Raw genomic sequence first — 230686 nt, 5'->3', positions numbered from 1 at the left:
TGGTAGCGGCCGGTTCCGGCCTGACGCTGGATGAGGTCGCCGCCGAGGCGCTCGGCGCGCTGGGCCCGAAACAGGCAATGCTGCCAGCCAGCGCGGCGCAGGCCGCCACCGAGACAGCCCCCGTTGTCGACGACGGCTGGCTGCGCTGCGAGGTGGTGGTGGATAACCCCCACGGCCTGCATGTGCGCCCCGCTGCCCGACTGGTGGCCGCCCTCAAGCCCTTTGCCGCCGAACTCAAGCTGCAAAAGGAGGATAAAGAGGCCAATCCCCGCAGCCTGACCCGGCTCGCCATGCTCAACGTGCGTCAGGGCGACCAGCTCACCCTGCTGGCACGCGGGGAGGATGCCAGCGCCGCACTGGCCTGCTTCCAGCAGCTGGCCGCCGAGCGCTTTGGCGACTGACGCCACTGTTTCAAGGGACTGCACTCGCTCGCTGAGCCTGTGCAGCTTCGTTCAAGACGAAGGCGTCCCCGGCACTGCCGCCCCTTCGCCCCGATTCTTAATTCATAAAGAGAGAGGGATAGAATATGGACCGCATTATCATCAGCCCCAGCAAATACGTACAAGGCAACGGGGCCCTCGCCAATATCGGCAACTACGTCAAAGCGCTCGGTAGCAAGCCGCTGATCCTGGCTGACGCCTTCGTCACCAAGCTGGTCGGTGATACCGTGGCCACCAGCTTCCACGGCGCGGGGATCAAGCCGGAGTTCGACTGCTTCAACGGCGAGTGTTCCCGCCCCGAGATCGACCGCCTGCTGGCTCGCTGCAACCAGACCCCGTTTGACGTCATCATCGGCATCGGCGGCGGCAAGACGCTGGATACCGCCAAGTCGGTCGCCTTCTACCAGAAGGTGCCGGTGGTCATAGTGCCCACCATCGCCTCCACCGATGCCCCCACCAGCGCGCTGGCGGTCATCTACACCCCGGAAGGGCAGTTCAGCGAATACCTGATGATCCCGACCAACCCCAACATGGTCATCATGGATACCGGCGTGGTCTCCCGCGCCCCGGTGCGGCTCTTGGTCTCCGGCATGGGGGATGCGCTCTCCACCTACTTCGAGGCGCGCGCCAACAAGGTTTCCGGTTGCCAGACCATGGCCGGTGGCGCCTCCACGCTAGCGGCGCAGGCCATTGCCGAGCTCTGCTACAAGACCCTGCTGGCCGATGGCTACAAGGCCAAGCTGGCGGTGGAGCAGGGGCTCTGCACCAAGGCGGTGGAGAACATCATCGAGGCCAACACCTATCTGAGCGGTATCGGCTTCGAGAGCAGCGGACTGGCCGCCGCCCACGCCATCCACAACGGCCTGACCCAGCTGGCCGAGTGTCATCACCTCTACCACGGTGAAAAGGTGGCGTTCGGCACCCTGGTGCAGCTGGTGCTGGAGAACGCCCCGATGGCGGAGATCGAGACTGTGCTGGGTTTCTGCCGCTCGGTGGGCCTGCCGACCAACCTGCATATGATGGGGGTCAAGGAGCTGGATATGGCGCGCCTGATGGAGGTGGCCAAAGCCTCCACTGCCGAGGGCGAGACCATCCACAATATGCCGTTCAAGGTCACTGCCGAGGATGTGCTGGCGGCCATCGTCACCGCCCACCAGCTGGGGCTGTAACCGTGCCATCACTGACCTTGCCATATAACACGGCCCCGCATCTGCGGGGCCGTTTCATTTTCTGCGGGCCGGTTCGCGATGGCTCAACTCGCCGTCAGCCGTGATAGTCGGCGGGATCGATCTCGAGCAGCTTGAGTCGTCGCCACAGGGTGGTGCGGCTGATGCCAAGATGCTGGGCCATCTGACTCACCTGCCCCTTGCAGGCGTGAGCGCAGCGCAAGATGGCTTGCCGCTCCAGCTCCGCCAGCGTGAGCAGCGGTTGCCCTACCACCTCGTCCGCCACCCGCTGATAGCCGTGACGAATGGCGGCGGGCAGCGCCTCCGGCGGGATCGGCCCCTGACCGGCATGAAGCAGGGCATGCTCGACGGCGCTGCGCAGCTCCCCCAGATTGCCGGGCCAGGGATAGGCGAGCAGACAGTCGAGGGCCGCCGGGCTGAACTGGCGCACCGGCTCGCGTCCCTGCGCCGCCAACTGCTGGCTGATCAGGCCCGGCAGATCCGCCGCGCGCTCCCGCAATCCCGGCAGCCACAGCTCGCACACCTGCAAGGCATAGAGCAGCTGGCGGCCAAACAGCCCCTCCTGCACCAATTGCTCCAGCGGGGCGCTGCTAGTGGCGATGATCCTCACCTTGAGCGGCAGGATACGGGCCGAATCGAAGCGCTGGATGCGACCGGTCTTGAGCAGTTGCAGCAGCGCCGCCTGCATGGGGGCAGAGAGGCACTCCACCTGCTCCAGCACTAGCGTGCCGCCGTGGGCCAGCTCGAACTTGCCCGCCCGCTCCTGCCCCGCCTCGTCGGAGCCCATCAGCTCCAGCGCCATCCGCTCGCTCGGCAGCGCCTTGCAGTTGAGGGTAATAAGCGGCCCGGCGGCCCGTTCGCTGCCGAAGTGGATCGCCTCCGCCAGCTGGGCCTTGCCTACCTCCTCCTCGCCGCGCAGCAGGATCGGCCCCTGACTCTGGGCCGCCTGCCGGGCGTAGCGCAGCAGCTTGCGCATGGCGCTAGATTCGCCCACCAGCGCCGACAGCTCGGGCACCGTCTGGCGCAGCTGATGAATGGCCCGCAGCCGATCGACCGGGTGCAGCAGGGCGATAAAGCTGACCCCCTCCGGCCCCGGCAGCGGCTTGAGGCTCACCAGCGCATTGATAAACTCCCCCTCCTGCGCACCGAGCCGCTCCAGCGTCACCTCCACATGACTCAGTGGCGTCTGCCCCTTGATGGCCAACTGCAACCGCTGGGGCAACAGCAGGTGCTGCTCCAGCGGCTGACCGAGACAGAGCGCCGGATCGAGCCGCAGCCGGTGGGCCGCCAGCGCGTTGAGGTAGCGCAGCCGACCCTGCGGGTCCCAGGCCAGCACACCGTCATCCATGCCGTCGAGCAGGGCGTAAAGCTCGCTCAGATGGTGCTGGGACTCCTGCATCAGGGTCTCCATCTGCAGCAGATGGGCCAACTCGCGCCCGGCGCTGACGGTGAGCGCCAGATCGCCGGCGCTAGCATCCTCCACCTTGCAGATCAGAGCGATGATGGCGACCTGACGGCCATTGCTGTTGTAAACCGGGCTAGCGCAGCTGTGCCACGGGTGCAGGGTCTGATTGAAGTGCTGGGGGCCACTGACGCAGAGCGGCACGCCCTCCAGCGCTGCCAGATTGATGGCATTGGTGCCGATGCGCCCCTCGCTGAAAAAGGCGCCGGGGCCAAACCCCAGCGCCGCCAGCTCGCGCAGGGTGTCGGGGTGGCCGGTCTGGGCCAGCAGGCAGCCGCTCTCGTCGGTGAGCAGCAGGGCGCAGGGGCGCCCCTCCATAAATTCGTAGAGGTCTTCGAGGGCCATCTCGCCGGTGGTGAGCAGGTCACGCTTGCGCTGGCGCAGGCTCTGCAAGGTCTGCCCCTTGGCGCTGTGGGGCGGATGCCAGAGGGTGGCACTGGTCTGGTGGGCGCAGCGCAGCCAGGATGCCTGCAGATAGTCGGGCCAAGCGAGCAGCGGCTGAAGGTCAGATGGCATGGTCACAGCAATATCCGGCAAGATGTGAGCCGACCATTTAACCACTCTTGCTTGCCCGATTCAGTGACCTGCCTCAGAGGGTGGCAACCCCGCTTTGCTCTTGGTCGAGTTCGCCTCCGAATTTGACGACAAAGTCGTCGCCAGTGGTGGAATTCGCTGCATCACCCTACACCAGCCCGCCTGACCCTCCCCTACCGACAGATAACCCGGGGCGTTGCCACGCCCCGGGTTATTTATCCACGTCAATTTTTGTTAACTACAAGCCCCTGACCTGCCGAAGCCTTTTATCTTGGCAAACTGAGCTAAATATTTTTCACCGAACTCATACTCCTGACTTGTTCAAGAAAATGAAGCTGAGCTAGTGAGCTCAGATCCAGATGCAGGTCCCCCCCTGACTTTAAAAGTTTTTTGTGACAACCACCCTAGTAATTCAAATTTGTACGGAAGGCTCTATTAACAGATAGTATCGCCTTCCATATAATCACTGCTATCTTACTAACGAACATCTATTCTGCACTCGAGTAGTGAATGAAAGAAATAAAATTTGACGCTCTACGTATGCAGGCCTCATTTTGTGATGGGGTATATTCACTGAACATTTCAATAACAAGTGGTTTCGCTGACTTCGTGGTTACAATCCCCTTGAGCCGCCCTGACTTCGAGGTTATAGAAAAAGACATAGAGCGTGCGGCTTTCCTTCAAGCTGCACTGCATGAGCCTTTTCAGCTTAGAGCAACGGCGCTTGATGAGGTGGAACTCCGGCGATACTTAGATGTGATTCTCCACGGTTCAAAACTCTACGTAGAAGACTTTTTGACCCAAAAGGATCATGATGTCGCTAATGGTGCAATTTCGAATATGGTTCGCATAACATGTGGGAGAGAACAGTCGCTAATGCGCCAAGGAAAATGGTTCAGCGAATGATTCCGTATCGGTGAGATAATATAATACGCCAAATACATTAACTGCATTGCTCTTGCGGCTTCGTTTTAACGAAAATACTGTGTACTACGGGTGTTAGGCCCGTAGGTTCGATTAGCCGTCAGGGGTAATCGGACGTTCGCGTAAATTAATTCCCCCGCGATAACGGCCATCCATATTTCTCCTCTGCCAGATGCCGCTGATTCACGGAAACACCTGGACAGCGGTATCTCGATCGTCCGATTACGCTTCGCTAATCGAACCTACATGAGACGGTCATATGTGGGATATGGAGGTTGGCGAGGATCAACCAATCTGACTCGATCGCCATAAGCCACGATCACCACAAACAAAAGAGCCGCCCAGTTCACACCGGGCGGATCTTGGCATCAGCGATGGATGGCTGAATCGTCTTGTTACCAAATCGTCTTTTTACTGAATCGTTATTGGGCTTTGGGCGGTTCAACCGCAGCAGTCACCGGTTGGTCATCTTCCTTGATCCAGGCATCCAGCAGGGTGTAGCCCACAGCCAGCACTACCGGGCCGATAAAGAGACCGATGATCCCCATGGTCAGCAAGCCACCGATTACCCCCACCAGAATGAGGATGAGCGGCAGGTCGGCACCACGCTTGATCAGGAAGGGGCGCAGGAAGTTGTCCATGGTGCCCGCAATCAGTGACCACACCAGCAGGAAGGTGCCCCAGGTGGTGTCACCGCTCCAGTAGAGGTAGCCAATACAGGCCAGCAGCACCGGGAAGGGACCGATCTGGGCGACGATCAACAGGAACATAACCACCACCAGCACCATGGCGTAAGGGATACCGGCAATCAGCAGGCCGACACCGGCCACCGAAGATTGCACCAGTGCGGTCACCACCACCCCCATGGCTACGGCACGGATCGCCTGTGAAGCCAGCACAGTGGCGTTGTCACCACGCTGACCCGCCAGCCGGTGGGCGAAGCGGCGAATGCCGGTCGCCACCACTTCCCCCGAGTGATAGAGCACCCCGCAGATACCGACCGTCAGCAGGAAGTGGACAAACAACAGCCCCAGATTACCGGCCTGAGAGGCCAGCCAGCGGGCGGTCTGACCGAAATAGGGGGCCAGCTTGGCAAACAGCACCTGACCACCGCTCGCCAGAATTTGCTGCCAGAAGTCATAGAGCTTGTCGCCCACCAGCGGGATCTGTTGCAACCAGAGCAGCTCCGGCGGCGGTGACTGGCTGATATGGGTACCCAGCTCGATCAGCATGGGCGCCTTCTCCGCCACATTGGCCAGCGTCATAAAGAGCGGGATAACGAACATCAGCAGCAGCACCAGCGTCATAAAGAGGGCCGCCAGGGTGCGCTTGCCCCACAACAGGCGCTGCACCATCAACATCAGCGGCCAGGTGGCGATGGTGATCATGGTGGCCCACACCAGCGCAGGCAGGAAGGGCTGCAACACCAAGAAACAGGAGATAATCAGGATGCTGAGAAACAGCACCCCCAAGGTTATCTTGGCCAAATCCACTTTTTTCACATTCATAGAGTTCCCTTGTCAGAGCCGTTGCCCTTGGGTCGTGTGTCGCATTTCAAGAAAGAGAGTATCCACCAGAGGCCAGCGCTCAACCAGAGCCCCAGCCCGAAAAAGAGCACAAACTGACCAAGCAGTATGGCCAGCGAACTGCTGGTCAGCAGCGGCAGCGCCCAGAGCCCCGCCCCTATCACCGCGCCCCCCACCAGGGTGACCGCGCCAGTCACAATGGGGGGATAACCGCCGCGGGTCAGGGTAAGCAAACCGCCAACCCAGAGCCCGAGGGCCGCCAGCCCGATCCCGGCCAGATGGGCCGACTGGCTCAGACCCGCGCAAACCAGTGACGCAGCGATCAGCAAGCCCCAGACAGAAGCGCGCTGATCCAGCCGCCAGTATGGGCGAACCGCCAGCAGCAAGGCACCAATCAGCAGGCCAACCGCCACATCGGAGATAAAGTGCACCCCGAGCCAGACCCGCGCCAGACCTGTGGTCAGCGCCAGCAGCAAGGCCAGCGAATAAGCCAGCCCGCGCCGGGCAGGCCAGAGCCAGCCAAGCAGCGCCCCCCAGAACAGCAGGGCCGAAGCGGTATGGCCGCTCGGCATGCCAAAGCCTTGCGCGCTCTGGGTTGCCAGCAGCGGTTGCAGATGGAAGGGGCGCGGCAAGCCGATCCCCTCCTTGCTTGCCTGCACCAGCAAGCCGAGCCAGAGCATGGCGAACAGCAGCTGGCGCAGCCGCGGCCACCCCAGCAGCGGGAGCAGCAAAGGTATCAGGGCAAGCTGAAAGCCGCCTGAACCAAACAGATTGCTGACCGACAGCCACCAGACATCGGGCCCCAGCCACTGCTGCAGCCGCTGCATCAGCGGGATCTCGACCTGATGCTGCGCATTGCCCTGCGCCACGAAATCGGCCTGCCAGCGCACCTCGCTCTCGGGCACCTTATCCAGTCGGGATTGCAGCCAGTCGAGCTGATCCGGGAAGCGGCGCTGCTCGCGGGGAAGCAGGTCGATGGCGATCAGCCGGGCGTTAAGGATCTCTCCCCCAAGATTGGGGGCCTGCAGCAGCGAGACAAAATCGGAATCTTGCTGGGCGACGATAGGCTCCAGCGTGCGGCAGGCGAAGATAAGCGCCCGCTGCCAGCGACCCAGCTCCTGCACCACCTCCCCCCGCAAGCCGGTCTCTTCATAGAGTTCGCGCAGTGCCGCCTGCTCGGGGCGCTCGTCGCCATCTATGTAGCCGCCGCTCAGGCTGTAGCGGGAGGAGATGCGATCCTGCACCAGCAGCAGTTGATCCTGATGACGGATGGCACAGGCCGCCGCCGAGGGAGCCGCCGGTTCGGCACTCAGGGCTGGCAGACCGGCAAACAGCGCCAGCAAGAGTAAAAAGAGGGTTCTCGACATCAATTTGCTTTCCCTATGCACAATGGCGACAAGCCTCCCAGAAATCAGATAGTTGGGCAACGGTAGCGGCCGGATCGCCGCCGTTCCCGCCGCGCTGGCGGTGCACGGAAGATTGCGATGAAGCAGGGCACTCCCTACTATTGGCGGCTATCTTCAATTTCATGCAGCAAATGCTGGAGCCCTCCATGAGACAGTTCGGCTTTTTCCTCGGCATCGCCATCGGTGTCATTTTGATCCTGTTCGGCAGCATCGTCATCTTCCAGGCGCTCCCTGCCGCACTGGATGTACTGGAGATGCCAAGCCGCATCCCGTTCGTGCGCGAGGTCTACACCTGGCTGATGACCAGCGCCAACGGCCTCACCGCCCAGCTGGAGCAGAACTTCCTGGAAGCGTTCCAGACCGTGCTCAAGCTGATCCTGCTCATCACCTTCATGTGGGTCTGCGTCAAGCTGGTCAACATGGGGGTGCTGATTATCCGCGCCGGGGTTGACCTCATCCGTACCGCCATCGCCCACAGCGAAGGCCCCCACGACCAGAAGAAGCCGGATCAGCACGATCACTTCTGACTCTGACATGGTCGATGGATGTGAACGCTGCCGCCCCCAACCGGGGCGGCAGTGTTATATGCGCGGTATGAAGGCCCTTCTCAGCCCCCATGAATACCCGATAAAGCAGCGGCTTTCCCTTGTGAATCAGCAAACTGCCCATATGTTGCATCACCTTGACATGGTTTGCGCCCCGCGCGGCGGCTGCCCGGTTTCTATCCCGACCCCGTGCTCTGGTATAATCGACCACCTCTTTCCCCGTTATGGAGCCTGTTCATGCCCAATCATGCAGAAAGTGCCCTCGAGGTTCGTCTCGACAAGTGGTTGTGGGCGGCCCGTTTCTACAAGACCCGCTCCATTGCGCGGGATCAGATAGACGGGGGCAAGGTGCACTACAATGGTCAGCGCAGCAAACCGGGCAAACAGGTGGAAGTGGGTGCACTGATCCGCTTCTGGCAGGGGCAGGACGAACGCGAAGTGCGGGTGCTGGCCTTGAGCGAGCAGCGCAAATCGGCCCCGCTGGCCCAGCAGCTCTATGAAGAGACCGCCGAGAGCCTGAAAAAACGGGCCGAGAACAGCGAGGCGCGCCGCTTCAATAGCCAGTTTGCCCCCAGCCCCGAGCGCCGCCCCGACAAGCAGGAGCGACGCCAGTTGCTCAAGGTCAAACAGTACTGACCGACCCCGATTTGATACCGGGCTGGCATCAACCCCAGCCCGCCCGATTTACCTCACCGAAAAGCCAGGAATACATGATGAGCAACCAAGATCTGCTGTATCGCTATCTGTTTGAAGAGTACGAAGTGCGTGGCGAGCTGGTCCAGCTGGATCACACCTACCGCCACGTAGTGGAAGCCCAGAACTACCCGGTGCAGGTGCAAAAACTGCTGGGCGAGCTGCTGGTCGCCACCAGCCTGCTGACCGCCACCCTCAAGTTTGAAGGCTCCATCACGGTGCAGCTGCAGGGTGATGGCCCGGTGCGTCTGGCCGTGATCAACGGTGACAACAACCAGCAGTTGCGCGGCGTGGCCCGCTATGAAGGCGAACTGCCGAGCGATGGCAAGCTGCAGAGCCTGATTGGCAACGGCCAGCTGATCATCACCATCACCCCGGAGCAGGGCGAGCGCTATCAGGGCATCATAGCGCTGGACGCCGACACCCTGGCAGGCTGCCTGGAGCACTACTTCGCCCGCTCCGAACAGCTGGCCACCAAGCTGTGGATCCGTACCGGCTACCACGAAGGTGCGCCGCGCGCTGCCGGCATCATGCTGCAGGAGCTGCCCGCCCAGAGCGAGGATCACAGCAACGATTTCGATCACCTGACCCAGCTCACCAGCACCATCAAGGATGAAGAGCTGTTCGGCCTGCAGGCAGAAGAGATCCTCTACCGTCTCTACCATCAGGACAAGGTACGGGTGTTCGATCCGCAGGCGGTCGAGTTCCGCTGCACCTGCTCCCGCGAGCGCTGCGAAGGAGCCCTGTTGCAGATAGAAAAGGAAGAGGTCATGGAGATGGTGCAGGAGCTCGGCAAGATCGACATGCACTGTGATTATTGCGGCGCCCAGTACCAATTTAATGGGATCGATGTCGAAACCCTGTTCAGCAGGGCTCCCGGCAATGATGCAAACCAGTTACACTAATTAAAGGCGGGCAAAACCCGCCTTTAACTTTAATAACAAAAAAATACCCTATTTTATAAAGTTTGATGGCGATCGCTAAACTCTACCACCTAAGTGATAGGATGACCGTCAGATAGAACCCTACCAACCTCTGAACCCAGGAGAATACAATGACAATCGTGGCAGAACCCACCCTGGCCCAACAATTAGGACTGGACCAGTACGGCATCAAAAACAGCCAAGAAATCGTTCGCAACCCCTCTTACGAGCAGCTTTTCGCGGAAGAGACACGCCCTGACCTGGAAGGGTTCGAGCGCGGTGTGGTGACCGAGCTGGGCGCCGTCAACGTAAACACCGGTATCTTCACCGGTCGCTCCCCGAAAGATAAATATATCGTCAAAGATGCCACTACCCAGGATACTGTGTGGTGGTCTGACCAGGGTAAAAACGATAACAAAGCCATTACCCCGGAAGTGTGGTCACATCTGAAAGGGCTGGTCACCAAACAGCTCTCCGGCAAGCGCCTGTTTGTGGTCGACGGTTTCTGCGGTGCCAACCCGGATACCCGCTTGGCCGTGCGCATCATCACCGAGGTGGCCTGGCAGGCACACTTCGTGAAAAACATGTTCATCCGCCCGAGCGATGAAGAGCTGAAAACCTTCAAGCCTGACTTCGTGGTGATGAACGGTGCCAAGTGCACCAACCCGAACTGGAAGGAGCAGGGTCTCAACTCCGAGAACTTCGTTGCCTTCAACATGACCGAGAAGATGCAGCTCATCGGTGGCACCTGGTACGGTGGCGAGATGAAGAAGGGCATGTTCTCCATGATGAACTACTTCCTGCCCCTGCGCGGCATTGCCTCCATGCACTGCTCCGCCAACGTGGGTCAGGACGGCGACGTAGCCATCTTCTTCGGCCTCTCCGGCACCGGCAAGACCACCCTCTCCACCGATCCCAAGCGTCAGCTGATCGGCGATGACGAGCACGGCTGGGATGACCACGGCGTGTTCAACTTCGAAGGGGGCTGCTACGCCAAGACCATCAAGCTCTCCGAAGAGGCTGAGCCGGACATCTACCACGCCATCCGTCGCGATGCGCTGCTGGAGAACGTGACCGTTGCTGCCGATGGCACCATCGACTTCGATGATGGCTCCAAGACCGAGAACACCCGTGTCTCCTACCCCATCTATCACATCGACAACATCGTCAAGCCGGTCTCCAAGGCAGGTCACGCCACCAAGGTGATCTTCCTGACTGCCGACGCCTTCGGCGTGCTGCCCCCGGTCTCCAAACTGACCAAGGAGCAGACCAAATACCACTTCCTGTCTGGCTTCACCGCCAAACTGGCCGGTACCGAGCGCGGCATCACCGAGCCGACTCCGACCTTCTCCTCCTGCTTCGGCGCAGCCTTCCTCTCCCTGCACCCGACCAAGTACGGTCAGGAGCTGGTGAAACGGATGGAAGCGGCAGGTGCAGAGGCCTATCTGGTCAACACCGGCTGGAACGGCACCGGCAAGCGCATCTCCATCAAGGATACCCGCGCCATCATCGACGCCATCCTGGATGGCTCCATCGAGAAGGCCGAGACCAAGGTGCTGCCGATCTTCAATCTGGAGATCCCGACCGCGCTGCACGATGTGAACCCGGCGATCCTCGACCCGCGCGACACTTACGCCGACAAGGCCGAGTGGGATGCCAAGGCCGTCGATCTGGCAGGCCGTTTCATCAAGAACTTCGAGCGCTTCACCGATAACGATGAAGGCAAACGTCTGGTTGCGGCAGGCCCGCAGCTGTAACAGGCTCGCTTCGTATCAGTGACATCATGCCGGTCAGCCACGCTGACCGGCGTTTTTGTTTTTGTGGAGCCCCGAACGCCGCCATCGCTCCCGATAAAGGGGCCAAAACCTTGCCTTTGCCTGTTGTGACAGGTTAGATTCAGCCAAACTTTATACAATATACAATTCTGTAACGCCCAATCGTGACCCGACCATGACCCCACCCTACAAGACCCGAACCCAGATGGTGATGGAAAACCTCCGTGGCCGGATCCTCCGTGGGGAGTTCCCCGCTGGCGCCCCCTTGCGTCAGGATGCCATCGCCAAAGAGCTGGCCGTGAGCCGCATTCCGGTGCGCGAAGCCCTGATGCAGCTGGAAGCGCAGGGGCTGGTGAAGTTCGAAGCCCATCGCGGCGCCGTGGTCACCATGCTGGACGCCTCGGCCATTGAAGAGCTCTTTTATTTGCGAGCGCTGCTGGAAGCCGATACCCTGTTTCACGCCGTCGACAAGATGACGGAAGCCACCTTCGCGCAAGCGGAGGCGATCCTCGCCCAGTTTGATCACGCCTTGGAGTCAGGCACCCAGATCGAACATTGGGCCGAGTTGAACCACAGCTTTCACGCCACCCTCTATCAGGCAGCCGGTCGCCCCCAGGCACTTGAACTGATCGCCCAGATCAATCTGAGCTGTGACCGCTATGTCCGCTTCGAGCTGCTGTTTGCCAGCGACGGGGTGGACAAGGCGGAGCGTGAACACGCCCAATTGCTGGAACTGTGCCGCGCCCGGCGCAAGCACGAGGCGGTGGTGCTGCTCAGGCAGCATATCGAAGCAGCAGGTCAGTCGATCAAGCGGATCCTGGCCAGCGGCCATAAAAACTGAACACTCATATAGCAACCATCTGGCACTAACGACATGAATAATTTCGAGATAATTGAAACCCGCGTCGCCCAAGTCAGGGCCGAGCTGGCCATGCAGGAGTTGGACGCATTTATCGTCCCCCACGATGATGAGCACCTCGGCGAGTACATCCCCGCCTATGCCGAGCGGCTTGACTGGATCACCGGTTTCAACGGCTCTGCCGGCGTCGCCATCATCATGGCCCAACGGGCAGCCCTCTTTGTCGATGGTCGCTATACGGTGCAGGCGCGGATGCAAACCCCCGCCGAACTGTTCGAATTCCTCCACCTCATTGAAAATCCTCATGTGCAGTGGCTGGCCGAGCAGCTGCCGTCAGGCTCCCGGGTTGGCTTTGATGCCCGCCTGCACAGCCTGACCTGGTACAAGAACGCCAAGGCCGTGCTGGCCGATCGCGGTATCGAGCTGATCCGTGTCGAGCAGAACCCCATCGACCTGAACTGGAGCGTGCGCCCGGAGCCGACCAAGAGCCCGGTCATCCTCTACAGCGAGGAGCTGGCAGGCCAGTCCAGCCAGTCCAAACGTGAACAGCTGGCGGCCGACCTGCGCAAGCGCGGGCTGGATGCCGTGCTGCTGACCCAGGCCGAGCCCATCAACTGGCTGCTCAACCTGCGCGGCCGCGATATCGACCGGCTGCCGGTGGTGCTGGGCTTTGCGGTGCTCTACGCCAACACCAGCATGGATTTCTTCGTCGATACCGACAAAATTGACTGCTTCGCCTTTACCCAGCACGTGGGGCAGGATGTCTCCGTCTACCCCATCGACAAGCTGGGCGACGTGCTGCAACGCATCGGTGAAGATCAGCAGAAGGTGCTGGCCGATCCGGACAGCGCCAACGCCTGGACCCAGCTCGTCATGGAAGAGGCGGGCGCCATTCTGGTGGCAGGGCAAGACCCGACCATGCTGCCGAAAGCGTGCAAGAACGAGATCGAGCTGACCGGCATGCGTGCCGCTCATCTGCGCGATGGCGTGGCCATGACCCGCTTCCTCTCCTGGCTGGATCGGCTAGTCGCCTCCGGCGAGTTCGAAGGGGTGGATGAAGGCACCCTGGCCGATCAGGTGGAAGCGTTCCGCCGCGAGCAGGAGCACTACGTCGAGCCGAGCTTCGATACCATCTCCGCGCTCGGCCCCAACGCCGCCATGTGCCACTACCATCACACCAACGGCACCCCCCGTGCGTTTGGTCAGGACAGCCTTTATCTGCTGGACTCCGGCGCCCAGTATATGGATGGCACCACCGACATCACCCGCACCATCAAGGTGGGTGAGGTGAGCGACGAGCAGAAAGCGATGTTTACCCGGGTACTGCAGGGCCATATCGCGCTGGATCAGGCCCGCTTCCCCCGTGGCACCGCCGGTATCCAGCTCGACGTGCTGGCCCGCATGCCGCTGTGGCAGGCCGGTTACAACTATGACCATGGCACCGGTCACGGCGTCGGCCACTTCCTGAGTGTCCACGAAGGCCCCCAGCGCATCGCGCCGAAAGGGAGCATGGTTGCCCTGCAACCGGGCATGGTGCTCTCCAACGAGCCGGGCTACTACCGTGAAGATGGCTTCGGCATCCGTTGCGAAAACCTGGTAGTGGTGACCGAGCTGGAACAGGTTGGCGAGCTGCCCATGCTGGGCTTCGAGCGCCTGACCTACGTGCCTTTCGATACCCGCCTGATCGACCGCAGCCTGCTGAGCCCGGCCGAATTCCGCTGGATCAACGAATACCATGTCGAGGTGTTCCGCCGCCTGAGCCCGCTGCTCGAAGGCGAGGATCTCGCCTGGCTGGAGCAGGCAACCAGCCTCATCTGATGACACAGGGCCTGCGGGCCCTGTTTTTATCCCCCCTTTTGACCTGTATCAACACCCAAAGCGAGCAGGTCAGGAGAATGGCGGCCATGAAAAGTCATCATGCCAGCCCAGCCCGGGGCTCACACGCCGCAGCCAGCAAAAAGGCGAGTGACCATCCCAGACTCATGCGCGAGCAGCAGACGGTCAGCGCCATGATCCGCCTCTACTGCCAGCACCATCATCAGGATCCCCATTGCCGCCACTGTCGCCAGTTGCGGGATTTCGCCCATCAGCGCCTTCGTCGCTGCCGTTATGGCCACGGCCACAAACCCACCTGCGCCAATTGCAACATCCACTGCTACGCCCCGGCGATGCGCAAACAGATCCAGCAGGTGATGAAGTGGAGCGGCCCGCGCATGTTGCTGCGCCACCCCTGGCTCACCCTTCGCCACCTGCTCGACGGCTTGCGCAAGGCCCCCAAACTACCCCAGAGCCGCCCCCTGCCGCCATAGCCGCCAATCCCTTGCATCCGGCAGGGGATGACCACTACCCTATGACTCCTTTTTTGCCGTTGACCCCAAGGTCAGCGGCGTTGCCGATCCTTTGCTGCCGATGGAGTCCTGATGCACCACAACCCGCCCCTGCTACGCACCGCCACCCACCATGACATGCACGCCATCTGGCAGATCGATGCCAAGGTGTTTGGCGAAGATGTCTATCCCGCCTTCTTCTTCCGTCAGGCGATGGATTTGTGGCCCGAGTTGTTGCTGGTGGCCGAATACGAGGGGCAGCTGGTGGGGTATGTGCTGGGGGGATTCGGTCAGGAGCGGTCGCAAGGCTGGGTGCTCTCGCTGGCGGTGCTGCCCGAGGCGCGCGGTTTCGGCCTCGCGGAGCGAATGATGCGCCAGATGGAGGCCAACCAGCAGGCGCTGCAGATCAGCGAACTGCGGCTCACGGTCGATCCGGCCAATCCGGCCCAGCGCCTCTACTACCGGCTCGGTTACACATTGCAGGCGGAAGTAGCCGACTATTTCGGCCCCGGAGAAGACCGTCTGCTGCTGGTTAAAACCCTCTCCGGTACAGCTGCGATTCAAGGACAAAACCGGTTACAGAACGCATAATTGGTTACATTTTGCCGATTTCATGTGTGACGGGGTTGGAGTAAAGTTCACTCATCAACCGGATTGTTCAAATTACGTGCAGCCCAGGAGGCCCACCATGTTGAAGCGTATGACCCTTATTGCCCTGCTGGCAGCAACCACCATCACCGGATGCGCCAACAGTGACGTTTACTCTGGCGATGTTTACACCAAAGACCGCGCCAAACAGGTGCAGACTGTCAGCTACGGCACCATCATCTCCACCCGCCCGGTGAAGATCCAGGCCGATGAGAACTCCCTGATTGGCACCATTGGCGGCGCCGTAGTCGGCGGCCTGCTGGGCAGCACAGTCGGTGGCGGCACCGGACGTGACATCGCAGCCGCAGGCGGCGCCATCGCCGGTGCAGCGGCAGGTAACGCCATCGGCAACAAGATGAATCAGGTCGACGGCGTCGAGCTGGAGATCAAGAAAGAGAACGGCGAAGCCATCGTGGTCGTGCAGAAAGCCAGCCCCACCTTCACCCCGGGCGCCCGTGTGCGCATGACCCAGGGCAATGGCAGCATCAACGTGGCCGTCGTGAACTAAGCGTGTGAACTCAGGCTTTGCAGCTTTAGAGTCATAAAAAAACCGCCGGTTCCGGCGGTTTTTTGTTGTCTGACGTTCGGGATTACATGCTGTAAGCCTTCTCGCCGTGGGAGGTGACATCCAGCCCTTCCCGCTCGGCATCGCCGTTCACCCGCAGACCCACCAGCATGTCGACCGCCTTGAAGGCAATCGCCGCCACGGCACCAGACCAGAGCAGGGTGACACCGACCCCGATAGCCTGGATCTTCACCTGAGTCAGGATGGAGTAGCCCTCGGCAACCTGATTGGTGACATAGTCCCACACCCCGGTGCCGCCCAGATCCGGGCTGGCAAATACGCCGGTCAGCAGGGCGCCGAGAATACCGCACACCCCGTGTACGCCAAACACGTCCAGACTGTCATCGGCTCCCAACATGCGCTTGAGACCGTGGACACCCCACAGACCCGCCACGCCACTGATAAGTCCCATCACCAGACCACCGCCCACACCGACGAAACCGGCTGCCGGGGTGATCACCACCAGACCGGACACCGCACCGGATGCCGCACCCAGCAGGGAGGGACGTCCCTTCATCACCCACTCGGCCAGCGTCCATGAGAGAGCTGCCGCAGCCGGCGCTACCCAGGTGTTGATAAAGGCGAGAGCGGCGATACCGTTGGCTTCCAGCGCGGAGCCCGCGTTGAAACCGAACCAGCCGAACCAGAGCAGGGAGGCACCGATCATGGTCATGGTCAGGCTGTGGGGGGTCATGGGATCACGACCGTAGCCCAGACGCTTGCCCACCAGATAGGCACCCACCAGACCCGCTACGGCGGCGTTGATGTGCACCACTGTGCCGCCTGCAAAGTCCAGCGCACCATGCTGGAACAGATAACCGGCCGTTGCAGTCGCCGTGGCCGCAGCCTCGGCGCTGGTATAGGCATCCGGACCCGCCCAGTACCACACCATATGAGCCAGCGGGATATAGGCGAAGGTGAACCAGATCACCGAGAAGAGCAGCACGGCGGCAAACTTGATACGCTCGGCGAACGCCCCCACGATAAGGCCGCAGGTGATGGCGGCAAAGGCCCCCTGGAACACCACATAGATCAGCTCGCTGATCCCGACACCCTTGCTGAAGGTGGCAGCGATGGAGTCAGGGGTCACCCCCTTGAGCAGCACCTTGCTGAAGGAGCCGTAGAAATTGCCCCCCTCGGTAAAGGCCAGCGAATAGCCGTAGATCACCCAGAGCACACAGATGAGGCAGAACAGGGTAAAGACCTGCATCAGCACGCTCAGCATGTTTTTGGCCCGCACCAGACCACCGTAGAAGAGGGCCAGACCGGGGATCGACATCAGGATCACCAGCGCCGCCGAGAGCAGCATCCAGGTGTTGTCACCCTTGTTGATTGTCATGGCGGCAACCGGAGCCACCGCCGCCTGTACCTGAGCGACCTCTTCGGCCCAACTTGGGGTAACCAGCAAGGCAGGCAACATCGTCAGACCCGCCATCATCCATTTTTTGACCATAGAGCACTCTCCTTCCCTGTCGTACCGGTACAAGACCGGCTCCGTTTCCCTGATTGAATCTGTGGCGAACCGCAAGGTGTTGCTGCAACCCGCCAGAATCACACCCGCGCCCGGCACGGGGATGTCTCTTGCCACTTCCTCATCACTGCATCTGCCGCCGATGACCGCAAGAGACCGTCTGACATGTAAAAAGCATAAAGCGGGCCACAAATTTAAATCCTTCTAAATCAATGCATTAGCAAGATCACGCATCATCAACGCACCAATTTGGCGCATGAGCTGCGCTAACCTGCCCAGGGTCGCCCTGTCACAGGGCAGGCGATACTTCACGCACCAGAAATGCGCAAACCCTGAGCCAGCCCACAAGCTGACGTCATCGATATCGCGCGCTGCGGGCCCGCTCGTTTACACTGACAGACCAGCCGTTTCCTGTTATCCGACCACGGCATGCCATTACGCAGCCTCTTGTTTGCAAGCTGATGGCAGGCCCAATCCGAGGAACACCATGCAGTTCGATCGTCTCGACATCAGCCTCTCCCACTACCGTCATCTCGACCGGGAACATCGCGCCCACATCGCGCTGCTGGGGATAGTGATGCTGGCCATCATGGCCCTTCATCTGTTGCTGCTGCCCCACTTCCCCTACGAGCGCTTTTACGCCGTCAGCTTTGGCTTCGAGGTGATCAACTGGCTCACCATGCTGTTCCTGTTCTGGGTAGTGCAGTGCGCCCACCTGCCCACCCACACCTACCGCATGCTCTCCTGCGGTCTGATGTTGTGGATCATGGGGGCCACCGCCGACATCATGGATGAGCTGGTGGCGCAGCCACTCTGGCTCGCCATCTATGCCGAGGATCTGCTGCGCTCCAGTGGCATCCTGCTCAGCAGCATCGGCATCCTGAGCACCATGCACCATCTCTTTCACATCAATACCCAGCTCAGACAACAGGCGCTGTTTGACGATCTGACTAGGCTGCCAAACCGGCGCTACTTTCATCAGCAGCTGTTTCTGGAACAGGGGATTTGCCACGCTCTCATCCTACTGGATCTGGATCACTTCAAGGTGATCAATGACAACTACGGCCACGATATCGGGGATCGGGTGTTGCAGCAGTTTGGCGAGCTGTTGCAACAGCACTGCCCGCCCGGTGCGCTGGCTGCCCGTGTCGGGGGTGAAGAGTTTGCCCTGCTGCTGCCCATCGCCCACGAAGCCGAGCTGCAGCAACTGGCCAACACCCTGCTCACTGCGACCCGCACCATAGCCCCCGACCCGGCCCATACCATGACGGTCAGTCTGGGAGTGGGGATCCGCGAGCCCAAGGAACCGGCCGTCTCGCTGTTCAAACGGGTGGATCAGGCGCTTTATGGCGCCAAGGAGGCGGGCAGAAACTGCGCGGTATGGGCGATGCCGACTAACAAGGAGGCGTGAAGATCTGCCGGTTGATTGCCGATCACGGCGGAAGATTGCTGCTGAGACAGGGGCCCAAGGGCCCTTGTTTCATGTGGGAAAATCCCCCCGCCTAAAAGCGGAAGGTAAGACCGATATTGGCCTGCCACTGAGTTACCAGCTCCCCGCGCACCTTGAACACGCACTGCTCCGGGTTGCAGAGAAACTGGTTGTTGTCGTTGACCAGCGAGCCATAACCGCGCACCTCGGCCCGCAGGGCCAGATGCTCGGCGAGGCGCGGTTGCACCCCGAGCGCCAGCGACATGGAAGGAGTCACCTCGCTGTCGTAGGCGGCAAAGCGGGTCACCCCGATCCCGGCGCCGATATAGGGCGCCATCAGGTTGTCAGAGAGAGTCAGTGCACCGGCAAAGTGCAGGGTGTCCACCGTCAGGCGATCCGGCTGGTCGGGAGAGAGGGTGGTGGACTGGTGGCTGTAAAGCAGTTCAATCATGCCGGGATCATCCACCTCCTTGCTGATAAAGAAGCCCCAGCTGCCGGAGCTCTGTCCTTGCAGTGAATCGAGCGAGGCCGAGCGAGAGACCGGCTGCACCTCATCACTCTTCTCAAAATCGATGGCTGAGCTGTAGCCGGAAAATGGCGTCACCTGCCAACCGGATGTGGTCGCGGCCTCGCTACTCCAGGCCTGCCCCAGTGGCAGCAACAGCCCCATCATCACTATCCCGGCTCTCTTCATCATCATCCCCTGCTCCCTGTGTGATTGTGCAGAAAGCATACCAGAGGCGTCCTAGGCCCATCCTAAACGGCGGCTGTACCGGATCACTTTCATCGCGGGATTTCCCTCTCGCCGGAACCTCTGCCGAGCCGCCCCACTGGCGCCGCTATGCCCCCCTGCCACCATTCATCGACGGTTAACCTCTGCCACGTATGCTGGCGCCAAATCGGGTCATCGGGGCCCGTTATCACCACTCAAAAGGACATCAGGGAATGGTTGCCGCGCAACTCAACGACCCCACAACTACCCTCGCGGATACCCTGCGGGCCACAGCGCATGCCATCGACGAGAGCCACATTAGCCTGCGCCAGATGCTCGCGCTGGTGGGTGAACAGGGCATGCTGCTGTTTTGCGTGCTGCTCACCGTCCCCTTCCTGCTGCCGGTCTCCATTCCCGGGGTCAGCACCCCGTTTGGCCTGTTGATCCTTTTTATCGGGATCGGCATCACCCTCAATCGAGTGCCCTGGCTGCCCGCCATGCTGATGGAGCGCCGCTTCGCCGCCGACCAGCTCAAGCCGACCCTGCACAAGGGGGCGGATCTGCTGGCCCGGGTCGATCGCGTTATCCGCCCGCGCCTGCTGGTGCTGACCGGCAGCAACACGGTCAACCGCTGCAACGGCCTGCTGATCATGCTGGCCGCCCTGCTGCTGATGCTGCCCCTGGGCGCCATCCCGTTCACCAACGCCATGCCTGCCTGGGCCATCCTGCTGCTGGCCACCGGCATGTTGCAGCGGGACGGTCTGTTCATCGCCAGCGGCTATCTGCTGGTAAGTGCGACCCTGGTCTGGTTCAGCGTGCTGGCCATCGGCTTGCTGATGGCGGGCCAGAGCGCCAGCGACCTGCTCGGCTAACCCCGATGCACAGAAAAAGGGCGACCAGATGGTCGCCCTTTTTGATTTGTGCGGGATACCGCCCGGTCAAAGCAGATCGTAGATAAGGGCCGAGATGGCAAGCAGCCCCATCACCAACACAAAAAGGGTACTCGGCCCGCGATAACGCTTGAGTGCGGGCAAGCGATAGATGGAGCAGGCCGGCAGCAGAAACAGGATCACCGCGATCAGCGGGCCACTGACGCGCTCGATAATGTCGAGCACGTTGGGGTTCAGATAGGTGATGACGGCGGTCACCATAAACAGGATCACCGACGACACCCGGGCGATGGTCGACTCCTTGAGAGAGAGCCCCAGCCCCTGACAGGCACCGCTCACCATGCTCACCGTCCCCTCGCTCACCCCCATGGAGGTGCCTAGGAAAGATTTGGACATGGCCAGAATGGCGATGAGCGGCCCCACATAGGCGATCAGCGGGTTGGAGAACTTGTTCGCCAGCGCCGACAGCACGGAGATATTGTCGGTGCGGGCCAGCGCCATCTCGGCCTGACTCAGACTCATCACGCAGCTCACCACGAAAAAGAGCACGCTGCCGCAAATCAGCATACTGCTGTACTTGATGATCCGCTTGGCGCGCAGATCGGCACTCTCTTGGCAACGCTTCTTCTGCGCCGCGCTGAAGGAGGAAATAATAGGTGCATGGCTGAAGGAGAAGACCATCACCGGCACGATCAGCCAGAGGGATTTCCAGAACGCCGGGTCACGCCAATCCACCGCCTGACTCTCGCTGAAATAGGAGAGGCTCCACTGGGGCAGCAGATAGATGGAGAGGCCAATCAGAAAGGCAACCATCGGCAGTGCCAGCACGCTGATGGCCGACACCACGATCTGTTTGCCAGCCAGCAGCACCAGATGCAGGCCCAGCATCACCCCCAGCACCAGCAAGCCGCGCGGAAGCTCGGCATCCCCCAGCTGGTGGACCACGAAGCTCTGGATCGCATTGGTGATGGAGATGCTGTAGACCAGAATGATGGGGTAGAAGGCCATCAGATAGACCAGCATCAGCAGCTTGCCCGCCTTGGCACCGAAGTGCTCCTCCACCACATGGGTGATATCCCCTTCCCGATGGGAGCTGGAGAGCACAAAGCGGCTCAATGCACGGTGGGAATAATAAGAAAGCGGAAAAGCCAGCAATAAAATAAACAGCAAAATAACCGGGGAATTACTGCCAACAGTAATAGGGAGAAATAACGTACCGGCACCGACAGCAGTGGCATATAGGCCCATGGTCCATACCGAATCGCTTTTCTCCCATTTCAATTTTGAAACAGGGTTACTCTTTTCAGCAATAGAAACACTCATTGCAATATATACCTTATTAATCTGTCATCATTATTTTTATTGGCCCGAATAACAGGCTGGAGATATGTCGTTGCATATCGCCCTGCACATGAAAAAAACAACGCCGCCAGCGACCAACTGGGCCACCGGAGAGAAACGGAGCTGCCACGCTACCATCGTTGAAATCGCTATCCGGGTCAAGGTTAATAATTCATGACTGTTTGAATCGGAATGTTTCAAAAGACAACAGGATGTATCACATTCGTCACCCAAAACCCGATTCACGCCTGTTTGATAACATACCGATAATACCTCATGCTGTTGTCCAACAACATAAATAAGACCAGCGAACAGGCCGATAATATTAACACCTTAAGCTGTGGAATATGAGTTAAATAATACGGCCAACTTTTCTACTAATTGACAGTGATGTCAGCCAATTTATTCAGGGTAAAAGCGCAGGCTATTTCCCACAGCGACCGGAGCGGCACTTTCAACCTGCCGGGCAGTGCGCCACCCGGTTGCGCCCTGCCCGCTTGGCCCGATAGAGCCACTCGTCGGCCCGGGCCAGCGCCTGATTGATCTCCTCCTCCGGCTGCACCAGGGTTGTGCCCAAGCTGACCGTGATAGCGACCGGATCGGCAGGCAGCGCTTCGACCGCGGCACGGATCTGCTCCGCCATCTGCAGCAAACCGGCTTCATCGATCCGCGGCAGCAGGATCAGAAACTCCTCGCCACCGCTGCGCACAAAGAGATCGTCCGCCCGCAACAGGGCATCGATACAACTACTGAAGCGCTGCAAGGCCCGATCTCCCTGCTGGTGGCCGTAACGATCGTTGATCTGCTTGAAGTGATCGATGTCGAGCATGATAAGACCGCAGGGCGCATCTCCTGCACGCAACGGCTGGCAGTGCTCGAAGAAGAAACGGCGGTTATGGAGGCCAGTCAGCTGGTCGGTTTCACTCTGGCGCAGCAGTCGCTGCTGCAACTCGTACTGGCGGGTGATATTGCGGGTCACCCAGGCCACCGCCCGCTTGCCATCATAGAGGGAGGGCAGCGGCGCAATCTTGCCCTCGAAACGCTGTATCCCTTGCGGCCCGGCGGCAGCATTGATCCCCCCACCTCGGCTGCTGAGAGCTCATACTCCACCACTCGCACCTGACCGCTCGCCAGCGACTCGGCTACCTGCGCCTTGACCCACATGGCCATCTCGGGTGGCAGCACATCGGCCAGCTGCTTGCCCGCCAGCGGATTGCCGTCGTGATAGGATTGCTGCTCCATGCCGCCGATATATTCCACGTAATAGCCATCTTCACTGAGAATAAAGACGGGATCTGGCAGCTGGGCCATCACTTCATAAAGCTGGGTTACCGAAAGCGCCACGGAGACTCCTGTACTTCAACGTCAAACAGGGGGGAGATATTCTGCCTCAAGAGGAATCACACGCCCTCATCGTCAGCGCAGAAAAATCTGCGGCCACAGCCAACAATCCTTTACATCTAGCAGCCTGCCAGCCTCTCGGCCACCACGGGTGGCCAGCGCGTTGCTACTCCCGCCACTGCGCTCGCTCACAGCGGCGAAAGCCCCCTCCCCCGGTCGCGCATATCCCATTGTTTCAACTCACAAGTTCATTTACGCTGGCCGTCCTGAGTCCAGTTTTCACCTCATCAGCCATCAGGGAGCCAGCCACCCGCAACCGCAGGGGCTGTACCACGGAAAAGGAATCGCCAGATGAAAAACGCCATCGTTACCGCCCGCTTCGACGCTATCAGCACCGAAGGGGAACAGCTCACCCTCAAGATCGCCATCAAGGCCCCCGAGCCGGATCCCAAGTCCGCCAGCGGTGACTGGCGCTGCAAGGTGAAGCTGGCGGGGCTGAGCGACAAGACCTTTATCTACGGCATCGACAGCCTGCAGGCCCTGAGCCTCGCCATCAAGTTTGTCGAAACCGAGCTGCGCGCTTTCTCCGATGCGGGCTGGCAATTCTATCTACCCAATTGCCCAGATCACCCCATCGACATGAGCGCCTGCTACTTCCCGGCGCTCTAGCCCGGCCAATCCAAGGAGACCAGATGCACGGACCCGATCCCGCCAATCCCCACCCCATGAACGGCTTTCCCCAGGTGTGCTTTATCAAAAACACCATCAAGGGGCCCAATATCGAGGTGGGTGACTACACCTATTACGACGACCCGGAGGATTCGGCGGGCTTCGAGCGCAACGTCCTCTACCACTTCCCCTTCATCGGCGACAAGCTCATCATCGGCAAGTTCTGCGCCATCGCCCGCGGGGTGAAGTTCATCATGAATGGCGCCAACCACCAGACCTCCGGCTTCTCCACCTACCCCTTCTTTATCTTCGGCAACGGCTGGGAACATGCCGCACCCGCCCCGGGCAGCCTCCCCTACAAGGGGGATACCGTGATCGGCAACGATGTCTGGATCGGCTATGACGCCCTGATCATGCCGGGAGTAAAGGTCGGCAACGGCGCCATTATCGCCGCCCGCTCCGTGGTCACCGGTGACGTGCCCGCCTATGCCGTGGTCGGCGGCAATCCCGCCAAGGTGATCCGCTACCGCTTCGACGACGACACCATCGCCCGTCTCAATGCCATCGCCTGGTGGGACTGGCCGGTGGAGCAGATCAGCCGCAACCTGCCGCTTATCAGCGGCGGCGAGATAGCCGCGCTGGCAGCGGCAACCCCATAGAGACAACCTGTAAACCAAGCGAGATCGTAGAAACAACAAAGGGCGCCTTGTCGGCACCCTTTGGCTTGATGGATATAACTGAAGCCTGCTGGATTGAGCTGGCTATCAACCGGTGTTGCGCATACCTGCGGCAATACCGGCGATGGTGACCATCAGCGCCTTGTCCAGCTCGGGGTGCAGGGTCTCCGGGTGGTTGCGGGAGCGGTTGAGCAGCTCGGCTTGCAGCACGTTGAGCGGGTCAGTGTAGGGGTTGCGCAGCTTGATGGACTCCTTGATCCAGGGCTGATCCTCCAGCAGATCCCCGCGCGGGCTCAGTTTCAGCACCACCTCGATGGATTCGGCGAGCTCCTGACGCAGCTGTTTGCCAAGGCCCCACAGCTCCTGCGGCACCAGACGGGTGTCGTAGTACTCGGCGAGCCAGACGTCCGCCTTGAGGAATACCATCTCCAGCATTTCGAGGCGAGTGCGGAAGAAGGGCCACTGGGCGCTCATCTCTTCCAGCACCGCCAGCTTGCCGCCGTCGATCGCCTGCTGCAGCGCCTTGTGGGCACCGAGCCAAGCCGGCAGCATCAGGCGGTTCTGGGTCCAGGCGAAGATCCACGGAATGGCGCGCAGACTCTCGACGCCGCCGTTGGGCTTGCGCTTGGAGGGACGGGAGCCGAGCGGCAGCTTGCCGAGCTCCATCTCCGGGGTAGCGGCACGGAAGTAAGGGACGAAGTCCGGATGACCGCGCACGATACTACGGTAGTGATCGCAGGAGTCGGCGGCCAGCTGTTCCATCACCTCGCGCCAGCACTCTTTCGGCTTGGGCGGTGGCAGCAGGTTCCCTTCCAGCACGGCGCTGGTGTAGAGCTCCAGACTCTTGATCGCCACTTTCGGCAGACCGAACTTGAAGCGGATCATCTCCCCCTGTTCGGTGGTACGCAGACCGCCGCGCAGGGATCCCGGCGGCTGGGAGAGGATGGCCTGATGGGCTGGCGCACCACCACGACCGACGGTACCGCCACGGCCATGGAACAGGGTGAGGCGGATATTGTTGGCCTCAGCCAGTCCCACCAGGGATTCCATGGCGGCGTACTGGGCCCAGCCAGCGGCCATCATGCCCGCATCCTTGGCAGAGTCGGAGTAACCGATCATCACGTACTGACGGCCCTGAATGTAGCCGCGATACCAGTCCACCGAGAGCAGACGCTCCATCACGGCGGTGCCTGCCATCAGGTCATCCTGGGTTTCAAACAGCGGTGCGACCGGCATGCGGAACTTGCAGCCCACCTCTTTGAGCAGCAGTTGCACCGACAGCACATCGGACGGCGCACCGGCCATGGAGATGATGTAGATGCCGAACGCATCGGGGTCGTGCTGGGCGATGACCTGACAGGTATCCAGCGTCTCGCGCACCTCGGCGCTCGGCTCCCAGTCGTGGGGAATGAGCGGGCGGCGGGAGTTCAGTTCGTTGAGCAGGAAGGCCTGCTTGTCATCTTCGCTCCACTCGGCGTAGTCACCCAGACCCAGATAGCGGGTCAGCTCGGAGAAGACCAGCCCGTGACGCTCGCCATCCTGACGGATATCGAGCTTGACCAGATGGATGCCGAAACAGGCGACCTTGCGCAGCACATCCAGCAGCATGCCATCGGCGATGTTGCCCATGCCGCAGGCGTGCAATGAGTGGTAGCAGAGCTCCAGCGGCTCGCGCAACTGGGCGGTGGTCTTGACCAGATCCTGGCTCTCGCTCGCCTGACCCTGCACCTTGGCGGTCAGGTGCTCCTTGGTTTCGCGCAGCGCTTCACGCAGCTCGCGCACCAGCGCGCGGTAGGGCTCGGGGTGATCGCCAACGCGAGCACGCACGGCGTCGGTACAGTCGGACATGGAGAGCTCGGAAGTGAGCTCCTTGATGTCTTTGTAGAACAGGCTCACCGCCATCCAGCGGCCCAGCTCCAGCACTTCGGCAGTCACCTTGGCGGTGACGAAGGGGTTGCCGTCGCGGTCACCGCCCATCCAGGAGGTGAACTTGACCGGCGCGGCATCCAGCGGCAGCCGCACACCCAGATGGTGTTGCAGACGCTCGTCCAGATTGCGCATGAATTCGGGAATGGCAGGCCACAGGCTGTTCTCCACCACGGCGAAGCCCCACTTGGCCTCGTCGACCGGAGTCGGGCGCTGTTCGCGGATCTCGTTGGTGTGCCACGCCTGATTGATGAGCTGTTCGATGCGATTGAGGATCTTGTCCCGCTCGCGGGGCAGCAGGTCGGAAAGTTCCAGCGCCTCGAGGCAGTCGTTGAGCTGTACGTGCTTGTGGATCAGGGTGCGGCGGGTCACCTCGGTGGGGTGAGCGGTCAGCACCAGATCGATATCCAGCTCGCGCACGGCCGCAATGATGGCCTCTTGCGACAGGTTGGAGGCTTTCAGCTTGTCGAACATCTGCTCCAGCGGGTCCGGGGTGCAGACCTGCTCTTCGCAGCGACGGGAGATGGTGTGGAACTGTTCCGCCACGTTGGCCAGATTGAGGAACTGGCTGAAGGCGCGGGCCACCGGCAGCAGTTCATCATCGCTCAGGGTTCGCAGGGTATCGAGCAGACGTTCCCGGTCTGATTCATTGCCCTTGCGGGAGGACTTGGCCAGTTGGCGAATGGTTTCGATCTTGTCGAGAAAGGCCTGACCCTGATGATCCTTGATGGATTTACCCAGCAGCTGACCCAGCATACCTACGTTGGCGCGTAGTGCGGCGTACTTTTCGTTCATTCCACATCCTTATCTTGTTGGTGCCTGACACCCATCCGGGGTGCTAGACGACCTCACTTATTGTTGTGCGATTACAACATATGCTCCGTCATCTTAGGGTGACAATCTACCCAGATTGTCTGCGCAAGGTCAAATAACAGGCCGATTCAGAACATGTATTTCCCTCACCACTCCACAACCGGCTTGTTATGTAACTTACTTACAGTTCTTACACCCCTTTCACCGCCGCCGCTACAGGCAAAAACGTCTGATCAGGTGCTGCAAAACCGAGGTGGTCGGCTTGACGAAGGAGAGGTCGAGATACTCATCCGGCTGGTGCGCCTGGGTGATATGACCAGGGCCCATCACTATGGTCTCGCAGCCAAGCTGCTGGATAAACGGCGCCTCGGTGCAGTAGTTGACCGACTCGGCGGCGCGACCGCTCGCCTTCTCCGCTTCGCGCACCAGCACAGAGTCGTCGGCGCAGGCGTAGGCGGGAATGGGCTCATGCAGATGCTGCAGATGCAGGCAGCCCGGCTGGTGGATCTCGATGGGTGACAGCGCCTCTTTGAGCATCCCCATCAACTCATCCGGCCCCACCTGCGGAGTGGGTCGCAGGTCGATATGCAGCTCGCAGCAGCCGCAGATGCGGTTCGGGCTGTCGCCGCCCTGAATGTAACCCAGGTTCAGAGTCGGCTGCGGCACGGCAAAGCGGTAGTCGGCGTAACGATCTTTCAGATCCTGCTGCAAGCGCAGCACCTGCCCCATCGCCTTGTGCATGATCTCCATGGCGTTGACGCCGTTGGCGGGATCCGAGCTGTGACCGCTCTTGCCGGTAATGCGGATCGCCTCCGACATATGCCCCTTGTGGGCCACCACCGGCACCAGTCCGGTCGGCTCGCCAATCACGGCGTAGTCGGGTTTGAGCTCGGCTGCGGCGGCGATGGCGCGGGCCCCCGCCATGGTGGTCTCTTCGTCGGCAGTGGCGAGAATGCGCAGCGGCTTGGTCAGCTTGGTGAGGTCAATATCTTTGAGCGCCTCCACGATAAAGGCGAAGAAGCCCTTCATGTCGATGGTGCCGAGGCCATAGAGACGATTGCCCTCTTCGGTCACCTTGAAGGGATCCTTGCTCCACCCCCCCTCATCGAACGGCACCGTATCGGTATGACCCGCCAGCAGCAGACCGCCCTCCCCCTGACCGATCGTCGCCACCAGATTGAACTTGCCCGGCAGGTCGGGGAGCGCCGTCACCTCGCACTTAAAACCGAGCTGACCGAACCAGTCAGCCAGCAGCCGGATCACCGCCTCGTTGCTCTGATCCCACTTGGGATCCGTGCTGCTGATAGAGGGAATCGCAATAATATTCTTATAAAGTGAAAAAAAATCCAGATTGGCCATCAGCTCCTCCTTGCGTCCCCGGAATGTTTCTGTTAGAAAATACAAATGCAAAGTGAGTGCATGAATATTCTGTAATTTTACCTGAATATCTGGCTCATCAACAAAGGCTTCTAGTTGTAAGGGAAAGTTAATGTTCTGTCACCTGATCTATAACCGACGACACACACCCGCCTGAATTGCCCCTCCGCACTTGTGCAAAGGGGCGATCGAACACCCTTGTGCACTGCAGCGTCATGCTGTGAATCTCGAACTCTGACTTGGAATATTCAACATGCTTAACACCGTTATCGTCGGTGCCAGTGGCTACGCGGGAGCCGAACTGGCCGCACTGGTACAGAACCACCCACAACTCAAGCTGTTCGGCCTCTATGTCTCCGCCGGCAGTCAGGATGCCCACAAGCGCTTCTCTTCCCTGCATCCCCAATGGGTCGGTGCTCTCGATCAGCCGCTGCTGCCGCTGGACGACGACGGCATGACCCGGATCCTGACCCAGGCCGATCTGGTGCTGCTGGCCACCGCCCACGAGGTGAGCGCCGAGCTCGCACCCAAGTTTCTCGCTAAGGGGCTGCCGGTGTTCGATCTCTCCGGCGCCTTCCGGGTCAAGGATCAGGGCTTTTACGACAGCTTTTACGGTTTCACCCACGACAGCGAGCAGTGGCTGGATCAGGCCGTCTATGGCCTAGCGGAGTGGAATGCCGATGCCATCGCAACCGCCCAGCTGATTGCGGTGCCTGGTTGCTACCCGACCGCATCGCTGTGCGCTCTCAAGCCGCTGCAGCAGGATGGTCTGATTGCCAAGGGGTGGCAGCCCATCATCAACGCCGTCTCCGGGGTCTCCGGCGCAGGACGCAAGGCGGCCATCAACACCAGCTTCTGCGAAGTGAGCCTCAATCCCTACGGAACCTTCAATCACAGACACCAGCCGGAGATCAGCCACCACCTCGGCAAGGAGGTGCTGTTCCAGCCCCACCTTGGCAACTATGTGCGCGGCATTCTGGCCACCATCTATGTGCAGCTGGCGGACGGCGTCACCCCCACTCAAGTGGATCAGGCCTTCCTCAAGGCTTACGAAGGCAAGCCGCTGGTGCGCCTCACCGGCCAGATGCCCTCTATTCGCGGTGTGGCAAACACCCCTTACTGCGATATCGCCTGGCAACAGCAGGGCAACATGTTGGTGGTGGTCTCTGCCATCGACAACCTGCTCAAGGGCGCCGCCTCGCAAGCCATGCAGTGCATAAATATCAAATTTGGTTTTGAACCGGCCACCGGCCTGATTTAAGGACTTAGGAAGGATCTCGAACATGGACAAACAGACGTTGGTAATCAAGCTGGGCGGCGCCCTTATCGAGAACGACGAGGCGCTGACCGCCCTGTTCGCCACCCTCAAAACCTTTCTCGACGATCAGCACCGTCCGCTGGTGCTGGTGCACGGCGGTGGCTGTCTGGTGGATGACCTGCTCAAGGGGCTGGGTCTCACCTCCACCAAGAAGAATGGCCTGCGGGTGACCCCGTTCGAGCAGATCCCCTTTATTGCCGGGGCGCTGGCGGGCACTGCCAACAAGCAGATGATGGCCAAGGCGATCGCCACCGGCATTCCGGCGGTGGGGCTCTGTCTGGCGGATGGCGGCCTCTGTCAGGTGACCCAGCTCGACCCGGATCTCGGCGCTGTCGGCGAGTGCAAGCCGGGCAACCCGGCGCTGGTAGCAGGCATCCTCGGTCAGGGCTTCCTGCCGGTGGTGAGCTCCATCGGCATCACCGCCGAGGGGCAACTGATGAACGTCAACGCGGATCAGGCGGCCACCGCCATCGCCGAAGCGCTCGGTGCCGATCTGGTGATGCTCTCCGACGTGAGCGGCATCCTCGATGGCAAGGGCAAGCTGGTGCCCCAGCTCGACAAGCTGACCGCGCTGGATCTGATGGAGAAAGGGGTGATCCGCGATGGCATGGCGGTCAAGGTAGAAGCGGCCCTGCACGCCGCCGAGACTCTCGGCAAGCCGGTCTGTGTCGCCAGCTGGCGTTACCCGGATCAGCTGCTCAAGCTGCTGGCTGGCGGCGCGGTCGGCACCCAAGTGGCCATTTGATCTCCACCGGAACAAGGAACATCCGATGCAACATCTTCTGAGAGACAGTGATCTGAACAAAGCCCAGATTGAAGCGCTGATTGCGCTGGGCAAAGCGGTCAAGGCCGACCCGAAGAAGTACAGCCAGGCGCTGGCCAGCAAGAGCGTGGTCACCCTGTTCGAGAAACCCTCCTTGCGCACCCGGGTCACCTTCGACATCGGCATCGCCAAACTGGGCGGCCACAGCGTCTATCTGGATCAGCAGAACGGCGCGCTGGGCAAGCGGGAGTCGGTGAAGGATTTCGCCGCCAACCTGTCTCGCTGGTGTGATGCCATCGTCGCCCGGGTGTTCGATCACCAGACCCTGGTCGAGCTGGCGGAGCATGGCACAGTGCCGGTGGTGAACAGCCTGTGCAACCTCTACCACCCCTGTCAGGGGCTGGCCGACTTTATGACCATTGCCGAGCACTACGACGACCTGTCGAAGGTGAAGCTTGCCTACCTCGGTGATGGCAACAACGTCAGCCACTCTCTGCTGCTGCTGGGGGCGACCCTGGGCACCGACGTGACCCTGATCTGCCCGAAAGGTCACGGCCCGGATACCCAGATCTTCCTGCAGGCGCAGGCGCTGGCGGCCAAGTCAGGGGCGACCATCCACATCAGCGATGACGTGGCGGATATCGAAGGGTTCGACGTGGCCTACACAGATACCTGGGTCTCCATGGGTGACAACACCCCGATGGAGCAGGTCAAAGACCTCTTTATGCCTTACCAGATCAACCAGGCCCTGCTCGACCGGACCGGCATCCAGCACGTGCTGCACTGCCAACCGGCGCACCGCGAGCTGGAGATCACCTCGCAGGTGATGGATGGCCCCGCCTCCCTCATCATGGACGAGGCCGAAAACCGGATGCATATCCAGAACGCCGTGTTGCTGACCCTGTTTGGGCATAAATAGTCAGGGCAACAAGTAACGCGGCAATCAACCTGAATCACGACCCTTTTTATTGAATCATCATCGAATCATCACGGAGAGAAGTAACATGAGCGGAATCAACAAGATCGTACTGGCTTACTCGGGTGGACTGGATACCTCGGCCATCATTCCCTGGCTGAAAGAGCACTATGACGCCGAAATCATCGCCTTCGTGGCCGATGTGGGTCAGGAGCGCGACGATCTGGAAGGGATCGAGCAGAAGGCCATCACCTCCGGTGCCACCAAGTGCATCATCAAGGATCTGCGGGAAGAGTTCGTCAAAGAGTACGTCTACCCGACCCTGAAGACCGGCGCCGTCTATGAAGGCACCTATCTGCTGGGCACCTCCATGGCCCGTCCGGTGATCGCCAAGGCGATGGTCGAAGCGGCACTGGCGGAAGGGGCTGATGCCATCTCCCACGGCTGCACCGGCAAGGGTAACGATCAGGTGCGTTTCGAAGGTGCGGTCGCTGCGCTGGCACCTCAGCTGAAAGTGATCGCCCCGTGGCGGATCTGGGATATGCGCTCCCGGGAAGATCTGCTCTCCTATCTGGAGACCCGCAACATCCCCTGCAAAGCGACCCTGAAGAAGATCTACAGCCGCGACGCCAACGCCTGGCACATCTCCACCGAGGGTGGCGAGCTGGAGAGCACCTGGAACGAGCCGTCCGAAGCGGTCTGGCAGTGGACCGTACCGGCCGAACAGGCACCGGATCAGCCGGAGTACGTCAAGCTGACCGTGGCGCAGGGTGAAGTGGTGGCCGTTGACGACCAGCCGCTCAGCCCGCACCAGATCCTGATGACCCTGAACGAGCGTGCCGGCAAGCACGGCGTGGGCCGCATCGACATCACCGAAAACCGGATGGTGGGAATGAAGTCCCGCGGCTGCTACGAGACCCCGGGCGGTACCGTGATGGTCGCCGCGCTGCGCGCCGTGGAAGAGCTGGTACTGGATCGCCCGACCCGCGCCTGGCGGGAAAAGCTGGGTGCCGAGTTCTCCCATCTGGTCTATGACGGTCGCTGGTTCACTCCGCTGTGCAAGGCGATCCTCGCCTCGGCCAACGCCATCGCCGAAGATCTGGATGGTGAAGTGGTGCTGAAGATGTACAAGGGTCAGGTCACTGCGGTGCAGAAGAAGTCGCCGAACAGCCTCTATTCCGAAGACTTCGCCACCTTCGGCGCCGACGAAGTGTATGACCAGAGCCATGCCGAAGGCTTTATCCGTCTCTACACCCTGGCCAGCCGGATCCGCGCCATGAAGGAACAACATCAGGCTATCGGTGGCGCTCACACCCACGGCTAAGCAAGCGCGATAACCCGTTGATTCCGTTGAGGGGGCATGGCCCCCTCTTCTACAGGCAGAGGGCATAGCCCCTGAGCCATCATCGGCAGGTGTGACAAGAGCGGCAGCGCCCCGGCCACTTCTGTGAGATAACAGACTCGCAGAAAAACAGGGCACGATTTCAAGCTCGGTGGCCAGGGCGCCGCCGACAACGCATTCAAGGAGAGCAGTATGGCACTTTGGGGTGGACGCTTCAGTCAGGGAGCCGATAGCCGGTTCAAGCAGTTCAACGATTCGCTGCGGTTCGATTACCGCTTGGCGGAGCAGGATATTCAGGGCTCCATGGCCTGGGCCAAAGCGCTGGTGAAAGTGGGCGTATTGACCGCCGATGAGCAGGGCAAACTGCAACAGGCGATGGAGGTGCTGCTCGCCTCGGTGCAGCAGGATCCCCAGCAGATCCTGAGTTCGGACGCCGAAGATATCCACTCCTGGGTCGAGAGCCAACTGATTGCCGCCGTCGGCGATCTCGGCAAGAAACTGCACACCGGCCGCTCGCGCAACGATCAGGTCGCCACCGACCTGAAACTCTGGTGCAAGGCGCAGGGCGAGCTGCTGCTCGGCTCCATCACCGCCCTGCAGCAGGGGCTGGTCGCCTCGGCCCGCGCCAATCAGGCGGCCGTGCTGCCGGGTTACACCCACCTGCAGCGGGCCCAGCCGGTCACCTTCGCCCACTGGGCGCTGGCCTATGTGGAGATGCTGGAACGGGACTACTCCCGCCTGCAGGATGCGCTGAAACGCCTCGACACCAGCCCGCTCGGCTGCGGCGCGCTGGCGGGCACTGCCTACGCCATCGACCGCGAAGCCTTGGCGCTCGACATGGGCTTTGCCGGCGCCACCCGCAACAGTCTGGATTCGGTCTCAGATCGGGATCACGTGGTGGAGCTGATGCACGTGGCGTCCCTCTCCATGACCCACCTGTCGCGCTTTGCCGAAGACCTTATCTTCTACAACACCGGCGAGGCGGGCTTTGTCGAGCTCTCCGACGCGGTGACCTCAGGCTCGTCGCTGATGCCGCAAAAGAAGAACCCCGATGCGCTGGAGCTTATTCGCGGCAAGACCGGTCGGGTGGTCGGCGCCCAGATGGGCATGCTGATGAGCCTCAAGGCGCTGCCGCTGGCCTACAACAAGGACATGCAGGAAGACAAAGAGGGACTGTTCGATGCCCTCGACACCTGGCACGACTGCCTCGATATGGCGGCGCTGGTGCTGATCGATCTGAAGGTGAACGGCGAGCGCACCATGGCGGCGGCGCAGGGCGGCTATGCCAACGCTACCGAGCTGGCAGACTATCTGGTGGCCAAAGGGATTCCGTTCCGTGAAGCGCACCATATCGTCGGTGAAACCGTGGTCTTTGCCATCAGCGTGGGCCGCCCGCTGGAGGAGCTCTCCATCGGCGAGTTCCAGCGTTTCAGCCCGGTGATCGAGTTCGACGTCTACCCCAATCTGGAACTGGAAGCGACCCTGGCCAAGCGGGTCGCCAAAGGCGGCGTCGCCCGCGAGCAGGTAGAAGCGGCCCTTACTGCCGCAGAGCAGTGGCTGGCCAAACGGGTGGGTTAATCCACGGTAATAGTCATCCGAAATAGAAAGAAAAACGGCAACCTCGGTTGCCGTTTTTTATTGCTCACCACAGTTCAGGCGCTGGCATTGAGCAGTTTGCCCACTCCCTCCCCCTTGCCATTGGGCAGGGTCTGTTTAAAGGTGCCGAGCAGCTGATCGAGATTGAGATTGCTGGCACCGAGGGAATCCTTGAGGGTATCGAGCTCGCTTTGCAGGGCATCGAGGCGGGTGCTCTGGGTGCCGCTCGCCAGCTGGTTGCGGGTGCTATCGATGGCGGCAGGGAGGGATTGGCCGCCATTTTCCTGCCCAGGGTCTGCATCAGCTCCCCCATAAAGTGGTTGATGGCCGAGCGGTTCTGTTCGCTATCGGCATCCTTGATACCGAGTCGCTGGAACAAGCTCTGGACAGTCGGGGCAAGGCGATCCTCCTGTACGGCAGGCTGCACAGGCTCAGGTTTGCTACTGCTGCCAAGCAGCTGGCTGCCCAGCTTGAGGGCGATCGAGGCAAGGGGAAGCAGGCTGCTGATCATGATATCTCTCCGCGACAACGACCCTTGATGGTGTTGCCAGGAGGAGTGCATAAGCGGGGCCAGCACGATGATAAAACGCACCGCACCGGCTAATCCCTTGAATGGCTGATCTATTTATTCAACCAGCACGCAGGAGATAGCCGAGCGCAAAGGGGAGTCAGGCGGCCAGTAGCTGCCGCCACAGGCGGTAGTGGCAATATGGTGGCAAAGCGTTTTGCCGCCCACCCGAGCCGCGACCCCTTCCTTTCACACCCTAATCGCCAACTCTTTTAGCCACTTGCGCAGCTGATGGCACCAACAGAGTAAAACCTGACAAAAGCACCGCAGCGCTCAGGCACCGAATAACGACCTGCGGGCTTACTAATCGAGCGGTGATCCGCCCACAAGGCGTGACCAATAGAAATGAAAAGAGGCTCCAAAGAGCCTCTTTTTGTTTCCGTGTCTGAACCCGACTCAGCCCAGCAGTAGATAGAGCTGGTGAGCGGCCACACCGGCGCACAGGCCGCCGATGGTGTGGGCAACGATGGCGCGGGAGGTGAGGTGGCGATAGCCGAGGGCATCGAGCATGGCTGTATGGGTGCTCAAAAAGCCGCTCCAGCACATCCCCATGGCGGTAAACACCGCGACCTCGTTACCGGTGATCCACCCCTTGGCAATAAAGGGGGGCACCAGTGACATGGCGGCACCGACCGCACCGAGCGAGGTAGCCGGGAAGGCGACCAGCTCCGGCTGCTGGAAGCCGAACAGCAGGTCAAACAGCCAGCTCACCTTGGCGGCCAGCACCGGCAGCAGGGCAACCCCTTGAAACGCTTCGCCGGTATAGCCCTTGTCGCCGGGGCCGAAGGTGAGCAGCATCACGAAGGTACTGATGATCAGCACCCCGGGGATCACCGCCATCCCCAGCTCCACGCCAGATTTGCCGCCATCGAGCAGAGAGTTGAGGATCCTCAGCCAGCCGGGAGCCACCTCTTTGGTCACCCCTACCTTGCGGCCGTCGGACGATACAGCGTCATCGTTCAGCACTTCACCCACCAAGGGGCGGATCATCCGCTGCATCAGCCGGGTAGAGACCACCGAGCCCACCAGAGCACCCAGCAACCCAATCAGCGCCGCGCTGGCGGTGGATTCACCGCTCGGCAGTTGCAGGGTGGCCATAAAGGTCACCACGATCAGCCCCATGCCGAAGGCGGTTCCGAAGTTGGTCAGAGACACCAGTTGCCACGGAGTGAAGCCTTTGCGAAAGCGGCTGTCCTTGGCGAGGCTGATCACCGCCGGGTTGTCGGAGAAGAAAGTCATCAGGGCCGCCAGGGCGGTGCGGCCAGGCAGGCGAAACACCGGCTTCATCAGGGGGGCCAGCAGCACTTCCAGCAGGCGGATCACTCCGAACTCGCTCAATAGCTGGCTCAGGGCACCAGAGAGCACCGTGATCCCCATGATAAAGAGCACGGTATTGAGCAGCAGCTGGTGGGCGGTATTGAACAGGGTGTTGACCATGGCAGAGAGGCCCATCTGGCTGCCGAGGTAACCGAACAGGCTGCCGAGAATAAGCAGCACCAGCACGGGTTCCATCCAGTTCCGAATGGCGGCAAGTCGCCCCTTTGACTCTATAACTACATGATTTTCCATATCTATCCTGCGGTTCATCTGTGCGTGTGTGGTTGTTTTTATGGTTAAAAAATGGCTGCGCCAAATAGAAAAAAGCCCTTGTCTTGCGACAAGGGCTTTTTGAATTGGCTCCTCCTACTGGACTTGAACCAGTGACATACGGATTAACAGTCCGCCGTTCTACCGACTGAACTAAGGAGGAATTGTAATTGGTGCCCAGAGACGGAATCGAACCGCCGACACGGGGATTTTCAATCCCCTGCTCTACCGACTGAGCTATCTGGGCAAATGGTGCCGGCTACCGGAATCGAACTGGTGACCTACTGATTACAAGTCAGTTGCTCTACCTACTGAGCTAAGCCGGCACACTTTAAACCATTGTGCATGAACAAATTTTTTATTTCATGGCACCAAAATTGGTGCCCAGAGACGGAATCGAACCGCCGACACGGGGATTTTCAATCCCCTGCTCTACCGACTGAGCTATCTGGGCGTGGGCGCTATTAAACGGATTTTAAGGCGGATGGTCAACGGGAAATTTCACTTTTTGTCTCGTTCGTCTCTTTTTTGCGCAACATCGTCCATTTCTGCCACTTCTTCGGCACAGACCGCGCCTTTTCGCCCCCAGACTCTGGGTTCCTCCCCCTTGAGCAGGCGGGAGATGTTCTCGTGATGGCGGATCAGGATAAGGCAGGAGAGCAACGAGACTGGCAGGGTGTATTCGGGTTTGAGCAGGTAGGTAAAGAGCGGCGTCAGCAACACGGTAATGATGGAGGCCAGCGAGGAGTAGCCGCTCACCAGCAGCACCAGCAGCCAGGTGCCAATCACGGCGCCCCCCATGGTAAAGCCGATGGGCATCATGGTGCCCAGCGCCGTCGCCACCCCTTTGCCACCACGAAAATGAAAGAAGATGGGGTACATATGGCCGAGGCAGGCGGCGACCCCGATAAAGCCGAGGTAGACGGGTTTGATCTGCAGATACCAGGCGAGATAGACAGGCACAGTGCCCTTGAGCACATCGAGCAGCAGCACCACCAGCGCCGCCATCCGGCCACCGAGGCGCAGCACATTGGTGGCGCCGGGGTTGTGGGAGCCATGATCCCGCGGGTCGGGCAGACCGGTGCAGCGGGAGACCAGCACAGCACTGGATAGTGAACCACCCAGGTAGGCCAGAATAATCATCAAAATCGTCAGGGCCGTCATCTTGGTCGTTTTTACCACGATATGAATGGGGTATGATGCGGGCCACATACGCTGGCATGGGCCCATGCCCACCCAGAGCGCCTCGGCAAGCCTGTTGCCCGGCCAGCATCCCTGCGCTGTCATCACAGCCCATCAAGAGTAAAGAAGAAGTACAGTCATGGACAAGGTGTTTATTCGCGGACTCGAAGTTTTGACCACCATAGGTGTATATGAGTGGGAGAAGGGCATTCGCCAAAAGCTCCGTTTTGACCTCGAGATGGGGTTCGACAACCGCCCCGCAGCAGCAACCGACGACATCAATCTGGCACTGGATTATGCCGACCTCTCCAACAAGATTTGCGAGCATGTCACCGGCAAGGTGGTCGAGCTGGTCGAGACCATGGCCGAGCAGGTCGCCATGCTGGTGCTCGCCGACGAGCGGGTACAATGGGTCAAGGTCACCCTTACCAAGCCGGGTGCCGTGCCCAATGCCACCGGTGTCGGCGTCGAGATCCTGCGCCACCGCACCCCGGCGGCGAGCAGCAACTGATGACCACCATCTATATCAGCATCGGCTCCAACATCGAGCGGGATCGCCATATTCGCGCAGGCCTCGATGCCCTGCACGCCGAATTTGGCGAGCTGCGGGTTTCCCGGGTATTCGAGAGCGAGGCGGTCGGCTTCAACGGCCGCCCCTTCTACAACCTGGTGGCGGCAGCCGAGACCGATCTGCCGCTGGCCACCGTCTGCCAGCGACTGCGGGCCATGGAGTTCGCCCACGGCCGCGAGTCGGATGCCAAGAAATTCGCCCCGCGCACCCTGGATCTCGATCTGCTGCTCTATGGCGATCTGGTCTGCGACACCCCGCTGGTGCTGCCGCGCGGTGAAGTGCTCACCAACGCCTTCGTGCTGTGGCCACTGGCCGAGCTGGCCCCCAAACTGCGCCACCCCGTCGATGGCCGCACCATGGGCGAGCTGTGGCAGGCCTATGACAAGGCCTCCCAGCAGCTGTGCCCTATTCCCTTTCACTGGGAAGCGTGCGAATTGCAGCATCACTGATCCGCAAGGGCGCCTCACGGCGCCCTTGTTTTTTGCACGGACAGGGTTGCTTATCACGGATAAGAAAGTGTCATTGGGCCTGACCCTGCGAGGCTGGCAGGATAGCGCCCACTACAGGAGAACCCCATGCCACTCGATACCATTCACCATTTCAACTGCCAGTTGCTGGCTGAACTGCCCCACCAGCGCTATGAGCATGAACCCATTCTCGACTACGCCACCGATGAAAAGGTCAAGGCCCGCCTCGGCTGGCAGGCGGAGTTCAGCAAGACCCTGTTTCTCAAGTTCAAGGATGGCCGCTTCGCCCTGCTGCTGACCCACAGGGACGGACGGCTCGACAACAAGGCGGTCAAAGCCGCACTCGGTGCCAAGCCCTCCATCTGCACCGCCGAAGAGATGCAGGCGGAGATTGGCTGCCTGCCGGGAGCGGTCTGCCCCTTCCTGCCCCGTGCCGATATTCCACTACTGGTGGACCCGCAACTGCTCCACCACACCGCCTTCACCTGGACCCCGGGCCACCCGGAGCAGACCTTTCTGCTGGCGACCGAGCATCTGGCCGAAGTGCTGGCGCAACTCCCCTGCGAGGTCAGCTATCTGCCCGCCCCGACGGCGTAGCCCCATCGTGCGCCAGCTGGGCGAAGATCAGCGCCGCCAGCATGGAGAGCAGCCCGACACAGAGGTAGGTAAGGTGGAACCCGGCCAGCCACTGGCCGTTGGCCGCTGAGGTGCCCGCCGAGAAGAGCCCGAGCAGGCTGGCGGCAATCGCCACCCCCAAACTCATGGAGAGCTGCATCACCACCGAGAGCAGACCGTTGCCACTGCTGGCCAGGGTCGGGCTGAGATCTTGCAGCGTGAGAGTGTTCATGGCGGAGAACTGCAGCGAGTTGATGGCGCCGAAGATCGCCAGCCACCCCAGCAAGACTCCGTAAGGGAGCTGGTTGTCGATGAAATAGAAGCTGGCGATCATCGCCCCCAGCAACAGGGTGTTGCCGATCAAAATGCGGCGATAGCCTACCTTCGGAATAAGCTTGTTCACCAGCGTCTTGGTCAGCATGGCGCCAATCACCGTTGGGATCATGGTCATCCCCGCCTTGCTCGGGGAGAAACCGAGCCCCAGCTGCAGAAACAGCGGGGTGAGGAAGGGCATGGCGCCGCTGCCAAGGCGGGCAAACAGGTTGCCCCAGATGCCGATGGCAAAGGTGGTGGTCTTGAACAGGCTCAGGCTAAAGAGCGGCTGCGGTGCATTGGCGGCATAGAGCCAGTAGCTCGCCATCGCCGCCAAGCCGAAGATCAGTGCAAACAGCGCCCAACCGGTGGAGATGCTGTGCTCCCCCAGCCCCTGCAAGCCGACCGACACCAGCACCATGCCGACGCTGAACATCACAAAGCCCTGCCAGTCGAACCGGGCGGTCTGCTGCCGCAGCTCCGGCATAAAGTGCCAGCTGGCGATAAAGCCGAGCAACCCCACCGGCAGGTTGATGAGAAACACCCAGTGCCAGCTCGCCACTTCCACCAGCCAGCCACCGAGCGCCGGCCCCATCAACGGGCCGAGCAGCCCCGGGATGGTGACAAACGACATCACCCGCAGCAGCTCGTGCTTGTCATAGACCCGCAGCACCGCCAACCGTCCCACCGGCATCAGCAGCGCACCGCCAATCCCCTGAAGCACACGGGCGGCCACCAGCATGGAGAGCGAATTGGAGGCGGCGCAGGCGAGCGAGCCGAGCGTGAAGAGCGAGATGGCGGTCAGATAGATGCGGCGGGTGCCGAATCTGTCTGCCAGCCAGCCGGAGGCCGGGATCAGCAACGCCACCGTCAACATGTAGGCAATGATCACCGACTGCATCTGCAGCGGGCTCTCTCCCAAGGTCTCGGCCATGCTGGGCAGAGCGGTGTTGAGAATGGTGCCATCCAGCGCTTGCATAAAGAACCGACCGCCGCCAGCAGGGGCAGCCACTTGCGCTGGGCATCTGTCACTGTGTGGCTCATTGCCACCTCCATTATTTTTGCGGGGGAGCGGCGGCGGTCAGGAAGAGATCGACACAACTCAGGGTCCAGGCATCCTGCTCGGCAGCGCTCTGGGTCAACGGCAGACCCAGCTCACGGAGCATGCGCTCCTTGCCCTGCCACATCAGCAACAGCTGCAAGGCGGCCTGTTCGCTGTCTTGATGGCACAGCAGGCCTTGCTGCTTCTGCTGCTCCAGCCAGTTGGACAGCATCTCGGTCACGTAGAGCGGGCCCGCCTCGAAAAAAAGGGTGGCCAGCTGGGCATCGTTGCAGCTGATGCAGGTGCGAAAGATATTGATGGCATCATCGCTCAGGATCAACTTGCGAAAGCTGCGACCAAAGGCAATCAGACTCTCCCGTACATTGTTGCCACGCAGCAACACCTCCGGCATCAGCTCGCTGCTGACGCACTTGCTGCCCACCGCTTCGGCAAACAGCGACTCCTTGTTGGCAAAATGGCTGTAGACCGTCTGCTTGGAGACGCCCGCTTCACTGGCCACCATGTCCATGCTGACCAGATGCAGACCGTGCTGACAGAAGAGCCGCCCGGCAGCATCGAGGATCGCAGCCCGCTTCTGCTGACTACGGGGTGAAATGTTCATTTTTCCTCCACAATCAAACTGGACAGTCTAGTTTCGAAAAACTAGACTCACCGGTGTGATTTGATGTTATGTCAACCAGAGGATGATGTCATGACACTTTGCTTAATCCTGCTGGCGCTGTTACTGAGTGGCTGCAGCCCGGTCACAGAGTCAGAAGAAACACCTGCCCTGACCCGGGTGATCGCCCAGCCGCTGCAAGCCAGCGATCACTACCCGGTGCTACACCGCTTCAATGGCAGGGTGATCGCCCCCGAGCACAGCCAGATAGGCTTCGAGCTGGCAGGGCGGATCGCCACCCTGCACAAGGGACGGGGAGAGCCGGTCGCGGCTGGCGAACTGCTCGCCACACTGGATACCCGGCTGCTGGCAGTGGAAGCCAAAGAGCTGGCCGCCCGGGCCGCCCAGAACGAGGCCGAGCTGACCCTTGCCCGGCAGACGCTCGAACGACTCACCGCCCTGCGCCAGCAGCAGTTCAGCTCCCGTCAGGCGCTGGATGAACAGCAAGGCAAAGTCCGCATGCTGGAGGCAAGCGCCAACCAGCTGGCCGCCGCCCTCGAAGCCAACCGGGTCAAACAGGAGAAATCACAGCTGCGCGCCCCCTTCAACGGGATTGTGGTCAGCCGTGAACAGGCATTGGGGGCCGTGGTGGCCGCAGGCCAGCCTCTCTTCTCCCTGACCCGCAGCGGCCAGTGGGAGGCCGATATCGGCGTGCCGGTGAAACAGGCCGAGTCCCTGATCGTCGGCCAACGCTATCCCCTGCAAAGCGGGGCGCAATCACTGGAGGGACGCCTGCTTAATCTGGGGGTACAAGTGGACGGGCAGACCCACACCCGCACCGCCCGCTTCCAGCTGACCCGGGGCGGCGAACAACTGGCAGAGGGGCAACTGATCACCCTGTTGCATCAGACCCGCGAGCCCACCCGCGCCTACGAGGTGCCGCTCACCGCGCTGACCCAGGGATTGCGCGGCAGCTGGACCCTCTATCTGCTCAACGACGAAACGCCACCCCGGGTGGTCAGTCGGGACGTCACCCTGCTACAGCAAGATGGCGAGCGGGCCTGGATCAGTGGTGCCCTGAATGGAAAAGAACAGCTGGTGACCGATGGCCTGCATAAACTGGTGCCGGGCCAGCAGGTCACCCTGACCACCAGCGTGGATCATCAGGCAGGCCATCCGGAGCCACAGTCATGATCCGCCCGTTTATCGAGAATGGCCGCCTGCTGCTGTTGACGGTCGCGCTGCTGCTGACGGCCGCCCTTGCGGCATTGCAGGCCCTGTCCAGAACCGAAGATCCCCAGCTCACCAGCCGTTTTGCCAGCGTGGTTACCCACTTCCCCGGGGCCAGCGCCGAGCGGGTAGAGGCGCTGGTGAGCGAGCCCATCGAGAACCGGCTGCGGGCCCAGAGCGAGATCAAGCTGATCGAGTCGAGCTCTCGCCCCGGTCTCTCCATCATCAATCTGGAGCTCAAGGATGAGGTCAGCGATGTCGAGCCCGTCTGGTCCAGAGTCCGTGACCGGCTGGCAGATCTTGCCGCCGGACTGCCAGCCGGCGCCAGTGCCCCCAAGCTGGATGACGAGAAAGGCTACCCCTTCACCCGCCTGGTCAATGTGGTCTGGCGTGGGCCGGGCCAGCCACAACTGGATCGCCTCGCCCGCTACAGCGCCGAGCTGGAACGCCGAGCTCGCCAGCTGCCGGGCACCGAATACGTCGAGCGGGTCGGGGCACCGCAGGAGGAGATCGAGGTACGGTTCGATCCCCTCGCCCTCAGTGCCAGCGGCATGAGTGGCGAACAGCTTGCCCAGGCGCTGAGCGGTGCCGATGCCAAAGTAGCCGCAGGGGAGTTGCAGGGCAGCCACAATCGCTTTCAGGTAGAGATCCGCGGTGCCCTCGATACCCTGGAGCGGATCCGCCAGATCCCGTTGCGTACCGGCGAGCAGGGCCAGACCCTGCGCCTTGGCGATCTGGCCGAGGTAAGACGTACCCTGCACCAGCCGGAGAGCCAGCTGGCCTTTGCCAATGGTGAACGGGCCGTGGTGGTCGGCCTGCGCATGGCACAGGATCACCGCATCGACCTCTGGTCGGCACGGGTCGACTCCATGCTGACCCAGCTGCAACAGGACTTGCCGGATAATATCGGCCTCGTCACCAGCTTCGATCAGCAGCGTTATACCGATCAACGGCTCGACACCCTGCTCATCAACATTGTGCAGGGCTTCCTCATCATAGTGGCAGTGCTGCTGGTGACCTTGGGAGTCAAGGCCGCCATTATCGTGGCCCTGTCGCTGCCGCTTACCGTGGCGTTCTCTTTCGCCTGCATGAACCTGATCAATCTGCCCATTCACCAGATGTCGGTCACCGGTCTGGTGGTGGCGCTCGGGATCATGGTGGACAACGCCATCGTCATGGCGGATCGGGTGCAGTATCAGCGCCGCCACGGCATGGCCATGAGTGCCGCCGCACTGGAAGCCATCGGCCACCTCTGGCTACCACTGCTGGGCTCCACCCTCACCACTATGCTCGCCTTTATGCCGATCATTCTGATGCCGGGCCCGGCGGGCGAGTTTGTCGGCGGCATCGCTTGGGCGGTGATCTGTTCGCTGCTGGGCTCCTACCTCATCGCCCACACCCTGGTGGCTGGCCTCGCAGCCCGCTGGATTGGCAGTAACCAGGGGGGACGCTGGTATCAGGATGGCTTGCACCTGCCCCGGGTGAGCGCCCGTTTCCAGCAAAGCATCGCCATGGCGCTGGCTCACCCCTGGCGTACCCTGCTGCTGGTCAGTCTGCTGCCCCTGCTCGGTTTCTGGGTGGCGGGCCGCCTCACCGAACAGTTCTTTCCCCCTGCCGACCGGGACATGATCCACATCGAGGCCAGCCTCTCCCCACAGGCGAGCCTGGCGCGCACCCGCGAGCTGGCACTGGGGATCTCCGCCGAGTTGGCCAGCCTCCCCGAGCTGGTTCGTCAGGACTGGGTGGTGGGCGACAACGCCCCCAGCTTCTACTACAACCTGGTGCCCAGAAAACAGGGGCGGGCCGATTACGCCCAGGGAATGATCACCCTGCAGGATGCCGATGCCGCCGAACGGCTCATTCCACAACTGCAGCAGCGGCTCGATGCAAAATTTCCCGAAGCGCAGATCCTGGTGCGCAAGCTGGAACAGGGGCCGCCTTTCAATGCCCCGGTCGAGCTGCGGCTGTTTGGCCCCGACCTTGAACAACTACACCGTCTGGGAGAGGAGCTGCGCAGTCTGCTCGCCAATACCCCGGCAGTGGTGCAGACCCGCGCCACCTTGCTGGCAGGGGCCCCCAAACTTTGGTTGGAGGTCGATGAGGAGGCCGCCCGACTGGCAGGCATGAGCCTGACCGATGTTGCCTCCCGGCTGGCGGGCGCACTGGATGGCAGGTTGGGCGGCACTGTGCTGGAAGGCACCGAGTCAATCCCGGTAAGAGTGCGGCTGGCAGAGCCCTTGCGTCAGGATCCGGATGCGCTGCTCAATGTGCCGCTATCGCTCACCGGCACCGGCCAGCAAGGGGCAGCCAATCTCACCTTGCGGGCACTGGCCACTCCCGAGCTGCTGCCAAGCTGGGGGGAGATCAGCCGTCGGGATGGTGAGCGGGTCAATGTGCTGGAGGCCTATCTGGCGGTCGGCGTACTGCCGCAAACCGTGCTGGAGCAGGTCAAAGAGAGGCTGGCCGCCAAGGCGCTGGCGTTGCCGCCGGGCTATCGACTGGAGTTTGGCGGGGAAGCCGCCAAGCGGGATGAATCGGTGGGCAATCTGATGGCCCATGTCAGCCTGGTCGCCGTGCTGCTGGTGGCCGTGCTGGTGCTCAGCTTCAACTCGTTCCGGCTGGCAGGCATCGTCACCCTGGTGGCTATCCAGTCGGCTGGGCTCGGGCTGCTGTGGGTCTGGCTGCTGGGGTACCCCTTCGGGTTTACGGTGATCATCGCCCTGCTGGGACTGATGGGGCTGGCCATCAACGCCGCCATCGTCATTCTGGCCGAGCTGAAGGCAGACCCGCTGGCACAACAGGGCAATCTGCCGCAGATCCGCGATCTGGTGGCCGGTTGCAGCCGCCACATCGTCTCGACCACCATCACCACGGTGGGCGGCTTCATCCCGCTATTGCTGGGGGGCGGCGGCTTCTGGCCACCCTTTGCTATCGCCATCGCCGGTGGCACAGCGCTGGCGACCCTGCTCTCGTTCTACTTTGTGCCGGTGGCGTTCGTGCTGTGCAACCGCCGCCGTCCTGACCCGGTACAGGAGAGCTGCAACGCGCAAGATCAGTTGTCGGGCTGACCCAGCATGGCTTTGAGCCGCTCTTCCAGAGTGGGCTCGGGGGCCTTTAAGGTCGCCATAAAGAGCTGTTCGATACCGGCCTTGTCCTGACTTTTCACGATAAACACCAGTCGGGACTGGGCCTTGCCCTCCGGCCAGTCGCCCAGCGCCTGCAGCGGATAGAGCTGGCCGTGGACGCCGTGGATCACCACCGGCTGGCTCTCCCCTTCCAGCTGCAAGATCCCCTTGAGGCGCAGCAAGGCATCGCCGTATTGGGCCTGCACCGCATCGATGGCGGCCAGCAGGCGAGAGGGCTTGAGCGGCTCACCGATACGCAGGGAGAAACTCTCGATGTTGCCGTGCTCGAAGTGGGTGGGCGCAGCTGTGCCCACCTTGGCGGCGAACGGTTGCATCTTCGGCTGCATCGGTGACGCCAGCCCCTGCTTGGGGGATTCGGTGCGCAGCCAGGCCAGCAGCTGGCGCACATCGCGCCCCGCCGCTTCGTTGTAGGCGCCCAGCTTCTCCAGCACCTTGGGCGACAGTTCGCCATTGGTCACCTGCTGGATCGGGGCCGCCGGGTTGAGTGCCGCCAGCTGGGCTTCGACCCGCGCCAGCTGTTCGCCGTCCACCAGATCCCCCTTGCTCACCACCAGCAGATCCGCCAGCGCCACCTGTTTCACCGCTTCATATTGAGCCGCCAGCTGCTGCTCGATATGGCCGGCATCCACCACGGTGACAGTGCCATCGAAGCGGTAACGCTGGGCGATAAAGCCCTCTTCGCGCAGGGTAAATAGCACGGGGGCCGGATCTGCCAGACCGGTGGTCTCGATAATCAGCCGCTTGAACGGTTTGATCTTGCGCTGGATGGCCTTCATAAACAGCCCCTGCAACGCCTCCACCAAAGAGCCCTGCACCGAGCAGCAGATGCAGCCGGAGTCGAGCAGCATCACCTGCTCATCCACCTGTTGCACCAGATGGTGATCCAGCCCCACCGAGCCGAACTCGTTGATCAGCACGGCGCACTCACCAAGCTCCGGCTGCTTGACCCAGTGATTGAGCAGAGTTGTCTTGCCGCTACCGAGAAAGCCGGTCAGCAGGGTCACTGGGATCCTGGAGTCTTGCATATCGGTCATATCGATGACTTCCCTCTGGTCGGCAGAGTGATGAGTGCGCGGGTATCTTGCATATCGGTCATGTCAGATCCTTACCGGTTGGCAAACAGGTCGCTGAGCCAGCGGTTTTCAAAGCGGCCGTGGGGGTCTAGCTCGCGCTGCAAGGCCACGAAGTCGTTCCAGCGCGGCAGCAGGGCCGGGAAGTCATACAGATCCATCGCCAGATGCTTGCCAAAATGGGGAATGCCGCCAAGGGGCGCCAGCAGTTGTTGCAGCTCGCGCATCTGCTCCATGGAGCCGTTGACGAAGGTGCCGTCCGCCGCCAGATAGACCAGAAAACCGATCCAGCAGACCGGCTGGCCGTAAGCGGCACTGAGCCAGGCCTCGGAGGGGCCGGTGCAGCGCAGGATAAAGGGGTAGTGCAACACGCCCGGATTGGCCTGCTGCCAGGCTTGCAGGGTCTCCAGCGCCTCGTTCATGCGATGCAGCGGCACCGCCACCTCGCAGTTGATCTGAGGTGCCGGGATCCCCTTGCAAAGAATTTGGTAGACGTTGCCCACCAGATCGGAGGCATCCTTGAAGCGGCGTACTGTCTCGAAGTGCTCACCGGCCAGCGCCTCATCCTTGGTGTCTTTCGCCATCTTCTGCAAAGTGGCATCAATGGTGGCATTCATGCGGGCGTCGATATCACCATCCAGCAGCAGCGGCTCGCTGCCACCGGCGCGGTAACGGGCCACCTCCTCATCAGAGGCGGGATCCACCAGCCAGATGTGGCTCTCACCGGTCCAGGCAAACCACCAGCTCTTCACGAAGCCGTGCTCGCGGTTGAGCCGCTCGTTGTGCTCCAGGAGGAAGGGGTAATCGGTGGTGAACTTGGTGCAGCGCATAATGCGGTTGGGCACGGTGCGCAGGGTGACGTCGAGCAGGATGCCGAGCATCCCCATACCCATCACGAAGGCGCCGAAGCGCGGATCGGTGCGATCCACCCGGATGATGTCGCCACTGGCCAGCATCACCGTCATCGCCTCCACCGCATCGCAGAGGGCAGACTGGTGCAGCCCCTGACCGTGGGTGCCGGTGCTGAGGGCTCCGCCCAGAGTCTGGATGCCGATGACACCGGGGGATGCGGGAAGCATCCGCTCCATGGCGATCAGCTCGGCATAGACGGTATCGAGCGGCGTCCCCGCCTGATAGGTCACGGTATCGGCCGTTTTCGCCAACTGGCCGCGCAGGTGGTGCAAGTCCACCAGCAGCGCCTGGCTACCCTCGGCATAGACGCTGTGGATGGGTTCGAAGGAGAGGCCGGAGCCGATAAGGCGCAGCTTGCGCTCGGGGTGTTCCCGCAGCAGCGCTTGCAGCTCGTCGCGGCTTTTCGGGCGCCACACCTGATCCAGCGCCCCAAGGGGATTGGTTCTCGACCAGTTGAACAGCACCTCCCGATTACCGATCGCCTTGATGCTGTGAAATGCCTGGAACTGAACCGTCATACCGCGCCTCATCTTTTACTGACGTCAAAATGAGCGCTGATTCTACCGAAAAGCGAGCCGCAAGGCATGAAAAACAAGCCCCTGCACTCGAGGGGGGATAGGGAGAGAGCACTTCCCTACCCAGCCAGAGGGGAGCTTGTCCGCCCGTCTGTCACCGATAAATCAGGTCGCATTCGGGATGCCTCGCACCCCATCTGGCTGGCGGGTTTGTGCCTCTTCCGGCAGCAGCTCCTCGCAGAACTGGCGCAGCGGCATGGGGCGGGCAAACAGATACCCCTGCAGATAATCGACCCCTTTGGCCCTGAGGTAGTCAGCCTGACGCTCGCTCTCCACCCCTTCCGCCACCAGCGCCAGACCGAGCCGGGTCGCCAGATCGATCACGTTGTCCACGATATGTTCCGAGAGCGACTCGGTACCGATGCGGGCGATAAAGGATTTGTCGATCTTGAGGTAATCCACATGAAACTGCTGCAGGTAAGCCAGGCTGGAGTGACCGGTACCAAAGTCATCGATGGCGAGTTTTACCCCCATCTCGTCCAGCTGGCGGAACAGGGAGAGGGTCTGGGGATCTGACATCAGCAGCTCCCGCTCGGTCAACTCCAGCACCAGTACCACCTTGCCGGGGAGGAAATGCCCGAGGAAGGCGCGGCACTCGGCCAGCAGGGCAAAATCGTGGCAATGGGCGGCGCTGATGTTGAAGCTGATATGAAACCCATCGGGCAACTGCTCCTGAGAGCGGTTCAACCTTGTCGCCACCTGCTTCATGATATGGGTGGTCATGGGAACGATCAGTCCCGACTCCTCCGCTTGTGGGATAAAGAGATCGGGCCGGATCACCCCTTCATTGACATGCTCCCAGCGCATCAGCACCTCGGCGCCCATCATCTTGCCATCGTGGCTGGCAATCAGCGGCTGCAGATAGGGAACAAACTCCCTGGCCCGCAGGGCGCGTCGCAACTCATCTGTTGGCGAGCCGGGGCGCCCCAGCACCCACCACACCAGCCAGGCCAGCAAAAGCGAGGAAACCGCCAGCCACGACAGCGCCACGTGCCGCGCGGCCCACAGCGACTTCCAGTAGACCGGCATGGCATAACCGGCATGGATGGTGAAAGGATAATGGGATGAGGTGAGGGCCTGGCTGATCCCGCGATGGAGGGTGGGCGCCTCGCTCAGATAGCGGCCAGACTCATTGAGCCAGGCCGACCCCACCTGCAGATAGAGCGCACTGGATTTTCCGCTCATGGAGAGCATGAAGCTGAGCTGGGTACTGTCGATGGCACTCAAGGCGGCATGCTTGCCCTGCTCGGTGCGCACCACCAGCAGCGGGTGATTTTGCCGCACCCGGTTGCCACTCATCAGCAGCAGCTTGCGGCCGGTGTAGATGGAGCCGTCATCGGCATCATTGGCCTCACCAAACAGCGAAGTGCAATTGATGATGCCGTTTCGCACCAGATTGACCGAACGCAGGAAAGGCTCGATGGCGACCTTCTTGCGCAGCACCAGCAGGTTGTCGCGACAGGGAGCATTCACCAGAGGCAGCACGGAGCGGTTGGCCTGCTCCGCATGATCCAGCATCGACTCCATCAGAGTTCTGGCCTTGTGGGCCGAGGCGCTGGATTCCGCTTTCAGCTCCTGCACATAATTGCTGTGGATGAGCCAGCCTCCCACCAGCAGCGGCAGGGTAAAGACCAGCAAGGCACCGCCGAAGCGTAACCCGGTTCGGGAGAGATCGATCCTGAACAGAAACATAAAGAACCACGCCGCAATTCGTCAGGCCTGCCAACGCAAGCACCCAGTGAACAGATATCCACTTTCCCTCGATAACGATGCCTCATCATTACCGCACATAACCGAACAACATAACCCAAAGCGTTTATAAAACGAACCACCAAACAGGTGGTTGGATCTCTCTAGCAAGGATCGTGCAAACAATCTTCAAAAAAGACGGTGAATAACACACAAATAAATAATGCCGCGTAAATACGCGGCATTATTGGCTTCTTATCGCGCAAATCGCGCAAGAACTCCGTTAAACGGCTTGCTGCAGGATCACCGCATCAGCCTTCTTGGTGTAGGAGGCGATCTCGTTGAAGTTGAGGTAGCGGTAAGTATCTGCCGCAGTGGCATCGAGCGCCTTGGCGTACTGCAGGTACTCCGCCACAGTCGGGATCTTGCCGAGGATGGCGGCAACGGCGGCCAGCTCCGCAGAGGCCAGATAGACGTTGGCACCTTTACCCAGACGGTTCGGGAAGTTACGGGTGGAGGTGGAGACCACGGAGGCCCCTTCCGCTACCCGCGCCTGGTTGCCCATGCAGAGGGAGCAGCCCGGGATCTCGATGCGGGCACCGACGCGACCAAAGATGCCGTAGTAGCCCTCTTCGGTCAGCTGATCCTTGTCCATCTTGGTGGGCGGTGCGATCCACATACGGGTCGGCAGCTCGCCCTGATACTTCTCGAGCAGTTTGCCGGCGGCACGGAAGTGACCGATGTTGGTCATACAGGAACCGATGAACACCTCGTCGATCTTGTCGCCAGCCACGTCGCTCAGCAGACGGGCATCGTCCGGGTCGTTCGGCGCACAGAGGATTGGCTCCTTGATGGTGGCCAGATCGATCTCGATGATCTCGGCGTACTCGGCATCCTTGTCCGCTTCCATCAGGGTCGGGTTGGCCAGCCACTCTTCCATCCCCTTGATGCGACGGGTGATGGTGCGCGGGTCACCGTAACCTTCGGAGAGCATCCATTTCAGCATCACGATGTTGGACTTCAGATACTCGATGATCGGCTCTTTATCCAGCTTGATGGTGCAACCGGCAGCGGAGCGCTCGGCGCTGGCATCTGCCAGCTCGAACGCTTGCTCTACTTTCAGGGTCGGCAGACCTTCGATCTCGAGGATGCGGCCGGAGAAGATGTTCTTCTTGCCCGCTTTCTCGACGGTCAGCAGCCCCTTCTGGATGGCGGCATAGGGGATGGCATGAACCAGATCACGCAAGGTGATGCCCGGTTGCAGCTCGCCCTTGAAGCGCACCAGCACGGATTCCGGCATGTCCAGCGGCATCACGCCGGTGGCGGCGGCGAAAGCCACCAGACCGGAGCCCGCCGGGAAGGAGATACCGATGGGGAAACGGGTGTGGGAGTCACCACCGGTACCCACGGTATCCGGCAGCAGCATGCGGTTCAGCCAGGAGTGGATGACGCCGTCACCCGGACGCAGAGAGACACCGCCGCGGTTCATGATGAAGTCCGGCAGGGTGTGGTGGGTCTGTACGTCGATGGGCTTCGGATAGGCGGCAGTGTGGCAGAAGGACTGCATGGTCAGATCGGCGGAGAAGCCGAGACAGGCCAGATCTTTGAGCTCGTCGCGGGTCATCGGGCCCGTGGTGTCCTGGGAGCCGACCGTGGTCATCTTGGGCTCGCAGTAAGTGCCCGGGCGAATGCCCTTCACGCCGCACGCCTTGCCCACCATCTTCTGGGCCAGGGTGAAGCCTTTGCCGGTATCGGCCACCGGCTGCGGGCGACGGAACACGGTGGAGAACGGCAGACCCAGCGCTTCACGGGCCTTGTCAGTGAGGCCGCGGCCGATAATCAGCGGAATACGGCCACCGGCGCGCACTTCGTCGATCAGTACGTCGGTTTTCAGTTCAAACTGCGCCAGCACCTGGTCGGTGCCGTGTTTGCAGATCTTGCCGGCATAGGGGTAGATGTCGATCACATCGCCCATTTCCAGCTTGGAGACGTCCACTTCGATAGGCAGAGCGCCGGCATCTTCCATGGTGTTGAAGAAGATCGGGGCAATCTTGCCACCCAGGCAAACGCCGCCAGCGCGCTTGTTCGGCACGAACGGAATGTCGTCGCCCATAAACCAGAGCACCGAGTTGGTGGCGGATTTACGGGAAGAGCCGGTACCGACCACGTCACCGACATAGGCCAGCGGGAAGCCTTTCTCTTTCAGGGCATCGATGGTCTTGATGGGGCCGACGGCGCCATCCTTGTCCGGAGTAATGCCGGGACGGGCGTTTTTCAGCATCGCCAGCGCGTGCAGCGGAATGTCCGGGCGGGACCAGGCGTCCGGTGCCGGCGAGAGGTCGTCGGTGTTGGTTTCGCCGGTCACCTTGAACACGGTGACAGTGATCTTCTCGGCCAGCTCCGGGCGGGAGAGGAACCACTCGGCATCAGCCCAGGATTGCATCACCTGTTTGGCGTGGACATTGCCCGCCTTGGCCTTCTCTTCCACGTCGTGGAAGGAGTCAAACATCAGCAGGGTATGGGAGAGCCCCTTGGCGGCAAGCGGCGCCAGAGTGGCGTGATCCAGCAGGTCGATCAGCGGTTGAATGTTGTAACCACCCTGCATGGTGCCCAGCAGTTCAACGGCTTCGGCGGCAGTCAGGATGGGAGAGTGGGCTTCGCCCTTGGCGACGGCGGTGAGGAAACCGGCTTTGACATAGGCCGCTTCATCAACACCGGGGGGAATACGGGAGGACAACAGCTCTTTCAGAAAGTCTTCTTCGCCAGCGGGCGGGTTCTTGAGCAGCTCAACCAGGGCGGCGACCTGCTCTGCATCCAGAGGTTTGGCAACCACGCCCTCGGCGGCACGTTCTGCGACGTGTTTACGGTATGTTTCAAGCACGACTAATTCCTCTTTGGTCTTTTTTTGGGGTTCGCCCACGCTCGCGGCGATCGTCCTTGCGGGACACCCCGTAGGGTGCTCCCCACTATATAAGTTTTAACGACTAATTAAAATCCAAACCCTGTTTACTTATTCACCACAAAATCGTAACCAATTAAACAGACTGGTATTTTTTGAAAATTAATTGAACGCCCTCAACCAGAGTTAACAAATTGGCATCATTTCGGCATTATTCGAACGTACTGCCCAATTGCAGATAGAAGACGTCATTGCCCCCCTCCGCCATGCCGTAGCCGAGGAACACAGGGCCGAGGAAGCTCTCCACCCCGACATAAACCGACCCGGCGGTAAACGAGCTCTCCAGACTGATATCCTCACCCTTGTTCCAGACCCCGCCCTGCTCCAGAGATCCACCCAGATAGAGCGGCATCTTGAGGGCACCAAAGTCATTATCTGCCACCCGATAGATGTAACGCAGGCCACCAAACAGGCTGTAGCGACCGCTCAGCTGGTAGCGCTGGAAACCGGAGAGGCGGAACAGCCCGCCCAGATCCTGAATATGCAGCGGCACCACCTCTTCACTGCCCGAGCCCCCCCCTTCGAGGATCAGGTTGAGGCTGTGCCTGTCCCATGACCAAGGCTTGATCATCGAGAGCTGATAATTCCAGCCTTCACTGCGGCCATCTGCTGACTCGAGTCCATCCACACTGACGTGTGAGTGGCCCAGTTTCATGTCCCATTTCATCCCCTGATAGGGGAAATAGCGGCTATCCAGATTGTCGTGTTCAAAGCGGACATAGGGGCCCCACGCCGTGGCATCCATCTCCAGCCCCTTGAAGTTCTTCACATCAATCGTGCCCAGTTGTCCCTCCAGTCCCATCAACAACCGGCTCCAGGGCTGGCGGTTCCAGCCCACCGCCAGATCGCCGCTGAAGAAGGAGTATTCGGAGTCGAGATAGCTTATCGAAACCATCTCGGGATCCGGATTGGGGAAAAACAGGCGGCGCAGGGTCTGGTCATAGGCCAGACTCGCCTCACCATAGAAGGTCTGGGAGGGTTCGAGCGGGGTATAGAAGTCGGTCTTGATATGTTTGGCCGTACCCAGCGACGCCTCGGTCAGCCACTCCGCTCCCCACTCGTTGACGTTGGTGAGGGTATAGGACATGCCTACGTTGTAGTTGGAGGTGTTCTCGAAGTCATCGGTGAAACCGAACTGGAAGTTGAGGTAGCCCGGGCCCCAGTTCTTCTCGCTGGCATCCACCAGCAGCACGTTCTCCCCATCACGCTCCTCCACCTCGTAGGTGATGCGATCGAACGACTCAAGGGCATAGAGGCGGCGAATGCCCGCTTCCAGACTCTCGTTGGTCTGCACCTTGTCAGGCCGCACTTTCAGCATGGCGCGCACCGTCTCGTCGGAGAGGCGCGACTTGTTGATGATCTCCACCTTGTCGATGAAGTAGGCGGGCTGACCGCTACGCTCGGCACGGCGGCTCAGCTTCTGGTTGCGATAGGCGTTGTACTGCGCCTTGGTGAGCGACAGTTTATCGAGTTGCAGCGACACCTTGTCAGCCGCCGTCTCACCGATCTTGATCCCCTCCGGCATCCGGGCAAAGTCGGCGATCCCCATATCGCCAAACTCGGGGGCGATCAGAATATCCTTCGGTCCCATCAGCGCCTTCTGCTTGTCGGTGCCCACCTGGGTCATGTAGGTGGTGAGCTGGTCAATCATCGCCAACCCTGACTTGAGGGACTCCCGGGTACGCAGCTTGGCACCGATATCCACCGCGATCACCACGTCAGCCCCCATCGCCTTGGCGACATCCACCGGCATGTTGTTGACGCTGCCGCCGTCCGCCAGGATGTGCCCCTCCCACTCCACCGGCTTGAGGGCGCCGGGAATGGACATAGAGGCCTGCATCGCCTTGGCCAGGCTGCCGTGATCCAGCACAAAGGGGGTGACCGTCTCCATGTCGGTCGCCATGGCGCGGTAGGGAATGGGGAGATCGTCGAAGCTCTCCTGCACCGGCAGGTTGGAGGTGGCCCCCCGCAGCAGGCTGGCCATGGATTGGCCCTGGAAGAAACCGTCCGGCAGCTGGGTGGTGTCGCCATTCACCCCTATGTCGGTGCGCAGTTGGTACTGCTCGTTCTGTTGCTTTTTGCGCAGCGACAGCTCGTCGCGGCCCACCTTGTCCTGATACCCCTTGTTCCAGTCGATGGCCAAGGTGGTGCGCTCCACCTCCTCGGCACTGAGCCCCATGGCATACATCCCCGCCACATAAGAGCCCATGCTGGTGCCGACTATGATGTCGACCGGAATCCGTTTCTGCTCCAGCACCTTGAGAATGCCGATATGGGCCGAGCCCTTGGCGCCGCCGCCACTGAGCACCACCGCAATCTTCGGGCGCTCCCCCTGTGCCGCCACAGCCAGCAGCGGGCAGGCCGCCAGCATCACCAAAAGCAGACGGGTCCATCCCGCACCTAAGCTGCGCATCATATTTTCCATATTATTCAGAGGGTCAGTCACCAAGGATGGCCTCTACTATAAGGGGCCCGGCAGTTAGCGCAACCGTCAATCCGCATCCCGCCTGTGCTGCATGGCGAAGGGGCACGCCGCCGCCCCTGTGAGCGCAAACGTAATCCGCAAATAAAGAGCTGCAAGCCTCATGGGTAGCGCCTCGCTGCCGCTAATATGAGCGTCGTCAATCTCAACCTTTTGAGCACCTTTATGCTGGCAACCCTCACTCTTAAACAAAAAATACTGGCCACGGTCACCCTGGCCGTGGTCGTCTCCTGCCTGCTGGTAGGCTACTTCAGTCAACGCTCGGCCCAGCAACTGATCGAAAACCGGATGTTCGAGCAGGAGCTCCCCAACCTGACCCAGCGGATCAGCAAGGAGATTGAACAGGATCTCCACGGCATCGCCCAGGCCGCCCGCCAACTGGCCACCGACCGCTTCATCCTCGACTGGGTGGATCGGGGCATGCCCAAAGAGCAGGAGCCAATCCTCATCAACCAGCTCAAGGATGTGGCCAACCAGTATGGTCTGGTGACCGCCTCCTTCGCCGATCGCCAGACCGCCGCCTACTACAACCAGGATGGCTTTCTTCGCAACCTGACCCCCACGCAAGATGCCTGGTTCTATGACTACACCAAGAGCCAGAAGGAGATGACCCTCAGCATCTTCCGCGAGAGCAACGGCGAGGTGAAGCTGTTCGTCAACTTCCAGCAGCTCAACGGGCGCGGGCTGGCCGGCTTTGCCAAATCCCTCGACACCATGGTGACCATGGTCTCCAACTTCCGGCTGGAAGAGAGCGGCATCGTCTTTATGGTCGATGGCAGCGGCAAGGTGAAGCTGCACCCCGAGGCCAACCGTATCGAACGCGATACCTTGGGCGGCATCGCCAGCGGTGATACCGGCAGCCTGCTGGCCAAACGCCCCTTTGCCGTCATCAACGCCGAGGTAAATGGTGAGCCCATGGTACTGGCCAGTAGCTATATCCCGCTGCTCGACTGGTATCTGGTGGCCCAGGTGCCAGAAGCCGAGATCTATGCCGAGCTGGATCAGACCCGCAACGAGATCCTGATGATCTCGCTGGTGATTGCGCTGGCCATGGGGCTGATGGGGATGCTGCTGGCAGGCTCGGTCAGCCGCCCGCTCAACGAGCTGGCCCGCCTGTTCAAGGAGCTGGGCAGCGGCGATGGGGATCTTACCCAGCGCCTCAAGGTGGAAGGACGTGACGAACTGAGTCAGGTCGCCACCGGCTTCAACAACTTCGTCGCCAAGATCTACGGCTCCATCGAGCAGGTGGCGGAGAACTCCCGCCAGCTCGCGGCCACCGCCAACGAGGTGGCCAACAAGGCGCAGCTGACCCAGCACAACTGTACTGCCCAGCGCGATCGCACCGTACAGGTGGCCACCGCCATCCACGAAATGGGGGCCACGGTAAGCGAGATCGCCGGTAACGCCTCGCTGGCAGCCGAAGTCGCCAGACAGGCCAACGATCAGGCCGATGCAGGTGCGGTAGTGGTGGCGCAGGCACGCCACGGCATCGTCGACCTCTCCGGCGAGATTGAGCAGGTGGCCGGAGTTATCGAATCGCTGGCGAGCCAGACCGACTCCATCGGCAGCATCCTAGAAACCATACGCAGCATCTCGGAGCAGACCAACCTGCTGGCACTGAACGCCGCCATTGAGGCCGCTCGCGCCGGTGAACAGGGTCGCGGTTTCGCCGTGGTGGCAGATGAGGTGCGTAACCTCGCCAACCGCTCCGCCGCCTCGACTGCCGAGATCCAGGGGATGATCAACCGCTTGCAGGAACAGAGTGCCCGCGCCGTCAGCGCCATGGCGCAGGGGCGTAACCAGAGTCTGGAGGTGGTGAGCCAGGCCGATGAGGCCAACGCCGCCCTCGGCCAGATCACCGCCCACATCACCCAGATCAACGACATGAACATCCAGGTCGCCACCGCCACCGAGGAGCAGTCCAGTGTGGTCGGCGAGATCAACCGCAACGTGGAAGACATCAACCAGCTCACCATGGAGACCGCCGATATCGCCCACCAGCTGACCGAATCGAGCCGCAGCCTGCAGCAGCTCTCCGGTCAGCTGGACAAGCTGGTCGGCAACTTCCGGCTCTGACCCCGACCTTGGCCTTGACCTAAGCCATCAACAACAGAGAGCGCCGTGGCGCTCTCTGTTGTTTTGGTGGCGGCTAATCCGGCATAGCAGTCAGCCCTTGCCATCCCGTTTGCGCTGATACATCAGCTCATCCGCGCGGGTGAGCAGCTCGGCAAGGGAAGCACAGCCGTGCCCGTCATAGCAGACAATCCCGGTGCTGCAGGTCAGCGCATAACCGCAACCACTGTGCTGATTGTGCTCGGCCAACATGGCATTGAAACGCTCATAAGCCAGTTGTGCCTGCGCCTCCACTACATTGGGCAACAGGACGGCGAACTCATCGCCGCCCATGCGGGCAAACACGTCGGCGCCACGAAAAGCCTGCTTGAGCAGAGTGGCAAAGGCGATCAGGGCCCGATCCCCTTCTGCATGCCCCCACCGATCATTGATCCCCTTGAAGCCATTGAGATCCAGATAGAGCAGCGCCAGTGGCATCTGCAAGCGACTGGCCAGCGAGAGGCTCTTCTCCGCCAGCATCACGAACCCGCGCCGATTGGAGATCAGGGTCAACTCATCAATGGTGGCCAGCTGCACCGCTTCGAGCTCCCGCACCACCATCGCCGCCAGATCCTTGAGCAGTCCCACATCCTCCTCACTCAATTCCCGTGGCACAGTATCTATGATGCAGAGCGTCCCCAATTTGCAGCCGTTGGCGATCCGCAGTGGCTGTCCGGCATAGAAGCGGATGCCGGGCCCGCCCACCACCAGCGGATTGTCGGCAAAGCGGGGATCCTGCGAAGCATCCGGCACGATAAAGGTCTCATTGCCCATGATGGCGTGGCCACAGAACGAAATGTCCCGGGCAGTCTCACGGACCTCCAGTCCGATACAGGATTTGAACCACTGGCGATCTTCATCCACCAGACTCACCAGCGCGATGGGGACATTGAATACCCGTCTGGCCATGCGGGTCAGCCGATCAAACCGCTCCTCAGCCTCGGAATCCAGCAAAGAGAGCCGCCGCAGGGTCTCCAACCGCAATGCCTCATCGGGTGGAATGGGTGCTTCTAGCATCGTGCCTCTCTCATCAGTGCCAAAACCTATCTTTAGCATATTGGGCTTTGTCGAAGTCGGGGCAGCAAGGAGAAAACAAAAAGCCGCTCATTCGAGCGGCTTTTTAGACAAGAGGGGAAGAAAATTACTTTTTCTTCTTGGCCTTGGCGTTCGGCAGGTCGGTGATGGAGCCTTCGAACACTTCGGCAGCCAGACCCACGGACTCGTGCAGAGTCGGGTGAGCATGGATGGTCAGCGCGATATCTTCGGCGTCAGCACCCATCTCGATGGCCAGACCGATTTCACCCAGCAGTTCACCACCGTTGGTACCGACGATGGCACCACCAATGACGCGGCCGCTCTCCTTGTCGAAGATCAGCTTGGTCATGCCATCGGAGCAGTCGGACGCAATGGCGCGACCGGAAGCAGCCCACGGGAAGGTGGCGACTTCGAAGTTCAGGCCCTGTTGCTTGGCTTCCTTCTCGGTCAGACCAACCCATGCCATTTCTGGCTCGGTGTAGGCGATGGACGGGATCACTTTCGGGTCGAAGTAGTGCTTCTTGCCGGCGATCACTTCAGCGGCAACGTGACCTTCGTGAACACCTTTGTGTGCCAGCATCGGCTGACCCACGATGTCACCGATGGCATGGATGTGCGCCACGTTGGTACGCAGCTGCTTGTCCACCTCGATGAAACCGCGCTCGGTCACGGCAACGCCAGCTTTCTCGGCATCCAGCATCTTGCCATTCGGCACACGACCTACTGCAACCAGCACGTTGTCGTAACGAACCGGCTCGGCCGGGGCGTGCTTGCCTTCATAGGAGACGTACAGACCGTCTTCGCGAGCTTCAACTGCGGTGACCTTGGTCTCCAGCATGATGTTGAATTTCTTGGCGACGCGCTTGGTATAGATCTTGACGATGTCTTTGTCGGCAGCCGGAACCAGCTGGTCGGCAAATTCCACCACGTCGATCTCGGAACCCAGAGAGGAGTAAACGGTACCCATCTCCAGACCGATGATGCCGCCACCGATAACCAGCAGTTTGCCGGGAACGGTTTTCAGCTCCAGCGCATCGGTAGAGTCCCATACGCGCGGGTCATCGTGGGGGATGAACGGCAGCTTCACCGGACGGGAACCGGCCGCGATGATGGCGTTGTCGAAGGTCACGGTAGTCTTGCCGTCTTCCCCGGTCACTTCGAGCGTGTTCGGGCCGGTAAATTTACCCAAGCCGTTAACAACCTGAACTTTACGCATCTTGGCCATGCCAGCCAGACCGCCGGTCAGCTGGTTGATAACCTTCTCTTTCCACAGACGGATCTTGTCGATGTCGGTCTGCGGTGCACCGAAGACGATGCCGTGCTCGGCCAGCGCCTTGGCTTCTTCAATCACTTTGGCAACGTGCAGCAGCGCCTTGGAGGGGATGCAGCCCACGTTCAGGCAGACGCCACCCAGGGTGGAGTAACGCTCGACGATAATAGTATCCAGACCCAGATCGGCTGCACGGAAAGCAGCGGAATAACCGGCAGGGCCAGCACCCAGTACTACGACCTGGGTTTTGATTTCTTTACTCATCATGACCTCTTTGTCGTTCTTATATCCCCGGACAGCGCAGTCTTATACCGAAACGGGTGGCTGCAGCCGTGAAAAAACGGGGCAAGTTTACGATCATGTTAATGAAATGAGAAGTAAAAAGGGCAGGCTCTGGGCCCGCCCTCTCACTTACAGGACCAGTCGACGAATGTCGGACAGCACGCCGTTCATGGTGGTGATGAAGCGAGCCCCATCAGCACCATCGATCACGCGGTGGTCGTAGCTCAGAGCCAGCGGCAGCATCAGGCGCGGCGCAAACTCTTTGCCATTCCACTTCGGCTTCATCTCGGACTTGGAGACACCGAGGATGGCCACTTCCGGCGCGTTGACGATCGGGGTAAAGCTGGTACCGCCGATGCCACCCAGGCTGGAGATGGTGAAGCAACCACCCTGCATGTCGGCAGCGGTCAGCTTGCCGGCACGGGCCTTCTTGGAGATCTCGGCCAGATCGCGAGACAGCTCCATGATGCCCTTCTTGTTAACATCGCGCACCACGGGCACAACCAGACCGTTGGGGGTATCTACCGCCACACCGATGTGGATGTACTTCTTCATGATCAGCTTGCTGCCATCTTCGGACAGGGAGCTGCAGAAGCGCGGGTGGGCTTCCAGCGCCTTGGCGGCGGCTTTCAGGATGAACACCAGCGGGGTGATCTTCACGTCTGCCTTCTGCTTCTCGAGCATCGCGTTCTGCTCTTTGCGGAACGCTTCCAGCTCGGTGGTATCAGCTTCGTCGAACTGGGTGACATGAGGGATCATGACCCAGTTACGGTGCAGGTTCGGGCCGGAGATCTTCTGGATGCGGGTCAGCTCGACCTCTTCCACATCACCGAACTTGCTGAAGTCTACCTTCGGCCACGGCAGTACGCCCAGACCGTTGCCACCGGCTACGCCGGCAGAGGCAGGAGCGGACTCGGCACGCTTGATGGCATCCTTTACGTAGGCTTGTACGTCTTCTTTGACGATGCGGCCCTTGCGACCGGAGGCTTTCACCTTGGCCAGGTTGACACCGAACTCGCGCGCCAGACGGCGTACCGCCGGAGAGGCGTGTACATAAGCGTCGTTGGCAACGAAATCGGTCGCAGCGGCAGCAGCCTGGGCAACCGGAGCCGGAGCAGCGGCAACAGGGGCTGCAGCGACCGGGGCGGCAGCTTGAGCAACCGGCGCGGCGGCAGGAGCAGCGCCAGCCACTTCGAATACCATAATCAGGGAACCAGTTGAGACCTTGTCACCCGCCTTCACCTTGATCTCTTTGACCACACCGGCGAACGGCGCAGGCACTTCCATGGAGGCCTTGTCACCTTCCACGGCGATCAGGGATTGGTCGGCTTCAACCTTGTCACCCACGGCAACCATGATCTCGGTGACTTCCACTTCGTCGCCACCGATATCCGGTACGTTGACCTCTTTGGCCGCAGCGGCAACCGGGGCAGCAGCCACCGGAGCGGCAGCTTGAGCCGGAGCAGCAGCGGCAGCAGGCGCAGCGCCAGCCACTTCAAATACCATCACCAGAGAACCGGTAGAGACCTTGGCGCCGGCGGCAACCTTGATCTCGACCACGCGGCCTGCGAACGGAGCCGGTACTTCCATGGAGGCCTTGTCACCTTCCACGGCAATGATGGACTGGTCAGCTTCTACCATGTCGCCCACGGCAACCATGATTTCAGTCACGTCCACTTCGTCGTCACCGATGTCCGGTACGTGCACATCTTTGCGCACGGCAGCGGCAGGTGCGGCGGCCGGTGCAGCAGCAACCGGTGCAGCCACTTCAGCAGGGGCGGCAGCGCCTTCGGCTTCGAAGATCATGATCTGGGAACCGGTGGCAACCTTGTCGCCCACCTTGATCAGGATCTCTTTGACGATACCGGCTGACGGGGCCGGAACTTCCATGGAGGCCTTGTCGCCTTCTACCGCGATGATGGACTGGTCCAGCTCGACCTTGTCACCCACGGCCACCATGATCTCGGTGACTTCAACCTCATCGGCGCCGATATCCGGCACCATAATCTGTTTGGACATTGTGCTTTATCCTCTTGCGTCGATCCGCGTGGCTGGCTGATGCTGCCACGCACATCTCGCGTTAACCGTTTTAAATCCTGGCAGGGTCGCGCCGTATGACGGCGCGACCCTTGATCCACTTACGCGTACAGCGGGTTGACCTTGTCGGCATCGATGCCGTACTTGGCGATGGCGTCGGCCACAACCTGCTTGTCTACCTCGCCGCGCTTGGCCAGTTCGGTCAGAGCAGCAACCACCACGTAGAACTCGTTCACTTCGAAGTGACGACGCAGGTTGGCACGGCTGTCGGAACGGCCGTAACCGTCGGTACCCAGCACGCGGTAGTTCTCGGTCGGAACGAAGGCGCGAACCTGATCGGCGAAGGACTTCATGTAGTCGGTCGCAGCGATGGTGGCTTCGGAACCCAGTACCTGAGCGATGTACGGTACGCGAGCTTCGGCAGTCGGGTGCAGCATGTTCCAGCGATCCGCGTCCTGACCGTCACGGGCCAGCTCGTTGAAGGAGGTGACGCTGAACACATCAGAACCGATGCCGTACTCGCTGGCCAGGATCTGGGCAGCCTTGCGCACGTGACCCAAGATGGAACCACAACCCAGCAGCTGAACTTTCGCCTTGGCACCGGCGACGGATTCCAGCTTGTAGATACCCTTGCGGATGCCTTCCTCGGCGCCTTCCGGCATGGCCGGCATGGCATAGTTCTCGTTCAGGGTGGTGATGTAGTAGAACACGTTCTCCGGGTTCTCACCGTACATGCGGCGCAGGCCGTCCTGTACGATCACCGCCACTTCATAGGCGTAGGACGGATCGTAGGAGATGCAGTTCGGGATGGTGTTCGCCAGGATGTGGCTGTGACCATCTTCGTGCTGCAGACCTTCGCCGTTCAGGGTAGTACGACCGGAGGTCGCACCCAGCAGGAAGCCACGGGCTTGCTGGTCACCGGCTGCCCACGCCATGTCGCCGATCCGCTGGAAGCCGAACATGGAGTAGTAGATGTAGAACGGGATCATCGGGCAGTCGTTGGTGCTGTAAGAGGTCGCAGCAGCCAGCCAGGAGGACATGGCGCCCAGCTCGTTGATACCGTCTTGCAGAACCTGACCCTGCTTGTCTTCCTTGTAGTAGGAGACGATGTCGCGGTCTTGCGGGGTGTACTGCTGACCGTGCGGGCTGTAGATACCGATCTGGCGGAACAGACCTTCCATACCGAAGGTACGGGCTTCGTCGGCCAGGATCGGAACGATACGCTTGCCGATGGACTTGTCTTTCAGCATCACGTTCAGGGAACGCACGAACGCCATGGTGGTGGAGATTTCGCGCGCCTGCTCACCCAGCAGCGGACCGAAGGCATCCAGTGCCGGGATTTCCAGCTTGGTGGTGCTTTCGCGCAGACGGGTCGGCACATAGCCTTTCAGGGCTGTGCGACGGTCATGCAGGTATTTGTGCTCGGCAGAACCGGCTTCGATCTTCAGGTACGGCAGATCGGCCAGCTGCTCGTCGGCCACCGGCAGGTTGAAGCGGTCACGCAGGTGACGCACGGAGTCCAGCTCCATCTTCTTGACCTGGTGAGCGATGTTCTTGCCTTCGGCCGCTTCACCCATGCCGTAACCCTTGATGGTCTTGGCCAGAATAACGGTCGGCTTGCCCTTGGTCTGGGTCGCCTTGTTGAATGCGGCGAACAGTTTGCGAGGATCGTGACCACCGCGGTTCAGGGCGAAGATCTCCTCGTCGGTCATGTCTTTGACCAGCGCGGCAGTTTCCGGATAACGGTTGAAGAAGTGCTCGCGGATGTAGCCACCGTCGCGGGACTTCATGGTCTGGTAGTCACCGTCCACGGTCTCGTTCATCAGCTGGATCAGCTTGCCGGAAGTGTCTTTCTTCAGCAGCTCATCCCACTTGCGACCCCAGATCACCTTGGTCACGTCCCAACCGGCGCCGGCGAACAGGCCTTCCAGCTCGTTGATGACCTTGCCGTTACCGACAACCGGACCATCCAGACGCTGCAGGTTGCAGTTGACCACGAACACCAGGTTGTCGAGCTTTTCACGCACGGCAACGGTCAGGGCACCCTTGGCTTCCGGCTCGTCCATCTCGCCGTCACCCAGGAAGGCGTAAACGGTCTGCTCGGAGCAATCTTTAATACCACGGTCGGTCAGGTACTTCAGGAAGCGAGCCTGATAGATGGCGGCGATGGGGCCCAGACCCATGGAGACGGTCGGGAACTGCCAGAAGTCCGGCATCAGTTTCGGGTGCGGATAGGAAGGGATACCCTTGCCATCCACTTCCTGACGGAAGTTGTCCAGCTGCTCTTCGGTCAGACGACCTTCAGCAAAGGCGCGAGCATAGATGCCCGGGGAGATGTGACCCTGGAAGTAAACCAGATCGCCACCATCCTTCTCGTTGCGAGCACGGAAGAAGTGGTTGAAGCAGACATCATAGATGGTCGCAGAAGAAGCGAAGGAAGACATGTGACCACCCAGGTCCAGGTCTTTCTTGGACGCGCGCAGCACGATCATCATGGCGTTCCAGCGGATGATGGCGCGAATGCGGCGTTCCATCTCCAGGTCACCCGGGTAGTCCGGCTCATCGCTGGACGGGATGGTGTTGATGTAATCGCGATTTGCCTTGGCAGCCACGTCCACACCGCTTACGCGGGCTTTCTCGGCCAACTGTTCAAGGATGAACTGAGCGCGTTGCGGACCCTCTTCACGCAGCAGGGATTCCAGAGAGGCAAGCCACTCCAGCGTTTCTATCGGGTCCACATCGTTCTTCAGGATATCAGACATGGCTGGTTCCTATGTTGTTGTGATTGCACGGCATTGCACGGCGAAGGGCGCAAGCATTCGACAATAGAGCCTTGTGGGATTAGTTTTCCTGCTGACGGATCCGACGCATGGATCGCTGGATCCGGCTGTCTTCCCTCTGCATATCCAACAAGGTGTCCTCGATAAAGGCCAGATGCTCATGACAAGCTGTTCTGGCCCGCTCCGGAGCCCCCGAAAGAATAGCCTCGATCAGGTTCGCGCGATGGCGACGTATCTTGGCTACCACTCCCGGGCGGCGATTCAAAATCTCGTTATTCTGCAGAATGTTCTGCTCGAGCATCGGGCTCATGGCCCGCAGCAGGTGCAGCAGCACCACGTTGTGGGACGCCTCGGCCACCGCCAGATAGAACTGGGTCACGGCTGCCGACTCGGCCACCAGCGAGCCCAGCTGGCCCGCCTCTTCGATGGTGGTTTGCACCTGACGAATGCGCTCGAAATCAGACCCGGTTCCCCGCAAAGCCGCGTAGTAGGCACAGATGCCTTCCAGCGCGTGGCGAAACTCCAGCAGGTCATACTGGGCTTCCGGGTGGGTACTGAGCAGTTCGAACAGAGGATCGGCGATCCCCTTGCTCAGGGCATTCTGCACATAAGTGCCGCCGCCCTGACGGCGATAAAGCAATCCGCGCGCTTCCAGTCGCTGGATGGCTTCGCGCAAGGAGGGGCGCGATACCTGAAACTGGATGGCGAGTTCCCGCTCGGGAGGCAATTTCTGCCCCGGCTGCAGGCTGCCTTCCAGAATCATCTGTTCCAGCTCGGCGACAATGGAGTCGGCCAACTTGGGTTGCGTAATCTTGCGATAGGGCATGAGGCTACTTTGTTAAATTGGTATTACCAATTTTATGGATGGGGCGAAAATTAGCAGAGGCCTTTTGAAAAGTCCACTCAAAAGATGATCTGAGTCAAGAATCAACCCCACCACTTAAGAGGTAAAGCAGGGGAAACATGATTTAGCTCATAGAAAATGGTCTGACCAATATTCTTGACCACGCTCACAAATAACATTTGCGCAACCAGAGACAAAAATGGCCTGCCAGATAGGCAAGCCATTGATTTTAAAACCCAAACTAAATTTGAATATTTACTTTAGTTGTTTAGTAACTGACGGTAGTAATCCCACTGGAAACTGGCGCCGGGATCCGTCTTGCGCCCTGGTGCGATATCGCAATGGCCGACAATTTTTTCGTGGGTAATCGCCGGATAGCGCTCCGAGATGGCTCGGGTGAGCCCCGCCAGCGCCCGGTACTGAGCCTCGGTATAGGGGATTTCGTCAGTCCCTTCCAGCTCGATGCCGATGGAGAAGTCATTGCATGCCTCCCTCCCCTGCCAGCTCGAGACACCAGCGTGCCAGGCGCGCGCGCCGAATGGCACATACTGCACCAACTCGCCATCACGGCGGATCAGGCAATGAGCCGAAACCCGCAGCTGATGGATACCGGCAAAATAGGGGTGAGCATCGGGGTCGAGTCGCCCCATAAAGAGATCGTCGATAAAGGGGCCACCGAACTCCCCCGGCGGCAGGCTGATGCCATGAACCACCAGCAGGGAGATATCATCCGGCGCGGCCCGTTCGTTGTGATGGTGAGAAGGCACCCGGCGCGCCTGCTGGCACCAGCCAGTGGCATCGATAGAGAAACAAGGTTGCGAAGCAAGTTGAGTCATCGGCTACTCGAGTTGGCTGATAAATGGCGAAAAAACGAAGATACCTGATAGGCAACCCGGCACCAACTCACTGAATCAACGGGAAATGGTATGTTAGGCTGAGTCATCTTCCGCTCGATATGGATGGGGTATGCAGCACACGGCACGCTGGATGTGGTTACTGGCCTGGCTCTCTTTGATGAGCCTGCTGACCCTCTATTTTCACTCCCGCAACCAACCAAGCGTCACCGCCAGCGGCGAGCTGTTGCTGCGGGCCGACCAGAGCGGCCACTATCGTCTGGAGGGTGCCATCAACGGTCAGCCGGTGCAACTGCTGCTCGATACCGGCGCCACCCGTATCACCATCCCGCAGCAGGTTGCCGAGCGGCTCGGCCTAACCGCTCATGGCAGCAGCCAGGTCAATACCGCTGCGGGGCAGATCCGGGTCGGCAACGGCACCATCGAAACGCTGGCGATGGGGCCATTGACCTTGTACGATCTGGCCATCTTTATCAATCCGGCGGCAGACGGTGACGAAGTGCTGGTTGGCATGAACGCCCTCGGTCGGCTGGAGCTGGTTCAAAAGGAGCGGCAACTGCTGCTCAGACCCTTGCAGGAATAAGGCATGTTTCAACAGGATGTCAGCCGCGCCGTGCGCGCCGCACTACTCGAAGATCTGGGCGATGCCCTCACTACGCTGGACCAACCGGACGCCAGCGCCGATATCACCGCCCAGCTGATCCCGGCCGATCGGATGGCCAGCGCCCGGGTCATCACCCGTGAGGCCGGTGTGTTCTGCGGCCAGCCCTGGGTCGATGAAGTCTTCTCGCAACTGAAGGCCCAGCTCGGCGGCGACGTCAAGGTAGAGTGGAAGGTGCAGGATGGAGAAGTGCTCTCCCCCAATCAGGAGCTGTTCCGCCTCCACGGCCCTGCCCGCCTGCTGCTGACCGGCGAGCGCAATGCCCTGAACTTTGTCCAGACCCTCTCTGGTGTCGCCACCCTCGCCGCCCGCTATGTGGCAGAGCTGGAGGGCACTGACTGCCGCCTGCTCGACACCCGCAAAACCATCCCTGGGCTGCGCACCGCCCAGAAGTACGCAGTCACCTGTGGCGGCGGCAAGAATCATCGCATCGGCCTCTACGACGCTTACCTCATCAAAGAGAACCATATCCTCGCCTGTGGCGGCATTGCCGAGGCAATTAGCGAGGCTCGTCATCTCAATCCGGGCAAACCGGTGGAGGTGGAAGTGGAATCACTGGCAGAGCTGGAACAGGCGCTGGCGGCAAAGGCCAATATCGTGATGCTCGACAACTTCGACGTGACCATGATGCGGGAAGCGGTCGCCATCAATCAGGGCCGCGCCAAGCTGGAAGTCTCCGGCAATGTGACCCTCGACACTCTGGCCGAGTTTGCGGCCACCGGCGTCGATTTTATCTCGGTCGGGGCGCTGACCAAGCATGTACGGGCGCTCGATCTCTCCATGCGCTTTATCCAGCAGTGAGATTCACCCCGCAGGCCTGAGCAAATACTCGACCTAACCGGATAAACAACTTGCAAAAGGCGCCATGGGCGCCTTTTCTTTATGCAGGATCCCTCAGCAAAGGAGTGTAATGACGGACCCGCTTTCACCCGTAACAAAGAGTCATAAGAAGCCACTTATTTTATGACTCGCATCAAGTTTTTGGTAAATGACATGAAAGTGGTTAACAAAGGCAGCAATCTCTGTTGCCACACCTGATAGCTCGGATAAGATACTGACGTTCGGACGATTTTCTACCGACACTTCCCAGGAACCAAGGATAAAAGGATATTTCAAATGAAGAAACAATCGGGTTTTACCCTTATTGAACTGATGATCGTGGTCGCGATCGTGGCCATTCTGGCGGCGGTAGCACTGCCGGCATATCAGAACTACACCAAAAAAGCCAAGATGACAGAATTGGTGGCAGCAACTGGAGCAGTAAAACTAGCAGTAGAATTATGTGCACAAACCAAAGCAACACCAACGACTTACGGCGACGAATGCATCAAATCCACAAATGGTATTCCTGCTAACGTAACTAGTGGGGCGATTGAAATCACTACAGCCAAAGTCAATGCATCCAATGTCTCAGTGACTGCAGAAGTAGGTGCTTCTGGTGCAGCCCCGTTAAGTGCAGGCGACAGCTATGTACTCACTGGTACAGTGGATGGCAATAGTAAAGTCACTTGGAAAGCCACATGTGTTAATGGTTCGAAAACTCTTGATTACTGCCCATAGTAATGACCTCTAGCCCCAATAGCGGCCTGGCGTTAAGCCTGGCCGCCTCTTCACTGATCAGTGAAGAGGACTCTCAGCGCTATCTGAGCCAGGCCAAGGCCCAGCGCAAACCCTTTGTGACATTTCTGATAGAGAACGAGATCCTCGACAGCAAGGCGCTCGCCGATTTTTGCGAGCTGGAGTATGGGGTACCTCTGCTGGATCTTGCCGCCTTCGACTTGGCCGAGATCCCGCAGAAGTACCTCAATCAGAAGCTGATTGAGAAACACCACGTCCTGCCCATCTACACCCAGGGGCACACCCTCTATATCGCCATGTCGGACCCGACCAATGTCTCGGCGTTGGAGGACTTTGGCTTCAGCTTCGGGCTTCATACCGAGGCGCTGCTAGTGGAGGAGAACAAGCTCACCGCCGCCATCGGCAAGCTGCTGGAGAGTGAAAACGACGCCCTCGGCATGGAGGATATCGACGAGTCCGAGATTTCTGATCTCGAGGTCTCCGACGATAACAGCCGGCTGGACGAGAGCGTCAATACTGCCGATGACGATGCTCCCATCGTCAAGTACATCAACAAGATCCTGATGGATGCCATCAAGCGCGGCGCCTCCGACCTGCACTTCGAGCCTTACGAGTTCAAGTATCGGGTGCGCTTTCGCATCGATGGCATTCTGCATGAAATTGCCACACCGCCGGTCAACCTCTCCAACCGCTTTTCCGCTCGCCTCAAGGTGATGGCGCGACTCGATATCGCCGAGCGGCGGCTGCCACAGGATGGCCGCATCAAGTTGAAGTTGTCGCGCAACAAGTCGATGGATATGCGGGTCAACACCCTGCCCACCATGTGGGGGGAGAAGATCGTTATCCGTCTGCTCGACTCCTCGGCGGCACGCCTTAATATCGAGCAACTCGGCTTTGATGACCGGCAGAAGGCGCAGTACCTGCGCGCCCTCTCCAAGCCACAGGGAATGATCCTGGTGACCGGCCCCACCGGCTCGGGCAAAACGGTCTCGCTCTATACCGGCCTCAATATTCTCAACACCACCGAGGTCAATATCTCTACCGCCGAAGATCCGGTGGAGATCAATCTGCCCGGCGTCAACCAGGTGCAGGTCAATCCCAAGGCGGGGCTCACCTTTGCCAGCGCCCTGCGCTCCTTCTTGCGGCAAGACCCAGATGTGGTGATGGTGGGTGAAATTCGCGATCTCGAAACCGCCGAAATCGCCATCAAGGCGGCGCAGACCGGCCACCTGGTGCTCTCCACCCTGCATACCAACTCCGCCGCCGAGACCCTGACCCGGATGATGAACATGGGGGTGCCGGCCTTCAACATCGCCTCCTCGGTGACCCTGATCATGGCCCAGCGGCTGGCCCGTAAACTGTGCGACCACTGCAAGGCACCGGAAGTGGTGCCGGAAGCAGAACTGCTGGAGCTGGGCTTTACGCCGCAGCAGTTGGCGGCGGGGCTGCGACTGTTCAAACCGGTCGGCTGCAAGGAGTGTTCCGGCGGCTACAAGGGGCGAGTCGGCATTTACGAAATCATGTTGATGTCGGAGAACATCGCCAAATTGATCATGCAAGGGGCCAACTCCCTGCAAATCGCCGCGATCGCCCAAAAAGAGGGGATGCGTACCCTGCGCACCTCGGGGCTGGAGAAGGCCCGGCTCGGGGTCACCAGTCTGGCCGAGGTCAACCGGGTCACAACCAACTGATCCATGTGACGGAACGACCCGACGGTTTGGCTGGCAGAGCGAATTCGTCGTTCACGAACACGGGACGGACGATAGTCAGGACAACGGAGTAATCAGATATTCAAGTAACTGGGCTGGCGCCAAGAAGGTACCACCCCCCCTATCAGTACCCCGCAGGCATCAAGCCAGTCGGGCACCTTGACCAGGTTGGTGACGCGCAGAGCCAGGCTCTGACAACCAACCCCATTGCAGGATGCAAAGATGGCAACCCTAACGAAAAAGAACAATGCCCCCAAGAAAGTCTTCGCCTTCCGCTGGCACGGGGTAAACCGCAAGGGGCAGAAGGTCTCCGGCGAGCTGCAGGCCGACAGCATCAACACCGTCAAGACAGAACTGCGCAAGCAGGGGGTCAACGTCACCAAGGTGGCCAAAAAATCCCAAGGGCTCTTCTCCAAAGGCGGCGCCAAGATCAAACCGATGGATATCGCCATCGTCTCACGCCAGATCACTACCATGCTCTCCGCCGGTGTACCGCTGGTGCAGAGCCTGCAGATCATCGCCCGCAGTCACGAGAAAGCCTCGATGCGCGAGCTGATGGGGCAGATTGCCGCCGATGTGGAGACCGGTACCCCCATGTCGGAGGCGCTGCGCCGCCATCCTCTCTATTTCGATGATCTCTACTGCGATCTGGTGGAAGCCGGTGAGCAATCCGGTGCGCTGGAAACCATCTACGACCGTATCGCCACTTACCGGGAAAAGTCGGAAGCGCTCAAGTCGAAGATCAAAAAGGCGATGTTCTACCCCACCATGGTCATTCTGGTCGCCATCGTGGTCACCTCCATCCTGCTGCTGTTCGTCATTCCGCAGTTCGAGGATATCTTCAAGAGCTTCGGCGCCGAGCTGCCGGTGTTCACCCAGTTTGTCATCGGCATCTCGCGCTTTATGCAGAACTGGTGGTATGTCTTCTTTGGTGGCACCGCCCTTGGTATCTTCCTTTACGTGCGGGCCTGGCGGGCCTCCCAGAAGGTGAAAGACAATACCGACAAGTTCGTCCTCACCATTCCGGTGGTCGGGATGATCCTGCACAAGGCGGCCATGGCCCGCTTTGCCCGCACCCTGTCGACCACCTTCTCCGCCGGTATCCCGCTGGTAGATGCGCTGATTTCGGCGGCTGGGGCCTCTGGTAACTATGTCTATCGCACCGCGGTCATGGCGATCCGCAACGAGGTGGTGGCCGGTATGCAGATCAACGTGGCGATGCGCACCGTCGATCTCTTCCCCGACATGGTGATCCAGATGGTGATGATCGGTGAGGAGTCCGGCGCCATCGATGATATGCTCTCCAAGGTCGCCACCATCTTCGAACAGGAGGTGGATGACTTGGTTGATGGCCTCACCAGCCTGCTGGAACCCCTCATCATGGTGGTGCTCGGGGTGCTGGTCGGCGGTATGGTTATTGCCATGTACCTGCCCATCTTCAAGCTGGGCGACGTGGTAGGCTGATTTATCAGGGCATGGCTCCACAACCATGCCCTCCCCCTCATTTTATGACTGACGGTTGGTTATGACACTTCTTCTCGAGCTGGCTCACAGCTTGCCCTGGCTCTACTTTTCGCTGGTTTTTCTCTTCTCCCTGATGATCGGCAGCTTCCTTAACGTAGTGATCCACCGCTTGCCCATCATGCTGGAGCGGGAGTGGCAGGCCGAATATCGCAGCTACTTCGCCCCCGATGAGGAGGCCACTGCGCCAGAGCGCTACAACCTAATGGTCCCCCGCTCCGCATGTCCTCACTGTGGCCACGCCATCACTGCGCTGGAGAACATCCCGCTGTTAAGCTGGCTCTGGCTCAAAGGGCGTTGCCGCGACTGTCAGGCCCCCATCTCGGCCCGCTATCCGCTGGTAGAGCTGCTGACAGCCCTGCTCTCGCTCGCCGTAGCAATGGTCATAACCCCGGGCTGGGGCACGCTGGCCGCCCTGCTGCTGACCTGGGTGCTAGTCGCCCTCACCTTTATCGATCTCGACAAGATGTTGCTGCCCGACCAGCTCACCCTGCCCCTGCTGTGGGGTGGGCTGCTGTTCAACCTGGCAAGCGGCTTCGTGCCGCTGGCGGATGCCGTGATCGGTGCCATGGCGGGCTATCTGGTGCTCTGGAGCCTCTACTGGGCTTTCAAGCTGCTCACTGGCAAGGAGGGGATGGGCTATGGCGACTTCAAGCTGCTGGCGGCGCTGGGCGCCTGGCTCGGTTGGCAGGCGCTGCCCATAATTCTGCTGCTCTCATCTCTGGTCGGTGCCGTGATCGGCATCAGCCTGATCGCCTTGCAAAAACATCATCAGGGCAAACCCATTCCCTTCGGCCCCTACCTCGCCATCGCGGGCTGGATCGCCCTGCTATGGGGCGATACCATCACCCGCTGGTATCTCTCTACCCTGCTTTGAGCAAGAGGCCCCCATGTATGTAGTTGCTATCACAGGTGGTATCGGCAGCGGCAAGACCACTATCGCCAATCAGTTTGCCGCGCTGGGTATCGAGGTGGTGGATGCCGATGTGATCGCCCGCGAAGTGGTCGAGCCGGGCACCCCGGCCCTTGCCGCCATCGCCGACCATTTTGGCCCGAATGTGATTGATTCGAACGGTCAACTCGACCGTCGCGCCCTGCGCGACCGGGTCTTCAGCGACCCGCAGGCCAAGGGGTGGCTCAATGCCCTGCTCCACCCGCTGATTCGCAGCGAAATGCTGCGCCAGTGTGCCGCAGCCAGTTCACCTTACTGCCTGCTGGTGGTGCCACTGCTGGTGGAGAACAAACTCACTGGCCTCGCCAACCGGGTGCTGGTGATCGATGTGGATGAAGCCACCCAGATTGAGCGCACCTGTCGCCGTGATGGGGTATCGGCCGAGCAAGCCAAGGCCATCATCGCCGCCCAAGCGAGTCGGTCGGAGCGCCTCGCGGCGGCGGATGATGTCATCGAAAACTACAATGGCAGCGAAATGGCGATTAAAACGCGGATTTTGGCGCTGCACGAGACATATCTGGCAATTGCCTCTCAACAAGGCCGCCAAGTGTGAGTACACTAGGCCGGTTTATGGCTGGCCAGGATTAGGCATGATTTACGATTTCCCCCTCAATGAAAAAAGCCGGACCTATCTTCGTCTGGAGTCCCTGTTTTCCCAGATCCGCGACAATCTGGAGAGTGAACAATCCTGGGCACATATCGCCTTCTTCAAGGGGCTGTTCGATCTGCAGGAGTTGCTGGAGCGTGGTGACCTGCGCGCCGACCTCATCAAGGATCTGGAGCGTCTCGGCCAGCGTCTGAGCCACTGGGCCAGCCTGCCCGATGTCGATCTGGAGCAGATCAAACTGATGCAGCAAGAGAGCAGCCAGCTTTCCCGCAACCTGCTCAACTCGCCACGCCCGGGTGCCCGCCTGAAAGAGGATCGTCTGCTCGGCTCCATCCGCCAGCGCTTCTCCATCCCGGGTGGTCTGTGTGCCTTCGATGTGCCACAGCTGCACCACTGGCTCGGCACCCCGGCCATCACCCGTCACCAGCAGATGCAGGGCTGGCTGAGCGATATCAACCTGCTGATGAATGCCATCACCCTGCTGCTGCGCCTGTGGCGCGAATCAGGCAGCTTCAGTGAGCAGGTTGCCAGCAACGGTTTCTTCCAGGACACCGCCGAGAGCGCCGAGCTGATCCGCATCAAGCTGCCGGGCAATCTGTTCTGCTACCCGACCCTGAGCGGCCACAAGAACCGCTTCGCCCTGCGCTTTCTGCCCACCGCAGAACAGCCGATTGGCGATGTGCCGTTCCAGCTCGCCTGCTGCTAAGGAGTTGCCATGGTCACCACGGTCAAGTGCCCGACTTGCCAAACCGAACTGGAATGGGGTCCGCAGAGTCCGTTCCGTCCCTTCTGCAGCAAGCGCTGCCAGCTGATCGATCTCGGCGAATGGGCCGATGAAGAGAAGCGGATCCCGGGGGAGATCACCCCGGATCTGCTGCCGGAGCCGGAAGAGGGCGATCAGTGGCTATAAGCCCCAGGTCACTCACCTCTTCAATATGAAAAAAGGGCCGATTGGCCCTTTTTTGATGCTTGTCGATTGCTACCGGCTCACGCCAGCAGACCCTGTAGCCGCGCTACAATCGGGCCATTGGCATCGGGGAAGTGGTAGTTATGCAGCTCTGCCACCGGCACCCAAAGACACTCCTGCCCCTCCTTGCCGAACGGCTCGCCGCTGAAACGGGTCACCTTCCAGATATCCAGCAATACCTGCTTCTCGGGGTAGTCGTGCTGCAGCTCCATGAAGGGGGCACAATCCAAAACCCGGATGCCGATCTCTTCCCACAGCTCCCGATCCAGCGCGGTGAGCAGATCCTCGCCCGACTCTACCTTGCCACCGGGAAACTCCCAGCGATCCCCCTGATGGCGATCGGAGGAGCGTCTGGCGATGAAGATATCGCCCCGTTCATTCTCGATGACGCCAACCGCCACCCAGATCCGTTTTTTCTGTTCCATCATTGTCCTCAACGTAAACACGGCAAACGGGCGATCCAGGGGGCAAGCCGAATGGCCTGCTGCTCCCCCCGCGCCCTGAAGAGATCCTGCCCGACATGCTCATTGCCCGGCGGCGCAACCTGCGGCCAAGGCACCGCACCGGGCGGAGTGAAACAACGATCGTGTACCCGCGCACTCTGGCGCAGATAGCGCCATAAACAGTCTCGTAAGAACCACTGGTCGATGTTCGGTGTTTCCATGGTACTGGGTTGATAGCTCGCCATCAGCGGCGCAAGGGGAGGCAGCACACCGGCCACACCGCCCCACATGCCGGCCAGCACCAGATCGGTGTGGCTCCACCAGTCACGCATGATATGGAACCAGCGCCCCGATGCAAGCCAGTCATCGACCGCCCGCAGCTCCCGCAGATTCAGCACGGAGTCAGCATCGCGTACAAGAAAACGCCCCACTCCGGGATCATTGGTGACCTGGAAGCGCCAGCAGAGGCGCTGACGCTGGGATTGGCCATCGGGCTGTACCTTTATCTCGGCGCCATGTTCCTGCAGGCAGGCCAGAAACCCCTGAGGGACGCTGCCATCCACATAGAAGCGCACCCGCCAGCCGGGATAGAGGTAGGCTGCTGCCAACACATTGTCGAGCGCTCCCCGCAAATAGCGGGGCTGTGCTCCCCACAAGGAGAATGCGATGACTGCCTGCTTCTCCCCTTGCTCCGCGAGCCAGGCATCCGGCCCCTCTGCTGGCAGCGCCCACTCCGAGACGGGCTGCGAGACAGCCTCATCCTTGAGAGTCAGAGCACGGGTCCCCGCTTTCGCCGCCTCTGCATGACGCCCTAGCTTGGCAAGGGAGGTGCAAAGCCCGTCATGAACCAGATAATCATCCGGCTCGCGCCGCACCAGTTCGGCCAGGTGCGTCACGGCCCGCTCATGTTGATCGGAGCGCGAGAGGCAGACACAGAGATTGCGCAGCACCTCAGTGTTATCAGGTGTGGCCCGGTACGCCAGCGTCAGCACCTGGGCCGCCGAGGCGGGATCGCCGGACAAAAAGAGGTAATAGGCAAACTGCAGTTGCAGGGGAACGGATTTGTTCGTCTCTGCGTTCAGCCTGTTCAGCACACACCGGATCGCCTCCAGGCGTCTCTCCTGCAGCCAGTGCCCATGCGCCTCCCCATCCCATCCCGCCGGTAATCTACTCATCGTCCCCTCCTTGATCCGAAAATGAATACACCGCCCGGAGGCGGTGTATTCATCATGGCAGGGTATCAGGTCAACTGACCGTGGCAGTGCTTGTACTTCTTGCCGGAGCCGCACGGGCAGGGATCGTTACGACCAACCTTCTGCTCGTCGCGTACGAAGGTGGTGTGCCCCTCTTCGCCTGCGGCCTGTTCATCGGCCAGCTGGCTCTCGGCAGCGGCGTGGGTATAAGTGCGGGGAGCGGCTTCCGCCTGCTGACGCTGCTGCTCTTCCATCGCTTCCACATCGCGCTCCTGCACCTGAACACGGCTCAGGATGCTGACCACGTCGCGCTTGAGGGTTTCCAGCATCTGGGTAAACAGATCGAAGGATTCGCGCTTGTACTCCTGCTTGGGGTTCTTCTGGGCGTAGCCGCGCAGATGGATGCCCTGACGCAGGTGATCCATGGCCGCCAGATGCTCTTTCCAGAGGCCATCCAGAGTCTGCAGCATCACCGCTTTCTCGAAGTTGCGCAGCACCTCTTTACCGACCAGCTCCTCCTTGTGGGCATAGAGCTTGGTGGCTTCGTCCAGAATGCGCTCGCGCAGCTTCTCTTCGTACAGCTTGTCATCTTCTGCCAGCCACTGCTGCAGCGGCAGGTCGAGGGCGAAGTCGGACTTCAGGCGAGCTTCCAGACCCGGAACATCCCACATCTCCTCCAGAGACTGGGGCGGAATGTACTCATCGATGATGGCGCCATAGACGTCATCGCGGATAACGTGAATGGTCTCGGAGATGTCATTGGTGTCCAGCAACTCGTTGCGCTGCTCGTAGACCACCTTGCGCTGGTCGTTGGCAACGTCGTCAAACTCCAGCAAGCTCTTGCGGATGTCGAAGTTGCGACCTTCCACCTTGCGCTGGGCGTTTTCGATCGCCTTGGTGACCCACGGGTGCTCGATGGCTTCGCCCTCTTCCATGCCAAGCTTCTTCATCATGCCGGTCACGCGATCGGAGGCGAAGATACGCATCAGGGTATCTTCCATAGAGAGGTAGAAACGGGAGGAGCCCGGGTCACCCTGACGACCGGAACGGCCGCGCAGCTGGTTGTCGATACGACGGGATTCGTGACGCTCGGTACCGATAATGTGCAGACCACCGGCGGCCAGCACCGCATCGTGACGCACCTGCCAGGCGGCTTTCAGCTCGGCAATCTGCTCGCTGGTCGGGTTCTCCAGCTTGGCAATCTCTGCCTGCCAGTTGCCGCCCAACACGATGTCGGTACCACGACCGGCCATGTTGGTGGCGATGGTGACCGCGCCAGTCTGACCGGCCTGGGCGACGATCTCCGCTTCCATGGCGTGGAACTTGGCGTTCAGCACCTTGTGCGGGATCTTCTCCTTGGTCAGGATGCCGGAGAGCAGCTCGGAGTTCTCGATAGAGACGGTACCGACCAGTACAGGCTGGCCCTTGGCCACGCACTGACGGATATCTTCGATGATGGCGGCATACTTCTCGTTGGCGGTCAGGTAGACCAGATCGCCCATGTCTTTGCGCACCATCGGCTTGTTGGTCGGGATAACCACGGTATCCAGGCCATAAATCTGCTGGAATTCAAAGGCTTCGGTATCCGCAGTACCGGTCATCCCCGCCAGCTTGTTGTAGAGACGGAAGTAGTTCTGGAAGGTGATGGAGGCCAGCGTCTGGTTCTCGTTCTGGATCTTCACCCCTTCCTTCGCTTCAACGGCCTGATGCAGACCATCGGACCAGCGACGACCCGGCATGGTACGGCCAGTGTGCTCGTCGACGATGACGATCTCGTCTTTCTGGACGATGTAGTCGACGTTGCGCTCGAACAGGGTGTGAGCACGCAAACCCGCATTGACGTGATGCAGCAGGCTGATGTTGGAGGCGGAGAACAGGGAGTCGTTCTCGTCCAGCAGCCCCTCTTTCTTGAGCAGCTCTTCCACGAAGATCTGGCCGTTTTCGGTCAGCAGTGCCTGACGGTTCTTCTCGTCCACCGTGTAGTGACCGTCACCGGTGTACTCTTCGGTGTCTTCCTTGTCCTGTTTGACCAGCAGCGGGATCAGCTTGTTGACGCGGATATAGAGCTCGGAGCTGTCTTCGGCCGGACCGGAGATGATCAGCGGAGTCCGGGCTTCATCGATAAGCACCGAGTCCACCTCATCCACTAGCGCGTAGTTGAGCGGACGCTGTACGCGCTGCTCTGGCGAGAACGCCATGTTGTCGCGCAGGTAGTCAAAACCGAATTCGTTGTTGGTACCGTAGGTGATGTCGGCGGCGTAGGCGTCACGCTTCTGGGACGCATCCATGCCAGGCACGTTGCAATCGACGGTCATGCCGAGGAAGGCGAACAGCGGGCGGTTCGCCTCCGCATCACGCTTGGCCAGATAGTCGTTCACCGTCACGACGTGGACGCCGCGGCCACTCAAGGCGTTCAGGTAAGCTGGCAGAGTGGCAGTAAGAGTCTTACCTTCACCGGTTTTCATTTCCGCGATGCGGTTGGAGTTCAGCACCATGCCGCCGATCAGCTGCACGTCGAAGTGGCGCATGCCGAACACCCGCTTGGAGGCTTCACGCACGGTCGCGAACGCTTCCGGCAGCAACTGCTCCAGGGTCTCACCCTGCTCGATACGCTGACGATACTCGGCCGTTTTGGCCTGCAACTCGGCATCGGAGAGAGCCTCGAACTGCGGCTCCATGGCATTGATCTGTTTTACAATTTTGCGCAAAGCCTTGAGCGTTCTGTCGTTCCGGCTGCCGATAATCTTGGTAAGCAGTGTGCTAATCATGGGTACCAACTATTTCTGGTTATAAAAGCGTTCCGTCACTGGAACCTGAAGAAAAAAACCTAACCCCGTCTGGCACTGAGAAAGCGTGCGGGGTTGACCTGACGACCATCTTTCAACACTTCGTAATGCAGATGGACCCCGGTCGCGCGACCGGTGCGTCCCATCAAGGCAATCTTCTGACCCTGATCAACCAGGGTGCCCACCTCAACCAGCAACTTGGAGTTGTGGGCATAGCGGGTGACCAGGCCATTGCCGTGATTAATCTCCACCATATTGCCAAATTCCGGATGACGGCCCGCCCAGCTGACAATGCCGGGCCCGGTGGCCAGAATCGGGGTTCCGGGTTTGCCACGGAAATCGACCCCTTTGTGCATCTTGGCACGCCCGTTGAACGGGTCGACCCGTCCACCAAACCCGGACGAGACCCAAACTCGCTCCTGTTTGACTGGCGTGCCGGAAATAAAACCGGCATCGGTGATATGGTGATTCATGATGAAAGATTCAAGTACCGACAGCTGCTCTTCACGGCTGCTGAGCTGCTGGCTGAGGTGCTTCATCGAGGCTTGCAGCTCGTTGAGGCTCACTTCCAGCTCTTCATCATAAGAAGGGCCGCCCATGGGGGGCAGCTCTTTGAAATTGAACTCGTCGGGATCGAGATCGGCCTGCTCGGTCAATCGTTCGCCGAGGGCATTGAGACGGCCAAGCTGGCCCTGCATGGTGCCCACCTGAGCTGCCAGCATTGCCAACTGTTCACGGGCTTCGTCACCACTCTGGTCAACGGACTGTTGCTCGGCAACGGCAAGCGCCACTTCCAGCGCCTCCATTTTCTGGTGCCAGCTCTGCCAGAGCCAACCACCACCAAGGGCCAACAGGGAGAAGAGAATACCGCCGACCCAGGCCAGACGTTGTTTGGGCAGGTGCAACTTGCGTCGCTGCTTGCCGTGGAGGATCAGGGTAATGCTCATAGAAATCAGTCTGCTCGGTCAGGTGCGGCCAAGAGCCTGCACGGGAAATAAAACCGGGAGATAATCGGTATTAAAGGATGGAGTAAACAAATGACGGAACGTCGGTGCGGAGAGAGGACCGACGTTCCGTTGCACAGCTATCAGGCCAGAACCAGACCGTTATCGTAGTAAGCGATAGGCGCTTTGTCGCCCTCACCCTCGAAGGTCACCAGTTCCCAAGCCTCCTGCTCGGCCAGCAAGGCACGCAGCAGCTTGTTGTTCAGGGCATGTCCGGTCTTGTAGGCACGGAACTCACCGATGATGCTGCGGTTACACATATAGAGGTCACCGATCGCGTCCAGCATCTTGTGCTTGACGAACTCGTCCTCATAACGCAAACCGTCTTCGTTCAGCACCCGATAGTCGTCCAGTACCACGGCGTTTTCCAGGCTTCCGCCCAGCGCCAGGTTCTGGGAACGCAGGTACTCGATATCGCGCATGAACCCGAAGGTACGGGCACGGCTGATCTCTTTCACGAAGGAGGCACCGGAGAAGTCCAGTACGCAACGCTGATTGCGCCCTTCAAAGACCGGATGCTGGAAATCGATCTCGAGATCCATCTTGAAGCCGTTGCGGTAGGGGTGGAATTCCGCCCACTTGTCGCCGTCTTCAACCCGGATGCTCTTCTTAATCCGCACAAACTGCTTGGCAGCATTTTGCTCACGGATCCCGACTTCCTGCAGCAGGTAGATAAAGGGATGCGCACTGCCGTCCATTACCGGGATCTCGGGCGCGTCAACCTCAACGTAGAGGTTGTCGATCCCCATCCCGGCCAGCGCGGCGGAGAGGTGCTCAATGGTAGAGACACGGACACCGGCTTCGTTGACCAGAGCGGTACAGAGCACTGTATCGCGCACCTGATCGGCATTGGCTGGCAGCTCCACCACAGGATTCAGGTCGGTACGCAAGTAAACGATCCCTGTGTTCACAGGTGCCGGACGGAACGTCATGGTGACTTTCCGGCCCGAATGCAGGCCGACACCAGTCGCCTGTACACTCGTTTTCAAGGTTCTTTGTCTAATCATGGGTGTACCCTAAACAGCTTAAAATCCGGACCAGATGGTCGTTGGCAGGCCATCTTAGCACATTCCTTGAACAACAAACAAACGAGAGCCATAAGAGGCTTAGTCAGCTTGCTTGCGCAGGAACGCCGGAATATCCAGGTAATCCGGTTCACGACGAGCTTGCGGCTCGGCGTTGACCACCTTGGCCGGGGCTTCGTCCATCACGCGGCCTTGCATCATGTCGCTAACCAGCGGCTGACGCACCGGGCGCTCTTGCACCTGGCTGCTCTTGACTAGCGTGATGTCCGGCTTGCGCTCGGCACCGATACCGGTAGCAACCACGGTCACACGCAGCTCGTCGTGCATTTCCGGATCGATTACGGTACCCACAACTACAGTGGCGTTCTCGGAAGCGAAGGCCTTGACCGCGTTACCCACGGTTTCGAACTCTTCGATGGTCATGTCCATACCGGCGGTGATGTTGACCAGGATGCCACGGGCACCAGCCAGATCCACATCTTCCAGCAGCGGGCTGGAGATGGCTTTCTCGGCAGCTTCTTCGGCACGGTCATCACCAGAGGCGGAACCGGTACCCATCATGGCGGTACCCATTTCACGCATCACGGTACGCACGTCCGCGAAGTCAACGTTGATCAAGCCCGGACGGGTGATCAGCTCGGCAATGCCCTGTACCGCGCCAAGCAGTACATCGTTGGCAGCCTTGAAGGCGTCCAGCAGGGAGATACCGCGACCCAGCACCTTCAGCAACTTGTCGTTGGGGATGGTGATCAGGGAGTCGACGTTCTTGGAGAGCTCTTCGATACCGTGCGCGGCGAAGCCCATCCGCTTCTTCCCTTCGAAGGAGAACGGCTTGGTCACCACAGCAACGGTCAGGATGCCCATCTCGCGCGCCACTTCGGCCACGATCGGCGCAGCACCGGTACCGGTACCACCACCCATACCGGCGGCGATGAACACCATGTCGGAACCGGTCAGCAGCTCACGCAGCGCTTCGCGATCTTCCATGGCCGCATCACGACCCACTTCCGGATTGGCGCCGGCACCCAGACCCTTGGTGATGCCACCGCCGATCTGCAGGGTAGTGTTGGCGCTGGAGTTACGCAGTGCCTGGGCGTCGGTGTTGACGGTAATAAACTCAACACCCTCAATATTTTGACGAACCATGTGTTCGACAGCGTTACCGCCGCCGCCACCTACACCGATCACTTTAATGACGGCTTCGTCAGTGTGGCTATCCATAAATTCAAACATGTTGTCTCTCCGCTTTATTTGCCTGACTCAGCAAAATTCTTAGAACTCGCCACGCAGCCAGTTGCTAACCCGTTTGACCAGGCCACCGACGCTTGCCTTGGCGGCATATTCTTTGTTGCTACCTGTGGCTTGATGGGTGCGGCCATATTGCAGCAACCCGACCGCAGTCGAGTACACCGGTGCCTGCACGTAATCACTCAAACCACGTATGTTCATGGGCTCTCCCACCCGGACCTGGCTCTGGAAGATCTGCTCTGCACACTCCACAATGCCTTCAATCTGGGCAGCGCCGCCGGTCAAGACCACACCGGCTGCCAGCTGATGCTTGACCCCCTGCGCTTTCAACTCGCTTTGTACCCGCACCAGCTCATCATTCACCATGGAGAGCAACTCGGTGTAACGGGGCTCAATCACTTCAGCCAGTGTCTGCCGTTGCAGGCTGCGCGCCGGGCGACCGCCGACACTGGGTACTTCAATATTGTCTTCCTTGCTGACCAGACGGCCGAGGGCGCAACCGTAGCGCACCTTGATCGCTTCCGCGTCGAGCGGCGGCGTGCCGAAGGCGTACGCGATGTCGCTGGTCACAGTGCTGCCAGCGTACGGGATCACCTTGGTGTGGCGCAGGGCGCCGCCGGTAAACAGCGACATATCCATGGTGCCACCACCGATGTCCACCACGCAGACACCCAGCTCTTTCTCGTCTTCGGTCAGCACCGCGTAGCTGGAGGCCAGCGCGGAGAAGATCAGCTGATCGACTCGCAGACCCACTTTTTCGACACACTTCTCGATGTTGCGAGCCATGTCGTTATGGCAGGTGATGAGATGCACCTTGGCCGCCATCCGTACACCGGAGAGGCCGACCGGATTCTTGATCCCTTCCTGATAATCGATGGCAAACTCCTGAGGCAGCACATGCAGCACGCGCAGCTCGTCGGAGAGGCGAACCGACTTGGCAGTGTGGATCACGTTGTCCACATCCTCCTGGGTCACCTCTTCATCGGAGATGGGCACCATACCGGTCTCGTTGCGGCAATCAATATGCTTGCCGGACAACCCCAGATAGACCGAGCTGATCTGGCAATCTGCCATCATCTCGGCCTCTTCCACCGCGCGGCGCAGTGACTTGACCACGGAGTCGAGGTCATTGACCCCGCCCTTCTCCATTCCGCGAGAAGCGTGACTGCCCATACCGATGACGTTCAGTTCACCGTCCGGCAATACTTCCCCGACCAGAACCGCCACCTTGGTTGTGCCGATATCCAGTCCGACAATCAAATTCCTATCTGCGGTGTTGGTCATGCACTTTCTCTTCGCTCTTCTTCCAGCCAACTGCCATTCCGGTGTCGTATCGAAGATCCACGTAGGCGACTTGCGCACGGGGTTCGATAACCGGGAAGGCATCGATAAACCGCTGCAGCCGGAGCGCAATGTCATTGCGTCCCAGGAACAGCTTGATATTGCCATCCAGGGTCAGTTCCCAGGCATGGCGGGGGGTCAGATTCACCCCCAGCAACTTGTATCCCTTGGCAGCCAGTTGCGACTCGTACTGCCGACTCTCTTTCAACACCCGGGCGGCCTGGTCATCCGGCCCTGACAGCTGCAACAGCGGCGTCTTGACCCGATCCGGGGCACTGAATACCTTGCCCTTGGTGTTGACGAAGCGGTTGCCATTCCAGCGCGCCGCCACATCTTGTTCCGTGAGGTAGATCTTGATCTTGTTCGGCCACTTCTTTCGTACCGAGACCGAGGCCACCCATGGCAGGGCATTGAGCCTTGCCTGCAATTCGTTGACGTCCAATTCGAAGAAGTTGCGCAGCTCGGCGCCATCCAGCACGGCCATCCGCAGCTCTTCGGTTTGCAAATACTGGTGTTGCCCCTGCAGCAACAGCTCGCTCATGGGCAACCGGTTGGCATCTGTCAGCCAACCTTTAACATCCAGCGCCGTCCGGTAGCAGCCCCATATCACCAGCAGGAAAAACGCTACCCCTGCGATGAAGCCACCCTTGGTGCGCCCCTGTGCCCTTGCCTCCACCCGATCGATCCCCGTGTAACGCGCTAAACCGGCCTTTGACAGACCGGTTCGCCATTATATAGGCCCCGGCTTGGCGGTCAAAATACTCATTGGGCCCTCAGGCGCCAGATTTCATGCTATCTATGCTCAATTTCATCTCTCCGAGACGACGGGCCAGCGCCCCGACGTTCCCGGCGCCTTGAGTCAGCACCAAATCCCCTTCGCCGATCAGGTCGGCCAGCACGGCTGGTACGTCATCCGGTGTAGCGACGAAGATGGGTTCCAGGTTGCCACGCGAGCGAATGGAGCGGCACAGTGCCCGTCCATCAGCGCCCGGGATCGGCTCCTCACCGGCAGCATAAACCTCCAGCATCACCAGCACGTCTACCTTGGAGAGCACATCGGCGAAGTCCTCGTAGAGGTCGCGGGTGCGGGTATAACGGTGCGGCTGGAACACCATCACCAGACGCTTCTCGGGCCAACCGGCGCGGGCGGCGTTGATGGTGACCTTCACTTCGCTCGGGTGGTGTCCGTAATCGTCCACCAGCATCGCCTTGCCGCGACCGGTTTCAAACTCGCCATACTGCTGGAAGCGACGACCAACCCCTTCAAATTTGGCCAGAGCAGAGATGATGGCCTCATCGCTAACACCGTCCTCTGTCGCGACAGCTATCGCCGCTGCGGCGTTCAATGCGTTGTGAATACCCGGCAAATTGAGGGTCACCTGCAGCTCACCCGCCTCTTTGCGGCGAACACGGAAGCAGCTGTGGTTGGTGGTCTGGACAAAATCCAGCACCTGCACATCCGCATCGTCAGAGAGACCGTAGGTCAGGGTCGGACGGGCAATCTCGGGCAACATGCCACGGATCACCGGATCATCGATGCAGACCACCGCCAGTCCGTAGAAGGGCAGGTTGTGCAGAAACTCGATGAAGGTGGCCTTCAGCTTGGAGAAATCACCGCCGTAGGTATCCATGTGATCCGCTTCGATGTTGGTCACGATAGAGACCATCGGCTGCAGATGCAGGAAAGAGGCGTCGCTCTCGTCCGCTTCGGCAATCAGGTAGCGGCTGCTACCCAGACGGGCATTGGTACCGGCACTGTTGAGCAGGCCACCGATGACGAAGGTCGGGTCGCGGTCGGCTTCGGCATAGATACTCGCCACCAGACTGGTGGTGGTGGTTTTGCCGTGGGTACCGGCAATGGCGATACCGTGACGGAAACGCATCAGCTCGGCCAGCATCTCGGCGCGGCGCACCACCGGGATCCGCAGTTCGCGGGCAGCCAGCAGCTCCGGGTTGTCCTGCTTGATGGCAGTAGAGACCACCACCACGCTGGCACCCTCAACGTGTTCGGCACTGTGGCCGACGAAGATGTGCGCGCCCAGTCCAGCCAACCGCTCGGTCACGGCGTTGCGAGCCAGATCAGAACCCGTTACCTGATACCCTTCGTTGGCAAGCACTTCGGCGATCCCGCCCATACCGGCACCACCGATGCCGATAAAGTGGATGCGACGCACGCGGCGCATTTCGGGGATCACAGTACGCAGTTTTGCCAGTTCAACCTTGGTCATAATCGTCTCTTTAGTCTGCCGTAGGCCATGTGCCGTCAAAGCGCGGCTGCACGGCGGCATCAATACATACAGGTACAAGGCTGCCCGGAGTCACCGCTGCAACCTTGCTCATCAATCTTTACCACGCTGCCCGGTTGCGAGCTGTTTGCACTCATCTGCAACCCGCTCGGCCGCATCGGTGATGGCGACGCGTCGAGCCGCTTTCGCCATGTTAAACAGGGTCTCCCGGCGACCAGCCAGCCAGGTCAGGCGCGCCGCCAGTGAGGCGGTGTTCAGCTCGGACTGGGGCAGAAACTCGGCCGCACCGCCGTCGACCAGTGTCAGGGCGTTACGGGTCTGGTGATCATCCACCGCATGGGGCAGTGGCACAAAAATGGCGGCCACACCGGCGGCAGCCACTTCGGAAACAGTCAGCGCACCGGCACGGCAGACCACCAGGTCGGCCCAGGCGTAGGCGCTGGCCATATCCTTGATAAATTCGCTCACCTCGGCATTTATGCCGTGCTGGGTATAGGCAGCAGACACTGTCTCGGCATTGCCCTTGCCACACTGGTGACGCACTTCAATGGGCACGCCGGATGCCGCCACCGCAGCAGGTACCTGCTCGTTGAGCACCCGCGCCCCCAGACTGCCGCCGACGATCAGCAGATGCAGTGGCTCATCCCCGCTGCGCAGTTGCGGATCCGGCAGGGCGACCACTTCGGGACGCACCGGATTACCGACCACGGCGGTGCGACGGCTCGGCGCGAAGGCGCCCGGAAATGCCATCAACACCCGCCTGGCGATACGGGCCAGCAACTTGTTGGTCATGCCAGCAGCAGCATTCTGCTCATGGAGCAGCAGCGGGATACCGGAGAACCAGGCCGCCACGCCACCCGGGCCGGAGGCAAAACCGCCCATGCCGAGCACCACATCAGGACGAACGGTCTTGAGCACCTGACGCGCCTGCAGGATCGATTTGACGATGCGATAGGGCGCCACCAGCAGTCGCTTGATGCCGTTGCCACGCACCCCCTGAATATCGATGAAGGAGATGGGATAACCGTGGGCGGGCACCAGCTCCGCCTCCATCCGGTCGGCAGTGCCGAGCCAGTGGACAGTCCAGCCCTGGGCCTTCAGGCGATCGGCCACGGCCAGACCGGGGAACACATGCCCACCGGTACCACCTGCCATCACCAACAGAGTCTTGCTCACTAAACCTCCCGCACGCGCGCCTGGGCTGTCGCCTGACGCAACTCAAAATCGATTCGAATCAACATGCTCACCGCCACCGACATGATGATGAGACTGGAACCACCGTAACTGACCAGCGGCAGGGTCAAGCCCTTGGTTGGCATCATGCCGCTGGCCGCGCCAACGTTAACGAAGGTCTGGAAGCTGAACCAGATGCCGATGCCGATGGCCAGATAACCGTCATAGAGCCGCTCTGCCACCAGCGCGCGATGCCCCAGCTTGAGCGCCTTGACCGCCAACGCAAAAATCAGGAACAGGGCGCCCAGCACCCCGACGTAACCCAGCTCTTCACCGAGGATCGCAAACACGAAGTCGGTGTGCGCTTCCGGCAAGTACTCCATCTTCTGGATAGAGTTGCCAAGCCCTTCGCCAAACCAGCTGCCACGACCAAACGCCATTAGCGACTGGGTCAACTGGTAGCCGCTGCCGAATGGATCGGCCCAGGGATCCATAAAGGAGGTCACCCGCCGCATCCGGTAGGGCTCGACGATGATCAGCATCACCACCGAGCCGAGGCCCGCGCCGATCAGGGTCAAAAACTGCCCCAGTCGGGCACCGGCCAGAAACAGCATGCCGAACGAGGTAACGAACATCACCACGGTGGAACCCAGGTCAGGCTGCAACAGCAGCAAGACCGCCAGCACCCCGAACACTGCCAGCGGTTTCAGGAAGCCGATCCAGGCTTCGCGCACTTCGCTCTGGCGCCGCACCAGATAACCGGCCAGATAGACAAACAGCGCCAGCTTGCCAAACTCGGCAGGCTGCAGGTTGAAGGGGCCAAGCGGCAACCAGCGCACCGCACCGTTAACGTTGCGGCCCACCAGTAGCACCAGCACCAGCATCAAGATCGCCAGCAGCAGCATGGGGCCGTTGTGCTGTTGCCAGCGCGCCATCGGCACCTGCAACACAAACCAGGAGATACCGAGCGCCATCACCAGAAACAGGGCGTGACGCTTCACAAACATGAAGGGGTCATCTCCCAGCGCAATCCCTTCGGGGATCGACGCCGAGGCCACGATGACCACCCCGACCGCCATCAGGGAGAGCGCCAGCAGTACCAGCTGCCGATCGTAGAGACCGGCAGGACGCGCCGGTAACAACCAGCGCTGGAACAGACCTGCTGCTGCGCGAAGGGCGTTCATAGCATCTGTACCATCTCGGTGAAGCGATCGCCGCGCACCTCGAACGACTTGAACTGATCGAGGCTGGCACAGGCCGGCGCCAGCAGCACCCAGTCACCGGGCTTGGCATCGGCCGCCGCTTTGGCAACCGCAGCAGCCAAGTCGGCCACCCGTTCGGTCTGCTCGCCCAGCGCCAGCAGCACCTCGGCATCCTGACCGAAGCAGTACATGTGATCGATCTGGTTGCCTAGCAGCGCCTGGATCGGACCAAAATCCTGCCCCTTACCCTGACCACCGGCCAGCAGCAGCAGGCGCCCCTTGACCGACTCGCGCACACCGGCAACAGCAGCCAGCGTGGCCCCCACGTTGGTGGCTTTGGAGTCGTTGATCCAGCGCACCCCGTTCACCTCCCGCACGAAGCGGGCACGATGGGCAAGCCTTCAAAGCGACGCAGTACGGTAAGCTGAGCCGCACGGGGAATACCGACCGCATCGCACAGCGCCATGGCCGCAAGGGCGTTGGCCTGATTGTGGGCACCGACGATCTTCATCTCGTCCACCGCCAGCAGCGGTTCGCCGTGCAGGGTCAACCAGTAGCGACCATCCAGCAGGCAACGGCCATAGCCATTGCAGTCGAGACCAAAGCTCTGCCACACCTGACCCACATCGGGCAGGGTCTGGGCATCGTCACGATTGACCAGAATGTGTTTGGAGTGCTGATGGATCTCCATCTTGGCGGCGCGATAGTCGGCCATGCCCTGATAACGATCCATGTGATCTTCTGAGAGGTTCAGCACCACGGAGGCTGCAGCACGCAAACTGTGAGTAGTTTCCAACTGGAAGCTGGAGAGCTCCAGCACGCAGAGATCCATCGGCTGCTTGAGCAGCTCCAGTGCAGGCGTGCCGATATTGCCGCCCACGCCGACATTGAGACCGGCTTCGGCAATCATCTCGCCCACCAAGGTGGTAACGGTGCTCTTGCCGTTCGAGCCGGTAATGGCGATGACCGGGGTCTGGGTCTCGCGAACAAACAGCTCGATGTCACCGACGATCTGCACACCACACTCGGCAGCCGCTTTCAGTTCGGGGGTCGCCAGCGCGATACCGGGGCTCGCCACTATCATGTGCGCCTGCTTGAGCAGCCCCTCGTCGAGCCCGTGGATCAGCTCAACCTCAGACGGCAGTTGATCCTTGCCGGGCGGGTTGGCACGGGTATCCATCACCAGTGGCGTCACGCCACGGCCGAGGAAGTAATCGACACAGGAGAGCCCGGTTTTGCCCAATCCGATGATGATGACCATGGCCTTACCTCACCTTCAGGGTGGCAAGACCCAGCAGCACCAGCACGAGGGTGATGATCCAGAAGCGCACGATGACGCGCGGCTCCGGCCAGCCCTTCTTCTCGTAGTGGTGATGGATCGGCGCCATGCGGAAGATCCGCACGCCGCGCAGCTTGTAGGAACCCACCTGCAGGATCACCGAGACGGTCTCCATCACGAAGACGCCGCCCATGATCACCAGCAGGAACTCCTGACGGACCAGCACGGCAATGGTACCGAGCGCACCGCCCAGTGCCAGGGAACCTACGTCCCCCATGAATACTTGCGCCGGATAGGTGTTGAACCAGAGGAAACCCAGACCCGCCCCGACAATGGCGGTACAGACGATCACCAGCTCGGAGGTATAGGGCACGTAGGGAATGTGCAGATAGTTGGCAAAGTTGACGTTACCGGTAGCCCAGGCGATCAGGGCAAAGCCCCCCGCCACCATCACGGTCGGCATGATGGCCAGGCCATCGAGACCATCGGTCAGGTTGACCGCATTGGAAGTGCCGACGATGACAAAGTAGGTCAGCACGATAAACATCAGGCCAAGCTGCGGCATCACATCCTTGAGGAAAGGCACCACCAACTGGGTTTGGCCCTCATGGGTTGCGGTCGCATAGAGGAACACAGCCACCGCCAGCGCTACCGCGGATTGCCAGAAATACTTCCAGCGAGCAATCAGGCCGTCGGTATTCTTGCGCACCACCTTGAGGTAGTCGTCGGCAAAGCCGATGGCGCCGTAGGCACCCAGCACAAACAGCACCAGCCAGACATAGGGGTTGTCGAGGCGGCACCAGAGCAACACTGAAGTGAAAATCGCAGCAATGATCATCAGGCCCCCCATGGTCGGGGTGCCCCGCTTGCTGAGGTGGGACTCGGGACCGTCGTTGCGGATCACCTGACCAAACTTCAGGATCTGCAGGCGACGGATCAGGCGTGGCCCCATCCAGAGGGCAACCCCCAGTCCGGTGATGATCGACAGGATGGCGCGAAACGTCAGGTAGGAGAAGACGTTGAAGAAGGTGAAGTGCGGGGTGAGCAGTTCGGCCAGCCAGACTAGCATGTGGCTGACTCCTGACGGTCTTTGACCATCTCGACGATATCTTCCATGCGGGAGCCACGGGCGCCCTTGACCAGAATCGAAATTTCCTGATGTGTATTTATCATTTGCGCAAGCACTTCAAACAACGACGCCTTGTTATCGAAATGTCGGCCAACCGCGGCATCTGCGGTGTGGCGACTCTCTTCCCCCACTGTCAGCACGGCATCCAGACCGCGCTCGCGGGCATGACGGCCAACCCGGGCGTGTTGCTCGGCAGACTCCTCACCCAGTTCCCGCATATCACCGAACACCAGCACCTTGAAGCCGCCCATGGCGGTCAGGGCATCGATGCCCGCCAGCACGGACTCCACGCTGGCATTGTAGGTATCGTCCACCAGGGTCAGACCGCCCCAGCGCTGCACGCAGAAGCGCCCCTTGACCGGCGCCATCTGCTCCAGCCCCGCCTTGACACAGGCGAGGGATGCGCCGAGGGCCAGACAGCCCGCGGCGGCAGCCAGTGCATTGGCCACGTTGTGGCGACCCGGGATCGCCAGAGTCAGGCTCAGCTCGCCTTGCGGGGTCACCATCACGAACTCGGCACAACCCTGAGTGTTGAGAACTACATCGCGAGCATGGAACGGCTGGCTCTGATCTTCGATGGAGAAGGCGCACTGAATGCCGCATTCCCGCCACTTCGGCCAGAATTCGTTGTCGGCATTTACGATGGCGGTGCCACCTTCGCTCAAGCCCTCAAAAATTTCACTCTTGGCGTGGAACACCCCTTCCAGCGAGCCGAAGCCCTCCAGATGGGCCGCCGCCACGTTGTTGATGATGGCGGCATCGGGTTTGGCCAATGAAGTAGTCCAGGCGATTTCGCCCGGATGGTTGGCACCCAGCTCCATCACCGCAAACTTGTGTTGCGGTTCGAGGCGCAGCAGGGTGAGCGGCACGCCCACCTCGTTGTTGAAGTTGCCAGCGGTGGCCAGCACTTCCCCTTCGTTGCGCAGGATGGCAGTTGCCATCTCCTTCACCGTGGTCTTGCCGCAGCTGCCGGTAATGGCCAGCACTTTCGGGTTGATGCGCTCGCGCACCAGTTTGCCGAGTCGGCCCAGTCCTTTCAGAGTGTCGGTCACCACCAGCTGGGGGATGGCCAGCGGCAGTTCACGCTCAACCAGCAGGGCAGAGGCCCCTGCCTGAACGGCCTGCTCGCAAAAATCGTGGGCATCGAAGCGCTCGCCGCGCAGAGCAACGAATAGGGCGCCCGCGCCCAAAGTGCGGGTGTCGGTACTGACGACGGTGATCTCGCCGTCGTCACCAATCAGACGGGCATCGAGTACCTGCGCCAGCTCGGCAAGCCTGAGGGTCATCATTTGAATGACTCCAATAATGTGTGCAAGGCGGCCGCAACGGTTTCCCGGTCGCTGTAGTGCCGCTTGTCGGTTCCAATGATCTGATAATCCTCGTGACCCTTACCGGCCACCAGGATGATGTCCTGTTTGCTCGCCTGACCGATGGCCAGCGCAATCGCCTTGACCCGGTCGTGCTCCACCTGCACCGCAGCAGGATCGCGAAGACCCGCCACCATGTCGGCCATGATCCGGGCCGGCTCTTCGGTACGGGGATTGTCGTCGGTCAGGATCACGCGATCCGCATACTGCTCGGCCATGGCTGCCATCATGGGGCGCTTGCCGCGATCGCGGTCGCCACCACAGCCAATCAAGCACCAGAGCTGCCCTGTGCAATGCACCCGCAGGGCCTGCAATGCCTTCTCCAGCGCATCCGGGGTGTGGGCGTAATCGACCACCGCCAGCGGCGTATCGCCACCGCCGAAACACTCCATGCGACCGGTCACCGGCTGCAACTGAGGCGCTGTAGCCAGCAGCTCGTGGAAGTCGTAACCGAGCACCAGCATCACGCCCATCGCGGCCAGCACATTGCTGACATTGAAGCGCCCGAGCAAGGGGGCGGATAATACACCATTCCCCCAGCTGGAGTTAATCTGCGCGCGAAAACCTTGCTGGTGAAAATCGAGCTGCTGCGCCGTTAATTGACGGCCAGAATGGTGTTCAATCGGGCCATTAACGCTGAACGCCACCGCTGCCGGGTATTTTTCGAGCCACTTGGCACCCAACTCGTCATCACGGTTGATCACCGCATTCGACTCATCGACCAACTGCAGCAACTGCTCTTTGGCCGCGCCATAGGCTTCCATGGTGCCGTGGTAGTCGAGGTGATCCCGGCTCAAGTTGGTGAAGACAGCGGCGGCAAACGGCAGTGCGGCAACACGATGCTGCACCAGACCATGGCTGGAGACCTCCATCGCCACCAAATCCGCCCCCTGCGCTTGCAGCGCAGCCAGATTGGCTTGCACCTGCACGGCGCTACCGGTGGTATTTTCCGCTTCGATCAAATTGCCAAACAGGCCGTTGCCGATGGTGCCCATCACACCCGCCTTGCCACCCAGCAGGGTGCGCCAGTTGGCGACCAGCAGTGCTGTAGTGCTCTTGCCGTTGGTGCCGGTGATCCCGACCAGCGCCAGTTTTTTCGCTGGCTGGTCGTAGAAGGTACCTGCGAGTGCTGAGAGGTGAGCGGGCAGATCCCGCATCCCGATACAGGGAACCGGAGTCGATGGCGGGATAAATTCACCATCCTCCTCAAACACAACAGCGGTCGCTCCCTGAGCCACCGCCTGTTCGATAAACCGTCTGCCATCGACCTGATGACCACGAATGGCCACGAAGAGCGAGCCGGGGCCAACCCGCCGACTATCCAGCTGGATATCGGTCAGGGTGAGCGCCGGCGCCTGGATACCGAAGGGGCGCAGTAATGCATCAAGTGCGCGGGACAAGAGAAGCCTCCGTACGGGCAAGTTTGGTGGGCACCGCTGGCGGCACCGCATCGGGACGAATATTGAAGAGCTGCAGCACCCCGCCCATGGCCTCTGCAAACGGTGGGGTCGCCACGGCGCCGCCATAATAGGCGCTGCCTTTTGGCTCGTTGATCACCACCACCATGACGAAACGGGGATCACTGGCGGGTGCGAAACCGGCAAACCAGGCCATGTAATCCTTGCCATAGCCACCAGCGACGGCGACCTTGGCGGTACCACTCTTGCCGCCAACCCGATAGCCCGGGATCTTGGCTTTTGGAATGGCGTTGTCGACCACATACTCCAGCGCCTGCAACATGGCAGCGGCGTTGTTGTGATCGATAACCTGCTCACCCTTGGGCGGCGTAGTCACCTTGACGATGGACAGCGGCACCCGTTTGCCCTTGTTAGCCAAGGTGGCGTAGGCGGAAGCCAGCTGCAGCGGGGTGACTCGCAGACCATAACCAAACGAGAGGGTCGCACGCTCGATATCGGACCAGCGACGACGCTGGGGCAGCATGCCGCTGCTCTCGCCCATCAGCCCGCTGCCGGTATCCATGCCGAAACCGAACATGCTGAGGGTGTTGATCATCTCCTGCGCCGGCATCCGCAGCGCAATGCGCGACATACCGATGTTGGAGGAGTAACGCAGGATATCGTAGAGGTTGGTCGCCTTGTGGATACTCACGTCCTTGATCTGCTTGGCACCGATAAAGAGCGGACCACCGGGAATGAAATCCTTCCAGCTGGTGACACCTGCCTGCAAGGCACTGAGCAAAATCAATGGCTTGACGGTCGAACCCGGCTCGTAGGTATCAGTCACCACCCGATTGCGTACCCGGAAGCTCTGATACTGGCCTCGGTTGTTCGGGTTATAGGAGGGAGTGTTGACCATGGCGAGCACTTCACCGGTCTTGATATCCAGCATCACCATGGAGCCGGAGGTCGCCTTGTTCTCGTCGGTTGCCCGCTTGAGGGCACGGTAGGCCAGAGCCTGCACCCGCTGATCGATACTGAGCTGCAGATCGTTGGCGTTCTTGCCCTCTTTGACGATGCCAAGCCGCTCGATGACCCGGCCCTGACGATCCTTTCGTACCCGCATTTCGCCGGGTGTTGCCGTCAGCCACTCGTTGTAGCTGCGCTCAATCCCTTCAATACCGCTGCCATCGATGTTGGTCACCCCCACCAGATGAGCGCTGATCTCGCCGGTCGGGTAGAAGCGGCGCGCTTCGGGGCGCAGGTAGACGCCACCCAGCTTGAGCCCTTTGATATATTCTGCCACCGCAGGAGTAACCTGACGCTGCAGATAGACGAAGCGCTTGCTGGGGTTGGCGATGCGATGCTTGAGGGTATTGATGTCGAGCTTGAGCACGGCGGAGAGCGCCAGCCAGGCTCGCTCATTATTGATGGCACCGGATTCATGTACCGTCTTGGGATCGGCCCAGACCGCCTCGACCGGCACCGAAACCGCCAGCTGCTCGCCGTTGCGATCGGTGATCATGCCGCGCACCGCCTGGGTAGAAGTGGTACGCAGGGAACGCATATCACCCTCCTGACGCAGACGATCCGGATTGATCACCTGGATCCAGGCAAGACGCAGGATCAGACCCACAAACGCGATGCCGATAAACACCGCAAGCGTGCGAAAGCGCCACGGATAGATCGATGGCGCTTTGACATTCGCTTTGGCAGCTTTGGCTGTAGCCTTGCGTTTCATGGTTGGGTAATTACCTTCTCGGTGGTCACCAGCGGACGACCCATCTGCAACTTGTCCATCGCCAGACTCGCCACCCGGGAGTGTTCAGCCAGGGTGCCCTGTTCCAGCAACAGGTGGCGCCATTCGATATTGAGGCGATCCTCTTCCGCCATCAGATCGTTCTGCTTGGCCGTCAGACCACGGGTCATGTTGGTCACCAGGATCACGGCAAACGCGGTCACCAGCACGGCGACCGACAGAAAAATCTGCAGCTTGTGCCGCCAGAGATCCGCAACGATCTCCTTGGCCAGATGAACACGCACTTCGCTCATCGCTTACTCCGCCAACCGTTCGGCAACCCGCAGCACCGAGCTGCGTGACCGGCTGTTTTCAGATACTTCATGATCAGAAGGCTTGAGTGCCTTGCCGACCGACTTCAATTTGCGACCGCCAGCCAGCTGGGCCTCGGTCAACGGAATGCCGTAAGGCACTTCCGGCCCCTTCTCGTGCTTGCGGATGAAATGCTTTACCAATCGGTCTTCCAGCGAATGGAAGCTGATCACTGACAGACGGCCATGTGGTGCCAGCACTTCCAGTGCACCGTTGAGCGCGGTTTCGATCTCGTCCAGCTCGCTGTTGATATAGATGCGGATGGCCTGGAAGCTGCGAGTTGCCGCATGCTTACCCTTCTCCTTGCTCGGATTGACCCGGGCAATCATCTCCGCCAGTTGGCGGGTACGCACATAAGGCTCGGTCACTCGGTCGTGCACGATGGCGCGGGCGATCTTCTTGGCAAAACGCTCCTCACCGAAGGTCTTCAGCACCCAGGCGATGTCATCCACATCGGCCTTGGCCAGCCACTCGGCAGCGCTCTGGCCGGAGGTGGGGTCCATCCGCATATCGAGCGGACCATCTTTCATAAAGCTGAAGCCGCGCTCGGCATCATCCAATTGGGGTGAAGAGACCCCCAGATCCAGCAGGAAGCCATCCACCTTGCCCAGCAAACCGCGCTCATCCAGATAGGAGGCGATGCCGGAGAAGGGGCCGTGCACGATTTCGAAACGGGGATCCTGGATCTTGGCGGCCTCGGCAATCGCTTGGGGATCGCGGTCGATGGCGATCAGGCGGCCATTGGGGCCAAGGTGCTGCAGGATCAGACGAGAATGACCACCACGGCCAAAAGTACCGTCGACGTAGACACCGTCCGGCTTGATGGCCAGACCTTCAACGGCTTCGTGCAGCAGCACTGTGATGTGTTCAGCGGCTTGGGTCATTTATAAAGAGAAATCCTGTAGTCGTGGTGAGCTTGCCCAATCGTCCCCGGGCAGACCCAAGATGTCGTCATTGACCTGTTGTTGCCAGCGGGCTTCATCCCACAGCTCAAACTTGTTGAGCTGGCCCACCAGCATGATTTTCTTGTCCAGCCCCGCATGGTTGCGCAGTGGCTGGCTGAGCAGCAGACGGCCATTGCCATCCAGCTCGCATTCGGTTGCATGTCCCAGCAGCAGTCGCTGCAAGCGGCGCTCTTGCGGATTCATGCTGGAGAGAGTCTTGAGCTTGCGCTCGACCTCTTCCCATTCATTCAGGGGATAAAGCAGCAAACAGGGATGGGCAATATCGATGGTGCAGACCAGCTGGCCGTCGCTTTCATCGCGCAGCCAATCACGGAATTTGGTCGGAATTGCCAGCCGCCCTTTACTGTCCAGGCTGATGGCATGAGCGCCACGCAACAAATTGCAGTCCCTGAAGGTGAGTGAGCAGGCAGATTGCCCCTCTAAAAACCACTTTGCTCCACTTTTCCCCACCTTGAAGTTTAAGGACGTGCAGGGGGCTTTTCAAGCAAGGAGATGGGACAGAGGGAACATATTGACGCAGCAATTGCATGCTGCGGATTGAGTAGGTTGATTTTCCACAAGTTATTTGGCGTTAAACTCTGGTGATTAATTGAAATAAGTGAATGAACTGAGAACATACACAATATGTGGGTGCGAACAACCATCCTCGGTTCTATCACCATCTATCGCTGCCATCGTGCCAAATACAGAACTATTCGATTGATTTAAAACATATAATTTCATTCAAAATGACAAGGTCGAAAATATCCTGCCAACGAAGCCATATTTTCTCATGCATAAAAAAAGAGCCCCGCGATAAATCGCGGGGCTCTTCGGAATGAGGTCGGAGTCGGCCTGTAAGCCGGGTTCTGTACCGGGTTGCCCCGGGTAGCAATCATTCCTCTAGGCCAGCAATCGCTCGCTGGCTCAAGCAACCTACCCGCCCCCAACGCGGGCCGCGCCAATAGGGGCCTATTTGGTCTTGCTTCGGGTGGAGTTTACCGTGCCACGAACTGTTGCCAGTCGCGCGGTGCGCTCTTACCGCACCCTTTCACCCTTACCTGATCCCTTGCGGGCCATCGGCGGTCTGCTCTCTGTTGCACTGGTCGTAGGCTCACGCCCCCCAGGCGTTACCTGGCACCCTGCCCTGTGAAGCCCGGACTTTCCTCCCCTCCGCCCGTCTGTCCCGAGGGACACAACGACGAAGCAGCGATTGCCCAGCCAACTCCGAGGCGCGGATTATAGCCTTGCGATACGCACGGGGTAAACCGGCAATTCCCGTTTACAGCCATTTATCGCGCTTTGGTCCCCATTCACAGGCTGAATGCTCGCAGATACAGAGGAGCGCACTGGTCATAAAATAGTCTGCCGGCCTATTCCACCGACTCAATAGTGCTCGAGACCGTATTTATAGAGGGCATTCTTCTTCACGCCGTGGATCTCGGCGGTCAGGGCAGCCGCTTTTTTCAGTGGCAGCTCAGTCACCAGCAGACCCAGAGTACGGATCGCCTCGGCTGGCAGATCCTCTTCATCTTTGGAGGCACCACTCACGACCAGCACGATCTCGCCGCGGCAACGGTTGTCATCCTCACCAAGCCAGGCCAGCATTTCAGAGGCAGGCAGACCATGAATTGACTCGAAGGTCTTGGTCAGCTCGCGGCACACCACCACCTGACGCTCGCCGAGAATGCGAGCAATCGCTTCTACTGTATCCTGCACACGGCGCGGCGATTCGTAAAACACCAGCGAGCGGGTGTCTTCAATAACGGCTTGCAGGCGATCGTCACGCCCCTTGCTCTTGGCGGGCAGGAAGCCTTCAAAGGCAAAGCGATCGGTGGGCAGACCGGCCGCACTTAGCGCGGTGATGGCAGCACAGGGACCGGGCAGCGGCACCACCTTTACCCCGGCTTCACGACAGCGGGTGACCAAGTGATAACCGGGGTCGCTGATGAGCGGGGTGCCGGCATCGGAGACCAGCGCAACACTCTTGCCCTCTTTGATCCGGCCGACCAGCACATCGGCTTTCTGCTGCTCGTTGTGATCGTGCAGGGCGAAGGTCGGCACCGAGATTTGGTAGTGGCTGAGCAGGATACCGGTATGACGGGTATCTTCGGCGGCCACCAGATCGACACTGCGTAAAATGTCCAATGCACGCTGGGTGATGTCCGCCAGATTGCCGATCGGAGTGGGGACTATATACAGGGTTGGGATGTCACTCATGGGATCTCCGAGTGCCCCGACAATTGTGTCGCCATATTGGCCCGTTTACACTATGGGGAACTTCAACACTGGTCGGGGAATGAACTTGAACCGGGTTACAAAGCAGCTAAGTGTATCACGACTCTTCGGCATCATACTCGCGGCAGTACTGCTCGCCGCCTGTGCGTCGGAGCCCAATCAACCGTCAGGGCAGTCAGGCATGCCCTCTGCGTTCTCCAATCTGACCAAGAATGCCCAGTGGTATCTTGAGCAGGTGGACCCGGCCAAGCCGGCCGAGGCCTTTACCTGGCAAATGCTGGCGGCACGCAGCTATCTGGCACTGGGCCAGGCCAAACCGGCCTCGGCACTGTTCCAGCAATTGCAGAAGCAGGCCAAGGATCCCGTTCAGAAGGCGCAGTTGCAACTGCTGCAAGCCCATCTGTTGCTGGCGCAGGGCCACGCCAATCAGGCGCTGATCCTGCTGGAAGGCAAACCCGAGGTGGTGCTGGATGCCGATACCCAGAAGGACTGGTATCGCCAGCGCGTGGTGCTGCAGCTCGACATCAACAACAAGTTTGGCGCAGCCAAGTCGTTGATTGCACTGGAGCCCTACCTAAATCAGAGCGAGCAGGCGACCAACCATCAGCAAATCTGGTCGTTGCTGAAAAGCATGACCCCCTCCACCCTGCAGGCACTGGAAGAAGCACCAGCCCCTGATGTGACCACCGGCTGGTTGCGACTGGCGGCACTGGTCAACGAGTTTGGCGCCCAGCCGAACCTGCTGGCCCGCCAACTGGCAGGCTGGAAGCGCGACTTCCCCAACCATCCAGCCCAGAAGGATATGCCGGCAGGATTGGGCGATCTGGCGGCCACTGCCAGCACCTCGGTGCAACAGATCGCCGTGCTGCTGCCCCTCTCCGGCAATCTGGAGCCGCAGGGTGCCGCCATCCGTAACGGTATGCTGATGTCTTATAAGGAAAATCAGGGGCAATTCACTCTGAACTTCTACGACACCCAGAGCAAGTCGACCGGCGAGCTTTACAAGCAGGCGATTCAGGAAGGGGCGGACATGATCATCGGCCCGCTGCTGAAAGACCGGGTCGAGGAGCTGCTCAAGGCCAATCCGACCGTGCCGGTACTGGCGCTCAACGAGCTGGACAAGCCGGTCGTCAACGACACCACCTACTACTTCTCCCTATCTGCCGCCGCAGATGCCGCCCAGGCAGCCCAGTACCTTTACACCCAAGGCTACCGCAAACCGCTGCTGATCGCCGCCCAGGGACGGATCGGTTACAGCAGTATCAAGGCGTTCGAGCAGAGCTGGGCCACCCTGAGCCAGGACAAGCCGGTCGTCGCCACCTTCGGTGCCCGCAACGAAGTGCAGGGGATGGTCAAGAATGCTCTGAGCGGCCGCTCTAACGCCCGTGCTGGTGAAGTGGTGCAACTCTCTGATGCCGCACCGCGCAGCATCGATGCCGTTTACGTGGTGGCCAACAGCCTGGAAACCCGGATGATCAAGCCCTACGTGGATGTCTCGGTCAATCCGATGGGCAGCCTGCCCATCTACACCAGCTCCCGTGGCTACGACAGCGCCGCAACCGAGGTCGCCTCCGAGCTCAACGGCATGCATATCGCCGATATGCCGCTGCTGCTGGGCGGCTACGAGAAACAGCGCGAGCAGATCGCCCTGCTCTGGCCGCAGACTCAGGGTGACCTGCTGCGTCTGTTTGCCATGGGCTACGATGCCGTCAGTCTGGCTGAGAACCTGCAGCAGATGCGCAAGGTGGGCGGCATGCAGCAGGCCGGCATGAGCGGTCAGCTGAGCGTGGATGCCCAGGGCAATATCGTACGTATGCTGAGCTGGGGTACTTACCAGAACGGCAAACTGGTCGACGAGAACGCCGTTCAGCAACTGGAGGAGCCCTCCAATGAAGGAACTATGGAAACGGATGCGCCAGCAGTTGCCGAGCCTGTTCCCCTCACCAACGAGCAAGGGACAGCACTTTGAACAAGTCGCTGAACGCTGGTTGCAGGCTCGGGGCCTGCAACCGGTAGCTCGCAACTACCGCTGTCGTGGTGGTGAAATTGATCTCATCATGCACCAGGGCCAGACCCTGGTGTTTGTTGAAGTGCGCTACCGGGCCACCGGCAGCCATGGCGGTGCCGCCAGCTCGGTCACCCGCAGCAAACAGCACAAGATCATGCTGGCAGCGCGCCACTATTTGAAGCAACATGCCATCAACGAGGCCAATCAGGCCTGCCGATTCGATGTGATTGCGTTCGAGGGCGACCAGCCAGCCTGGATCCAGAACGCATTTTAAGAGGACCCTATGACTGACCGCATCAAAGAGAACTACACCGAAAGCATCCAGACCAAGATAGCCGCCGCCGAGGCGCTGCCGGATGCCATCCATACTGCAGCCCAGATGATCACCATCTGCCTGCTCAATGGCCACAAGGTGCTGGCATGCGGTAACGGTCCTTCTGCCGCACTGGCGCAACTGTTTATCTCCGAGCTGGTCAACTGCTACGAGACCCAGCGCCCCTCCCTGCCCGGCATGGCCCTGACCCCGGACATGGCGACCATCAGCGCCATCGCCACCGATCACGGTTTTGAAGAGGTCTACGCCAAGCAGATCCGCGCGCTGGGCCAGCCAGGCGACATTCTGGTGGTCATCACCACCTCCGGCCACAGCCGCAGCCTGATCAAGGCCGCCGAGGCAGCCCTCTCCCGCGACATGACCATAGTGGTGCTGAGCGGGGGTGACGGTGGCGAAATGGCAGGTCTGCTCGGCCCGAACGATGTGGAGATCCGTGTTCCCTCCGCCCGTCGCCCTCGCATTCTGGAAGTGAACCTGTTGACCCTGCACTGCCTGTGTGATCTCATCGACCAGACTCTTTTCCCGCAACAGGAAGATTGAAACCATGAAAAAGCACACTATCCTGCTCGGTCTGCTGGTTAGCACCCTGCTGCTGCAAGGCTGCGCAGCCCTGGTTGTTGGCGGCGCCGCAGGGACTGCCAAGGCCTCTGGCGATCGCCGAACGCTGGGCGCGCAATGGGATGACCAGACCATCGAGCTGAAAGCGGCCAATCTGCTGGCCGACAACAAGCCGCTCAGCGCAGCCAGCAAGATCAGCGTCTACAGCAACAATGGCCGCGTCCTGCTGGTCGGCCAGACACCTTCTGACGTTTACAAGATTGAGGCTGGCAAAATTGTCAGTCGCATCGAAGGGGTTCGCCACGTCTACAACGAATTGCGCATCGGCCAACCTGCCAGTTTCACCACTCGCAGCAATGACTCCTGGATCACCTCCAAGGTGAAAGCCGATATGTTCGGCACCAAGAACTTCGACAGCACCAAGGTCAAGGTGGTCACCGAGAACGGCGAGGTGTTCCTGATTGGTCTGGTGACTCGCCAAGAGGGAGAGCAGGCAGTCAACATCGCCCGCCATGTCACCGGCGTGAAGCGCGTGATCAAGGCCTTCGAGTTCGCCCAGAACTAAGCTCGACCGCACATAAAAAAACGCAGCCAATCGGCTGCGTTTTTTATTTGATCACCTTCAGGGTCGGACGACCGCTTGGACGCGGCGGTTCCGGCTCAGGCTCCACCGGCGCTTCAGCCTGCTCCAGCCAGATATCGTAACCCGGCTCGGGCGGGAACATGGTGCCCACGCCGTTCTCCCGGGCATGGATAGCCAGCACTGCCGCCATCGGGATGTAAACCTGCTGGGAGACGCCGCCAAAGCGGGCACTGAAGCTGATAGCCTCGTTATCCATGTGAAATTGCATCACGGCTCGGGGTGCGATATTCAGTACAATTTGCCCGTCCTGAGCAAACTGCATCGGCACCATCACATGGGGAATGTTGACGTTGACCACCAGATGAGGGGTCAGATCGTTGTCCAGCAACCAGTCAAAGAACGCCCGTAACAAGTACGGGCGGCTCGGTGTCATTGTCGGTTCCATGCTCATACGCCAGCACGGATCTCGCGTTCGGCTTCGGTCAGGGAAGCCTGGAAGGACTCACGCTCGAACAAACGAACCATGTAGGCCTTCAGCTCTTTGGCGCCACGACCGGTCAGGTCGATGCCAAGACTCGGCAGACGCCACAACAGCGGTGCCATGTAGCAATCCACCAGACCGAACTCTTCGCTCATGAAATAGGGCATTTCACCGAAGATCGGCGCGATGGCCAGCAGGTTGTCACGCAGTTCGTTGCGTGCCGCTTCAGCATCGGTACCGGCCATGATCTTGTCGGCCAGGGAGTACCAGTCCAGCTCGATGCGGTGCATCATCAGACGGCTGTTACCACGGGCAACCGGGTAAACAGGCATCAGGGGCGGATGCGGGAAGCGCTCGTCCAGATACTCCATGATGATGCGCGAGGTGTAGAGTGCCAGCTCACGATCAACCAGGGTCGGTACAGAGTTGTACGGGTTCAGCTCGGCCAGCTCATCCGGCAGATTGGCTGGATCAACCTGGCAGATATCTACGCTAACACCCTTCTCCGCCAGGACAATACGCACCTGATGGCTGAACATATCGTTGGCACCGGAAAACAGCGTCATTACCGAACGCTTATTGGCAGCTACAGCCATTGAACCCTCCCGTCATTAAAAAGCAGAAACGGCAATGAAGCATCTTGGTCTTCATTGCCGTGCATTATATTACCCGTATCTGGTCGCTTAGTGAACGTCGCGCCAGAATTCCTTCTTCAACAGCACAGTGAAGATGAAGAAGATCACGATGAAACCAAGCACCCAGAAGCCCATGCGTTCACGCTCCTGTTGTACCGGTTCAGCCGAGTAGACCAAGAAGTTTACCAGATCCAGTACCGTCTGATCATACTCTTCGTCATCCATTTCACCATTACCGTCAGATTTGATGCTGACAACCTGCTGGGTTTCCACTCCGTCAACCGTGTGAGTAGCGAACTCGGCACGGGGGGTTCCCTGCAACGGCTCCAGCACATGGGGCATGCCCACGGACGGGAACACGGCGTTGTTCACCCCGAATGGACGGGTCTCATCCACGTAGAAGGAACGCAGATAGGTGTAGATCCAGTCTGCACCGCGCACCCGGGCAACCAGTGTCAGATCGGGGGGCGGCGCACCAAACCACTTGGCGGCATCCTTCTCTGACATTGCGCTCTTCATCAGATCACCGACCTTTGCACCGGTGAAAATCAGGTTCTCTTTCATCAAATCTTCGGGGATCCCGAGATCTTCTGCGACCCGGTTATAGCGCTGATACTGGGTAGAGTGGCATCCGGCGCAATAGTTCATAAAGGTGGCCGCGCCGCGTTGCAGCGATGCCTTGTCACTCAGATCGTAATTGGCTTTGTCCAGATGAACAGCTCCGCCACTTGCAAATACCAGAGATGGCAGCAGGGTCAGCACTGCAAATATTATTCTTTTCATTTAAATGTCACCCTCTCCGGCAGCGGCTTGGTGCTTTCATTCTTGCTATAGAAGAACAGCAGGACGAAGAACCCGAAATATCCCAGTGAACAGATCTGGGCAACCAGCGTCAACGTCGGCGTCGATGGCAGCACCCCCAACACCCCCAAGATGATGAAGCAGACCACAAACTGGGCAATGTTCAGCTTGTGCAGCATGCTGCGATAACGCACCGAGCGCACCTTGCAGCGATCCAGCCACGGCAGCAGGAACAGCACCACGATGGAGAGACCCATCATGATGACGCCAAGCAGCTTGTCCGGCACCGCCCGCAAAATGGCGTAAAACGGCGTGAAGTACCACACAGGCGCAATGTGCTCCGGAGTTTTCAGACCGTTGGCCACTTCAAAGTTCGGCTTCTCGAGGAAGTAACCCCACATATCCGGTTTGAAGAAGATGATGGCGCAGAAGAAGAACAGGAAGCCTGCCACACCGATCATATCCTTGACGGTGAAGTAAGGGTGGAACGCCACCGCATCCAGCGGCCAGCCGTTTTCGTCCTTGTGCTTCTTGATGTCGATACCGTCCGGGTTGTTGGAGCCTACTTCGTGCAGCGCCAGAATGTGCATGGCAACCAGCATCACCAGCACCAGCGGCAACGCGATGACGTGCAGCGCAAAGAAGCGGTTAAGGGTCGCACCGGAGATGACGTAGTCACCGCGGATCCACAGGGTCAGATCGTCACCGATGACCGGAATGGCGCCAAACAGCGAGATGATGACCTGGGCACCCCAGAATGACATCTGACCCCAGGGCAACAAGTAGCCCATAAAGGCTTCCGCCATCAGCACCAGGAAGATCAGCATGCCGAAGATCCACAGCAGTTCACGAGGCTTCTGATAAGAGCCATAGATCATGCCGCGGAACATGTGCATGTAGACCACGATGAAGAATGCAGACGCACCGGTTGAGTGCATGTAACGCAGCAACCAGCCGTACTCCACATCGCGCATGATGTACTCCACGGAGGCAAACGCACCTTCCGCGGAGGGGTTGTAGTTCATGGTCAGCCAGATACCGGTGATGATCTGATTGACCAGCACCAGCATGGCCAGCGAGCCGAAGAAGTACCAGAAGTTCAGGTTCTTCGGTGCCGGATACTTGGCCATGTGGTCGTTGTACATGGCCGTGAGCGGGAATCGATAATCGATCCAGCCCATCAGTTTACTCAACATGGTCAGGCCTCCTTGCCATCGGCACCGACCTGGATGGTGGTGTCATTAATGAATTGATAGGGCGGAATGACCAGGTTCAGCGGTGCAGGCACCCCCTGGAACACACGGCCGGCCATGTCGAACTTGGAGCCATGGCACGGGCAGAAGAAGCCGGACGTAACGCCCTGCACCTGCTCGCCAAAGCTGTCAGGCAGATAGGAAGGTGAACACCCCAAGTGGGTGCAAATACCGACCGCGACAAAAATTTCGGGCTTAATCGATCTGTACCCGTTATGGGCATAGTCAGGCTGCTGCGGCTCTTCAGATGAGGGATCCCGCAGCTTGTCATCATGCGCGGCCAAGGCATCCAGCGTCTGTTTGGTGCGTTTCACCACCCAGACAGGCTTGCCTCGCCACTCGACACGGATGAGCTGACCCGGTTCCAACTTGCTGATATCGACTTCAACCGGCGCACCGGCTGCTTTGGCCTTGGCGCTCGGATTCCATGACTTTATAAACGGCACTGCGGTAAACGCAGCTCCTACCCCACCAACGGCAACCGTTGACCAGGTAAGAAATCTGCGGCGACCGGTATCAACTGGCGCATTGCTCATCCAAAAACTCTCCCATGTGGACTCCGCACATTCTTATAGTGTCCCTGTTCCCCATTTTTCCCGTGACAACAGCGGCGGAAGCTGGATTTACAATTGCCACAGAAAACAGGGGAAATTTTAAAGAAAAGATAACAACTTGACAAGAAAGAGCGATGAGCAATGAAAACAATAAAGAAACAATTTTTTGTCTTTTGTGACGCGTGGTTAGCATTGATGTCGGTAATATTACCAATAAAAAAGCCTGGCGGTTGCCAGGCTTTTTTGACACTCGAAAGAGTGAGTACCAAAAGCGAATTAACGCTTGGAGTACTGCGGACGCTTACGAGCTTTGTGCAGACCAACTTTCTTACGCTCAACCTTACGGGCATCACGAGTAACAAAGCCAGCTTTACGCAGTTCAGAACGCAGGGTTTCGTCGTACTGCATCAGAGCACGAGTGATACCGTGGCGGATCGCACCAGCTTGACCGGAGATGCCACCACCATTAACGGTGATGTACAGGTCCAGTTTCTCGGTCATCTCAACCAGTTCCAGCGGCTGACGAACTACCATGCGGGCAGTCGGACGGCCGAAGTACTGCTCCAGGGAGCGCTGGTTGATTACGATCTTGCCGCTACCCGCTTTGATAAATACGCGAGCAGTGGAGCTTTTGCGACGGCCGGTACCGTAGTATTGATTTTCTGCCATGTTGCCAGTTCCCGATTAGATATCCAGTACTTGAGGTTGCTGAGCAGCATGAGCATGCTCGGCGCCTGCGTAAACTTTCAGTTTACGGAACATGGCACGGCCCAGAGGACCTTTCGGCAGCATGCCTTTGACGGCTGCTTCGATTACCATTTCCGGTTTACGCTGAATCAGCTTGTCGAAGCTGATTGACTTGATACCACCCGGGAAACCGGAGTGAGCGTGGTACATTTTGTCGGTAAATTTCTTACCGGTTACGTGTACCTTCTCAGCGTTTACAACGATGATGTAATCACCGGTGTCAACGTGCGGAGTGTACTCAGCTTTGTGCTTACCACGCAGACGAGCAGCGATCTCGGTTGCGATACGACCCAGAGTTTTACCTTCTGCGTCCACAATGTACCAGTCACGTTTTACGGTTTCTGGCTTGGCAACGAAAGTTTTCATTAAGTTAAACCCAATTACCTGTTACAGACCCAATTGCTTATGGGGGCTCTCCCACAAACAACAAACGATGGCCTACCTGTACCCCTTCGAATACAAGTAAAGCTTAAAGTGTTGCTGTCTTATCGACAGCTGTAACGTGGGCCGGGCGATTATAAGTGAAGTTGCCTTAAATATCACCTGCTAATTTCACTGCCATGAAACCAGCAAATGTCGCCCGGCCCTACCTGCCGCAGATGCCCATCCGACTGGCAGGCGCGGTATTGTGACTAAGGAAGGTGCACTCTGGCAAGGTATTCGTGCGATTGCATTTCCTGAAGCCGTGAAAGACAGCGTTTGAATTCGAAATTCAGCAGCCCTTCGCCGTAGAGTTCTGTCATGGGAACCGCCGCCGACATGATGAGTTTGACATGCCGTTCGTAGAACTCATCGACCATAGCAATGAAGCGGCGAGCCGCGTCATCCGTGCCTGTGCCCATTGGCTGCACATTGGCCAGCAGAACGGTATGGAACAGCCTGGCCAGCTCGATATAGTCGTTCTGGGAGCGGGGAGTACAACAAAGTTGCTCAAATTCCATATAGAGCACCCCTTCCCCCATCCCGAGCGACCTCAGCTGACGATGATTGACCTCGAACGTCCCCTCGCAAGCCGTGTTCCCACCGGTTAATTGCTGAAAATAGTGGTCAAGATTGGCTTTTGCCTGCAAGTCCAGCGGGCAGTGATAAATCTCCGCTTGTTCCAGCGTACGCAGGCGATAGTCGATACCGCCATCTACGTTAAGTACCTCGCAATGACGCTCGATCAGCTCGATAGCTGGCAGAAAACGGGCTCGCTGCAGCCCGTTGCGATAAAGATCATGCGGCGGAATATTTGAAGTGGCGACCAGCACGACACCGTGACCAAACAGCTCCTGAAACAGCGTGCCCAACAACATGGCATCGGTGATGTCGGAGACAAAAAATTCGTCGAAACAGATGATGTCTGTTTCACTGGCAAGCTTGCTGGCCACCAGCTTGAGGGGATCGGATTGCCCGCTCAGCCCCTGCAGCTCATCGTGAATGCGGTGCATGAAGCGGTGGAAATGGCTGCGCATCTTGCGCGTCCCCGGCAGGCTGTCGAAAAAAGTATCCATCAGCCAGGTCTTGCCTCGGCCCACTCCGCCCCACATATAGATACCGAGGACGGGCTCCGGCGGCTTGGGCTTTTGTAGCCACCCCAGCAGCCCTCGAGATCTGGTCGGAGTCGGGCGCCGTAGCAAATCCTGATACAGTCGCTCCAGCCTGCTAATGGCCATCCCCTGTGCGGGGTCGGCCACAAAGCCGGGGCGCAGCAGATCCTGCTGGTATTTTTGCTGCGGTGTCATCCTTGAGCGCCTCTCCAAGTCCCTGAATCGAGGACAAAATGGTATCACGGCCTCAGGACGCACGGTATAGTGCCATCAAGGCATGGCGGTTATGACGACCGCATAAACCCACTCTGTTTTAGCTGTAACAAGGAGCATCTATGAGTCTGTTAACTGGGATCCTGCTGGCTGTCGCGGCCTTGATTATCGGTATCGTTCTCGGCCGTTTTTCGGTGCGTAGCCGCGATGCTGGCCGTCTCGAACAGGAACTGAAGAAGGCCCACAAGGAGCTCGAGAGTTATCAGGGCCAGATCAACACCCACTTCGCCGACAGTGCCGCCCTGATGGAGCAACTGGCCGAGCAGTATCAGACCCTCTATCGCCACATGGCCGAGCAGAGCAAATTCCTGGCCAAGGCGCAGGAACCGCTGTTCCGCGAATCATTGGTAGAAGAAGCCCCTGCCAATGTGGCAGAAGAGCCGGGCGTTCCGCCTCGCGACTATGCTGGCGCCTCTTCCGGACTGCTCAAGCAACCAAACTAGTTCCTCGCGGAACTAATTGGCCAGTCCCGTGGTCTGACCTTGACGATTGCAATGCAACTTTTTCTGGGAGCTGTTTTTCATATGCGTAAACCTCTTTCCATGCTCAGTGTGCTAGCCCTCAGTGTCGGTATCGCCATGTCTGCGGCCCCTGCTCAGGCTGCACTGCCTTCCCTGTTAGGTTCAAATCAGGAGATGCCAAGCCTGGCGCCTGTTCTCGAACAGGTCACCCCGGCGGTGGTCAATATCTCGGTTTCTGGCAAAAAAATTACCCGTCAGCGTCTGCCGGAACAGTTCAAGTTCTTCTTCGGCCCCAACATGCCCGATGAACAGGTGAGCGAGCAGCCATTCCAGGCGCTCGGCTCCGGTGTCATCGTCGATGCCAAGAAGGGTTACGTGATCACCAACGCCCACGTGGTTCACGAGGCGGACGAGATCAAGGTCAATCTGAAGGATGGTCGTGAGTACGCAGCCAAGAAGATCGGTGAAGACAAGCAGTCCGACATCGCTCTGCTGCAAATCAAGGCAGAGGATCTGGTACAGATCAAGTTCGCCGACTCCGATGAGCTGCGGGTAGGTGACTATGCACTGGCCATCGGCAACCCGTTTGGTCTGGGCCAGACAGTCACCTCCGGTATTGTCAGTGCGCTGGGTCGCAGCGGCCTCAACATCGAGAATCTGGAGAACTTCATCCAGACCGATGCGGCCATCAACTCCGGTAACTCCGGCGGCGCCCTGCTCAACCTGCGTGGCGAGCTGATCGGTATCAACACCGCGATTCTGGGCCCGAACGGCGGCAACATTGGCATCGGCTTTGCCATCCCCTCCAACATGGTGCGGGATCTGACCGAGCAGATCGTCAAGTACGGTGAAGTGCGTCGCGGCCAGCTGGGTATTACCGGCACCGAGCTCACCTCCGACATCGCCAAAACCTTCGGCTACAACAAGAAGGATGGTGCCTTCGTCAATCAGGTCATGCCTGATTCGGCGGCCGACAAGGCGGGCATCAAGGCCGGCGATATCATCGTCAGCATCGATGGCAAACCGGTTCGCTCCTTCGGCGAGCTGCGTGCCAAGATCGCTACCATGGGCGCTGGCAAGCAGGTCGAGCTGGGACTGATCCGCGATGGCAAGTCACAAACAGCCAAGGTGACCCTGAAGCAGGCCGATGACAGCGAAGTACGCGCCAGCGCGCTGCATCCGGCACTGGAAGGGGCCAAGCTGAGCACCACTACCGACCCGGTCTCCGGTGTCGCGGTGGCCGATATTGATCCTCGCTCTCCGGCAGCCGCTTCCGGCCTGCAGAAGGGTGACATCATCATCGGGGTCAACCGCCTGCGCATCAACACCCTGGGCGAGCTGACCAAGGCGCTCAAGAACAAGCCTGACGTGCTGGCGCTCAACATCCAGCGCGGCGACTCCTCGCTCTATCTGGTGATCCGCTAACGCTCAAGTTGTTCGCCAGCCCCTCCATCACCCGCGGCCTTCACCGCGGGTGATTTTTATCCATCGATAGTGTTATTCTCTGCGCGCAGCCTGTACGGATGAGAATGACATGAAAATCCCCCCTTTAGTCAGTTACTTGGGCAAGTCTGTCGGTTTTGGATTGACCGTCGCGGCGCTGCTGTTGCTGCTGTTTCCCCATTTTCGCGGTGGTGCCCAACTGCCCGGCATCATCACCAATGCCCGTGAACTGAGTTTCTCCTATGCCGCCCATCGGGCAGGCCCTGCCGTCGTCAACATCTACACCCGCAGCTTTGCCCCCAATCAGGGCAATCAGGGGGAACTGCGCCCGCAAGGGCTGGGTTCTGGCGTCATCATGAATCAGCGCGGCTATGTACTGACCAACTACCACGTCATCGCCGATGCCGACCAGATCATCGTCGCGTTGCAGGATGGTCGGGTCTTCAGTGCCGAGCTGGTCGGCACCGATCAGCTCACCGACCTCGCCGTGCTCTATATCGAGTCAGACAACCTGCCGGTGATCCCGCAGGATCCCGAGCGGCTACCAGAAGTGGGGGATGTGGTGCTCGCCATCGGCAACCCCTACAACGTCGGCCAGACCATCACTCAGGGCATCATCAGTGCGACCGGCCGTACCGGCCTCTCCAGCATGGGACCCGACAGCAATGGCCGCCAGGATCTGCTACAGACCGATGCCGCCATCAACGAGGGCAACTCGGGTGGCGCGCTGGTCAACGGCCGTGGCGATCTGGTGGGTATCAACACCGCCACCTATCACCTCAACGGCAATCAGGAGAGCTACGGCATCAGCTTCGCCATCCCCTACCGGCTGGCAAAACGGATCATGGATGAGCTGATCGCCAACGGCCGGGTGATCCGCGGCTACCTCGGGATCTCCAGTGTCGAGATCAACCCCATAGTCGCGCGGATGATGAACCTCGGCGACCTGCGTGGTCTGGTGGTGGAGAGTCTGGATCCCAACGGCCCGGCGGCCAAAGGCGGCCTGCAGCGAGGGGATGTGCTGCTCAAGATCAACGGAGAGGCCATCAGTGGCGTACGCAGCGCCATGGACAAGATTGTAGAGAGCCGCCCCGGCACCAAGCTGACCATCTCGGTATTCCGCTCCGGCAAGCCGCTGGAAGTGGTGGTCACCATAGAGGAAGACCTGCGCTATCAGCAGAGAACGGCCAGCTCGAGCGCCGCATCGGCCAGCTAGCGTCACTCCTTTTTATGAGAAGGGCGGGAAACCGCCCTTTTCCATATCTGTCCCCTCGGCTACGTCTCTTATCGTGAGATGACTCACAGTTTCCCGCAACGCTTGCCCTGCCCCCGCCCCCCTATTTGTGCGCTACCGATCACACAAAACAGGCCCCAATAAGCACTCCTTTTGTCTTTTCAGTATCCAAACGATCACTTTGGGGCCATTTCCTCAGGAATTTCCGCTTCGAATCGGAAAAACGCTGCCTCCTCCACATCGACGCGCAGGCTTAGGGTAACGCCATACCTTCTGCCAGCCTTGGAGAGCAGACATTGCAAACAGAGACTCACGACCAGACCCTGACCCCGAACAGCCCGGAGTTGCTGCGCCAGACCGATCATATCCTCGCGCGCATTTATCCCCTGCTGGCCGAACAGGGCATCATCCCCAACGAGGTGCAACGGCAGATGCTAGCCTCCCATGTCAAAGCCATGGTGTGGCGCTCCCACAGTGGCGAGCCCCTGCCAGAAGTTGACCTCAGCCTATTTGAAGAGATCTCCCCCCTCTCACTGCGTCTCGCCGAACAGGTCGTCAGCTGGCTGGATCAGCTTGCTTATGAGGAGGCACACCTCTTGTCCGTCCATTTTGAAGTCGCCAAAGAAAACGAACTCAGCTCGGTGCAGAACCCGTAACTCAAGGAGAAATCGATATGACAGCCATCAAACTCGTGATTGGAGACCGTCTCGGCAAGGGTCAGAAAGTGGGCGCAGGCGCGGAAGCTGCCGGGGCCAACGTGACCATCATCCCCGGCATGGCCGCTGACATGAAGCTCGGCGATGTGATGAACAAGGAGCAGGCGGATCTCGGCATCTCCTTCTGCGGCAGCGGCGGCGCCGGTGCCATCACAGCCCAGACCAAATACGGCTACAAGTGCCGCTACGGCATGCGCTCTGTTGAAGAGGGCGTCACCGCCATCAACGAAGGGTGCGTGGTGCTGGGCTTCGGTTTCATGGACAAGGAAGAGCTGGGCCAGAAGCTGGTCGAAGCCTTCGCCAAGAAGCACGGACGCGCCTGATGAAAGAGAACTTCACCACCCAGGTCATCGTCAACGGCAAAGGGACGACCCGCCAGCAGGCGTTTGCCTCCGCCCTCAGCCAGGTGCAACCCACACTGCTCAAGGACAAACAGCAGGTACTGCTGCGCATTGAGCCGGTCGATGTACAGGTGCTCAAAGCCGAGGAGTCGGTCCGGGTGGAGAAGTTCCTGTTCTTCTTCCTGCCGCGCCAGCGCTGCGAATACCGCGTCCAGCTGGAGATCAAGGTTCAGGTCACCAGTCTGGATGTCGCCAAGGTGACGTTCACCCAGGTGTGATGCCTGCGCAGGCACAACCCCACAAGAAGGATACGTTGGATGTTTCTAATCATTTTTATCAAGTCACTCATCATTGGCGGCCTGGTTGGCGTCGGGGTGGGGGCCGGCGCGGCGCGGATGTTCCACGCCCCGACCGTACAGGGCATGGGTGCCTTCCGCACCCTGGGCGAACTTAACTCCTGCGAGGGGGATCCCGCTTCCCACTTCTCGTTTGGTCTGGGCTTCTTCTTCAACGCCTGGGCCTCGACCGTGGCGGCAGGCGCCTTCACCCAGGATGTGGATCACCGCATCATCCCGCACTGGGCCACGGCGGCACTGCTGTTCAAAAATCGGGATCTCGCCACCACTCTGCACGACCCGAAAAAGATGGCCATCGCCGGCGGCATCATAGGTGCCATCGTGGTCGCCTTCCTCAACAGTACGGCTGCTGCCGTCCCGGCCGCCCTGCAGGTCACTGCGGTCAAGGTGCTGGTACCGGCTGCCAACCTGCTGGTCAATACCGTCATGCCGGTGATCTTCTGGCTGGCCGCCATTGAGGCGGGCAAGAAGTCCGGTTTCTGGGCCACCATCTTCGGCGGTCTGGCACAGCTCATCATGGGCAACGCGGTACCGGGTCTGGTGCTCGGCATCCTGATCGGCAAGGGCGTGGAAGAGAGCGGCTGGAACCACGTCACCAAGGTGATGATGAGCGCCATAGTGCTGCTGTTCGTGCTGAGCGGCTTCTTCCGCGGCTTCGATATGAAACTGATTGAGTCCTTCCACCTGGGCATTCCCCTGTGGCTGGAAAACGTCCATCTCCTGCTTGGCAGTAAATAAGGGCTTACCCATGGATGAGAAACTGAGAAACAACTTCTGGTACGCCGACTGGTCCTTCCCCATCTTCGTCGGTCTGCTGTCGGCCGGAGTCTTTGCCGGGACCCACATGTTCTACCTGTACGGGGTCGGCGCCTTCAACGAGGTGGCCTTCGTCGCCATGCTGAAAGCCGGGATGGACACAGGTGCCTACGGCGCGGTCGCAGCCTTCGGTGCCAGCTTCCTGTTTGCCCGCATCATAGAGGGCTCCCTGGTGGGGATCCTGGATATCGGCGGCGCCATCCAGACCGGCGTCGGCCTGGGGGTTCCCGCCCTGCTGCTGGGTGCCGGCATCGTCTACCCGGTGGAGAACTTCGGCGCCTCCCTGGTCACCGGCATGGCCATAGGCCTGGCCATCGGCTACGTGATCATCCTGGCGCGCAAGTTCACCATCAACCAGAGCAACTCCACCTACGGGGCGGATGTGATGATGGGGGCTGGCAACAGCTCGGGCCGCTTCCTCGGCCCCCTGATCATCCTCTCCGCTATGGGGGCCTCCATCCCCATAGGGCTGGGTTCCCTGGCGGGAGCGCTGCTGTTCTACATCTGGGAGAAGCCCATCACAGGCGGCGCCATCCTGGGTGCCATGCTGCTCGGTACCTTCTTCCCGGTTGCCCTGGCCTAAGCCCCCGCCGCCCTTCGGGGCGGCATTTCAGAGGTCATCACCATGTATGACATGATCATCAGAGCGGGACGCCAGGGAAATGGCCAGCTCATCGACATCGCCATCCAGGACGGCAAGATAGCGGCGCTGGGGGCACTACCAGAGTCGGCCGAGGCGAAGCGAACCCTCACACTAGCCGGACAGGTTCATGTGAGCGCTGGCTGGATTGACGGTCACACCCACTGCTACCCCGCCTCCCCCATCTATCAGGATGAGCCGGACAAGGTGGGCGTCGAGTCCGGTGTCACCACAGTCATAGACGCGGGCAGCACCGGGGCCGACGACGTGGACGACTTCCAGCGCCTCGCCGCTGGCTGCAAGACCCGGGTCCATGCCCTGCTCAACATCTCCCGCATCGGCCTGCTGCGCCAGAACGAACTGGCCAACCCCGCCGACATAGACCCTGAGCTGGCCAAGGCGGCCATTCGGCGTCACCCCTCCTTCATCGTCGGCATCAAGGCGCGGATGAGCGGCAGCGTGGTGGGCGAGAACGGCCTGCAGCCCCTGCGCATGGCTAAACAAATCCAGCGGGACAACGGCCAGCTGCCGCTCATGGTGCACGTGGGCAACACGCCGCCGGATCTCGACGAGATAGTCGCCCTGCTGGGAGACGGGGATCTGCTGACCCACTGCTTCAACGGTAAGCCCAACCGCATCCTGACCCCGGCGGGTGAGCTGCGGGTCGCGGTGCGCGAGGCGATGCAGCGGGGTCTGCGCCTCGACATCGGCCACGGCGGCGCCAGCTTCAGCTTCGAGGTGGCAGAGACCGCCATCCGGCAAGGGATACTGCCTCACACCATCAGCTCGGACATCTACTGCAAGAACCGCATCAAGGGCCCCGTCTACAGCCTGGCTCACGTGATGTCGAAGTTTCTCGCCATCGGCATGACCCTGGAGCAGGTGATCGCCTGCGTCACCAGCCAAGCCGCCGATGCCCTGCGTCTGCCCGGCAAGGGACGACTCGAGGTGGGCGCCGATGCCGATCTGACCCTGTTCGAGGTCATGAGCGGCCCGACGCTCTTTACCGATACCGAAGCCCAGTCCCGCAGCGGTGACCAACAACTGCAGCCTCTCGCCGCCCTGGTCGGTGGCGAACTGGTTCTGACTCACTATGGGAAATCACACCATGCCTTCTGTTTATGAGAAATATCAGCTCAAACCGGTGATCAACGCCTCCGGGCGCATGACCATACTCGGCGTCTCCACCCCCGAGCAGGAGGTGGTCGATGCGGTCAATTTTGGCCTGGGCCACTACTTCGAGGTCAAGGATCTGGTCAACAAGACCGGCGCCTATCTGGCTGGTTTACTGGATGTGGAAGATGCGGTGGTGGTCTCCTGTGCCAGCGCCGGCATCGCCCAGTCAGTCGCCGCCATGATAGTGCGCGGCGATCCCTACCGCCTCGAGCACCTGCATGCCCATCACCATGAGGTGCCGAGTGAAATAGTGCTGCCCAAGGGCCATAACGTCAACTTCGGCGCCCCGGTCGGTACCATGGTCAATCTGGGTGGCGGCAAAGTAGTGGAAGCCGGTTACGCCAACGAGTGCTCCCCTTCCCAGCTGGCCGCCGCCATCAACCCCGGTACCGCCGCCATTCTCTACATCAAGTCCCACCACTGCGTGCAGAAGAGCATTCTGTCGGTGGCAGAGGCCGCCGAGGTGGCCAAGACCCACGGGCTCCCGCTCATCGTCGATGCGGCTGCCGAAGAGGATTTGCGCCTCTACTACAACCAGGGGGCGGACCTGGTCATCTACAGCGGCGCCAAAGCCATTGAAGGGCCCACCAGCGGGCTGGTGCTCGGCAAGCGTCAGTACGTGGAGTGGGTCAAACAGCAGGCCAATGGCATCGGTCGCGCCATGAAGGTGGGCAAGGAGGGGATCCTCGGCCTGACCCACGCCATCGAGCGCTATCTGGCCAAAGAGAAAGAGAGCGGAGCCGCCATGGTCGCCAAGATGAGCCCCTTCATCGAGCACCTCAACCAGCTGCCCGGCGTCACCGCCAAGGTGGTATGGGACAGCGCAGGACGCGACATTGCCCGCACCGATATCGCTTTTGACCACCAACAGATCGGCATGACCACAGTGCAGGTCGTCAGCCGTCTGCAACAGGGCACGCCTGCCATCTACTGCCGCGGCTACAAGGCCAACGAGGGGCACATCGAGATCGATGTGCGCAGCGTCACCGTGCCCCAGCTCGACCAAATCCACACCGCCATTGCCAACCTCGTTCAGGAGAATCGCTGATGTCCCTTACCCCCAACTACTACCGTGATCGGGTCTGTCTCAACGTGCTGGCAGGTTCCAAAGAGAATGCCGTCGAGGTGTACGACGCAGCCGAAGGCCACGTGCTGGTCGGTGTGCTCTCCAAAAACTACCCGGATATCCCCTCTGCAGTTGCCGATATGAAGGAGTACGCCAAGCTTATCGATAACGCTCTCTCCATCGGTCTGGGGGCCGGAGATCCGCGTCAATCCGCCATGGTGGCCGAGCTGGCCTGCCAGCTACAGCCCCAGCACGTCAACCAGGTGTTCACCGGCGTTGGCGCCAGCAGGGCGCTGCTCGGCCAGTCGGAAACGCTGGTCAACGGCCTGATCTCCCCCACCGGCATGCCGGGCATGGTGAAGATCTCCACCGGCCCGCTCAGCGCCGGGCAGCCCGATGGCATAGTGCCCATCGATACCTCCATTGCCCTGCTCAAGGACATGGGCGGCAGCTCGGTCAAGTTCTTCCCCATGGGTGGGCTGGCCTGCCGCGACGAGTATCAGGCAGTGGCCGAGGCTTGTGCCCGCAACAACTTCTGGCTAGAGCCGACTGGTGGCATCGATCTAGAGAACTTCGAGGAGATAGTGCGGATTGCGCTGGACGCCGGAGTCGAGAAGGTGATCCCGCACGTCTACAGCTCCATCATCGACAGCGCGAGCGGGCACACTCGCCCCGAGGATGTGCGGACTCTGCTGGCCATAGTGAAACGACTGTTGGCCTGATGGCAGTCACGGGCGCCGGTTCAATCACTGACCGGTGCCTGGCTTGTTGATGACCCACTTGTTAACATCGACCCTTTATCTCGCAACAGGAGTCTTGCATATCCCCTATGATTAAGCTGCCACACCCCAGGCTCCATCAACTGCTGATCCAGCTCTATGCCGAACCGCTGCCACAGGAGGAGCTGGCTCGCCGCCTCAATGTCTCCACCCGCACGGTGCGCACCGATGTGGCGACCCTCAACGAACTGATTGCCACGCACGGCGCTCACCTGATCCACCAGCGTGGCAGCGGCTACCAGCTCAAGATCTACAATCAGGGACTGTTCGACGCCCTGCTGGCGGCCCAGGGTCAGGATAGCGGCCTGCCACGCACCAGCCGCGAGCGGGTGCTGCACCTGCAGATCCTGCTATTGACGGCAGAGCAGGGGATCAAGCTCGATGAGCTGGCTGATACCTGGTATCTGAGCCGGGCGGCACTGCAGGGGGATATGGCGGAAGTCCGTGAGCAACTCAGCCACTTCAGGCTCAGCGTCGAGAGCAAACCCCGCCTGGGGATGCGCATTCAGGGGGAGGAGACGGCGATCCGGGCCTGTTTAACCCAACTGCTCTATCAGGAGTTGCTGCACAACAACCAGTTGCAAACCCTGTTGCCCAACCTTTGCCCCAGCAAGACGATGGAGGTAGTGGGCAATCATATCCATGCCCAGCTTGCCCGACATCAGCTGCGTCTCGCTGACGAGAGCCTGCAGCAGCTCGCCATCTACTGCGCCGTTGCCCTGCTGCGTCAGGCATCCGGTCACGAGTTGCGCCACTTCGCCAGCGAGGATCTGACTCTGCCGCTGCTGGCAGTATCTCGCGATATATATGCGGTATTACCCACCCTGACGCCCCCCGTAGAGGACGAGCTCGCCGGTCTCGCCATCCAGATCCAGGCGCGCCTGATTGCCGATACTCCCCAGCTCAGCCCGGCGATGGCCGCCGAGAGCGAACAGCTGGTGGAGCATCTGCTGGCCTACATTCATCAACACTACCCTTACGACCTGCGAGGCGACCAACAGCTGCGGGCCGACCTGCAAACCCATATCAGCGCCATGCTGCTACGGGTCAAATACCAGATTGGCAACCACAACCCGCTGGCCGATCACATCAAGCAGTACTATCCCCTCGCCTACGACATCACGCTGGCGGCCATTTCGGAGTGGATCAAGCAGACCCCCTACCGACTGACCCACCACGAGATCGGTTATCTGGTGATCCATATCGGGGTCGGGCTGGAGCGCCATTACGATATCGGCTATACCCGCCGCCCGCAGGCGCTATTGCTTTGCGATGCGGGCAACGCCACCTTCCGGGTGCTGGAAGCACGCATCAAGCGGGAGTATCCCCAGTTGCAGCTGACCACGCTGGAGTCGGTGCGGGATTATGAAGGACTGGCACGGATCGCGCAGGACTTTGTCATCAGTACCGTCAAGGTGAACGAAAAAAACGCCCCCGTGGTACTCGTTGCCCCCTTCCCGACCCAATACCAGCTGGAGCAGCTTGGCAAGCTGGTGCTGATCGACCGCACCCGCCCCTACATGCTCGACAAATATTTCGATGCCGACCACTTCATGGTGGTCAAAGAGCCCCTAACCCAGGCCGAACTGTTTGCCCGCATCTGTGATCAGCTGGAAGCGGAAGATCTGGTGGAGAGTGGCTTCAGAGCCTCACTGCAGGAGCGGGAGCGGATCGTCTCAACCATGTTGGGAGAAGGGATCGCCCTGCCCCACTCCCTCGGTCTGCTGGCGCGCCGTACTCTGGTTTACACCGTGCTGGCACCGCAGGGGATTGACTGGGGGAACGGGGAAATCGCGACGCTCATCTTCGTGCTGGCCATCAGCAAGGCCGACTACGAGGAGGCGATGGGTCTCTACGACCTGTTTCTGGCACTGATGAACGAAAAAGCCAGCAGGAATCTGCTGGCTTGTCGCGATTTTGCCAGCTTCAAAGCGCTGGCGCGTACCGGTTCATAACATAAAACGAGGAGTGACTACTCCTCGTTGAAGCCGGAGGTGAACAGCTCCACCACGGCGGCCAAGGCCTCGACCTCTTCGGGGCCCTCAACCTGGACTTCCACCTGCCGCCCTTGCGCGGAATCCAGCATCAGCAGGCCGATGATGCTGTCAGCATCGGCCTCCACACCATCTTCATTGCGCAGCAGCACGTGGGCATCGAAACCCTGCACCAGCTCGAACAGCATCATGGCAGGTCTGGCATGAATACCCAGCTTGTTTTTCACTTCAACCGAGGCGGAAACAGTCATCGGGTCGTCCTATTGGTCCGTCAAGATTGGGGGGCACTCTTGTCGAGAGTGCGGTGGCGGATCTGCACGTTCTTGCCAAGCAAACGGAATGCACTGGCCAGCCGTTCTGCAATAAAGACCGAGCGGTGCTGACCGCCGGTGCAACCGATGCCGACCGTGAGGTAGCTGCGATTGTTGCGCTCCAGATGGGGCAACCAGGTCACCAGCATGTTTTCGATCTGCTGGGTAAACAGCATCACGTCAGCTTGTGCCGAGAGGTAGTTGGCGACCGGCTCATCCTTGCCAGTAAACGGCTTGAGCTCGGGGATCCAGTGCGGATTGGGCAGGAAGCGGGCATCGAACACGAAGTCGGCATCCTTGGGAATGCCGTACTTGAAGCCGAACGACTCGAACACCAGCACCAGCTCGTTCTCTTTCTTCCCAAGCACCCGGGTCTTGATGAGCTCGCTCAGGTCGTGAATGCTGAGGGTGGTGGTGTCGATACGCAGGTCAGCGGTCGAGGAGATGGGCGCCAGCAGGTGGGTCTCCTCCCGAATCGCCTCATCCAGCGACAGCTTGTTGCGTGAGAGGGGGTGCAAGCGGCGGCTCTCACCATAGCGCTTGAGCAGGGTGCCGTTGTCGGCGTCGAAGAAGAAGCTGGAGAACTCAACCCGCCCCTCATTGCGCACCTGAGCCAGCAGATTTTCCAGTTTCTCCGGATCGCTCGGCAGGTTGCGCACATCGATACTGACCGCCAGCTTGTCGTACTGGCTCTCCACCGAGACAATCAGCTGGGGCAGCAGATTGACCGGCAGGTTGTCCACACAGTAGTAACCCAGATCTTCCAGCACTCGCAGGGCTACCGTTTTACCGGAGCCCGAACGTCCACTTACCACGATTAACTGCATCTTGTTCCCTCACGCCAAAACGGGTGTCTCATCCTTGGCCTGCTGTCAGGCCGAGGTCATGATCTGATAGAGCTCTTCGTCGCTGGTTGCCTGACGTAACTGGCGGCAAACCGCCTTGTCACCCAGCTTGGAAGCCATCAGAGAAAGGGTCTTGAGATGCTGCTTGCACTCGCTTTCCGGCACCAGCAAGGCAAACAGCAGGTCAACCGGTTGATTGTCGATGGAGTCGAAAGGAATAGGGTCGGCAAAGGTCATCAGAATCGCGGTTGGCGGGAACTCATCGTCAATGCGACCGTGGGGGATCGCAATACCGGCACCGATCCCGGTACTACCCATTTTTTCGCGGGCCAGCAAGCATTCGAACAGTGCCTGACGGGAGGTGCCAAGGCGTTCGGCGGCCAGCTCGCTGATGATTTCGAGGGCGCGTTTCTTGCTGGTACAAGGGACTGCACTCTTGGTGCAGTCCCGACTCAGTATGTGTTCAAGTTGCATGGTTATTTTTTATTTAACTTATCTTTGTGCTTGATGATCTGCCTGTCCAGCTTGTCGAGCAAGGTGTCTATCGCAGCATACATATCGGCATGTTCAGAGTTGGCAAACACTTCGCCACCGCTGACGTGCAATTTGGCTTCCGCTATCTGGTTCAGTTTTTCCACGCTAAGCACCACATGAACATTGTTGATGTGGTCGAAGTGACGCTCGAGTTTGGCAAATTTGTTATTCACATAATCACGCAGAGCTTCGGTGATCTCGACATGGTGTCCGGTCAGGTTAATTTGCATAACATCATCCTTTTGTTTGCCTAAACCAGGCGTTTGCGCTGATTGGAAGGTGGGATAAACAAGGATTCGCGATACTTAGCGATCGTGCGTCTCGCCACCATAATACCCTGTTCGGCCAGCAAATCCGCGATCTTGCTATCACTTAACGGCTTGGCAGGATTCTCTGCCGTGACCAGCTTCTTGATGAGCGCGCGAATTGCGGTCGATGAGCACTCTCCTCCTCCTTCGGTGTTCACATGGCTGGAGAAAAAAAACTTCAATTCGAAGATACCACGGGGGGTATGCATGTACTTCTGGGTCGTCACCCGGGAGATGGTCGACTCATGCATCTCTACCGCTTCGGCGATGTCATTGAGCACCATGGGCTTCATCGCCTCTTCACCATACTCGAAAAAGCCCTGTTGCTGCTCGACAATGCAACTGGCCACTTTCAGCAGGGTGTCATTGCGACTTTCCAGACTCTTGATGAACCACTTGGCTTCCTGCAAATGGGAGCGGATAAACTGGGTGTCGGTGCTGCTGCGGGCGTTGCGGGCCATGGCGGCATAGGTCTCGTTGACCCGGATGCGGGGGGCAGAGTCGGGATTGAGCTCGACCACCCACTTGCTGCCCTTCTTGACCACGGAGACGTCGGGGATCACGTACTGGGAGTCGCTCTGGATGATGCCATTGCCGGGGCGCGGCTCCAGCAGCTGGATCAGATCCAGCACCTCCTTGAGGTCGCTCTCCTTGAGTTTTGTCTTGCGAGCGAGGGTGCGGTAATCCCGGTTGCCGAGCAGCTCCATATGCTCGAGGATCACCTCTTTGGCCTCGTTGAGCCAGGGGGTCTGCGGGTCATACTGATCCAGCTGGATCAGCAAACACTCCTGCACAGAACGGGCAGCAATACCGACCGGATCGAAGTGCTGCACCCGCTTGAGTACCGCCTCGACCTCATCGAGTTCCACCTCTACGTCATCGCTGGTGACGGCAGCCTGGATATCCTCCAGCGCAACGGTCAGATAACCGGATTCGTCGATGGCATCGATGATGGCGAGCGCGATGGCGGCATCCACATCGCTGAACGGTGTGAGCCGCATCTGCCACAGCAGATAATCCTGCAGGTTTTCGGTGGTTTCACCCTGATAGACGCTATCTTCCCCATCATGGATGGGGCCCGCGCTCTGGGCGGTGCCGGCAGAGTAAACCTCGTCCCAGGTGGTATCCACCGGCAACTCGTCCGGCATCTGCTCCTGAGCCATGGCATCGCTGGAGTCCAGCTGGCTGGCATCGACCGGCGCTTCCGGACTGGTCTCTTGCGCCTCGCTCTCTTCCTGCTCCAGCAGAGGGTTGTTTTCGAGCGCTTGCTGAATTTCCTGCTGAAGTTCCAGAGTGGAGAGCTGGAGCAGACGAATCGCTTGTTGTAATTGCGGCGTCATGGTCAGGGACTGACCGAGACGCAACTGTAATGTCGGCTTCATCTACGTCGGGATATCCTTATGTTCAGCGAGGCACTCGTCAAAGGAAATGAAGGCATGCCCCCTTACTATAGACTGAATTGATCGCCCAAATAGACGCGCTTGACCTGCTCATCGGCAAGGATGTCAGCCGGTGCACCTTCGGCAATCATCTTGCCGTGGCTGACGATATAGGCCTTCTCACATACGTCCAGAGTCTCTCTGACGTTGTGGTCGGTAATCAAGACGCCAAGGCCTCTATCTTTCAGATGCTGAATGATCTTCTTGATGTCTATCACAGAAATCGGGTCAACCCCTGCAAAGGGTTCATCCAGCAGAATAAAACGCGGCTCGGCCGCCAGCGCACGGGCGATCTCGACCCGACGGCGCTCACCGCCGGAGAGGCTCTGACCCAGGTTGTCGCGAATGTGGGTGATGTTGAACTCTTCCAGCAGTTGCTGAACCTTGTCCTCACGCTCCTCACGGCTCAACCCCTTGCGGGTCTGCATCACGCCCATCAGGTTGTCGAACACCGACAGGCGACGGAAGATGGAGGCCTCCTGCGGCAGGTAACCGATGCCGTTACGCGCCCGCACATGCATGGGCTGCAAGCTGATGTCCTGATCGTCGATGGTGATGAGACCGGCATCGCGCTGTACCAGCCCCACGATCATGTAGAAGGAGGTGGTCTTGCCCGCCCCGTTGGGGCCGAGCAGGCCGACAATCTGGCCGGTGCCCACTTCAAGACTGACGTCACTCACCACCATGCGGCGCTTGTAGCTCTTCTGCAGGCCCACTGCTTTTAACACTGCCATGGCTTATTTTCCCTGCTTCTTCTGGTCGGCGGGCTTGTCGAAATTCTCTACCTGATCAGGCAGGAACACGGTTTTGACCCGCTGGCTCGGGCTCTTGCTCTCGGCAATCATCTTCTGTTTGACGATGTCGTAGCGGATCAGATCGCCATTGACCTGGCTATCTTCCTGCTTGAGCTGACCGTTGCCTGTGATGGTCACCAGCCGGTTCTTCAGCTCGTAGCGGATGGTATTGCCGTGGGCATTGACCGGCTTGCCGTTATCCAGGATCTGGAAGAAGGTGGCGGGTTTGCCGTAGGCAGTCATCACCTCGGCCCCTTTCTCGCCGGAGCGGGTCACAACCACCTTGTCAGCCTTGATCCGGATGGTGCCCTGATTGATGGTCACATCCTCTTCGAAGGTGATGCGGTTGTCCTGCATCTCGGCCACCTGTTTGACGGCATCGACGTAGACCTTCTCGGCAAAGTCGGACTCTTTGGCAGTCACCGCACCACACAACAACATGGCTGCGAGGGCCAGATTAGCGTTTTTCATTGAAATAGATGGCATGGCCTTGATCCAGTAACTCAAAATATTTGCGGTCCAGATGGCCCTTGAGGCCAACCCCTTGGGTCTGGAAATCCCGACCCAGAATGTTCACTTCCCGGTTGCTGCGCACATCCTGTGTCACCAGATCCAGCTCCAGATAGGGAGTATCCAGTGTGGAGATGAAAGAGGTAGGTAGCAGACCATCCAGATGCACCTTGTCCCGCAGGATGACGTTGTCGCCGGTGTTGAGCACGCCGGTTTCGGCGGTCACCTTCCACTCGGCGGCACCCTGATCGTCATACATGTAGACCACCGGCTTGTCGAAGGTGGCCTGCTCGAGGATTTGATAATACTCGGCGTAGGTCGACTCCAGCCGCTCGGTGCGCTTGCCGTTGATATCAAAACGGGTGGTAACCAGATCTTTGGCGACAAAATCCGGCTGATAGTTTTCGATTTTGACGGCGCTCTCCGGCACCAGCTCAACCTTGCCCAACTGCCAGGCAACCAGCGCGACCAGAAACAGCAGGGCAAACAACAGGGTCTGTCTGCTCATACCGAAGCCTCGGGCTGATAATCGTCGTGGCCCTGCGCCTGCAAAATGAGGTCACACACCTCGCGCACCGCGCCCATGCCACCGCCAAGCCGGGTCACCATATCGGCACGACTCAGCACCAGCGGATGGGCATCGGCCACGGCAATGCCGAGCCCACAGACCTGCATCACCGGCAGATCGATGGTGTCATCGCCCATATAGGCAGCCTGTTCAGCAGTCAGCCCCAGCTTGGCCAGCAGCGCTTCGAAGTGAGGCAGCTTTTTATCAGCCCCCTGCACCACATGAGCCACCCCCAGGCTTTTCATCCGATCACTGACGATTCGTGAGTTGCGCCCTGTGATGATGGCGATCTCGATCCCGGCATTGAGCAGTGCTCGCATGCCCGCACCATCGCGGGTGCAGAAGGTTTTCAGCTCTTCGCCGTTGTTTCCCATGTAGATGAGGCCGTTGGAGAGCACCCCGTCCACATCGCACACCAGCAGGCGGATTTGCGCCGCCTTCTCAAACTGGCTGCGCGTCACCGGACCATAGAGGGTCGGTACGTTTTGCATCAAATTACTCCGGCTTTCAGCAGGTCGTGCATGTTGAAGGCGCCGAGCGGGCGCTTGTCACCATCCACCACCAGTAATCCGTTGATTTTTCTCGTTTCCATCAGCTTGACGGCTTCTGCAGCCATCATCTCTGGGCCTACGGTAACACAGTTGGCCGTCATCACACGGCTGATGGGGGTGTGATGGATATCGATCTGCTGGTCAAGAATGCGGCGCAGGTCGCCATCGGTAAAGAGCCCGGCCAGCAGGCCATTGCCATCGACCACAGCCGTCATACCGAGCCCCTTGCGGCTCACTTCCAGCAGCGCCTGGCTGATGGTGGCATCTATCCCCACCCGGGGCAACAGCTCACCGCTGTGCATCAGGTCGCCGACCCGCAGCAACAGACGCTTGCCAAGGGAACCGCCCGGGTGAGAGAGGGCGAAGTCATCGGCGGTAAAACCGCGCGCTTCCAGCAGGGCGACCGCCAGGGCATCGCCCATGACTAAGGTTGCCGTGGTGCTGGAAGTGGGTGCCAGACCCAGCGGGCAGGCCTCTTTCTCCACCTTGATGCACAGGTGCACGTTGGCCTCTTTGGCCATGGTGGAGGCGGGATTGCCGGTCATGCAGATGAGCGGAATGCCGCGGCGCTTGAGTACCGGCAGCAGGGCCAGGATTTCGTCGCTCTCGCCGGAGTTGGAGATGGCGATGATAAGGTCGCCGCTGGAGATCATCCCCAGATCGCCGTGACTCGCTTCTCCCGGATGAAGGAAGAAGGCCGGTGTGCCGGTGCTGGCGAGGGTGGCGGCGATCTTGCTGCCGATATGGCCCGATTTGCCCATGCCGGTGACCACTATCTTGCCACCGCAGCGCAGCACCATCTCGCACGCCTTGTCGAAGGCGTCGTTCAGATACTGATAGAGTCCATCAATGGCTTGCTTTTCTGTGTCCAGCACCGCGCGGGCACTGCGACGAAAATCGAACAGTTCAGACACTTTCTCAGGCTTTACAGACATAAAGACACAGCTCCGGGCCGAAATTAGCTGCGGGATTATAAAAAAGTCTGCCCGGATAAGCGAATCGGATGGCAAGTCCCGCTCTCAATGACGCACTTTGTTACAGAAAACTGTCGTGCAAATGGGCTTGCAGCCTGTTCAATAGTTGTTCCTTGCTGTTGCTTAGACCTAGACTACCCCATAAAATTCGCACCTCATTTACACCGGATGGACAATTGTTTGAACAATGACCTGATCACCATCTCCGATCTGACCTTCAGTCACGGAGATCGGCTGTTGTATGACGGGATCAACCTGACCATTCCTCGTGGCAAGGTGACCGCCGTCATGGGCCCGAGCGGCATCGGTAAAACCACCCTGCTGCGGCTGATCGGTGGCCAGCTCAAGCCGGAGTCCGGTCACATTCTGTTTGACGGGGAAGATATCCCCACCCTCTCCCGTTCGCGCCTCTATGAAGTGCGCAAGCGGATGAGCATGCTGTTCCAGAGCGGCGCCCTGTTTACCGGCATGACGGTCTACGACAACGTGGCCTTCCCTCTGCGGGAGCACTCCGGCCTGCCGGAGGAGCTGATCCACACCATCGTCATGATGAAGCTGCAGGCGGTGGGCTTGCGCGGCGCGGCGAAACTGATGCCCTCCGAGCTCTCGGGCGGCATGGCGCGCCGGGCGGCGCTGGCACGGGCCATCGCCCTTGACCCCGACCTCATCATGTATGACGAGCCGTTCGTCGGGCAGGATCCCATCACCATGGCGGTGCTGGTCAAGCTGATCAAGGAGCTGAACGATGCCCTCGGCATCACCTCCGTCATCGTCACCCACGATGTGAAAGAGGTGCTGAGCATCGCCGATTACGCCTACATCATCGCCAATCGCAAGGTGGTGGCACACGGCACACCGGATCAGCTACGCGAGGAACACAATCCCGAAGTCGAGCAGTTCCTCAAAGGATTGCCCGATGGTCCTGTTCCGTTTCATTTTCCGGCAGGCGATCTGCTACAGGATCTCTGATGTTGATAAGTCAAATAAGCAAGCTGGGGCGGGTCGGAGTGCGGTTTATCAGCTCCGTCGGTCGAGCCACCATCATGTTGTTCCATGCGCTGGCGGGCAAACCCGAGCCGCGCAAGCACTTCCCGCTGCTTGTCCAGCAGCTCTATGTGGTGGGTGTGCAGTCGGTGGCCATCATTCTGGTCTCCGGCCTGTTCATCGGCATGGTGCTCTCGCTGCAGGGTTACAACGTATTGAAGGATTTCGGCGCCGAGCAGAGCCTGGGACCGCTGGTCTCCCTCTCCCTGCTGCGTGAGCTGGGCCCTGTAGTCACGGCGCTGCTGTTTGCCGGCCGTGCCGGTTCGGCTCTGACCGCTGAAATCGGCCTGATGAAAGCCACCGAGCAGCTTTCAAGCCTCGAGATGATGGCGGTCGACCCGCTGCGTCGGGTGGTTGCCCCCCGCTTCTGGGCTGGCGTCATCAGTATGCCGCTGCTGGCCTTTATGTTCAGCCTGATCGGCATCTTCGGCGGCAAGCTGGTCGGTGTGGACTGGCTCGGCGTGGACGAAGGGGGCTTCTGGTCTGCCATGCAGGCCTCCGTCGACTGGCATGAAGACATCATGCAGGGCGCCATCAAGAGCCTGATTTTCGCCCTGGTGGTCACCTGGATTGCGCTCTTTAACGGCTATGATGCCAAGCCGACCTCGGCCGGGATCAGTCAGGCCACGACCCGAACTGTGGTCCACTCATCCCTCGCCGTGCTCGGCCTGGATTTTATACTCACTGCAGTCATGTTTGGATAAGGTAAAGATGAAGTTCAGCAAAGTAGAATTCCTGGTCGGCACCTTCATGCTGGCTGGCATCGGTGCCATTCTGGCACTGGCCCTGCAAGTGGCCGGTTTGAGCTTCAAACCGGAAGGAGAAACCTATACCCTGCGCGCGCATTTCGATAATATCGGCGGCCTGAAAGTCCGTTCGCCGGTAAAGGTCGGCGGCGTGGTGGTAGGCCGGGTCAGCGACATCGTACTGGACCCGAAAACCCAGGTGCCCGAAGTGACCCTGATGATGCAAAAGAGCGCTGGCGAGTTTGCCGATACCAGCTCCCTCTCCATCCTCACCTCCGGTCTGCTCGGTGAGCAGTACATCGGTCTGGCCCCCGGTTTCAGCGATGAGGAGATGGGCACCGAGATGCTCAAGGATGGCGACCTGATTGAAGACACCAAATCCGCCATCGTGCTGGAAGATCTGATTGGCAAGTTCCTCTACAGCCAATCCTCCGACAGCAAATCAGACAGCAAGAAGGAGTAATCATGTTCAAGAAAATCGCCCTGCTGCTGGGTCTGATGACCAGCATGCTCTTTTCCCTGTCTGCCCAGGCCGCAGTCGATGCCACCGACCCCAATGCGCTGGTGGATCAGGCTGCCAAGCAGACCTTTGCCCGCCTGAAAGCCGATCAGGCCCAGGTGAAAAGCAATCCGGATCACCTGCGGGTGATCATCCGCGAAGAGCTGCTGCCCTATGTGGACAACCGCTTCGCCGCCTACAAGGTGCTTGGCAACCAGATTAAAGAGACCACCGAAGCGCAGCGCAATGCCTTCGTCGAGGTGTTCACCGAGTACATGGTGAGCTCCTACGCCGATGCGCTGGCCCATTTTGACAAGCAGACCGTCAAGGTCGAGCCCGGCAAAGCTCCCAGCGGCAACATCACCGCCGTCAACGTCAGCGTGAAAGAGGCTGGCAAGCCGGACATCTTCCTCGAGTTCAAACTGCGCAAGAACAACAAGACCGGCGAATGGAAAGCCTTCGACATGGTGGCAGAGGGGATCAGCCTGCTCTCCGCCAAGCAGAGCGAGCTGGGCGGTTTGATCCGCCAGAACGGTATCGATGCGGTGATCGCCCAGTTGCGCGAGCACAACGCCAAGCCGCTGGTACTCAAACCATGACCCTCAGCGGTGAGCTGCAGGCGCCACAGGTCAATGACCTGTGGCAACGCCGCGCCGAATGGTGGCAGGACGACCAGCTCGAGCTCGGCGGCATCACCACCCTCGACTCTGCCGGACTGGCCCTGCTGGTCAAATGGGCCAAAGCCGTATTAGCGCGAGGCGCCACACCGCAACTGGTGGGCGCCTCCAGTGATTTCTATACCCTGGCCAACCTCTACGGGGTGGCCGGGCTGTTTCAGTCAACCCCGCTCACAACTGAGGACGCATAATGCAAGTCTCTGAAATTGAAGCGATACTCCTTGAGGCTCTGCCATTGTCCGAAGTCCATGTCAAAGGGGACGGTAGTCACTACCAAGTGATCGCCGTCGGTGACATGTTTGACGGCATGAGCCGGGTCAAGAAGCAGCAGGCCATCTATGCCCCGCTGATGGACAAGATCGCCAGCAACGCCATTCACGCCCTCTCCATCAAGGCGTTCACCGACGCCGAGTGGAAACGCGAACGTAAATTCCTATTGCCCTCCTGATTTGGTAACGAAGTAAAAATGGACAAATTCAAAATCGATGGTCGTTGTACTCTCAACGGCGAAGTGACCATCTCCGGCGCCAAAAACGCCGCGCTGCCGATCCTGTTCGCGACCCTGCTCTGTGATGAAGAGGTACACCTCTCCAACGTGCCGCGCCTGAAAGATGTGGGCACCACCATCAAGCTGCTGGAGATGCTGGGCGCCACCACCAAGGTCAACGGCAACGTCACCGTGCTGACAGGTGCGGTGAACAACCATGTCGCTCCCTACGAGCTGGTGAAAACCATGCGCGCCTCCATTCTGGCTCTGGGCCCGCTGGCTGCCCGTTTCGGCGCCGCTGATGTCTCCCTGCCCGGCGGTTGCGCCATCGGTGCCCGTCCGGTCAACCTGCACGTCCACGGCCTGGAGCTGATGGGTGCCAAGATCACCATCGAAGATGGTTACATCAAGGCCCGTGTCGATGGCCGCCTGAAAGGCGCTCACATCCTGATGGATATGGTCTCCGTCACCGGTACCGAAAACCTGATGATGGCCGCCACCCTGGCTGATGGCCGCACCGTGATCGAAAACGCCGCACGCGAGCCGGAAGTGGTCGATCTGGCCAACTTCCTCAATACCCTGGGTGCCAAGATCCAGGGCGCGGGCACCGACACCCTGACCATCGACGGTGTCGAGCGTCTGCACGGCGGCAACTACAGTGTGCAGCCTGACCGCATCGAAACCGGTACTTTCCTGGTGGGTGCAGCGGTCACCGGCGGCAAGATCACCTGCCGCAAGACAGACCCGACCCTGCTGGAAGCGGTACTGGTCAAGCTGGAAGAGGCTGGCGCCCTGATTGAGAAGGGTGAAGACTGGATCACCCTCGACATGACTGGCCGCACCCTCAAGCCGGTCACCATCAAGACTGCCCCCTACCCAGCCTTCCCGACCGACATGCAGGCACAGTTCACTGTGCTGAACGCCGTCGCCAAAGGCACCGGCATGGTCACCGAGACCATCTTCGAGAACCGCTTCATGCACGTTCCCGAACTGGTACGGATGGGTGCAGACATCGAACTGCAGGGCAATGTGGCCATCTGCCGTGACACCGAGCAACTCAAGGGTGCCCAGGTGATGGCGACCGATCTGCGCGCCTCCGCCAGCCTAGTGCTGGCCGGCTTCGTGGCCGAAGGCTCCACCATCGTCGACCGTATCTATCACATCGACCGTGGCTACGAAGACATCGAGCAGAAGCTGCAGGGTCTGGGTGGCCGCATCGAGCGCATCAAGGGCTGATAGCCCCCTGATCGCAGGCCGATAAAAAGGCCCCCTCGCGTTGGCGAGGGGGCCTTTTTCATGGTTTCGGTTCAGTTGAAACCGGGATCAGTGGCCCGCCAGCTTCATATTCTCTACCAGCACCGAGCCGGTCTTGAGACTGGAGCGCTCATCCTCGTCACGACCCACCGCCACGATATGGCTGAACATCTCGGCCAGATTGCCGGCGATGGTGATCTCCTCGACCGGATAGGCAATCTCGCCATTCTCGACCCAGAAACCGGCAGCGCCACGGGAGTAGTCGCCATTGACGATGTTGACCCCCTGCCCCATCAGCTCGGTCACCAGCAGGCCGGTGCCCATCTCTTTCAGCATGCCCTGAAAATCCTGGCCGGTATTGGAGACCTGCCAGTTGTGGATGCCACCGGCGTGACCCGTAGTAGTCAGCCCGAGCTTGCGGGCAGAGTAGGAGGTAAGCAGCCAGCTCATCAGCTCGCCGTTACGGATAATATCCATATCGCGGGTACGCACCCCTTCGCCATCGAACGGGGTACTGGCGAGCCCGCCCAGCAGGTGGGGGAACTCCTGAATGGTGAGCCACTCGGGCAGGATCTGCTTGCCCAATTTGTCGAGCAGGAAGCTCGACTTGCGATAGAGGTTGCCACCGCTGATAGCCATCACCAGATGGCCCCACAGGCCGGAGGCAGTGTCCGGGTGGAACAGCACAGGCGCATGACGGGTCGAGATCTTGCGGGCGCCGAGGCGGGAGACGGTACGCTCAACGGCTTCGTCGGCAATGCGCTGCGGGCTCCAGAGCCCGTCGAGGGTACGGCTGGAGGAGTAGCCGTAATCCCGTTGCATGTCGCCATCCTGCTCGCCGATCAGCACGCAGCTCAGAGAGTTGCGCGACGCCGCGTAGCCTTTGACGAAGCCGTGGCTGTTGCCATAGACCTTGATGCCAAGATGGCTGGAGAAACCGGCGCCGTCGGAGTGCTTGATACGGGCATCGCGACCCAGAGCGAGTCGTTCGCACTCGATGGCCAGCACGATGCCGCGCTGGGGATCCAGCTCGATTTGGTGACACAGTTGCAGGTCGGGGGCATCCCAGGCCAGCAGCTCGGCGTCCGCCAGACCGGCGCAATCATCCGCCGAGGTGTGGCGAGCAATCTCGATAGCCGCTTCAACGGCGGCACGAATGGCGGGTTTGCTCAGATCGGTGGTCGAGGAGGATCCCTTGCAACCATCGCGATAGACGGCGATGCCGAGGGCGCCATCCTTATTGAACTCAATGCTTTCCAGTTCACAACCCCGGGTGTTCACCGACAACCCGGTCTGCTTGCTGATGGAGACTTCGGCCAGCGAGGCGCCCAGTCCTTTGGCTATCTCCAGGGCTTCGGCAACCACGGCCTCGAGATGGGCTTGATCCTGGCGGATTTGGTCTTGCTGATCCATAACTCACATCTGTATGAAAGAAGGAAAGGGGGGTAAGCATATCAGACCCCTGCGCCCAGCGGGAGAAGCTGGTAACATATCCGCCAAACGTGAATGACAGGAATCAAGAGACCGATGAGTCAATATCAAGACGACAACGAGTTCGAAGACTGGGGCCCCAGCAAGAGCCAGCTCAAGCGCGATGCCGAAGCATTGCAGAAAATGGGGGAAGAGATCGTCTCCCTCAGCCACAGCGAGCTGGAAAAAATCCCGTTGGATGAAGAGCTTGCAGAAGCTGTCGAGCTGGGTCGCAAACTCAAGCCGAAGAAGGATGAGTCCTTCCGTCGCCATCTGCAGTTCATCGGCCGCCTGATGCGCAGCCGCGATATCGAGCCGATTGCCGAAGCGCTCTCCATCATCAAGAACCGTCACTCCACCGTGAATGCACGCCTGCATCGCCTGGAGCAGTGGCGCGAGCGCCTGATCACCGAAGGTGACAGCGCCCTCAATGAGCTGATGTCCCAGTTCCACGAGCTGGATCGCCAGAAGCTGCGCCAGCTGATCCGCTCCGCCAACAAGGAGCGGGAGCTGAACAAGCCGCCGGTCGCCTACCGCGAGATGTACCAGTATCTGCGCGGCGAGATCGAAGACCTGCTGTGATCCCCGAAACACGCCTCCCCTCGCGGAGGCGTGCTTCTATTGATGCCTTTTCCTCTCCCCATCCCCCGCCATCCCTGCGCGTTTAATATATCCACCACTTCGCTACCCCAACCATAACAACCCATCTCAACAGCCCCGTTAAATCGCAGCTTCAGAGCAGTTTAAGATAAACCCGTTAACAATTTGGCATCATTTTGTTTGACATATTGAACGGCCTTGGCAGACTGAAGAGAGGATCCAGGCTGTCGCTGCCTAGGCTGACCAACGATTCTGTCACCCTGCCCGACGCGGGATCCCATGACCATGCCTTGAGGCATGCCCTTGCTCTGCCGGTTTGCAAGGGCCTGCCCAAGGCGCAGGATGAGACTTCAACGCCAAGGATAATCAAGGTGCCCTATGCCAAATCCCCAGCCTCCCGCCACCCGTAAACCTGTCGTGCTGATGACCATGGGCGCCCAGCCCCGCAACGGCCACGCCTATCAGGTGATGACCCACAAATACATCATGCCGCTGGTGGAGATAAGCGGCTGCGTCCCGCTGCTGGTACCCACCTGCTGCGGCACCGCCGATCTGGAGCAGTATCTGGATCTCGCCGATGGGGTCTATCTGAGCGGCGCCGGTTCCAACATCGATCCGGCCCTCTACGGTCAGGAGAACCTCACCCCGGAAAAACTGCAGGACAGGGATCGCGATCTGTTCGATCTGCCCCTCATCAAGGGGGCGCTCGCCCGTGGCTTGCCGATCCTCGGTATCTGCCGCGGCATGCAGGAGATCAACGTGGCGCTGGGGGGAGACATCCATCAGAAGGTCTATAACGAGCCGGGTTATGACGATCACCGGGAGGATGCCGACGATCCGGTCGACGAGCAGTATGGGCCGAGCCATCAGATCAAACTGCTGCCCGGCAGCTGGTTTGCCGAACTGATGGGGGAAGAACAGATTCCGGTCAACTCCCTGCATGGGCAGGGCATCAACCGGTTGGGGAAGGGTCTGGAGCCGTTGGCCCACGCCGAAGATGGACTGGTCGAGGCCATCCATGCCCCTACCCTCTCCCCTTTCCTGCTGGCAGTACAGTGGCACCCAGAGTGGAAAGCCAGCGAGAATCCTCACTCCATCAAGATCTTCCAGGCCTTTGGTGACGCCTGCCGACGCCGTCAGAGAGATAATCGTTAACGCTTATTCACCAAATCCTCGCGCCTTGAGCTTGGGCAGTCCGCCCCGCTCGGGGCGCAGGGTGCGGCAGATATCCATCCCCTTGAGCCCGCGCTGGATATGGTCAGGCGAATGACCAAACACCATGCCGTTGCTGCGGTAGAGGTTGTTGTCATCCAGCTCGAACTTTTCGCCGCCGATCAGCAGCTGCTCGCGGCCATTAACCGTGTCACCCCGCTTGATGGGCACCTTCATGTCGCTCAGCACCTCGCCGGTGGCACACCCCTCGCGCCAGCGCGCCTCGCTGGAGAAGGGGGTAATGGCTATTTCACGCCAGGAGCCATCCCGGAATTCGACCCGATACTTCTCGGCTAGCAGATCGCAGCCAGCCAATGGCAACAGGGCCATCAAACAGATGATTTTCTTTGAAAATTTCACTCAATCGCACTCCTTTGCCCAGTTCTGCACAGGATAAATAAATTGCCGCCCCAACGCACCATTTCCCCGCGCCGCAGCAGCTATGCTGGAAATAAAACCACAATAAGGTGCTGCTATGGCTGGCGAAAACCTCACCGCGCTACCGACGCTGATCTGGATTGGCGAACACCCGTTCTGGACCCTGCTCACCCTCTCCCTGATGCTGATCCACTTCTGGCGCCGTCCGGGACAGCGACGGGAGCTGCTCTCCGAGCTCAGTTTCGTGATGATTAGCGCGGTGGTGATCCTGCTGATCCAGCTGGAAGGGGGCTGGTTCAAACTGCCGCTGCCCCATCAATTGCTGATCGAGATCTCCACCCTGCTGGCTGGCCTGATACTGGTCAAGATATGGGGGATCCTGCTATTCGAGTTTCTGCTCCCCCTCTGCCATGTGCGGATCCCGCGGATCATCGCCGATATCGTCATCACCATCGGCTATATCGGCTGGGGTCTGTTTCGCCTCTACGCCTCCGGCATGGCGCTCGGGGAGATAGTCACCACCTCGGCGGTGATCACTGCGGTCATCGCCTTCGCCATGCAGGACACCCTGGGCAACCTGCTGGCCGGGGTCTCCATTCAGCTCGACAACTCCATCGCCATCGGTGACTGGCTGCAAGTGGATACCACCCAGGGCCGGGTGGTGGAGATCAACTGGCGTGCCACCACCATCGAGACCCGCAACTGGGAGACAGTCGTCATCCCCAACAGCCATCTGCTCAAACAGCGCTTCACCGTGCTCGGGCGCCGTCGCGGCGAACCGCTGCAGTGGCGGCGCTGGGTCTGGTTCGATCTGACCCTGGATACCCTGCCGACCCAGATCATCGCGCTGATCGAGAAATCCCTGCGGGAGACCAAGCTCCCCTGTGTCGCCAAGCATCCGCAACCGGACTGCCTGCTGATGAACGTCGAAGGAGGGATTGCCCGCTATGCAGTGCGCTACTGGCTCACTGACCTGGCTCGCGACGATCCGACCGACTCCATGGTGCGCAGCCTGATCGATGCCGCCTTGCGCCGCAACGATCGCCGCCTCACCCCGCCGATCTTCAACGTCTTTATGGCCAAGGAGAAGCAGCATCTGGATGCCCGCCACAAGCGCCACACCGCCGAACGAACCGATACCCTGCGCAAGCTGCCGCTGTTTGCCATGTTGCAGGAGAACGAGCTGCTCCAGCTGGCCGATCAGGTGAAGTTCGCCCCCTTCGTCAGCGGCGACATCATGCTGGAGCAGGGGGATGTCTCCAGCTGGCTGTTCGTGCTGGTCAAAGGGGAGGCCGAGATGGTGGTCAATGTCGAAGGGCGAGAGCTGAAACTCGGTACGCTCAACGCGGGAGACTTTTTTGGCGAACTGAGCCTGCTCACCGGCGAGCCCAGCTCCTTCACAGTACGGGCGGTGGCCACCGTCGAAACCTATCGCATCAATCAAGCAATGTTTCAGGAGCTGGTGATGCAGCGTGAGGCGCTGGTCGAGCCCCTCTACCGGGTGCTGAGCGACCGCCAGCAGGAGCAGCGGGCGCTGCTGGAGCGGGAGGCGGAAGCCATGAAACAGCCACCACAACAGCTTGATCTGCTTGATAAGCTGATGAAGCTGTTCGGCGGAAGATGACGTAGCATGACATCGTATTGAGGACGTGAAGAGAGAACTGCAGCCATGTTACTGACCACCCTGGCCCTTGCCGCCAGCCTGCAATTTGATTGTCCCGCCACCATCGAGACTCGCCAGCAGCTGCTGACCCCGCAGCAGGGCTGGCAGGCGTTCACCCGCAATGACGATGGCAAACCGGACGAAACCCTCAGCCATCGGCTCGATAATCTGGCCCTGTTCGACGGAGATCCTGCCGAGCTGGCCCAACTCAAACCGGATAATGGCGACAGCGACGAGATCCACTACTGGAGCCAGCTCGATAGCAGTCTGCGCTCCCTCTATCTGGTCTGTCGCTATCAGAACAGCGCCATCACCCTGCAGCAGGCGCTGCCCGCCGGCATCAGCTACTGCCGCGTCAACCAGCGCGATCGCTACACCCTGCTCGGCTTGGTTTGTCGCAAATAGCGGGCGTAACCCCTTGCCATATATCGCTATTCGATGACAGCCATTACCGCCTGAGCCGGGCCACCCGCCAGCGCCATCAGAGCAGCAGTTCGGCCAGCTCCTCCAGTGCCGTCAGCTCAACGTCCGGCAACAGTTGCAGCTGTTGCCACGGTTGTTGCCGTTCGTTGAACCAGGCGGCGCGAAAGCCGTGCAATCGGGCAGCCAGCACATCGGTCTCGGGATGATCCCCCACATGGAGGATCCGCTCCGCTGGCAGCTTGAGGGCACTGCGGGTCTGCTCAAACATATCCGGTGCCGGTTTCATTCTGGCGCCCGCCCCCGCCTTGCAGACCAGCGAGAAGTAGCGATCCAGCCCAGCCTGAACCAGATCCAGATTACCGTTGGTGATCACCACCAGCGGGTAGCGTTCGGCCAGTCTGGCCAGCAGCTGATGAGTGGACTCGCTCACCTCGATCTTCGAGCGCTCTGCCAGAAACGCAGCAAAGACCTGCTCCGCCTCGCGGCTAGCCTGCTGGTCGGTCATCCCCCCCTCGACCATGGCGGTACGGATGGTCTGCTGGCGCGTCAGGCTGACATCGTGGCGCAGCTCGGGGGAACCGTTCAGCACACTGCGCTTGAGTTCCAGCCAGCGCGGCTTGTCGAGCATGGCGGTGGCCAGATATTCGCTGCGCAGATAGTTCAGCATCCACTGCTCGGCGCGCACGATGGCGGGGCCGTTGTCATAGAGGGTGTCATCGAGGTCAAACGAGATGGCAGCAACCGGCTGCCAGCGGCGATAGAAGTGCATGGACTCTCCTCTGCAACGGGGCTCAGGGCCCGTTATTCATCGTCCTGTGCATCCGGGTCACGCTTGGCCCTTGGGTGGGCGCTGTCGTAAACCTTAGCCAGATGCTGGAAGTCGAGGTGGGTATAGATCTGGGTGGTGGAGAGGTCGGCATGTCCCAGCAGCTCCTGCACCGCCCGCAGATCGCCGGAGGACTCCAGCATATGGGTGGCGAAGCTGTGGCGCAGCTTGTGGGGATGGACGTGGGCGTTAAGCGCCTGCTTGTTGCCCCAGCCATCGAGGCGGGCCTGCACCGAGCGGGCCGACAGCCGCTGCTTGCGGTTGGAGACAAACAGCGCCTCGATCTCCTCCCCGGCCAGCAGCGGGCGCACCTTGAGCCACTTCTGCAGCCACTCGACCGCCATCCGGCCGATGGGCAGCACCCGCTCCCGCGAGCCCTTGCCGGTCACCTTGAGCTGGCGGTCGTCGAGCTTCAGATCCACCAGATTGATCCCCACCAACTCGGCCAGACGCAGCCCTGAAGAGTACATCAGCTCCATGATGGCGCGATCCCGCACCGCCAGCGGATCCTGCTCGTCGGTGATGTTGAGCAACTGGTGCATCTCGTCCACATCGAGGTTTTTCGGCAGCGGCCGCCCCTGTTTGGGGGTGACGATGCCACGGGCCGGATTGGCGGTCAGCCGCCCCTGCCGCACCTGCCAGTCGCAAAAGCTGCGCAGGGCAGATACCTTGGTGGAAAGGGAACGAGGAGCAAGTCCCCCCTTGTGCATCCGGGTCACCAGAGTACGCACCTGACTCGCCTCGAGCCGACCCCAGTCAGTGAGTCCGAGGGCCACCAGCTCGGCGGTCATCGCCTCCAGATGGGCTTGATAGTTATTGCGGGTATGAGGGCTGAGCTGACGCTCGACCCTCAGGTATTCGATAAAGGCCGCCAGCTCGTCCGCCAGTACCGCAGGCAGTGGCGGTGCGACGACGGGAGCTTTGGCGGGCGCCCTGGCCGGTGTTCTAGCCATGAGTCAACTCGGGCAGACGCAGTTGCAGCAGGCGCCCCAGTTGGCCCAGCAGCAGGGTGTCGTTGTGGGGAGTAAAGTGGCCGGGATCCGAGCTGGCGAAGGCCAGCACGCCGAGATCGCCGAGCCGCATCAGGGCCACCGAGTTGACCAGCACATCGTGGCCAAACAGCGCCTGCTTCTCGCTCTGGCTCAGGCGGCCAAAGTAGTAATCCTGCCCCGGCAGACGCTGACCCAGCAGGGATTCGAGCTGCTTGCCCTGCGCCAGAAAACGCTGCTCTGGCCCGCTCAGGGTAAACTTCTTGGGATTGAGCCAGAGCCGCAGCCCGGTCAGGCGCAGCCGCTGGACAAAGGCCTTGCCCATCACGGCACTCACCTCGAACAGGGTCTGGCAACCGTACAGCTCGCCGTAGAGATCGGCATAGACCCGAAAGATCCGCTCGTTCTCGCTGGCGATCCCCATCAATTCGGTGATCTCCTGCTCCAGTTGTTCGATCCGCTCGCGCTGACGCTCCAGCTGACGCTCGACCAGCGAGACCGACCCTTTGCGTTCATGGGGAATGCGGATCCGGTCCAGCACGGTGGCATGGCGTTGGAAAAACTCGGGATAACGGGCCAGGTACTCCAGCACAGTGGCTTCATCCACCGATTGCTCCTGCCGTTTGAGTTCGCTCATAAATTGGTTGATCCATCAGAGAAATGGGGCTCGCTGCCCCGACATCATGGGCAAAGGGGGCCAACGCCCCCCGTACCTGAACCTTTATCGGCTAAACCTCTATCTGGCCGTCAAACACATGTTCGGCGGGACCTGTCATATAGACCGGCTGGCCCGGCCCTTTCCAGGCGATGGTCAGCTTGCCGCCCGGCAGGCTGACAGTAACCCGCTCCTTGAGTTTGCCCTGACTGATGCCGATGACCGCAGCCGCGCAGGCTCCGGTGCCACAGGCCAGGGTCTCGCCACAGCCCCGCTCGAATACACGCAGTTTGATCTCGGTAGCATTGACCATCTCCATGAAGCCGACGTTGACCCGCTCGGGAAAACGCTCGTGGCGCTCCATGATGGCGCCGAGCGTCTCGACCGGTGCATCGGCGACCGAAGGCACCTCGATGACGCAGTGGGGATTGCCCATGGAGACCACGCCACACATCACGGTATGCTCCTGCGCCCGCAGCAGATAGGTTTTCTCTGCCTTCTGGGCCCGGAACGGGATCTTGCCCGGCTCAAACTGGGGAACCCCCATGTTGACCGTGACCTGATTCTCCCCCTCCAGCTGCAACACGATGCGACCCCGGGCGGTACTGACCGCGATGCGATCCCGGTTGATCAGCCCCTTGAGACGCACGAAACGGGCAAAACAGCGGGCACCGTTGCCACACTGCTCCACCTCGCTGCCATCGGCATTGAAAATGCGATAGTGAAAGTCGAGTTCAGGGTCATAGGGCGGCTCCACCAGCAGCAGCTGGTCAAAGCCGATCCCGAAGTGGCGATCTGCCAGCTTCTTGATGACGTCATTGCTGAAAAATACCTTCTGGGTGACGCCATCCACCACCATGAAGTCGTTGCCCAAGCCATGCATCTTGGAAAAATCTATCAACATCGTGCATTCCTGTGCTGTTAGGGCTGTAAAAATTCACCGAACCAAAGGGTCGCCAAGCGCCATGAAGTCGTTGTCCAAAGCCCCATGCATCCTGGAACAATCTGTCCACATCGCGCACTCCTGTGCTGTCAGGGCTGTAAAATTCTGTCATCTCTATCTACTGCATCAGGGCAGCAGGTGCTCACCACGCCAGAGATCGGTCAACTGCTCCCGCTCGCGGATCACGTGCGCCTCGGCACCATCCACCAGCACTTCGGCTGCGCGCGGACGAGTATTGTAGTTGGATGACATGGTAAAACCGTAGGCTCCGGCCGAACGCACTGCCAGCAGGGAGCCCTCGGCGATGGCCAGGGTGCGCTCCTTGCCGAGGAAGTCGCCGGTCTCGCACACCGGGCCCACCACGTCATAGAGCGCGGGAGCATGACCGGCACGGCTATCCACCTCGATGATGTTCATCCAGGCGCCGTAGAGAGAGGGGCGCAGCATGTCGTTCATGCCGGCATCGATCAGCGCGAAGTTGCGGGTCTCGCCCGGTTTCAGATACTCAACCCGAGTCAGCAGCACGCCGGCATTGGCGACGATGGCGCGGCCCGGCTCGAACAGCAGGGTCAGATCCCGGCCCGCCAGCTTCTGCTTCAGCGCTTCGGCGTACTCGGTCGGATGAGGCGGCTGCTCGGAACCGTAGTTGACCCCCAGGCCGCCCCCCACGTCCAGATGGTGGATATGAATGCCTTCCGCCGCCAGACCATCGATCAGCCGCAGCAGCTTGTCAGCCGCTTCCATAAAGGGATTCAATTCAGTGAGTTGCGAGCCGATATGGCAATCGACCCCGACGATCTCGATGTTCGCCATCGCGGCCGCCTTGCGATAGATGGCAGGCGCCAGCTCGATGGGAATGCCGAACTTGTTCTGCTTGAGGCCAGTGGAGATATAGGGGTGAGTACCGGCATCGATATCCGGATTGACCCGCACCGAGACACGAGCTTTCTTGCCCATGCTGCCCGCCACCCGGTTGAGGCGCTCCAGCTCGGCTTCCGACTCCAGATTGAAACAGAGGATCTCTTTATCCAGCGCCAGGCGCATCTCCGCTTCACTCTTGGCCACCCCGGAGAAGACCACTTTGGCCGGATCACCGCCCGCCGCCAGTACTCGCGATAGCTCGCCACCTGAGACGATGTCAAACCCCGAGCCCAGACGGGCCAGCAGGTTGAGCAGCGCCAGGTTGGAGTTGGCCTTCACCGCATAGCAGATCAGATGGGGAATATCGCCAGCGGCCTTGTCGAAGGCGTGCCAGTGGCGCTCGAGGGTCGCACGGGAGTAGACGTAAAGCGGGGTACCGTACTGCTCGGCAAGCTGTTGCAGCGAGGTTTGCTCGGCCTGAAGCTGGCCGTCGGCGTCGTAGTTAAAGTGATCCAAGGGGGCGGTTCCTTCCTAGAATGGGTGCGGCATTAGTGCGGCGCGGCCTCGGTGGCAGCCTCAGTGGTCGCAGGCGGTACTGCTTGCGGTGTACTCTGGCTCTGTGGCTGCTCGGGGGGCGGCATATAGAGCGGCCCCTTCAGACCGCACGCGGCCAACCCGAGGGACAGAAGAGTGGCAAGCAGACACTTGGTGAACTGGGTGATCATAATGGTTCGCTGCGAAAAAATTTTTGGCCCTCTATAATCGCACTCACATTGTTAAAAGCAACAGGATAAACCGATGAAGGATCACGAGTATCACGCCCTGACCGACGCCTTTTTCCAATATGTGGAAGACACGCTCGACGAGGGGTATCCGGATATCGACTGCGAACGCAACGGCGGCGTATTGACCCTCTCTTTCGAGAACAAGACCAAGGTCATCATCAACAAGCAGGAGCCACTGCACCAGATTTGGGTCGCCACCCGCGAGAACGGCTTCCACTTCGAACTGCAGGGTGACACCTGGATCGACAACCGCTTCGGCCACGAGCTCAAGGCGCTGCTGAGCCAATCCTGCTCCGCCCAGGCGGGCGAAGAGGTGGTGTTCCCATGATTGACCTGCACCCGCAGGGCGCCCGTCATGCGGTGATCTGGCTGCATGGGCTGGGTGATTCCGGCGCCGGTCTCGCCCCGCTGGTGGACGCGCTGGAGCTGCCCGCCGAGCTACCGGTGCGTCACCTGCTGCCGGATGCCCCCGAGCGCCCCATCACTATCAACATGGGCTACAAGATGCGCGGCTGGTACGACATAAAGAGCTTCGAGGATCCCGCCGAGCGGGCCGTGGAGTCCCATGTCCGTGACTCGGCCGACCAGATTGCCGCATTGCTCGATCAGCTGGTGGCCGACGGGTTTGCCCCCGAGCATATCGTGCTGGCAGGTTTCTCTCAGGGCGGGGTGATTGCCTCCTTCACCGCGCTGCGCTATCAGGCAACGCTGGCGGGCCTGCTCTGCATGTCCACCTATCTGGCCGCCCCCGACAAGCTGCTCGGCGAGATGAGCGAGGCTGCTCGCACCCTGCCCATCTGCTACATGCACGGCATCTACGACGATGTGGTGAGCCTGTCGCTCGGTTGGGATGCCAAGAACCGGCTGGAAAGCGCCGGACTCGCCCCCGAGTGGCACGAGTACCCGATGCGTCACGAGATCTGCCGCCCGCAGCTGGGCGACATTCGCAGCTGGCTGCTGGCCCACCTCGGGGCCTGAGCAACCACAAAAGCAAACGGCCTGCATCTGCAGGCCGTTTTTTATGGCGATTCCAACTGACGGGTCAGCCCACTTCCCGGGTGGGCGGCACCTGTTCGCGCAGAGTGCCCTGACTGCGATAGGGGATCACATCCAGCTCGCCATTCACCTGTACTATCTCGTAGTACTGCGGCAGGTTGAAGTTGATGAACTGCCCATCATCGCTGAACCGCTCGTGATTGGAGGTGTAGAAGCGGTTGACCCCCGCCACCAGCTCATCCTTGTTGCCGGCAAAGTGCTGGTAGATCTCCACCCGGTTCGCCTCATCGAGGATATAGATGTTGGTGCCCGCATCACGGGTATCGAAGAAGAACTGCACCAAGCCTTCACTGGCGTAGGCATCGACGATGCTCGGCAGATGCTGGCTGTGGGTCTTGTCGAGCCGCAGCGGCAGGTGATCCAGCTTGTTGTGGGAGATGTGACGGTAAAAATCGATGGCGTTTTCCAGCTTCTTCACCGACACCCCGCGCCGCTCGAAGAAGATGCCGTACTTCTCGCGGCCAAGGGCCATGGTCTTGACCAGCTGCTGCTTGTCGCGGGCAAGGCGCAGATCGATACATTCCGCCACCAAAGTCTGGAAGCGGGAGCGCACCAGAGAGCGGAAGTGCTGGCTGTAGCAGAACACCTCGATCATCTCGGGGGCGGCGGCATCCTGATGCATCTTGCCGAGGATGGTGGTGAGGGCATCGACCACGGCTTCATCCCCCTGGAAGTGCAGGGTACGGATCTCGCTCCAGGAGTTGCGATAGACCAGATCCACCGAACCGACCAGACACTCCTGATTGCGACCGAACGAGAAGACATCCACGGTATTGGCGTCAAATTCGATCACCTGACCGACCCAGTGGCTGGTCGGGTCCATCTCCAAATTGAGGAAGATGGAGAGCTGGCGAATTTCGCACGGTCGGCTGAGGGCCAGGTTGGTGGCCAGCGGGTACTTCTCGGGGAAGCAGCCGGAGAGATCGCGGCAGAACTGGTGCAAATTGTCGATGTGCAGATCCGAACCCTGATTGAACAGGTGCACCCGCGACTGGGGGGTCAGCAGATCGTTGAAGTAGGCCCAGGAGACCAGCTTGCTGATGTAGCCGTTGAACTCCAGCGGCGCGCGGCCAATGATGTCCACCGGCTCCAGCGAATGTTTGTAGAGATACCAGCCGGCGCGGTTGAGGCGACCGTGAGGCACCTGCACGAAGCTGAGATCCGGCTCGCTGAGATCCGGCGCGATCTTGAGGTTGATGCGCTGCACCTTGCCCGGCAGGCTCTCGAACGCGGCGTAGAGTTTGCGCGACAGAATGCCGATATCTTCCGGGTTGATCGACTCGCTGATGTTGTTGCGGCGGGCGAACTGGATCAGGTTGCGGTAGCTCTGCATCAGGGCTTCCAGCAGCTCGGCGTGAGCGATCTTCACCTCTTCGATCTTCCATTCGTGGCGATGATCGAGTTGATAGAGCTTGTCCTGACTCCAGCCCCAGTAGGAGACCAGTTGGCTCATCTGCTCGCGGCGCCACTCGGGGGAGTGATCATCCTTGGGATGGCTGAGACCGTCGCACACCTTGAGGTAGAAGCAGCGGCGCACCAGATCGAGCCGCGCCATGTCGCCGATGGACTTGAGGTAGTTGGTCACCTTGTCCAGCATCAGACAGTAGTTGTCGAGCCGGTAGTGCATCCCCTCGTTGTGCTGGAACCAGTCGCGACCAATCATCGACAGCAGGCGGGTGTTGGGATACTCGTGGGAGTAGGCTTCCATCAGCACCGACTTGAGCACCGCCTTGTAGGGGGAGTCGATCCCCTTGTAGAGCTGCCACAGGGCGGAGCCGAAATACTCTTCGGCCGGAATACGGTCAAAACTGCCGAGATCGAGCCAGTCGTCCTGCTTGAGCTTGCCGCTCTCGAACAGCTCGTTCACATACGCATCGTAGTGATCATCACATTCGGTGGGTACCAGATACCAGATCAAGCGTTTGCCCGCGATACGCATGGCACTGCGGTAGAACTCGTCGAGCAACAGCAGGTGCTGGGCACTGCCGCAGCTCTCCCCCTGCATCTGGGCATCGTTGGTCTGGCGGAACTTGTCTTCCGGGATCAGGAAGAAGTTGAGATCGACCCCGCGCTGTTCGGCCCACTTGGAGAGTTGCTGGCATTTCAGCTCCAGCAGATCGAGCCGCTCCTGCGACAAACCGGCCACGTGGCAGACCCAGATATCGAGATCGGAGTGACAGCATTGACCGATGGAGGAGGTGCTGCCCATGGAGTAGAGCCCCTGAATGGCTCGATCATGGGTTGCCAGACCACTCTGGCAGTTGGCGTTGCGACAGAGGTCATCGATGAAGGCTTGCTGCTCGGCAGTGGCGCTGAAGCTCCAGATGCCATGAGGGACATCACCGGAGACATAACCGGGCAGTAGGGGATGATTGAAGTGCAGCATGACAGGCAGCAGTTGGAATACCTGCTGCCCATAGCGACTCATGAGGCCTAACGCCCGTTGCGTCTTGAGACGGGTAATGTCGTCATAACGCGCAACCAGCGTATCGATGTGTTCCTGCAATGCCCTGCCTATCACCTAAGTGAAAATGACGCACCAAAAGGGGGATACGTCAAAAAAGTGTGATCATGTTAACAATGCAAACAGCGGTGGTAAACAAGCCTTCAGCTAAACGCCAGATTATTTCTGGTATGACCACATCAAGTATCAGGGGAAATCATTAAATTCCAATATATTCAATAAATTAATCAACACCACTTGCTTAATGAAAATCATTTTCAGCATGCATTTTTGAGCTTGGCCCCGCTTTTGCCGGCTCCGCCATGAAAGCCCGGGCAAAGGGTGGTAAGATCGATTTCCTTCTAAAAATGAAACAACTGATTGATATGGCAGCCCGAACCCTGAAAATTGCCACACGCAAGAGCCCGCTGGCCCTGTGGCAGGCCAACTTTGTCAAAGACCGGCTCGAAGCCCTGCACCCGCAGTTGCAGGTCGAACTGGTGCCCATGAGCACTCAGGGTGACAAGATCCTCGATACCCCGCTGGCCAAAGTGGGCGGCAAGGGATTGTTCGTCAAGGAGCTGGAGACCGCCATGCTGGAAGGACGGGCCGATATCGCCGTTCACTCCATGAAAGATGTGCCGGTGGAGTTCCCCGAGGGGCTCGGTCTGCACACCATCTGCGAGCGGGAAGATCCCCGCGACGCCTTCGTCTCCAATCGTTTCAAGGCCATTGCCGAACTGCCGCAAGGGGCCGTGGTCGGCACATCCAGCCTGCGTCGCCAGTGCCAGCTGCGCGCGGCGCGCCCGGATCTGGTGATCCGCGACCTGCGTGGCAACGTCAACACTCGCCTCGCCAAGCTGGATGCCGGTGAGTACGACGCCATCATCCTCGCCGCCGCCGGTCTGAAACGACTGGAGATGGCGCACCGCATCACCGCCTTTATCGAGCCGGAGCAGAGCCTGCCCGCCAACGGTCAGGGCGCCGTTGGTATCGAATGCCGCCTCGACGACGTTGAGCTGCACGCTCTGCTGGCGCCGTTGGAGCACGCCGAGACCCGCGCCCGGGTGCTGACCGAGCGCGCCATGAATCGCGCCTTGCAAGGGGGATGTCAGGTTCCTATCGGAGCCTACGCACTGGTCGACGGCGAGCAGATCTGGCTGCGCGGTCTGGTGGGTAGCCCGGATGGCACCCAGGTGATCCGTGACGAGATCCGCGGTCCGCTGGCCGATGGAGAGGCCCTCGGCGAGCAACTGGCCCAGCGCCTGCTGGCCGCCGGTGCCGACGAGATCCTGGCCGAGGTCTACCGCGCATGACACCGCTGGTGGTGCGTCCGGCCGCTCAGGCCGCCGAGCTGGAGCAGTTGCTGCGCCAGCACGGCCATGCACCACTGGGCTGTCCGCTGCTGGAGATAGTGGCGGGCAGTGAACTCCCTCTCCTGCCCGACCTGTTGCGCAGTGCCGATGTGGTTATCGCCGTCAGCATCCATGCCGTTCATTTTGCACACGATTTTCTGTTGCAAACTGGTCAGACCTGGCCACATATTGAGTACTTTGCGGTGGGTCAGGCCAGCGCAGATGCGTTTGCAGCCATCGGCATCACGGCAAGTTGCCCGGATGACCCGCGTAGCGAAGGACTGCTGGCCCTGCCCGCCCTGCAGCAGGTAGCAGGCAAACGGGTACTGATCCTGCGCGGTAATGGCGGGCGGGATCTCATCGCCAGCACGCTAGCCTCACGCGGTGCTCTGGTGCACTATTGTGCGGCCTATGAGCGCCACTACCCCGAGCTAGACGGGGACAGATTGACCCACCACTGGCAGGCAGCGGGGCTGGACAGCCTGCTCATTACCAGTGGTGAACTGCTGCAACGGCTGCTGGAGCTGGTTCCCGACCACCAGCGGCCCTGGCTTTTTGACCGCCTGCTGGTGGTCCCCAGCCCGCGCGTGGCCGAGATGGCCAGTGCAGCGGGCTTTATCCATATCACGATTGCCCAAGGTGCATCCAACCGGGCCCTGACGGCCGCACTGGAACTGAGGAAGATGGAATGACAGAACAACAAGAATCCCAGGTCAAACCCCAGCCGACCGCTGTGGTCAATGGCAGCAAGAGCCGCTCCGGTGCCGTACTGGGAGGGGTCGCCATCCTGCTGGCCCTTGGCCTGACCGGCGGTCTCTATCTGCACGGTCACAAGAATGCCGTTGCCCAGCAGGCCGAACTGGCCCAGCTCAAGCAACAGCTGGCGAGCGCCCTGAGCAAGATCGACCAGACCAGCAGCAAGGATGCCGAGCAGCTGGCCGCGCTGGATCAAACCCAGCAGCGGCTGCAGGGGGAGATGCAGGGTCTGCAGAACCGGGTACTGGACCTGAATGACAAGCGCCCCAACGACTGGATGCTGGCCGAATCCGAGTATCTGGTACGGATGGCGGGCCGCAAGCTGTGGCTGGAGCATGACCTCGTCTCCGCCATCACCCTGCTCGGCAATGCCGATGAGCGAATTGCTGCCCTCAACGACCCCAGCCTGATGCCGATCCGCAAGGCGCTGGCCGAGGATATCGCCAAGCTCAAGGGGATGCCGCGCATCGACCGCGAGGGGCTGACCCTCAAGCTGGCTGCACTGTCCGACCAGATCGAGCTGCTGCCCCTCTCCACCGTCAGCATGCCGGAAGCCAAGGCCGAGCCGGATCAGGCGGTCAGCACCAATCCCGACGAGTGGGAGAGCAACCTGAAGAAGAACTGGGTCAAGTTCACCGAGAACTTCGTCACCATCCGTCGCCGCGATGGCGCGGTCGAAGCGCTGCTCTCGCCGCAACAGGAGATCTTCCTGCGTGAAAACCTCAAGACCAAGCTGTTGCAGGCCCAGCTCTCCGTCTATCGCGAGCAGCAGGCGCTCTACGAAGACAGCCTGGACAAGGCGCAGCGCTGGCTGACCCAGTATTTCGACACCGACAACAGCGCCACCCGCTACATGCAGGGCGAGATCGACAAGCTCAAGGGTGAGCAGATCCAGATCGACTATCCGGCCCAATTCAAGACCCAGGCCATGCTGGAGCAGGTGCTGACCGAACGCCTGCAACGCATTCTGGCCAGCAGCTGAGGAGGGCACCATGATCCGTATAATCATTCTGGTTGCCGTGATGGTCGCAGGGCTGATCTTTGGCCCGCAAGCCTCCGGTAACAAGGGCTATGTGCTGATTGCTCTTGGCAATTACACCATCGAATCTTCCGTCACCAGCGCGGTGATCCTGGCCGTGCTGTTCTACGGAGCCCTGCTGATCGTCGAGTGGCTGCTGGGACGGGTATTCGGCCTGCGCCGCAAGACCCTCGGCTGGTACGGCTCGCGCCGCCGCCGCAAGGCCAATCAACAGACCGTCGCCGCCACCCTGGCAATGGCCGAAGGGCACTACAGTCAGGCTGAAAAGCTGATGATCAAGGGGGCCAGCAACAGCGACACCCCGCTGCTCAACTACCTGAGCGCCGCCAAGGCGGCGCAGGCCCGTGGTGACGACGCCCGCCGGGATCAATACCTGCAAAAAGCGCAGGAGGAGAACCCCAAGGCCGAGCTGGCGCTCACCCTGACCCAGACCCAGCTGCAGATCGAGCAGGGCCAGTACGATACCGCGCTGGCGATGCTGGAGTCGGTCTACGCCCTCAACCCGCGCCACCCCATGGTGCTGGATCAGCTGCGCCAGGTGCATCTGGCCCGTCAGGACTGGAGTGCCCTGTGCGACCTGATCCCGGCACTGCACAAGGTAGGCAAGCTGACCCCGAAACAGGAAGAAGATCTGCTGCAACAGGCCTGGTGTGGTCGCCTGCAACAGGCTGCCGGCAGCCTAGAGACCCTCAAGGCGGTATGGCAGGATCTGCCGCGCAAGCTGCGCCTTGAGCCGGAACTGCTGGCCTGCTACGGCGATCTGCTGCGCCAGCTGGGCGCCGATGGCGAAGCCGCCACCCTGTGGCATGAGGCGCTGCGCAAACAGCCGATGCCGCAGCTGCTGGCTCGCCTGCCCAAGCTGAAACTCGACAGCTACCAGCCGCTGCTGGCGCTGCTGCAAAAACAGCAGGGGCAACCGGAGGTGGACACCGCACTGGCCCAGCTCTATCTGCTGGCCGGCCAGCTGGATGATGCCCAGAAGCTGCTGGAGCAGGAGGTGGAGCGGGCGCCGAGCGCCGCCGCCTACCACGCCCTCGGCCAGCTGATGGACAAGCGCCGCCTTACCAACAAGGCCAACGAGTACTATCGTCAGGCACTGGAGCTGGCGGGAGTCTGATCCCCGGCAAACAGAAACGCGAGAGGCCGCATGATGCGGCCTCTTTTTTATCTCTTCGCCCTGCCCTCGTCAGGTGGTGAGCCGTTCCAGCTCGCCGATCAGCCAGATAGCCTCGGCGCGATGGCTGCCGCACACATCCATCATGGGGCGAAAACCGCCGCACACCGCTGGCCGCTCCGGTTGACCGAAGATCTTGCAGCCAAAGGCGCTATCGAGCTGGATACAGGGGACGCCAGCCGGTTTGCCATCTGGCATACCGGGAATGGCACTGCTGATACTGGGGGCGATGCAACAGGCAGCGCAGCCGCTACGACACTCCATAGACTCCACTCCTTTGGGATGGTCTGAGCCACCATAGCCGAAGCGGCGGTACAAACGTAGCTGACGCACAACAAAAAGCCCGACCGCACGGGCGATCGGGCTTCAGACAACACAGTCGGTTCAGCGAGACATAATCACAGGATGATGTCGCGTACCACGCTGTCTTTGCGCTCCAGGTAATGGATCGACTTGATACGACGAATGGTACGGGATTTACCACGGATCAACAGAGTCTCGGTGGTCGCCATCACGCCATCGCTGGTGATGCCGTCCAGCAGATCACCCTTGGTGATGCCGGTGGCGGAGAAGATGACGTTGTCATTCTTCGCCATGTCTTCCAGCTTGAGCACCTTGTTCACATCGATACCCAGCGCTTCGCAGCGGGCAATTTCTTGCTCGCCCAGTGCACGCACTTCCGGGCTGTCGCCCTTGACGCGGTGACGCGGCACCAGACGGGCCTGCATGTCACCATCCAGCGCGCGGATCACCGCAGCGGAGATCACCCCTTCCGGTGCGCCGCCGATGCCATACAGCATGTCAACTTCACTGTCCGGCAGACAGGTGAGGATGGAGGCGGCAACGTCACCATCAGGAATGGCGAACACCCGCACGCCCAGACCCTGCATCTCCTTGATTGCCTTGTCATGACGCGGCTTGGCCAGAGTAATGACGGTCAGACGGGAGAGCGGCTTGCCCAGCGCCTTGGCCACGGACTTCAGGTTCAGCTCGAGCGCCTGATCCAGGTCGATGGCGCCTTTGGCCTTGGGCCCGACGATCAGCTTTTCCATGTACATGTCAGGCGCTTTCAGGAAAGAACCCTTGTCGCCCACCGCCAGCACGGCCAGCGCGTTGGCCTGACCCATGGCAGTCATGCGGGTACCCTCGATGGGATCGACCGCGATATCCACCGCGTCGCCGTGTCCGGTACCGACCTTCTCGCCGATATAGAGCATCGGCGCTTCATCAATTTCACCTTCGCCGATCACAATCTCACCATCGATCTCGATCTGGTTGAGAATGTGGCGCATGGCCGCTACGGCCGCCCCATCAGCGATATTCTTGTCACCACGTCCGAGCCACTTGTAGCCAGCCAGTGCAGCCGCTTCCGTCACTCGGGAAAACTCGATTGCCAGTTCACGTCTCATCGCATATCCAACCTATGGAGCTCGAAAACGGGCGGCATTCTACCACAAGGGTAAACCTTTGCGCACAAAAGTAGCCGCTGCGAGCAAGAATGTAGCCAATTCATCCAATTGCAACCCAATTGCCATCGACTCTTCATCCAACTGTCACCCCGCTGTCATCCCTGCTGCCTAGCATGACCCCGTTTTCAAAACAAAAGCTTGCAACACCACAAGGGATTAAGATGAAAAAGCTGACTGTAGTGGCACTGGCTCTCACCGCAGCCTTCCAGGCTCAAGCCGTTGAAGTGTACAAAAATGACACCTCCATGCTGGATCTCTATGGCCGTATCTACGCTGGCCACTTCTTTGGTGACAAGAAGGAACTGGATGCCAGCGGCAAACCGAAAAGCGAATACAGCGACAAACAGGGTGCCAACCAGTTTGTCCGTTTCGGCGCCAAGGCCGAGACCCAGATCCAGAGCGGCCTGAAGGCTCTGGCTCAGTACGAAGTACAGATGTATATCAATGACAGCGAGAAGACCATCAGCGAGAACCCCGACAACCTGCGCACCCGTCTGGCGTTCGCCGGTGTCGGCGCTGACTGGGGCACCGTGACCTTCGGTCGCCAGAAAGGGGCCCCGGGTTTCCTGGCCGACTGGACTGATGTCTCCCTCTCCGACGGCTACGGCAACGAAGCGCTGGGCGCCAAGACCGACACCTTCGCCACCAACCGCGCCGGTTCCGTGCTGAAATACTCCGGTCTGTTCAATGGCTTCCAGCTCGACACCAGCTACAAGTTCGACGGTGGTGACACCGAAGAGACCACCAGCAAGGATAGCGATGCCGCCTACGGTGCTGCCGTGGCCTATACCTTCCCGTTCAACCTGTCACTGGGTACCGCCTACAACGTCGGTATCCGCGACAAGAGCGGTGAAGAAGATGCCAAGTTGTGGCTGATCTCCGCCAAGTTCGACAACAAGGCCGCCTACGCTGCCCTGAGCTATGCCGATGGCAGCGACTTCCTGGCGACCGGCACCGATCACACCGGTTGGGAAGCCGCGCTGGGCTACAACTTCGAGAACGGCTTCGGTCTGATGGCCCTGTGGAACAAACAGGAGCAGGACAAGGCTGGCATCAAGAAAGACAACGTGGATTACTACACCCTGGGTGCCCAGTACAAATTCAACAAGAACCTGCGGGTAATTGGCGAGTACCGTATCAACAATCTGGACAGCAAGGAGAGCGGCAAGCTCAACGTCAAGGATGACTTCCAGCTGGCTGCCCGCTACGACTTCTAATCGAGGTTTTGCGGATCCCCAAAGCGCGATGGCTTGCCATCGCGCTTTTTGCTGGGCGTCGTTCACGACCGGATAAAGTAGCCTAGGCTCAACAGTAGATGTATCGCCGGAGAGATGATCATGGTCAGGCTGCCTTTCGTCCTGCTGTTGCTGCTGGCTCTTCCCGCTCACGCCCTCTCTATCGCAATGGTGCTGTGGCGCGGTGAAACCGCAGCCGAAGCGGGCTTTCGGGCAGAGCTGACCCGTCTTGGCTATCAGGCCACCATCACCACCTATAACGCCGATCAGGATCGTACTGCGCTGGCAACCATGCTGCGCCAGCAGATGCTGCCGAAACTGGCCGAATACGACTACATCTACACCTTTGGCACCACCGCCACCACCATGACCAAGAGTCTGGTGGCCAACCGCAAGCCACTGATCTTCAACGTGGTATCCGACCCGGTCGGGGCAGACATCCTCTCGGAAGACAAAGCCCAGAACAGCATGGTGGCCGGGGTAAGCAACATGGTGCCGATGGCGCTGCAACTGGCCAACGCCAGCGAGCATCTGGCCACCGGCAAACGGCTGCTGCTACCCTTCAACCCCCGTGAGCAGAACACACTGCTGGTGGCCGATATGTTGCTCAATGAAGCGAAACGCTATCAGTGGCAGATGGTCACCTGGCGAATGGCCCCTGACCCACGGCGGCTGGACAACGAACTAAAGCGGCTGCAACAGGATGCCAAAAACGACATCGTCTTTCTGGCCGCAGACAGCTATCTGCTCTCTATCGCCCCCCGTTTGCTAAATGCACTCAACGCAGCTGCCATCCCTACCATCTGCAGTGCAGAGCTGTTCGTCGAGCACGGCTGCAGCGTTGGCACCATCAGCAGCTACGAGGCACTGGGCAAGATGGCCGCCGGGATCATCCACCGCCACCAGCAGGGAACAGAGTTGCAGGATATACCGCTGCAGACCGATCCCCATCCCAAACTGGTGCTGGGGCAACTGGGTAACGCCACCACGCAGGAGGCGAGCCCCGAAAAGCCGAAGCCTTGATAAAGATCTCGGCCAATCAGGCTCCGGGCGGGTATGCTGTTGACCCCCATCGCCCGAGAGCCCTTTCCCATGAGCACCACCGTCTTTTTTGCCGTCCTGCTGGCAGCCCTGCTTCACGCCAGCTGGAATGCGCTGGTCAAAATTGGCGAAGAGCGGCTGGTGGGCGTGTCACTGGTGGCGATCTTCTCAGGGCTTATAGCCACCGTGGCGCTGCTGCCCATGGGGCTTCCCTCTGCTGCCGAGCTGCCTTGGCTCGGCCTCTCAGTCCTGCTCCATATCGGTTACTGCCTGTTTCTCAGTCATGCCTACAATCAGGGCGATTTTGGCCAGATCTATCCGCTGGCACGTGGCAGTGCCCCGCTGCTCGCCATGGCGTTAAGTGCCATATTGCTGGGGGATTACCCCGGTTACGGCGGCCTCATCGGCGCCTGCGTGCTGATCATGGGTGTCTTGCTGATGGCCTGGCGAGGTGGGCAGCAGCGTCTTGCCAGCAAAGCGGTTCGGGCAGCACTGGTCACGGCCATGTTTACGGCGACCTATACCCTCTCGGATGGGGCCGGCGCCCGCGCAGGGGGTGAACCGGTACGCTACACCCTCTGGCTCTTTGCCTGCACCGGGCTGGCGATGCTGCTGGTGTTGCTCGTCCACCAGAAACGCAACGCATGGCGCCAGATCCGTCGCCATGCGATGGCGGGAATTGCAGGAGGTGCCATGTCACTGCTCGCCTACGGGATTGTTATCTGGGCCATGACCCAAGCCCCCATTGGCGTGGTTGCGGCTCTGCGCGAAAGCAGTGTGCTGTTTGCCATGCTGCTCTCGGTCTGGCTGCTGAAAGAGCCGCTCGGGCGCATGCGGCTGACGGCGGCGGCCATTATCACCGGCGGCGTGCTGCTGACCCGGCTGGGAGGATAAGCGCTGTCGCCATTGGTGCGAATTTATCAGGCAGGATGGCGTAATTCACTCCGCCAAATATGCCGAATACCAATAATGGAAATAAGTGTCGGCCCGGGCGTAAATGTTTACATCCGCAACGTATCAATTAACTGGCAGGTCTGCTTATTTCAACCACAGCTTCATTCGGGAAACTTACCTGCCCAGCAGCATTAATGATAAAATCGTTCACAGTTAATTTTCGGCAACGCTGACCAATACCGCGCATGGCACAGACCATGCTGCTCCGCCCATACATTCATTGACCGCCTGACGGGTAAGCCAGCCCGGTCAGAGATGACCCGATCGCGCCCGCCACAGCAGGATGGCATGGCGCGACCGCGTTATTAATGGGTCCGGTTTCGTCTGTTTAATTTTTGATTATTTTAAATCCAGCACCATCAGGGAGTTTTTAATATGTCAGCAAAAAAGCTGAAGTTGGGCGCCTTTATATTGATGATATTAACATCGGTATTTGGCGTCACTAATATCGGGATCGGTTTTTACCGAATGGGATATGCCGCTATTCCGATGTTCGTGATCGGCGGTCTGTTTTTCTTCATCCCGTTCATTTTGATGATGATTGAGTTTGGTACCGGTTTTCGCAAAGAGGCGGGCGGTATCTTTACCTGGATGCGCCACTCGGTCTCGACCCGATTCGCCTTTATCGGTCTGACCATGTGGTTCGCCTCCTACGTCATCTGGATGTTTGGCAAGGCGCTCTCCATGTGGGTGCCCCTCTCCTTCATGCTGTTTGGCCGCGACATCACCGTCATCCCGGTCACCCTGGGCACCGGCATCGACTTCGGCCCCTTTATTCTGGGAGTGGTCGCCATCGCGCTGGTTGCCACCGTCACCAAGCTCATCACCCTGGGTAGCGCCCGCTTCGCCAAAGTGGCGGCCATCGGCGGTCTCTCAGTGGTGGCACTCAACGTGTTGCTGCTGGTCGGCGGCGTCTTCACCTTCGCGGTGAGCGGCATGACTCTGCAGGAGCCCTTCACCCAGGCATCGCTGACGGCTTCTCCCAATGCCGCGTTCAACGACATCATCCCTTTCCTCGGCTTTATGGTATTCGCCATCTTCGCCTACGGCGGGGTCGAGGCGATGGCCGGGGTGGCTGACGAGCTGGAAGATCCCGAGCGCGACCTCAAGCGCGGCATCTTCCTCTCCGGCGCCTTCATCGTACTCTGCTACATCATCGGCTTTCTGGCGGTCGGCTCCATCATGCGCTGGAGCGACTTCCCGGCCGAGGGGATCACCTCTCTCTCCGCCCTCTTCATCATCATGCTGGAGCTGGGGCGCCATCTTGGTGGCGAGTGGCTGGGACAGGTATTCATGCGCTTTGCTGGCCTTGGCATGTTCCTGAGCTATCTGGGTGCCTTTATCGCCCTCTCCTACGCGCCACTGCGCCAGTTCATCACCGGCACCCCGAGTTACTTCTGGCCGGAGCGTTTCCAGCGCGAGAACGAGAATGGCGTGCGCATTGAAGCCCTCAAGGTGCAAGCCTGGGTGGTCTGTCTGTTCATTGCCGCCAAGTCCATCTTTACCCTGATCAACCCGGAAGGGGCCGCCGCCCTCTACGAGCTGATCATCACCATGACCAACGTCGGCATGACCCTGCCCTACATGTTCCTCATCTACGCCTGGTATCGCTATCGCAACAACCCGGCGCTGGGCAAGGACCTGATCTTCTTCAAGAGCTCAGGTGCCGTGCTGCTGGCTACCATCATCAGCCTGATCCTGGTCGCCTTCGGCAACGTCTTTACCGTGGTGGCCCCCTTTATCTCCGGCGATATCTCCACCGGCGTCTGGACCATCATTGGCCCGCTGCTGTTCGTGGTGATCGCCATGCGCTTCAAGATCAAGCAGGAAGATGCCCACTAAACGGTAGGCAATGCTCCATGCCAATCGGGACCGTTCTGGTCCCGATTTTTTTTAGCGCCGGGTTCCGCTCGCCATCACGGCCAGCCCATAGTTTCAATGCATAAAAAAAAGACTCCATGGAGACCTCTTTTACGCTCTCCTCGCCGTCAGAGCACGCTCAACGCCGTAAATTATCAATATCAAGGTGAGAATGATTGTGAAGCGCCAGTTCACGACATATAACTTAGCGAGATATCCCTGTATTTCGTCCGGTAGAGCTGATCATGATGATGCGTTCCCTCCTTCCCCTGTTGCTTGGCGCAGTAATGCTGCCGGCCACTATGGACAGTGCCCATGCCAACCCCTTTTCCGCCAGCAGCAAGAGCAGCAGCGGCTTTCTCGAGCGACGGGATGTGCCCAACCTCAGCTCGGCCGCTTTCGTGGTGGCCAACCACAGAACCGGCGAGGTGATCTCCGAGCGCAACGGCAACCGGGTAATGCCCATCGCCTCACTCACCAAGCTGATGACGGCGCTGGTGGTGCTGGATGCCAACCTGCGCCTCAACGAAATGCTCACCGTGACCAATGCCGACATCGACCGCATCAAGGGAACCGGCTCGCGCCTGGCCATCGGCTCCAGGCTCAGCCGCGCCGAAATGCTCCATATCGCCCTGATGTCCTCTGAAAACCGCGCCGCCTCGGCGCTGGCCCGCCACTATCCCGGCGGCCAGCGAGCCTTCGTCGAGGCGATGAATGCCAAGGCCCGCATGCTGGGGATGTGGAATACCCGCTACGCCGACAGCACCGGGCTCAACCCGCGCAACGTCTCCACCGCGCAGGATCTCGCCAAGCTCGCCGCCGCAGCGGCCTCCTATCCGCTGATCCGCCAGTACTCCACCGACGAGCAGAGCTATGTGCGCACCAACAAACGCCAGCTGCACTACCTCAACTCCAACCGGTTGATCCGCGAAGGGCAATGGGAGTTCACCCTCTCCAAGACCGGCTATATCCGCGAAGCGGGCCGCTGTCTGGTGCTGGGCACCAAGGTCAATCGCGAGCCGGTGATCATGGTGCTGCTCAATGCCGAGACCACCAACGATCGGGTCGCCGACGCCAAGCGGATCAAAACCTGGCTGGAGAGCTCGGGCAGAACCACCCTGGCAGCCAACCAGAGCAGCATGCTGACTCACCAGTAAGCTCGAGATCCCCAACCAAGCGAGGCGCCCGCCTCGCTTTTTTTATCTGCATGAGCGCGCCCAAAAAACGGGAGCTTGCTCCCGTTACAGGTAACACCTTCCGCCATCCAGTTACAAAACGTAACGACTCAACAGTGTGATTCACACTAATAGAATCAATTGGTTGTAACCTGGCAGCAAGAATTTTAGCGTGCCATCACAACCCCTGTAACGACGAGCCACCATGCGTATTTCCAGTATCGAGTGCGGGCGGGTACTGGCCATTCTGGCCGTGATGACCATTCACGTATCCCCCTTCGCCAATCCCTTCAATCCCGCCCTGTGGGGAAGTGGATCCTGGCTCTGGCTGAGCGGCACCATCAACCAGTTATGCCGCTTTGCCGTGCCGCTGTTTTTCCTCTGTGCCGGTTATTTTCTGCAGCCGAGACTGAGTCGCGAGGCGCCGCTGACCGTGGCCTGGCGCTACTGCCGCCCCTTGCTGCTGCTCTGGCTGGCGTGGAGTCTGGTCTACCTGCTGGTGCCGTTCAATCCACTGGATGCCGTGCAGCAAGGCTATCTGGCCTCCCTGCGCGGGCAGTGGCTATTCCAGCTCGGCGACCCCCTCAATGGCTGGCTGGTGGGCGGCATGATCCACCTCTGGTTCCTGCCTGCCCTGGTGATGGCGGTGGCCCTGCTGGCACTCTGTTACCGGCTTGGCAGACCATCGCTCGCCATCTGGCTGGGTCTTGGCCTCTACTTGCTGGCGCTGCTGGGGGGCTCCTATGCCAAGCCGCTGCTGGGCACCGAGTGGCCACTGCTCACCCGTAACGGCCCCTTCTTCTCCCTGCTGTTTGTGGCGCTTGGTGCCCTGCTGCGCCAGCGTCAGTGGCAGCCCGATGCCCGCACCGGCTGGCAACTACTGCTGGCGGGCGTGGCGCTCTATGGCTGTGAAGCCTGGGCGCTGCAGCACTTTGCTGCAGTGCCGCTCACCCGCCACGACTTCCTGCTCGGCTCCCTTCCCTGGGCTATCGGCCTGTTTGGACTGCTGCTGGCCAACCCCGAGTTGGGCAAGGGCAGCTGGCTTGAACGTCAAGCCCCCAAAGTGCTCGGGATCTACTGCCTGCACATGATGCTGGTGGTCTGGCTCTTCGTGTTCGGCCCGCAGGGCGCATCCATCCCGTGGGAGATCGCCAAGGTGCCGCTGCTGCTGGGAGCATCTCTGCTGGCCTATCGCCTGCTGGCGGCCCAGCCCCTCACCCGCCGACTGCTGCGTACTCGCTGAGTCCGGTATCCGGCCCGTCCTATCGGGCCGGATACCTCTTCACGTTTAGCCCCTCCCCTTTCTCTTCCGCTACGCCCTTTTTGCTCTCGCTTCGTTCTCGCCGCTTGCTGCAATGGCTCTGCTTTTCAGCCGAGCTCTGCCGACCACACAACACGCCCCCAAAGCCCCCTCCATTTTCACCTTGCCAGACAAATGAAAATCAATATCATTGGCATCCCGCTTAAGCGGGTCAGGCTAATTATAATTAAATCAATATGTTCGAGCCGTCAGGTCGACATCCAAAGAGTCAATATTGAATATGCAGCACCCTCACTTTCGCAGAACGCTGGTCTCGCTGGCACTGCTGGGCACCGGCTTCACTGCCCAGGCCGCCGATGAAACCATGACAGTAGTTGGCAAACGATCCCAGCATCAGGAAGTTGCCACCGCAACCCGTACCAATACGCCAGCCAAGCTGGTTCCCCAGACCATCGACAGCGTCAAGGTCAGCGAGCTGACCGCCTTCGGCCAACCGACGCTGAGTGAAGCTCTGAGCGGCATTCCCGGGGTCAACGCAAGCGGTGATACCCGCTTCGACGGGGTCAATATCCGCGGCTTCAGCGCCAGCAACGACTTCTATCTCGACGGATTCCGCGACGACATGCAGTACACCCGGGATCTCGGCAACATCGAGCGGGTGGAAGTGCTCAAGGGCCCGGCTGCCGTGCTCTACGGCCGCGGTAGCACGGGGGCATCGTCAACCGGGTCAGCAAGAAGCCGCAAAAAGGGCAGGAGTCCAGCGTCACCGCCCGGGTCGGCAGCTTTGACAGTCAGCGACTGGCCGCCGACCTCAATGGCGAGGCGAGTGAGCAGGTGCAACTGCGCCTCAACATGGCGCAAGAGGACAAAGATAGCTTTCGCAACGGCGTGAAGAGCAAGCGCACCCTGCTGGCCCCCTCCGCCAACTGGGAGATCAGCGACAACCTCAACTGGCTGGTGCAGTACGAGCGCAATGAACATGACCGCACCCCGGATCGCGGCATTCCCGGGGTCAATGGCCGTCCGGCCGATGTGCCGCGAGAGTATGTCTACAGCGACACCAGCCGCGACTTCATCGATGACGTGGCGCAATCCACCCGTTCACGCCTCTCCTGGGATATCAACGATCAATGGCAACTGCGCCAACAGCTCGGTTACTCCACCCTCGACAGCCAGTTTGACAACACCTATGTCACCAGCGTCAAAGGGGATAAGGTGACCCGCTCCCGCTGGCAGCAGGATCTGAAAGCGAAGAACCTGATCAGCAACACCGAGGCCGAAGGTCTGTTCCAGACCGGTCCGGTGGAACATCGCCTGCTGGTTGGCTTCGAGCAGAACTGGCAGGAGCGCACACCCAAGCTCTACCAGAACGCCAACGCCATCCCGTCTGGCAATCTCTACGATCCGGGCTCACTGCCTACCTACAATGGTGCCATGAAACTCTCCAGCGACGCCAAACACAAGGTGCGCGGCAATGGCCTCTATCTGCAGGATCAGCTCAGCCTGGGTGACTGGCATCTGGTTGGCGGGCTGCGCCGTGACGACTTCACCGTCACCAGTCGCCGCTACGACCTCAACAAGGAGGAGAGCGTCTCGGTCAACAGCCTGAGCCCGCGCCTCGGTCTGGTGTGGAATCCCCTCGAGGATCACGCCTTCTACACCTCCTACAGCAAGACCTTCACTCCAGTGGGCGGCGAGCTGATCGGCATCACCCCGGGTGACAAGAACAACGGGCTGGAACCCCAGCACACCCGCCTCTACGAGGGGGGTGTGAAGAGTGACTGGCTGAACGGCAAGCTGGCGACCACTCTCTCCCTCTATCGACTGGAGATGTACAACAAGCGCACCAAGGATCCGCTGGATCCCACCAAGGTGATCCTCACCGGCCTGCAGCGTACCGAGGGTGTCGAGCTGAGCGCCCGCGCCGAGCTGACCGACAAGATCTACCTGCGTGGTGGCTTCGCCATTCAGGATGCCGAGCAGGTCAAGGCGGATGCGGATCTGCAGGGCAAGCGCCCGATGAACGTCTCCCGTCAGAATGGCCAGCTCTATCTCGGCTACAAGAGTGGCGAGCAGGGCTGGTTCGGCGAAACCGGCGTGACGGCAGTGGGCGATCGCTTTGCCGACAACGCCAACACCACCACTCTGCCCGGTTACGCTCGCTTCGATGCGCGCGCCGGTTATCGCTGGCAGCAGTGGGAAGCCGAGCTGAGCGCCGAAAACCTGACCGACCACGAGTACTTTGTCAGCGCCACCAGTGCCACCCAGATCATGCCGGGTACGCCCCGTCAGCTGAGCCTGACCGGAACCTACCGCTTCTGATCTCTGTGACAACCACCCCGACTGGCCAGCCCTTGCTGGCCAGTTTTTTTATGAAGCAACCACGATGAAACGCAGAAGAGTTCCCCTTCACAACAACAAATGGGTACGCCGCCTCCATGCTTGGGCCGGCTTTTTTACCCTTGCCCTGATGCTGATGTACGGCATCACCGGCCTCTGGCTGCAACACCGTGCCGTGTTGCCCATCCCCGGCCCCCACACCAACAAATCGAGTGAAGAGATAGTGCTGGAGACGCCGCTTGCCAGCCCGGAGCAGCTGAAAAACCTGCTGCAACAGCGCTATCCCGATACCTTTGCCGACGGGCGAACCATGATCACCCCGGCCCAGACCCTGCCCACCCCGAACGGCCCGCTCACCCTGCCCGCCAAGTGGGAGATGCGCGGCGTTACGCTCAGCCAGAGCGTGGCCGCCAGCTATGTCGAGGGTACCTTGCTGATACGTACCGACCTGCAGCAAGCCAACTTTGCCGCCAGCCTCAACCGGCTGCACCGCGGCATGGGCACCGGCCTCGGCTGGCAGCTGTTTGGCGATATCGCCGCCCTGGCCCTGCTGCTGCTCGCCCTCACCAGCCTGTTTATGTGGACCAAGCTGCACGGCACACCCAGAGCCATCATAGCGCTGACACTCGCTGGCAGCCTCGGCACCCTGCTGTTTGCCCTGCTGGGGTAACGCAGCAACCATGATCTGATGCAGCAAGGTTTGGAAAGAAAACCGCAATAGAAACAGGCCGCTGGCGGTGATGCCGTCAGCGGCCACATCAAGAAAAGGAAATAACGGAGAGCGGAAAAAGAGAAGGGATACCAAGAGGTAACGGGAAGTACTGACTGCTCAGCAGCAACGCACCAATGTGCAGGAGCGCCAAAAAACAAAAGGCCATCATTGCTGATGGCCTTTTGTCATGAATTTGATGGTGCCCGGGGTCGGACTCGAACCGACACGGTTATTCACCGGCGGATTTTGAATCCGCTGCGTCTACCGATTTCGCCACCCGGGCAACTGCGAGGGATTATACGAATGGCGCGATGCCATGCAAGGTGTTTTTCGATTGAACACTCCCGTTTGTTCATTTATTCAACGCCTTGCCGATGCGGGGCCAGTTACATAGAATGCCGCCATCATCTTAATGGAATAAAAACGATGGCCAAGCCTAAAAAAGTCCAACAAAAATCCCCCTCTCCCGCCACTCAGCCATACCCGTCAGCGGGTCTGATGCGTCGCCTCGGCGCCCTGATCTATGATGCGCTGGTGGTGACTTCGCTGCTGATCATCGCCGGCTTTATCGGCATGGGTGTCGCCAAGCTGTTGCTGGTCACCGGCATGGCCAGCGTACCGGCGGGTGAAGATACCGTCTGGTTGCTGACCCGCCACCACCTGAGCCTGATCTACACCCTGTGGCTCGCCTTCGTCATCTGCGGTTTCTACACCTGGTTCTGGACCCGTGCTGGCCAGACCGTCGGCATGCGCGCCTGGCGGCTGCGCATTCAGAACGAAGATGGCAGCCATATCCGTATTACCCAGGCGCTGATCCGTCTCGCCACCGCCGCCTTTGGTCTGGGCAACCTGATGTGCCTGTTCAACCGCCAGCGTCCGCGGGCGTTTCAGGATATCTGGGCCGAGTGCGAAGTGATTGTGCTGAGCAAAGAGGCAAATCTGGAATTGTTGAACAAGTAATACCGGAGCAATGCAGCAACGAAAGAGGGCACCAACAGGTGCCCTCTTTGCATTTCCTCATAATCTCGTGCGGGTTACTGCTTGCGGCTGAGGATGTAGAAGGAGATGCCGCCAAACAGCAGGCTGGGCGCGATAGCCGCCAGAATCGGCGGTACCGCATAGACCAGACTGATGGGGCCAAACACCCGATCACTCACATAGACGGCAAAGCCGGTCATGATCCCCATCAGCATCCGAGCCCCCATGCTCACCGAGCGTAGCGGGCCAAAGATGAAGGAGGAGGCCAGCAGGATCATCGCCACCACCGAGAGTGGTGACAGCAATTTGCGCCACATCTCCAGCTTGTAGCGACCGGCATCCTGCTTGTTGGCATCGAGATAGCCGATGTAGTCGAGCAGACCGGAGACCGAGAGGTTCTCGGGGTCGATACTCACCACCCCCAGCTGCTTGGGCGTCAGCTCCGAGCTCCACTCCATCTTGTCATGCTGTTCGCTGCGGATCTGCGCCGGGTCGTCGAAGCGGGTAACCTGGGTCTGCTTGAGCAGCCAGTGGTGACGCTCGAACACCCCCTCCTGCGCCTGCACCACGTCGATCAGCTTGCGCTCGGGGGTGAAGCGATAGAGGGTGATGCCGGTGAGGGCGCCATCGTTACGCACCCCGTTGATATTGACGAAGTTGTTGCCATCGCGAGCCCACACACCGTAGGCGGAAACCGTCAGACGACCTTCGGACAGCGCGCCTGCCTTGATGTCATCGGCCATCCGCTTGGCGATGGGGGCCACATACTCCCCCATCAACCCCACCATGATCATCAGCGGGATCGCCGTCTTGAGCGCAGCCATCACGATACTGATCTTGGAGCGACCCGCCGCCTGCATCACCACCAGCTCGGAGCTGGTCGCCAGCTGACCCAGACCAATCAGGCCACCCAGCAGCGCGGCCAGCGGGAAGAAGAGCACCGCCTCCTTGGGCATGGAGAGCAGCACATAGTAGAGGGCGTTGATCATGTCGTAGTTGCCGTCACCGACCGACTTGAGCTGCTCCACATATTTGATGAGCGCCGCCAGACCAACCAGCGTGATTTCACACAGCAGGATCGACATAAAGATGACCCTACCGATATATCTATCGAGAATGCCAAACATCAGCAGAAGTTCCTATGTTGCAGCATCATGCTGATTTTCTGTTGAAATAGCGCCCTTTCACCCCGTTCCACCAGCTGGTGCCCTGCAGATTGAGGGGCAGGCCGATAAACAGCAGGTAACCGAGCGGCACCAGGAACATCCCCGGCCAGTAGGGCAGCCGACCGCTGTCGATGGCCGAACGGGCGGCGCTGAGCAGCAGGAAGTAGGAGAGATAGAGCATGATGGCCGGCAACAGCTTGGCGTAGCGCCCCTGACGGGGGTTGACCCGCGCCAGCGGTACCACCAGCAGGGTCAGCACCGGAATGGAGAGGGGCAGCGAGATACGCCACTGCAATTCCGCCATCATAGCGTTGTCCTGGGTACCGAACAGTTCCATGGTCGGCTTGGCCGCCGCCTTGCGGTTGGAACGCTCCATCTCCTGCTGGCGGATCACCAGACCATATTCGCGAAAATCGGAGATCTGGAACTGTTTGCCGGAGAAGTTCCCTTCGTAGCGGGAACCATCCATCAGAGTCAGCCACTGCAGACCGTTCTCATCGACCGTCACCACCCCTTCGCTCGCCACCACCACCGAGGGAGGATTGTTCCCCTCCGCCCGCTGCAGCACGAAGATCTTTTGCAGTTTTGAGCCGTTGTCGTTCAAATCCTGGATATAGGCAACCAGACGCCCCTTGTCGAGCTCCATAAAGCGGCCCGCCTGCAGGAAGGAGATACCCGGATCCGCCTTGAACTCGTCGATCACCTGATACTCGCGCTCCTTGGCCTGCGGGGCGATCCAGCCGGTGTTGAACGCCGCAACCACCGCCGTCAGCAAGGCCAGCGACATGGCGCTGCGCATCACAAAACGGTGGCTGAAGCCGACCGCATGCATCACCGTCATCTCGCTTTCGGCGTAGAGGCGACCATGGGCAAACAAAATGGCTAAAAAGAGACTGATAGGCAGCATCAACAACGCCATATTGGGCAAGTTGAGCAGCAGCAGGGTGGAGACCAGACGTGTCGGCACCTCGCCATCGGCGGCGTCACCGATGATCTTGATAAATTGTTGGCTGACAAAGATAAGCAGCAATACGAATAACACTGCCAGCTGGGTTTTCAGGGTTTCCCTGAACAAATATCGGAAAACGATCACAGTCATTCCCAAGTAAACTTGTGTTTTTAGTCGAATGCCTGAAAAATAGGGCCGTATATTGGATTTTTACCAGTTTGAACTGCGGAGCCTGTGGCTGTTCGCTCCGCCTCTGATACCCCAACAAGCACCGCATTATTCAATAAAAGGTGCCTTTTGTCTTTAGGATGTAGGAGATTCCATGGAGTTCAGTGTAAAGAGTGGCAGTCCAGAGAAGCAACGGAGCGCCTGCGTCGTAGTCGGCGTATTTGAGCCTCGTCGCCTCTCTCCGGTTGCCGAACAACTGGACAAGATCAGCGATGGCTATATCAGTTCGCTGCTGCGCCGTGGCGACCTGGAAGGGAAACCAGGCCAGATGCTGCTGCTGCATCAAGTACCGGGCGTGCTCAGCGAGCGCGTACTGCTGGTCGGATGCGGCAAGGAGCGGGAACTCGACGAACGCCAGTACAAGCAGATCATCAACAAGACCATCACCACCCTGAACGAAACCGGCTCCATGGAAGCGGTCTGCTTCCTCACCGAGCTGCACGTCAAGGGTCGGGATACCTATTGGAAGGTGCGCCAGGCGGTAGAAACCACCAAGGCGGGCCTCTACAGCTTTGATCAGTTCAAGACCAACAAGGCCGAGCCACGTCGCCCGCTGCGCAAGCTGGTATTCAACGTGCCGACGCGTCGGGAACTGACCATTGGTGAAAAAGCCATCGCTCACGGTCTGGCCGTGGCCAAGGGTGTGCGGGTCTGCCGCGACGTGGCGAACATGCCGCCCAACGTCTGCAACCCGGCCTATCTGGCCTCCCAGGCCCGTCGTCTGGCCGATGCCTACGACAACATCACCACCAAGGTGGTGGGCGAGCAGGAGATGGCCGAGCTCGGCATGAACTCCTATCTGGCGGTGGCCCGCGGCTCCGACAACGAAGCCATGATGGCCATCATCGAATACAAGGGTCATCCGGATGCCAAGCCCATCGTGCTGGTCGGCAAGGGTCTGACCTTTGACTCCGGTGGAATCTCCATCAAACCGGCCGACGGCATGGACGAGATGAAGTACGACATGGGTGGCGCCGCCTCCGTGCTCGGTACCATGCATGCGCTGGCCCAGCTGCAACTGCCGATCAACGTCATCGGCGTGCTGGCAGGCTGCGAGAACATGCCGGGTGGCAACGCCTATCGTCCGGGTGACATCCTTACCTCCATGTCCGGCCAGACCATCGAAGTGCTCAACACCGATGCGGAAGGTCGTCTGGTGCTGTGTGATGCACTGACCTATGTGGACCGCTTCGATCCGGAAACCGTGATCGACGTGGCGACCCTGACCGGTGCCTGCGTCATCGCGCTGGGCCACCACACCTCGGGTCTGCTGGCCAACCACAACCCGCTGGCCCACGAGCTGCTCAACGCCTCCGAGCAGGCGGGTGATCGCGCCTGGCGTCTGCCGCTGTTTGACGAGTATCAGGAGCAGATCGACAGCCCGTTTGCCGACATGGCCAACATCGGCGGTCGTCCGGCCGGCACCATCACCGCGGCCGCCTTCCTGTCACGCTTCACCAAGAAGTACAACTGGGCCCACCTGGATATCGCCGGGACTGCCTGGAAGAGTGGCAAGGATAAAGGCTCCACCGGTCGTCCGGTGCCCCTGCTGACCCAGTTCCTGCTGAACCGGGCTGGCGTGGATATCGAAGAGAAAGAGTAACTCTCCGGCCCCTGCCGATAGCTGCATCGGAAGGGTTGGCGTTACCCTGAACCACAAGGAAGAGGCCCGCCTCTTCCTTGTTTCATTCTTGAATCAGTGAGCTGCGGACGGGAAACGCCCCGTCAGCCTCATGAGGCGGTCAACAGTCCGTCACCGCAAAACGGGATCAACCTGATGAGCCAAGTGACCTTTTACCTGATGAGCGAACAGGATGACGCGCAGGCTTCTGCGGTCGAGCGACTGGCCTGCACTCTTGCTGCCGAGTCGTGGGGCGCGGGCCATATCTACCTGTTCTGCAACGACGAGGCCCAGGCCCTGCGTCTGGACGAGCTGTTGTGGCAGCTGCCGCCGGAGCGCTTCGTACCGCACCAGCTGCAAGGCGAAAGCGGCATTGCCCCGGTGGAGATCGGCTATCAGCCACCGAAACGGCGCTACGCCCGCCTCATCAATCTGGCCACTGCGACACCTTTGTTTGCAGGACACTTCGCTCAAGTGGTAGATTTTGTCCCCACTGACGAAACACAAAAGCAGCAAGCCCGCGAGCGCTACAAGCACTATCGCCAGGCAGGCCATACCCTCGAAATGAGGGATCAGCCCGTCCTTGCCGCACCGGATCCGGCGCAGCCCTGACTGCAACCAATTGATCCATAAAGAATCAACACCAGACTCCATCCATCCAGATTACGGCGAGACCATGGAAAAGACTTTTAATCACAACGCCATCGAACAGGCGCTCTATCAGCACTGGGAAGCCCAGGGTTACTTCAAGCCCCACGGCGACACCAGCAAAGACTCCTTCTGCATCATGATCCCGCCGCCGAACGTCACCGGCAGCCTGCACATGGGTCACGCCTTCCAGCAAACCCTGATGGATACCCTGATCCGCTACAACCGCATGCAGGGCAAGAACACCCTGTGGCAGGCTGGTACCGACCACGCCGGTATCGCCACCCAGATGGTGGTTGAACGCAAGATCGCTGCAGAAGAGGGCAAAACTCGCCACGATTACGGCCGTGATGCCTTTATCGACAAGATTTGGCAGTGGAAGGAAGAGTCCGGTGGCACCATCACCCGCCAGATGCGTCGTCTGGGCGACTCCGTGGATTGGGAGCGCGAGCGCTTTACCATGGATGAGGGTCTCTCCGCTGCCGTGCAGGAAGTGTTCGTTCGTCTCTACGAAGATGGCCTGATGTACCGCGGCAAGCGTCTGGTGAACTGGGATCCGAAACTCAACACCGCCATCTCCGATCTGGAAGTTGAAAACCGCGAGATCAAGGGCCACATGTGGCACCTGCGCTACCCGCTGGCCAACGGCGCCAAGACTGCCGAAGGCAAGGATTACCTGATCGTCGCCACCACCCGTCCAGAGACCATGCTGGGCGATACCGCCGTGGCCGTGAACCCGGAAGACCCGCGCTACAAGGCGCTGATCGGCCAGCACATCCTGCTGCCGCTGGTGAACCGCCTGATCCCCATCGTTGCCGATGAACACGCCGACATGGAGAAGGGCACTGGTTGCGTGAAGATCACCCCTGCCCACGACTTCAACGATAACGAAGTGGGCAAGCGCCACAGCCTGCCGATGATCAACATCTTCACCCTGGACGCCCACGTGCGTGCCGAGGCCGAAGTTGTCGATACCAACGGCAACCCGAGCACTGCCTACGACGCCGCCCTGCCGGCCGAGTTCGCCGGTCTGGAGCGTTTCGCTGCCCGCAAGGCGATTCTGGCCAAGCTGGAAGAGCTGGGCCTGCTGGACGAGATCAAGGATCACGTGCTGCAACAGCCTTACGGCGATCGCGGTGGCGTGCCCATCGAGCCGATGCTGACCGACCAGTGGTACGTGCGCGTGGCGCCGATGGCCAAGACCGCCATCGAGGCGGTGGAAGATGGCCGCATCCAGTTCGTGCCGAAACAGTACGAAAACATGTACTTCTCCTGGATGCGCGACATTCAGGACTGGTGCGTCTCCCGTCAGCTGTGGTGGGGTCACCGCATCCCGGCATGGTATGACGACGCCGGCAACGTCTACGTTGGCCGCAGCGAAGACGAAGTGCGCGCCAAGCACAGCATCCCGGCCGTAACCGTACTGCGTCAGGACGAAGACGTGCTCGACACCTGGTTCAGCTCCGCTCTGTGGACCTTCTCCACTCTGGGCTGGCCGAACAACACCGAGGCACTCAAGACCTTCCACCCGACCGACGTGCTGATGAGCGGCTTCGACATCATCTTCTTCTGGATTGCCCGGATGATCATGATGACCATGCACTTCATCAAGGACGAAAACGGCCAGCCGCAAGTCCCGTTCAAGACCGTCTACATCACAGGCCTTATCCGCGACGAAGAGGGCCAGAAGATGTCCAAGTCCAAGGGCAACGTGCTGGATCCCCTCGACATGATCGACGGCATCTCGCTGGAAGATCTGCTGGAGAAGCGCACAGGCAACATGATGCAGCCGCAGATGGCCGAGAAGATTGCCAAGCGTACCGCCAAGCAGTTCCCGGAAGGGATCGATGCCCACGGTACCGACGCCCTGCGCTTCACGCTGGCAGCGCTGGCCTCTACCGGTCGTGACATCAACTGGGACATGAAGCGCCTGGACGGCTACAACAACTTCTGCAACAAGTTGTGGAACGCCTCCCGCTATGTGCTGATGAACACCGAAGATCAGGATTGCGGCTTCAACGGCGGCGAGATGCAGTTCAGTCTGGCAGATCGCTGGATCCAGTCCCAGCTGCAAGTGGCCATCCGTGACTTCCGTACCGCCCTCGATACCTACCGCTTCGACATCGCGGCTGGCGTGCTGTACGAATTTATCTGGAACCAGTTCTGTGACTGGTATCTGGAGCTGACCAAGCCGGTACTGACCAAGGGTTCCGAGGCCGAGCAGCGCGCTGCCCGCCACACCCTCGTCAGCGTCCTCGAGACCCTGCTGCGTCTGGCACACCCGATCATCCCGTTCATCACCGAGACCATCTGGAAATCGGTCGCCCCGCTGGCTGGCGTACACGCCGACACCATCATGATTCAGGCCTTCCCGGAGTTCGACGCCACCAAGGTGGACGAAGCCGCGATGGCGGATCAGGAGTGGGTGAAGGAGTTCATCGTCAGCATCCGCAACATCCGCGCCGAGATGAACGTGGCCCCGAGCGTGCCCCTCAACGTGCTGCTCCAGTGCGATGCCAAGGATGCCCAGCGCGCCGCTGACAACGAGGCTTTCCTCAAGTCGCTGGCCCGTCTGGAGTCCATCCGCGTACTGGCGGACGGTGAAGTGGCTCCCCTGTCAGTGAAGAAGCTGATCGGCGCTACCGAGCTGATGATCCCGATGGCCGGTCTCATCGACAAGGATGCCGAACTGGCCCGTCTGGCCAAAGAGGTTGCCCGTCTGGTGGGCGAGTGCGGCCGTATCGAAGGCAAACTCGGCAACGAAGCCTTCGTCGCCAAGGCGCCGGAAGCGGTCATCGCCAAAGAGCGCGAGAAGCTGGAAGATTACCGTCTCCAGCTGACCAAGCTGGAAGCCCAGCAGGCCGAAATCGCCGCGCTGTAAGCACCGCCCCAACCGATACAACAAAGCCCCCTGCCAAGGGGGCTTTTTCATATCCGCGCTTCCCGCTTCAGCTCACCAGCAACCAGCCGCAAAAACCGAGATAGAGCAGACCGACCAGCCCCAGCCGCTCGGCGGTCATGGTTCCCTTTCTGAACCCCCACCAGAGCACCCCCACCGCCAACAGCGTCACCAGCGAGGAGGCCATCATGGCGCCATCCAGCAACCAGGGGGTAAAGAGCAAGCAGAACGCCTTGGGGATAGTGCCCTGGATCATCATGGCCCCGGAGATATTGGCCAGCGCCAACCGGTTCTTGCCCTGCCGCACCCAGATCAGCACGTTCATCAGCTCCGGCATCTCGGTCGCCACCGGACTCAGCAGCAGGGCAGCCAGCACCGGCGAGAGACCAAACAGCTCGCCCATGCTCTCCAGCTGATGGACAAACAGCTGGGCCGCCAGCGCCACCACTACCAGCGCAGCCAGCGTCTGCAACAGCACCTTGCCAACGGGCGGGATCACCGCATCTGGGGCCAGCTTGAGGGGCTCCGGCAATTCGACTTCGTGGCTGTCACTCTGTTTCAGCTCGCGCCTTACATAGACGAGGTAGACCATCAGGAAGAGCGGGGCCAGCCAGCTCTTGCCGGTGAAGGCGACCAGCCCCAGCGCGGTTGCCACCAGAAAGATGCCCATAAACCAGCGCTGATCCCGGCCAATCTCCCGTTGCACCCCGCCGTCGATGGCGCGCTCGGTACGCCCCATGCAAAGCAGCAGGGTGAGGCCGACCGACCCATAGCCGATGGTCGCCAGCACCAGCGGCCCGCCGAGGGCGGCGCCAATGCCGATCTCCTGCTGGGCGGTCGTGTTGCCCATCAACAGGGCGGTAAGGGTCACGATGCACTCGGGCAGTGCCGTGCCTAGCGCTGCCAACAGCGAGCCTGTGGCACTTTGGGAGAGTTTGAAGTGGTGGCCGGTCCACTCGATGCCATTGACGAAATATTCGCAGGCAAGGTAGATGGTGACCGCAGAGACGAGAAATAACAGCAGGTTAATCAACATAATAGATACCGCCAGGCGAGCAGAATAACCGATGGACCCGACATGGCTCGCCCGGCTGGCGTGCATATCGAGGCCAAAGGTCTTGCAGAGCGATAGTGCCTATCGCCGCCCATGCCATGGATACGAGGATCCAAGAGTGTTGACATGGGCCCGGCCCGGAATGCGGGCGGGTTGCTACTCCCCAATGACTGAGGGGACGTTTTAGCAACTCGACCGCCGCCTCACAAGGCAAATTAATGACAACTCATTCAATAAGTTGTAAGGGAATGTAACCTCGCCAACGCCCCCTCCCCGCCGCCAGTGCGCTGTTGGCACACTGATTGCTGTAGGTAGTTCACTATCCACAACAGTTTGGGAAGGATGAACAATGAAACGGTGGATCCAACATTTCTATCAACTGAACCGCCTCAATTGGCTGATGGTCTGGTTGTTGCTCTGCTGCAGCATCATTCTGCTGTTTCCGGCCGGGCTGATGAAAGGGGCCGTCAGCCAGTGGGCTGCGGATCATGCGGCCTGGCTGGGAGTCGGCATGCTGATCGCCATCTCCTACTTCTGCAGTCAGGGCTTCCTGATCGCCTGGGAGTGGGCGTGCGAAGAGTGGCAGGCGCGCCGTCAGCAGGACCAGCTGGCCCAGATGATCGGCTTCCTCGACTTCAACGAGAAGGCGGTGCTGCGCGAGTTCGTGCTGCAGCGTAAAAGCGTCATAAACTTGCCGATCACCGAGCCCGCCGTCAAAAACCTGATGGATGCCGGCGTCCTCACTTACGCCTACGGCAAACCGACGCGCGAGAAAGAGGACGAGAACCAGATCCGCGCCCTGATGATCGCCCTGCCCGCCCGACCGCTGCTCACCTACAAGGTGCTGGGACTGTCGCGCGGCAAGATGAGCGACGAGCAGGTGGAGCAGATCATGAACGCCCGTCCCAAGTTCGCCCAGAAGGGGTTCCAGCGCTAACCGCCGCCCAACCGCCAGATGCAAAAGAGCCGGACACTGTCCGGCTCTCTCGTTGCTGCATGATCCCGCTGGTTTTTGGCTAGCCCTTCAGACTGGAGCAGAAGCTCACATCGGCCACCTTGGTCACCGGATCGAAGCTGTGATAGAGCTCGAAGCAGGGGCGATCGTCAAATTCCCAACCGGCCGCCACCACCTCGCCAATATGTTGCTGCCAGAGTGCGGGGTACTGGGCCGGATCGGTTACCGTCATGCGTGACAGGCCATAGCGGCCACCCGCCAGCTGCTGGATCTCCACATTGCCACTTCCCCTGGTACCCGCCGGCACGGTGACGCAGATATCGGTGCGACACTGCTGGGGAGCCGTCACTTCGGGGTTGTCGTGGTAGATGAAGATCCACTCCCCTTCGGCCAAACCCAACCCGGCAGCCCACTGATAGAGCTGGTCACACACCGGCTCATAGCCTGCGCCGTAAGGGCCGGTGACCCGGATATAGGCCAGAGTGCGTGCAGCCATCTGTTCGGTTTTCATCTGTAGCCTCCTTTCACTGGAACGGCCTTCAGCATAATCAGAGACCCGGGCAGCCGCGTGTCCATTCTTGCTCAGTTGCAAGAGTGACGGCTGGCGGCGCAACATCCCCGGCGCCATGGCAAACTGCTTGCGAAACGCCTTGGCAAAGGCCTGTGAGCTGGCAAAACCGGCCGAGAAGGCAATCTCGGTGATCGGGTCGCGACTGTAGCAGAGAGAGCGAGCAGCCCGCTCCAACCGCAAGCGACGCTGCATCTCGGCCGGGGTTTCACCGGTGACGGCGGTAAAAACCCGATGAAAGTGATAGCTGGAGAGTGAGGCGAGGCTGGCCGCCTCGCTGAGACAGAGCTCGGGATTATGCTCCAGCGCCCGGATCACCGGGCGCAATCTGGCCTGATAATCGACCATACCGTTAGCGACTGGCGCCCCCCGCGACTCTGGCCATATAGAACACATCCACATAGCGCCCCTGGCGGAAGGCATAATCGCGGGCCCGCCCCTCCTCCACAAAGCCGAACTTGCGATAGAGCGCCTGTGCGGCCTCATTGTCGGTATAGACGGTCAGCTCAATCCGATGCAGGTTGAGCCAGTTATCGGCCAGATCCAGCGCCGCGGCCATCAGGGCAGAGCCAACCCCCTTGCCAGCCCAGTCATCCCGCACTCCCATGCCGATACCGGCCACATGCTTGCGTCTCGGATTGGGCTCAACCAGCAGCGATAGCTGGCCTACCAGCAGGCCGTCAACGTCGGCGACCAGTGCCACCACGCTGTCGCTCTCCAACCGCTTCTGCCACTGGCTAAGGGGAGGTGTGGGCAGGTGCAGAGTGCCCGCCTGAGCATTGGGCATGGAATAGAGATCCCGCAAGGCGGGGGCATCGGCGGGTTCGGCATGACGGATAGTAATCTGCATATGAGGCTCCTTCTCGAAACCTCCATCATGCAATATCCAGCGCGGTTACACATCCCCTACCCGCACCCATTTGTCTTGCCTATCAAAGGGCGAGGAAAGGCCCATTGGCCCATCACTGCGCAGATCCGTAGGCTGGCCCCATATCAACAAGGAGAGAAGCCATGACTGACAAGACCCTGCACAGCGCCAACGGCGCCCCCGTCGTCGACAACAACAACAGCCTCACCGCCGGTCCGCGCGGCCCCATCCTGATGCAAGATATCTGGTTGATGGAGAAACTCGCCCACTTCGACCGCGAGCGCATTCCCGAGCGGGTGGTTCACGCTAAGGGCTCGGGTGCCTACGGCACCTTTACCGTGACCCACGACATCAGCCAGTTCAGCAAGGCCGATCTGTTCAGCGCTATCGGCAAGCAGACGCCTGTATTCCTGCGCTTCTCCACCGTGGCCGGTGAGAAGGGCGCCGCCGATGCCGAACGCGATGTGCGCGGCTTCGCCCTCAAGTTCTATACCGAGCAGGGCAACTGGGATCTGGTGGGTAACAACACCCCGGTCTTTTTCATCCGCGATCCGCTGAAATTCCCTGACTTCATCCACACCCAGAAGCGGGATCCGCGCACCAACCTGCGCAGCGCCACTGCCGCCTGGGACTTCTGGTCACGCCATCCGGAATCCCTGCATCAAGTCACCATACTGTTCAGCGATCGCGGCATTCCCAAGAGCTTGAGGGAGATGAACGGCTACGGCAGCCACACCTTCAGCTTTATCAACGACGCCAACGAGCGCTTCTGGGTCAAGTTCCACTTCAAGACCGAGCAGGGCCACAGCTTCTACACCGATGAAGAGGCCGCCACCGCCGTCGGGCAGGATCGGGAGACCAGTCAGGCGGATCTGTTCAATGCCATCGAGCGGGGCGACTTCCCGCGCTGGAAGGTCTATGTGCAGGTGATGCCGGAGGCCGAAGCCCAGACTTACAACATCCATCCGTTCGACCTGACCAAGGTGTGGCCGCACAGCGACTACCCGCTGATCCCGGTGGGCGTGCTGGAGCTCAACCAGAACCCGGACAACTACTTCGCCCATGTGGAGCAGGCCGCCTTTACCCCGGCCAACGTGGTGCCCGGTATCGGCTTCTCGCCGGACCGCATGTTGCAAGGGCGACTCTTCTCCTACGGCGACACCCAGCGCTATCGCCTAGGCGTCAACCACGGTCTGCTGCCGGTCAACGCCCCGCGCTGCCCGTTCCATCACGGCGCCCATCGTGACGGTGCCATGCGGGCGGACAGCAATGGCGGCGCCAGCCCCAACTATCAGCCGAACCGTTTCGGTACCCAGCAGCCGAGCGAACAGCACGAACCGGCGCTGAGTCTGGAAGGGGCCGCCCTGCACTACGACTTCCGTGACTACGACAGCGACTACTACAGCCAGCCGGGTAACCTGTTCCGCATCATGGACGAGGGGCAGCGCTCGCGGCTCGCCGCCAACCTGGCCCGCTCCCTTATCAATGTGGAAGATGACGCCATCGTCGCAGCCCAGCTCAAACACTTCGAGCAAGCCGACCCCGAGTATGCCAAACGGGTCGAACTGGCACTGGCCGCCTTGCAGCGCTAAGCCGCAAGCAGGCAACATCTGCAAAAACAAAACGGGGGCCTGATGGCCCCCGTTGTTATTCTGCTAAGAGTAACAAACGCAAAAACGGAGCCAGAGGCTCCGTTTTTTAATGCAGTATCAATCCCTTACGGAACGCGCTTCGCGCTCTTCGCGCTCCCTTGCCAACAAGCGTTTGTACCACCAGCTACTGCGACGACGTTGTGCATTGGAAGAGCGACGAGCCATTTCTTAGGTTCCAGCCAAGAGAAGAAAGGAGCTGCATTATGCGACAGGGATCACGTCCATGTCTTTAGCTGGATCAAGAAAAGCCTCACTGACCCACGGAAATCGTCTTCTGATCTTTTGCCTCCCGGGTGGCAGGCAACACCACCGCAGGAGAGCGCCAGGCCAGCGCGCCATTGCTCTCGAGGTCGTTCTGCGGGCCGCACTCCAGCCAGATATCGCCCTGCAGAATGCGGGCCCCTTCGGAATATTTCTGATCCGCAAACCAGCAAACCCGCTCGGGCAATGAGCCCAGCGGCAACACCAGCTCGGGACTGGCAGACTCGCCCACCACAGTGGTTTTGGACGCGGCCAGAGCGGGGGCGAGCCAGAGGGAGGCCAGCAGGCAGAGCAGTACATTTTTCATGAGAGGGATCCTGTTGCGATGGGGGGCACTCTCGAAGAATCGACCAGCCCCGGGGTTTACTTGACTGACAATCATACTGCCTGCTGGCATTGTGGAACCAATATGGTAGCCTGCCAGCGCCTGCGGGCAGTCTCTCGCTGCCACGCGCAAACTTCCGGTGAATTTGTCACGTCCTGACAAAATATAACCTTATTTATCAAATCGTTATTTGGATATTATCCCAATGCGTATCATGCCGTTGCTTCAGGCGGCCTGCCTGAGCCTGATGTTGTCCGCCTGCGTTGCCCCATTGCTGATGATGAGCCCCACCAGCCAACTGATGTGGGCCCTGCTCAAGCCGCTGGTCGGCTTTGACCCGAACGAGGTCAATCTGTTCGAACAACCCCTGATCAAGGATCGGATGACCGCCATCCTTGGCCCCAATTACGACAGCACCATGCAGTTGCTCAAGACTGCCGACAAGTTACAGCAGGAGGGGCCGCTTTTCTATGTGGTCTCCGAGTATGCGCCCGTGCCGGATATCGCCAAGCAGGCGGGGATGGTGTGGAACTCGCAAACCAACCAGATGTCGGTATTGCTGCAAAAAGGGGATGGCACCACCCTGACCTTCGGCGAAAATCTGGCGGGCACGGCACCGACCTGGCCAACCGCCATGCAGGGCTGGCAGACCCCCACCAGCCAGCTCACCCCGACTACCAATGCCCTGACTGGGGCGGCGACCAGTCAGAGTGGCGCCTCCCCCTTCTCCCTTGGCAGCGCTCTGGGCACAGTGACCCGCGGCGTCACCGGCTCGCTGACCAACAGCGCCAGCCAGGCCATCAGCGGCGCAGCCGCCAACGTCACAGGACAGACAACTCAAGCGGTGAGCCAAAGCACGACCGCACTTACCCGCACTGCAACCACCGCAGTCACTGCACCCGCCAAACAGGCGGTGAGCAGCACCGCTGCGACCGCAACGCAAGAAGCGACCAAGGCTGTTGCCACTCCTGCCAAGCAAGCCGTCAGCAGCGCCGCAGCGACCGCGACGCAAGAAGCCACCAAAGCCGTTGCCGCTCCTGCCAAGCAAGCAGTCAGCAGCGCTGCTGCGACCATGACCCAAGAAGCCACCAAGGCCGTTGCCGATCCAGCCAAGCAAACCGTCAGCAGCGCCGCTGCGACCGCGACGCAAGAAGCCACCAAGGCTGTTACTGCTCCGGCCAAGCAGGCCGTCAGCAGTGCCGCGGCGGCCGTGACACAGGAAGCCACCAAAGCCGTTGTCGCTCCGGCCAAACAGGCAGTCAGCAGTGCCGCCGCGACCGTGACGCAAGAAGCAACCAAGGCTGTTGCCGCTCCGGCCAAACAGGCCGTCAGCAGTGCCACAGCTACCGTGACACAAGAAGCGACCAAAGCCGTTGCCGCTACGGCCAAACAGGCCGTCAGCGCTGCCTCCCATACGGCCGGAGAGAGCATTGCCGATGCCGCCAGAGCGGCGGAGGCCAAGGCTCGCGCCAAGGCAGAGGCGGAGATGGAAGCCCTGCTGAAATAAACCGACAGGCCACCGCAAGGTGGCCTGTTTTTTATCCCGCTACCGGATCATGACGTTATGGAAAAGGCCACATAGACTGTTAGGTAACTACCCGCACAAGGAGTGCATCATGCGTCGTCTACTCCCTGCTCTCGCTTCTCTCGCCCTGTTTATCGCGCTCCCGGCTCCGGCACTTATCTACTATTCGGAACAGAACATGCCGCTCAATGGCCAGGATAAAAATGGTCAGCCTGTGGGGTTGGCGGTCGAGTTGCTGCGCCTGATGTGGCGTGAAATGGGAGAGCCGGAGCAACCCATCCACTTTCTGCCCTGGGCCCGCGGCTGGTATCTGCTGACCCAGCAGCAAGAGGCCGTGCTCTTTACCACGGCACATACCAAGGAGCGGGATCCCCACTTCCTCTGGGTCTGCCCCATCAGCCACTCCAGGGTCGCGCTGGTTGGCCGCAAGCAGGATGCCCCCAAAATAGCCAGCAAAGCGGATCTCGCCAAGCTGCAGATCGGTGTGATGCAGGCGGATGTCGGGGAGCAGTTGCTGCTCAACCGCGGGATCAGCCCGGGCAATATGATGTCGGTGGAGCGTATGGAGCAGGTGGTGCGCCAGCTGATCATGGCACGCACCGATCTGGTGGCGGGCAACGAGGTGATGTTGCGCCATCAGGCCAAGGAGCTGGGTTTCCCCAGCGAGGATTTTGTCACCGTCGCGATTCTTGAAGAGCAGGACAACTGCTTCGCCTTCAACCTGAGGGCAGACAAGCAGCAGGTTGCCCGCCTGCAACAGGCGCTGGACAAGGTCAGACAGGGGGATGAATACAAGCAGCTGGTGAAGCGCTACCAGTTGCTCAGTATCCTGCCCGAAACCACTCCCACCATCCCGCGCCTAGAGTAACCCCGGCCCGCCCTATGGCGGGCTCGTTGTATCTCCCGCCGATGAAACGGGGGATGCCTCCATCGGTGCCGTAATGAGGTGGTTCAGAAAGAGATTGAACAGCTCGGCCCGCGAGCCGAGCCGCAGTTTGCCATAGAGATGCTTACGGTGATTCTTCACCGTGCCGCTGCCAATCCCGAGCTCCGCGGCAATCGCCTCCGTATCCAGCCCCTGCAGCAGCAACTCCGCCACCTGCCGCTCGCGCCGGGTGAGCAGATCCCCCCCGACACTCGCCATCGCCTGCTCCACCGCACTCCGGAGGCTGGCGCTGTCTGGCAGCGCAGTGCTCTGGGCCAACAGCGGCTGGCTCTGCCGCCACTGCTGACGACAGAGCGAATGCACCAGCGGGAACAGCTGCTCCAGCCTCGCCAGCTCGTCACGGCTGAGGGTACTGCGCTTGTCGAGTCGCCCCAGAAACAGCATCAGCGTCAGCCCATCCCGCACCGGCAGGATCAGCCCCACCTCCTCCTGCCAGCCGGTGGCCTGATAGAAGTGGTGGCGATATTCGGGATCGAGCCGCCCTTGGGAGACCTGCGCCAGGGTCCAGACGCCGGCAGGCAAGCCCTGCTCCAGCGCCTGCATAAAGGGATCCTGACTGAAGTGGCTGGTGAGGTAGCGGTCAAACAACAGAGCCCGCTGATGATTGAGGTTGTCGTAGAGGTAGACGGGGCGCTGCCCCACCCCGAGCAGCAGGGCGCAATCAAACGCCACCTGTTGCTGGATCAGCCGCACCAGCGCCGCCGGAAAGGCGCTGCTGTGCAGGGCATCGACCACCTCGGTCATGCTGCGGGTCAAGGCATCTGTGGTGAATGGCTGGGTCATGGTGGCACGTTTCCGGTGACGGGGAGCGATTCCCCGCTATGGCTGAATGCTAGCACGAGAGTGGCAAAACTGTCCCTCAGGGGACATATCCGCCACCGGCCAGAACGGCGAGGATGACGGCTTTTCCCCTGTTGTTGGAGCACACATGATCAACCCCCACCTGCTCGATGAACTGACCGAGCGCGGCCTTGTGGCCCAGAATTCCGACCCGGCGGCCTTGGCCGATCATCTTGCCAACCCGCGCACCGTCTATTGCGGGTTCGATCCCACCGCCGGCAGCCTGCATATCGGTCATCTGGTGCCGCTCTTGATGCTGCGCCGCTTCCAGTTGGCGGGCCACACCCCGGTGGCACTGGTGGGCGGGGCAACCGGCCTTATCGGCGATCCCAGCTTCAAGGCGACCGAGCGCAGCCTCAACAGTGCCGATACCGTGCAGGGTTGGGTCGCCAGCCTGTCGGCCCAAATCAGGGCGCTGCTGCCCGCCGATGATGGCCTGTCGGCCCCGCAACTGGTCAACAATGGCGACTGGATGGGGCAGATGTCCGCCCTCGATTTTCTGCGGGATATCGGCAAGCACTTCTCGGTCAATGCCATGCTGGCGCGGGAATCGGTGCGCCAGCGGCTGGCCCGTCCGGATCAGGGCATCTCGTTCACCGAGTTCTCTTACGCTCTGCTGCAATCCTATGATTTTGCAGTGCTGCACCAGCGGCTCGGCTGCACCCTGCAAATTGGCGGCAACGACCAGTGGGGCAATATCACCAGCGGCATGGATCTCACCCGTCGCCTCCATCAGGCGCAGGTGCACGGCATGACCCTGCCCCTCATCACCAAGGCAGACGGCACCAAGTTCGGCAAGACCGAGGGTGGCGCGGTCTGGCTCGATCCGGCGCTCACCTCCCCTTACGCCTTCTACCAGTTCTGGCTCGGCACCGCGGATGAGGATGTCTACCGCTTCCTGCGCTACTACAGCTTTATGTCGCTGAGCGAGATTGATGCACTGGAGGCGGAAGACGCGAAGCGGCAGGGGCGCAAGCAGGCCCAGCAGGTGTTGGCGAACGAGCTGACCGAGCTGGTACACGGCAAGGCGGCGCTGGCAGCGGTGCAGCGCATCAGCGAGCTGCTGTTTAGCGGCGATGTGGCCCGCCTCGGCGAGAGCGATCTGGCCCAGCTGGCGCAGGATGGCATGCCGAGCAGCACCGTCAGCGGCGAGACGGATCTGGTCAGCCTGCTGGTCAGCTGCGGTCTGGCTAACTCCAGGCGCATCGCCCGCGAACTGCTGGCGGCAGGCGCCATCAGCCTCAATGGCGTGCTCAAGCAGGATGATCAGCTGAGTGCCACTGATCGGCTGTTTGGCCGCTACCTGCTGCTGCGCCGGGGCAAGAAGCAGTATCACCTGGTGGCGTGGCAATAAGCCGCAGGGCGGGGAGCTCAGCTTCCCCGCCCGCACCACGAATCCCTTTTGAATCCCGAGTTGCGATCCCCCTCACAGCCTCTCCCGTCAGCAGCCACCATACTGGCACCGGCGAACATGGAGTACGCCACACAATCTGTTCCTCACGAATCAACAAGGATGCTGATGATGAAGAGATGGCTTCTGGTGCTGCTATGCACCCTGCCCATGCTGGCACACGCCAGCGGATACACCCAGACCCGCTACCCTATAGTGCTGGTGCACGGCCTGTTCGGCTTCGACAAGCTGCTCGGGGTCGATTACTTCTACGGCATTCCCCAGGCCCTGAGCCGGGATGGTGCCAAAGTTTACGTGGCCCAAGTGTCGGCCACCGCCAGTTCGGAGCAACGGGGCGAGCAGCTGCTCGCCCAGATTGAGCTGCTGCTGGCAGCCACCGGCGCCGAGAAGGTCAACCTGATCGGCCACTCCCACGGCGGCCCCACCATCCGCTATGTCGCCTCGGTGGCGCCCGATCTGGTTGCCTCCGCCACCAGCGTCGGCGGGGTCAACTACGGCTCCGAGATTGCCGATCTGGTGCGGGCCAATGCCGCCCCCGGCAGCGCCGCCGAGAAGCTGGCTGCCGCCGCGGCCCACGCCCTCTCCGGCATGATTTCACTGCTCTCGGGCGGGAGCCAACTGCCGCAAGATCCGGTCGCCGCCCTCGATGCCCTCACCAGCAAGGGAGCCAGCCAGTTCAACCAGCGCTACCCGGAGGGGCTGCCCAGCCGCTATTGCGGTGAGGGGCCGATGCAGGCCAGCAACGGCGTCTACTACTTCTCCTGGAGCGGGCGCGGCAACCTGACCAATCTGCTGGATCCGGTGGATCCCGCGCTGGCGCTGACCGGCGCCTTCTTCAAGGAGCCCAATGACGGACTGGTCGGGGTCTGCAGCAGCCACCTCGGCAAGGTGATCGGCACCGACTACCGGATGAACCATCTGGACGAAGTGAACCAGTCCTTCGGCATCCACCATCTGTTCGAGACCGATCCGGTCACCCTCTATCGCCAGCATGCCAACCGTCTCAAGGAGCTGGGACTATGAAGATAGCCACCCTGCTCGTCGTACCCTGCGCCATCACCCTGCTGCTTGGCGGGGTGTTGCTCTGGCCCACGGCACCGACGGCAGACTCATCCCCCGCTCAAGCCAACCAGCACGCCTTGAGCCAACCACACGATCCCGAGCAGGAGGCCACCGATGCCCTGCAGGCGCGCTATCGCACCTTTGTCTCCGCCCAGAGCAGCCTGACGGTGCCCACCGAGATCACCCTCGCCAGCCTGCAGATCCTGTTTGACGAGCGGGAGCAGCTGCGCCAGCAGAGCTTTACCCCGGCCGAGCAAGCGCAGCTGTTTGCCGAAGATCGGCTGATGGAGCAGCTGACCCTGCGCCGCAGGGCACTGGCAGAGGCAAGGGATAGCGACAAGTCACAGCTGGCCAGCGAGCTGGATCTCTGGCTGGCGGAGCAGCCTAGCTGGTTTCGCGAGGCGGAGGCCAACAGCCGCCTGCTTAAGGAGTTGCAGGGGCTGGCGCAGATGGACCCGGCCAAACGGGAGGCCCTGCTGCTGGAGACGGGAGGGCCAGAGGCGGTGGATCGGATGCGCCAGCTGGAGCAGCACCGGCAAGGGTTCGAGGAGCAGCTCAGCAGCTTTCTGGCCGAGCTCAGACAACTGCCGAACGAGACCCGGGCCGAACAGCAGCAGGAACTGCTGGCACGCTGGTTCGAGCCCGGACAGTGGCGCCGGGTCGAGGCACTCACCCGGCTCAAACTGGGGGAGCCACAAGCCGAATGAGAAGGGGGCCCGCGATGGGCCCCCTTGCTACTGCGCTTATTGCGGCTTGTTGGCACCCGGCAACGGCTGCCAGGTGAGGCGGGTCACCTGAGTGCCCTGCACCTCGCACTTGAGGCTCAGCTCCTGCCACCCCTTATCCTGACGCAGGGAGACTTCCCCTTCGATCCCCTGCTCGCCAATCTTCAGCTTATCCTGCTCGAAGATCACCTTGTCGCCGTGGGCGAGATCCATCAGTTTGCCGTTGCAGAGCCAGTGAGCGAGATCCGCCCCCTTCAGCTTGACGCCCCCCTTGGCCGCCTTCTGTTCGGCCGCGCTCACCACAAACAGCTTGCTCAGCTCGGCGGCCCGCTTGGTGAGCCACTCCTGACGCTGCTGCATGCTCATCTTGCTGACGAACTCGGCGGGCTGCCCCTTCTCGTCCAGCCATTGGGTCAGCTTGCCGCTGTCGTCAAAGGCGAACTGGGCGGCGGGCTCTTTGACCCCGAACAGCTTGCCGCCCTTGAAGTAGTAGCGGCTCTCCCCTTCCAGCTTGCCCAGCTCGTTCATGATGGGCACGGCGATGATGACGGGGGCGCCATCGATCCAGGCCTTGATATCGACGCCGTCATGGCTGAATTGACGGGTATCGAGGGCGCTCTCGGCCCCCTTCTCCATCAGGGTAAACTGCTCGGCGAGAGAAGCGGCCAGAGAAGGGAGGGAGCAGAATCCCAGGGTCAGCGCGATCGCTGTGTTGCGCATTGAGTTGTACATAGCACTCCTGTGATGGGCCATCCGGCCCGTGGTTAACTCTCTGTCAGCCAGGCCCGCAGCCCTTCCCGGTGAGCATCGCTCAGGGGCAGGGATTGGCGGGCCCGGTAGTCAAAATGGATCAGGGTCGTTTCGGCGGTGACGGCCAGTTCGCCGCCCTGCCAGGCCTCCTGCCAGACCGTAAAGGAACTGGTGCCGATGCGGCGCACGCCAGTCTTGATGGTGACCGGCTGGCCGTAGAACAGCTCCCGTTTGAACTGCACCGTATAGCCCGCGATGATCAGATGCCAGTTATGCACATCCAGATCGGGGGAGAAGATCCGGAACAGGGGATCCCGCGCCGATTCGAACCAGACCGCCGGCACCGTATTGTTGATATGGCCGAGGGCATCCGTCTCCTGAAAGCGGGGTTGGATCTGCATTTCCAGCATGGGTTGACTCCTTGTCTCTTTGTTTCTGTCCTTGTCCGTTCATGGGACATCAGTGGCCAATGGGTGGCCGCCGGGCATCACCAGCGGATCAGCATGTTACATGATACTGCTGGCCCAAGCACAGGGATGCCCACGACCCTGCGCGAACGGCCAGCGGGTGTCGCAGTGCGGCGAGTTTTGGTGCTCTGCAAAAAAACGAGCAGTAAAAAGCCCCGCACATCTTGGGTGTGCGGGGCTGGTGCAGATAACCAAACGGCTCGGGGACTAGCCCAACAGATCGAAGCGATCCGCATTCATCACCTTGTTCCAGGCGGTGATGAAGTCACAGACAAACTTCTCCTTGTTGTCATCCTGGGCATAGACCTCGGCATAGGCGCGCAGCACCGAGTTGGAGCCGAACACCAGATCCACCCGGGTGGCCGTCCACTTCAGCACGCCGCTGCGGCGATCGCGGATCTCGTAGAGATTGCTCGCTTTCGGCAGCCACTGGTAGCCCATGTCGGTCAGGTTGACGAAGAAGTCGTTGCTGAGTACCCCGACCCGATCGGTAAAGACCCCGTGCCCGGTACCGCCGTGGTTGGTACCGAGCACCCGCATCCCGCCGACCAGCGCCGTCATCTCGCAGGCGGTGAGCCCCATCAGATGGGCGCGATCCAGCAGCAGCTCCTCCGCCGTCACCACATAGTCCTGCTTCAACCAGTTGCGGAAGCCGTCGGCCAGCGGTTCCAACACCTCGAACGAGGCCACATCGGTCTGAGCCTGAGTGGCATCCCCCCGGCCCGGCGCAAACGGCACGCTCACCGTCACCCCGGCGGCCTGGGCAGCCTGCTCGATGGCGAGGTTGCCCCCCAGCACGATGAGATCCGCGACGCTGACGCCACACTCGGTCGCCAGCTTGTCATAGACCGCCAGCACCTTTGCCAACTTCGTCGGTTCGTTGCCCGGCCAATCCTTCTGCGGCGCCAGCCGGATGCGGGCACCGTTGGCACCGCCCCGCTTGTCGGAGCCACGGAAGGTACGGGCGCTATCCCAGGCGGTAGTGACCCGCTCGCTGATAGAGAGGCCGCTGGCGGCGATCCTGGCCTTCACCGCCGCCACGTCATAATCGGCACGTCCGGCTGGCACCGGATCCTGCCAGATCAGATCTTCTGTCGGCACATAGGGGCCGACATAGCGGCTCTTCGGCCCCATATCCCTGTGGGTCAGCTTGAACCAGGCGCGGGCAAAGGCGTCGGAGAAGGCCGCCGGGTCATCGCGGAAGCGCTCGGCAATCTTGCGATACTCGGGGTCGAATTTGAGCGCCATGTCGGCATCCGTCATCATGGGTTTGCAGCGGATCGACGGGTCCTCCACATCCACTGGCATATCCTCTTCGGCGATATTGATCGGTTCCCACTGATGGGCCCCCGCCGGAGATTTTTGCAACCACCAGTCGTACTTGAACAGCAGATCGAAGTAGCCGTTGTCCCATTGGGTCGGGTGGGTGGTCCAGGCCCCTTCGATGCCGCTGGTCACAGTGTTGCGGCCGATGCCGCGGCTGTGGTGATTGATCCAGCCGAGCCCCTGCTCCTCGAGGTTGGCCCCTTCCGGCTCGGGCCCGAGCTGTTTGGCATCGCCGTTGCCGTGAGCCTTGCCGACGGTGTGGCCACCGGCGGTCAGCGCCACCGTCTCTTCATCATCCATCGCCATGCGGGCGAAGGTAACTCGCATATCTTGCGCGGTTTTCAGTGGATCTGGCTTGCCATCCACCCCTTCCGGGTTGACGTAGATAAGCCCCATCATCACCGCCGCCAGCGGGTTTTCCAGATCCCGCTCGCCGGAGTAACGACCACCCGGCTTGCCGCTGGGCGCCAGCCATTCCTTCTCCGATCCCCAGTAGATATCCTTCTCCGGATGCCAGATATCCTCGCGGCCAAAGGCGAAGCCGAAGGTCTTGAGCCCCATGGACTCATAGGCCACGGTGCCCGCCAGAATGATCAGATCGGCCCAGCTGATCTTGTTGCCGTACTTCTTCTTGATGGGCCACAGCAGGCGACGGGCCTTGTCGAGGTTGGCGTTATCCGGCCAGGAGTTGAGGGGGGCAAAACGCTGGTTGCCACTGCCGCCACCGCCGCGACCATCGGCGATGCGGTAAGTCCCGGCCGAGTGCCAGGCCATGCGGATCATCAGGCCGCCGTAGTGGCCCCAGTCGGCGGGCCACCACTCCTGACTGTCGGTCATCAGGGCGGTCACATCCTGCTTGAGGGCCGCCATATCGAGCCCCTTCAAGGCTTCCCGATAGTTGAAACCGGCCCCCAGCGGATTGGTCTTGGTATCGTGTTGGTGAAGAATGTCGAGGTTGAGGCTCTTCGGCCACCACTCCATTCTGGACGTCTCGACGGAGGTGGTTCCCCCGTGCATGACCGGGCATTTTCCTGCGGAACTGTCTGAATTGTTGCTCATCGTTTTCCTCATTTGCTCTGCTGTCCATAACCTGAAACAGCATGGCACAGAGGCGTGACACAAACTGTGCAGCAGCGGCCGATTTACGGATCTTTCACGCAAGCGGCCACGGAGCGCCCGTCAGCCGCGACAGAAATTGGACGAACTATGGCGCCTCTGCGGGCTGATGGGGCGGCTCGGGCCGCAGCCAGGCACTGCGAAAATCGAACCAGCCGAGCGCTGTCATCCGCACCCCGTGCACGCCGACCCGGCTCTCCAGCTCCAGCCAGTGGTGGAACAGCGGCACAAACCAGCTCTGCTGCTGCACCCTTGCCAGCAGGGCGCGAGGGCCAGGCTCCTCACCGCTGGCCCGCCACTGCATCAACCCCTGCCACAACCCATGCTGACAGCTCCACACCTTGCGCAGCAACGGGGTGCCCTGCAACCAGGCGTAGGGGGCAAAGGGGCCGGCATGTTCGAGGTTGAGGGTGCCGAGCCAGAGATCCACGTCTTCATCCTCGCCGCTCACCCAGCGACCGTAATCGAGGGTGCGCACCTCGAGCCTGATCCCCTGTTCGGCCAGCAGGCTACTCATGGCGTTGGCGCACTCGTTGAACTCCAGATGCTGGTTGAAGCAGGCAAGCACCAAGGTCGTCGGCAACTGCGCCGGTGTGGGCCAGGGCGTGGGCAACGCTTCGCGCCAGTGAGGAAGCAGGCCGAGGGCGCTGGTCCAGCCCCGTTGCAACTCGGGGGCGACCCGCCCCATCAGGGCCACCGGATTGAGCAGTTGGCCCAGCCACTGGCGCAGCGCGGGATCCTGCAAGGATCCGGAACGATCGTCCTGCAGCAGGAAGTAGCAGCCCGACTCCAGCTCCGATTCGCCGCGCATGGTGCCGAGCTCGGGGCTGTCGCGCCCCAGCTGCAGGTGGGTCTCCAGCCGCTCCGCCAGTTCAGGCAGCATCCAGATATCGATCTCGTCGAGCAGGGCGCGCAGGCCGAAGTAGTCGTCAAACGCCGCAAGGCAAAGATGCAGGGGATCGTTGGCGGCCACCCGGTAAGGGCCGGTGCCCACAGGTTGCAGGGCAAAGCCCGTCTCCCCCTTGAGCTCCCGCGGCAAAATGGTCGCCACCGGCTCCGCCAGCAGGTGGGGCAGCCAGGGATCCGGACTGTCGAGATAGAGATCCAGGGTGCGCGGCCAGGGGCTCTCCAGCCGATCCAGATGGGCGAACAGCGGGCGATCCCGCAGGGCCAGCAGACTCTCCATCACATCTTCCACCACCAGCTCGCGACCGTGGTGAAAACGCACCGCCGGGCGCAGATAGAAGCGCCAGTGACAGGGGCCCAGACACTCCCAGTGGTGGGCCAGATCCCCTTCGATTTCCCCATTTTCCTCATTTCGCCGGGTGAGGCCGTTGAAGATCTGGCGGCTCAGGTGAATTTCGGAGCGGCGCATCGGGCCGGTGGGCAGCAACTGCGGCAACGGCCGGTAGTAGGGCACCCGCAGGATCTGGCGCCCCTCGCGGGTGGCCTGACCGAGTTGTTCGATCAACAGCGGGGTGAGCAGATCGAGGCGATCCTCGGCCAGCCGCACCGCCTGCGCCAGCTGGCCCTGACTGAGCAGATCCCGCAAGCGGCGCCGGGTCAGGCTCTCCTGACTGTCGAGCAAGGTGAGCCGGGAGCGCCGCCCCCGCCCCGCTTCCGCCGACCAGCTGAGCCAGCCCTGATCCTGCATCCGCCGCAGCAGCAGACGGGCGTTGCGTGGGGTGCAGCAGAGCAGATCCGCCACCTCGGCGAGGCTGATCTCCCGTTCGTCGCAGCCAAGCAGCTGGGCGAGTCGTTGAAATTGCTGGTAGAGGCGACCGGTCGGCATAAAAGAGGAAATCCTGTTGCTGTAAGTCATCAGTTTTTACTTCCGCATTTTAGCTCAATACTGCTGATGAACGTGAGAACCACAGCAGAGGAGCACCATCATGAGCCACGCCAATCCCCTCAAACCGAACCGGATCCAGCAGACCCTGCGCCGTTACTTCAAGCGGATCCTGCCGCGCCCATTGGCGCTCATCGAGGATCCCATGCAGCAGCTCAACCGCCTGATGCAGTGGGATATGAACCAGATCGATGACAAGGAGTATCGCCGTCGCCTCTGAATGCGGGCCATGCCAACCACTCGGGACGCGCATCCCCTGCGGGCGACATTGCTTTGCCGGATCTTGCTGTTTACATCGGCCACGGGCCTGATAGATTGGACGTCTATCCATCTATAACTGCCATAAGCAACATCCAACAAGGAGTGTGTGATGAAAGATGCGACCCTGGCCCTGCACCACGGCTTTTCCAACGACCCCACCACCAAGGCGGTCGCCGTGCCCATCTACCAGACGGTGGCCTACGAGTTCGAGAGCGCCCAGCACGGGGCGGATCTGTTCAATCTGGCGGTACCGGGCAACATCTACACCCGCATCATGAACCCCACCAACGATGTGCTGGAGCAGCGAATGGCCGCGCTGGAAGGGGGGATTGCCGCGCTGGTGGTCTCGGCAGGTTCCGCCGCCATCACCTACGCCATTCAGGCGCTGACCGCCGCCGGTGACAACATTGTCTCCACACCCCAGCTCTATGGTGGCACCTACACCTTGTTCGCCCACATGCTGCCGAATTTCGGGGTCGAGGTGCGCTTCGCCAAGGATGACAGTGCCGAAGCCATCGCCGCCCTTATCGATGACAAGACCAAGGCGGTCTACTGCGAGAGCATCGGCAACCCGGCGGGCAACATCGTCGATCTGGCCGCGCTGGCCAAGGCGGCCCACGCCCGTGGTGTGCCGCTCATCGTCGACAACACGGTCGCCACCCCGGTACTCTGCAAGCCCATCGAACACGGCGCTGACATCGTCGTACACAGCCTGACCAAATATGTCGGCGGCCACGGCAACTCGCTGGGGGGCGTCATCGTCGACTCGGGCAAGTTCCCCTGGGCGGATCACGCCGAGCGCTTCCCCCAGCTGACCAAACCCGAACCCTCCTACCACGGGGTGGTCTACACCGAGGCCTTTGGCCCGGCTGCCTTTATCGGGCGGGTGCGTACCGTGCCGCTGCGCAATACCGGCGCGGCGCTGGCGCCGATGAACGCCTTCCTGCTGCTGCAAGGGCTGGAGACCCTGAGCCTGCGCATGGAGCGCCACGTCGACAACGCCCTGCGGGTCGCCCACCACCTCAAGCATCACCCCAAGGTAGCCTGGGTCAGCTATGCCGGTCTGCCGGGTCACCCCCACTATTTGCTGGCAGAGAAGTACATGGCCGGTCGCCCCTCGGCCATCCTCTCGTTCGGTCTGAAGGATGGCTACGAGGCGGGCGTGCGTTTCTACGATGCGCTGAAGATCTTCAAGCGGCTGGTCAATATCGGCGACGCCAAGTCGCTGGCCTGCCACCCGGCCTCCACCACACATCGCCAGTTGAGCGAGGAGGAGCAGGCCAAGGCCGGGGTGAAACCGGAGATGATCCGGCTGTCGGTGGGGATCGAGGCGATCGAAGACATTCTGGCAGATCTGGATCAGGCGCTGGAGGCCTGAGTCGGGCGTTGAGCGAGCGGGCATCAGCCCGCTCTTTTTTAGCCATCGGTGAACCGCCCCCCTAGTCCGCTCGTATATCCCATCCTGCCACCGAATCGAGGTCGTTATGATAGTCCTGCACCACCTGAACAAATCCCGCTCCCAACGCATCATCTGGCTGCTCGAAGAGCTGGGCCAGCCCTATGAGATTAAGGCGTATCAGCGCGATGCCACCACCTTTCTGGCACCGCCCGAGCTCAAAGCCATTCACCCTCTCGGCAAGTCGCCGGTCATCGAGTTCGACGGCCGGGTGCTGGCGGAATCGGGCGCCATCACCGAGTACCTGATCGCCCGCTACGCCGCCGATCAGCTGGCACCGGCACCAGATAGCCCGGAGTATCCCGAATACCTGCAGTGGCTTCACTTTGCCGAGAGCTCCGGCATCCTGCCGCTGCTGCTCGACATGTTCGTGCGCAAGGATGGCAGCCCGATGCGCTTCCTGCCGGACTACGCCAAGGCGGAGTGTGCCAAGGTGCTGGGCTACCTCAATGAGGTACTGGCGAATCGCCACTATCTGGTGGGGGATCGCCTCTCCGGCGCCGACATCATGAACTCCTTCCTGGTGGATCTGCTGGCGCAAAATGGTCAGCTGGCCCACTTCCCGCACCTGCAAGCCTACTGGCAGCGCCTCAATACCCATCCGGCCCGTCAGAAGGCCATGGAGCTGGAGCGCGAGCTGGATCAGCGCCCCTGATCCGAATCGCCACCATGCAAAACGCCCCGACTGTCGGGGCGTTTTTGTTATGCAGCGAGCTGCGGTTTACTTGGTCGCGGGCACCTTGTCCCGGCGCGATTTCCACCACCATCTCAAGCGGATCTGGGAGATCAGCATCCCTGCCAGCATCAGGGCGCAACCGGCAATGGCGCGCTCATCCAGCGTCTCACCCAGCAGCAACACGCCCCCCACGGCGGCGAAGACGGTCTCCAGACTGAGGATGATGGCGGCGTGGGCCGGATGAGCGCCACGCTGCCCCACCACCTGCAGGGTATAACCCACCCCGACCGACACCAGCCCGGCATAGAGCAGCGCCTGCCAACCGGCCACGGCGCCGCTAACTGTCGGGGTTTCGATAACAAAAGCAGTGGCGAGGCTGAGCAGGCCGCAGACCACGAACTGCACTCCGGCGAGCTTGATGGGGGCAACCCGGTTGGAGTAGTGATCCACCAGCAGCAGATGCACAGCCCAGAACAGGGCACCAACTACCTGCAGCAGATCGCCAAAGCCGATGGTGAACTCGTCGGTGACGCTCAACACATAGAGACCAACCAGCGCGATGATGGCGCCGATCCAGGTATTGAGGCCACTCTTGTGGCGCAGCAGTAGCCCCAGTACCGGCACCAGAATGATGTAGAGCCCGGTGATGAAACCGGCCTTGGCGGCAGTGGTATAGAGCAGCCCCACCTGCTGCAGGGAGGCGGCACAGAACAGCACCAGCCCGGCCAGCACACCACCGATCAGCAGTTGGCGATGGTCGCCCGCGACGGCAACAGGTTGTCGGGATTTGAGCCACCAGAGCAGCGGCAGCAGGGAGAGGGCGCCGAGCAGAAAGCGCAGGCCATTGAAGGTATAGGGCCCCATGTGATCCATCCCGAGGCGCTGGGCGACAAAGCCCATACCCCAGATGGTGGCAGCCATCAGCAACATCAGATTGGAGCGCATGGCGATTCTTCCTTAAATCGGCGCGTGACGGGTTATCCGATCCAAGATACCCGCCTCCCTATCCTCTTGTCTCCACTCTTTGTCTTCGCTCTCGCTCTCCACGCGCTGCATCGCACTGCTTTTGAGCACCGCGAGTGTTACAGCAGCGAGGGCTTGGTGAACACGGCCAACAGGGCAATCAGTAGCAGATTGCCCCGCAGGATCCAGACCACCCGGAAGTGCTGCTGGATGGAGATCATCGGCGCCTTGCCCAGACGCAGGGCGCGACGCCAGCGATAGAAGAGGCGGCTGGGATAAACGAGGGAGCCGACAATCAGCAGAAACAGCCCCATCTTGAGGCCGTGGGCAGGATGGGCAAAGATCTCTGTCACCGAGCTGGCATGCTCGAGGGCCAGCAGAGACCCGGTGACAAAGATGGAGAAGAGCGCCAGCGCAGCCACCCCATCGGCCAGCAGCAGGCGGCGCACTCGCAGCATGTTCAGGCCGCGCCGAAAGATCAGATACTCGACACAGAGGGCAAGGATTAGCACCGCTATGCTGCCATAATGAATCATTGAGAGCAGAGTGTGGTTCAGCATCGGAAACATCTCATTTTCTGCCTTTAGACGAGCCGCACAGCATCATATATGCTGGTGTCACCCGAGACGAAAAGGATCTGTTCATGTCCCCCGCTAAGCCCAAGAACACTTGGTCTTTGATCACCCGCATGCGGCTGGGCTTCCTCTTGCTCTTTATCCCTGTGTTGCTGCTCGGCAGCATCTACTACCTGCATATGGAGCGCACCCTGCGCCACGAGCAGCAACAATATCTGATTGCTCGCAACACCCAGTATTTCCATACCCTGATAGAACCCTATCTGGCGACCCTCAAACGCCAGTTTACGCTCATTTATCAGCAGGTAAATTATCGGGATTTCAGCGGTCCGGAGATCCGCAACGGCGAGCGCTACCTGCAACAGTGGCAGGCCTATCACAAGGTGATGGAGCTCGATTACGTCTACGTGGGCACCGAGCATCGCAAGATGCTGATCCACCCATCCTGGCAGGCCGACGAGAAGTTCGATCCCAGAACCCGCCCCTGGTATCTGCTGGCCGCCAGCCATCCCGGACAGATTGTCTGGACTGATCCTTATTACGACTACACCTTGGGCACTCTCACCATGGCGCTGGCTCGGGTAATTAAAGATCCTGACGGCAAGCGGGTTGGCGTACTCTCGCTGGATACCCAGCTCACCCCCCTCGCCAGCTGGCTAAACAGTCGGCATGCTCAGAGTCACCATCTGGGTAATGGCTATCAGCTCCTGCTCAACCATGACGGGCTGGTGCTGGCCCATCCGGATCGCGAACGGGTATTCAAACCCCTCGCCCACCCCGACTGGCTGGCCCGGATGCAACAGCCGCAGGGCTTTTTCCTCGATGATGCCAGCGGCCTGATGGTCTCCTACTACCGCATCCCCGAGCAGCGCTGGATCCTGCTCAGCGTCGAGCCGACTGCCAGCATGCAACAGGTGATCGACAGCGTCTCCATCAACGTGCAGCTGATGATTGCCGTCGCCTGCATTCTCTATCTGCTGCTGGCCCTGCTCTGGTCCCGTTACTTCCGCCGCATGCTGGGGGAGATCACCCTGCTGATCCGCGCCAGCCGCTCCGGCGGTATCGCCTACAACGGCCGCCGCATGCTGGAGCTGGCCAAGGTCTATGAAGAGATGGATGCCGCCAGCCAGGACTTTGCCCAGATCCGGCTGCAAGCCAATCAGGACAAGCTCACCGGGCTCTACAATCGTCGCTTCTTCGACGAGTGCCTGCAGAAGCAGCTCAACAGTGGCGCTCCCTTCGGGGTGGTGATGTTCGATCTGGATGATTTCAAGCGAGTCAACGATACCCACGGCCATCAGGCGGGGGATGTGGTGCTCAAGCGGGTGAGCAAGCTGGGCATGAATCTGTTCCACGAGTGGGGCTGGTTCTGCCGCTATGGCGGCGAGGAGCTGGTGCTGATCTTCCGTTACGGCGAAGAGCAGCCGATGCTCCCCTCCCTGCTGGAAGCGTTCCGGCTCGGGGTGGAGCAGCTGGAGTGGCGCGAACCCGATCTCACTATCACTATCAGCGGCGGGGTGGCCTTCAGCCGCTCCGGGCTCTCGGCCAAAGAGCTGGTGGAGCTGGCCGACAAGGGGGTCTATCAGGCCAAGCGGGAGGGGAAAAACCGTATCTGCTTCCCGCTGCGCCACACCCCTCACCAGAGTGCCGAGGAGGACATTCCCGCCTTTGGCGAGCCTCGGCAACAACCCAACGAAGGGTAGCCCCAGCGGCCAGCCTCAACCACAACGTCGTCAGTAAAAACAAAGAGAGAGGCTCCTGCCTCTCTCTTTGTTTATCGTGCTCCTTGCCGCACGTTAAGCCTGTGTGGCGCACGACTCAGCGCTGCCACTCCCACACCGGCCAGCCCAGCTCCGAGGCGCACTGACGGAGCGCGGGGGCCGGATTGACCGCATGAGGATGGCTCACTGCCCGCAGCATGGGCAGATCGTTGTGGGAATCGCTGTAGCCAAAGCTCCCCTGCCAGAGATGGTCCCTGCCTGCAAAGAGCTGGTTGATGCGGGCCACCTTGCCTTCGCGAAAGCTGAGGGTGCCGCGGGTCTGGCCGGTCAGCATCCCCTCCTCCTCATCGAGCAGGATGGCGACGCAGTGATCCATCCCCAGCATCTTCGCCATGGGGGCCACCAGATGCTCGCCGGAGGCGGAGATCAGTACCAGCTCGTCACCACGCTGGCGGTGCCACTCGATGCGCGCCAACCCCTCCGGGTAGAGGCGCTCGCGCAGCACCTGCTCGGCGAAGTGGTGGCACTGCTGCTCCAGCCACTGGCGCGACTTGCCCGCCAGCGGCTGCAGGGTGAAGGCCATGTACTGATGCATGTCCATCTTGCCCTGATGGTAGAGGGACATCATCCCCTGCTCCTCGGCCACCATGCCCGCCGGGGCCAGCTCCCCGGCCACCATGTACTCCAGCCAGAGGCTGGCGCAATCCCCGGCAATCAGGGTCTCGTCCAGATCAAACAGTGCCAGTGCCATGAGGGCTCCTTGCGATAACAACGAAAATGAAACGAGGCGTCATGCTACCTCACAGAGTTGATCCCGGGCCACCACCAGGGTCACGGCGCTGCCGACCGACAGCAGATCGCCGGCACAGCGGTTGAGGCAATCCACCGTCAACAGCCCCGCCTCGCACTCCACCTGATAGCGGATCACGTTGCCGAGCAACTGCTGCTGACGAATGATGCCGGGCAGGCTGGGTTCGCTGCTGGTCGCCCCGGCGGGCAGCAGGGTGATGGACTCCGGCCGCAGCGCCAGCTTGCCCTGAAAACGGGGGCCGAACAGGGACTTGCCCTGCTCTGCGTTCAGCAGGTTGTAGTTGCCGATAAAGCTCGCCACAAACTCGCTGGCGGGACGGGTGTAGATCTGCTCCGGCGTGCCGCTCTGGACGATGGATCCCTTGTTCATCAGGAAGATCCGATCCGACAGGGTGAGCGCCTCCTCCTGATCGTGGGTCACGAAGATGGTGGTGAGCTCGAGGCGCTGCTGGATCTCGCGGATCTGCTGGCGCAGGCTGCGGCGGATGCGGGCATCCAGCGCCGAGAGCGGCTCGTCCAGCAGCAGGATACGTGGCCGCACCACCAGGGCGCGCGCCAGTGCCACCCGCTGGCGCTGACCGCCGGAGAGCTCGGCCGGATAGCGGCGCTCGAAGCCGGTCAGCTCCACCAGCGCCAGTGCCTCTTTCACGCTGGTCGATAGCTCGCGCCCCGGCTGGGGCTTCATCTTGAGGCCGAAGGCGACGTTGTCCCACACCGTCATATTGGGGAACAGCGCATAGCTCTGGAACACCATGCCGATGCCCCGCTTCTGGGGCGCCTGCCAGGTGATGTCCTCACCGGCCACCCGCACCTGACCGCCATCCACCGGAGTGAGCCCGGCCAGCGCCCGCAGCAGGGTCGACTTGCCGCAGCCGGAGGGGCCGAGCAGGGTCACCAGCTCCCCCTTGCGGATGCCGAATTCGATCCCCTCGAACACCGGGGTCTCGCCGTAGGATTTGTGCAACTGATTGACTTCTAAATGAAACATCTTGGATCACCGATGAAATCTGTTGGCCGCCCAGGTGAGCAGCAGGGTCAGCAGGAAATAGCTCATCACCAGCGCACTGGTGAAGTGGCCCGAAGTGGCGCGCATGTTGTAGAGGTAGACCTGCAGGGTCTCGTAACGGGTGCCCACCAGCATGTTGGCAAACACGAACTCACCGAGCAGGAAGGAGAGGGAGAGAAACAGCGCCGCCAAGAGCCCCTTGCGCAGGCAGGGGATCACCACCAGCAGGAAGGCGCGCCGACTGCTCGCCCCCAGCAGATGGGCGGCATCCATCAAATCCCTGAGCGGTACCCCTTGCAGGCTGTTGGCCAGCGCCCGATACATAAAGGGGAGCACCACGGTGAACCAGGTGCCGATCAGGATCCACGGTGTGCCGATAATGGGCAGGACACCATCGGCGTAGATCTGCAGCAGCCCCACCGACGAGACCACAGGTGGCACCGCGAAGGGGAGCAGGATCAGCAGGTTCATCCAGGGATCCTGCTTTGGGAAGTAGTAGGCCACCACCAGCACGGTCGGCACCAGCACCAGGGTCCCCAGCAGCAGGGTGGCGAAACAGACCAGGAGGCTGCGGCCAAACGCCGCCAGAAAACGCGGATCGCCCCACAGCTTGAGATACCAGTCGAGGGTAAAGCCATCCGGCAGCAGGGTCGCCCCCCAGCGGGTGGAGATGGAGTAGAGAAAGGTAGCCAGCAGCGGTAGCAGCAGGGTTGCGACCAGCCCACCCAGCACCCACTTGGGCCAGCGCGGCGTCAAATCATGCATGGGATTGCCCCTTGTTCACATAGCTCTTTTTTAGCAACCACTGGTTGGCGGCCGTCACCACTCCCAGCAGCACCATCAGGATCACCGCCAGCGCCGCCGCCATATTGGGCTCGAGGAAGATATCGCCGGAGACCAGACTGGCCACCCGGATGGTCACCAGATTGAAGTTGCCGGTGGTGAGGGCGTAGGCAGAGGCATAAGCCCCCACCGCGTTGGCAAACAGGATGATCAGGGTGCCGAGCAGCGCAGGCGTCAGCACCGGCAGCGCCACATGCCACACATACTGCCCCTTGCTCGCCCCCAGCAGCGCCGCAGCCTGCGGCCACTCATCCTGCAGCGCATCAAACGCCGGGTAGAGCAGCAGCAGGGCGAGCGGGATCTGGAAGTAGGTGTAGATGAGGATAAGGCCGCTACCCGAGTAGAGGTTGAAGCCGTCGATCAATCCCCATGATTTCAGCAGCAGGGTCACCGCACCATTGATGCCGAGAATGATGATAAAGGCGAATGCCAGCGGCACCCCGCTGAAGTTGCCGGTCATGGTGACGAAGGCCAGCAGCAGCCGCTTGACTCGCTCGCCGCTGTGGCGCAGCGCCGCCGCCCCGAGGGTGCCGATGACAAGCCCCGCCAGACTGGCGATACCGGCAATGCGCAACGAGTTGCCGAACGATTGCAGGTAGAAGGGGGAGCTCAAAATCTCCCGGTAGTAGTCAAGGCCCCAGCCATCGGGGGTCTGAAAGCTGCCCACCAGCACCCACACCATGGGGGCGAGCTGGAACAGGATCATCAAGAGGATAAACGGCAGCAATACCAGCGCGGGCAGCCAGTGGCGGCGCACCTTCTGCTTGGTTGCCACGGGTTGATCCGCAAGGATCTCGGTGGTGGCAGGCATCATCAGTGCACCTCGCGCATAAAGGCGGCCTTGAGCAGCGGTGGCGCCGCCGGCTTGTCGTGGGAAATGCCCAGCAGATCCGCCATCAGGGCGCAGAGCTGGGTCTGGGCGATCACCACCCCATCCGGCCAGCGCTCGATAAAGGCATCGCCAAACAGCCAGAGCGGCACGGTGCGCTCTTCGGGCAGGGTACCGCCGTGGCTCAGGTCGTTGTTCATGCCGTGATCCGAGGTGATCACCACCTGATACCCCTCCGCCAGCCACTGGGGCAGCAGATCGGCCAGCAGGCTGTCCATCCGGCGCGCCTGATTGCGGTACTGGCGGGAATCGAGGCCAAACTTGTGGCCCACATCGTCCACCCCCATCGGGTGGATCAGCAGAAAATCGGGATCGTATTGGGTTCTGAGCCATTCCCCATCCATCAGCAGATGACTGTCGGGGTAGTGGTCATCCCAGTAGAAGCAACCGTGCTGGATCGGCAGCAGCTCGTCGTGAGTAAAGCGATCACGGGCCGCCAGCCAGGGGCTGCGGTTGTAGAGTTCGCTCACCCAATGGTAGGCCGCCGCTGCGGTGCGTTTGCCCGCGGCGCTGGCCAGATGGAAGATGGAGTCATGCAGACTGAGGCGACTCACCCCGTTGTGGGTGATGCCGCTCACCACCGGCGGCACGCCGGTCAGGATGCACTCGTAGAGGGGTCGGGAGAGAGACGGCAGGGCAGCATTCAGGGTCGTATGCAGGCCCCGCCCCGCCTCCACCATGCCACCGAGGTAGCCCATGGTGTGGGCTACCTCGGCTGCCAGACCATCCACAAGTACCACTATCACCTTGTGTTGCACTGGATCCCCTTACTGCATGTTGATCATGACGGTTTCTTGCCACTGGCGCGGCAGGGCTTTGGAGCTCTGCTCCCAGGCAGCGTGATCCTGCACCGGCTTGGCATTGGCATACTGCTCGGCTGGCAACAGCTTGGCCTTCACATCATCCGGCAGGGTCACGTTGCTGCGGATCGGGCGAGCGTAGCCACGGGCCAGGTTGATTTGACCGGCATCGGAGAGGATGTATTCACGGGCCAGTTTCGCGGCGTTGGGGTTCTTGGCCCACTTGTTGATGATGGTGGTGTAACCGGCGATGACGGAGCCGTCACTCGGGATCACCACATCAAACTTCTTGGGGTCGATCTGGTCGCGGTAGTTGAGGGCGTTGAAGTCCCACAGCACACCCACTTCCACCTCGCCCTTCTCGATATTGGCGATGGTGGGATCGTTCAGGGAGAGACGACCCTGCTTGGCCAGCTGGCCGAACAGCTCCAGTGCAGGTTTCAGATTCTTCTCGCTGCCGCCGGTGGCATAGGCCGCCGCCAGCACGCCGTTGTTGGCCTGGGAGGCTACGCCCACATCACCCAGGGTCACCTTGTAGTCGCCACCCAGCAGGGATTGCCAGCTGGTGGGGGCGGCCTTGACCAGATCCTTGTTGATCAGGAAGGCGATGGTGCCGGTATAGGCCAGCATCCAGTGACCGTCGGCGTCCTTGGCCCAGTTGGGAATATCAGCCCAGGTGGAGGGTTTGTAGGGCTGGGTCACCCCCTGCTTGACCGCCACCGGACCGAAGGCGCCGCCCACGTCACCGATATCGGCGGTGGCATTGGCCTTCTCGGCGGCGAACTTGGCGATCTCCTGCGCCGAGCTCATGTCGGTATCCTGATGCTTGATGCCGTAGATGCTGCCCAGCTGCTGCCAGGTATCCTTCCAGTTGGCCCAGCTGTCGGGCATGCCGATGCTGTGGAGCTGGCCTTCGCCACGGGCGGCCTTTTCGAGATCCGCGATATTTTCGGCTGCAAAAAGTGGCTGACTGATGGCCACCAGGGCCAGTGCACTTGCGATCACGCTTTTCATCATCCCATCCCTCTGGACTAGGTCAGTTAAGGTTCGAGAGGGATGCTAGAGGGGAATTGTGACGGTGGCGGGGCGCTTTAATGGCAGTTTGATGACAATCACCCTGTCATGGCGCTGTCATCCACAGCAGTTACAACTCTGAACCCGAGTGAAGCTGGACTACTCCAGTCATCCGCCTTCTGAATAAGCAACAGGGACAAGAGTGTGACCGAGCCGAGATTGAGCGAGCAGAGAGTGAACGAACAGAGCATGGCCGATGGCCGCTTTTCCTCCAAGTGCGAACAGATTTGCCAGACCCTGCGCCGCTATATCGGCAGCGGCCAATTGGGGGCCGGGCAGCAGCTGCCCGCCGAACGGGCCCTGAGCGAGCGCTTCGCCACCACCCGCATCACCATCAAGGAGGCGCTCTCCAGCCTCGAAGCGGACGGCCTTATCTACCGTGCCGAGCGGCGCGGCTGGTTTGTGGCGCCACCCCGCCTCACCTACGATCCCGCCATCCACACCCACTTTCACCAGTGGATCGGCGAGCAGCAGCGCACCGCCGAAACCCGGGTACTGGCCCACGGCAGCGAGCTTGCCAGCAGCGAACTGTGCCGCTGGATGGGGCTGGATCCCTTTACGCCGCTGTATGAAATTCGCCGCCAGCGTCTTATCGACGGTCGCCCGGTGCTCCACGTCAGCCACCATCTGCTGGCCAGCCGCTTTCCCGATATCGCCAGCGCACCGCTGGCCAGCTCCCTCACCGAGCTCTATCAGCAGCGCTATGGCATAGGCCAGGGCGGGGCGAGTCTCGAGATCACCCCCTCGGCGGCGCGCGGCGCCATCGCCCGCGCCCTCAATCTGGCGGAGGGGAGCGCGGTACTGCGGCTGGTGCGGGTCAATTACGACGAGCGAGGCGGTCTGGTGGATTGCGATATCGAGCACTGGCGGCCGGATGCGATCCGTATCTGTCTCGATACCCGGGCGTTGCAACCTATCGCAGGCAAGCTGCAACAAACCCGGGCCGCCGATTAGGGAAAATATCCAGAGCACTGTCGAGCACAGTGGCGATCCGCATCTGCCTCGATAACCGGGTGCTGCAACCGGTCGCAAGCAGATCGCATACCGTTCAACTCACGGAATAACCAGACTCCAACATGGCGGATCCCGCAGGATCCGCCGGGATCAGTTGTCGATATTGGGGATCATGTCGTCGAAGCTCTGGTAGCCGCAGTCGGCCAGTTGCAGCGACATGGTGTAGGTCTTGGCGTGCTCCTGCTGGCCGATGGCGGGGCGGTTGAGCTTGATCTCCTGATGCCAGTACTCCTTCATCCGGTCGATCAGCGCCATCGCCTCTCCCTCGTTGAGGTGCAGCTGGCAGAGCGCCATATAGTTGTTCGACTTGTGCATGTTCTCCACCAGATACTCCCCCAGCACCGACATCGCCTGCCGCGCCTGCTGGCGGGCGAAACGGCTGTGCTGCTCGAAGCTGATCCGCTCGCTGATCAGGAAGTGGTAACTGTTGTCGATACCCAGCTGCAAAATGCCGAGCTTCTCCAGCTTGCGCAGATAGAGGTAACAGGAAGCATCGGTCAGGCCGTACTCCCGCTTGAGATCGATCAGCGTTTTGTCGCGCCAGAAGATATTGGCGAGAAAGGCGTAGAGCCCCGGCTCGTTGTGAAACGCCTCGTCCTGCTCCTGGGTAAAGACGGCGCGGCGGCTCTGGGCGTCCTGAGTGCGATCCAGCAGCTCCTCGAACGAGAGCCCCACCAGATGGCAGATCTCCAGCAGGGTATCGAACGGCAGCGAGGGCTTGTTCATCATCCGCTTCACGGTCGCAATGGAGACGCCCATCGCCTCCGCCAGCGTCTGATAGCGGATCCCCTTGTCGGTCAGGGTCTTCTTCAGGGTGTCGAGAATATTGTTGGCCAGGGTCTGGCTGTAGGTCATGCCACTCTTCCTTGTTATCGCACTTTCATTGCATGGTTATGCCGAGTCAGCTTCTGACCTGTTTTTACCTTCAAGGCTCAGATATTGACACCGAAAAAACAGCCTAGAGAAAAAATCGCCTACAACGCCCATCAGGACAGACCAGTTGAACGATGAGGTCGCAAAATCTGACACCAGACAGTGCATATCTTTCAACCCGCAAACATTTTGCTAGTGCTGCATAGAACATCGCGCATAATCGAAACGTATCGAATTCAAGACCCTTCCTGGTTGAGAAATCGATTGTTTGCTTCCAAATTTTTATCTTTTAAACCGTAAGGTTTTTTCTCTTTCCTGGCATTGGGCGGCGCTGATAGCACCGCCCTTTTCTTTTCCCTGAATTCGCAGGTCAGGTCAAGGGCCCCGGCAAGGGGACGTGTCACCGGCCACCCGCCGCCCACTGATGCGCCAGCCACCACGACCTCTCTGGCAAGGTATCCTAAACGGCCATCAATACCGTGTTATTGCCATTCAATATATTTAAATGGCTTGATTGGAAAGCTTCATTAAATATAAAAACGAATATAATAAAGTTATTTAAAACTCCAAAAACCTATCTTTTAAATAGCTTGTATATATAAGCAAACAAAATTAATCAGACCGCACGACCCATATCTGCCTATCGCGCCTCATGCCCACCCCAACAACTGCGGCCGGGTGAAGAGAAAAACCACCCACAAGAGCCCATCCGCGTATCTGATGGGCAACATGGCCCACGCAAAAGCAGCCTCAAAAGACCACCAAAAGTCACAATGGGAACAATCCCAAACCTCAAAAAGAGCAAAAAACAGGCAAAAAGATAGATTTTTTTCTCACGGTTTCACCTTGTGATGGGTTCAAAAAATCATCAAAAAGAACCCGATGCCAATCAGTGACATCTGAGATGCCAATTTTTAGACAGCTCATCATGGCCACGCTCGAATGAAAATTTAATGCCGATACAAATCAATCACATAGAATCAAAACCGAACTCACAGCCTGTCATTTGCCTCACCAATTAATTATTTAAACCTCAATAAAGCTAAAACTCTAATAACACCATTTATTAAACAAAATGCCCCTGCTTGCAGCCAGTCATATTTAGAAGAATGGGGAAATCACTCTCTTGTTATTCAGAAATGTGCTGACTATACTGCGGCCCCTCTGTGAAAGCAGAGCAATGACGGAAATATAAAAAGCTTCATGGATTGAGCAATATAAATCACACGCAGTTCACGCAACACAAGGTTATTTATCCATGAACAAGTTTAATAAAATTGCCGCTTTCTCCCTGCTTGCTCTGGCCATGAATGGCGGCGCCCATGCCGAAGGCTGGTATGCAGGTCTGGATCTGACCACCTCCAAGATGGATCTCGATGGTGCTGCCAAAGACGCCTATGACGCCAAAGTGATCGACGACCAGCTCGACGGCGGCAGCCTGATCGTGGGTTACAGCTTCAAACCCTGGTTGGCCGTTGAAGGTGGCCTGCACGCCCAACAGATGGATCAGCTGATTTGGGTGACCTCCCCGATTGCAAGCGGCTTTGCCGACACCACCATCGAAACCCGCAGTATCAGCCTGGCCGCCAAGCTGAGCCAGCCGCTGGCCTGGGGCTTCAGCGCCTATGCCAAACCGGGTATCGCCTACACCCGCACCGAAGTGGAAGTTGTCGGCAACGCCACTCTCCTCGGTTTCAGCGGTCAGGGAAGCAAGAGCGCAACCAAGAGCAAGGTACACCCCAATCTGGAAGTAGGTCTGGACTACGCCTTCAACGACCACTTCTCTGCCGGTATCGGTTACGAGCGCCAGTTCGACGCCCTGAGCCTGGGTGACGAGCACTACTCTCTGGATACCTTCAAGCTGGGTCTGCGCTACCACTTCTAAGTCGCGCCGCGTCAGTAACAATGCAAAAGGGCCGCAGGTTTCAAACCTGCGGCCCTTTTTACTGCTCTTTTTCCGTACCCCGCGTTAGCAGATCTGGTCTTTACCCAGCTGCTTGGCCTGATAGAGCGCCCGATCGGCGCGCACCATCAGGCTCTCCTTCTGCTCATCCTGCTGATACTCCGCCAGCCCGAAGCTCATGGTGGCGGGAGCGTGTGGGCAAATGGACTCGCTCGCCATCAATGCCTGAAATTTGCTCGCCACCACCAGCGCATCCTCGCGGCCGGTGTTGGGCAGCAACACCATAAACTCGTCACCGCCCCAGCGGGCCAGCAGATCGATCTCGCGGATATGGTGGCGCACCAGCGCCACTATGTTGATCAGTGTCTGATCCCCGGCGTTGTGGCCATAGCTGTCGTTGATCTGCTTGAAGTTGTCCACATCCATGGCGATCACCGTAAACGGCTGATGGAAGCGGCGCGCCCGCTCGCACTCCAGCTGCAACGCCCGCTCCAGCCGATAGCGGCTGGCGGCGCCGGTCAGGGCATCGGTCTCTGCCAGCAGACGGTTCTCCTCGGCTTTCTGTTGCAGCGCCTCGTTGAGTCGCACCAGCTCGGCGGTGCGCTCGGCAACCTGCTGCTCCAGCGACTGATTACGCCGCTCCAGCTGCTCCAGCAACAACTTGCTGGCGTGGATATCGCGATGGGCGCCGATCATCCGCGCCACAGACCCGTCGGGATTGCGCTCAATGATGCGGCCGCAATCCTCAATCCAGAGGTAACTGCCATCCCGACAGCGACAACGGTACTCGGCACGATACTCATGGGCGCTGCCGCTCAGGCAGAGATCGAACTTCGCCATCACTGCCGCCAGATCGTCGGGGTGGATCACGTTCTCCCAGGTGAAGACGGTATTGCCGAGGGAGTGAGGCTCGTAACCCAGCATCCGGTACCAGCCGGGGTTGCGATAGACAAAACCGGTATTGGCATGCCAATCCCAGATGCCATCGCTGGTCACCTCCAGAATGCCATGCACCACGGCCTCGCTGACATCCGAGATCCTGATCGTGTCACTGTCCTGCACCATAGCAGTTATCCTTGTTCTTCCGCCCCGCGCCACCACGGGGAATCGCGCTGTTGTCGTGAGGCGCTACCTTGGCATATTGCAACAGATCTGTCAGCCAGAACCCCACCGAACCACCGCTTCCCCGGTTATCGGCCACTCACGGCGCAGGCTAAATCAGGGTGGCCATAAGTGTGGCTCAAGTGCGCCCCATTTACCGGATTTAACTCACGATTCAGTCATTTGGGGGATGGGAAAAATGAGGGGATACCCAGAGGCACCCACAGAGGTCACTCGGCCAGAGTCAGCCGATAAAAATCCGTCTCCTGATGTTTCGGATTGGGGCGCAGAAATACCCAGCCAAAGCGCCGGTAATGATTCAAGGCCCGCACATTGGTACGGCTCACGGAGAGAACAGCCCATTTACAACCCGCCCCCAACAACTGGTGGTGGATATAGGCCTGCAACTGCGCGGCCAGACCGCGGCCACGATATTCAGGGAACAGATAAATCAGCTGCACATAGCCGGTCTCGGGCTCATCGGAAAAGCTGCGAAACTCCAGCTGACCCACCCGTTGTTCACCCGCCCAGACATGCAGGTAGTGCCATTGCGCTTGCCCCAGCCTTTCGCGGACCCGCTCCCGATAACCGTCGATAAAGTCGGCAAAACCATCATGGGTATGAAAGCTGCAAAAATAGGCATCCCTGCGCGCCTGCACACAGAGTTCGTAATCCCGATCCAGATCGATGGTGTTAAATTCAAGTTTCAAGCAATGACATCCTGTCGTGTGTTGGTTCGATGTAGGGTGTAATAAGCGCAGCGCATTACACCTTTTGGCAGATAAATAGCAGCGGTGCAATTCACTTCGTTCTTTGCACCCTACCGGATTTCACGAAGCGGGCAAAATTGGCATTGTGCCAACCTGCGCCCCTCACCCTAACCCTCTCCCAGAGGGAGAGGGGATAAAGCGGCACCGGTAATATGATCGTCAGCCGTGTAGGTTCGATTAGCGAAGCGTAATCGGACTGCGGTAACGGCATTGCTCCCTTCTCCCATTTATTAGAAAAGGAGGAGAAGGTCTGGGGATGAGGGAAAGGAAAAAGAGATTTCGCGGTAAACGTTGGGCTTCACTACGCTCAGCACCAGCCTACACAATCGGTAGGTTGGTGCTGAGCCTGCGAAGCCCAACATACCCGATTACCCAATTACGCGATCGTCCGATTACGCTTCGCTAATCGAACCTACACATGCCCGATAAACCAGTGGTGTGAAATCTTAACCATCCCCTCATATGAGCGAGGCGTGGCGCGGCTTCTGAGGTATGATCGCCATCCTTGACCAGCTAATACCCAACAGACTATCCCCATGTTTAACCACGAACTAATCCTCAACCACATCGACGATATATTTGGACAGGACATGCATGCTAAGCGTGTTCTTTCCCTCGCCAATGCTACCCTCGGGGTTATCGAGTCAGGTTCACTGGCCATCCACGCCATCGGTAGTGGCCTCTCCTTGGCCAACGGTCTCGAACGTAAACATGCGGTTAAACAGGTGGATCGCCTGCTCACTAACACCAAGCTCAATGTCTGGAGCCTCTTTGACGATTGGGTGCCCTATGTGGTCGGTGAACGTACCGAGATCGTAGTCTCCATGGACTGGACCGAATTCGATGCCGATGATCACAGTACCTTGGTTATCAGCCTGCAAACCAACCACGGTCGCAGTACTCCGCTGCTGTGGAAAACCCATCGGAAATCGTTGCTCAAAGGGCAACGCAATGCCCATGAGAAAGAGCTGCTCACCAAGCTCAAGCAGACGTTGCCAGAGGGTATCTTCGTGACGGTAGTAGCTGACCGCGGCTTTGGTTACATGGAGCTGTTCGAACGCCTGGAGCAAGAGCTAGGCTTTGCTTATCTCATTAGATTTAAAGGAAATGTTTTGGTTGGTTACCCTGGTGTAGAGCAGGTTCCAGCTCGGGACTGGCTAACGCCGACCGGGCGCACCCGAACCCTCAAAGCGGTGGAGCTAACTGGGCAGCGACAGCCTGTCGAACGGGTCTATTGTTGTCATAAGAGTGGCATGAAAGACGCGTGGTTTCTGGCCAGTAACCGGACCGACCTGAGCGCCGCCAAGGCGTTGCAACTATACGGCCAGCGCTGGGGTATCGAGACCAGTTTTCGTGATATCAAAGATTACAAATTCGGCATGGGTATGGGAGATGTGCACATCAGTAATCCGGTCCGGCGCGACCGACTGTTTTTATTCAGTGCCCTGGCCATCGTCTTGCTGACGCTGCTGGGTAAGGCTGGAGACAGTGTCGGTCTAGAGAGAACGATCAAGGTCAATACCAGCAAGAGCCGAACCTATTCGTTCTTTCGGCAAGGGGTCATCTATTACCAGTTGTTACCTAAAATGAAAGAAGCCAATGCGGTCTTGTTGATGGATAAATTTATCTACTACCTGAAGCAACACCGCTTATATACCCGCACACTTGGAATTATTTGAGTCTCTAAAAATGAGGGGATCTCTGAGGTGTGAAATATATCAAAAGAAGCCCAATCTCCCTTCTCCCCTTGCGGGAGAAGGGTCGGGGATGAGGGGAAGGAAAAAAGAGAGCACGCGGTAGACGTTGGGCTTTACTACGCTCAGCCACAACCTACACAATCCGTAGGTTGTGTGCTGAGCCTGCGAAGCCCAACACACGAGATAAGCTACAAGCCATGAAAAAATCAGAATGGAATATCATCATCCCATACATAAAATTTATTCCTAACATCGGATATTTCATTTCTAATTTTTTCTATCTCATCAAATTTTGTATCGCTTACGATTTTATTCTCCAGGGAATTCAATGCTCTGTCCAGATTGGCAACAACTCTCCCAATATAATCTCTTTGTTCTGAATCTTGCGCTGACAAGCGTTTATTAGTATGTTCCAATTGTGCAATAGAAAGACTTAACTTATTGTTATCAGCACGAAACTCTTTCGATTTAAGTTCGAAGTCAGAAAGCAATTTCGCATACTTACCCTTAAGATTTATTATTTCACGAATGAGCTCTAATTTTTGACCTGCCCATAATTCTAATTCTTTGTCTTTTAACTTAACAACATATTCATCAGTTGACTCAATTTTTGCGCATACGGTCTCCTTTCTTCTAACAAAGGCGTCTTTCTGCGCTTTATTGCTATTTTCATCTCTAATTTTATCAATGCAATTATCATGTATAAAGCTGTAGATCGTATTTAAAACTGGAAGTATTACCAAATATCCGACAGATACTAAAAATGGGATTAACAGATCATCTGTAACCCCCCAACTTTTGTTCTTTATAATGTCAAGCTTTCCTTGGTTACTTTCCAATATAAACCTAGCCACTCCATTTATATTCAAAAACATCCAAGACAAGACGAACGCGCCGATAATAGGATTGTTTAGTCTAGATGTTGCATTATCTTTCAATGACTTAAGTACATCCTTCATCAATAACCTCTAATCAGAATCGATTCATGACAATATGCAGCAAATTTCTTTTCCCATGGCGGTAAATCCCTTTACCGCCGTCCAATTGCTCACTCCCCCAACCTCTCCGCCAATCCGGAATAACGCTCGGTCTTTTTCCGCACCGCTTGTGCCAGCAGGGCGCGATCGCCGTAGAGATCGAGTTTCGCCTTGGCACGGGTGATGCCGGTATAGACCAGCTCGCGGGTCAGCAACGGGCTGGGGCTGTCGGGCAGCACCAGCACGGTATGGGCAAACTCGGACCCCTGGGATTTGTGGATGGTCATGGCGTAGACCGTCTCGTGGGGTGGCAAGCGGCTGGGCAACAGGGCGCGCAGAGAGCCATCCGGCTGCTCAAACCACACCTTGAGACGCCCGGTTTCATCGGGCAGGCAGAGCCCCATATCACCGTTGTAGAGGCCGACCCCGTGGTCATTGCGCACCACCATCACCGGGCGACCGGCATACCAGTCGCCATCGCGGGCAATCAGGCCTGCCCGTGACAGGGCCAGTTCGAGCCGCTCGTTAAGTCCCAACACCCCGAACGGGCCATCACGCAAAGCGCAGAGGATCTGGAAGCTGTTGAATGCCTTGAATACGGCGGCGGGCGCTTCCCCCGCGCGGGCCGCCTTCAGATAGCTGCCGTAACCGGCGACCCCCTGAGTAATCAGGGCATCGTAGGCCTCCCCGGCCCAGGGGTGCAGGCTGATATCGGCGAATCCTGCGCCCCAGACTGATTCCACCGCCGTGGCATCGCCGCTGTTGCAGGCGCGTGCCAGCTGGCCGATGCCGGAGTGCTGATCAAAGCGCCAGCTCTTGGCCAGCAGACAGAGGCTATCGCGCACCGGAGCCCCCGCGGGCGTGCCCTGCAGGCGGTAGCCGGTCTGGCGGGAGAGCCAATCCGCCTGCGCCGGGCTGATGCCCTGTTCGATAAAGCTGCAGATATCGCCGAGCACGGCCCCCGCCTCCACCGAGGCGAGCTGATCCTTGTCGCCGAGCAGGATCAGGCGGGCGTGACTTGGCAACGCATCGAGCAGGCGCGCCATCATCGGCAGGTCGACCATGGAGGCCTCATCCACCACCAGCAAGTCAAGGTGCAGCGGGTTGCCCGCGTGGTGGCGGAACTGGCTGCGCCCCGGAATGACCCCGAGCAGCCGGTGCAGGGTGCCCGCTTCGGTGGGGATGGCTTCGACCCATTCGGGGGGCAGATCGAGGGCCTGCAGGGCAGAGCCGATACTCTCGGTGAGGCGCGCCGCCGCCTTGCCGGTAGGGGCCACCAGCCGGATCGCCGGGGCCTTGCCCGCTTGCAGGCCGGTCTCCACCAGAATGGCGAGCAGCTTGGCGACCGTGGTGGTCTTGCCGGTGCCAGGGCCACCGGAGATCACCGCAAAGGGGCGCGCCGCCGCGGTGGCCGCCGCCAGCTTCTGGCCGTTGCAGCAGAGCGCCTCGGGCACCAGCGTATCCAGCTTGCCAAGGTCGCTCGCCGCCTGGGCACTGGCCAGCAGCCCCTCGATGGCGGGCCAGTCCACTTCATTCGGGAACACCAGATCCAGATACTTCTCGATAAAATGACGGGCCGAGAAGTCGGGAGCGAGGCGGGCTTTGAGCAGCGCCGCGAACACCAACCCGTAGTCGCGGGCAAACAGCCGCGACAGGGCCGGGGCAATCTCCGGCCATTCGGCTCGCTCGCTCAGGGCGCGCAGATGGCGGGCCACCCCCAGTTCAAAATCGTGGTAGCGGGTGAGGTAGAGCCGCCCGTGCCACAGCCGCAGCGGCCAGCGCGGGGCGAGCCCCTCATCCTGCTCACAACCAACCAGCGGGCTTGCCGCAAACAGGGCGGGCCAGCGGGCAGGATCCGCCAGACCAGCCAACAGATCCCGGCTCTGCTGGGGATCCAACCCGAACGGGCGCAATGATCCGGTAGCAAGCATCTCAAGGGGCAGGCAAACATGGCCGCGCCCCAGCTCGAAGCAGGTGAGCGCCGCCCCCAGCACCAGCTCGGGGCTGCCGCCAAGGTCGGCCACCAGCCTGGCAAATTGCAGATCCAGCTGGCGGATGCGGCCAGCCAGCGCCAGTGTTTTCAACCGTTCAACCATCATTGCGCTGGCTGCGTTGCTGATCATGGTGCCGCTCATGCTTCTACCTCGTTCAATGCTTGAGATCCCGCTGCTGGCAGCTCACTACCTTCGCGAAACAACTTATCCAGCCCCAGCACCAGTTCACGGCTCGGGCGGGTATGGAAAATGCCCCCCTGCGGCATGCCGCGCAGGAACAGATAGAAAACGCCGCCAAAGTGCTGCTCGAAATCGTAACCCGGCAGGCGCAGGGTGAGCAGCCGGTGCAAAGCCAGCGAGTAGAGCTGGTATTGCAGGTCGTAGCGGTGCTCGGCCATCGCCCGCTCCAGCGCCGGACGGCTGTAATCGGCGGGGCTCATGCCGAGGTGGTTCGATTTGTAGTCGAGCAGATACCAGCGCCCCTGCCACTCGAACACCAGATCGATAAAGCCCTTGAGCATCCCCTGCACGGTGGCAAAGCTGAGCGGCTTGTTGCCCCGCGACAACGGGTCGTGCTGCTGGCAGAGTGCGGTCAGCGCCGGTGCCGTCACCCGCCCCATGGGCAGGAAGAACTCCAGCTCCACCTGCTTGCGCTCGGGGGCCAGATCCCGCAGCCGCACCGGCTCGCCAAAGCCTGTTTCCAGCGGGGTATCGAGCACCGCTTCGACCTGCTGTTGCAACACCGGTGCCCAGCTCTCATCAAAACCATCCTGCGCCAGCAAGGTGGCGATATGCTCTGCCAGCGGCTCGCCGTCGGCACTTTGAAAGTCGATGGTCTCGAACAGGCTGTGCAGCAGGGTGCCGGGGCGCGCGCCCTTAGGGAAGGTGAAGATGGAGGGCTGGGGCGCCTCCTCCGGTTGTTCTGCCGCCAGAGTGGCCGCCTCGGTCACCACCTCGTCATCGAAGCCAGGATTGGCCAAGACCCCCTTGCTGTGACCGTGCCCCTGCGCAGCCAGCCCGGAGTAGGAGCTGATCCACCAGTCCCGCTCAAGGGTGCCGCTAAAGTGGCGCACCTGCGGCTCGCCCAGCTGCTCCTCCTCTGGCGGCAGCGGGGCCGGACGAGTGAGCGAGGGCTCACCGACAGCCACCCCGGGCAGCGCCTGTGCCAGCTCGGTCAGGGCGGTCGCAAGCGTCTGCGCATCCCCCTCTTCGCCCTTTTGCAGCAGGTAGCCGATGGCGGTGTGGTGCAGGTCGGTCTTCTCCGACTTGCCCGCCCCCGCCCGCACCGGCGCCAACCCCAGCCAGGTGGCGTAAACGCCCCGGGTCAGCGCCACATAGAGCAGCCGCAAATCTTCGGCAAGGCGCTCCCTGTCCGCTTCGGCGAGCGACGAGTCGGCGCCGGTCAGATCGAGAATGGTGCGATTGCCCGCCTCATCCGCCTCGTGATAGAGCGGGGTCTCGGCGGTTCTGTGGCTACAGATAAAGGGCAGGAACACCAGCGGGTACTCCAGCCCCTTCGATTTGTGGATGGTGACGATCTGCACCAATTTCCGCTCGGATTCGAGGCGCAGTACCTGCTCAGCATCCTGCCCGTTGGGACGGCTCACCGCCTCCCCCAACCAGCGCAGCAGGGCATATTCGCCATCCAGCTCGCTGCTCACCTGTTGCAGCAGCTCGCCAAGATGGAGGAAGTTGGTCAGCCGCCGCTCGCCATAGGGGCTCGCCAAAAGCGAAGAGGCAAGATTGCGCCGGTGCAGCAGGGCCCGCAGCATCGCCAGCACGCCGCGGCGGTGCCAGATCTTGCGGTACTCCATAAACTCCTGCACCGCGCTCTCCCACGCCCGCTCGTCGCTGGCCAGCCCATCGAGCGCCTTGGCGTCGAGATCAAACAGGCCGGTGGCGAGCGCCGCCCGCAAGCTGCGCTCTTCGCTCGGGTTCTGGCAGGCGTGCAAAATCAGCAGGATCTCCCGCGCCTCCACCTGCTCCAGCACGCTCTCACGGTTCGACAAGTAGACGGAGGCAATGGCGAGGCGCGCCAGCTCCTGCTGCACCAGCTTGCCCTCGGCGCCAGTGCGCACCAGCACGGCGATATCCCCGGCCTTCACAGCCTGATCGCCTATCTTCGCCTTGCCCTCGCGGGCCAGCGTCAGCAGGCGGTGGATCTCGGCGGCGGTGGCGCGGGCCATCTTGCTCTGGTAATCCCCCCGGTTGAAGGTGGGCTGGCCGGTCAGCTGCCAGCAGTGGAGCACAGGGGCGGTGGCACCATCGAGCAGCAGCGCCTTGCTCTTGCCCTGCGCCTCCACCGGCAGGAAGGGAATATCCGCCTCGTAGATAAAGGGATCCTTGGCCCGCTCGAACAGGCCATTGACCGCCCCCACCAGCGCACTGCTGGAGCGCCAGTTGCGCCCGAGGGTGTAGTGGGCGCTCACATTTCGCCGCGCCTGAATGTAGGTAAAGATGTCAGCGCCGCGAAAGCCGTAGATGGCCTGCTTGGGGTCACCGATCATCAGCAGCGCCGTGTCGGTGTGACCGCCGTAAAGGCGATGGAAGATGCGGTACTGCTGGGGATCGGTATCCTGAAATTCATCGATCATCGCCACCCGGTAGGTGGCGCGAATGCGCTCGCAGAGCCGCTCGCCAAGGCTTGAGCCGAGCGCCCCGTCGAGATCTTTGAGCAGGTCATCGAACGAGAGCTGATGAGCCTGCCGCTTGCTGGCCTGCATCCGGCTGCGCACCACCTTGGCCGCCCGTTGCAGGATCAGATCCCGAATACCGGGACGGCTAGCCAGAAGCTCGTCTATCTGACTGAACAGCGGCAGGGTCGGCACAGCGCCCCCCTTCTTGAGGTTCTCCTCCAGCACCGTCTGGCCGAAACGCTCCAGCTCCTTGGGAATGGCGTAGCCACTGCTCTCGTCTTGCGCCCAATCGGCTATCTTGGCGAGCCACCCTTCGTAGTTCTTGCCGGTGTAGCGGCTGATCTGGCCGTCGGTCTGGCGGCGGATCTCGTCCGTCTGCGCCAGCCATTCGCTCTTCACCGCCGCGATGCGACTCATGGCCGCCTGATGGCGGGCGGCGAGGGTCTCGTCCCCCAATGCGGGGTGGATCTCCAGCTCGCTGTTGTCGAGCCAGCTGCCCATCTCCCGCAGCAGGGCGGCGGGGCTCGGCCAGAGCGCACGCACGGCGCTGGCGAGGGTTTTATCCACCGGATAGAACTCGGCGCGCCAGTAGTCGCTCACCGCCTGCAGCCTGAGCTGGCTGTCGTCGGTGAGAAATTCGGTTTCAAAGAGGGCGCCCGACTCGAAGGCGTTCTGCTTGAGCATCCGCTGGCAGAAGCCGTGGATGGTAAAGACCGCCGCCTCGTCCATCTGCCGCTCGGCAGCCAGCAGGCGGCGGGCCGCCAATTCGTGATCCTCCACCTCGGCCAGCAATTGGGCCAGCAGGGTGTCACTGCTATGGCCGCGCATAAAGGCGAGGCGCGCCTCGTGGATGCGACCGCGGATCCGCCCGCGCAGCTCGGCGGTGGCCGCTTCGGTAAAGGTCACCACCAGTATCTCGGTCACCGAGAGCGGCCGCTCGTGGGCGCTCGGCTGACCGGCATCGGCCCCCTCCTCAATGAGCGGGCCGTGACCCAGCAGCAGGCGCAGGTAGAGACCGGCGATGGTGTAGGTCTTGCCGGTACCGGCAGAGGCTTCGATCAGTCGTTCACCATGGAGGGGAAAACGCAGGGTATTGAGCGGGTTAGCCATTATTTCAGCTCCTCCAGGGTCTTGAGCAGCGGGGTCAGGTGTTCGCGGGCCAGCGCCTGCAACTGCCCCAGCACCTCATCATCGAGTTCGGGGAAGCAGCGGGCGACGTAAACGTCTTGCCCCTCCCCATTGATCATCCAACCGCCGTTGAAACGAGTGAGGGCCGCCTTGTCGGCCGCCTCCGGCTTGTCAGGATCCTTCTCGATCGCCTTGAGCCAATCCCAGGCAGTGTTGGGGAAGAAGGGCAGCGGCCGCTTCATCCCCTGCGCCCAGCACGCCACCAGCGCCGCCAGCTTGGGGCGCGCCTCGTCGGCCGAGAGCTTGGGCAGTCGCAGACTCTGCTTGGCATCGAACAGCAGGGTGTCGCCGGGGGCGCCGCTCAATGAGAGACAGAGGTGCTGGATCCAGCCCAGCAGCAGATCCTTACCGTTGAAGCTGCCGGGTTTGACCACCAGCAAGCGCCCCTTCTGGGTGTCGATCCACCCTTGCAGCTGGCCCTGAGTGAGGGAGATATCGATCTCCACCGCCTGCTTTTCTGATTCATTGGCCGCAACCCATGGCCGCAGCCGATCCGCCAGCTTGCCCATCTCGGCATCCAGATCGTCCAGCAGCAGGCTGCCGAACCACCCTTGCGGCAGCAGGCCGGTGAGCTGCAACCGCTCGCGCCGCTCGGTGCTATCCCCCTCTGCCAGATGGGCATCAAGCAGCAGATCTTTCAGCTGATAATGTTGCAGGCCATCCAGCTCGAACGGCTCGCTGTCCTCGATGTTGGCTTCGTTCAGCTCAAACCACACCTTGAGGCGGCGGTTGAGGAAATATTTGGTGGGCTGGCGATAGAAGCGCAGCAGCTCCGCCAGCTCCAGCCCCTGCTCCTTGCCCCATTCGGGAGGCAGCGGCAGCTCACCGCTCTGGAAGTTGGCCGCGCCGCGCTCTGGGTTAAGGGCGGGCAGCCAGTCGGCGGCATAGGTAAAGAGCCGCGAACCCGCCTCCGGGTAGAAGTAGTTTCGGCTGTAGGGGGTGAGCGGGTGCGCCACCATCAGGTGGTTGAGCAGCCGCTTGCCGGAGGTTTCGTCGTCGAGATCCTCATCCCCCGCCAGCACAAAGCCCTGTCGCACATAGTCGATCAGCTCCGCCAGCAGCACCGACGGCACCTTGTCGCTGTTGTCCTGCGCACTGAAGCCCTGATAGCTGATATAGAGCCCCTGCTGGGCACTCAAGAGCGCCTCGAGGAAGAGGTAGCGGTCGTCATCACGACGGGAGCGATCCCCGCGCCGCGACGCCACCGCCATCAAGTCGAACCCCATGGGAGCCAGGGTGCGCGGGTAGACGCCATCGTTCATGCCGAGCAGGCAGACCTGCTTGAAGGGGATGGAGCGCATCGGCATCAGGGTGCAGAAGTTCACCTGACCGGCGAGGAAGCGCTGGCTGGAGCGGGACTCTCCCAGCACGCTGCCGAGGTAGTCCTGCAACAGGTCGGCGGTGATGGGCTGCTCGAAGCGAGCTTCGCCGAGCCGGGTCTGCCACTCGACCAGCTGACTGCGAATAAGCTGAAGCTGACGCTCTTCATCCTCGTCGGCCAGATAGAAGCGCTCCAGCAGCGCCAGCAGGCAGGCGTTCCACTCGGCTAGCGGCTGGACCTGTTGCAGGCGGGGCAGGAATTCTGCCAGCGAATCGACAAACCAGGCGAGCTTGCCGAGTGCCAGCCCCTGCTGACCTTCGATATCGGCGTAGGGCAAGATGCCCGCCACCGGCTCGCCATCCCCCATGGCAAAGCCGAGCAGCATGCGGCGCAGGCCGAACAGCCAGCTGTTGCCGGACATGGGCGGCAGCTCGAACCGCACGGGGTAGCCGTCGTCCAGCCCCCAGCGGATGCCGGTCTCCTGCACCCAGACCCGCAGCTGGTTGAACTCGTCGTCATCCAGCTCGAAGCGGCGCAGCACGGCGGGCACCTCGAGAATGGCGAGCAGCTCGCCAGCCCCGAAGCGGGCATTGGGCAGCCTGAGCAGGGCGAGGAAGCTTTGCAGCAGCGGGCTCTCCTGACTCGCCGCCCGATCCGAAACCGCAAACGGGATCTGGCCCCGCGCGCCAAACACCGCCTGAATGTAGGGGCCGTAGCTGTTCACATCCGGCATCATCACCACCACATCTTTCGGGGTGAGGGACGGGTCCTGCTCGAACAGCGCCAGCAGCCGGTCGTGCAGCACCTCGAGTTCGCGCATCGGGCCGTGGCAAGCGTGGATCTGCAAGGATCCATCCGCCGGATCTATGGGGCTCTTGTGATGGCTGCTGTCGAGATCGAACTGACCGGCGCCTCGCTCGGCCAGCTCCAGCACATCCTTCTGGATGGCGCGCAGCAGGCTGACATTGCCCTTGCCATCCACTTCGTCGATATCGACGAAGGCCTCGATTTGCGGCACCTCCAGCTCCATCAGCTGATGCAGGTAGTCGCGTCCCAGCTTGCCCATGGAGGCGAGCAGCGGGTTGGCGGGACCCTGCAATGTCTCGATATCGGTGCCGGGTTTGAGCTTGTTTTCGAGGCGCGCCAACGTCTTGCGATCCAGCAGATCCCCCCAGTAGTAACGGCAGGGGTTGGTGACAAACAGGTGCACCTCCACCTCCGGCCGGCTGCCGAGGGCCAGCAGCGCCTCCACATAGCGCGGCGGCAGCGCCGAGATGCCGAACACAAAGACCCGCTGCGGCAGCTTGCCCGGCAGATCGGCGGTACGCGCCAGCTCGTGGATAAACTCCTCGTAGAGGTTGGCACGGTGGTAACCGCTCGGAGAGAGCGCCAGGGTGCGAGCCACCAGCTCGCGCCAAAGCTCCGGCTGCCAATCCTGACCGCTCACCCCGGCCAGCTCCTGACTCAATCCTTCCCCCTCTTCCCAACGGGCGATCCAGTCCGGCCGGTAGACCAGATACTGGTCAAAGAGATCCGCTACCTTCTGGCAGAGCTGCCACAGCCGCACCTGCTCGGGCTCTCGGGCTGGATCCTCCTCATCTCCCCCACCCAGATAGGCGGCGAGCGGGGCAAAGGCGGGTCGCTCCAGCAAGGCAGGCAGAATGGTCATCAGCTGCCAGCTCATTGAGCCCTTGTTGTAGGGGCTCTGGCGCGGTACATCCGCCAGCACCCGGGTGAACATCTCCCAGATAAAGCTGGCGGGCAGCGGAAAGTCGATATTGGCGGCAATGCCGAAGGCTTTGGCCAGCTCCAGCTTGAGCCACTGGGCCATGCCCGGACTCTGCACCAGGATCTGCTCCCGATCGAAGGGGTGAGAGAGAGGGGCCTGCCGGATGCGGCTCACCAGCAGCTCTTTGAGCAGATCCAGCTGATTGGAGTGGTAGAGGGTAAACATGAGCAATTCCCGCCTATGGATGAGAGGGGGCGAGGGAAAAGGCGAGCCATTTCCGTCACTTCACAAGAGAGGGAATTGTCGGGGATCGGGGGGGAAGATGCAAAAGGCTCTTGTGGCCAGCAGGCGGGCAAACCGCTGAACCATGAGGGGGGCCGCAGATTTGTACCGCTGCCTCACCGCCTCGGAAAACGCAGACAGAAAAAAGCCGGTGCAGTTGCACCGGCCAAAAGGCTTGGAAAACTCAAACTGACTGGCTGTTACCAGTTTTTGCCGAGACGGGCATCCACACTGAAAGCCCCTGCTCCGGCCGCCGCCAGCGCCAGGAAACCACCGGCCACTGAGACGTTCTTCATAAACATCAGCATCTGCATCTGTTCTGCAGGCTGATAATGGAAAATAAAGGCAGCCATCAGGGTGAAGCCGGCCAGCAGCACGGAGAGGCTGCGGGTAAAGAGACCGAGCACGACGGCAAGGCCACCACCCAGCTCAAGCAGGATCACCAGCGGCAACATAAAGCCCGGTACGCCCATCGCTTCCATATAGCCCTGAGTACCGGCGTAGCCGCCGATCTTGCTCCAGCCCGCCATTACGAACATCAGCGCCAGCAGTACACGACCCGCCAGCAGCGCTACATCTTTCATCTTGTCCATTTCATATTCCTCGTTTGTGTCACATCACCGCTGACTGCTTCAGGGTAGGTCAAATAACAGGGCTTGGCTGGCACTGGTCGCAACCAGCTCCCACCGGTATTCATCACGACTGAGTACCCCGTCGCCGGGTCGGGCAGCCAGACCGTTGGCGGTCAACTCCCCTGAAATCATCTGCAGGTAACCGTGTCGGCCAGCCAGTGCCCACTCGAGCGTCTCGCCCGGGGCCAGTTCCAGCCGCCATACGCGGGCCTGTTGGCGGATCCGCAGCGATCCCGCCTCGCCATCCGGTGACGCCACCAGCGTCATGCCCGGTCTGGACTCGATCTTCTTCTGCTGATATCCGGGTGGCGTGCCGAACTCGTTCGGCTCGATCCAGATCTGCAACAGGGAGAGAGGATCCGTCTGCGAGGGGTTGTACTCGCTGTGGCGGATCCCGCTGCCTGCGCTCATCAGCTGGAAATCCCCTGCCGGGATCTGCTCGGCATGGCCGAGGCTGTCCTTGTGCTCAATGGTGCCTTGCAGCACGCAAGTGAGGATCTCCATATTGGCGTGAGGGTGGGTGGCGAATCCGCCACCCGGCGCAACCAGATCCTGATTGATCACCCGCAGCACCGAGTGTCCCATCCACTCCGGGTCATAGTAGTGACCGAAGGAGAAACTGTGGCGCGCGTCCAGCCAGCCAAAGTTGGCCTTGCCCCGCGCTTCTGCGGCTCTCAATTGCATCATGGTCTGCTCCTCATCTATCCGGGGTTCGGTTTAGCGATCTTTACCACCGCCGAGACCGAACGGAATACGGTATTCGCTGCTCTCGCCAGCCAGGCTGACAGTCAGGTTGCCCTGGGTACGGCTCGGGATCCGCACCTGCTGGGTGCCTGTCAGGTTGGCGTGGACTGATGCCAGCAGATCGCCAGACTCGTCACGCACTTCCAGCATCGGATTGGCTTTGCCATCCATTGCGGCAGTGGCGTTCCAGTTCACAAACAGCACGCCGGGCATGGCATTGAAGTCAGCCGGTACGGAAGCTTGGGCGAAACCAGTGGTCATCAGGCCTGCAACGGCCAGCATCTTGATTACGTTTTTCATGTTCATTCACTCTCTTGTTTTATATGTCATTGCCAAGGCCTTTTCGGCCAGAATCAATGCATCCATGCAAGAGGTTATTCAAATAGTGTGTTGTTCTTTCACCGACATCAGACAGACCGATTTGGTGTGTCACAGTGCGGAACTACCCGCATATTTGGCCGCTCGACGTTCCTGCCTAAGCGTTGATTGAATATTAAAGTGACATGACCTAACTTGTTAGCGAGATAAACTGGCAAACATATTCAAAAAAATTGAAGGTGAGGAATGGCCAAGGAATCGAACAAGGAACGGGCGCTGACCCTGGAGGCAATCCGGGTGCTGGATGCCATCGACCGCCGCGGCAGCTTTGCGGCGGCGGCCGACGAGCTGGGCAAGGTGCCCTCGGCATTGAGCTATACGGTGCAGAAGCTGGAAGACGAACTGGATGCCATGCTGTTTGACCGCAGCGGCCACCGCACCAAGTTCACCCCGGCGGGACGCATGCTGCTGGAGCGCGGCCGGGTGCTGCTGGAGGCAGCCGAGCATCTGGTAGGCGAGACCCGGGCGCTGGCCCGTGGCTGGGAGACCGACATCACAGTCGCCGTCGATGCGCTGGTCCCGGTGCAGGCCCTCTACCCCTTGGTGGAGAAGCTGGCCGAGCAGACCGATACCCGACTGCGGCTGCGGGCCGAGGTGCTGGCGGGTAGCTGGGAGTGTCTGGAAGATGGTCGCGCCGACCTGCTGATCTCCTCCATCAACCCGGACATCATGATGACCGGCATCAAGCATCAGGTGATCAAGGACGAGGTGATGCTCTACGTCGCCCATCCCGATCATCCGCTGCATCAGGAGCCGGAGCCTCTGGCTGACGAGACTCTGCGCCGCTACCGCGCTATCGCGGTCGCCGATACCGCCCTTCGCAAACCGGTGCTCACCTACCGCCTGCTCGACAAGCAGCCGCGCCTCACCGTCAGCACCATGGCGGAAAAGCGCGACGCCCTGCTGGCCGGGCTCGGCATCGGCACCATGCCGCAGAGCTGGATTGAGGAGGACATCCGGGCCGGTCGGCTCAAGGTGATTAGCCCCGAGTACCGCCATCAGCTGCAGGTGGTGCTGGCCTGGCGGCGAGACACCATGGGCAAAGCCAAAAGCTGGCTGGTGCGGGAGATACCAAAACTATTTGCGGCTGGTGAAAAATGAGACACAGTTAACAGACCTCTCAATAGCTGCCTCACTTGACACCCAGCTCTTTTATTGGTTCCATAGCCGCCTCATTTGAACCAATGGAATCTGTAAAAAATGAAAAAGAGTTTGCTGGTTGCCCTCACCACCCTGCCCCTGTTTGCCAATGCTGGCCTGATGGACTCGCTGACCGACAGCGTCACCAGCAGCGTCAAGGATGCAGCTAATACCGCCGTATCCGGTGCAGTGGACAGCGCATCCAACGAAGCCATCAAGAAGGCACTGGATATCAAGGAAGGCGGCTCCAACAAGCAGGCTATTAAAGAGAAGCTGGGTGCTCCTGCCACCACCAAGACCGAATCCGGTCTGGAAGTGTGGACTTATGATCTGGATGCCCTGAAGAAGGCCTCTCAGCTGCTGGCAGAAACCACCAAAACCCTGCTGAAAGATACCGACGCAGCCAAGAAGAACGTCGTTATCAAGTTCGAAGGTGATACCGTCAAGAAAGTAGACCTGACCGACAAGGCTCAGGGCTAAGTTCGATCGTCCGGTGGAGTGGGCTGCACGCCCGTATCGGCACAGATAGCAAGAGGGGGAGCACCGGGCTCCCCCTCTTTCATTATCGGTTTGTTACACCTTGAAGCGATGTACCAACGCCACCAGCTGGCGATTGGACTCCAGCAGGGTGGCCGAACTCTGTTCGGTATTCTGACCGTTATCCACCAGCAGATTGACCATGTCGCGGATAGTGACCATGTTGCGGTTGATCTCTTCGGTCACTCGACTCTGCTCCTCTGCCGCAGTCGCAATCTGGGTACCCAGATCGTTGATCTGCACCACGGCATCCGCCATCTTGTCGAGCCCGCCGGTCACCTGCTCGGTATTCTCGGTCGCCGCCTGACAGCTCTGCTTGGTGTGCTCCATGGCCACCACGGCTTCGGCCACCCCCTGCGTCAACCGGGAGAGCATGCTCCCCACCTCGGCAGTGCTATTCTGGGTTCTCGCCGCCAGTGCGCGCACCTCATCAGCAACCACGGCAAAACCACGGCCCTGCTCACCGGCCCGCGCTGCCTCGATGGCCGCGTTGAGTGCCAACAGGTTGGTCTGGGCAGCAATATCGCCGATCACGCTGAGTACACTGCTGATCTGGCGAGCATCTTCTTGCATCCCCAATACCTTGGTCGCAGCAAGATCCACTTCATCGATCAGCGCAGCCACACTGGCAGAGGCCTGACCCACTACCTGACGGGACTGAATCGCCTGACCATTGGCAGACTCGGTAAAGCTGGCGGAATCGCTCGCGTGGTGCGCCACACTGTCGGCAGTGGAGCTGAGCTCGGTCAGGGCTGTCACTATCTGATCAGTCTCGGCGGCATGCTCACCGAGAATGCGTCTGGCCTGCCCCGTCTGCTGATCCAGCTGGGCCAATTCACGGGTAATCAGCTCTGTGGTCTTGGTCACCTGCAACATCATCTGCTGCAGATAGGCGATAAAGCGGTTCACCGATTGGGCGATATGGTCCAGCTCATCGCGCCCCTTGACCCGGATCCGGGCAGTCAGATCAGCATCTCCGGCCGAGAGCGCATCGATGTTCTGCTTGAGGGTGTCGAGTCGACTGCCCAGCTGCTTGATGGCCATCAACATCAGCGCAAACAGCAGCACCACTAGCGGTAGCTGGATCGCTGCCAGCGTCTTGAGCACCTCCTGACTGTCGTGGGTAAGGGTGCTGGTCGGCAGCGCCGCCGCCAACAGCCAGGGGGTTCCTTCGATGGGTTGCATCAGCAATGTCTGCTCTTCACCCAAATCCTGAAAGGTAGTGCGCTGCAACGCGGCGCCATTACCTTGCCCCAGCAGGCTGGCGATGGCGCTGGCAAAGGGATAGTCCCCGTGAGATGAGAGGTTGCCCAGCACCACATCCCCGCTCAAACGACCATTCTTGCTGAGGATCTTGCCATCGGCCTCGACGATCATCACCTGACCACCGATCTCCTGCTCTTTTTTGGCGACCAGATCATTGAAGAAACCCAGCGTCACATCGATGGTGGACACCCCGTAAAGGGAACCGTCACGATAGATCCCCATGGCACAGTTGGTGCGCGGCTGTTGGCTGGCACCATCCTTGTAAGCCGCCGCCCAGACACACATGCCTTTCGCCGCCTGCTGCCCGGCTCTGTGCCAAGGCTGCTCGAAATAGTTGGGCGCCTCGGCCGAGTTCCAGTAGGTGTTGGGGATCAGCTTGTTGGCACCATCCCGATGAAAGAAGGTACTGAACTTGATGCGACCGGCTTCCCGCTGATCCGGCATCGGCCAGATGCCGCCACCAAACACCATGGCATTGCCATATTGATCGATCAGAGCAGGGAGAACAGCATCGATTTGCTCACTCGGCAGTTGGGCCACCAGCTGGGTGATACTGCGTGACTGGCTCTGCACCCCGTTGAGCTGATCGCGAATGTCGGTCGCAATCTCGCTGACCCGCAGCACCAGATTCTGCTCACCCGCCCGTTGCAGCTCGGGTTTGACCCATAACTGGATGCCGATTACGGTCAGCACACAGACCGCCACCATGAATCCCAGAAAAACGGCGGTATATCGCCCCTTGATTGTCCCCAGATCCCAACCCATACCCTCTCCTGTTTTCGGCCACTGCTAACTGCAGCTTGTTATATGAGCGGGCATTATCTTGCAATTCGCTCACGGCGCGTTTGCCATCGCTCACATAAGCGACAGCAAGATAAGGATTCGAGCGAAAATGGATCGATACGATCACAAAAAGGGTGGCCTCGGCCACCCTTGGGTTGATAACAGCTGGCGTTGTTACTGGTTCGCTTCGGCGAACTGCTTCATCGCTTCGGCGTGCTTGGTCATGCCGGCGGCACGCTCGTTGAGCTTCTTGATGAACTCCGCCTTCTTGGCCGGATCCTCGATGCGATCATAACGTTGCTGCAAGTTGGCCTGGATCTGCTCCGGGGTCATGTTCTGCATGCGGGCAATCTTGTCGTGGCGACCACCGTGGTGTTTGCCACCCATCATGCCGCCGCCGTCCATCGGGCAATCCACCATGGCACCGGGCTGGCCGGTGGGGGCTGCTTCACTGGCTGCATAGGCGCCCAGCGGCAGGCCAAGGATCAGGGTGGCGGTCAGCAGGGTTTTGGTCAGCTTTTTCATGGTCTATCTCCTGTAGGGATGATTCTGGTTCGGCGCTCTTGCCTTGCCCTCAAGTAAACACCCTATCGGTGTCTGAACTTTGCCAGCCTCACCCTTTTTTGTAGCAGAGTGTGGCATCGTGCGGATCTGGCACACTTTGACACAAACCGCCGGGCGGATTTTCGTATACTCGTGCCAACGCCAAGCAGGGGAGGTATTCATGAACCAGGGCAACACCCATATTCTGGTGGTCGACGACCACAGCGAGATCCGCGATCTGTTGAAGCGCTTTCTCGAACAGCACGGCCTGCGGGTCAGTTGTGCCCGGGATGGCAAGGAGATGAAGCGACTGCTGGAGGAGCGGGAGTTCGATCTGCTGGTGCTGGATCTGATGATGCCGGGTGAAGATGGTCTGACCCTCTGCCGCGAGCTGCGGGTCAAATCGAACCTGCCCATCATTATGCTGACTGCCATGGGGGAAGAGACCGACCGCATCATAGGGCTGGAGATGGGCGCCGATGACTATCTGGCCAAGCCCTTCAACCCGCGCGAGCTGCTGGCGCGCATCAAGGCGGTGATGCGCCGCACCCAGGCCGACACCCATCCCGCCGCCGAAACCCTAACCCGGGATCTGCGCTTCGATCGCTGGCTGCTCGACGTCAATCGCCGGGAGCTGGTCGATGAGGATGGGGTGGGTCTCAGCCTCTCCACCGCCGAATTCGATCTGCTCAAGGTGTTTCTCGAGCGACCGCAGCGAGTACTGAGCCGGGATCAACTGCTGGATCTGGCCCGTGGCCGCGAGGCGGTAGCCTTCGATCGCGCCATCGATACCCTGGTGAGCCGCCTGCGCCGCAAGCTGGAGCGGGATCCCAAGAATCCGGAGCTGATCAAGACCATCTGGGGTGGCGGCTATATGTTCTCCGCCGACGTGACGCAGGTTTAAGCAGTGGGCACCTTGCGACGACTGTGGGCACGAATGTGGCCCAAGGGGCTGACCGGCCAGATCATTCTGGTGGCGCTGGCAGGGTTGATCCTGATCCAGCTGCTCAGCATCCAGATCTACCGCACGGATCGGGAGGAGGCGCTCGGCTTCGTCAACAGCCGCAACGCCATGCAGCGGATCATCTCTGTGGTCAGACTGCTCTCCCTCTCCCCCCGTCCCTCTATGACGAGATCCTCAAGGCGAGCCGCAGCGAGACCCTGCTGCTGCGCCTCTCCGACGAGCCGCTGCAACCGGATAACCGCAGCCCCCGCTTCGAGCAGCTGGTGCGCTCGCGCCTCAACTATCCCCCCGGCCTCACGGTCGAGATCAGCGCCGAGCTGAAAGAGGATACCCAGCGCAGCAAGGCGTGGGAACATCATGCCCGCATGATGCGGGATCGCAAGGGGCCGCCCCCACCGCGGGATATGCGGCTCTATGGCTCCATCGAACTGCCGCAGGGGGGCTGGCTGCAGTTCAGTTCGCTGGTCGACAAGGAGGCGGGCAGCTGGTCGTGGCAGACCACCCTCAACCTGATGCTGGTCGCCAGTCTGGTGATCGGGCTGATGGTGCTGCTGTTTCGCCGCGCCACCCGCCCGCTCAAGCAGCTGGCAGGCAATGCAGAGCGGCTCGGACGGGGCGAGGATATCGAGCCCTTGAAAGAGGAGGGGCCGACCGAGATCCGCGAATCGATTCAGGCCTTCAACCGGATGCACACCCGGCTCGACCGCTTCGTGCAGGACAGAACCCGGATGCTGGCGGCCATCTCCCACGATCTGCGCACCCCCATCACCAGCCTGCGGCTGCGCACCGAGTTTCTGGCCGATGGTGAGGACAAGGAGCGCATCCAGCAGACCCTGCAACAGATGGAGCAGATGCTGGCGGCCACCCTCAGCTTTGCTCGCGAGGAGGGACAGCAGGAGGCTACCCGCGAGCTGGATCTGGTCAGCCTGCTGGTCAGCCTGTGCGATGACTATGCCGATACCGGCCAGCCGGTCACCTGTCTGGCGGAGGGCAAAGAGGTCTACGCCTGTCGGGCCAACACCCTGCGCCGAGTGCTGCAGAATCTGATCGGCAACGCCATCAAATATGCCGGCAGCGCCGAAGTGTCGCTGGAGCGGCGCAAGGAGGAGCTGTTGATCCGGGTCTGCGATAACGGGCCGGGGATCGATCCGGCGCGGCTGGAGGATGTGTTCAAGCCGTTCGTGCGGCTCGATGAAGCGCGCAACACCGAGTCCGGCAGTGTCGGGTTGGGGCTCTCCATCGCCCGCACTCTGGTCCATCAGCACGGCGGCGAGCTGACCCTGCTCAATCGGCCACAGGGGGGACTGGAGGCGCGGATCAGCCTGCCGCTGTAAGTAGTTACTCTATCCGCCAGCCTTGTCATGGCGCCATTTGCATCATGCAAACTTCATCATTTGAGCGCTTGTTCTTCGATGAGAAAGGCGGTGATAATCGATGACCACGGGACGGTATACGGCAACGGATTGGAGCAAGGATGGCCTCTTCCAAGACAGGAGTCATAGTCAGTATCGGGTGGGGGCTCCTGCTGCTCGCCCTTGCTCTGCCTGCCTGGGCCAAAGCCCCGGAAGAGCCGATCATCATTACCAACTCCAAAGCCTGGCAGCCCTTCTCCTATATCAATGAGTCGGGCCAGCCGGATGGCCTGCTGATCGATTTGTGGCGTGAATATGCCCGGGTGACCGGCCAGAAGATCGAGTTCAGGCTGGTCGACTGGCAAGGCTCCCTCGACCTGCTCCATAAGGGGAACGCGGACGTTCACGCCGGACTGCTCTGGTCACCGGAGCGGGACAAACTGTTCGACTATGGCCGGCCTCTCGCCCAGCTCGACTCCCAGCTCTTCTTCTCGAGCGAATTGCGCGGCACCGATGTACATTACTACCTGCTCCATGAAACGGTCGGAGTGGTAGCCGGTGGCTACGAGGAGTATTACGCCAGACGCTACTTCCCCGGCATCAGACTGCAGACCTTCGACGACAATGACACCCTGCTGGCGGCGGCCTTTCGGGGCGACATAAAGGCCTTTATCGCCGATCTGCAGGTCGCCAACTTCTACATCTATACCTCCGACGATCCCACCCGCTTTATTCCGGTTCGCCACCTCTATACCGACCAGATCCGCTTTGCAGTGAGAAAGGGCGACCTTGCCCTGTTACACCGGCTGGAAGAGGGCTTCGCCAAGCTCAAAGAGAGCGATCGGGAGCGGATCATCCGCAAATGGATGCATGTCGAAACCGTCTACCCCATCCATCTCGGTCCCTGGCTACTGCTGGCCGGGGCATTGATCATGGTGGCCTACATAGTGCAATTGCGCCGCGCCGTTGCCAGCCGTACCACCGAGTTAAGCCGCGCCAACGCCAGACTGGAGAAACAAGCCAGTACCGATCCCCTGACCGGCCTGCTCAACCGACGGGCATTCATGCCCGCCATGGAGCAACGACTGGCAAGCGGGGAGCCCTGTGCCCTGTTGCTGTTCGATGTGGATCACTTCAAGGAGACCAATGACCGCTTTGGTCATGGCATCGGGGATCTGTTGCTGGAAAAGCTGGCCACGACTGTGACGAACCTGTTGCCCGAAAAGGCTCTGCTGGCTCGCATCGGCGGCGAGGAGTTTTGCCTGCTGCTGCCGCTGGCCACATTGGCTGAGACAGAGCAATGGGCCGAGCGTATTTGCCTGGAGAGCAACCGGCAAACCCTGCACACCAGCAGCGGCGAGGTGACCCTCTCCATCAGTACCGGGGCAGTCTGGGTAGCCGCAGAGAGAGAGGCTGATGCCGACCAACTACTACGGCAGGCTGACGCCCTCATGTATCAGGCCAAGGGACTGGGGCGCAATACCTGGCAAGCCGCCCCCTATCAGGCATAGCCCCCCTGACGGACACGCAATAAAAACGGCCGCCATCGGAAGATGGCGGCCGCATGACAGGTTCCCTATCAGAAGTTGTAGGTCACGCCCAGGTTGTAGCGGCGACCATCCAGCACAGTGCCATAGCTGCTGTAATCCACCGTCTTGTCGAACAGGTTGTAGACCCCGGCGGTCAGATCCAGATGCTTGTTGGCCTTGTAGACCAGGCCCATGTCAAAGAAGGTGTAGGAAGGAGTCCCCTCCGCCATCTTGACCCGGCTCAGGTACTCGGAGGTCTCGCCACGGAAGTTTACCCGTGACCAGAGGCTGAGATCCTCGGTGGTTTGCCAGTCAACACTGCCGTTGAACATGTGACGAGGCATCTGGTTGAGGGCATGACCCGCCAGTGGACCACTCTTCTGCTCGGACTGGGTAAAGGTGTAGCTGGAGCTGACCGACCAATCCTCATTGATGGCCCAATCCATCATCCCCTCGACACCGCGCATGTTCGCCTTGTCGACGTTGACCCGATCACTTATGAAGTCATAACTGTACCCATTGAGGGTACAGGCGGGATCACTCTTGCTGGTGCAGCGACGCACTTCGGAGATCTTGTTCTTGAAGTCGGTGTTGAACAGGGTAACACCGGCGTTAAAGCCCTGATGACCGTTCCACAGCAGGCCGATCTCTTCACTCACGCTAGTCTCGGGTTTGAGATCAGGGTTACCGACCAGCATGCCATCCAGGCTGCCACCACCGGTGACCTGGCCCCAGTTGGCCGCCGACATCCGCAAGTCAGGGGAGCGGTAACCGGTTGATACGCCCCCTTTCAGGGTCCAACTGTCATCCAGATGCCAAACTCCGTAGAGGCGCGGGCTCCAGTGAGAACCGTAGTTCTGGTCTCGATCCATGCGTGCGCCCCCTGTCAGGGCAAAACTGTCAGTGAGTGACCACTCATCCTCGACAAACATCGCCCAACTCCAGCGGGTCAGCTGCTCGGCAGGGTTGGCGACTTTCAGGTTATTGCCCTGGTCGTGCAGATCCTCATAGCGATACTGACCACCGACACTCAGGTAGTGATCCCCCAGAATAAACTGGGTATGGGTATCGGCGATGGTGTTGGTAAGCTCCATCTTGCGAGCGGGGTTGCTGTTGGTCTCCTGCTGCAGATAGCTGCTGGAAGAGCCGAAATCATACTGGCCATCATGGGTCAGCGCATAGTTGGTGCGCTCGTAGCGGTTAAGGCTATCTTTCGCCTTGGCAGCCAGCGAATTGCCGGCCGTGCGATCCCGATCCTGCAGACTGCGACTGGCTTCCAGATCGAAGCGGTTATGGTCATCAGGCTTGAAGCTGAGCACCGCCGTACCACTGCGAGTCTCCTGCTCGGCAAAACCCTGGATAAATTTGTCTTCACCACGATGGGCAAGCTGACCGTTGAAACGCAGCCCCAACACGCCATCGATCAGTGAACCTGCGGTATAGGCATCGGTCTGGAAGCTGTTGCCAGCATCCTTGTTCTCCTGGAAGGTAGAATCAGCATGAACCGAGCCCTGCCAGGCCAGACCGGTGGTCTTGCGGGTAATCACGTTAATCACGCCCCCCATGGCATCGGAACCATAACGGGATGACATGGGGCCACGGACGACCTCAATGCGCTCAATCGCCTGCAGTGGCGGCAGCCAGCCCTGTTCGATACCCGGACCATCGCTGTTCGGGCGAGTGCCACGGCTATCCACCTTCTTGCCATCAACCAGCATCAGGGTGTATTTCGACCCCATACCGCGAATGCTGATATCACTGCTGCTGCCACCGCCAGTCACAACAACACCGGGCACATCCTTCAGGGCATCGGTCACATCGCGATATGCCCGCTTTTCCAGCTGCTCACGGGTAATCACAGAGATGGAGGCAGCTGAGTCTTCAATCTTCTGCTGGAAGCCGGAAGCGGTGACGACCATCACCTCTTGTTCGGCAGCATAGGCCTGGGTCGTAAGAAGGGAGCAGATCAGCAAGGCAAGCTTGTTCGGTTTCAAAATTGTCATGTTTTAGCCTGAACATTATTAGTAGGAAGGTGACGTATTCCCTTACTTCACTCATTACAACGCCCTGGCATCCGGCCAGACGCAGTGTTAGAAAAGGCTCATTTGAAAAGCACCTTATTAATCAGCCCGTATTGTAACGACCCCGACCGGATCATTCAAACAATAATGATTATCATTTATCTCGTGTGGCATTCCTGCTACAAAACAGCTCATTCTTGATAAGAGACTGTTTTAATGGAATAAATCCATAAACAAACACGGGAATTAAACAAACAAGCGGAAGCGATGACGTACCGTTGCAAGATGGCCTGATTTAGTCCTCAAGCTCTATCAGCTCGCAGCGGAACAATATGGCCAAGATGGGATGTGCTGCGATACAGAGGTGGAAACAGTAGCAAGAACGCCAACAGGGGAAGGTATTGGCATCGTGGTGGGATGTCGGCAGCTCACCAGCAGGCTAAAAATACCAAAACCCGGTCATGAAGCCGGGCTTTTGTATTCGTTCTGGTATGCAAATCTGTGGGTCACTTGATAAAAACGCCCATAGCAAAAAGGCCTTCCCATTCGGGAAGGCCTTCAAATTAGTGGCGGAGCGGACGGGACTCGAACCCGCGACCCCCGGCGTGACAGGCCGGTATTCTAACCGACTGAACTACCGCTCCGCATTCGGTTAGCTTTCGCTAAATCTTCTGCTGCTTCTTCTGAGGTGTCATCCTCGCAGCCGGCTATGTGTTTTCACATCACCGTTTAATTGGGTGCCTGGCAGTGTCCTACTCTCGCATGGCGAATGCCACACTACCATCGGCGCTACCGCGTTTCACTTCTGAGTTCGGCATGGGATCAGGTGGTTCCACGGCGCTATGGCCGCCAGGCAAATTCTTAATCTAGAAAGCTGACGTGAGTAGTGATGTTGCGCTTGGCTTGTCACTATCACTGAATTAGTAGTTCGCTTAGGTTTGCTACAAGCCTTAGAACACTTCTTGGGTGTTGTATGGTTAAGCCTCACGGGTAATTAGTATGGGTTAGCTCAACACATCACTGCGCTTACACACCCCACCTATCAACGTTGTGGTCTCCAACGGCCCTTTAGGACCCTCAAGGGGTCAGGGATGACTCATCTCAGGGCTCGCTTCCCGCTTAGATGCTTTCAGCGGTTATCGATTCCGAACTTAGCTACCGGGCAGTGCCACTGGCGTGACAACCCGAACACCAGAGGTTCGTTCACTCCGGTCCTCTCGTACTAGGAGCAACTCCCTTCAATCATCCAACGCCCACGGCAGATAGGGACCGAACTGTCTCACGACGTTCTGAACCCAGCTCGCGTACCACTTTAAATGGCGAACAGCCATACCCTTGGGACCGACTTCAGCCCCAGGATGTGATGAGCCGACATCGAGGTGCCAAACACCGCCGTCGATATGAACTCTTGGGCGGTATCAGCCTGTTATCCCCGGAGTACCTTTTATCCGTTGAGCGATGGCCCTTCCATTCAGAACCACCGGATCACTATGACCTACTTTCGTACCTGCTCGACCTGTCCGTCTCGCAGTTAAGCTGGCTTATGCCATTGCACTAACCTCCTGATGTCCGACCAGGATTAGCCAACCTTCGTGCTCCTCCGTTACTCTTTGGGAGGAGACCGCCCCAGTCAAACTACCCACCAGGCACTGTCCGCGAGCCCGATTCAGGGCCCTGCGTTAGAACATCAAACATACAAGGGTGGTATTTCAAGGACGGCTCCAGCGCAACTGGCGTCACGCCTTCAAAGCCTCCCACCTATCCTACACATGTAGGTTCAATGTTCAGTGCCAAGCTGTAGTAAAGGTTCACGGGGTCTTTCCGTCTAGCCGCGGGTACACCGCATCTTCACGGCGAATTCGATTTCACTGAGTCTCGGGTGGAGACAGCATGGCCATGGTTACACCATTCGTGCAGGTCGGAACTTACCCGACAAGGAATTTCGCTACCTTAGGACCGTTATAGTTACGGCCGCCGTTTACCGGGGCTTCGATCAAGAGCTTCGCTTGCGCTAACCCCATCAATTAACCTTCCGGCACCGGGCAGGTGTCACACCCTATACGTCCACTTTCGTGTTTGCAGAGTGCTGTGTTTTTGATAAACAGTCCCAGCCATCTGGTCACTGCGACTCCCGACAGCTCCATCCGCAAGGGACTTCACCATCAAGAGCGAACCTTCTCCCGAAGTTACGGTTCTATTTTGCCTAGTTCCTTCACCCGAGTTCTCTCAAGCGCCTTGGTATTCTCTACCCGACCACCTGTGTCGGTTTGGGGTACGATGACTTGTAATCTGAAGCT

200 protein-coding genes, 6 tRNA genes, 2 rRNA genes, 1 other RNA gene, 6 pseudogenes and 1 riboswitch (2 of these 216 only partly in view) are annotated in these 230686 nt (G+C 60.2%); of the genes and pseudogenes, 100 read left to right on the top strand and 115 right to left on the bottom strand.

The annotated features are described in order from the left end of the window. Both dhaM and ACTG2U_RS15415 read left to right on the top strand, forming a co-directional pair. Positions 1–401, top strand: the 3' portion of a protein-coding gene (gene dhaM, locus ACTG2U_RS15420) for a dihydroxyacetone kinase phosphoryl donor subunit DhaM (protein WP_182963163.1). The gene continues 316 nt to the left of window position 1, outside the view; 401 of the gene's 717 nt are visible here — the last part of the coding sequence; its start codon lies off the left edge, out of view; its stop codon occupies positions 399–401. Between the two features lie 125 nt (positions 402–526). Further along, positions 527–1609 carry a glycerol dehydrogenase gene (locus ACTG2U_RS15415; RefSeq protein WP_076362809.1) on the top strand — a complete coding sequence of 361 codons (1083 nt, stop codon included), beginning with the start codon at positions 527–529 and terminating at the stop codon, positions 1607–1609. A gap of 94 nt (positions 1610–1703) precedes the next feature. Here the strand turns inward: ACTG2U_RS15415 and dhaR are convergent, their stop codons facing one another. Continuing rightward, entirely contained in the window at positions 1704–3605 is a 1902-nt protein-coding gene (dhaR, locus tag ACTG2U_RS15410) for a dihydroxyacetone kinase operon transcriptional regulator DhaR (RefSeq protein ID WP_439974709.1), read from the bottom strand. Between the two features lie 528 nt (positions 3606–4133). Here dhaR and ACTG2U_RS15405 point away from each other — a divergent pair. After that, entirely contained in the window at positions 4134–4529 is a 396-nt protein-coding gene (locus ACTG2U_RS15405; protein WP_236296844.1) for a hypothetical protein, read from the top strand. 440 nt (positions 4530–4969) lie between these two features. On the opposite strand, the gene ydiK is transcribed toward ACTG2U_RS15405, so the two are convergent. Together ydiK and ACTG2U_RS15395 are read right to left on the bottom strand one after the other, a co-directional pair. After that, entirely contained in the window at positions 4970–6055 is a 1086-nt protein-coding gene (gene ydiK / locus ACTG2U_RS15400; RefSeq protein ID WP_439974708.1) for an AI-2E family transporter YdiK, read from the bottom strand. Further along, entirely contained in the window at positions 6052–7440 is a 1389-nt protein-coding gene (locus ACTG2U_RS15395; RefSeq protein ID WP_439974707.1) for a bifunctional NUDIX hydrolase/phosphatase PAP2 family protein, read from the bottom strand. The genes ydiK and ACTG2U_RS15395 overlap by 4 nt, the downstream gene beginning before the upstream one ends. Before the next feature lie 185 nt (positions 7441–7625). On the opposite strand from ACTG2U_RS15395, the gene ACTG2U_RS15390 reads away from it, so the two are divergent. The 9 genes from ACTG2U_RS15390 to ACTG2U_RS15350 all read left to right on the top strand — a co-directional run bounded on the left by ACTG2U_RS15390 (position 7626) and on the right by ACTG2U_RS15350 (position 15757). Next, positions 7626–8006, top strand: a complete 381-nt coding sequence (locus ACTG2U_RS15390) for a hypothetical protein (protein WP_005340143.1) — start codon at positions 7626–7628, stop codon at positions 8004–8006. 255 nt (positions 8007–8261) lie between these two features. Beyond that, positions 8262–8660 (top strand): ribosome-associated heat shock protein Hsp15, encoded by a 399-nt coding sequence (hslR, locus tag ACTG2U_RS15385; protein ID WP_005340141.1) that lies wholly within the window; start codon positions 8262–8264, stop codon positions 8658–8660. 77 nt (positions 8661–8737) lie between these two features. Continuing rightward, on the top strand, positions 8738–9622 hold the full coding sequence (gene hslO, locus ACTG2U_RS15380) for an Hsp33 family molecular chaperone HslO (RefSeq protein ID WP_005340140.1): 885 nt from the start codon (positions 8738–8740) through the stop codon (positions 9620–9622). A 149-nt stretch (positions 9623–9771) separates the two neighbouring features. After that, a complete protein-coding gene (pckA, locus tag ACTG2U_RS15375) occupies positions 9772–11397 on the top strand; it encodes a phosphoenolpyruvate carboxykinase (ATP) (RefSeq protein ID WP_005340139.1) in 1626 nt (541 codons plus the stop codon). Between the two features lie 193 nt (positions 11398–11590). Then, positions 11591–12256, top strand: a complete 666-nt coding sequence (locus ACTG2U_RS15370; protein WP_005340138.1) for a GntR family transcriptional regulator — start codon at positions 11591–11593, stop codon at positions 12254–12256. Between the two features lie 33 nt (positions 12257–12289). Then, positions 12290–14092 carry an aminopeptidase P family protein gene (locus ACTG2U_RS15365; RefSeq protein ID WP_439974706.1) on the top strand — a complete coding sequence of 601 codons (1803 nt, stop codon included), beginning with the start codon at positions 12290–12292 and terminating at the stop codon, positions 14090–14092. An 86-nt stretch (positions 14093–14178) separates the two neighbouring features. Further along, positions 14179–14583 carry a nitrous oxide-stimulated promoter family protein gene (locus tag ACTG2U_RS15360; RefSeq protein WP_005356534.1) on the top strand — a complete coding sequence of 135 codons (405 nt, stop codon included), beginning with the start codon at positions 14179–14181 and terminating at the stop codon, positions 14581–14583. Between the two features lie 111 nt (positions 14584–14694). Further along, the gene (locus ACTG2U_RS15355; RefSeq protein WP_064339292.1) at positions 14695–15192 is read left to right on the top strand and encodes a GNAT family N-acetyltransferase; all 498 of its coding nucleotides are present in this window, start codon (positions 14695–14697) and stop codon (positions 15190–15192) included. A 97-nt stretch (positions 15193–15289) separates the two neighbouring features. Next, positions 15290–15757, top strand: a complete 468-nt coding sequence (locus ACTG2U_RS15350) for a glycine zipper 2TM domain-containing protein (protein ID WP_005340126.1) — start codon at positions 15290–15292, stop codon at positions 15755–15757. An 82-nt stretch (positions 15758–15839) separates the two neighbouring features. Here ACTG2U_RS15350 and amt read toward each other — a convergent pair whose 3' ends face one another. Beyond that, on the bottom strand, positions 15840–17267 hold the full coding sequence (gene amt, locus ACTG2U_RS15345; RefSeq protein WP_005342989.1) for an ammonium transporter: 1428 nt from the start codon (positions 17265–17267) through the stop codon (positions 15840–15842). 505 nt (positions 17268–17772) lie between these two features. Here amt and ACTG2U_RS15340 point away from each other — a divergent pair. Beyond that, positions 17773–18696, top strand: coding sequence for a GGDEF domain-containing protein (locus ACTG2U_RS15340; RefSeq protein WP_439974705.1), 924 nt, complete (start codon positions 17773–17775; stop codon positions 18694–18696). Between the two features lie 91 nt (positions 18697–18787). On the opposite strand, the gene ACTG2U_RS15335 is transcribed toward ACTG2U_RS15340, so the two are convergent. Then, a complete protein-coding gene (locus tag ACTG2U_RS15335) occupies positions 18788–19408 on the bottom strand; it encodes an outer membrane beta-barrel protein (RefSeq protein ID WP_157162428.1) in 621 nt (206 codons plus the stop codon). A 251-nt stretch (positions 19409–19659) separates the two neighbouring features. On the opposite strand from ACTG2U_RS15335, the gene ACTG2U_RS15330 reads away from it, so the two are divergent. Then, positions 19660–20298 (top strand): exopolysaccharide biosynthesis protein, encoded by a 639-nt coding sequence (locus tag ACTG2U_RS15330; RefSeq protein ID WP_439974704.1) that lies wholly within the window; start codon positions 19660–19662, stop codon positions 20296–20298. A gap of 66 nt (positions 20299–20364) precedes the next feature. Here ACTG2U_RS15330 and ACTG2U_RS15325 read toward each other — a convergent pair whose 3' ends face one another. Beyond that, the gene (locus tag ACTG2U_RS15325) at positions 20365–21639 is read right to left on the bottom strand and encodes an amino acid permease (RefSeq protein WP_101530032.1); all 1275 of its coding nucleotides are present in this window, start codon (positions 21637–21639) and stop codon (positions 20365–20367) included. A gap of 472 nt (positions 21640–22111) precedes the next feature. Next, positions 22112–23001, bottom strand: a pseudogene (locus tag ACTG2U_RS15320) (diguanylate cyclase). A gap of 348 nt (positions 23002–23349) precedes the next feature. On the opposite strand from ACTG2U_RS15320, the gene ACTG2U_RS15315 reads away from it, so the two are divergent. After that, on the top strand, positions 23350–23667 hold the full coding sequence (locus ACTG2U_RS15315) for a DUF6968 family protein (RefSeq protein WP_005355042.1): 318 nt from the start codon (positions 23350–23352) through the stop codon (positions 23665–23667). A gap of 23 nt (positions 23668–23690) precedes the next feature. Beyond that, complete coding sequence (locus tag ACTG2U_RS15310; RefSeq protein ID WP_439974703.1) at positions 23691–24326, top strand: Vat family streptogramin A O-acetyltransferase; 636 nt, start codon at positions 23691–23693, stop codon at positions 24324–24326. A 105-nt stretch (positions 24327–24431) separates the two neighbouring features. On the opposite strand, the gene ppc is transcribed toward ACTG2U_RS15310, so the two are convergent. Together ppc and argE are read right to left on the bottom strand one after the other, a co-directional pair. Continuing rightward, entirely contained in the window at positions 24432–27065 is a 2634-nt protein-coding gene (gene ppc / locus ACTG2U_RS15305; protein WP_439974702.1) for a phosphoenolpyruvate carboxylase, read from the bottom strand. 231 nt (positions 27066–27296) lie between these two features. Further along, entirely contained in the window at positions 27297–28442 is a 1146-nt protein-coding gene (gene argE / locus ACTG2U_RS15300) for an acetylornithine deacetylase (RefSeq protein WP_439974701.1), read from the bottom strand. A gap of 271 nt (positions 28443–28713) precedes the next feature. Here argE and argC point away from each other — a divergent pair, with 271 nt between their 5' ends. The 5 genes from argC to argH all read left to right on the top strand — a co-directional run bounded on the left by argC (position 28714) and on the right by argH (position 34377). Continuing rightward, positions 28714–29721 carry an N-acetyl-gamma-glutamyl-phosphate reductase gene (gene argC, locus ACTG2U_RS15295; RefSeq protein WP_110304444.1) on the top strand — a complete coding sequence of 336 codons (1008 nt, stop codon included), beginning with the start codon at positions 28714–28716 and terminating at the stop codon, positions 29719–29721. A gap of 22 nt (positions 29722–29743) precedes the next feature. Next, positions 29744–30523, top strand: a complete 780-nt coding sequence (gene argB, locus ACTG2U_RS15290) for an acetylglutamate kinase (RefSeq protein ID WP_005336097.1) — start codon at positions 29744–29746, stop codon at positions 30521–30523. A gap of 25 nt (positions 30524–30548) precedes the next feature. Continuing rightward, the gene (locus ACTG2U_RS15285) at positions 30549–31460 is read left to right on the top strand and encodes an ornithine carbamoyltransferase (RefSeq protein WP_439974700.1); all 912 of its coding nucleotides are present in this window, start codon (positions 30549–30551) and stop codon (positions 31458–31460) included. 85 nt (positions 31461–31545) lie between these two features. After that, positions 31546–32781, top strand: a complete 1236-nt coding sequence (locus ACTG2U_RS15280) for an argininosuccinate synthase (protein WP_439974699.1) — start codon at positions 31546–31548, stop codon at positions 32779–32781. Between the two features lie 210 nt (positions 32782–32991). Next, positions 32992–34377 (top strand): argininosuccinate lyase, encoded by a 1386-nt coding sequence (gene argH / locus ACTG2U_RS15275; RefSeq protein WP_439974698.1) that lies wholly within the window; start codon positions 32992–32994, stop codon positions 34375–34377. Between the two features lie 74 nt (positions 34378–34451). On the opposite strand, the pseudogene ACTG2U_RS15270 reads toward argH, so the two are convergent. From ACTG2U_RS15270 to plsY, 7 genes and pseudogenes are all read right to left on the bottom strand, one after another. Continuing rightward, positions 34452–34906 (bottom strand): annotated as a pseudogene (locus ACTG2U_RS15270) (hypothetical protein). Positions 34907–35359: 453 nt separating this feature from the next. Then, a complete protein-coding gene (locus tag ACTG2U_RS15265) occupies positions 35360–36532 on the bottom strand; it encodes a CD0519/CD1768 family membrane protein (protein WP_042053565.1) in 1173 nt (390 codons plus the stop codon). Between the two features lie 105 nt (positions 36533–36637). Then, positions 36638–36713, bottom strand: a tRNA-Asn gene (locus ACTG2U_RS15260). An 8-nt stretch (positions 36714–36721) separates the two neighbouring features. Continuing rightward, positions 36722–36797: transfer RNA gene (locus ACTG2U_RS15255), tRNA-Phe, on the bottom strand. A gap of 3 nt (positions 36798–36800) precedes the next feature. After that, positions 36801–36876, bottom strand: a tRNA-Thr gene (locus tag ACTG2U_RS15250). Between the two features lie 52 nt (positions 36877–36928). Continuing rightward, positions 36929–37004 (bottom strand) — tRNA-Phe (locus ACTG2U_RS15245). Between the two features lie 47 nt (positions 37005–37051). Further along, positions 37052–37714, bottom strand: coding sequence for a glycerol-3-phosphate 1-O-acyltransferase PlsY (plsY, locus tag ACTG2U_RS15240; protein WP_257700208.1), 663 nt, complete (start codon positions 37712–37714; stop codon positions 37052–37054). 157 nt (positions 37715–37871) lie between these two features. On the opposite strand from plsY, the gene folB reads away from it, so the two are divergent. The 3 genes from folB to ACTG2U_RS15225 all read left to right on the top strand — a co-directional run bounded on the left by folB (position 37872) and on the right by ACTG2U_RS15225 (position 39367). Then, positions 37872–38243: a dihydroneopterin aldolase gene (gene folB / locus ACTG2U_RS15235; RefSeq protein ID WP_139494789.1), complete on the top strand. Its 372-nt coding sequence runs from the start codon at positions 37872–37874 to the stop codon at positions 38241–38243. After that, positions 38243–38752 (top strand): 2-amino-4-hydroxy-6-hydroxymethyldihydropteridine diphosphokinase, encoded by a 510-nt coding sequence (folK, locus tag ACTG2U_RS15230; protein WP_439974697.1) that lies wholly within the window; start codon positions 38243–38245, stop codon positions 38750–38752. The genes folB and folK overlap by 1 nt, the downstream gene beginning before the upstream one ends. Before the next feature lie 126 nt (positions 38753–38878). Continuing rightward, positions 38879–39367, top strand: coding sequence for a YbaK/EbsC family protein (locus ACTG2U_RS15225; protein ID WP_236373296.1), 489 nt, complete (start codon positions 38879–38881; stop codon positions 39365–39367). On the opposite strand, the pseudogene mdtD reads toward ACTG2U_RS15225, so the two are convergent. Both mdtD and ACTG2U_RS15215 read right to left on the bottom strand, forming a co-directional pair. Then, positions 39339–40741 (bottom strand): annotated as a pseudogene (gene mdtD, locus ACTG2U_RS15220) (multidrug transporter subunit MdtD). The gene ACTG2U_RS15225 and the pseudogene mdtD sit on opposite strands and share 29 nt — an antisense overlap. An 11-nt stretch (positions 40742–40752) precedes the next feature. Beyond that, entirely contained in the window at positions 40753–41361 is a 609-nt protein-coding gene (locus ACTG2U_RS15215) for a TetR/AcrR family transcriptional regulator (RefSeq protein ID WP_005355070.1), read from the bottom strand. Positions 41362–41451: 90 nt separating this feature from the next. Here ACTG2U_RS15215 and ACTG2U_RS15210 point away from each other — a divergent pair, with 90 nt between their 5' ends. Together ACTG2U_RS15210 and ACTG2U_RS15205 are read left to right on the top strand one after the other, a co-directional pair. Further along, on the top strand, positions 41452–42552 hold the full coding sequence (locus ACTG2U_RS15210) for an efflux RND transporter periplasmic adaptor subunit (protein ID WP_439974696.1): 1101 nt from the start codon (positions 41452–41454) through the stop codon (positions 42550–42552). Beyond that, the gene (locus ACTG2U_RS15205) at positions 42549–45656 is read left to right on the top strand and encodes an efflux RND transporter permease subunit (RefSeq protein WP_439974695.1); all 3108 of its coding nucleotides are present in this window, start codon (positions 42549–42551) and stop codon (positions 45654–45656) included. The genes ACTG2U_RS15210 and ACTG2U_RS15205 overlap by 4 nt, the downstream gene beginning before the upstream one ends. On the opposite strand, the gene ACTG2U_RS15200 is transcribed toward ACTG2U_RS15205, so the two are convergent. From ACTG2U_RS15200 to ACTG2U_RS15180, 5 genes are all read right to left on the bottom strand, one after another. Further along, positions 45641–46768, bottom strand: a complete 1128-nt coding sequence (locus tag ACTG2U_RS15200; RefSeq protein WP_429085215.1) for a CobW family GTP-binding protein — start codon at positions 46766–46768, stop codon at positions 45641–45643. The two genes, ACTG2U_RS15205 and ACTG2U_RS15200, sit on opposite strands and share 16 nt — an antisense overlap. Before the next feature lie 71 nt (positions 46769–46839). Beyond that, entirely contained in the window at positions 46840–48234 is a 1395-nt protein-coding gene (locus ACTG2U_RS15195; protein WP_439974694.1) for a D-arabinono-1,4-lactone oxidase, read from the bottom strand. 162 nt (positions 48235–48396) lie between these two features. Further along, positions 48397–49983, bottom strand: a complete 1587-nt coding sequence (locus ACTG2U_RS15190; RefSeq protein WP_439974693.1) for an EAL domain-containing protein — start codon at positions 49981–49983, stop codon at positions 48397–48399. A gap of 280 nt (positions 49984–50263) precedes the next feature. Next, positions 50264–52861 carry a bifunctional aconitate hydratase 2/2-methylisocitrate dehydratase gene (gene acnB / locus ACTG2U_RS15185; RefSeq protein WP_335830756.1) on the bottom strand — a complete coding sequence of 866 codons (2598 nt, stop codon included), beginning with the start codon at positions 52859–52861 and terminating at the stop codon, positions 50264–50266. A gap of 229 nt (positions 52862–53090) precedes the next feature. Beyond that, positions 53091–55352 carry a patatin-like phospholipase family protein gene (locus ACTG2U_RS15180; RefSeq protein ID WP_439974692.1) on the bottom strand — a complete coding sequence of 754 codons (2262 nt, stop codon included), beginning with the start codon at positions 55350–55352 and terminating at the stop codon, positions 53091–53093. Between the two features lie 234 nt (positions 55353–55586). On the opposite strand from ACTG2U_RS15180, the gene ACTG2U_RS15175 reads away from it, so the two are divergent. Continuing rightward, positions 55587–57497, top strand: coding sequence for a methyl-accepting chemotaxis protein (locus ACTG2U_RS15175; protein WP_439974691.1), 1911 nt, complete (start codon positions 55587–55589; stop codon positions 57495–57497). Between the two features lie 90 nt (positions 57498–57587). On the opposite strand, the gene ACTG2U_RS15170 is transcribed toward ACTG2U_RS15175, so the two are convergent. The 6 genes from ACTG2U_RS15170 to ampD all read right to left on the bottom strand — a co-directional run bounded on the left by ACTG2U_RS15170 (position 57588) and on the right by ampD (position 66617). After that, entirely contained in the window at positions 57588–58550 is a 963-nt protein-coding gene (locus tag ACTG2U_RS15170) for a sensor domain-containing diguanylate cyclase (RefSeq protein ID WP_439974690.1), read from the bottom strand. A 124-nt stretch (positions 58551–58674) separates the two neighbouring features. Beyond that, on the bottom strand, positions 58675–60102 hold the full coding sequence (lpdA, locus tag ACTG2U_RS15165; protein ID WP_005341659.1) for a dihydrolipoyl dehydrogenase: 1428 nt from the start codon (positions 60100–60102) through the stop codon (positions 58675–58677). Between the two features lie 147 nt (positions 60103–60249). Beyond that, a complete protein-coding gene (gene aceF / locus ACTG2U_RS15160) occupies positions 60250–62139 on the bottom strand; it encodes a pyruvate dehydrogenase complex dihydrolipoyllysine-residue acetyltransferase (protein WP_236768651.1) in 1890 nt (629 codons plus the stop codon). 119 nt (positions 62140–62258) lie between these two features. Next, positions 62259–64919: a pyruvate dehydrogenase (acetyl-transferring), homodimeric type gene (aceE, locus tag ACTG2U_RS15155; RefSeq protein ID WP_005355086.1), complete on the bottom strand. Its 2661-nt coding sequence runs from the start codon at positions 64917–64919 to the stop codon at positions 62259–62261. A 79-nt stretch (positions 64920–64998) separates the two neighbouring features. Further along, positions 64999–65763 (bottom strand): pyruvate dehydrogenase complex transcriptional repressor PdhR, encoded by a 765-nt coding sequence (gene pdhR / locus ACTG2U_RS15150; protein WP_005336127.1) that lies wholly within the window; start codon positions 65761–65763, stop codon positions 64999–65001. Positions 65764–66041: 278 nt separating this feature from the next. After that, the gene (gene ampD, locus ACTG2U_RS15145) at positions 66042–66617 is read right to left on the bottom strand and encodes a 1,6-anhydro-N-acetylmuramyl-L-alanine amidase AmpD (RefSeq protein ID WP_439974689.1); all 576 of its coding nucleotides are present in this window, start codon (positions 66615–66617) and stop codon (positions 66042–66044) included. Between the two features lie 130 nt (positions 66618–66747). On the opposite strand from ampD, the gene ACTG2U_RS15140 reads away from it, so the two are divergent. The 9 genes from ACTG2U_RS15140 (at position 66748) to yacG (ending at position 74573) form a co-directional block, all read left to right on the top strand. After that, entirely contained in the window at positions 66748–67218 is a 471-nt protein-coding gene (locus ACTG2U_RS15140) for a retropepsin-like aspartic protease family protein (protein ID WP_270656770.1), read from the top strand. Between the two features lie 3 nt (positions 67219–67221). Further along, positions 67222–68097, top strand: a complete 876-nt coding sequence (nadC, locus tag ACTG2U_RS15135; RefSeq protein ID WP_439974688.1) for a carboxylating nicotinate-nucleotide diphosphorylase — start codon at positions 67222–67224, stop codon at positions 68095–68097. Between the two features lie 315 nt (positions 68098–68412). After that, positions 68413–68856, top strand: a complete 444-nt coding sequence (locus ACTG2U_RS15130) for a prepilin-type N-terminal cleavage/methylation domain-containing protein (RefSeq protein ID WP_439974687.1) — start codon at positions 68413–68415, stop codon at positions 68854–68856. A 2-nt stretch (positions 68857–68858) separates the two neighbouring features. Continuing rightward, positions 68859–70565: a PilB family type IVa pilus assembly ATPase TapB gene (gene tapB, locus ACTG2U_RS15125; protein WP_139463613.1), complete on the top strand. Its 1707-nt coding sequence runs from the start codon at positions 68859–68861 to the stop codon at positions 70563–70565. Positions 70566–70805: 240 nt separating this feature from the next. Then, a complete protein-coding gene (locus ACTG2U_RS15120; protein ID WP_005336136.1) occupies positions 70806–72047 on the top strand; it encodes a type II secretion system F family protein in 1242 nt (413 codons plus the stop codon). A gap of 61 nt (positions 72048–72108) precedes the next feature. Beyond that, the gene (locus ACTG2U_RS15115) at positions 72109–72981 is read left to right on the top strand and encodes a prepilin peptidase (RefSeq protein ID WP_416014958.1); all 873 of its coding nucleotides are present in this window, start codon (positions 72109–72111) and stop codon (positions 72979–72981) included. A 13-nt stretch (positions 72982–72994) separates the two neighbouring features. Continuing rightward, positions 72995–73609 (top strand): dephospho-CoA kinase, encoded by a 615-nt coding sequence (gene coaE, locus ACTG2U_RS15110; protein ID WP_160880578.1) that lies wholly within the window; start codon positions 72995–72997, stop codon positions 73607–73609. 37 nt (positions 73610–73646) lie between these two features. Beyond that, positions 73647–74369: a cell division protein ZapD gene (gene zapD, locus ACTG2U_RS15105; protein ID WP_005336141.1), complete on the top strand. Its 723-nt coding sequence runs from the start codon at positions 73647–73649 to the stop codon at positions 74367–74369. Between the two features lie 9 nt (positions 74370–74378). Then, positions 74379–74573, top strand: coding sequence for a DNA gyrase inhibitor YacG (gene yacG, locus ACTG2U_RS15100; protein WP_439974686.1), 195 nt, complete (start codon positions 74379–74381; stop codon positions 74571–74573). 77 nt (positions 74574–74650) lie between these two features. Here the strand turns inward: yacG and mutT are convergent, their stop codons facing one another. The 21 genes and pseudogenes from mutT to rsmI all read right to left on the bottom strand — a co-directional run bounded on the left by mutT (position 74651) and on the right by rsmI (position 98737). Next, positions 74651–75055 carry an 8-oxo-dGTP diphosphatase MutT gene (gene mutT, locus ACTG2U_RS15095; protein ID WP_019444787.1) on the bottom strand — a complete coding sequence of 135 codons (405 nt, stop codon included), beginning with the start codon at positions 75053–75055 and terminating at the stop codon, positions 74651–74653. 8 nt (positions 75056–75063) lie between these two features. Beyond that, positions 75064–76248 carry a tetratricopeptide repeat protein gene (locus tag ACTG2U_RS15090; RefSeq protein WP_335812146.1) on the bottom strand — a complete coding sequence of 395 codons (1185 nt, stop codon included), beginning with the start codon at positions 76246–76248 and terminating at the stop codon, positions 75064–75066. A 65-nt stretch (positions 76249–76313) separates the two neighbouring features. Then, entirely contained in the window at positions 76314–79034 is a 2721-nt protein-coding gene (secA, locus tag ACTG2U_RS15085; protein WP_439974685.1) for a preprotein translocase subunit SecA, read from the bottom strand. Positions 79035–79093: 59 nt separating this feature from the next. Next, a complete protein-coding gene (locus ACTG2U_RS15080) occupies positions 79094–79999 on the bottom strand; it encodes a M23 family metallopeptidase (RefSeq protein ID WP_005355107.1) in 906 nt (301 codons plus the stop codon). A 140-nt stretch (positions 80000–80139) separates the two neighbouring features. Continuing rightward, positions 80140–81063 (bottom strand): UDP-3-O-acyl-N-acetylglucosamine deacetylase, encoded by a 924-nt coding sequence (gene lpxC / locus ACTG2U_RS15075; RefSeq protein WP_005336146.1) that lies wholly within the window; start codon positions 81061–81063, stop codon positions 80140–80142. 99 nt (positions 81064–81162) lie between these two features. After that, positions 81163–82314, bottom strand: a complete 1152-nt coding sequence (gene ftsZ / locus ACTG2U_RS15070) for a cell division protein FtsZ (RefSeq protein WP_005336147.1) — start codon at positions 82312–82314, stop codon at positions 81163–81165. Between the two features lie 39 nt (positions 82315–82353). Then, positions 82354–83613, bottom strand: a complete 1260-nt coding sequence (ftsA, locus tag ACTG2U_RS15065; protein ID WP_005336148.1) for a cell division protein FtsA — start codon at positions 83611–83613, stop codon at positions 82354–82356. Beyond that, complete coding sequence (locus tag ACTG2U_RS15060; RefSeq protein ID WP_005336149.1) at positions 83594–84346, bottom strand: cell division protein FtsQ/DivIB; 753 nt, start codon at positions 84344–84346, stop codon at positions 83594–83596. The genes ftsA and ACTG2U_RS15060 overlap by 20 nt, the downstream gene beginning before the upstream one ends. A gap of 97 nt (positions 84347–84443) precedes the next feature. Then, positions 84444–85898: a UDP-N-acetylmuramate--L-alanine ligase gene (gene murC / locus ACTG2U_RS15055; RefSeq protein WP_005336150.1), complete on the bottom strand. Its 1455-nt coding sequence runs from the start codon at positions 85896–85898 to the stop codon at positions 84444–84446. A gap of 111 nt (positions 85899–86009) precedes the next feature. After that, positions 86010–87092 (bottom strand): undecaprenyldiphospho-muramoylpentapeptide beta-N-acetylglucosaminyltransferase, encoded by a 1083-nt coding sequence (murG, locus tag ACTG2U_RS15050; RefSeq protein ID WP_439974684.1) that lies wholly within the window; start codon positions 87090–87092, stop codon positions 86010–86012. Continuing rightward, positions 87092–88273 (bottom strand): cell division protein FtsW, encoded by a 1182-nt coding sequence (ftsW, locus tag ACTG2U_RS15045; RefSeq protein WP_005336154.1) that lies wholly within the window; start codon positions 88271–88273, stop codon positions 87092–87094. The genes murG and ftsW overlap by 1 nt, the downstream gene beginning before the upstream one ends. Continuing rightward, positions 88270–89552, bottom strand: a pseudogene (gene murD / locus ACTG2U_RS15040) (UDP-N-acetylmuramoyl-L-alanine--D-glutamate ligase). The gene ftsW and the pseudogene murD overlap by 4 nt, the downstream one beginning before the upstream one ends. Positions 89553–89556: 4 nt before the next feature. Next, entirely contained in the window at positions 89557–90639 is a 1083-nt protein-coding gene (gene mraY, locus ACTG2U_RS15035) for a phospho-N-acetylmuramoyl-pentapeptide-transferase (RefSeq protein WP_005355120.1), read from the bottom strand. Continuing rightward, positions 90633–91988, bottom strand: coding sequence for a UDP-N-acetylmuramoyl-tripeptide--D-alanyl-D-alanine ligase (locus tag ACTG2U_RS15030; protein ID WP_439974683.1), 1356 nt, complete (start codon positions 91986–91988; stop codon positions 90633–90635). Before ACTG2U_RS15030 ends, mraY begins: the two co-directional genes overlap by 7 nt. Continuing rightward, positions 91985–93517, bottom strand: coding sequence for a UDP-N-acetylmuramoyl-L-alanyl-D-glutamate--2,6-diaminopimelate ligase (gene murE, locus ACTG2U_RS15025; RefSeq protein ID WP_439974682.1), 1533 nt, complete (start codon positions 93515–93517; stop codon positions 91985–91987). Before murE ends, ACTG2U_RS15030 begins: the two co-directional genes overlap by 4 nt. Then, positions 93450–95204, bottom strand: a complete 1755-nt coding sequence (locus ACTG2U_RS15020; protein ID WP_005336163.1) for a peptidoglycan glycosyltransferase FtsI — start codon at positions 95202–95204, stop codon at positions 93450–93452. The genes murE and ACTG2U_RS15020 overlap by 68 nt, the downstream gene beginning before the upstream one ends. Next, positions 95201–95515 (bottom strand): cell division protein FtsL, encoded by a 315-nt coding sequence (gene ftsL, locus ACTG2U_RS15015; RefSeq protein ID WP_005336166.1) that lies wholly within the window; start codon positions 95513–95515, stop codon positions 95201–95203. Before ftsL ends, ACTG2U_RS15020 begins: the two co-directional genes overlap by 4 nt. Before the next feature lie 3 nt (positions 95516–95518). Beyond that, positions 95519–96457, bottom strand: coding sequence for a 16S rRNA (cytosine(1402)-N(4))-methyltransferase RsmH (gene rsmH / locus ACTG2U_RS15010; RefSeq protein WP_005336168.1), 939 nt, complete (start codon positions 96455–96457; stop codon positions 95519–95521). Next, a complete protein-coding gene (gene mraZ, locus ACTG2U_RS15005; protein ID WP_013723406.1) occupies positions 96458–96916 on the bottom strand; it encodes a division/cell wall cluster transcriptional repressor MraZ in 459 nt (152 codons plus the stop codon). Between the two features lie 443 nt (positions 96917–97359). Continuing rightward, positions 97360–97746: RNase P RNA component class A (gene rnpB / locus ACTG2U_RS15000), an RNA gene on the bottom strand. Between the two features lie 157 nt (positions 97747–97903). After that, on the bottom strand, positions 97904–98737 hold the full coding sequence (gene rsmI / locus ACTG2U_RS14995; RefSeq protein WP_439974681.1) for a 16S rRNA (cytidine(1402)-2'-O)-methyltransferase: 834 nt from the start codon (positions 98735–98737) through the stop codon (positions 97904–97906). 199 nt (positions 98738–98936) lie between these two features. Between rsmI and ACTG2U_RS14990 the strand changes: the two genes are divergently transcribed. Genes ACTG2U_RS14990 through dolP form a run of 4 tightly spaced genes read left to right on the top strand, consistent with a single transcriptional unit; the run spans position 98937 to position 102220 of the window. Continuing rightward, positions 98937–100724 carry a penicillin-binding protein activator gene (locus tag ACTG2U_RS14990; protein WP_439974680.1) on the top strand — a complete coding sequence of 596 codons (1788 nt, stop codon included), beginning with the start codon at positions 98937–98939 and terminating at the stop codon, positions 100722–100724. Further along, entirely contained in the window at positions 100666–101037 is a 372-nt protein-coding gene (locus tag ACTG2U_RS14985) for a YraN family protein (RefSeq protein ID WP_005355127.1), read from the top strand. The genes ACTG2U_RS14990 and ACTG2U_RS14985 overlap by 59 nt, the downstream gene beginning before the upstream one ends. A 9-nt stretch (positions 101038–101046) precedes the next feature. Continuing rightward, on the top strand, positions 101047–101637 hold the full coding sequence (locus ACTG2U_RS14980; RefSeq protein WP_005336275.1) for a D-sedoheptulose-7-phosphate isomerase: 591 nt from the start codon (positions 101047–101049) through the stop codon (positions 101635–101637). 4 nt (positions 101638–101641) lie between these two features. Beyond that, positions 101642–102220 (top strand): division/outer membrane stress-associated lipid-binding lipoprotein, encoded by a 579-nt coding sequence (gene dolP / locus ACTG2U_RS14975; RefSeq protein ID WP_005336277.1) that lies wholly within the window; start codon positions 101642–101644, stop codon positions 102218–102220. Positions 102221–102263: 43 nt separating this feature from the next. Here dolP and ACTG2U_RS14970 read toward each other — a convergent pair whose 3' ends face one another. The 8 genes from ACTG2U_RS14970 to zapE all read right to left on the bottom strand — a co-directional run bounded on the left by ACTG2U_RS14970 (position 102264) and on the right by zapE (position 108436). Beyond that, positions 102264–102689, bottom strand: coding sequence for a ClpXP protease specificity-enhancing factor (locus ACTG2U_RS14970; protein WP_005336278.1), 426 nt, complete (start codon positions 102687–102689; stop codon positions 102264–102266). Beyond that, positions 102686–103315 (bottom strand): stringent starvation protein SspA, encoded by a 630-nt coding sequence (gene sspA / locus ACTG2U_RS14965; RefSeq protein ID WP_005336279.1) that lies wholly within the window; start codon positions 103313–103315, stop codon positions 102686–102688. Before sspA ends, ACTG2U_RS14970 begins: the two co-directional genes overlap by 4 nt. Positions 103316–103402: 87 nt before the next feature. Next, complete coding sequence (locus ACTG2U_RS14960) at positions 103403–104137, bottom strand: cytochrome c1 (RefSeq protein ID WP_005336280.1); 735 nt, start codon at positions 104135–104137, stop codon at positions 103403–103405. Continuing rightward, positions 104134–105351: a cytochrome b gene (locus ACTG2U_RS14955; RefSeq protein ID WP_005336282.1), complete on the bottom strand. Its 1218-nt coding sequence runs from the start codon at positions 105349–105351 to the stop codon at positions 104134–104136. Before ACTG2U_RS14955 ends, ACTG2U_RS14960 begins: the two co-directional genes overlap by 4 nt. A gap of 2 nt (positions 105352–105353) precedes the next feature. Further along, positions 105354–105944 carry a ubiquinol-cytochrome c reductase iron-sulfur subunit gene (gene petA, locus ACTG2U_RS14950; protein ID WP_005336284.1) on the bottom strand — a complete coding sequence of 197 codons (591 nt, stop codon included), beginning with the start codon at positions 105942–105944 and terminating at the stop codon, positions 105354–105356. A gap of 294 nt (positions 105945–106238) precedes the next feature. Further along, a complete protein-coding gene (rpsI, locus tag ACTG2U_RS14945) occupies positions 106239–106631 on the bottom strand; it encodes a 30S ribosomal protein S9 (protein ID WP_005336286.1) in 393 nt (130 codons plus the stop codon). 15 nt (positions 106632–106646) lie between these two features. Next, the gene (gene rplM / locus ACTG2U_RS14940) at positions 106647–107075 is read right to left on the bottom strand and encodes a 50S ribosomal protein L13 (RefSeq protein WP_005336289.1); all 429 of its coding nucleotides are present in this window, start codon (positions 107073–107075) and stop codon (positions 106647–106649) included. Positions 107076–107341: 266 nt separating this feature from the next. Next, on the bottom strand, positions 107342–108436 hold the full coding sequence (gene zapE / locus ACTG2U_RS14935; protein ID WP_439974679.1) for a cell division protein ZapE: 1095 nt from the start codon (positions 108434–108436) through the stop codon (positions 107342–107344). A gap of 140 nt (positions 108437–108576) precedes the next feature. Here zapE and ACTG2U_RS14930 point away from each other — a divergent pair, with 140 nt between their 5' ends. The 12 genes from ACTG2U_RS14930 to ACTG2U_RS14875 all read left to right on the top strand — a co-directional run bounded on the left by ACTG2U_RS14930 (position 108577) and on the right by ACTG2U_RS14875 (position 119497). Further along, complete coding sequence (locus tag ACTG2U_RS14930) at positions 108577–108957, top strand: YhcB family protein (RefSeq protein ID WP_005356646.1); 381 nt, start codon at positions 108577–108579, stop codon at positions 108955–108957. 81 nt (positions 108958–109038) lie between these two features. Beyond that, positions 109039–110400, top strand: coding sequence for a Do family serine endopeptidase (locus ACTG2U_RS14925; RefSeq protein WP_005336295.1), 1362 nt, complete (start codon positions 109039–109041; stop codon positions 110398–110400). A 109-nt stretch (positions 110401–110509) separates the two neighbouring features. Then, a complete protein-coding gene (gene degS / locus ACTG2U_RS14920; protein ID WP_005336297.1) occupies positions 110510–111634 on the top strand; it encodes an outer membrane-stress sensor serine endopeptidase DegS in 1125 nt (374 codons plus the stop codon). Positions 111635–111948: 314 nt separating this feature from the next. Further along, the gene (locus ACTG2U_RS14915) at positions 111949–112308 is read left to right on the top strand and encodes a transcriptional regulator (protein WP_005355140.1); all 360 of its coding nucleotides are present in this window, start codon (positions 111949–111951) and stop codon (positions 112306–112308) included. Positions 112309–112325: 17 nt separating this feature from the next. Then, positions 112326–112691, top strand: a complete 366-nt coding sequence (locus tag ACTG2U_RS14910; RefSeq protein ID WP_005355141.1) for an SFCGS family glycine-rich protein — start codon at positions 112326–112328, stop codon at positions 112689–112691. Continuing rightward, a complete protein-coding gene (locus ACTG2U_RS14905) occupies positions 112691–112987 on the top strand; it encodes a DUF4312 family protein (protein ID WP_335843610.1) in 297 nt (98 codons plus the stop codon). The genes ACTG2U_RS14910 and ACTG2U_RS14905 overlap by 1 nt, the downstream gene beginning before the upstream one ends. A gap of 39 nt (positions 112988–113026) precedes the next feature. Then, on the top strand, positions 113027–113803 hold the full coding sequence (locus ACTG2U_RS14900; RefSeq protein WP_439974678.1) for a DUF4311 domain-containing protein: 777 nt from the start codon (positions 113027–113029) through the stop codon (positions 113801–113803). Positions 113804–113813: 10 nt separating this feature from the next. Next, complete coding sequence (locus ACTG2U_RS14895) at positions 113814–114464, top strand: DUF4310 family protein (RefSeq protein WP_025328524.1); 651 nt, start codon at positions 113814–113816, stop codon at positions 114462–114464. 42 nt (positions 114465–114506) lie between these two features. After that, positions 114507–115646, top strand: a complete 1140-nt coding sequence (locus ACTG2U_RS14890; protein ID WP_439974677.1) for an amidohydrolase/deacetylase family metallohydrolase — start codon at positions 114507–114509, stop codon at positions 115644–115646. After that, positions 115630–116745 (top strand): DgaE family pyridoxal phosphate-dependent ammonia lyase, encoded by a 1116-nt coding sequence (locus tag ACTG2U_RS14885; RefSeq protein WP_439974676.1) that lies wholly within the window; start codon positions 115630–115632, stop codon positions 116743–116745. Before ACTG2U_RS14890 ends, ACTG2U_RS14885 begins: the two co-directional genes overlap by 17 nt. Beyond that, complete coding sequence (dagF, locus tag ACTG2U_RS14880; protein ID WP_439974675.1) at positions 116745–117485, top strand: 2-dehydro-3-deoxy-phosphogluconate aldolase; 741 nt, start codon at positions 116745–116747, stop codon at positions 117483–117485. The genes ACTG2U_RS14885 and dagF overlap by 1 nt, the downstream gene beginning before the upstream one ends. 107 nt (positions 117486–117592) lie before the next feature. Continuing rightward, on the top strand, positions 117593–119497 hold the full coding sequence (locus ACTG2U_RS14875; protein ID WP_439974674.1) for a BglG family transcription antiterminator: 1905 nt from the start codon (positions 117593–117595) through the stop codon (positions 119495–119497). A gap of 17 nt (positions 119498–119514) precedes the next feature. Here the strand turns inward: ACTG2U_RS14875 and npr are convergent, their stop codons facing one another. From npr to ACTG2U_RS14825, 10 genes are all read right to left on the bottom strand, one after another. Next, on the bottom strand, positions 119515–119787 hold the full coding sequence (gene npr / locus ACTG2U_RS14870) for a PTS phosphocarrier protein NPr (protein ID WP_005336318.1): 273 nt from the start codon (positions 119785–119787) through the stop codon (positions 119515–119517). Between the two features lie 20 nt (positions 119788–119807). Then, positions 119808–120674 carry an RNase adapter RapZ gene (gene rapZ / locus ACTG2U_RS14865; protein ID WP_021231839.1) on the bottom strand — a complete coding sequence of 289 codons (867 nt, stop codon included), beginning with the start codon at positions 120672–120674 and terminating at the stop codon, positions 119808–119810. A 45-nt stretch (positions 120675–120719) separates the two neighbouring features. Continuing rightward, positions 120720–121166: a PTS IIA-like nitrogen regulatory protein PtsN gene (gene ptsN / locus ACTG2U_RS14860; RefSeq protein ID WP_005336322.1), complete on the bottom strand. Its 447-nt coding sequence runs from the start codon at positions 121164–121166 to the stop codon at positions 120720–120722. Positions 121167–121168: 2 nt separating this feature from the next. Further along, positions 121169–121456 (bottom strand): ribosome hibernation promoting factor, encoded by a 288-nt coding sequence (gene hpf, locus ACTG2U_RS14855; RefSeq protein WP_005336323.1) that lies wholly within the window; start codon positions 121454–121456, stop codon positions 121169–121171. Between the two features lie 20 nt (positions 121457–121476). Further along, positions 121477–122916, bottom strand: coding sequence for an RNA polymerase factor sigma-54 (locus ACTG2U_RS14850; protein WP_005336331.1), 1440 nt, complete (start codon positions 122914–122916; stop codon positions 121477–121479). A gap of 65 nt (positions 122917–122981) precedes the next feature. Then, positions 122982–123707: an LPS export ABC transporter ATP-binding protein gene (gene lptB, locus ACTG2U_RS14845; protein WP_005336333.1), complete on the bottom strand. Its 726-nt coding sequence runs from the start codon at positions 123705–123707 to the stop codon at positions 122982–122984. A 3-nt stretch (positions 123708–123710) separates the two neighbouring features. Further along, a complete protein-coding gene (lptA, locus tag ACTG2U_RS14840) occupies positions 123711–124238 on the bottom strand; it encodes a lipopolysaccharide transport periplasmic protein LptA (protein WP_201986436.1) in 528 nt (175 codons plus the stop codon). Next, positions 124225–124785 carry an LPS export ABC transporter periplasmic protein LptC gene (gene lptC / locus ACTG2U_RS14835; protein WP_005336338.1) on the bottom strand — a complete coding sequence of 187 codons (561 nt, stop codon included), beginning with the start codon at positions 124783–124785 and terminating at the stop codon, positions 124225–124227. Before lptC ends, lptA begins: the two co-directional genes overlap by 14 nt. Then, a complete protein-coding gene (gene kdsC, locus ACTG2U_RS14830; RefSeq protein WP_076493266.1) occupies positions 124782–125336 on the bottom strand; it encodes a 3-deoxy-manno-octulosonate-8-phosphatase KdsC in 555 nt (184 codons plus the stop codon). The genes lptC and kdsC overlap by 4 nt, the downstream gene beginning before the upstream one ends. Beyond that, complete coding sequence (locus ACTG2U_RS14825) at positions 125336–126331, bottom strand: KpsF/GutQ family sugar-phosphate isomerase (RefSeq protein WP_005356672.1); 996 nt, start codon at positions 126329–126331, stop codon at positions 125336–125338. The genes kdsC and ACTG2U_RS14825 overlap by 1 nt, the downstream gene beginning before the upstream one ends. A gap of 207 nt (positions 126332–126538) precedes the next feature. On the opposite strand from ACTG2U_RS14825, the gene mlaF reads away from it, so the two are divergent. The 7 genes from mlaF to murA are packed head-to-tail and all read left to right on the top strand — an operon-like array spanning position 126539 to position 131059. Continuing rightward, a complete protein-coding gene (gene mlaF, locus ACTG2U_RS14820; RefSeq protein ID WP_005336343.1) occupies positions 126539–127339 on the top strand; it encodes a phospholipid ABC transporter ATP-binding protein MlaF in 801 nt (266 codons plus the stop codon). Continuing rightward, positions 127339–128118 (top strand): lipid asymmetry maintenance ABC transporter permease subunit MlaE, encoded by a 780-nt coding sequence (gene mlaE / locus ACTG2U_RS14815; RefSeq protein WP_005336345.1) that lies wholly within the window; start codon positions 127339–127341, stop codon positions 128116–128118. Before mlaF ends, mlaE begins: the two co-directional genes overlap by 1 nt. Positions 128119–128125: 7 nt before the next feature. Beyond that, positions 128126–128623, top strand: a complete 498-nt coding sequence (gene mlaD, locus ACTG2U_RS14810) for an outer membrane lipid asymmetry maintenance protein MlaD (protein ID WP_005336348.1) — start codon at positions 128126–128128, stop codon at positions 128621–128623. A 2-nt stretch (positions 128624–128625) separates the two neighbouring features. Continuing rightward, positions 128626–129258, top strand: coding sequence for an MlaC/ttg2D family ABC transporter substrate-binding protein (locus ACTG2U_RS14805; RefSeq protein ID WP_005336350.1), 633 nt, complete (start codon positions 128626–128628; stop codon positions 129256–129258). Continuing rightward, on the top strand, positions 129255–129527 hold the full coding sequence (locus tag ACTG2U_RS14800) for an STAS domain-containing protein (protein WP_439974673.1): 273 nt from the start codon (positions 129255–129257) through the stop codon (positions 129525–129527). The genes ACTG2U_RS14805 and ACTG2U_RS14800 overlap by 4 nt, the downstream gene beginning before the upstream one ends. After that, positions 129527–129784 carry a BolA family iron metabolism protein IbaG gene (gene ibaG / locus ACTG2U_RS14795; protein WP_005306001.1) on the top strand — a complete coding sequence of 86 codons (258 nt, stop codon included), beginning with the start codon at positions 129527–129529 and terminating at the stop codon, positions 129782–129784. The genes ACTG2U_RS14800 and ibaG overlap by 1 nt, the downstream gene beginning before the upstream one ends. A gap of 18 nt (positions 129785–129802) precedes the next feature. After that, positions 129803–131059, top strand: coding sequence for a UDP-N-acetylglucosamine 1-carboxyvinyltransferase (murA, locus tag ACTG2U_RS14790; protein ID WP_005336355.1), 1257 nt, complete (start codon positions 129803–129805; stop codon positions 131057–131059). 87 nt (positions 131060–131146) lie between these two features. Here murA and pmbA read toward each other — a convergent pair whose 3' ends face one another. After that, positions 131147–132490, bottom strand: a complete 1344-nt coding sequence (gene pmbA / locus ACTG2U_RS14785; protein WP_252656302.1) for a metalloprotease PmbA — start codon at positions 132488–132490, stop codon at positions 131147–131149. A gap of 114 nt (positions 132491–132604) precedes the next feature. On the opposite strand from pmbA, the gene yjgA reads away from it, so the two are divergent. Together yjgA and ACTG2U_RS14775 are read left to right on the top strand one after the other, a co-directional pair. Further along, positions 132605–133129, top strand: a complete 525-nt coding sequence (yjgA, locus tag ACTG2U_RS14780) for a ribosome biogenesis factor YjgA (RefSeq protein WP_005336359.1) — start codon at positions 132605–132607, stop codon at positions 133127–133129. A gap of 396 nt (positions 133130–133525) precedes the next feature. After that, on the top strand, positions 133526–134302 hold the full coding sequence (locus ACTG2U_RS14775) for a gamma-glutamyl-gamma-aminobutyrate hydrolase family protein (RefSeq protein ID WP_439974672.1): 777 nt from the start codon (positions 133526–133528) through the stop codon (positions 134300–134302). A gap of 3 nt (positions 134303–134305) precedes the next feature. Here the strand turns inward: ACTG2U_RS14775 and ACTG2U_RS14770 are convergent, their stop codons facing one another. Further along, entirely contained in the window at positions 134306–134689 is a 384-nt protein-coding gene (locus ACTG2U_RS14770; protein WP_216980240.1) for a hypothetical protein, read from the bottom strand. A 145-nt stretch (positions 134690–134834) separates the two neighbouring features. On the opposite strand from ACTG2U_RS14770, the gene ACTG2U_RS14765 reads away from it, so the two are divergent. Next, complete coding sequence (locus tag ACTG2U_RS14765) at positions 134835–136361, top strand: cyclic nucleotide-binding domain-containing protein (RefSeq protein ID WP_005356684.1); 1527 nt, start codon at positions 134835–134837, stop codon at positions 136359–136361. Positions 136362–136406: 45 nt separating this feature from the next. After that, positions 136407–136805 carry an STY0301 family protein gene (locus ACTG2U_RS14760; RefSeq protein ID WP_439974671.1) on the top strand — a complete coding sequence of 133 codons (399 nt, stop codon included), beginning with the start codon at positions 136407–136409 and terminating at the stop codon, positions 136803–136805. Positions 136806–136881: 76 nt separating this feature from the next. Here the strand turns inward: ACTG2U_RS14760 and ACTG2U_RS14755 are convergent, their stop codons facing one another. From ACTG2U_RS14755 to lptM, 6 genes are all read right to left on the bottom strand, one after another. Then, positions 136882–137592, bottom strand: coding sequence for an HAD-IA family hydrolase (locus ACTG2U_RS14755; RefSeq protein WP_439974670.1), 711 nt, complete (start codon positions 137590–137592; stop codon positions 136882–136884). A 32-nt stretch (positions 137593–137624) separates the two neighbouring features. Next, complete coding sequence (gene xerC / locus ACTG2U_RS14750) at positions 137625–138602, bottom strand: tyrosine recombinase XerC (RefSeq protein ID WP_439974669.1); 978 nt, start codon at positions 138600–138602, stop codon at positions 137625–137627. Continuing rightward, positions 138595–139275 (bottom strand): DUF484 family protein, encoded by a 681-nt coding sequence (locus ACTG2U_RS14745; RefSeq protein ID WP_162504495.1) that lies wholly within the window; start codon positions 139273–139275, stop codon positions 138595–138597. Before ACTG2U_RS14745 ends, xerC begins: the two co-directional genes overlap by 8 nt. A gap of 91 nt (positions 139276–139366) precedes the next feature. Continuing rightward, positions 139367–140197: a diaminopimelate epimerase gene (dapF, locus tag ACTG2U_RS14740; RefSeq protein ID WP_005336371.1), complete on the bottom strand. Its 831-nt coding sequence runs from the start codon at positions 140195–140197 to the stop codon at positions 139367–139369. 165 nt (positions 140198–140362) lie between these two features. Further along, positions 140363–141613 carry a diaminopimelate decarboxylase gene (lysA, locus tag ACTG2U_RS14735; protein ID WP_439974668.1) on the bottom strand — a complete coding sequence of 417 codons (1251 nt, stop codon included), beginning with the start codon at positions 141611–141613 and terminating at the stop codon, positions 140363–140365. Positions 141614–141645: 32 nt separating this feature from the next. After that, positions 141646–141822, bottom strand: a complete 177-nt coding sequence (gene lptM / locus ACTG2U_RS14730) for an LPS translocon maturation chaperone LptM (protein WP_074042653.1) — start codon at positions 141820–141822, stop codon at positions 141646–141648. A 73-nt stretch (positions 141823–141895) separates the two neighbouring features. Here lptM and cyaY point away from each other — a divergent pair, with 73 nt between their 5' ends. Next, positions 141896–142210: an iron donor protein CyaY gene (gene cyaY, locus ACTG2U_RS14725; protein ID WP_106843461.1), complete on the top strand. Its 315-nt coding sequence runs from the start codon at positions 141896–141898 to the stop codon at positions 142208–142210. Continuing rightward, positions 142207–142860, top strand: a complete 654-nt coding sequence (locus tag ACTG2U_RS14720; RefSeq protein ID WP_439974667.1) for an alpha/beta hydrolase — start codon at positions 142207–142209, stop codon at positions 142858–142860. Before cyaY ends, ACTG2U_RS14720 begins: the two co-directional genes overlap by 4 nt. A gap of 64 nt (positions 142861–142924) precedes the next feature. Here ACTG2U_RS14720 and ACTG2U_RS14715 read toward each other — a convergent pair whose 3' ends face one another. Then, a complete protein-coding gene (locus ACTG2U_RS14715) occupies positions 142925–145444 on the bottom strand; it encodes a class I adenylate cyclase (RefSeq protein WP_202004989.1) in 2520 nt (839 codons plus the stop codon). Between the two features lie 323 nt (positions 145445–145767). On the opposite strand from ACTG2U_RS14715, the gene hemC reads away from it, so the two are divergent. The 4 genes from hemC to ACTG2U_RS14695 are packed head-to-tail and all read left to right on the top strand — an operon-like array spanning position 145768 to position 149648. Further along, positions 145768–146697, top strand: coding sequence for a hydroxymethylbilane synthase (gene hemC, locus ACTG2U_RS14710; protein ID WP_139473287.1), 930 nt, complete (start codon positions 145768–145770; stop codon positions 146695–146697). After that, the gene (locus ACTG2U_RS14705) at positions 146694–147428 is read left to right on the top strand and encodes a uroporphyrinogen-III synthase (RefSeq protein WP_335812162.1); all 735 of its coding nucleotides are present in this window, start codon (positions 146694–146696) and stop codon (positions 147426–147428) included. The genes hemC and ACTG2U_RS14705 overlap by 4 nt, the downstream gene beginning before the upstream one ends. Continuing rightward, on the top strand, positions 147425–148474 hold the full coding sequence (locus tag ACTG2U_RS14700) for a uroporphyrinogen-III C-methyltransferase (RefSeq protein ID WP_076495577.1): 1050 nt from the start codon (positions 147425–147427) through the stop codon (positions 148472–148474). Before ACTG2U_RS14705 ends, ACTG2U_RS14700 begins: the two co-directional genes overlap by 4 nt. Positions 148475–148484: 10 nt before the next feature. Then, a complete protein-coding gene (locus ACTG2U_RS14695) occupies positions 148485–149648 on the top strand; it encodes a heme biosynthesis HemY N-terminal domain-containing protein (protein ID WP_439974666.1) in 1164 nt (387 codons plus the stop codon). Positions 149649–149717: 69 nt separating this feature from the next. Here the strand turns inward: ACTG2U_RS14695 and ACTG2U_RS14690 are convergent, their stop codons facing one another. Both ACTG2U_RS14690 and glpX read right to left on the bottom strand, forming a co-directional pair. After that, positions 149718–149969 carry a YkgJ family cysteine cluster protein gene (locus ACTG2U_RS14690; RefSeq protein ID WP_021231818.1) on the bottom strand — a complete coding sequence of 84 codons (252 nt, stop codon included), beginning with the start codon at positions 149967–149969 and terminating at the stop codon, positions 149718–149720. 134 nt (positions 149970–150103) lie between these two features. Beyond that, entirely contained in the window at positions 150104–151114 is a 1011-nt protein-coding gene (glpX, locus tag ACTG2U_RS14685; protein WP_005336386.1) for a class II fructose-bisphosphatase, read from the bottom strand. A gap of 221 nt (positions 151115–151335) precedes the next feature. Here glpX and ACTG2U_RS14680 point away from each other — a divergent pair, with 221 nt between their 5' ends. The 8 genes and pseudogenes from ACTG2U_RS14680 to ACTG2U_RS14645 all read left to right on the top strand — a co-directional run bounded on the left by ACTG2U_RS14680 (position 151336) and on the right by ACTG2U_RS14645 (position 161710). Beyond that, positions 151336–152391: a porin gene (locus tag ACTG2U_RS14680; protein ID WP_236356110.1), complete on the top strand. Its 1056-nt coding sequence runs from the start codon at positions 151336–151338 to the stop codon at positions 152389–152391. Positions 152392–152511: 120 nt separating this feature from the next. After that, on the top strand, positions 152512–153432 hold the full coding sequence (locus ACTG2U_RS14675) for an ABC transporter substrate-binding protein (protein WP_100654741.1): 921 nt from the start codon (positions 152512–152514) through the stop codon (positions 153430–153432). A gap of 33 nt (positions 153433–153465) precedes the next feature. Next, complete coding sequence (locus tag ACTG2U_RS14670) at positions 153466–154344, top strand: DMT family transporter (protein ID WP_335812165.1); 879 nt, start codon at positions 153466–153468, stop codon at positions 154342–154344. A gap of 435 nt (positions 154345–154779) precedes the next feature. Further along, a complete protein-coding gene (gene yjeM / locus ACTG2U_RS14665; protein ID WP_158110388.1) occupies positions 154780–156246 on the top strand; it encodes a glutamate/gamma-aminobutyrate family transporter YjeM in 1467 nt (488 codons plus the stop codon). Positions 156247–156509: 263 nt separating this feature from the next. Next, complete coding sequence (pbpG, locus tag ACTG2U_RS14660; RefSeq protein WP_005336410.1) at positions 156510–157421, top strand: D-alanyl-D-alanine endopeptidase; 912 nt, start codon at positions 156510–156512, stop codon at positions 157419–157421. Between the two features lie 223 nt (positions 157422–157644). Then, the gene (locus ACTG2U_RS14655; protein WP_429011609.1) at positions 157645–158682 is read left to right on the top strand and encodes an acyltransferase; all 1038 of its coding nucleotides are present in this window, start codon (positions 157645–157647) and stop codon (positions 158680–158682) included. 298 nt (positions 158683–158980) lie between these two features. Beyond that, a pseudogene (locus ACTG2U_RS14650) lies at positions 158981–161022 on the top strand (TonB-dependent receptor). Between the two features lie 64 nt (positions 161023–161086). Next, positions 161087–161710, top strand: a complete 624-nt coding sequence (locus ACTG2U_RS14645; protein WP_429011611.1) for a PepSY-associated TM helix domain-containing protein — start codon at positions 161087–161089, stop codon at positions 161708–161710. 239 nt (positions 161711–161949) lie between these two features. Here the strand turns inward: ACTG2U_RS14645 and ACTG2U_RS14640 are convergent. Continuing rightward, positions 161950–162035 (bottom strand) — tRNA-Leu (locus tag ACTG2U_RS14640). Between the two features lie 143 nt (positions 162036–162178). Here ACTG2U_RS14640 and ACTG2U_RS14635 point away from each other — a divergent pair. After that, the gene (locus ACTG2U_RS14635) at positions 162179–162712 is read left to right on the top strand and encodes an RDD family protein (RefSeq protein WP_162504496.1); all 534 of its coding nucleotides are present in this window, start codon (positions 162179–162181) and stop codon (positions 162710–162712) included. Positions 162713–162786: 74 nt separating this feature from the next. On the opposite strand, the gene lptG is transcribed toward ACTG2U_RS14635, so the two are convergent. Next, complete coding sequence (lptG, locus tag ACTG2U_RS14630; protein WP_021231808.1) at positions 162787–163857, bottom strand: LPS export ABC transporter permease LptG; 1071 nt, start codon at positions 163855–163857, stop codon at positions 162787–162789. Positions 163858–163882: 25 nt separating this feature from the next. Further along, entirely contained in the window at positions 163883–164995 is a 1113-nt protein-coding gene (gene lptF / locus ACTG2U_RS14625) for an LPS export ABC transporter permease LptF (RefSeq protein ID WP_421286223.1), read from the bottom strand. Between the two features lie 172 nt (positions 164996–165167). Here lptF and pepA point away from each other — a divergent pair, with 172 nt between their 5' ends. The 3 genes from pepA (at position 165168) to ACTG2U_RS14610 (ending at position 170223) form a co-directional block, all read left to right on the top strand. Continuing rightward, positions 165168–166676 carry a leucyl aminopeptidase gene (pepA, locus tag ACTG2U_RS14620; protein WP_005336423.1) on the top strand — a complete coding sequence of 503 codons (1509 nt, stop codon included), beginning with the start codon at positions 165168–165170 and terminating at the stop codon, positions 166674–166676. A gap of 174 nt (positions 166677–166850) precedes the next feature. Further along, on the top strand, positions 166851–167306 hold the full coding sequence (locus ACTG2U_RS14615; protein WP_108541223.1) for a DNA polymerase III subunit chi: 456 nt from the start codon (positions 166851–166853) through the stop codon (positions 167304–167306). Between the two features lie 64 nt (positions 167307–167370). Continuing rightward, entirely contained in the window at positions 167371–170223 is a 2853-nt protein-coding gene (locus tag ACTG2U_RS14610; RefSeq protein ID WP_429011612.1) for a valine--tRNA ligase, read from the top strand. A gap of 67 nt (positions 170224–170290) precedes the next feature. On the opposite strand, the gene ACTG2U_RS14605 is transcribed toward ACTG2U_RS14610, so the two are convergent. After that, positions 170291–171277: a sodium:calcium antiporter gene (locus ACTG2U_RS14605; protein WP_429011613.1), complete on the bottom strand. Its 987-nt coding sequence runs from the start codon at positions 171275–171277 to the stop codon at positions 170291–170293. An 87-nt stretch (positions 171278–171364) separates the two neighbouring features. Further along, positions 171365–171472: riboswitch (yybP-ykoY riboswitch) on the bottom strand. 172 nt (positions 171473–171644) lie between these two features. Between ACTG2U_RS14605 and ACTG2U_RS14600 the strand changes: the two genes are divergently transcribed. After that, positions 171645–172232, top strand: coding sequence for a superinfection exclusion B family protein (locus ACTG2U_RS14600; RefSeq protein ID WP_042053457.1), 588 nt, complete (start codon positions 171645–171647; stop codon positions 172230–172232). Positions 172233–172311: 79 nt separating this feature from the next. Here ACTG2U_RS14600 and ACTG2U_RS14595 read toward each other — a convergent pair whose 3' ends face one another. Both ACTG2U_RS14595 and ACTG2U_RS14590 read right to left on the bottom strand, forming a co-directional pair. Continuing rightward, positions 172312–173166 carry an AraC family transcriptional regulator gene (locus tag ACTG2U_RS14595; protein ID WP_111899789.1) on the bottom strand — a complete coding sequence of 285 codons (855 nt, stop codon included), beginning with the start codon at positions 173164–173166 and terminating at the stop codon, positions 172312–172314. Positions 173167–173170: 4 nt separating this feature from the next. After that, positions 173171–173668, bottom strand: coding sequence for a GNAT family N-acetyltransferase (locus ACTG2U_RS14590; protein ID WP_111899788.1), 498 nt, complete (start codon positions 173666–173668; stop codon positions 173171–173173). Positions 173669–173829: 161 nt separating this feature from the next. Between ACTG2U_RS14590 and ACTG2U_RS14585 the strand changes: the two genes are divergently transcribed. Next, positions 173830–175278 (top strand): catalase, encoded by a 1449-nt coding sequence (locus tag ACTG2U_RS14585; protein ID WP_005355226.1) that lies wholly within the window; start codon positions 173830–173832, stop codon positions 175276–175278. Positions 175279–175588: 310 nt separating this feature from the next. Here ACTG2U_RS14585 and ACTG2U_RS14580 read toward each other — a convergent pair whose 3' ends face one another. Continuing rightward, positions 175589–175906, bottom strand: coding sequence for a DUF1496 domain-containing protein (locus tag ACTG2U_RS14580; protein WP_374884825.1), 318 nt, complete (start codon positions 175904–175906; stop codon positions 175589–175591). Between the two features lie 223 nt (positions 175907–176129). Here ACTG2U_RS14580 and ACTG2U_RS14575 point away from each other — a divergent pair, with 223 nt between their 5' ends. Then, positions 176130–177431 (top strand): hypothetical protein, encoded by a 1302-nt coding sequence (locus tag ACTG2U_RS14575; RefSeq protein WP_439974664.1) that lies wholly within the window; start codon positions 176130–176132, stop codon positions 177429–177431. Positions 177432–177540: 109 nt separating this feature from the next. Next, a complete protein-coding gene (locus ACTG2U_RS14570; RefSeq protein ID WP_439974663.1) occupies positions 177541–178317 on the top strand; it encodes a substrate-binding periplasmic protein in 777 nt (258 codons plus the stop codon). 12 nt (positions 178318–178329) lie between these two features. On the opposite strand, the gene ACTG2U_RS14565 is transcribed toward ACTG2U_RS14570, so the two are convergent. Continuing rightward, a complete protein-coding gene (locus ACTG2U_RS14565) occupies positions 178330–179178 on the bottom strand; it encodes a response regulator transcription factor (RefSeq protein ID WP_439974662.1) in 849 nt (282 codons plus the stop codon). A 145-nt stretch (positions 179179–179323) separates the two neighbouring features. On the opposite strand from ACTG2U_RS14565, the gene tyrS reads away from it, so the two are divergent. The 3 genes from tyrS to ACTG2U_RS14550 all read left to right on the top strand — a co-directional run bounded on the left by tyrS (position 179324) and on the right by ACTG2U_RS14550 (position 182415). Further along, positions 179324–180589, top strand: a complete 1266-nt coding sequence (gene tyrS / locus ACTG2U_RS14560; protein WP_439974661.1) for a tyrosine--tRNA ligase — start codon at positions 179324–179326, stop codon at positions 180587–180589. A 168-nt stretch (positions 180590–180757) separates the two neighbouring features. Next, positions 180758–181669, top strand: a complete 912-nt coding sequence (locus ACTG2U_RS14555) for a lipase family alpha/beta hydrolase (RefSeq protein WP_439974660.1) — start codon at positions 180758–180760, stop codon at positions 181667–181669. After that, entirely contained in the window at positions 181666–182415 is a 750-nt protein-coding gene (locus ACTG2U_RS14550) for a lipase secretion chaperone (RefSeq protein ID WP_439974659.1), read from the top strand. Before ACTG2U_RS14555 ends, ACTG2U_RS14550 begins: the two co-directional genes overlap by 4 nt. A 36-nt stretch (positions 182416–182451) precedes the next feature. Here the strand turns inward: ACTG2U_RS14550 and ACTG2U_RS14545 are convergent, their stop codons facing one another. The 4 genes from ACTG2U_RS14545 to sgrR form a co-directional block, all read right to left on the bottom strand. Then, on the bottom strand, positions 182452–183153 hold the full coding sequence (locus ACTG2U_RS14545; RefSeq protein ID WP_042655738.1) for a hypothetical protein: 702 nt from the start codon (positions 183151–183153) through the stop codon (positions 182452–182454). A 44-nt stretch (positions 183154–183197) separates the two neighbouring features. Further along, positions 183198–183593 (bottom strand): acyl-CoA thioesterase, encoded by a 396-nt coding sequence (locus ACTG2U_RS14540; protein ID WP_005336457.1) that lies wholly within the window; start codon positions 183591–183593, stop codon positions 183198–183200. Positions 183594–183857: 264 nt separating this feature from the next. Continuing rightward, a complete protein-coding gene (gene katG, locus ACTG2U_RS14535) occupies positions 183858–186035 on the bottom strand; it encodes a catalase/peroxidase HPI (protein ID WP_194495680.1) in 2178 nt (725 codons plus the stop codon). A 145-nt stretch (positions 186036–186180) separates the two neighbouring features. Beyond that, positions 186181–187884 (bottom strand): HTH-type transcriptional regulator SgrR, encoded by a 1704-nt coding sequence (gene sgrR, locus ACTG2U_RS14530; RefSeq protein WP_194495681.1) that lies wholly within the window; start codon positions 187882–187884, stop codon positions 186181–186183. A gap of 100 nt (positions 187885–187984) precedes the next feature. Between sgrR and ACTG2U_RS14525 the strand changes: the two genes are divergently transcribed. The 3 genes from ACTG2U_RS14525 to ACTG2U_RS14515 all read left to right on the top strand — a co-directional run bounded on the left by ACTG2U_RS14525 (position 187985) and on the right by ACTG2U_RS14515 (position 190313). Then, positions 187985–188161, top strand: a complete 177-nt coding sequence (locus ACTG2U_RS14525) for a hypothetical protein (protein WP_101323416.1) — start codon at positions 187985–187987, stop codon at positions 188159–188161. 150 nt (positions 188162–188311) lie between these two features. Then, a complete protein-coding gene (locus ACTG2U_RS14520; protein ID WP_194495682.1) occupies positions 188312–189580 on the top strand; it encodes an O-acetylhomoserine aminocarboxypropyltransferase/cysteine synthase family protein in 1269 nt (422 codons plus the stop codon). 106 nt (positions 189581–189686) lie between these two features. Further along, entirely contained in the window at positions 189687–190313 is a 627-nt protein-coding gene (locus ACTG2U_RS14515; protein WP_439974658.1) for a glutathione S-transferase family protein, read from the top strand. 66 nt (positions 190314–190379) lie between these two features. On the opposite strand, the gene ACTG2U_RS14510 is transcribed toward ACTG2U_RS14515, so the two are convergent. Continuing rightward, a complete protein-coding gene (locus tag ACTG2U_RS14510) occupies positions 190380–191279 on the bottom strand; it encodes a DMT family transporter (protein ID WP_236317775.1) in 900 nt (299 codons plus the stop codon). A gap of 137 nt (positions 191280–191416) precedes the next feature. Further along, complete coding sequence (locus tag ACTG2U_RS14505) at positions 191417–191857, bottom strand: DUF2214 family protein (protein ID WP_439974657.1); 441 nt, start codon at positions 191855–191857, stop codon at positions 191417–191419. 83 nt (positions 191858–191940) lie between these two features. On the opposite strand from ACTG2U_RS14505, the gene ACTG2U_RS14500 reads away from it, so the two are divergent. Next, positions 191941–193575: a sensor domain-containing diguanylate cyclase gene (locus ACTG2U_RS14500; RefSeq protein ID WP_439974656.1), complete on the top strand. Its 1635-nt coding sequence runs from the start codon at positions 191941–191943 to the stop codon at positions 193573–193575. 115 nt (positions 193576–193690) lie between these two features. Here the strand turns inward: ACTG2U_RS14500 and ACTG2U_RS14495 are convergent, their stop codons facing one another. From ACTG2U_RS14495 to ACTG2U_RS14470, 6 genes are read right to left on the bottom strand one after another with little or no spacing between them, the layout of a single operon-like run. After that, a complete protein-coding gene (locus ACTG2U_RS14495) occupies positions 193691–194344 on the bottom strand; it encodes an HAD family hydrolase (protein ID WP_252656328.1) in 654 nt (217 codons plus the stop codon). A gap of 39 nt (positions 194345–194383) precedes the next feature. Then, positions 194384–195391: an ABC transporter ATP-binding protein gene (locus ACTG2U_RS14490; RefSeq protein WP_439974655.1), complete on the bottom strand. Its 1008-nt coding sequence runs from the start codon at positions 195389–195391 to the stop codon at positions 194384–194386. 6 nt (positions 195392–195397) lie between these two features. Continuing rightward, positions 195398–196174 (bottom strand): ABC transporter permease, encoded by a 777-nt coding sequence (locus ACTG2U_RS14485; RefSeq protein WP_439974654.1) that lies wholly within the window; start codon positions 196172–196174, stop codon positions 195398–195400. Beyond that, on the bottom strand, positions 196167–197066 hold the full coding sequence (locus tag ACTG2U_RS14480; RefSeq protein WP_439974653.1) for an ABC transporter permease: 900 nt from the start codon (positions 197064–197066) through the stop codon (positions 196167–196169). The genes ACTG2U_RS14485 and ACTG2U_RS14480 overlap by 8 nt, the downstream gene beginning before the upstream one ends. Then, complete coding sequence (locus ACTG2U_RS14475; RefSeq protein ID WP_439974652.1) at positions 197066–197899, bottom strand: alkaline phosphatase family protein; 834 nt, start codon at positions 197897–197899, stop codon at positions 197066–197068. The genes ACTG2U_RS14480 and ACTG2U_RS14475 overlap by 1 nt, the downstream gene beginning before the upstream one ends. 9 nt (positions 197900–197908) lie before the next feature. Further along, the gene (locus ACTG2U_RS14470) at positions 197909–198955 is read right to left on the bottom strand and encodes an ABC transporter substrate-binding protein (protein WP_047440511.1); all 1047 of its coding nucleotides are present in this window, start codon (positions 198953–198955) and stop codon (positions 197909–197911) included. A 249-nt stretch (positions 198956–199204) separates the two neighbouring features. On the opposite strand from ACTG2U_RS14470, the gene ACTG2U_RS14465 reads away from it, so the two are divergent. Beyond that, the gene (locus tag ACTG2U_RS14465) at positions 199205–199969 is read left to right on the top strand and encodes a UTRA domain-containing protein (protein ID WP_439975125.1); all 765 of its coding nucleotides are present in this window, start codon (positions 199205–199207) and stop codon (positions 199967–199969) included. Between the two features lie 150 nt (positions 199970–200119). On the opposite strand, the gene ACTG2U_RS14460 is transcribed toward ACTG2U_RS14465, so the two are convergent. Next, the gene (locus tag ACTG2U_RS14460; RefSeq protein WP_005336490.1) at positions 200120–200884 is read right to left on the bottom strand and encodes a helix-turn-helix domain-containing protein; all 765 of its coding nucleotides are present in this window, start codon (positions 200882–200884) and stop codon (positions 200120–200122) included. 1276 nt (positions 200885–202160) lie between these two features. Here ACTG2U_RS14460 and ACTG2U_RS14455 point away from each other — a divergent pair. Beyond that, entirely contained in the window at positions 202161–202787 is a 627-nt protein-coding gene (locus ACTG2U_RS14455; protein WP_042081202.1) for a porin family protein, read from the top strand. Between the two features lie 84 nt (positions 202788–202871). On the opposite strand, the gene ACTG2U_RS14450 is transcribed toward ACTG2U_RS14455, so the two are convergent. Continuing rightward, the gene (locus ACTG2U_RS14450; RefSeq protein WP_439974651.1) at positions 202872–203870 is read right to left on the bottom strand and encodes a sensor domain-containing diguanylate cyclase; all 999 of its coding nucleotides are present in this window, start codon (positions 203868–203870) and stop codon (positions 202872–202874) included. 266 nt (positions 203871–204136) lie between these two features. Next, positions 204137–204616, bottom strand: coding sequence for a GNAT family N-acetyltransferase (locus ACTG2U_RS14445; RefSeq protein WP_439974650.1), 480 nt, complete (start codon positions 204614–204616; stop codon positions 204137–204139). A 596-nt stretch (positions 204617–205212) separates the two neighbouring features. Here ACTG2U_RS14445 and ACTG2U_RS14440 point away from each other — a divergent pair. After that, complete coding sequence (locus tag ACTG2U_RS14440) at positions 205213–206355, top strand: IS4-like element ISAs18 family transposase (protein WP_041204923.1); 1143 nt, start codon at positions 205213–205215, stop codon at positions 206353–206355. Between the two features lie 224 nt (positions 206356–206579). Here ACTG2U_RS14440 and ACTG2U_RS14435 read toward each other — a convergent pair whose 3' ends face one another. The 7 genes from ACTG2U_RS14435 to ACTG2U_RS14405 form a co-directional block, all read right to left on the bottom strand. Further along, positions 206580–207332, bottom strand: a complete 753-nt coding sequence (locus ACTG2U_RS14435) for a hypothetical protein (RefSeq protein WP_362775241.1) — start codon at positions 207330–207332, stop codon at positions 206580–206582. A gap of 89 nt (positions 207333–207421) precedes the next feature. Next, positions 207422–209485 carry an exodeoxyribonuclease V subunit alpha gene (gene recD, locus ACTG2U_RS14430; protein WP_439974649.1) on the bottom strand — a complete coding sequence of 688 codons (2064 nt, stop codon included), beginning with the start codon at positions 209483–209485 and terminating at the stop codon, positions 207422–207424. Next, on the bottom strand, positions 209482–213090 hold the full coding sequence (recB, locus tag ACTG2U_RS14425; protein WP_439974648.1) for an exodeoxyribonuclease V subunit beta: 3609 nt from the start codon (positions 213088–213090) through the stop codon (positions 209482–209484). Before recB ends, recD begins: the two co-directional genes overlap by 4 nt. Continuing rightward, positions 213090–216443 carry an exodeoxyribonuclease V subunit gamma gene (gene recC, locus ACTG2U_RS14420; protein ID WP_439974647.1) on the bottom strand — a complete coding sequence of 1118 codons (3354 nt, stop codon included), beginning with the start codon at positions 216441–216443 and terminating at the stop codon, positions 213090–213092. Before recC ends, recB begins: the two co-directional genes overlap by 1 nt. Positions 216444–216700: 257 nt before the next feature. Beyond that, positions 216701–217093, bottom strand: coding sequence for a DoxX family protein (locus tag ACTG2U_RS14415; RefSeq protein ID WP_005336513.1), 393 nt, complete (start codon positions 217091–217093; stop codon positions 216701–216703). Positions 217094–217132: 39 nt separating this feature from the next. After that, a complete protein-coding gene (locus tag ACTG2U_RS14410; protein WP_005336514.1) occupies positions 217133–217819 on the bottom strand; it encodes a pirin family protein in 687 nt (228 codons plus the stop codon). 30 nt (positions 217820–217849) lie between these two features. Next, positions 217850–218182: a hypothetical protein gene (locus tag ACTG2U_RS14405; protein WP_213390527.1), complete on the bottom strand. Its 333-nt coding sequence runs from the start codon at positions 218180–218182 to the stop codon at positions 217850–217852. 258 nt (positions 218183–218440) lie between these two features. Between ACTG2U_RS14405 and ACTG2U_RS14400 the strand changes: the two genes are divergently transcribed. Both ACTG2U_RS14400 and ACTG2U_RS14395 read left to right on the top strand, forming a co-directional pair. Continuing rightward, the gene (locus tag ACTG2U_RS14400) at positions 218441–219355 is read left to right on the top strand and encodes a LysR family transcriptional regulator (RefSeq protein ID WP_101531510.1); all 915 of its coding nucleotides are present in this window, start codon (positions 218441–218443) and stop codon (positions 219353–219355) included. 99 nt (positions 219356–219454) lie between these two features. Continuing rightward, positions 219455–219874, top strand: a complete 420-nt coding sequence (locus ACTG2U_RS14395; RefSeq protein ID WP_439974646.1) for a hypothetical protein — start codon at positions 219455–219457, stop codon at positions 219872–219874. 93 nt (positions 219875–219967) lie between these two features. Here the strand turns inward: ACTG2U_RS14395 and ACTG2U_RS14390 are convergent, their stop codons facing one another. Both ACTG2U_RS14390 and ACTG2U_RS14385 read right to left on the bottom strand, forming a co-directional pair. Next, positions 219968–221962 carry a methyl-accepting chemotaxis protein gene (locus tag ACTG2U_RS14390; protein WP_236322508.1) on the bottom strand — a complete coding sequence of 665 codons (1995 nt, stop codon included), beginning with the start codon at positions 221960–221962 and terminating at the stop codon, positions 219968–219970. 192 nt (positions 221963–222154) lie between these two features. Then, entirely contained in the window at positions 222155–222505 is a 351-nt protein-coding gene (locus tag ACTG2U_RS14385; RefSeq protein WP_201905025.1) for a hypothetical protein, read from the bottom strand. Positions 222506–222704: 199 nt separating this feature from the next. Between ACTG2U_RS14385 and ACTG2U_RS14380 the strand changes: the two genes are divergently transcribed. The 3 genes and pseudogenes from ACTG2U_RS14380 to ACTG2U_RS14370 all read left to right on the top strand — a co-directional run bounded on the left by ACTG2U_RS14380 (position 222705) and on the right by ACTG2U_RS14370 (position 226350). After that, positions 222705–223427: a response regulator gene (locus tag ACTG2U_RS14380; protein WP_201905023.1), complete on the top strand. Its 723-nt coding sequence runs from the start codon at positions 222705–222707 to the stop codon at positions 223425–223427. 33 nt (positions 223428–223460) lie between these two features. Beyond that, positions 223461–224821, top strand: a pseudogene (locus tag ACTG2U_RS14375) (ATP-binding protein). Between the two features lie 140 nt (positions 224822–224961). Next, the gene (locus ACTG2U_RS14370; protein ID WP_429011631.1) at positions 224962–226350 is read left to right on the top strand and encodes a transporter substrate-binding domain-containing diguanylate cyclase; all 1389 of its coding nucleotides are present in this window, start codon (positions 224962–224964) and stop codon (positions 226348–226350) included. Positions 226351–226418: 68 nt separating this feature from the next. Here ACTG2U_RS14370 and ACTG2U_RS14365 read toward each other — a convergent pair whose 3' ends face one another. The 4 genes from ACTG2U_RS14365 to ACTG2U_RS14350 all read right to left on the bottom strand — a co-directional run. Beyond that, positions 226419–228371: a ligand-gated channel protein gene (locus tag ACTG2U_RS14365; RefSeq protein WP_429011632.1), complete on the bottom strand. Its 1953-nt coding sequence runs from the start codon at positions 228369–228371 to the stop codon at positions 226419–226421. 585 nt (positions 228372–228956) lie between these two features. Next, a tRNA-Asp gene (locus ACTG2U_RS14360) sits at positions 228957–229033 on the bottom strand. Between the two features lie 95 nt (positions 229034–229128). Beyond that, a 5S ribosomal RNA gene (rrf, locus tag ACTG2U_RS14355) occupies positions 229129–229243 on the bottom strand. A gap of 119 nt (positions 229244–229362) precedes the next feature. Next, positions 229363–230686: ribosomal RNA gene (locus ACTG2U_RS14350) — 23S ribosomal RNA — on the bottom strand; it runs 1566 nt beyond the window's last position.

Source organism: Aeromonas sp. 95A, from assembly GCF_051919235.1.
Lineage (GTDB): Bacteria > Pseudomonadota > Gammaproteobacteria > Enterobacterales > Aeromonadaceae > Aeromonas > Aeromonas veronii.
Note: the sequence above shows the minus strand (reverse complement) of the source record. Positions and strands in the feature narration are given on the sequence as shown.

Excerpts from the sequence above, each read along its gene's own strand:
- ACTG2U_RS15020 (WP_005336163.1), bottom strand. The coding sequence starts at position 95,204 with ATGAAACGCAAGGCTACAGCCAAAGCTGCCAAAGCGAATGTCAAAGCG.
- ACTG2U_RS14595 (WP_111899789.1), bottom strand. The coding sequence starts at position 173,166 with ATGGTCGATTATCAGGCCAGATTGCGCCCGGTGATCCGGGCGCTGGAG.
- lptG (WP_021231808.1), bottom strand. The coding sequence starts at position 163,857 with ATGTTTGGCATTCTCGATAGATATATCGGTAGGGTCATCTTTATGTCG.
- ACTG2U_RS14545 (WP_042655738.1), bottom strand. The coding sequence starts at position 183,153 with ATGCGCAACACAGCGATCGCGCTGACCCTGGGATTCTGCTCCCTCCCT.
- ACTG2U_RS15315 (WP_005355042.1), top strand. The coding sequence starts at position 23,350 with ATGAAAAACGCCATCGTTACCGCCCGCTTCGACGCTATCAGCACCGAA.
- ACTG2U_RS14410 (WP_005336514.1), bottom strand. The coding sequence starts at position 217,819 with ATGATGCAATTGAGAGCCGCAGAAGCGCGGGGCAAGGCCAACTTTGGC.
- aceF (WP_236768651.1), bottom strand. The coding sequence starts at position 62,139 with ATGTCCAAACAGATTATGGTGCCGGATATCGGCGCCGATGAGGTTGAA.
- mlaD (WP_005336348.1), top strand. The coding sequence starts at position 128,126 with ATGAAGTTCAGCAAAGTAGAATTCCTGGTCGGCACCTTCATGCTGGCT.
- pbpG (WP_005336410.1), top strand. The coding sequence starts at position 156,510 with ATGATGATGCGTTCCCTCCTTCCCCTGTTGCTTGGCGCAGTAATGCTG.
- yjgA (WP_005336359.1), top strand. The coding sequence starts at position 132,605 with ATGAGTCAATATCAAGACGACAACGAGTTCGAAGACTGGGGCCCCAGC.
- kdsC (WP_076493266.1), bottom strand. The coding sequence starts at position 125,336 with ATGCAAAACGTACCGACCCTCTATGGTCCGGTGACGCGCAGCCAGTTT.
- ACTG2U_RS14655 (WP_429011609.1), top strand. The coding sequence starts at position 157,645 with ATGCGTATTTCCAGTATCGAGTGCGGGCGGGTACTGGCCATTCTGGCC.
- ACTG2U_RS14435 (WP_362775241.1), bottom strand. The coding sequence starts at position 207,332 with ATGAAGGATGTACTTAAGTCATTGAAAGATAATGCAACATCTAGACTA.
- ACTG2U_RS14805 (WP_005336350.1), top strand. The coding sequence starts at position 128,626 with ATGTTCAAGAAAATCGCCCTGCTGCTGGGTCTGATGACCAGCATGCTC.
- ACTG2U_RS14680 (WP_236356110.1), top strand. The coding sequence starts at position 151,336 with ATGAAAAAGCTGACTGTAGTGGCACTGGCTCTCACCGCAGCCTTCCAG.
- pdhR (WP_005336127.1), bottom strand. The coding sequence starts at position 65,763 with ATGCCCTATCGCAAGATTACGCAACCCAAGTTGGCCGACTCCATTGTC.
- ACTG2U_RS14370 (WP_429011631.1), top strand. The coding sequence starts at position 224,962 with ATGGCCTCTTCCAAGACAGGAGTCATAGTCAGTATCGGGTGGGGGCTC.
- ACTG2U_RS15365 (WP_439974706.1), top strand. The coding sequence starts at position 12,290 with ATGAATAATTTCGAGATAATTGAAACCCGCGTCGCCCAAGTCAGGGCC.
- ACTG2U_RS15115 (WP_416014958.1), top strand. The coding sequence starts at position 72,109 with ATGACACTTCTTCTCGAGCTGGCTCACAGCTTGCCCTGGCTCTACTTT.
- ACTG2U_RS14955 (WP_005336282.1), bottom strand. The coding sequence starts at position 105,351 with ATGTTGAGTAAACTGATGGGCTGGATCGATTATCGATTCCCGCTCACG.
- ptsN (WP_005336322.1), bottom strand. The coding sequence starts at position 121,166 with ATGCAACTTGAACACATACTGAGTCGGGACTGCACCAAGAGTGCAGTC.
- ACTG2U_RS14490 (WP_439974655.1), bottom strand. The coding sequence starts at position 195,391 with ATGTTTCATTTAGAAGTCAATCAGTTGCACAAATCCTACGGCGAGACC.
- ACTG2U_RS14380 (WP_201905023.1), top strand. The coding sequence starts at position 222,705 with ATGAACCAGGGCAACACCCATATTCTGGTGGTCGACGACCACAGCGAG.
- ACTG2U_RS14885 (WP_439974676.1), top strand. The coding sequence starts at position 115,630 with ATGCCTTCTGTTTATGAGAAATATCAGCTCAAACCGGTGATCAACGCC.
- ACTG2U_RS14700 (WP_076495577.1), top strand. The coding sequence starts at position 147,425 with ATGACAGAACAACAAGAATCCCAGGTCAAACCCCAGCCGACCGCTGTG.
- sspA (WP_005336279.1), bottom strand. The coding sequence starts at position 103,315 with ATGGCTGTAGCTGCCAATAAGCGTTCGGTAATGACGCTGTTTTCCGGT.
- ACTG2U_RS14900 (WP_439974678.1), top strand. The coding sequence starts at position 113,027 with ATGTTTCTAATCATTTTTATCAAGTCACTCATCATTGGCGGCCTGGTT.
- ACTG2U_RS14705 (WP_335812162.1), top strand. The coding sequence starts at position 146,694 with ATGACACCGCTGGTGGTGCGTCCGGCCGCTCAGGCCGCCGAGCTGGAG.
- ACTG2U_RS15175 (WP_439974691.1), top strand. The coding sequence starts at position 55,587 with ATGCTGGCAACCCTCACTCTTAAACAAAAAATACTGGCCACGGTCACC.
- cyaY (WP_106843461.1), top strand. The coding sequence starts at position 141,896 with ATGAAGGATCACGAGTATCACGCCCTGACCGACGCCTTTTTCCAATAT.
- ACTG2U_RS14990 (WP_439974680.1), top strand. The coding sequence starts at position 98,937 with ATGCCCTCTGCGTTCTCCAATCTGACCAAGAATGCCCAGTGGTATCTT.
- ACTG2U_RS15355 (WP_064339292.1), top strand. The coding sequence starts at position 14,695 with ATGCACCACAACCCGCCCCTGCTACGCACCGCCACCCACCATGACATG.
- argH (WP_439974698.1), top strand. The coding sequence starts at position 32,992 with ATGGCACTTTGGGGTGGACGCTTCAGTCAGGGAGCCGATAGCCGGTTC.
- coaE (WP_160880578.1), top strand. The coding sequence starts at position 72,995 with ATGTATGTAGTTGCTATCACAGGTGGTATCGGCAGCGGCAAGACCACT.
- ACTG2U_RS14470 (WP_047440511.1), bottom strand. The coding sequence starts at position 198,955 with ATGAAAAGCGTGATCGCAAGTGCACTGGCCCTGGTGGCCATCAGTCAG.
- katG (WP_194495680.1), bottom strand. The coding sequence starts at position 186,035 with ATGAGCAACAATTCAGACAGTTCCGCAGGAAAATGCCCGGTCATGCAC.
- ACTG2U_RS14930 (WP_005356646.1), top strand. The coding sequence starts at position 108,577 with ATGAGTCTGTTAACTGGGATCCTGCTGGCTGTCGCGGCCTTGATTATC.
- ACTG2U_RS14510 (WP_236317775.1), bottom strand. The coding sequence starts at position 191,279 with ATGCGCTCCAATCTGATGTTGCTGATGGCTGCCACCATCTGGGGTATG.
- ampD (WP_439974689.1), bottom strand. The coding sequence starts at position 66,617 with ATGACTCAACTTGCTTCGCAACCTTGTTTCTCTATCGATGCCACTGGC.
- ACTG2U_RS14635 (WP_162504496.1), top strand. The coding sequence starts at position 162,179 with ATGGCCAAGCCTAAAAAAGTCCAACAAAAATCCCCCTCTCCCGCCACT.
- ACTG2U_RS15280 (WP_439974699.1), top strand. The coding sequence starts at position 31,546 with ATGAGCGGAATCAACAAGATCGTACTGGCTTACTCGGGTGGACTGGAT.
- ACTG2U_RS14770 (WP_216980240.1), bottom strand. The coding sequence starts at position 134,689 with ATGGCCCTGTTGCCATTGGCTGGCTGCGATCTGCTAGCCGAGAAGTAT.
- ACTG2U_RS14905 (WP_335843610.1), top strand. The coding sequence starts at position 112,691 with ATGAAAGAGAACTTCACCACCCAGGTCATCGTCAACGGCAAAGGGACG.
- ACTG2U_RS14390 (WP_236322508.1), bottom strand. The coding sequence starts at position 221,962 with ATGGGTTGGGATCTGGGGACAATCAAGGGGCGATATACCGCCGTTTTT.
- ACTG2U_RS14525 (WP_101323416.1), top strand. The coding sequence starts at position 187,985 with ATGAGCCACGCCAATCCCCTCAAACCGAACCGGATCCAGCAGACCCTG.
- ACTG2U_RS14745 (WP_162504495.1), bottom strand. The coding sequence starts at position 139,275 with ATGAGCGAACTCAAACGGCAGGAGCAATCGGTGGATGAAGCCACTGTG.
- rsmI (WP_439974681.1), bottom strand. The coding sequence starts at position 98,737 with ATGAGTGACATCCCAACCCTGTATATAGTCCCCACTCCGATCGGCAAT.
- ACTG2U_RS15415 (WP_076362809.1), top strand. The coding sequence starts at position 527 with ATGGACCGCATTATCATCAGCCCCAGCAAATACGTACAAGGCAACGGG.
- ACTG2U_RS14800 (WP_439974673.1), top strand. The coding sequence starts at position 129,255 with ATGACCCTCAGCGGTGAGCTGCAGGCGCCACAGGTCAATGACCTGTGG.
- petA (WP_005336284.1), bottom strand. The coding sequence starts at position 105,944 with ATGAGCAATGCGCCAGTTGATACCGGTCGCCGCAGATTTCTTACCTGG.
- ACTG2U_RS14645 (WP_429011611.1), top strand. The coding sequence starts at position 161,087 with ATGAAACGCAGAAGAGTTCCCCTTCACAACAACAAATGGGTACGCCGC.
- ACTG2U_RS15080 (WP_005355107.1), bottom strand. The coding sequence starts at position 79,999 with ATGAGCATTACCCTGATCCTCCACGGCAAGCAGCGACGCAAGTTGCAC.
- ACTG2U_RS14465 (WP_439975125.1), top strand. The coding sequence starts at position 199,205 with ATGGCCGATGGCCGCTTTTCCTCCAAGTGCGAACAGATTTGCCAGACC.
- ACTG2U_RS14385 (WP_201905025.1), bottom strand. The coding sequence starts at position 222,505 with ATGAAAAAGCTGACCAAAACCCTGCTGACCGCCACCCTGATCCTTGGC.
- ACTG2U_RS14615 (WP_108541223.1), top strand. The coding sequence starts at position 166,851 with ATGAGCCAAGTGACCTTTTACCTGATGAGCGAACAGGATGACGCGCAG.
- hemC (WP_139473287.1), top strand. The coding sequence starts at position 145,768 with ATGGCAGCCCGAACCCTGAAAATTGCCACACGCAAGAGCCCGCTGGCC.
- ACTG2U_RS15335 (WP_157162428.1), bottom strand. The coding sequence starts at position 19,408 with ATGAAGAGAGCCGGGATAGTGATGATGGGGCTGTTGCTGCCACTGGGG.
- ACTG2U_RS14395 (WP_439974646.1), top strand. The coding sequence starts at position 219,455 with ATGAAAAAGAGTTTGCTGGTTGCCCTCACCACCCTGCCCCTGTTTGCC.
- ACTG2U_RS15405 (WP_236296844.1), top strand. The coding sequence starts at position 4,134 with ATGAAAGAAATAAAATTTGACGCTCTACGTATGCAGGCCTCATTTTGT.
- ACTG2U_RS14720 (WP_439974667.1), top strand. The coding sequence starts at position 142,207 with ATGATTGACCTGCACCCGCAGGGCGCCCGTCATGCGGTGATCTGGCTG.
- ACTG2U_RS14675 (WP_100654741.1), top strand. The coding sequence starts at position 152,512 with ATGGTCAGGCTGCCTTTCGTCCTGCTGTTGCTGCTGGCTCTTCCCGCT.
- rapZ (WP_021231839.1), bottom strand. The coding sequence starts at position 120,674 with ATGCAGTTAATCGTGGTAAGTGGACGTTCGGGCTCCGGTAAAACGGTA.
- dolP (WP_005336277.1), top strand. The coding sequence starts at position 101,642 with ATGAAAAAGCACACTATCCTGCTCGGTCTGCTGGTTAGCACCCTGCTG.
- ACTG2U_RS14540 (WP_005336457.1), bottom strand. The coding sequence starts at position 183,593 with ATGCTGGAAATGCAGATCCAACCCCGCTTTCAGGAGACGGATGCCCTC.
- ACTG2U_RS14405 (WP_213390527.1), bottom strand. The coding sequence starts at position 218,182 with ATGAACATGAAAAACGTAATCAAGATGCTGGCCGTTGCAGGCCTGATG.
- pckA (WP_005340139.1), top strand. The coding sequence starts at position 9,772 with ATGACAATCGTGGCAGAACCCACCCTGGCCCAACAATTAGGACTGGAC.
- amt (WP_005342989.1), bottom strand. The coding sequence starts at position 17,267 with ATGGTCAAAAAATGGATGATGGCGGGTCTGACGATGTTGCCTGCCTTG.
- argE (WP_439974701.1), bottom strand. The coding sequence starts at position 28,442 with ATGGCCAATCTGGATTTTTTTTCACTTTATAAGAATATTATTGCGATT.
- sgrR (WP_194495681.1), bottom strand. The coding sequence starts at position 187,884 with ATGCCGACCGGTCGCCTCTACCAGCAATTTCAACGACTCGCCCAGCTG.
- ACTG2U_RS14590 (WP_111899788.1), bottom strand. The coding sequence starts at position 173,668 with ATGCAGATTACTATCCGTCATGCCGAACCCGCCGATGCCCCCGCCTTG.
- ACTG2U_RS15120 (WP_005336136.1), top strand. The coding sequence starts at position 70,806 with ATGGCAACCCTAACGAAAAAGAACAATGCCCCCAAGAAAGTCTTCGCC.
- glpX (WP_005336386.1), bottom strand. The coding sequence starts at position 151,114 with ATGAGACGTGAACTGGCAATCGAGTTTTCCCGAGTGACGGAAGCGGCT.
- lpxC (WP_005336146.1), bottom strand. The coding sequence starts at position 81,063 with ATGATTAGACAAAGAACCTTGAAAACGAGTGTACAGGCGACTGGTGTC.
- ACTG2U_RS14415 (WP_005336513.1), bottom strand. The coding sequence starts at position 217,093 with ATGGACAAGATGAAAGATGTAGCGCTGCTGGCGGGTCGTGTACTGCTG.
- ibaG (WP_005306001.1), top strand. The coding sequence starts at position 129,527 with ATGCAAGTCTCTGAAATTGAAGCGATACTCCTTGAGGCTCTGCCATTG.
- ACTG2U_RS14605 (WP_429011613.1), bottom strand. The coding sequence starts at position 171,277 with ATGTTGATTAACCTGCTGTTATTTCTCGTCTCTGCGGTCACCATCTAC.
- yjeM (WP_158110388.1), top strand. The coding sequence starts at position 154,780 with ATGTCAGCAAAAAAGCTGAAGTTGGGCGCCTTTATATTGATGATATTA.
- folK (WP_439974697.1), top strand. The coding sequence starts at position 38,243 with ATGACCACCATCTATATCAGCATCGGCTCCAACATCGAGCGGGATCGC.
- ACTG2U_RS15330 (WP_439974704.1), top strand. The coding sequence starts at position 19,660 with ATGGTTGCCGCGCAACTCAACGACCCCACAACTACCCTCGCGGATACC.
- tapB (WP_139463613.1), top strand. The coding sequence starts at position 68,859 with ATGACCTCTAGCCCCAATAGCGGCCTGGCGTTAAGCCTGGCCGCCTCT.
- ACTG2U_RS14875 (WP_439974674.1), top strand. The coding sequence starts at position 117,593 with ATGATTAAGCTGCCACACCCCAGGCTCCATCAACTGCTGATCCAGCTC.
- pepA (WP_005336423.1), top strand. The coding sequence starts at position 165,168 with ATGGAGTTCAGTGTAAAGAGTGGCAGTCCAGAGAAGCAACGGAGCGCC.
- npr (WP_005336318.1), bottom strand. The coding sequence starts at position 119,787 with ATGACTGTTTCCGCCTCGGTTGAAGTGAAAAACAAGCTGGGTATTCAT.
- ACTG2U_RS15325 (WP_101530032.1), bottom strand. The coding sequence starts at position 21,639 with ATGAGTGTTTCTATTGCTGAAAAGAGTAACCCTGTTTCAAAATTGAAA.
- ACTG2U_RS14925 (WP_005336295.1), top strand. The coding sequence starts at position 109,039 with ATGCGTAAACCTCTTTCCATGCTCAGTGTGCTAGCCCTCAGTGTCGGT.
- hpf (WP_005336323.1), bottom strand. The coding sequence starts at position 121,456 with ATGCAAATTAACCTGACCGGACACCATGTCGAGATCACCGAAGCTCTG.
- ACTG2U_RS15180 (WP_439974692.1), bottom strand. The coding sequence starts at position 55,352 with ATGCGCAGCTTAGGTGCGGGATGGACCCGTCTGCTTTTGGTGATGCTG.
- ACTG2U_RS14670 (WP_335812165.1), top strand. The coding sequence starts at position 153,466 with ATGCTGTTGACCCCCATCGCCCGAGAGCCCTTTCCCATGAGCACCACC.
- rsmH (WP_005336168.1), bottom strand. The coding sequence starts at position 96,457 with ATGACCCAAGCCGCTGAACACATCACAGTGCTGCTGCACGAAGCCGTT.
- folB (WP_139494789.1), top strand. The coding sequence starts at position 37,872 with ATGGACAAGGTGTTTATTCGCGGACTCGAAGTTTTGACCACCATAGGT.
- zapE (WP_439974679.1), bottom strand. The coding sequence starts at position 108,436 with ATGACACCGCAGCAAAAATACCAGCAGGATCTGCTGCGCCCCGGCTTT.
- nadC (WP_439974688.1), top strand. The coding sequence starts at position 67,222 with ATGTTTCAACAGGATGTCAGCCGCGCCGTGCGCGCCGCACTACTCGAA.
- lptC (WP_005336338.1), bottom strand. The coding sequence starts at position 124,785 with ATGAGCAGACAGACCCTGTTGTTTGCCCTGCTGTTTCTGGTCGCGCTG.
- ACTG2U_RS14505 (WP_439974657.1), bottom strand. The coding sequence starts at position 191,857 with ATGCTGAACCACACTCTGCTCTCAATGATTCATTATGGCAGCATAGCG.
- mlaF (WP_005336343.1), top strand. The coding sequence starts at position 126,539 with ATGGACAATTGTTTGAACAATGACCTGATCACCATCTCCGATCTGACC.
- ACTG2U_RS14690 (WP_021231818.1), bottom strand. The coding sequence starts at position 149,969 with ATGGAGTGTCGTAGCGGCTGCGCTGCCTGTTGCATCGCCCCCAGTATC.
- degS (WP_005336297.1), top strand. The coding sequence starts at position 110,510 with ATGAAAATCCCCCCTTTAGTCAGTTACTTGGGCAAGTCTGTCGGTTTT.
- ACTG2U_RS14455 (WP_042081202.1), top strand. The coding sequence starts at position 202,161 with ATGAACAAGTTTAATAAAATTGCCGCTTTCTCCCTGCTTGCTCTGGCC.
- dapF (WP_005336371.1), bottom strand. The coding sequence starts at position 140,197 with ATGTTGATAGATTTTTCCAAGATGCATGGCTTGGGCAACGACTTCATG.
- ACTG2U_RS14610 (WP_429011612.1), top strand. The coding sequence starts at position 167,371 with ATGGAAAAGACTTTTAATCACAACGCCATCGAACAGGCGCTCTATCAG.
- ACTG2U_RS14755 (WP_439974670.1), bottom strand. The coding sequence starts at position 137,592 with ATGCACTTCTATCGCCGCTGGCAGCCGGTTGCTGCCATCTCGTTTGAC.
- rpsI (WP_005336286.1), bottom strand. The coding sequence starts at position 106,631 with ATGGCAGAAAATCAATACTACGGTACCGGCCGTCGCAAAAGCTCCACT.
- rplM (WP_005336289.1), bottom strand. The coding sequence starts at position 107,075 with ATGAAAACTTTCGTTGCCAAGCCAGAAACCGTAAAACGTGACTGGTAC.
- ACTG2U_RS14565 (WP_439974662.1), bottom strand. The coding sequence starts at position 179,178 with ATGACCCAGCCATTCACCACAGATGCCTTGACCCGCAGCATGACCGAG.
- recC (WP_439974647.1), bottom strand. The coding sequence starts at position 216,443 with ATGTTTACCCTCTACCACTCCAATCAGCTGGATCTGCTCAAAGAGCTG.
- plsY (WP_257700208.1), bottom strand. The coding sequence starts at position 37,714 with ATGACGGCCCTGACGATTTTGATGATTATTCTGGCCTACCTGGGTGGT.
- ACTG2U_RS14695 (WP_439974666.1), top strand. The coding sequence starts at position 148,485 with ATGATCCGTATAATCATTCTGGTTGCCGTGATGGTCGCAGGGCTGATC.
- ACTG2U_RS14480 (WP_439974653.1), bottom strand. The coding sequence starts at position 197,066 with ATGATGCCTGCCACCACCGAGATCCTTGCGGATCAACCCGTGGCAACC.
- argB (WP_005336097.1), top strand. The coding sequence starts at position 29,744 with ATGGACAAACAGACGTTGGTAATCAAGCTGGGCGGCGCCCTTATCGAG.
- ACTG2U_RS15390 (WP_005340143.1), top strand. The coding sequence starts at position 7,626 with ATGAGACAGTTCGGCTTTTTCCTCGGCATCGCCATCGGTGTCATTTTG.
- mutT (WP_019444787.1), bottom strand. The coding sequence starts at position 75,055 with ATGGAACAGAAAAAACGGATCTGGGTGGCGGTTGGCGTCATCGAGAAT.
- ftsZ (WP_005336147.1), bottom strand. The coding sequence starts at position 82,314 with ATGTTTGAATTTATGGATAGCCACACTGACGAAGCCGTCATTAAAGTG.
- ACTG2U_RS14775 (WP_439974672.1), top strand. The coding sequence starts at position 133,526 with ATGCCAAATCCCCAGCCTCCCGCCACCCGTAAACCTGTCGTGCTGATG.
- ACTG2U_RS14910 (WP_005355141.1), top strand. The coding sequence starts at position 112,326 with ATGACAGCCATCAAACTCGTGATTGGAGACCGTCTCGGCAAGGGTCAG.
- hslO (WP_005340140.1), top strand. The coding sequence starts at position 8,738 with ATGAGCAACCAAGATCTGCTGTATCGCTATCTGTTTGAAGAGTACGAA.
- ACTG2U_RS14825 (WP_005356672.1), bottom strand. The coding sequence starts at position 126,331 with ATGTCTGTAAAGCCTGAGAAAGTGTCTGAACTGTTCGATTTTCGTCGC.
- ACTG2U_RS15340 (WP_439974705.1), top strand. The coding sequence starts at position 17,773 with ATGCAGTTCGATCGTCTCGACATCAGCCTCTCCCACTACCGTCATCTC.
- ACTG2U_RS15350 (WP_005340126.1), top strand. The coding sequence starts at position 15,290 with ATGTTGAAGCGTATGACCCTTATTGCCCTGCTGGCAGCAACCACCATC.
- ACTG2U_RS14960 (WP_005336280.1), bottom strand. The coding sequence starts at position 104,137 with ATGAAAAGAATAATATTTGCAGTGCTGACCCTGCTGCCATCTCTGGTA.
- secA (WP_439974685.1), bottom strand. The coding sequence starts at position 79,034 with ATGATTAGCACACTGCTTACCAAGATTATCGGCAGCCGGAACGACAGA.
- ftsA (WP_005336148.1), bottom strand. The coding sequence starts at position 83,613 with ATGACCAACACCGCAGATAGGAATTTGATTGTCGGACTGGATATCGGC.
- ACTG2U_RS15195 (WP_439974694.1), bottom strand. The coding sequence starts at position 48,234 with ATGACGGTTCAGTTCCAGGCATTTCACAGCATCAAGGCGATCGGTAAT.
- mraY (WP_005355120.1), bottom strand. The coding sequence starts at position 90,639 with ATGCTAGTCTGGCTGGCCGAACTGCTCACCCCGCACTTCACCTTCTTC.
- ACTG2U_RS14570 (WP_439974663.1), top strand. The coding sequence starts at position 177,541 with ATGCGTCGTCTACTCCCTGCTCTCGCTTCTCTCGCCCTGTTTATCGCG.
- ACTG2U_RS14440 (WP_041204923.1), top strand. The coding sequence starts at position 205,213 with ATGTTTAACCACGAACTAATCCTCAACCACATCGACGATATATTTGGA.
- ACTG2U_RS14765 (WP_005356684.1), top strand. The coding sequence starts at position 134,835 with ATGGCTGGCGAAAACCTCACCGCGCTACCGACGCTGATCTGGATTGGC.
- ACTG2U_RS14365 (WP_429011632.1), bottom strand. The coding sequence starts at position 228,371 with ATGACAATTTTGAAACCGAACAAGCTTGCCTTGCTGATCTGCTCCCTT.
- ACTG2U_RS14555 (WP_439974660.1), top strand. The coding sequence starts at position 180,758 with ATGAAGAGATGGCTTCTGGTGCTGCTATGCACCCTGCCCATGCTGGCA.
- ACTG2U_RS15285 (WP_439974700.1), top strand. The coding sequence starts at position 30,549 with ATGCAACATCTTCTGAGAGACAGTGATCTGAACAAAGCCCAGATTGAA.
- ACTG2U_RS14485 (WP_439974654.1), bottom strand. The coding sequence starts at position 196,174 with ATGCATGATTTGACGCCGCGCTGGCCCAAGTGGGTGCTGGGTGGGCTG.
- murE (WP_439974682.1), bottom strand. The coding sequence starts at position 93,517 with ATGCGGTGCCGCCAGCGGTGCCCACCAAACTTGCCCGTACGGAGGCTT.
- murA (WP_005336355.1), top strand. The coding sequence starts at position 129,803 with ATGGACAAATTCAAAATCGATGGTCGTTGTACTCTCAACGGCGAAGTG.
- ACTG2U_RS15210 (WP_439974696.1), top strand. The coding sequence starts at position 41,452 with ATGACACTTTGCTTAATCCTGCTGGCGCTGTTACTGAGTGGCTGCAGC.
- ACTG2U_RS14460 (WP_005336490.1), bottom strand. The coding sequence starts at position 200,884 with ATGACCTACAGCCAGACCCTGGCCAACAATATTCTCGACACCCTGAAG.
- ACTG2U_RS14600 (WP_042053457.1), top strand. The coding sequence starts at position 171,645 with ATGAAACGGTGGATCCAACATTTCTATCAACTGAACCGCCTCAATTGG.
- ACTG2U_RS15310 (WP_439974703.1), top strand. The coding sequence starts at position 23,691 with ATGCACGGACCCGATCCCGCCAATCCCCACCCCATGAACGGCTTTCCC.
- dhaR (WP_439974709.1), bottom strand. The coding sequence starts at position 3,605 with ATGCCATCTGACCTTCAGCCGCTGCTCGCTTGGCCCGACTATCTGCAG.
- ACTG2U_RS14980 (WP_005336275.1), top strand. The coding sequence starts at position 101,047 with ATGACTGACCGCATCAAAGAGAACTACACCGAAAGCATCCAGACCAAG.
- yacG (WP_439974686.1), top strand. The coding sequence starts at position 74,379 with ATGGTCACCACGGTCAAGTGCCCGACTTGCCAAACCGAACTGGAATGG.
- ACTG2U_RS14580 (WP_374884825.1), bottom strand. The coding sequence starts at position 175,906 with ATGAAAAATGTACTGCTCTGCCTGCTGGCCTCCCTCTGGCTCGCCCCC.
- ftsW (WP_005336154.1), bottom strand. The coding sequence starts at position 88,273 with ATGAACGCCCTTCGCGCAGCAGCAGGTCTGTTCCAGCGCTGGTTGTTA.
- argC (WP_110304444.1), top strand. The coding sequence starts at position 28,714 with ATGCTTAACACCGTTATCGTCGGTGCCAGTGGCTACGCGGGAGCCGAA.
- lptF (WP_421286223.1), bottom strand. The coding sequence starts at position 164,995 with ATGACTGTGATCGTTTTCCGATATTTGTTCAGGGAAACCCTGAAAACC.
- ACTG2U_RS14400 (WP_101531510.1), top strand. The coding sequence starts at position 218,441 with ATGGCCAAGGAATCGAACAAGGAACGGGCGCTGACCCTGGAGGCAATC.
- ACTG2U_RS14985 (WP_005355127.1), top strand. The coding sequence starts at position 100,666 with ATGCGCCAGCAGTTGCCGAGCCTGTTCCCCTCACCAACGAGCAAGGGA.
- ACTG2U_RS14895 (WP_025328524.1), top strand. The coding sequence starts at position 113,814 with ATGGATGAGAAACTGAGAAACAACTTCTGGTACGCCGACTGGTCCTTC.
- pmbA (WP_252656302.1), bottom strand. The coding sequence starts at position 132,490 with ATGGATCAGCAAGACCAAATCCGCCAGGATCAAGCCCATCTCGAGGCC.
- ACTG2U_RS15370 (WP_005340138.1), top strand. The coding sequence starts at position 11,591 with ATGACCCCACCCTACAAGACCCGAACCCAGATGGTGATGGAAAACCTC.
- ACTG2U_RS14495 (WP_252656328.1), bottom strand. The coding sequence starts at position 194,344 with ATGGCACTGGCACTGTTTGATCTGGACGAGACCCTGATTGCCGGGGAT.
- ACTG2U_RS14970 (WP_005336278.1), bottom strand. The coding sequence starts at position 102,689 with ATGAGCATGGAACCGACAATGACACCGAGCCGCCCGTACTTGTTACGG.
- ACTG2U_RS15360 (WP_005356534.1), top strand. The coding sequence starts at position 14,179 with ATGAAAAGTCATCATGCCAGCCCAGCCCGGGGCTCACACGCCGCAGCC.
- ACTG2U_RS15130 (WP_439974687.1), top strand. The coding sequence starts at position 68,413 with ATGAAGAAACAATCGGGTTTTACCCTTATTGAACTGATGATCGTGGTC.
- lptA (WP_201986436.1), bottom strand. The coding sequence starts at position 124,238 with ATGAAAAACGCTAATCTGGCCCTCGCAGCCATGTTGTTGTGTGGTGCG.
- ppc (WP_439974702.1), bottom strand. The coding sequence starts at position 27,065 with ATGAACGAAAAGTACGCCGCACTACGCGCCAACGTAGGTATGCTGGGT.
- ACTG2U_RS15225 (WP_236373296.1), top strand. The coding sequence starts at position 38,879 with ATGCCACTCGATACCATTCACCATTTCAACTGCCAGTTGCTGGCTGAA.
- murC (WP_005336150.1), bottom strand. The coding sequence starts at position 85,898 with ATGACCAAGGTTGAACTGGCAAAACTGCGTACTGTGATCCCCGAAATG.
- ACTG2U_RS14515 (WP_439974658.1), top strand. The coding sequence starts at position 189,687 with ATGATAGTCCTGCACCACCTGAACAAATCCCGCTCCCAACGCATCATC.
- ACTG2U_RS15030 (WP_439974683.1), bottom strand. The coding sequence starts at position 91,988 with ATGATGACCCTCAGGCTTGCCGAGCTGGCGCAGGTACTCGATGCCCGT.
- ACTG2U_RS15190 (WP_439974693.1), bottom strand. The coding sequence starts at position 49,983 with ATGTTTCTGTTCAGGATCGATCTCTCCCGAACCGGGTTACGCTTCGGC.
- recB (WP_439974648.1), bottom strand. The coding sequence starts at position 213,090 with ATGGCTAACCCGCTCAATACCCTGCGTTTTCCCCTCCATGGTGAACGA.
- ACTG2U_RS14760 (WP_439974671.1), top strand. The coding sequence starts at position 136,407 with ATGTTACTGACCACCCTGGCCCTTGCCGCCAGCCTGCAATTTGATTGT.
- ACTG2U_RS15200 (WP_429085215.1), bottom strand. The coding sequence starts at position 46,768 with ATGACCGATATGCAAGACTCCAGGATCCCAGTGACCCTGCTGACCGGC.
- ACTG2U_RS15215 (WP_005355070.1), bottom strand. The coding sequence starts at position 41,361 with ATGAACATTTCACCCCGTAGTCAGCAGAAGCGGGCTGCGATCCTCGAT.
- ACTG2U_RS14890 (WP_439974677.1), top strand. The coding sequence starts at position 114,507 with ATGTATGACATGATCATCAGAGCGGGACGCCAGGGAAATGGCCAGCTC.
- ACTG2U_RS14575 (WP_439974664.1), top strand. The coding sequence starts at position 176,130 with ATGCGTATCATGCCGTTGCTTCAGGCGGCCTGCCTGAGCCTGATGTTG.
- hslR (WP_005340141.1), top strand. The coding sequence starts at position 8,262 with ATGCCCAATCATGCAGAAAGTGCCCTCGAGGTTCGTCTCGACAAGTGG.
- ACTG2U_RS14550 (WP_439974659.1), top strand. The coding sequence starts at position 181,666 with ATGAAGATAGCCACCCTGCTCGTCGTACCCTGCGCCATCACCCTGCTG.
- lptM (WP_074042653.1), bottom strand. The coding sequence starts at position 141,822 with ATGATCACCCAGTTCACCAAGTGTCTGCTTGCCACTCTTCTGTCCCTC.
- ACTG2U_RS15205 (WP_439974695.1), top strand. The coding sequence starts at position 42,549 with ATGATCCGCCCGTTTATCGAGAATGGCCGCCTGCTGCTGTTGACGGTC.
- ACTG2U_RS14850 (WP_005336331.1), bottom strand. The coding sequence starts at position 122,916 with ATGAAGCCGACATTACAGTTGCGTCTCGGTCAGTCCCTGACCATGACG.
- ACTG2U_RS14585 (WP_005355226.1), top strand. The coding sequence starts at position 173,830 with ATGACTGACAAGACCCTGCACAGCGCCAACGGCGCCCCCGTCGTCGAC.
- ACTG2U_RS14450 (WP_439974651.1), bottom strand. The coding sequence starts at position 203,870 with ATGGTGCAGGACAGTGACACGATCAGGATCTCGGATGTCAGCGAGGCC.
- ACTG2U_RS14520 (WP_194495682.1), top strand. The coding sequence starts at position 188,312 with ATGAAAGATGCGACCCTGGCCCTGCACCACGGCTTTTCCAACGACCCC.
- ftsL (WP_005336166.1), bottom strand. The coding sequence starts at position 95,515 with ATGAGCGAAGTGCGTGTTCATCTGGCCAAGGAGATCGTTGCGGATCTC.
- lpdA (WP_005341659.1), bottom strand. The coding sequence starts at position 60,102 with ATGAGTAAAGAAATCAAAACCCAGGTCGTAGTACTGGGTGCTGGCCCT.
- mlaE (WP_005336345.1), top strand. The coding sequence starts at position 127,339 with ATGTTGATAAGTCAAATAAGCAAGCTGGGGCGGGTCGGAGTGCGGTTT.
- tyrS (WP_439974661.1), top strand. The coding sequence starts at position 179,324 with ATGATCAACCCCCACCTGCTCGATGAACTGACCGAGCGCGGCCTTGTG.
- dagF (WP_439974675.1), top strand. The coding sequence starts at position 116,745 with ATGTCCCTTACCCCCAACTACTACCGTGATCGGGTCTGTCTCAACGTG.
- ACTG2U_RS15090 (WP_335812146.1), bottom strand. The coding sequence starts at position 76,248 with ATGAGTAGATTACCGGCGGGATGGGATGGGGAGGCGCATGGGCACTGG.
- ydiK (WP_439974708.1), bottom strand. The coding sequence starts at position 6,055 with ATGAATGTGAAAAAAGTGGATTTGGCCAAGATAACCTTGGGGGTGCTG.
- xerC (WP_439974669.1), bottom strand. The coding sequence starts at position 138,602 with ATGGCTAGAACACCGGCCAGGGCGCCCGCCAAAGCTCCCGTCGTCGCA.
- ACTG2U_RS15140 (WP_270656770.1), top strand. The coding sequence starts at position 66,748 with ATGCAGCACACGGCACGCTGGATGTGGTTACTGGCCTGGCTCTCTTTG.
- ACTG2U_RS15170 (WP_439974690.1), bottom strand. The coding sequence starts at position 58,550 with ATGCTAGAAGCACCCATTCCACCCGATGAGGCATTGCGGTTGGAGACC.
- aceE (WP_005355086.1), bottom strand. The coding sequence starts at position 64,919 with ATGTCTGATATCCTGAAGAACGATGTGGACCCGATAGAAACGCTGGAG.
- ACTG2U_RS15265 (WP_042053565.1), bottom strand. The coding sequence starts at position 36,532 with ATGGAAAATCATGTAGTTATAGAGTCAAAGGGGCGACTTGCCGCCATT.
- lptB (WP_005336333.1), bottom strand. The coding sequence starts at position 123,707 with ATGGCAGTGTTAAAAGCAGTGGGCCTGCAGAAGAGCTACAAGCGCCGC.
- recD (WP_439974649.1), bottom strand. The coding sequence starts at position 209,485 with ATGAGCGGCACCATGATCAGCAACGCAGCCAGCGCAATGATGGTTGAA.
- ACTG2U_RS15395 (WP_439974707.1), bottom strand. The coding sequence starts at position 7,440 with ATGTCGAGAACCCTCTTTTTACTCTTGCTGGCGCTGTTTGCCGGTCTG.
- zapD (WP_005336141.1), top strand. The coding sequence starts at position 73,647 with ATGATTTACGATTTCCCCCTCAATGAAAAAAGCCGGACCTATCTTCGT.
- ACTG2U_RS14500 (WP_439974656.1), top strand. The coding sequence starts at position 191,941 with ATGTCCCCCGCTAAGCCCAAGAACACTTGGTCTTTGATCACCCGCATG.